Annotated in this window: 202 protein-coding genes and 3 tRNA genes (1 of these 205 cut by a window edge); 103 read left to right on the top strand and 102 right to left on the bottom strand. The window is 59.1% G+C overall.

From position 1 onward, the window contains the following. Both ACZ47E_RS14850 and ACZ47E_RS14845 read left to right on the top strand, forming a co-directional pair. Positions 1–218, top strand: partial view of an exopolysaccharide production repressor protein gene (locus ACZ47E_RS14850; protein ID WP_004437712.1) — the 3' portion only. The gene continues 61 nt to the left of window position 1, outside the view; 218 of the gene's 279 nt are visible here — the last part of the coding sequence; the start codon falls outside the window, past its left edge; it ends in the stop codon at positions 216–218. A 109-nt stretch (positions 219–327) separates the two neighbouring features. Continuing rightward, complete coding sequence (locus tag ACZ47E_RS14845; RefSeq protein ID WP_278067697.1) at positions 328–1317, top strand: glycosyltransferase family 2 protein; 990 nt, start codon at positions 328–330, stop codon at positions 1315–1317. Positions 1318–1495: 178 nt separating this feature from the next. Here the strand turns inward: ACZ47E_RS14845 and ACZ47E_RS14840 are convergent, their stop codons facing one another. Then, a complete protein-coding gene (locus ACZ47E_RS14840) occupies positions 1496–2461 on the bottom strand; it encodes a polysaccharide pyruvyl transferase family protein (RefSeq protein ID WP_004437706.1) in 966 nt (321 codons plus the stop codon). 51 nt (positions 2462–2512) lie between these two features. Further along, the gene (locus tag ACZ47E_RS14835) at positions 2513–3478 is read right to left on the bottom strand and encodes a glycosyltransferase family A protein (RefSeq protein ID WP_278067698.1); all 966 of its coding nucleotides are present in this window, start codon (positions 3476–3478) and stop codon (positions 2513–2515) included. Positions 3479–3595: 117 nt separating this feature from the next. Here ACZ47E_RS14835 and ACZ47E_RS14830 point away from each other — a divergent pair, with 117 nt between their 5' ends. The 10 genes from ACZ47E_RS14830 to ACZ47E_RS14785 all read left to right on the top strand — a co-directional run bounded on the left by ACZ47E_RS14830 (position 3596) and on the right by ACZ47E_RS14785 (position 16209). Next, entirely contained in the window at positions 3596–5074 is a 1479-nt protein-coding gene (locus tag ACZ47E_RS14830) for a lipopolysaccharide biosynthesis protein (RefSeq protein WP_072495019.1), read from the top strand. A 371-nt stretch (positions 5075–5445) separates the two neighbouring features. Continuing rightward, positions 5446–6594 (top strand): acyltransferase family protein, encoded by a 1149-nt coding sequence (locus ACZ47E_RS14825; RefSeq protein ID WP_022563429.1) that lies wholly within the window; start codon positions 5446–5448, stop codon positions 6592–6594. 4 nt (positions 6595–6598) lie between these two features. Beyond that, positions 6599–7390, top strand: a complete 792-nt coding sequence (gene exoK, locus ACZ47E_RS14820; protein ID WP_278067699.1) for an endo-1,3-1,4-beta-glycanase ExoK — start codon at positions 6599–6601, stop codon at positions 7388–7390. 65 nt (positions 7391–7455) lie between these two features. Then, on the top strand, positions 7456–8637 hold the full coding sequence (locus ACZ47E_RS14815) for a glycosyltransferase family protein (protein WP_278067700.1): 1182 nt from the start codon (positions 7456–7458) through the stop codon (positions 8635–8637). 17 nt (positions 8638–8654) lie between these two features. After that, a complete protein-coding gene (locus ACZ47E_RS14810; RefSeq protein WP_004437687.1) occupies positions 8655–9653 on the top strand; it encodes a glycosyltransferase family 2 protein in 999 nt (332 codons plus the stop codon). Then, on the top strand, positions 9650–10594 hold the full coding sequence (locus ACZ47E_RS14805; protein WP_006698114.1) for a glycosyltransferase family 2 protein: 945 nt from the start codon (positions 9650–9652) through the stop codon (positions 10592–10594). The genes ACZ47E_RS14810 and ACZ47E_RS14805 overlap by 4 nt, the downstream gene beginning before the upstream one ends. Further along, positions 10594–11589, top strand: coding sequence for a glycosyltransferase family 2 protein (locus ACZ47E_RS14800; protein WP_107340582.1), 996 nt, complete (start codon positions 10594–10596; stop codon positions 11587–11589). Before ACZ47E_RS14805 ends, ACZ47E_RS14800 begins: the two co-directional genes overlap by 1 nt. A gap of 67 nt (positions 11590–11656) precedes the next feature. Further along, positions 11657–12562: a UTP--glucose-1-phosphate uridylyltransferase gene (locus ACZ47E_RS14795; RefSeq protein ID WP_004437677.1), complete on the top strand. Its 906-nt coding sequence runs from the start codon at positions 11657–11659 to the stop codon at positions 12560–12562. 108 nt (positions 12563–12670) lie between these two features. Beyond that, complete coding sequence (locus tag ACZ47E_RS14790; RefSeq protein WP_004437674.1) at positions 12671–15019, top strand: polysaccharide biosynthesis tyrosine autokinase; 2349 nt, start codon at positions 12671–12673, stop codon at positions 15017–15019. Between the two features lie 245 nt (positions 15020–15264). Then, the gene (locus tag ACZ47E_RS14785; protein ID WP_278067701.1) at positions 15265–16209 is read left to right on the top strand and encodes a 2-hydroxyacid dehydrogenase; all 945 of its coding nucleotides are present in this window, start codon (positions 15265–15267) and stop codon (positions 16207–16209) included. A 17-nt stretch (positions 16210–16226) separates the two neighbouring features. Here the strand turns inward: ACZ47E_RS14785 and ACZ47E_RS14780 are convergent, their stop codons facing one another. Next, a complete protein-coding gene (locus ACZ47E_RS14780) occupies positions 16227–19190 on the bottom strand; it encodes a PAS domain-containing protein (protein ID WP_006698117.1) in 2964 nt (987 codons plus the stop codon). A gap of 364 nt (positions 19191–19554) precedes the next feature. Between ACZ47E_RS14780 and ACZ47E_RS14775 the strand changes: the two genes are divergently transcribed. The 3 genes from ACZ47E_RS14775 (at position 19555) to ACZ47E_RS14765 (ending at position 22707) form a co-directional block, all read left to right on the top strand. Then, positions 19555–20553, top strand: coding sequence for an ABC transporter substrate-binding protein (locus ACZ47E_RS14775; RefSeq protein ID WP_022563423.1), 999 nt, complete (start codon positions 19555–19557; stop codon positions 20551–20553). A 212-nt stretch (positions 20554–20765) separates the two neighbouring features. After that, complete coding sequence (locus tag ACZ47E_RS14770) at positions 20766–21653, top strand: ABC transporter permease (protein ID WP_006698119.1); 888 nt, start codon at positions 20766–20768, stop codon at positions 21651–21653. Beyond that, entirely contained in the window at positions 21646–22707 is a 1062-nt protein-coding gene (locus ACZ47E_RS14765; RefSeq protein WP_004437660.1) for a quaternary amine ABC transporter ATP-binding protein, read from the top strand. The genes ACZ47E_RS14770 and ACZ47E_RS14765 overlap by 8 nt, the downstream gene beginning before the upstream one ends. Here ACZ47E_RS14765 and ACZ47E_RS14760 read toward each other — a convergent pair. Then, positions 22699–23928, bottom strand: a complete 1230-nt coding sequence (locus ACZ47E_RS14760) for a TIGR03862 family flavoprotein (protein ID WP_333899317.1) — start codon at positions 23926–23928, stop codon at positions 22699–22701. The two genes, ACZ47E_RS14765 and ACZ47E_RS14760, sit on opposite strands and share 9 nt — an antisense overlap. A 68-nt stretch (positions 23929–23996) precedes the next feature. On the opposite strand from ACZ47E_RS14760, the gene ACZ47E_RS14755 reads away from it, so the two are divergent. The 3 genes from ACZ47E_RS14755 (at position 23997) to ACZ47E_RS14745 (ending at position 26011) form a co-directional block, all read left to right on the top strand. After that, on the top strand, positions 23997–24584 hold the full coding sequence (locus ACZ47E_RS14755) for an IMPACT family protein (RefSeq protein WP_278067703.1): 588 nt from the start codon (positions 23997–23999) through the stop codon (positions 24582–24584). Positions 24585–24708: 124 nt separating this feature from the next. After that, positions 24709–25377, top strand: a complete 669-nt coding sequence (locus ACZ47E_RS14750) for a pseudouridine synthase (RefSeq protein ID WP_278067704.1) — start codon at positions 24709–24711, stop codon at positions 25375–25377. 7 nt (positions 25378–25384) lie between these two features. Then, entirely contained in the window at positions 25385–26011 is a 627-nt protein-coding gene (locus ACZ47E_RS14745; RefSeq protein WP_278067705.1) for a class I SAM-dependent methyltransferase, read from the top strand. Here ACZ47E_RS14745 and ACZ47E_RS14740 read toward each other — a convergent pair whose 3' ends face one another. Then, the gene (locus ACZ47E_RS14740) at positions 26012–26197 is read right to left on the bottom strand and encodes a hypothetical protein (protein ID WP_004437649.1); all 186 of its coding nucleotides are present in this window, start codon (positions 26195–26197) and stop codon (positions 26012–26014) included. A gap of 184 nt (positions 26198–26381) precedes the next feature. Here ACZ47E_RS14740 and ACZ47E_RS14735 point away from each other — a divergent pair, with 184 nt between their 5' ends. Next, entirely contained in the window at positions 26382–27611 is a 1230-nt protein-coding gene (locus ACZ47E_RS14735; protein ID WP_464017003.1) for a PQQ-dependent sugar dehydrogenase, read from the top strand. Between the two features lie 86 nt (positions 27612–27697). Further along, positions 27698–28714, top strand: coding sequence for a DNA topoisomerase IB (locus ACZ47E_RS14730; RefSeq protein WP_278067707.1), 1017 nt, complete (start codon positions 27698–27700; stop codon positions 28712–28714). A gap of 4 nt (positions 28715–28718) precedes the next feature. Here ACZ47E_RS14730 and ACZ47E_RS14725 read toward each other — a convergent pair whose 3' ends face one another. Next, positions 28719–29441, bottom strand: a complete 723-nt coding sequence (locus ACZ47E_RS14725; protein WP_004437639.1) for a response regulator transcription factor — start codon at positions 29439–29441, stop codon at positions 28719–28721. Between the two features lies 1 nt (position 29442). Continuing rightward, on the bottom strand, positions 29443–30678 hold the full coding sequence (locus ACZ47E_RS14720; protein WP_006698126.1) for a GAF domain-containing sensor histidine kinase: 1236 nt from the start codon (positions 30676–30678) through the stop codon (positions 29443–29445). A gap of 303 nt (positions 30679–30981) precedes the next feature. Between ACZ47E_RS14720 and ACZ47E_RS14715 the strand changes: the two genes are divergently transcribed. The 6 genes from ACZ47E_RS14715 to recX all read left to right on the top strand — a co-directional run bounded on the left by ACZ47E_RS14715 (position 30982) and on the right by recX (position 37040). Next, complete coding sequence (locus ACZ47E_RS14715; protein WP_004437634.1) at positions 30982–31998, top strand: ABC transporter substrate-binding protein; 1017 nt, start codon at positions 30982–30984, stop codon at positions 31996–31998. A 90-nt stretch (positions 31999–32088) separates the two neighbouring features. Then, a complete protein-coding gene (locus ACZ47E_RS14710; RefSeq protein WP_278067708.1) occupies positions 32089–33552 on the top strand; it encodes an ATP-binding cassette domain-containing protein in 1464 nt (487 codons plus the stop codon). After that, positions 33549–34490, top strand: coding sequence for an ABC transporter permease (locus ACZ47E_RS14705; protein ID WP_112555348.1), 942 nt, complete (start codon positions 33549–33551; stop codon positions 34488–34490). The genes ACZ47E_RS14710 and ACZ47E_RS14705 overlap by 4 nt, the downstream gene beginning before the upstream one ends. After that, positions 34487–35434, top strand: coding sequence for an ABC transporter permease (locus ACZ47E_RS14700; RefSeq protein ID WP_278067709.1), 948 nt, complete (start codon positions 34487–34489; stop codon positions 35432–35434). Before ACZ47E_RS14705 ends, ACZ47E_RS14700 begins: the two co-directional genes overlap by 4 nt. Positions 35435–35466: 32 nt before the next feature. Further along, positions 35467–36387 carry an SMP-30/gluconolactonase/LRE family protein gene (locus ACZ47E_RS14695; RefSeq protein WP_006698128.1) on the top strand — a complete coding sequence of 307 codons (921 nt, stop codon included), beginning with the start codon at positions 35467–35469 and terminating at the stop codon, positions 36385–36387. A 62-nt stretch (positions 36388–36449) separates the two neighbouring features. After that, positions 36450–37040, top strand: a complete 591-nt coding sequence (gene recX / locus ACZ47E_RS14690) for a recombination regulator RecX (protein ID WP_142187133.1) — start codon at positions 36450–36452, stop codon at positions 37038–37040. 2 nt (positions 37041–37042) lie between these two features. Here the strand turns inward: recX and ACZ47E_RS14685 are convergent, their stop codons facing one another. From ACZ47E_RS14685 to ACZ47E_RS14660, 6 genes are all read right to left on the bottom strand, one after another. Further along, positions 37043–37441: a c-type cytochrome gene (locus ACZ47E_RS14685; RefSeq protein ID WP_044459488.1), complete on the bottom strand. Its 399-nt coding sequence runs from the start codon at positions 37439–37441 to the stop codon at positions 37043–37045. A 98-nt stretch (positions 37442–37539) separates the two neighbouring features. Beyond that, entirely contained in the window at positions 37540–38067 is a 528-nt protein-coding gene (locus tag ACZ47E_RS14680; RefSeq protein WP_004437608.1) for a DUF992 domain-containing protein, read from the bottom strand. Positions 38068–38315: 248 nt separating this feature from the next. Then, positions 38316–39125, bottom strand: coding sequence for an ATP-binding cassette domain-containing protein (locus ACZ47E_RS14675; RefSeq protein ID WP_464017002.1), 810 nt, complete (start codon positions 39123–39125; stop codon positions 38316–38318). Positions 39126–39159: 34 nt separating this feature from the next. Continuing rightward, positions 39160–41124, bottom strand: coding sequence for a Fe(3+)-hydroxamate ABC transporter permease FhuB (fhuB, locus tag ACZ47E_RS14670; RefSeq protein WP_100911336.1), 1965 nt, complete (start codon positions 41122–41124; stop codon positions 39160–39162). Then, the gene (locus ACZ47E_RS14665; protein ID WP_162696227.1) at positions 41121–42023 is read right to left on the bottom strand and encodes an iron-siderophore ABC transporter substrate-binding protein; all 903 of its coding nucleotides are present in this window, start codon (positions 42021–42023) and stop codon (positions 41121–41123) included. Before ACZ47E_RS14665 ends, fhuB begins: the two co-directional genes overlap by 4 nt. Positions 42024–42051: 28 nt before the next feature. Then, positions 42052–44184, bottom strand: coding sequence for a TonB-dependent siderophore receptor (locus ACZ47E_RS14660; protein ID WP_278067711.1), 2133 nt, complete (start codon positions 44182–44184; stop codon positions 42052–42054). A 187-nt stretch (positions 44185–44371) separates the two neighbouring features. On the opposite strand from ACZ47E_RS14660, the gene ACZ47E_RS14655 reads away from it, so the two are divergent. The 5 genes from ACZ47E_RS14655 to ACZ47E_RS14635 all read left to right on the top strand — a co-directional run bounded on the left by ACZ47E_RS14655 (position 44372) and on the right by ACZ47E_RS14635 (position 49721). After that, positions 44372–45283 (top strand): LysR family transcriptional regulator, encoded by a 912-nt coding sequence (locus ACZ47E_RS14655; protein ID WP_004437596.1) that lies wholly within the window; start codon positions 44372–44374, stop codon positions 45281–45283. 241 nt (positions 45284–45524) lie between these two features. Continuing rightward, the gene (locus ACZ47E_RS14650) at positions 45525–45788 is read left to right on the top strand and encodes a spike base protein, RCAP_Rcc01079 family (protein ID WP_035207506.1); all 264 of its coding nucleotides are present in this window, start codon (positions 45525–45527) and stop codon (positions 45786–45788) included. A gap of 186 nt (positions 45789–45974) precedes the next feature. Continuing rightward, entirely contained in the window at positions 45975–47642 is a 1668-nt protein-coding gene (locus tag ACZ47E_RS14645; protein ID WP_278067712.1) for a phosphoethanolamine transferase, read from the top strand. A 66-nt stretch (positions 47643–47708) separates the two neighbouring features. Continuing rightward, entirely contained in the window at positions 47709–48362 is a 654-nt protein-coding gene (locus ACZ47E_RS14640) for a response regulator transcription factor (RefSeq protein WP_004437591.1), read from the top strand. A 21-nt stretch (positions 48363–48383) separates the two neighbouring features. After that, positions 48384–49721, top strand: coding sequence for a sensor histidine kinase (locus ACZ47E_RS14635; protein WP_278067713.1), 1338 nt, complete (start codon positions 48384–48386; stop codon positions 49719–49721). A gap of 61 nt (positions 49722–49782) precedes the next feature. Here the strand turns inward: ACZ47E_RS14635 and ACZ47E_RS14630 are convergent, their stop codons facing one another. Beyond that, on the bottom strand, positions 49783–51087 hold the full coding sequence (locus tag ACZ47E_RS14630) for an MFS transporter (protein WP_006698138.1): 1305 nt from the start codon (positions 51085–51087) through the stop codon (positions 49783–49785). Between the two features lie 292 nt (positions 51088–51379). Here ACZ47E_RS14630 and ACZ47E_RS14625 point away from each other — a divergent pair, with 292 nt between their 5' ends. The 5 genes from ACZ47E_RS14625 (at position 51380) to ACZ47E_RS14605 (ending at position 56850) form a co-directional block, all read left to right on the top strand. Continuing rightward, positions 51380–52489 carry an RHE_PE00001 family protein gene (locus tag ACZ47E_RS14625; RefSeq protein ID WP_278067714.1) on the top strand — a complete coding sequence of 370 codons (1110 nt, stop codon included), beginning with the start codon at positions 51380–51382 and terminating at the stop codon, positions 52487–52489. A 248-nt stretch (positions 52490–52737) separates the two neighbouring features. Then, on the top strand, positions 52738–52968 hold the full coding sequence (locus tag ACZ47E_RS14620; RefSeq protein WP_004437583.1) for a helix-turn-helix domain-containing protein: 231 nt from the start codon (positions 52738–52740) through the stop codon (positions 52966–52968). Positions 52969–53199: 231 nt separating this feature from the next. After that, complete coding sequence (locus ACZ47E_RS14615) at positions 53200–54450, top strand: adenylate/guanylate cyclase domain-containing protein (protein WP_278067715.1); 1251 nt, start codon at positions 53200–53202, stop codon at positions 54448–54450. Positions 54451–54682: 232 nt separating this feature from the next. Beyond that, entirely contained in the window at positions 54683–55675 is a 993-nt protein-coding gene (gene iolG / locus ACZ47E_RS14610; protein ID WP_278067716.1) for an inositol 2-dehydrogenase, read from the top strand. Between the two features lie 293 nt (positions 55676–55968). Continuing rightward, positions 55969–56850, top strand: coding sequence for a DMT family transporter (locus ACZ47E_RS14605; protein ID WP_278067717.1), 882 nt, complete (start codon positions 55969–55971; stop codon positions 56848–56850). 23 nt (positions 56851–56873) lie between these two features. Here ACZ47E_RS14605 and ACZ47E_RS14600 read toward each other — a convergent pair whose 3' ends face one another. Both ACZ47E_RS14600 and rocF read right to left on the bottom strand, forming a co-directional pair. Then, positions 56874–57929: an ornithine cyclodeaminase gene (locus ACZ47E_RS14600; protein WP_278067718.1), complete on the bottom strand. Its 1056-nt coding sequence runs from the start codon at positions 57927–57929 to the stop codon at positions 56874–56876. Positions 57930–57942: 13 nt separating this feature from the next. Beyond that, on the bottom strand, positions 57943–58863 hold the full coding sequence (gene rocF, locus ACZ47E_RS14595; protein WP_006698143.1) for an arginase: 921 nt from the start codon (positions 58861–58863) through the stop codon (positions 57943–57945). 130 nt (positions 58864–58993) lie between these two features. On the opposite strand from rocF, the gene ACZ47E_RS14590 reads away from it, so the two are divergent. Together ACZ47E_RS14590 and ACZ47E_RS14585 are read left to right on the top strand one after the other, a co-directional pair. Further along, a complete protein-coding gene (locus ACZ47E_RS14590) occupies positions 58994–59431 on the top strand; it encodes an Lrp/AsnC family transcriptional regulator (protein ID WP_006698144.1) in 438 nt (145 codons plus the stop codon). A 122-nt stretch (positions 59432–59553) separates the two neighbouring features. Then, positions 59554–59627 (top strand) — tRNA-Gln (locus ACZ47E_RS14585). A 58-nt stretch (positions 59628–59685) separates the two neighbouring features. Here the strand turns inward: ACZ47E_RS14585 and ACZ47E_RS14580 are convergent. Beyond that, complete coding sequence (locus ACZ47E_RS14580; protein ID WP_278067719.1) at positions 59686–60528, bottom strand: LysR family transcriptional regulator; 843 nt, start codon at positions 60526–60528, stop codon at positions 59686–59688. Positions 60529–60618: 90 nt separating this feature from the next. On the opposite strand from ACZ47E_RS14580, the gene ACZ47E_RS14575 reads away from it, so the two are divergent. Next, the gene (locus ACZ47E_RS14575; protein ID WP_034500184.1) at positions 60619–61020 is read left to right on the top strand and encodes a tautomerase family protein; all 402 of its coding nucleotides are present in this window, start codon (positions 60619–60621) and stop codon (positions 61018–61020) included. Between the two features lie 44 nt (positions 61021–61064). Further along, the gene (locus ACZ47E_RS14570; RefSeq protein ID WP_278067720.1) at positions 61065–61958 is read left to right on the top strand and encodes a DMT family transporter; all 894 of its coding nucleotides are present in this window, start codon (positions 61065–61067) and stop codon (positions 61956–61958) included. Positions 61959–61972: 14 nt separating this feature from the next. Here ACZ47E_RS14570 and ACZ47E_RS14565 read toward each other — a convergent pair whose 3' ends face one another. Genes ACZ47E_RS14565 through bioB form a run of 5 tightly spaced genes read right to left on the bottom strand, consistent with a single transcriptional unit; the run spans position 61973 to position 67074 of the window. Then, entirely contained in the window at positions 61973–62959 is a 987-nt protein-coding gene (locus tag ACZ47E_RS14565) for a beta-ketoacyl-ACP synthase III (RefSeq protein ID WP_278068039.1), read from the bottom strand. A 38-nt stretch (positions 62960–62997) separates the two neighbouring features. Beyond that, positions 62998–64290 carry an adenosylmethionine--8-amino-7-oxononanoate transaminase gene (locus ACZ47E_RS14560; RefSeq protein ID WP_209914568.1) on the bottom strand — a complete coding sequence of 431 codons (1293 nt, stop codon included), beginning with the start codon at positions 64288–64290 and terminating at the stop codon, positions 62998–63000. Next, positions 64287–64925, bottom strand: coding sequence for a dethiobiotin synthase (gene bioD, locus ACZ47E_RS14555; RefSeq protein WP_037090553.1), 639 nt, complete (start codon positions 64923–64925; stop codon positions 64287–64289). Before bioD ends, ACZ47E_RS14560 begins: the two co-directional genes overlap by 4 nt. Beyond that, positions 64922–66067 carry an 8-amino-7-oxononanoate synthase gene (locus ACZ47E_RS14550; RefSeq protein WP_278067721.1) on the bottom strand — a complete coding sequence of 382 codons (1146 nt, stop codon included), beginning with the start codon at positions 66065–66067 and terminating at the stop codon, positions 64922–64924. The genes bioD and ACZ47E_RS14550 overlap by 4 nt, the downstream gene beginning before the upstream one ends. Then, complete coding sequence (gene bioB / locus ACZ47E_RS14545) at positions 66064–67074, bottom strand: biotin synthase BioB (RefSeq protein ID WP_416359430.1); 1011 nt, start codon at positions 67072–67074, stop codon at positions 66064–66066. The genes ACZ47E_RS14550 and bioB overlap by 4 nt, the downstream gene beginning before the upstream one ends. A 240-nt stretch (positions 67075–67314) precedes the next feature. Here bioB and ACZ47E_RS14540 point away from each other — a divergent pair, with 240 nt between their 5' ends. The 7 genes from ACZ47E_RS14540 (at position 67315) to ACZ47E_RS14510 (ending at position 72433) form a co-directional block, all read left to right on the top strand. Then, positions 67315–67761: an acetyltransferase gene (locus tag ACZ47E_RS14540; protein WP_278067723.1), complete on the top strand. Its 447-nt coding sequence runs from the start codon at positions 67315–67317 to the stop codon at positions 67759–67761. A 267-nt stretch (positions 67762–68028) separates the two neighbouring features. Further along, positions 68029–68457: a hypothetical protein gene (locus ACZ47E_RS14535; protein WP_034500252.1), complete on the top strand. Its 429-nt coding sequence runs from the start codon at positions 68029–68031 to the stop codon at positions 68455–68457. A gap of 86 nt (positions 68458–68543) precedes the next feature. Continuing rightward, positions 68544–68774 (top strand): hypothetical protein, encoded by a 231-nt coding sequence (locus tag ACZ47E_RS14530; RefSeq protein WP_004437539.1) that lies wholly within the window; start codon positions 68544–68546, stop codon positions 68772–68774. Beyond that, positions 68771–70249, top strand: a complete 1479-nt coding sequence (locus ACZ47E_RS14525; protein ID WP_278067724.1) for a TolC family protein — start codon at positions 68771–68773, stop codon at positions 70247–70249. Before ACZ47E_RS14530 ends, ACZ47E_RS14525 begins: the two co-directional genes overlap by 4 nt. A gap of 14 nt (positions 70250–70263) precedes the next feature. Continuing rightward, positions 70264–71613 carry a multicopper oxidase family protein gene (locus tag ACZ47E_RS14520; protein WP_464017001.1) on the top strand — a complete coding sequence of 450 codons (1350 nt, stop codon included), beginning with the start codon at positions 70264–70266 and terminating at the stop codon, positions 71611–71613. Between the two features lie 35 nt (positions 71614–71648). Further along, positions 71649–72125: a cupredoxin domain-containing protein gene (locus tag ACZ47E_RS14515; protein ID WP_333899310.1), complete on the top strand. Its 477-nt coding sequence runs from the start codon at positions 71649–71651 to the stop codon at positions 72123–72125. A gap of 23 nt (positions 72126–72148) precedes the next feature. Further along, complete coding sequence (locus tag ACZ47E_RS14510) at positions 72149–72433, top strand: copper-binding protein (protein WP_044459511.1); 285 nt, start codon at positions 72149–72151, stop codon at positions 72431–72433. An 86-nt stretch (positions 72434–72519) separates the two neighbouring features. Here ACZ47E_RS14510 and ACZ47E_RS14505 read toward each other — a convergent pair whose 3' ends face one another. Beyond that, positions 72520–73230, bottom strand: a complete 711-nt coding sequence (locus ACZ47E_RS14505; RefSeq protein WP_234826110.1) for a phosphatase PAP2 family protein — start codon at positions 73228–73230, stop codon at positions 72520–72522. 298 nt (positions 73231–73528) lie between these two features. On the opposite strand from ACZ47E_RS14505, the gene ACZ47E_RS14500 reads away from it, so the two are divergent. Both ACZ47E_RS14500 and ACZ47E_RS14495 read left to right on the top strand, forming a co-directional pair. Then, positions 73529–74227 carry a response regulator gene (locus ACZ47E_RS14500; protein ID WP_004437520.1) on the top strand — a complete coding sequence of 233 codons (699 nt, stop codon included), beginning with the start codon at positions 73529–73531 and terminating at the stop codon, positions 74225–74227. Further along, positions 74224–75381, top strand: coding sequence for an ATP-binding protein (locus ACZ47E_RS14495; protein ID WP_278067726.1), 1158 nt, complete (start codon positions 74224–74226; stop codon positions 75379–75381). Before ACZ47E_RS14500 ends, ACZ47E_RS14495 begins: the two co-directional genes overlap by 4 nt. Before the next feature lie 8 nt (positions 75382–75389). Here ACZ47E_RS14495 and ACZ47E_RS14490 read toward each other — a convergent pair whose 3' ends face one another. Next, positions 75390–76868: an MFS transporter gene (locus ACZ47E_RS14490; RefSeq protein WP_416359429.1), complete on the bottom strand. Its 1479-nt coding sequence runs from the start codon at positions 76866–76868 to the stop codon at positions 75390–75392. 170 nt (positions 76869–77038) lie between these two features. Here ACZ47E_RS14490 and ACZ47E_RS14485 point away from each other — a divergent pair, with 170 nt between their 5' ends. Together ACZ47E_RS14485 and ACZ47E_RS14480 are read left to right on the top strand one after the other, a co-directional pair. Then, complete coding sequence (locus tag ACZ47E_RS14485) at positions 77039–77890, top strand: LysR family transcriptional regulator (RefSeq protein ID WP_004437510.1); 852 nt, start codon at positions 77039–77041, stop codon at positions 77888–77890. 119 nt (positions 77891–78009) lie between these two features. After that, a complete protein-coding gene (locus ACZ47E_RS14480; RefSeq protein WP_278067729.1) occupies positions 78010–78792 on the top strand; it encodes a pyrroline-5-carboxylate reductase in 783 nt (260 codons plus the stop codon). 49 nt (positions 78793–78841) lie between these two features. Here ACZ47E_RS14480 and ACZ47E_RS14475 read toward each other — a convergent pair whose 3' ends face one another. From ACZ47E_RS14475 to ACZ47E_RS14450, 6 genes are all read right to left on the bottom strand, one after another. Next, positions 78842–80440 carry an MFS transporter gene (locus ACZ47E_RS14475; RefSeq protein ID WP_278067730.1) on the bottom strand — a complete coding sequence of 533 codons (1599 nt, stop codon included), beginning with the start codon at positions 80438–80440 and terminating at the stop codon, positions 78842–78844. Further along, positions 80437–80877, bottom strand: coding sequence for a DoxX family protein (locus tag ACZ47E_RS14470; RefSeq protein ID WP_278067731.1), 441 nt, complete (start codon positions 80875–80877; stop codon positions 80437–80439). The genes ACZ47E_RS14475 and ACZ47E_RS14470 overlap by 4 nt, the downstream gene beginning before the upstream one ends. A 203-nt stretch (positions 80878–81080) precedes the next feature. Continuing rightward, entirely contained in the window at positions 81081–83063 is a 1983-nt protein-coding gene (locus ACZ47E_RS14465) for an amidohydrolase (RefSeq protein WP_004437500.1), read from the bottom strand. Then, positions 83063–83353 carry a XapX domain-containing protein gene (locus ACZ47E_RS14460; protein ID WP_108081747.1) on the bottom strand — a complete coding sequence of 97 codons (291 nt, stop codon included), beginning with the start codon at positions 83351–83353 and terminating at the stop codon, positions 83063–83065. Before ACZ47E_RS14460 ends, ACZ47E_RS14465 begins: the two co-directional genes overlap by 1 nt. 73 nt (positions 83354–83426) lie before the next feature. Then, positions 83427–84116, bottom strand: a complete 690-nt coding sequence (locus tag ACZ47E_RS14455) for a hydrolase (RefSeq protein WP_278067733.1) — start codon at positions 84114–84116, stop codon at positions 83427–83429. Positions 84117–84256: 140 nt separating this feature from the next. Beyond that, the gene (locus ACZ47E_RS14450) at positions 84257–85189 is read right to left on the bottom strand and encodes a ring-cleaving dioxygenase (protein WP_464017000.1); all 933 of its coding nucleotides are present in this window, start codon (positions 85187–85189) and stop codon (positions 84257–84259) included. A gap of 119 nt (positions 85190–85308) precedes the next feature. On the opposite strand from ACZ47E_RS14450, the gene ACZ47E_RS14445 reads away from it, so the two are divergent. The 3 genes from ACZ47E_RS14445 (at position 85309) to ACZ47E_RS14435 (ending at position 87492) form a co-directional block, all read left to right on the top strand. Beyond that, positions 85309–86208, top strand: coding sequence for a LysR family transcriptional regulator (locus tag ACZ47E_RS14445; RefSeq protein WP_278067734.1), 900 nt, complete (start codon positions 85309–85311; stop codon positions 86206–86208). Positions 86209–86401: 193 nt separating this feature from the next. Further along, a complete protein-coding gene (locus ACZ47E_RS14440; protein WP_044459519.1) occupies positions 86402–87025 on the top strand; it encodes a TetR/AcrR family transcriptional regulator in 624 nt (207 codons plus the stop codon). A gap of 23 nt (positions 87026–87048) precedes the next feature. Further along, positions 87049–87492, top strand: coding sequence for an SRPBCC family protein (locus ACZ47E_RS14435; RefSeq protein ID WP_022563373.1), 444 nt, complete (start codon positions 87049–87051; stop codon positions 87490–87492). Positions 87493–87710: 218 nt separating this feature from the next. On the opposite strand, the gene ACZ47E_RS14430 is transcribed toward ACZ47E_RS14435, so the two are convergent. Continuing rightward, entirely contained in the window at positions 87711–88178 is a 468-nt protein-coding gene (locus tag ACZ47E_RS14430; RefSeq protein WP_006699972.1) for an Lrp/AsnC family transcriptional regulator, read from the bottom strand. A 120-nt stretch (positions 88179–88298) separates the two neighbouring features. Here ACZ47E_RS14430 and ACZ47E_RS14425 point away from each other — a divergent pair, with 120 nt between their 5' ends. From ACZ47E_RS14425 to ehuA, 11 genes are all read left to right on the top strand, one after another. Beyond that, positions 88299–89777: an NAD-dependent succinate-semialdehyde dehydrogenase gene (locus ACZ47E_RS14425; RefSeq protein ID WP_037090519.1), complete on the top strand. Its 1479-nt coding sequence runs from the start codon at positions 88299–88301 to the stop codon at positions 89775–89777. A gap of 13 nt (positions 89778–89790) precedes the next feature. After that, a complete protein-coding gene (locus ACZ47E_RS14420; RefSeq protein ID WP_100911317.1) occupies positions 89791–91194 on the top strand; it encodes an aspartate aminotransferase family protein in 1404 nt (467 codons plus the stop codon). 169 nt (positions 91195–91363) lie between these two features. After that, entirely contained in the window at positions 91364–92812 is a 1449-nt protein-coding gene (ehuR, locus tag ACZ47E_RS14415) for a MocR-like ectoine utilization transcription factor EhuR (protein WP_108081752.1), read from the top strand. Positions 92813–92880: 68 nt separating this feature from the next. Then, a complete protein-coding gene (gene eutB, locus ACZ47E_RS14410; protein ID WP_278067736.1) occupies positions 92881–93900 on the top strand; it encodes a hydroxyectoine utilization dehydratase EutB in 1020 nt (339 codons plus the stop codon). Beyond that, positions 93897–94910 (top strand): ectoine utilization protein EutC, encoded by a 1014-nt coding sequence (eutC, locus tag ACZ47E_RS14405; RefSeq protein ID WP_278067737.1) that lies wholly within the window; start codon positions 93897–93899, stop codon positions 94908–94910. The genes eutB and eutC overlap by 4 nt, the downstream gene beginning before the upstream one ends. Further along, a complete protein-coding gene (gene doeA, locus ACZ47E_RS14400; protein ID WP_035207453.1) occupies positions 94907–96085 on the top strand; it encodes an ectoine hydrolase DoeA in 1179 nt (392 codons plus the stop codon). Before eutC ends, doeA begins: the two co-directional genes overlap by 4 nt. A 4-nt stretch (positions 96086–96089) precedes the next feature. Beyond that, the gene (gene doeB / locus ACZ47E_RS14395; RefSeq protein ID WP_112637367.1) at positions 96090–97103 is read left to right on the top strand and encodes a N(2)-acetyl-L-2,4-diaminobutanoate deacetylase DoeB; all 1014 of its coding nucleotides are present in this window, start codon (positions 96090–96092) and stop codon (positions 97101–97103) included. Positions 97104–97163: 60 nt separating this feature from the next. Further along, on the top strand, positions 97164–98015 hold the full coding sequence (gene ehuB / locus ACZ47E_RS14390) for an ectoine/hydroxyectoine ABC transporter substrate-binding protein EhuB (protein ID WP_004437452.1): 852 nt from the start codon (positions 97164–97166) through the stop codon (positions 98013–98015). Positions 98016–98075: 60 nt separating this feature from the next. Beyond that, the gene (gene ehuC, locus ACZ47E_RS14385) at positions 98076–98741 is read left to right on the top strand and encodes an ectoine/hydroxyectoine ABC transporter permease subunit EhuC (protein ID WP_022563364.1); all 666 of its coding nucleotides are present in this window, start codon (positions 98076–98078) and stop codon (positions 98739–98741) included. 12 nt (positions 98742–98753) lie between these two features. Continuing rightward, positions 98754–99446 carry an ectoine/hydroxyectoine ABC transporter permease subunit EhuD gene (ehuD, locus tag ACZ47E_RS14380; protein ID WP_112416534.1) on the top strand — a complete coding sequence of 231 codons (693 nt, stop codon included), beginning with the start codon at positions 98754–98756 and terminating at the stop codon, positions 99444–99446. Beyond that, positions 99443–100222 carry an ectoine/hydroxyectoine ABC transporter ATP-binding protein EhuA gene (gene ehuA / locus ACZ47E_RS14375; RefSeq protein WP_006699965.1) on the top strand — a complete coding sequence of 260 codons (780 nt, stop codon included), beginning with the start codon at positions 99443–99445 and terminating at the stop codon, positions 100220–100222. Before ehuD ends, ehuA begins: the two co-directional genes overlap by 4 nt. A 185-nt stretch (positions 100223–100407) precedes the next feature. Here ehuA and ACZ47E_RS14370 read toward each other — a convergent pair whose 3' ends face one another. Beyond that, positions 100408–101448, bottom strand: a complete 1041-nt coding sequence (locus ACZ47E_RS14370; RefSeq protein WP_006699964.1) for a LacI family DNA-binding transcriptional regulator — start codon at positions 101446–101448, stop codon at positions 100408–100410. Next, positions 101445–101726, bottom strand: a complete 282-nt coding sequence (locus tag ACZ47E_RS14365; RefSeq protein ID WP_139786391.1) for a hypothetical protein — start codon at positions 101724–101726, stop codon at positions 101445–101447. Before ACZ47E_RS14365 ends, ACZ47E_RS14370 begins: the two co-directional genes overlap by 4 nt. Here ACZ47E_RS14365 and ACZ47E_RS14360 point away from each other — a divergent pair. The 3 genes from ACZ47E_RS14360 to ACZ47E_RS14350 all read left to right on the top strand — a co-directional run bounded on the left by ACZ47E_RS14360 (position 101713) and on the right by ACZ47E_RS14350 (position 104980). Continuing rightward, a complete protein-coding gene (locus tag ACZ47E_RS14360) occupies positions 101713–102615 on the top strand; it encodes a sugar phosphate isomerase/epimerase family protein (RefSeq protein ID WP_037090498.1) in 903 nt (300 codons plus the stop codon). The genes ACZ47E_RS14365 and ACZ47E_RS14360 overlap by 14 nt on opposite strands. An 81-nt stretch (positions 102616–102696) precedes the next feature. After that, positions 102697–103869 carry a Gfo/Idh/MocA family protein gene (locus ACZ47E_RS14355; RefSeq protein ID WP_278067738.1) on the top strand — a complete coding sequence of 391 codons (1173 nt, stop codon included), beginning with the start codon at positions 102697–102699 and terminating at the stop codon, positions 103867–103869. A 181-nt stretch (positions 103870–104050) separates the two neighbouring features. Continuing rightward, positions 104051–104980 (top strand): sugar phosphate isomerase/epimerase family protein, encoded by a 930-nt coding sequence (locus ACZ47E_RS14350; protein ID WP_113344263.1) that lies wholly within the window; start codon positions 104051–104053, stop codon positions 104978–104980. A gap of 177 nt (positions 104981–105157) precedes the next feature. Here ACZ47E_RS14350 and ACZ47E_RS14345 read toward each other — a convergent pair whose 3' ends face one another. The 9 genes from ACZ47E_RS14345 to ACZ47E_RS14305 all read right to left on the bottom strand — a co-directional run bounded on the left by ACZ47E_RS14345 (position 105158) and on the right by ACZ47E_RS14305 (position 116319). Beyond that, positions 105158–105520, bottom strand: a complete 363-nt coding sequence (locus tag ACZ47E_RS14345; protein WP_034500166.1) for a hypothetical protein — start codon at positions 105518–105520, stop codon at positions 105158–105160. A 259-nt stretch (positions 105521–105779) separates the two neighbouring features. Next, the gene (locus ACZ47E_RS14340; RefSeq protein ID WP_278067739.1) at positions 105780–107204 is read right to left on the bottom strand and encodes an amidase; all 1425 of its coding nucleotides are present in this window, start codon (positions 107202–107204) and stop codon (positions 105780–105782) included. A 10-nt stretch (positions 107205–107214) separates the two neighbouring features. After that, complete coding sequence (locus tag ACZ47E_RS14335) at positions 107215–108345, bottom strand: M20/M25/M40 family metallo-hydrolase (protein WP_278067740.1); 1131 nt, start codon at positions 108343–108345, stop codon at positions 107215–107217. An 81-nt stretch (positions 108346–108426) separates the two neighbouring features. Then, positions 108427–109587, bottom strand: coding sequence for a M20 aminoacylase family protein (locus ACZ47E_RS14330; protein ID WP_112637371.1), 1161 nt, complete (start codon positions 109585–109587; stop codon positions 108427–108429). 32 nt (positions 109588–109619) lie between these two features. After that, positions 109620–111122, bottom strand: a complete 1503-nt coding sequence (locus ACZ47E_RS14325) for a M81 family metallopeptidase (RefSeq protein WP_004437424.1) — start codon at positions 111120–111122, stop codon at positions 109620–109622. Positions 111123–111140: 18 nt separating this feature from the next. Then, entirely contained in the window at positions 111141–112811 is a 1671-nt protein-coding gene (locus tag ACZ47E_RS14320; protein WP_112555280.1) for an ABC transporter ATP-binding protein, read from the bottom strand. Then, positions 112808–113665 carry an ABC transporter permease gene (locus ACZ47E_RS14315; RefSeq protein ID WP_278068040.1) on the bottom strand — a complete coding sequence of 286 codons (858 nt, stop codon included), beginning with the start codon at positions 113663–113665 and terminating at the stop codon, positions 112808–112810. Before ACZ47E_RS14315 ends, ACZ47E_RS14320 begins: the two co-directional genes overlap by 4 nt. 29 nt (positions 113666–113694) lie before the next feature. Continuing rightward, positions 113695–114636: an ABC transporter permease gene (locus ACZ47E_RS14310; protein ID WP_004437414.1), complete on the bottom strand. Its 942-nt coding sequence runs from the start codon at positions 114634–114636 to the stop codon at positions 113695–113697. A 72-nt stretch (positions 114637–114708) separates the two neighbouring features. Further along, positions 114709–116319, bottom strand: a complete 1611-nt coding sequence (locus ACZ47E_RS14305; RefSeq protein WP_112637389.1) for an ABC transporter substrate-binding protein — start codon at positions 116317–116319, stop codon at positions 114709–114711. Between the two features lie 304 nt (positions 116320–116623). Here ACZ47E_RS14305 and ACZ47E_RS14300 point away from each other — a divergent pair, with 304 nt between their 5' ends. Together ACZ47E_RS14300 and ACZ47E_RS14295 are read left to right on the top strand one after the other, a co-directional pair. Continuing rightward, a complete protein-coding gene (locus ACZ47E_RS14300) occupies positions 116624–118294 on the top strand; it encodes an IclR family transcriptional regulator (RefSeq protein ID WP_464016999.1) in 1671 nt (556 codons plus the stop codon). A 628-nt stretch (positions 118295–118922) separates the two neighbouring features. Continuing rightward, positions 118923–119087: a hypothetical protein gene (locus ACZ47E_RS14295; protein WP_416359427.1), complete on the top strand. Its 165-nt coding sequence runs from the start codon at positions 118923–118925 to the stop codon at positions 119085–119087. A gap of 51 nt (positions 119088–119138) precedes the next feature. Here ACZ47E_RS14295 and ACZ47E_RS14290 read toward each other — a convergent pair whose 3' ends face one another. The 5 genes from ACZ47E_RS14290 to ACZ47E_RS14270 form a co-directional block, all read right to left on the bottom strand. Beyond that, the gene (locus ACZ47E_RS14290; protein ID WP_035207432.1) at positions 119139–119564 is read right to left on the bottom strand and encodes a VOC family protein; all 426 of its coding nucleotides are present in this window, start codon (positions 119562–119564) and stop codon (positions 119139–119141) included. A gap of 69 nt (positions 119565–119633) precedes the next feature. After that, on the bottom strand, positions 119634–120062 hold the full coding sequence (locus ACZ47E_RS14285; protein ID WP_035207429.1) for a DUF1761 family protein: 429 nt from the start codon (positions 120060–120062) through the stop codon (positions 119634–119636). Between the two features lie 428 nt (positions 120063–120490). After that, complete coding sequence (locus ACZ47E_RS14280; protein ID WP_035207426.1) at positions 120491–121114, bottom strand: TetR/AcrR family transcriptional regulator; 624 nt, start codon at positions 121112–121114, stop codon at positions 120491–120493. Positions 121115–121596: 482 nt separating this feature from the next. Then, positions 121597–122355 carry an MOSC domain-containing protein gene (locus tag ACZ47E_RS14275; RefSeq protein WP_278067741.1) on the bottom strand — a complete coding sequence of 253 codons (759 nt, stop codon included), beginning with the start codon at positions 122353–122355 and terminating at the stop codon, positions 121597–121599. A gap of 23 nt (positions 122356–122378) precedes the next feature. Further along, the gene (locus ACZ47E_RS14270) at positions 122379–124064 is read right to left on the bottom strand and encodes an FAD/NAD(P)-binding protein (RefSeq protein WP_278067742.1); all 1686 of its coding nucleotides are present in this window, start codon (positions 124062–124064) and stop codon (positions 122379–122381) included. Positions 124065–124286: 222 nt separating this feature from the next. On the opposite strand from ACZ47E_RS14270, the gene ACZ47E_RS14265 reads away from it, so the two are divergent. The 4 genes from ACZ47E_RS14265 to ACZ47E_RS14250 all read left to right on the top strand — a co-directional run bounded on the left by ACZ47E_RS14265 (position 124287) and on the right by ACZ47E_RS14250 (position 129754). After that, positions 124287–125252, top strand: coding sequence for a magnesium and cobalt transport protein CorA (locus tag ACZ47E_RS14265; protein WP_004437395.1), 966 nt, complete (start codon positions 124287–124289; stop codon positions 125250–125252). A gap of 79 nt (positions 125253–125331) precedes the next feature. Beyond that, positions 125332–126285, top strand: a complete 954-nt coding sequence (locus ACZ47E_RS14260) for a DUF808 domain-containing protein (RefSeq protein ID WP_278067743.1) — start codon at positions 125332–125334, stop codon at positions 126283–126285. 298 nt (positions 126286–126583) lie between these two features. Beyond that, a complete protein-coding gene (locus ACZ47E_RS14255; protein WP_004437388.1) occupies positions 126584–127777 on the top strand; it encodes an HlyD family secretion protein in 1194 nt (397 codons plus the stop codon). Positions 127778–127780: 3 nt separating this feature from the next. Next, positions 127781–129754: a glycosyltransferase family 2 protein gene (locus tag ACZ47E_RS14250; RefSeq protein ID WP_022563341.1), complete on the top strand. Its 1974-nt coding sequence runs from the start codon at positions 127781–127783 to the stop codon at positions 129752–129754. 13 nt (positions 129755–129767) lie between these two features. Here ACZ47E_RS14250 and ACZ47E_RS14245 read toward each other — a convergent pair whose 3' ends face one another. Both ACZ47E_RS14245 and ACZ47E_RS14240 read right to left on the bottom strand, forming a co-directional pair. Next, positions 129768–130874, bottom strand: coding sequence for a cache domain-containing protein (locus ACZ47E_RS14245; protein WP_072495000.1), 1107 nt, complete (start codon positions 130872–130874; stop codon positions 129768–129770). Positions 130875–131190: 316 nt separating this feature from the next. Beyond that, entirely contained in the window at positions 131191–133416 is a 2226-nt protein-coding gene (locus ACZ47E_RS14240) for a bifunctional diguanylate cyclase/phosphodiesterase (RefSeq protein WP_278067744.1), read from the bottom strand. Between the two features lie 477 nt (positions 133417–133893). Between ACZ47E_RS14240 and ACZ47E_RS14235 the strand changes: the two genes are divergently transcribed. The 6 genes from ACZ47E_RS14235 to ACZ47E_RS14210 all read left to right on the top strand — a co-directional run bounded on the left by ACZ47E_RS14235 (position 133894) and on the right by ACZ47E_RS14210 (position 141109). Then, positions 133894–135489, top strand: a complete 1596-nt coding sequence (locus tag ACZ47E_RS14235; RefSeq protein WP_278067745.1) for a peptide ABC transporter substrate-binding protein — start codon at positions 133894–133896, stop codon at positions 135487–135489. A 51-nt stretch (positions 135490–135540) separates the two neighbouring features. Then, positions 135541–136464 carry an oligopeptide ABC transporter permease OppB gene (oppB, locus tag ACZ47E_RS14230; protein WP_045533877.1) on the top strand — a complete coding sequence of 308 codons (924 nt, stop codon included), beginning with the start codon at positions 135541–135543 and terminating at the stop codon, positions 136462–136464. Continuing rightward, positions 136457–137587: an ABC transporter permease gene (locus ACZ47E_RS14225; RefSeq protein WP_004437370.1), complete on the top strand. Its 1131-nt coding sequence runs from the start codon at positions 136457–136459 to the stop codon at positions 137585–137587. Before oppB ends, ACZ47E_RS14225 begins: the two co-directional genes overlap by 8 nt. 1 nt (position 137588) lies before the next feature. Beyond that, positions 137589–139199 carry an ABC transporter ATP-binding protein gene (locus ACZ47E_RS14220; protein WP_278067746.1) on the top strand — a complete coding sequence of 537 codons (1611 nt, stop codon included), beginning with the start codon at positions 137589–137591 and terminating at the stop codon, positions 139197–139199. Between the two features lie 603 nt (positions 139200–139802). Next, complete coding sequence (locus tag ACZ47E_RS14215) at positions 139803–139985, top strand: type I restriction enzyme subunit R domain-containing protein (RefSeq protein WP_022563332.1); 183 nt, start codon at positions 139803–139805, stop codon at positions 139983–139985. Then, positions 139985–141109 (top strand): DUF3387 domain-containing protein, encoded by a 1125-nt coding sequence (locus tag ACZ47E_RS14210; protein WP_022563331.1) that lies wholly within the window; start codon positions 139985–139987, stop codon positions 141107–141109. Before ACZ47E_RS14215 ends, ACZ47E_RS14210 begins: the two co-directional genes overlap by 1 nt. A 235-nt stretch (positions 141110–141344) precedes the next feature. Here the strand turns inward: ACZ47E_RS14210 and ACZ47E_RS14205 are convergent. The 6 genes from ACZ47E_RS14205 to ACZ47E_RS14180 all read right to left on the bottom strand — a co-directional run bounded on the left by ACZ47E_RS14205 (position 141345) and on the right by ACZ47E_RS14180 (position 147584). Beyond that, positions 141345–141434, bottom strand: a tRNA-Ser gene (locus ACZ47E_RS14205). Between the two features lie 197 nt (positions 141435–141631). Beyond that, on the bottom strand, positions 141632–142513 hold the full coding sequence (locus tag ACZ47E_RS14200; RefSeq protein ID WP_278067747.1) for a dihydrodipicolinate synthase family protein: 882 nt from the start codon (positions 142511–142513) through the stop codon (positions 141632–141634). Further along, positions 142510–144153 carry an ABC transporter ATP-binding protein gene (locus ACZ47E_RS14195; protein WP_006699958.1) on the bottom strand — a complete coding sequence of 548 codons (1644 nt, stop codon included), beginning with the start codon at positions 144151–144153 and terminating at the stop codon, positions 142510–142512. Before ACZ47E_RS14195 ends, ACZ47E_RS14200 begins: the two co-directional genes overlap by 4 nt. Further along, entirely contained in the window at positions 144146–145069 is a 924-nt protein-coding gene (locus tag ACZ47E_RS14190) for an ABC transporter permease (protein ID WP_022563330.1), read from the bottom strand. The genes ACZ47E_RS14195 and ACZ47E_RS14190 overlap by 8 nt, the downstream gene beginning before the upstream one ends. A gap of 15 nt (positions 145070–145084) precedes the next feature. After that, entirely contained in the window at positions 145085–145999 is a 915-nt protein-coding gene (locus tag ACZ47E_RS14185) for an ABC transporter permease (protein WP_022563329.1), read from the bottom strand. Between the two features lie 76 nt (positions 146000–146075). Next, positions 146076–147584 carry an ABC transporter substrate-binding protein gene (locus ACZ47E_RS14180; RefSeq protein WP_004437354.1) on the bottom strand — a complete coding sequence of 503 codons (1509 nt, stop codon included), beginning with the start codon at positions 147582–147584 and terminating at the stop codon, positions 146076–146078. Between the two features lie 320 nt (positions 147585–147904). On the opposite strand from ACZ47E_RS14180, the gene ACZ47E_RS14175 reads away from it, so the two are divergent. Genes ACZ47E_RS14175 through ACZ47E_RS14165 form a run of 3 tightly spaced genes read left to right on the top strand, consistent with a single transcriptional unit; the run spans position 147905 to position 151178 of the window. Further along, complete coding sequence (locus ACZ47E_RS14175; RefSeq protein ID WP_022563327.1) at positions 147905–149101, top strand: sialidase family protein; 1197 nt, start codon at positions 147905–147907, stop codon at positions 149099–149101. After that, entirely contained in the window at positions 149098–150054 is a 957-nt protein-coding gene (gene pdxA / locus ACZ47E_RS14170) for a 4-hydroxythreonine-4-phosphate dehydrogenase PdxA (protein ID WP_006699954.1), read from the top strand. Before ACZ47E_RS14175 ends, pdxA begins: the two co-directional genes overlap by 4 nt. Beyond that, the gene (locus tag ACZ47E_RS14165) at positions 150051–151178 is read left to right on the top strand and encodes an iron-containing alcohol dehydrogenase (RefSeq protein ID WP_022563326.1); all 1128 of its coding nucleotides are present in this window, start codon (positions 150051–150053) and stop codon (positions 151176–151178) included. The genes pdxA and ACZ47E_RS14165 overlap by 4 nt, the downstream gene beginning before the upstream one ends. A 56-nt stretch (positions 151179–151234) precedes the next feature. Here ACZ47E_RS14165 and ACZ47E_RS14160 read toward each other — a convergent pair whose 3' ends face one another. The 4 genes from ACZ47E_RS14160 to ACZ47E_RS14145 form a co-directional block, all read right to left on the bottom strand. After that, a complete protein-coding gene (locus ACZ47E_RS14160) occupies positions 151235–151942 on the bottom strand; it encodes a FadR/GntR family transcriptional regulator (RefSeq protein ID WP_004437348.1) in 708 nt (235 codons plus the stop codon). Between the two features lie 4 nt (positions 151943–151946). Next, positions 151947–152987 (bottom strand): four-carbon acid sugar kinase family protein, encoded by a 1041-nt coding sequence (locus ACZ47E_RS14155; RefSeq protein ID WP_022563324.1) that lies wholly within the window; start codon positions 152985–152987, stop codon positions 151947–151949. A 185-nt stretch (positions 152988–153172) separates the two neighbouring features. After that, entirely contained in the window at positions 153173–155416 is a 2244-nt protein-coding gene (locus ACZ47E_RS14150) for a polysaccharide deacetylase family protein (protein WP_022563323.1), read from the bottom strand. Between the two features lie 156 nt (positions 155417–155572). Beyond that, entirely contained in the window at positions 155573–155962 is a 390-nt protein-coding gene (locus ACZ47E_RS14145) for an acyl-CoA thioesterase (protein WP_004437343.1), read from the bottom strand. Positions 155963–156136: 174 nt separating this feature from the next. On the opposite strand from ACZ47E_RS14145, the gene ACZ47E_RS14140 reads away from it, so the two are divergent. Further along, positions 156137–156331 (top strand): hypothetical protein, encoded by a 195-nt coding sequence (locus ACZ47E_RS14140; RefSeq protein ID WP_022563322.1) that lies wholly within the window; start codon positions 156137–156139, stop codon positions 156329–156331. A gap of 39 nt (positions 156332–156370) precedes the next feature. On the opposite strand, the gene ACZ47E_RS14135 is transcribed toward ACZ47E_RS14140, so the two are convergent. Further along, the gene (locus ACZ47E_RS14135) at positions 156371–158182 is read right to left on the bottom strand and encodes an ABC transporter ATP-binding protein/permease (protein ID WP_022563321.1); all 1812 of its coding nucleotides are present in this window, start codon (positions 158180–158182) and stop codon (positions 156371–156373) included. Next, positions 158139–158402 carry a hypothetical protein gene (locus ACZ47E_RS14130; RefSeq protein ID WP_034500309.1) on the bottom strand — a complete coding sequence of 88 codons (264 nt, stop codon included), beginning with the start codon at positions 158400–158402 and terminating at the stop codon, positions 158139–158141. Before ACZ47E_RS14130 ends, ACZ47E_RS14135 begins: the two co-directional genes overlap by 44 nt. A gap of 71 nt (positions 158403–158473) precedes the next feature. Here ACZ47E_RS14130 and ACZ47E_RS14125 point away from each other — a divergent pair, with 71 nt between their 5' ends. The 7 genes from ACZ47E_RS14125 (at position 158474) to ACZ47E_RS14095 (ending at position 170574) form a co-directional block, all read left to right on the top strand. Then, positions 158474–161800 carry a transglutaminase family protein gene (locus ACZ47E_RS14125; RefSeq protein ID WP_022563320.1) on the top strand — a complete coding sequence of 1109 codons (3327 nt, stop codon included), beginning with the start codon at positions 158474–158476 and terminating at the stop codon, positions 161798–161800. A gap of 1 nt (position 161801) precedes the next feature. Then, entirely contained in the window at positions 161802–164207 is a 2406-nt protein-coding gene (locus ACZ47E_RS14120; RefSeq protein WP_022563319.1) for a circularly permuted type 2 ATP-grasp protein, read from the top strand. Between the two features lie 4 nt (positions 164208–164211). Beyond that, a complete protein-coding gene (locus ACZ47E_RS14115) occupies positions 164212–165093 on the top strand; it encodes a transglutaminase family protein (protein WP_034500307.1) in 882 nt (293 codons plus the stop codon). Positions 165094–165259: 166 nt separating this feature from the next. After that, the gene (locus ACZ47E_RS14110) at positions 165260–166498 is read left to right on the top strand and encodes a vWA domain-containing protein (protein ID WP_022563317.1); all 1239 of its coding nucleotides are present in this window, start codon (positions 165260–165262) and stop codon (positions 166496–166498) included. 124 nt (positions 166499–166622) lie between these two features. Next, complete coding sequence (locus ACZ47E_RS14105) at positions 166623–168245, top strand: ABC-F family ATP-binding cassette domain-containing protein (RefSeq protein ID WP_464016998.1); 1623 nt, start codon at positions 166623–166625, stop codon at positions 168243–168245. 60 nt (positions 168246–168305) lie between these two features. After that, positions 168306–169298, top strand: a complete 993-nt coding sequence (locus ACZ47E_RS14100) for a 2-hydroxyacid dehydrogenase (protein WP_022563315.1) — start codon at positions 168306–168308, stop codon at positions 169296–169298. A 127-nt stretch (positions 169299–169425) separates the two neighbouring features. Next, complete coding sequence (locus ACZ47E_RS14095) at positions 169426–170574, top strand: alpha-hydroxy acid oxidase (RefSeq protein WP_022563314.1); 1149 nt, start codon at positions 169426–169428, stop codon at positions 170572–170574. A 27-nt stretch (positions 170575–170601) separates the two neighbouring features. Here the strand turns inward: ACZ47E_RS14095 and ACZ47E_RS14090 are convergent, their stop codons facing one another. Next, on the bottom strand, positions 170602–170946 hold the full coding sequence (locus ACZ47E_RS14090) for a hypothetical protein (RefSeq protein ID WP_022563313.1): 345 nt from the start codon (positions 170944–170946) through the stop codon (positions 170602–170604). Between the two features lie 176 nt (positions 170947–171122). Between ACZ47E_RS14090 and ACZ47E_RS14085 the strand changes: the two genes are divergently transcribed. Beyond that, positions 171123–172064, top strand: a complete 942-nt coding sequence (locus tag ACZ47E_RS14085; RefSeq protein ID WP_022563312.1) for a bifunctional helix-turn-helix transcriptional regulator/GNAT family N-acetyltransferase — start codon at positions 171123–171125, stop codon at positions 172062–172064. Positions 172065–172085: 21 nt separating this feature from the next. Here the strand turns inward: ACZ47E_RS14085 and ACZ47E_RS14080 are convergent, their stop codons facing one another. The 10 genes from ACZ47E_RS14080 to cpdR all read right to left on the bottom strand — a co-directional run bounded on the left by ACZ47E_RS14080 (position 172086) and on the right by cpdR (position 182698). Further along, entirely contained in the window at positions 172086–173588 is a 1503-nt protein-coding gene (locus ACZ47E_RS14080; protein ID WP_022563311.1) for an FGGY-family carbohydrate kinase, read from the bottom strand. Further along, complete coding sequence (locus ACZ47E_RS14075) at positions 173581–174423, bottom strand: class I fructose-bisphosphate aldolase (protein WP_048902973.1); 843 nt, start codon at positions 174421–174423, stop codon at positions 173581–173583. Before ACZ47E_RS14075 ends, ACZ47E_RS14080 begins: the two co-directional genes overlap by 8 nt. 2 nt (positions 174424–174425) lie before the next feature. Continuing rightward, positions 174426–176150, bottom strand: coding sequence for a glycerol-3-phosphate dehydrogenase/oxidase (locus ACZ47E_RS14070; protein WP_022563309.1), 1725 nt, complete (start codon positions 176148–176150; stop codon positions 174426–174428). A 115-nt stretch (positions 176151–176265) separates the two neighbouring features. Further along, a complete protein-coding gene (locus tag ACZ47E_RS14065; RefSeq protein WP_022563308.1) occupies positions 176266–177264 on the bottom strand; it encodes an aldo/keto reductase in 999 nt (332 codons plus the stop codon). After that, entirely contained in the window at positions 177261–178235 is a 975-nt protein-coding gene (locus tag ACZ47E_RS14060; RefSeq protein ID WP_022563307.1) for a sugar-binding transcriptional regulator, read from the bottom strand. The genes ACZ47E_RS14065 and ACZ47E_RS14060 overlap by 4 nt, the downstream gene beginning before the upstream one ends. Before the next feature lie 41 nt (positions 178236–178276). After that, a complete protein-coding gene (locus tag ACZ47E_RS14055) occupies positions 178277–179278 on the bottom strand; it encodes an ABC transporter permease (RefSeq protein ID WP_464016997.1) in 1002 nt (333 codons plus the stop codon). Positions 179279–179290: 12 nt separating this feature from the next. Continuing rightward, positions 179291–180811, bottom strand: a complete 1521-nt coding sequence (locus ACZ47E_RS14050; RefSeq protein ID WP_022563306.1) for a sugar ABC transporter ATP-binding protein — start codon at positions 180809–180811, stop codon at positions 179291–179293. A 69-nt stretch (positions 180812–180880) separates the two neighbouring features. Then, entirely contained in the window at positions 180881–181894 is a 1014-nt protein-coding gene (locus ACZ47E_RS14045) for a substrate-binding domain-containing protein (protein ID WP_004437310.1), read from the bottom strand. A gap of 285 nt (positions 181895–182179) precedes the next feature. Continuing rightward, positions 182180–182254, bottom strand: a tRNA-Val gene (locus ACZ47E_RS14040). An 81-nt stretch (positions 182255–182335) separates the two neighbouring features. Continuing rightward, positions 182336–182698 carry a cell cycle two-component system response regulator CpdR gene (gene cpdR / locus ACZ47E_RS14035; protein ID WP_003497910.1) on the bottom strand — a complete coding sequence of 121 codons (363 nt, stop codon included), beginning with the start codon at positions 182696–182698 and terminating at the stop codon, positions 182336–182338. A 181-nt stretch (positions 182699–182879) separates the two neighbouring features. On the opposite strand from cpdR, the gene ACZ47E_RS14030 reads away from it, so the two are divergent. Both ACZ47E_RS14030 and hisN read left to right on the top strand, forming a co-directional pair. Continuing rightward, positions 182880–183764 carry an N-formylglutamate amidohydrolase gene (locus ACZ47E_RS14030; RefSeq protein WP_022563305.1) on the top strand — a complete coding sequence of 295 codons (885 nt, stop codon included), beginning with the start codon at positions 182880–182882 and terminating at the stop codon, positions 183762–183764. 313 nt (positions 183765–184077) lie between these two features. Further along, positions 184078–184854, top strand: coding sequence for a histidinol-phosphatase (hisN, locus tag ACZ47E_RS14025; protein ID WP_022563303.1), 777 nt, complete (start codon positions 184078–184080; stop codon positions 184852–184854). 21 nt (positions 184855–184875) lie between these two features. Here the strand turns inward: hisN and ACZ47E_RS14020 are convergent, their stop codons facing one another. Together ACZ47E_RS14020 and ACZ47E_RS14015 are read right to left on the bottom strand one after the other, a co-directional pair. Next, positions 184876–185817 carry an alpha/beta fold hydrolase gene (locus tag ACZ47E_RS14020; protein ID WP_022563302.1) on the bottom strand — a complete coding sequence of 314 codons (942 nt, stop codon included), beginning with the start codon at positions 185815–185817 and terminating at the stop codon, positions 184876–184878. Continuing rightward, positions 185814–186035 (bottom strand): hypothetical protein, encoded by a 222-nt coding sequence (locus ACZ47E_RS14015; protein ID WP_162696208.1) that lies wholly within the window; start codon positions 186033–186035, stop codon positions 185814–185816. Before ACZ47E_RS14015 ends, ACZ47E_RS14020 begins: the two co-directional genes overlap by 4 nt. Before the next feature lie 151 nt (positions 186036–186186). On the opposite strand from ACZ47E_RS14015, the gene hspL reads away from it, so the two are divergent. After that, complete coding sequence (gene hspL / locus ACZ47E_RS14010) at positions 186187–186669, top strand: heat shock protein HspL (protein ID WP_004437287.1); 483 nt, start codon at positions 186187–186189, stop codon at positions 186667–186669. 62 nt (positions 186670–186731) lie between these two features. Here the strand turns inward: hspL and ACZ47E_RS14005 are convergent, their stop codons facing one another. After that, positions 186732–187751: a bile acid:sodium symporter family protein gene (locus ACZ47E_RS14005; RefSeq protein ID WP_022563300.1), complete on the bottom strand. Its 1020-nt coding sequence runs from the start codon at positions 187749–187751 to the stop codon at positions 186732–186734. Between the two features lie 98 nt (positions 187752–187849). Between ACZ47E_RS14005 and ACZ47E_RS14000 the strand changes: the two genes are divergently transcribed. Continuing rightward, on the top strand, positions 187850–188710 hold the full coding sequence (locus ACZ47E_RS14000; protein ID WP_022563298.1) for a LysR family transcriptional regulator: 861 nt from the start codon (positions 187850–187852) through the stop codon (positions 188708–188710). A 6-nt stretch (positions 188711–188716) separates the two neighbouring features. On the opposite strand, the gene glpK is transcribed toward ACZ47E_RS14000, so the two are convergent. The 19 genes from glpK to ACZ47E_RS13905 form a co-directional block, all read right to left on the bottom strand. Next, a complete protein-coding gene (gene glpK / locus ACZ47E_RS13995) occupies positions 188717–190216 on the bottom strand; it encodes a glycerol kinase GlpK (protein ID WP_022563297.1) in 1500 nt (499 codons plus the stop codon). A gap of 69 nt (positions 190217–190285) precedes the next feature. Next, positions 190286–192007: an ABC transporter substrate-binding protein gene (locus tag ACZ47E_RS13990; protein ID WP_004437278.1), complete on the bottom strand. Its 1722-nt coding sequence runs from the start codon at positions 192005–192007 to the stop codon at positions 190286–190288. Between the two features lie 73 nt (positions 192008–192080). Next, positions 192081–192374, bottom strand: a complete 294-nt coding sequence (locus tag ACZ47E_RS13985; RefSeq protein ID WP_004437276.1) for a DUF2160 domain-containing protein — start codon at positions 192372–192374, stop codon at positions 192081–192083. A 2-nt stretch (positions 192375–192376) separates the two neighbouring features. After that, entirely contained in the window at positions 192377–193300 is a 924-nt protein-coding gene (locus tag ACZ47E_RS13980) for a carbohydrate ABC transporter permease (RefSeq protein WP_022563296.1), read from the bottom strand. A gap of 3 nt (positions 193301–193303) precedes the next feature. Continuing rightward, positions 193304–194170, bottom strand: a complete 867-nt coding sequence (locus tag ACZ47E_RS13975; RefSeq protein WP_004437268.1) for a carbohydrate ABC transporter permease — start codon at positions 194168–194170, stop codon at positions 193304–193306. Between the two features lie 2 nt (positions 194171–194172). Then, the gene (locus ACZ47E_RS13970; protein WP_022563294.1) at positions 194173–195243 is read right to left on the bottom strand and encodes an ABC transporter ATP-binding protein; all 1071 of its coding nucleotides are present in this window, start codon (positions 195241–195243) and stop codon (positions 194173–194175) included. A 12-nt stretch (positions 195244–195255) separates the two neighbouring features. Further along, entirely contained in the window at positions 195256–196326 is a 1071-nt protein-coding gene (locus ACZ47E_RS13965; RefSeq protein ID WP_006699929.1) for an ABC transporter ATP-binding protein, read from the bottom strand. Between the two features lie 36 nt (positions 196327–196362). Then, on the bottom strand, positions 196363–197886 hold the full coding sequence (locus ACZ47E_RS13960) for a glycerol-3-phosphate dehydrogenase (protein ID WP_022563293.1): 1524 nt from the start codon (positions 197884–197886) through the stop codon (positions 196363–196365). A gap of 108 nt (positions 197887–197994) precedes the next feature. Then, the gene (locus tag ACZ47E_RS13955) at positions 197995–198768 is read right to left on the bottom strand and encodes a DeoR/GlpR family DNA-binding transcription regulator (RefSeq protein ID WP_006699927.1); all 774 of its coding nucleotides are present in this window, start codon (positions 198766–198768) and stop codon (positions 197995–197997) included. Positions 198769–198910: 142 nt separating this feature from the next. Then, the gene (gene cysG, locus ACZ47E_RS13950) at positions 198911–200377 is read right to left on the bottom strand and encodes a siroheme synthase CysG (RefSeq protein ID WP_034500303.1); all 1467 of its coding nucleotides are present in this window, start codon (positions 200375–200377) and stop codon (positions 198911–198913) included. Continuing rightward, the gene (locus ACZ47E_RS13945; RefSeq protein ID WP_022563291.1) at positions 200349–202997 is read right to left on the bottom strand and encodes a nitrate reductase; all 2649 of its coding nucleotides are present in this window, start codon (positions 202995–202997) and stop codon (positions 200349–200351) included. Before ACZ47E_RS13945 ends, cysG begins: the two co-directional genes overlap by 29 nt. A gap of 238 nt (positions 202998–203235) precedes the next feature. Further along, complete coding sequence (nirD, locus tag ACZ47E_RS13940; RefSeq protein WP_006699925.1) at positions 203236–203571, bottom strand: nitrite reductase small subunit NirD; 336 nt, start codon at positions 203569–203571, stop codon at positions 203236–203238. 5 nt (positions 203572–203576) lie between these two features. Next, complete coding sequence (gene nirB / locus ACZ47E_RS13935) at positions 203577–206024, bottom strand: nitrite reductase large subunit NirB (protein WP_022563290.1); 2448 nt, start codon at positions 206022–206024, stop codon at positions 203577–203579. Positions 206025–206029: 5 nt separating this feature from the next. Continuing rightward, complete coding sequence (locus tag ACZ47E_RS13930; protein WP_022563289.1) at positions 206030–206827, bottom strand: ABC transporter ATP-binding protein; 798 nt, start codon at positions 206825–206827, stop codon at positions 206030–206032. Positions 206828–206840: 13 nt separating this feature from the next. Next, a complete protein-coding gene (gene ntrB, locus ACZ47E_RS13925; protein WP_022563288.1) occupies positions 206841–207734 on the bottom strand; it encodes a nitrate ABC transporter permease in 894 nt (297 codons plus the stop codon). A 113-nt stretch (positions 207735–207847) separates the two neighbouring features. After that, positions 207848–209140: a CmpA/NrtA family ABC transporter substrate-binding protein gene (locus ACZ47E_RS13920; protein WP_022563287.1), complete on the bottom strand. Its 1293-nt coding sequence runs from the start codon at positions 209138–209140 to the stop codon at positions 207848–207850. A gap of 376 nt (positions 209141–209516) precedes the next feature. After that, on the bottom strand, positions 209517–210812 hold the full coding sequence (locus ACZ47E_RS13915) for a CmpA/NrtA family ABC transporter substrate-binding protein (protein WP_464016996.1): 1296 nt from the start codon (positions 210810–210812) through the stop codon (positions 209517–209519). Between the two features lie 33 nt (positions 210813–210845). Further along, positions 210846–211433 (bottom strand): ANTAR domain-containing response regulator, encoded by a 588-nt coding sequence (locus ACZ47E_RS13910; protein ID WP_022563285.1) that lies wholly within the window; start codon positions 211431–211433, stop codon positions 210846–210848. Positions 211434–211530: 97 nt separating this feature from the next. Then, a complete protein-coding gene (locus tag ACZ47E_RS13905; RefSeq protein ID WP_004437233.1) occupies positions 211531–212196 on the bottom strand; it encodes a GntR family transcriptional regulator in 666 nt (221 codons plus the stop codon). 266 nt (positions 212197–212462) lie between these two features. Here ACZ47E_RS13905 and ACZ47E_RS13900 point away from each other — a divergent pair, with 266 nt between their 5' ends. The 6 genes from ACZ47E_RS13900 (at position 212463) to amyA (ending at position 220271) form a co-directional block, all read left to right on the top strand. Then, a complete protein-coding gene (locus ACZ47E_RS13900; RefSeq protein ID WP_004437230.1) occupies positions 212463–213719 on the top strand; it encodes an NRAMP family divalent metal transporter in 1257 nt (418 codons plus the stop codon). Positions 213720–213738: 19 nt separating this feature from the next. Further along, entirely contained in the window at positions 213739–214506 is a 768-nt protein-coding gene (locus ACZ47E_RS13895) for a LamB/YcsF family protein (RefSeq protein ID WP_022563284.1), read from the top strand. An 11-nt stretch (positions 214507–214517) separates the two neighbouring features. Beyond that, on the top strand, positions 214518–215327 hold the full coding sequence (locus ACZ47E_RS13890) for a putative hydro-lyase (protein WP_022563283.1): 810 nt from the start codon (positions 214518–214520) through the stop codon (positions 215325–215327). A gap of 7 nt (positions 215328–215334) precedes the next feature. After that, complete coding sequence (locus tag ACZ47E_RS13885; protein WP_048902910.1) at positions 215335–216945, top strand: 5-oxoprolinase subunit B/C family protein; 1611 nt, start codon at positions 215335–215337, stop codon at positions 216943–216945. After that, positions 216942–218672, top strand: a complete 1731-nt coding sequence (locus ACZ47E_RS13880) for an acetyl/propionyl/methylcrotonyl-CoA carboxylase subunit alpha (RefSeq protein WP_022563281.1) — start codon at positions 216942–216944, stop codon at positions 218670–218672. Before ACZ47E_RS13885 ends, ACZ47E_RS13880 begins: the two co-directional genes overlap by 4 nt. A gap of 111 nt (positions 218673–218783) precedes the next feature. Continuing rightward, positions 218784–220271: an alpha-amylase gene (gene amyA, locus ACZ47E_RS13875; protein WP_022563280.1), complete on the top strand. Its 1488-nt coding sequence runs from the start codon at positions 218784–218786 to the stop codon at positions 220269–220271. A 30-nt stretch (positions 220272–220301) separates the two neighbouring features. Here amyA and soxR read toward each other — a convergent pair whose 3' ends face one another. Then, a complete protein-coding gene (soxR, locus tag ACZ47E_RS13870) occupies positions 220302–220757 on the bottom strand; it encodes a redox-sensitive transcriptional activator SoxR (RefSeq protein ID WP_003584914.1) in 456 nt (151 codons plus the stop codon). Positions 220758–220913: 156 nt separating this feature from the next. Further along, the gene (locus tag ACZ47E_RS13865) at positions 220914–223019 is read right to left on the bottom strand and encodes a TonB-dependent receptor plug domain-containing protein (RefSeq protein WP_003584912.1); all 2106 of its coding nucleotides are present in this window, start codon (positions 223017–223019) and stop codon (positions 220914–220916) included. Between the two features lie 148 nt (positions 223020–223167). Between ACZ47E_RS13865 and ACZ47E_RS13860 the strand changes: the two genes are divergently transcribed. Then, positions 223168–224637: a glycosyl transferase family protein gene (locus tag ACZ47E_RS13860; RefSeq protein ID WP_034500297.1), complete on the top strand. Its 1470-nt coding sequence runs from the start codon at positions 223168–223170 to the stop codon at positions 224635–224637. Positions 224638–224647: 10 nt separating this feature from the next. Here ACZ47E_RS13860 and ACZ47E_RS13855 read toward each other — a convergent pair whose 3' ends face one another. The 6 genes from ACZ47E_RS13855 to repA all read right to left on the bottom strand — a co-directional run bounded on the left by ACZ47E_RS13855 (position 224648) and on the right by repA (position 230586). Continuing rightward, positions 224648–225847 (bottom strand): low temperature requirement protein A, encoded by a 1200-nt coding sequence (locus ACZ47E_RS13855; protein WP_022563278.1) that lies wholly within the window; start codon positions 225845–225847, stop codon positions 224648–224650. Between the two features lie 38 nt (positions 225848–225885). Beyond that, positions 225886–226170, bottom strand: coding sequence for a hypothetical protein (locus ACZ47E_RS13850; protein WP_022563277.1), 285 nt, complete (start codon positions 226168–226170; stop codon positions 225886–225888). A gap of 65 nt (positions 226171–226235) precedes the next feature. Then, positions 226236–226448 (bottom strand): hypothetical protein, encoded by a 213-nt coding sequence (locus ACZ47E_RS13845; protein ID WP_003584900.1) that lies wholly within the window; start codon positions 226446–226448, stop codon positions 226236–226238. A gap of 450 nt (positions 226449–226898) precedes the next feature. Further along, positions 226899–228176, bottom strand: coding sequence for a plasmid replication protein RepC (repC, locus tag ACZ47E_RS13840; RefSeq protein WP_022563276.1), 1278 nt, complete (start codon positions 228174–228176; stop codon positions 226899–226901). 185 nt (positions 228177–228361) lie between these two features. Further along, the gene (repB, locus tag ACZ47E_RS13835) at positions 228362–229375 is read right to left on the bottom strand and encodes a plasmid partitioning protein RepB (protein WP_464016995.1); all 1014 of its coding nucleotides are present in this window, start codon (positions 229373–229375) and stop codon (positions 228362–228364) included. Then, entirely contained in the window at positions 229372–230586 is a 1215-nt protein-coding gene (gene repA / locus ACZ47E_RS13830; RefSeq protein ID WP_022563274.1) for a plasmid partitioning protein RepA, read from the bottom strand. Before repA ends, repB begins: the two co-directional genes overlap by 4 nt. Between the last annotated feature and the right edge of the window lie 100 nt (positions 230587–230686).

Genomic DNA, 230686 nt, shown 5'->3' with positions numbered 1-230686 from the left:
CATATTTCATCCACGGCTCCTTCTATACGGCGTTCATTCAGACCCTCATTTGCGCAGTCATTCTGCAAGTCGGTTACTTCGTGGCGATTTTAGTTCTGGTCGCCCGTGAAAAACGCCGGATGCGGGAGACCTTTTCCCGGGACCTCAGCGCTGAAACAATTGCGGCAGACACCGCAAAAAGCGCACCGCCGCATGGGGCAAAGCTGACGGATATGTAAGTTTTTTCGCATCCGCTTTTATTGCATCGCAAAAAATCGCTTGCATCCATATCGCTGACACTTTCTGCTGGCCAAATCCTGAAGGTTCGTCAAAGCAGAAGGACACCCCATGGTGAGCGGTTCACAGCCCATTTGCGTCATCATCGCTGCAAAGAATGCATCTGATACCATCGATATCGCCATTCGTTCCGCCCTTGCGGAGCCAGAGGTCGGTGAAGTCGTGGTGATCGACGATGGTTCCACCGATACAACGAGCGACGTGGCGCATGCGGCGGATGACGGCACGGGCCGCCTGCGGGTGGTGCGATTCGACGTCAACCGCGGGCCATCGGCCGCGCGCAATCATGCCATCTCGATTTCCTCCGCTCCCCTCATCAGCATTCTCGATGCGGACGATTTTTTCTTCCGCGGCCGTTTCGCCGCCATGCTGGCCGATGACAACTGGGACCTCGTGGCCGATAATATCGCCTTCATCCAGCAATCCGTTCCAGGCGCGTCCTCCATGCAGCCGGCCCGCTTCGAGCCCCAGGCGCGGTTTTTGTCGCTGACGGAATTCGTCGAAGGCAATATTTCCAGGCCGGGTGTGGAGCGCGGGGAAACCGGCTTCCTGAAACCGGTGATACGCCGCGCCTTTCTCGACAAACATGCGCTGCGTTATGACGAGGCTCTACGACTTGGCGAGGATTACGAACTTTACGTGCGCGCGCTGGCGGCCGGCGCGCGCTACAAGGTCATCCGTCATTGCGGTTACGGTGCGATCGTTCGCGGCAACTCGCTGAGTGGCCGCCACCGAACCGAAGATCTCCGTCTTCTCTACGAAGCAGACAGGGCGATTCTCGCCGGTTGCCGGCTCTCGGCAGAGGAAACGGCGATCCTGCGCGAGCATGAGAAACACATCCGCGCCAAATTCGAGCTTCGCCATTTTCTCGATACAAAAAAACAGAAGGGTGTGGGCGGAGCGCTGAGCCACGCCCTTGCGCGTCTGCCCGCCCTGCCCGCCATTACAAGCGGTATCTGGAGCGACAAGACCGCCCGCTTCCGCAAAGCGGCGCCGGTGCGGGACGTGCGTTATCTGCTGGACGGCACGCCGGTTTCCTAAGGGAAAAGACAACTCACGACAAATCTCTGCCGTCTTCCCCGGGCTTGTCCCCGGGGATTTGCTTATCCTCTAAGCGTTCAGTCGCAGATGCTCGGGACAGACCCAAGCATGGCGATGCGGCAACGGTGTCCTCAAGCAAAAGCCGCAGAAAATTTTCTGCGACATCCGCTCCTCACCTCTAGAGATAATCCCGCTTCACCGTTTCCAGAACGGCGGCGAAACGCTCCTTGCGTTCCTCCAGTCTGCCATCCGGGCTAAGACGCGGTTCCGCTCGGCTTGCCTGCCAGAGCGCCAGTGTGGAAGGTGCGGCCAGCACCTGCTTGGCAAGCTTCCGCAACGAGCGGGATTGCGTTTCCTGCGGACGCACCATTACATCGCCCTCATGCGCCCGGCCCTCAAGCGCAGAGACGGAATCGGCGGTGACAACGGGGGCGGGCGGTGGGGGGAAGCTCATGCCCCAGAAGCGTGAGCCCTTTTTCGCCGCTTCGGCGCGGGTTGAAACCGGCACATAGCGCGGCTGATATTCGACTCCGACGCTGCCGGCCCAATCGCTCCATTTGAAGCTGTTGATCGATGGTGAAGTGCTGACGGCGACCCACGGCACGCGGAAGGCATCGGCAAGGATTGCACCATGCATGGATTCAGCCACGATGAATTCCGATTGGGCAATGGCGCGGATGACCGCTTTTGCCTCGCCGCGCGGGTCGAGATAGGTAAGTCCTGCCGGTTCACAGACGGTTTCCCACATGCCGAATTCCGCCGATTCCCAATGGGGGACGAAAGTCTTCTTGTGGAGCTTTGGCAGCCCTTTGAAATCAGGCATCTCGGTGACCATCACGGCGGGATCGACAATGCCTTTTTCGGGAGCGAGCCCCAACTTGGCGGCGGTTTTTTCGCCGCGCACACAGCGGATATCCCAGAACTCGGTGCTGGTATCCGGCACCGCGCCATAACCATAGCCGCTGCCGATCACCAGCTTGCGCTGCTTGGCGGGCAAAAGAACGTCGTTGAGCACCGTTCCAACGCCCACGAGCATGACATCGTCATGCACATCGCGCAGGCCCGGAAGCAGAAAGTCCCACAGCCACAGGTTGAGATCGTCACCGAAATTTCCGTGATGAGATTCCCAGTGGTAAGGTTTCATGAGGTCACTCCTGGGTGAAAAACATATAAATTGTTGCGGGCGAAAATTCGCTCATCTGGATCGGACGATTTTTCCGGCGCCGAGTTCGAAAGCGGCGCGCAGCAGTGCCGGATCGCGCATTGCCCATTTCAGGAGCAAACCGAATTCGGGAGCCTTGCGCCGTTTCAGGTTGCCAGCCTGGCTCCAGAGAGCCTGTTTGCGCGCCGTGTTTTTATAGGAAGCGATGGACGCCACATCGGCCGGCCGGCGAGAAAAACGTCCCTCCAGCGTATCGAGCGCCACCCAGGTATTGAACTGCTGGCGCAGGAATTCCGGCGAGGTATTGTCGATGCTGTGGAAGATATTGACGCCCATGCCGCGCATCGCGCCGGCGTCGTCACAGAGCAGTGTCCGCTTCGATGCAAGGATGGAATCGCAGAAAAACAGCACGTCTTCCGCCGCCAGTCTGAGCACCGGATCGAAACGGATCTTCTCGAAAAGAGGACGACCGATCACCATGCAGGAGAGATGCAGGAAGCTCCAGTTCCGCAGCATGACGCTTGCGAGATCCGGCAGCTCGATCACCAGCGGCTTCTCCGAAAGCCGTGCCGCACCCTCATTCTTCTCCAGTTCGGAAATGGCGAAATGATAATAAAATTCGTCACTTGCCTGCATGGACGCCCAGTAGCACTCGCCGCCATAGGTCGTGAGCGCAAAGGCCGCATTCCGCAGATGATCGGGCGTCCAGATATCGTCGGAATCAAGAAAGGCAACGTAGTCGGTGCCATCAGGCACATTGTCCAGACCGGTGTTGCGAGCGCCGCCCGGGCCGGCATTGGCCTGCTTAATGACAAGAATCCGGTCTTTCTGTTCCTGCGAAAGTTCCGCAAGTTCCTGATCGATCGGGTATGGCGATTCGTCATCGACGATGACAAGATCGAAGTCCTGGTAAGTCTGCGCAAAAACCGATGCGAGTGCACGTCCCAGGACACCGTGCTGCTTTTGATAGTAGGGAATGACGACAGTAAATCTTGCCATTGTTTCGCCCCTTGCGTTGATCAAGAAGTGTCGGGCCCGATCCTAAAAGCGGCCCCGATGGTATCGGCAACTCCCAACCGGCTTCCTCCCGCCGGCCTCCAGAAACAGGATGCTTGTATGCCCCCAGCGCCAAATGTAAAGACCATCACCACGAATGTCGGCTGGAGCGTTTTATCAAAAACAGGGACATTCGGGCTTAAATTTGTCACGGTCCCTATTCTTGCAAGGCTGCTTTCCCCGGAGGAATTCGGGGTGGTAGCGGTAGGACTAACGGTTGTACAGTTCCTGACCATGATTGCCGGCGCGGGGCTCACCTCCGCTCTCATCGTTGAGAAGGAAGAGGATATGGAAACGATCCATACCGTCTTCTGGGCTAATCTGGCGATCTCCTGCTCCATGGCAGCCGTCCTCTACATCTGGGCGGAATTTTTCGGCGGACTGCTGGGGGCGGTGGAAAGCGCATACCTGCTGCGCATCATGGCCTTCCTCATTCCATTGCAGCTTGCCGGCGATGTCGCCTATTCGCTGCTGGCGCGACGGATGAACTTCAGCAAGGATGCGCTCTGGAGCATGGCCTCGGAGAGCATCGCAGCGATTGTCGCGGTCGCGCTCGCCTTCATGGGGTTCGGCGTCTGGGCACTTATCATCCAGCTTTTTGCCGCAGCTCTCATCCGTCTCGTCGGGCTTTATGCCGTTTCCCGCTATTGCCCGCGTTTTGTCATGAAGCCACGCCGGCTGGTGCCGCTTCTCGGCTTCAGTTCGGGGCTGATGGGCTCGGAAATCGCCAATTTTGTCACCTTCCAATCGCCGATGGTGGTCATTGCCCGTCACCTGGGTCTGGCGGATGCCGGCGCCTATTCCGCCTCCAACCGTTTCGCCAGCATTCCCAACCAGGTGGTTTTATCCGCCGTCATGGGGGTTCTGTTTCCCGCCTTCAGCCGCATGATGGACGACCCGCAGCGCCGTCGTGATGCGTTGATGTTCAGCACGCAGGTGCTGACCGTACTGCTCGCGCCCATGATGTTCGGTCTCTGGGCCGTGGCCGAGCCGGCCATGCTTGTCATCTTCGGCCAGAACTGGGCCTATGCCTGGCCTGTCCTCGGGCTGCTCGCCCTGTCCAAGGCCATTCTCACACCGTGCAGCACCTTCATCCCGTATCTGAAGGGTGCTGGTTACGGCCGCGTATTGTTCTGGTCGGCGACGATCCGCGCCATCGTCACCACGGTGGCAGTGTGGCTCGCCGCACTTTATGGCACGCTGATCGACGCCATGGTCTGGCTTTGCATCGTGAACGCGGTCACACTGGTCGCTTACTCCTGGGCCGTGTTCAAGGCCAGCGACACGCCTTTCTTCCGGGGCCTTTATGTCAGCAGTCGACCGATGATAGCCGCTTTCGTGATGGCCGTTGCGGTGCGCTATCTGCTTCACCTTCTCGCCGATCGCGTTCCCAATGCCACCCTTCAGGTTCTTATCGGTGCTGCCGTGGGCGGCGCCATCTATGCAATACTGATCCTGCTGACTGAACGTGCCCTGCTGGGAAAAATCCTGGGCATGGTCAAATCACGGCGTATGCCGAATACCGCAACCCAAGGTTAGAAATATCACAGAAAAATGCGCCTCATTTCTGCCGTTAAGGGGCCTTGCCACGGTGATTTTTCTCGCCGTGGCAAGGTGGGTTCGGCGCTCTTTTTGCAGCGCAACATCACGGCAAATGACAAATTCGCACGCTTCAGAGATTTTTAATGAAGCGTGAGTTTAGATAAAATTCATTTATTTCAATCGTTTAATTTTTTCACGCGATAGAAACTGCGCTGACGCCAGACATTCACCCGCAAAATCTAATCTTGTGTTTTTCCCGCGTCGCCACATTTTATCCCAAAGTCGAAACCAGACTTCCCAGTGCGGGCTTAAGTTCGCTCTGGTTGCAACGCGGCGTGGGGAGACGCCGCCCAATAGGGGTGACTGATGTGACTGTCGATCAGAACCTATCCTCCCGTATCAACTTGATGCGCATATTGCTGATTTCAGGAATCGTGTTCGTGCATGTGCCGCACAATGCCGAAACCAGCCCCTTTCTTGGCCTTTACGGCTTTTTCGACTGGCTGCGGGTTTTCCTTGGCGACGCGCTGTTTCGCATCGGCGTGCCCTGTCTCAGCGCCATTTCCGGTTATCTGCTGTTTCGCCGCGGCATGAGCGCTTTCGATTATCCGGCGACGATCCGCTCCAAGACGAAAACCGTGCTGCTGCCATTCCTCTTGTGGAATGGCGCACTGTTTGCCGCCGTGCTGCTGATCCAGCTGTTCGAGGTTGGCGTCGGATATTTTCCCGACCTATGGAACGCCAGCCCGCGCGAAATACTCAGCCATGGTACGGCGCTGGAAGAGCTGCCGGTGAATGTGCCGCTTTATTTCCTGCGCGACCTTTTTGTCTGCATTCTGCTGTCGCCGGTGCTCGCATTTCTGATGCGCCGCTTTGCGCTGCCGACGCTCGTAATCCTGCTGATCGTCACGGCCATGCCAGACCTGAAGATCTTCATTGTCCAGAAAAAATCCATCCTCTTCAGCTTTTCGCTCGGCATCGCGCTTGCGCTGCACCGGGTCGACGTCAAGGCACTTGATCCTTATGCCCTGCCGATCATGTTGTTGACATTTGCCGCGTCGGCCATTCTCGCCACAGGTCTCTATTTTACTGGCCCTGAATTCACATTCTGGCTGAATATGTCGCGCAATCTGCTCGCGGTCTTCGGCGCGCTCGGCTTCTGGGTGTCTTCATCGATCTTGATCCGCAGCCGGCTTGGTCAGAGGCTTGCCGAGACCGGCAGTCTCAGCTTCTGGATATTCTGCGCCCATTATCCGCTGCTGGTCATCATGTGGATGGTCTGGAACAAGGGCGGGCCGGATTTCTATCCCGCTTTCTACATCAGCGCGACGCTTTGCGCCTTCGTCATTTTGGTGATCAGCAATGCCCAGACCCGCAAATACCTGCCGGCCGTCTATGCCGTATTAACCGGAAGCCGCAGCGGCAAAGGCAAGGCAAAGGCCGAATTCGCGGCCAAACGGGCTTCCACGATAGGCCCACCCACATCCGAAACACTTTATTCGCAACGACAGAGGTGAACCAATGACAACATTTGTCACCCGCGTTCAGACACGCATTCTTCTTGCCGCCGCCCTCACTGCAACGGCATTCACGGCCCCCGTTAACGCCCAAGAGGGCAATGGTACGTCCTTCATGGAGAATTTCGACCAGATGGACAGAAGCTTCTGGTACGTTTCTGACGGCTGGAACAATGGCGCGCACCAGAACTGCACCTGGTCGAAGAAGCTGGCAACGGTGGAGAACGGCCAGCTGACGCTGGGCTTCGAGGAAGCCAAGGCCGGCGACCGCAACTTCGCCTGCGGTGAAATCCAGACCAAGGGCCGTTATCGTTACGGCACCTATGAAGCGCGCATGAAGGCCGCCACCGGCCCTGGCCTGAACTCCGCCTTCTTCACCTATATCGGCCCGACCGACAAAAAACCGCACGACGAAATCGACTTTGAGGTTCTTGGCAAAAATACCGGTCAGGTGCAGCTCAACCAATATGTGTCCGCCAAGGGCGGCAATGAGAAGCTGGTGCCGGTGGAAGGCGGGGCCGATGCCGGCTTCAACGACTATGCCTTCGTCTGGGAACCGCAGCGCCTGCGTTATTACGTCAACGGCAAGCTCGTTCATGAGGTGACGGACGCGACGAAAATTCCGCAGAACGCCCAGAAGGTTTTCTTCAGCCTGTGGGGCACCGATACGCTGAAGGACTGGATGGGCAAGTTTGCTTATGCCGGGCCATCGCAGATGGTCGTTGACCGCTTCGCCTTCACGGCGCTCGGTGACAAATGCCAGTTCCCGGAAAGCATTGCCTGCGCTCTGAATTGACCGATTTTTTTGAACCAAATCCTGTGCTGCGGCGTCTTTGACCCGCGAACCGACCGGAACCCTGCATGATCCATATTCTCTACCTCGCGCATGATCTGTCAGACCCCGCCATTCGTCGGCGGGTGCTGACGCTGCTTGCGGGCGGGGCGCGGGTCACGCTGGCCGGTTTCCGGCGCGGACAGAACCGGCTGGCGGAGATCGAAGGCGTCGTACCCGTCGTGCTCGGGGAAACCGCCGACGGGCAATTTCTGCAGCGCATGGCGGCAGTGGCGAAAGCCAGCCTTTCGCTCGGCAGAGTCTTGAACGGAATTCCGGCACCCGACGTCGTTCTCGCCAGGAACCTCGAAATGCTGGCTCTGGCAAAGCGCGCCATGTCGATCTATTCCGGCCGCCCGGCGCTGGTTTACGAATGTCTCGATATTCATCGCCTGCTGCTCAACGAAGGCAAGCCCGGACAGATGCTGAATGCCGCGCAGCGTTATTTCGCACGCGACGCAAAGCTTCTGGTTACAAGCTCCCCGGCATTCGTGGAGCATTATTTCAAGCCCGTGTCGGGCCTCGACCTTCCTGTCCTGTTGCAGGAAAACAAGGTGCTGGCGCTCGACGACACCATTGCCGCCACGCCAAGACCACGGGCGCCCGCGCCCGGCGAACCATGGAAAATCGGCTGGTTCGGCGCGCTTCGCTGCCGCAAATCGCTTGAAATTCTCGCTGAGTTCGCTCGCCGCATGGAAGGCAGGGTCGAAATCATCCTGCGTGGCCGGCCGGCCTATTCGGAGTTTGCTGATTTCGATGGCTTCGTGGCGGCTGCTCCACATGTGCATTTCCACGGACCTTATAAAAACCCCGAGGACCTAGCCGCGATCTACAGCGAGGTGCAATTCACCTGGGCGATCGACTTTTTCGAGGAAGGCCAGAATTCCAGCTGGCTGCTGCCCAACCGGCTTTACGAGGGCTGCCTTTACGGCACTCTGCCGATTGCACTTTCCGGCACGGAAACGGCTCGCTTCATTGAAAAACGCAATATCGGCTTCGTGCTGCAACAGGCGGGCGCTGACGATCTTGCCGCCCTCTTCAACCGGATGACCCCGCAAACCTATGCGGATGCCTTCGACACCCTGTCGGCAACAGACAGGAAACAATGGCTGACCGACCGCGACGATTGCCGTCTGCTGGTGCAGCAATTGTCCTCACTCGCCAAATCCGCTTCCGGCCACGCCCGTGAAGCGCAGTTTTCACCCGTGTAGTGCGTAGGGGGCAAATCATGGAAGGTCCAGGTCATTCCGGCATCAGAACGCTGATCGTCATACCCTGCCTCAATGAGGCGAAGACGATCGAGGGGTTGCTTGTCAAATTCACCGGCGCAATGCAGGGGCGCCTGTTCCGCATCGTCGTCGCCGATGGCGGCAGCACGGATGGAACGCGCGATATCGTTGCCGCCTTTGCGGCAAAGGACGAACGCGTCACGCTTCTCGCTAATCCGAAGCGTATCCAGAGCGCCGGCATCAACCTTGCCGTCGCCACCTTCGGCGAGGATTTCGATTATCTCATCCGCATCGACGCCCATGGCGATTATCCCGATGATTATTGCCAGCGGCTGATCGAGGATGCGGAACGGACGGGTGCGGACTCCGTCGTCGTCGCCATGGATACAGTCGGCCACGGCCTGTTCCAGAAGGCGACTGCCATTGCCCAGAATTCCAAGCTCGGCAATGGCGGTTCCAAGCACCGCGAAGGCGCAAAAGGCCACTGGATCGATCACGGCCACCACGCGCTGATGCGGATCGCGGCTTTCGATGCGGTCGGCGGTTATGATGAGAGCTTCAGCCACAACGAGGATGCGGAGCTGGATTTCCGGCTGCGCAAATCCGGGTTCCGCATCTGGATGACCGACAAGACCCGCATGACCTATTATCCGCGCGCCAGCGTCATGCCGCTCTTCAAGCAATATCTCGCCTATGGCCGCGGCCGGGCGAAGAACCTGTTGAAACATCGCTCAATCCCGAAAATCCGCCAGATGATTCCGCTCGCCGTGCTGCCGGTCTTCATCTTCGCGCTGCTGTCGCTGGTGCATTGGGCAGCCCTTATTCCGCTCGGCCTCTGGATTGCCGCATGTGTGGGTTATGGCTTGTGGATGGCAATTGGTCAGAAAAATCCATACGGCCCGCTCGCCGCCTTTTCGGCAATGGTGATGCATCTGGCCTGGTCCACCGGCTTCTGGCTGGAACTCCTGAAATTCCGGGGAAGAAAGGCTGTCTCATGACCGACAACACCGTCACCGGCACGCAATATCTCAAGACCGTCGATATCGGCATCTGCACCTACAGACGCCCGGCGCTTGTCGCCACACTTCTGTCACTCTTCGAGCTGGATGTGCCTGAAGGCGTGAAAGTTAGGCTGATTGTCGCCGATAATGACGAGGAGCCCAGCGCAAAGGCAAGCGTCGATCGCCTGCGCGAAACCGCCCCCTTCGAGATCACCTATGTGCATTGCCCGAAATCTAATATTTCGATTGCCCGCAATGCCTGCCTGTCGGAATGCAAGGCGGATTATCTCGCCTTTATCGATGACGACGAAACGGCGCCGCCACACTGGCTGGCCGCGCTTCTGGAAAAGGCCGACGAGACCGGTGCAGAAACCGTTCTCGGCCCCGTCACTGCGGTTTACCGGGACAACGCGCCGGGCTGGATGAAACGCGGAGATTTCCACTCGACCGTTCCGGTCTGGGTCAATGGCGAGATCATCACCGGTTATACCTGCAACACGCTGCTCAGGATGGAAGCGCCATCGGTAAAGGGCCGGCGCTTCGCGCTGGCGCTTGGCCAGAGCGGCGGCGAAGACACACATTTCTTCTCGCATCTCCACGCCGCCGGCGGCCGTATCGTCTTTGCGGAAGACGCTGTCTTGTCGGAGCCGGTTCCGGAAAATCGGGCAAGCTTTCTATGGCTTGCCAAGCGCCGGTTCCGTTCCGGCCAGACCCATGGACGGGTGCTGGCTGAAAAGAAACCCGGTGCGCGCCGCGTCGTCCAGGTGGTGAAAGCTGGTTCGAAAGTGCTTTATTGCGCTCTTTTTGCCGCCTTGAGCGGTTTCAATGCTGTACGCCGCAACCGTTATGCGTTGCGAGGCGCGCTGCATATGGGTTCGATGAGCGGCGCCTTCGGTGTGCGCGAAATCCGCCAATACGGTGCCGTGGAGGCGACCTGATGGAAAACCTCACCTCTTCGCCAGACATCAGCTTCGTTATCGCCGCCTTTAATGCCGCCGATACGATTGAGGCCGCCGTTCAAAGCGCGCTCGATCAGCAGGGCGTGACGCTGGAAGTGATCGTCGTCGACGACCGCTCCGCAGACGATACAATTCCCTTTGTTGAAGCGATCGCCGCAATCGATCCGCGCGTGCGGCTGCTTGCGCTCGAAGAAAACCGCGGTCCGGGCGGCGCCCGCAACGCCGGCATCGAGGCCGCGACGGGGCGCTGGATCGCCGTGCTCGACTCCGACGATGTCATCCGCCCGGAGCGCTCCGCCTGCATGATGTGCCGGGCGGAAGCCGCCAACGCTGACATCGCTGTCGATAATCTCGATGTCGTCTACACCGATGGCCGGCCGATGGAGACGATGTTTCCCGAAGAGTTTCTGGAGGAACGGCCTGTTCTCACGCTGGAGGACTTCATTTCCTCCAACATCCTGTTCCGCTCCACCTTTAACTTCGGCTACATGAAACCGATGTTCCGGCGCGATTTCCTTAATAACGAAGCACTGCGCTTCCGTGAGGATATCCGCATCGGCGAAGACTATATTCTTCTCGCCTCGGCGCTTGCCGCTGGCGGCCTCTGCGTCATCGAACCGAAGCCGGGTTACATCTACAATATCCGCGAAGGTTCGATTTCCCGTGTCCTCGAACTTCATCACGTCGAAGCGATGATGCGGGCGGACGAAGAATTCCTGAGCCACTACACCTTGCTGCCGGCCGCCATGGACGCGCAGCAGGCGAGAGCCCGCAGCCTGCGGCTGGCGCATAATTTCTTGACTTTGGTGGAAAACATCAAGCGCCGCTCGGTACTCGGCGCCTTGAAGACCACAATCCGAGATCCTGCCGTGCTGGGGCACCTGAGAATGCCGATTGCAGTGCGGCTGAGGAGGCTGCGGGACGCCGTGTTTGCGCCCGCGGCGAATACAGGGGTGAAAAGGCAGATTTCATAAAATTTGCGCGCGGACCATGTCTGCGCGGGGACTGGGGACAGATCAAACCTTGATGAAGGAGAACGCGATGGACCTGAAGAGAACTGTCAGAAAAGCCGTCATTCCGGTAGCCGGCAACGGCACGCGGTTTTTGCCCGCCACCAAGGCGATGCCAAAGGAAATGCTGACGATCGTTGACCGGCCGGTCGTTCAATATGCCGTGGATGAAGCCATGCAGGCCGGCATTGAGCACATTATTTTCGTCACGAGCCGCAACAAGACCGCCATCGAAGACTATTTCGACAGCGCACCTGAACTCATCAACACGCTGACCCGCTCCGGCAAGACCGTGCAGGTGCTGCAGCTGGAAAAGATGCTGCCGGTTGCCGGCACCGTCAGCTATACCCGCCAGCAGGTGCCGCTTGGCCTCGGCCATGCCGTCTGGTGTGCGCGTGAACTGGTGGGCAAGGAGCCTTTTGCGCTGCTGCTGCCTGACATGGTCTCCTATGGCGCGCGAGGCTGCATTGCCGGTCTGATGGAGCTTTACGATGAAGTCGGCGGCAATATTCTCGGTGTCGAGGAATGCCTGCCGGAAGAAGTTTCGTCCTATGGCGTCGTCGGCGTCGGCCAGAAGGTCAATCACGGCTTCGCCGTGACCGAAATGGTCGAAAAGCCGGAACCATCCAGGGCGCCTTCGAATTATTACCTGAATGGCCGTTATATTCTGCAGCCGGAAATCTTCGATATTCTCGCCAAGCAGGAGCGCGGCGCGGGCAACGAAATCCAGCTGACCGACGGCATGAAGCGGCTCGCCGAAAAGCAGGCCTTCCATGCGCAGAAATATAGCGGCCGCACCTTTGACTGTGGCAGCAAGCAGGGCTTCATCGCCGCCAACGTCGCCTTCTCGCTGCTGCGCGCCGACATGGAAGCGCAGGTTCTCGCTTCGGTGAAAGAACTGGTGGCAAACCACGAAAGCCGCGTGCAGGCGGCCTGACTTTCATCGCGCCGCCGGGGGAGGCGGCCGGCGCACCAATAACGGGAGGCGGGAAGGCGAGAGTTGCTCGGCTTCCCGCGTACCATTTTTAATTCACAAGGTAGGTCCATGCACCACAAGACCTTTAAATCCAATATCGGTTTTCCGGAGTCCGGCAAGGATTCCGACACGTTCATCGACCTCGACCGCCTGTGGGCCGCCGTGGTGCGCCGTGCCAACGTCATTGCCGCCTCCGTCATTGCCGCCGTAGTTTTGGCCGGACTTTACCTGGTGCTTGCGACCCCCGTTTATACGGCGATGACGCAGGTGCTGCTCGATGAAAGCCTCTCCCGTTATGCGGAAGAGGAATCGCCTGTGCCCGCTGCCCAGATCGTCGACAACCGCATTGCCAGCGCCGTGGAAATCCTCAAATCCAAGGAAATGGCGCTGACCGTGGTGGACAAGGCCAAGCTTGACGAGAACGACACCATCGTCAATCCGCCGATGTCGCCGGTCGAGCTCGTCAAATCCTCCGTGCGCGGTATCCTCGATCTCGTCCTGCCGGGCGATCCGCCGGTCTCCGAAGCCGCAATCCGCGCCGGGCGCCGCGAAAAGGCTGCCGCCGTGCTGCAGCAGTCGCTGACTGTGGAGCGGGTCGGTCGCAGTTCCGTCATCGCAATCTCCACCCGTTCGACTGACCGCCAGCTGGCCGCACACATCGCCAAGACCTACGCGCAGGCCTATCTCACCGAGCAGCTGAACGCCAATTTTGACGCCAGCGAGCGGGCCTCTGTCTGGTTGCAGGAACGCCTGACCGACCTTAACCAGCGCGCCCAGGCGGCAGAGCTTGCGGTGCAGAAATTCAGGTCCGACAACAATATCGTGTCCTCGCGCGGCGAACTGATGTCGGAAGGCCAGCTTGCCGATCTCAATGGCCAGCTGATTGCGGCACAGGCGGATGCCGCGACGGCCTCCGCCCGTTACAATCAGTATAAATCCATCATCGACCGCGGCCCGGAAACGGCCGTCGACAACGCCGTCGTCTCGGCCCGTGATACCGACAATTCCGTTATTCAGGATCTGCGCAAGCGCTACATCACCATTTCCGACCGGCAGCGGGGCATTGTGCAGCAGTTCGGAGCAGACCATCCGCAGGCAGCCGCGCTGGACGCCGAGAAGAAAGAAGTGGCGCAGCAGATCTTCCAGGAACTGCAGCAGCTGACCGGCAGCTTCAAGAACGAATACGACGTCGCAAATTCGCGCGTACAGTCGTTGCGCGACAGTATCGACAAGGTGGCTGGCCGTAATTCGGAAGCCAATATCACCATGGTGCAGCTGCGCGAGCTCGAGCAGCGGGCGACGGCCCTGCGCACCCTCTACCAGTCCTATCTCGGACGCTTCGAAGAGGCTTCGCAGAAGCAGTCGCTGCCGATCGCCAAAGCCCGCATCATCTCCGAGGCCGGTCTTCCCACATCGCCTTCCAGCCCGAAAAAGACCATGACAATGGCGCTTTCGGTCGTATTGGGCCTGATGCTGGGTGGGGGCATTGCGGCACTTCTCGAATTCCGCGACCGCTTCTTCCACACCGGCAACGATGTGCGTGATAACCTGCGCATGCGCTTTCTCGGCTACCTTCCCTTCATCGGCGAAAGGGGTGTGGAAAACGCCAAGACCGGAAACAGCGCCGCAACCCCCGGCGGCGAGAATGCAACGCTTGAGGACAGCGGACAGGTCTCGTTCCAGAAAATGCTGCGCCTCGCCGTTGACAGTCCGCGCTCCAGTTTTGCGGAAACGCTGCGCAACGTGAAACTGACGGCGGATGTCGTCATTCAGGAGCGCCAGTGCCGGGTCATCGGCGTCATTTCCTGCCTGCCGAATGAGGGCAAATCGGTCGTTGCGCTCAACCTCGCGGGCCTGATCGCCTCCACCGGCAAGCGCACGCTTGTGGTGGATGCCGACATCCGCAATCCGGGTCTCAGCCGCATGCTGACCACGCGCCAATCCGCCGGTCTGGTGGAGGTCGTGCTTGACGAGGTGCCATGGACGCAGGCGGTGAAAGTGGACACGCGCACCAAGATGGGCATTCTGCCGGTTTCGACCAGCAACCAGTTCGCCCATTCAAGCGAATTGCTCTCCTCTTCCGGCATGCGCAAGTTTATCGACTCGGCTCGCGAGGCCTGCGACTACATCATCGTTGACCTTGCACCCGTTGTGCCCGTCATCGACGCCAAGGCCTTTGCGCCGCAGGTGGACGGCTTCGTCTTCGTCACCGAATGGGGCAAGACACCGATCCAGATGGTGCAGAACCTGATGGCCAACGAACCGCAGATCGCCAACAAGACGCTCGGCATCGTGCTCAACAAGACCGACATGACGGAACTGCAGCGTTATGCCGGACCTGGCGGTTCGGAGCATTACCACGAGTCGTTCTCGGCCTATTACGGCGATGCAAAGCCGCCGGTGAAAGAAGATGCGTAGTGGCAGAGATTTAACAGGCCGGTTGCATCCACACTCCGTCACTCCGGCCCCCGAGCCGGAGTCCAGCCAGCCCAAGTCCTTGAGCTGAAAGAAGTCTTGGCGCCGCGCAGACGCGCGGCGGCTGGATACCGGATCTAGTCCGGCATGGCGGAAGAATTACAAATTCCCCCATTCCACCCATGGCATTACCCGCCGAAATTGCGCATTGATGGCGTCACGCAAAAATCGCAAGCAGGACCAATGCCATGTCTTCACCAATCGCCTTTGTTTCACGGATGAATGCAGAGACGGAGGCCGTTTGGAAACAGGCGCTGCGCGCCGCCATGCCGGAGGAGGAGATCCTCTCCTTTTCCGAATTGACGGATGAGCAGCGGCGGGCAGTGGAATTTGCCATTGTCGCCAATCCCGATCCGGCCGATATCGCCGCTCTTCCGGGCCTCTCATGGATCCACAGCCTGTGGGCGGGCGTGGAGCGGCTGGTGCTGGAACTGGGCAGCAAGGCTCCCCCCATCGTTCGGCTGAAGGACCCGGAACTTTCCCGCGTCATGGCCGAAGCGGTGCTGGCATGGACCTATTATCTGCAGCGTGACATGCCCGCCTATCGCGAAAATCAGCGAAAGGCGCTCTGGCAGGAACTGGATTACCGCCACCCCGGCGAGATGACCATCGGTCTCCTGGGGCTCGGAGCACTCGGCGCGGCCGCGGCGGAGCGCCTTATCCATGCCGGCTTCAACGTCGCAGGATGGAGTCGTTCGGCCAAAACAATCGAAGGCGTGGAAACGTTGACCGGCGATGCAGGGCTGCAGGCATCGCTGGAAAAAAGCGACGTTCTCATCTGCCTTGTGCCGCTTACCGATGCGACGCGCGGTCTTCTCAATGCCCGCCGTCTCGCCGCAATGAAACAGGGCGCGGCAGTCATCAATTTCGCCCGCGGCGCCGTCATCGTCGCCGATGCGTTGATAGCGGCACTCGATTCCGGCAAGCTCTCGCATGCCGTACTCGATGTCTTCGAACAGGAGCCACTCCCTGCGGCTTCGCCATTTTGGCAGCACCCCAAAGTTACCGTCCTGCCGCATATTTCCGCGCCGACAAGCCGGGAGAGTTCGGCGCGGATCGTGGCTGGCAACGTCCGCACATGGCGGGAAACAGGCAAGCTGCCGGAAACCGTCGACATGGACCGCGGTTACTGAGCCGGCATCAAGGCGGCCTATTCGGCCGCCACCGGCCTGGCCGTATGGGCCTTTTCTACGGCGGCAATGATCTGCTGTTCATCGTAGGGCTTGGTGAGCAGGACTGCGCTTTCCGGCGCCCCCTCCGGCAGATGGCTGTCGCCCGTCGCAAAGACGATGGCAAGACCCGGCCTGCGGCGCAAGGCCTCCACCGCCAGTTCACCGCCCTTCATGTCCGGCAGGCCGATATCTGTAACGAGAACGTCGATCTGCTCCGATTCGATAACCTTCAGCGCCTGCGCCGCGTTGCCAGCCTCAACAACGGCAAAGCCGCTCTCCGAAAGCATCTCCATGGAATTCATCCGGATCAGCTCGTCATCCTCGACCAGAAGAACCTGGATTGACCGCTCCCGGTTGTCGACCGCCATGGCGGGTTCGGGGATTTTCGAAGAACCAGGCCGCGCCCTCGACAGCGAAACCTGCTTGCGGTTGGCTATGACGTGGCGGATGCGCCGCGCCAGCGCTTCACGCGTATAGGGTTTGGATAGCAGTTCCACACCTGCATCCAGCTTGCCGCCATGCACGATGGAATTTTCGGTGTAACCCGAGGTGAAAAGAACGGCGAGATTGGGCAACCGCTCCTGCGCGCGACGCGCCATTTCCCGACTTTTCAAGGGGCCTGGCATCACGACGTCGGTGAAGATGACATCGATCGGAATGCCGCTTTCCACCACCGTCAAACCCGCCTGTGCGTCGCGTGCGGTCAGCACCCTGTAACCGAGATCGCTCAGAGTTTCGACGACAGTACCGCGCACTTCTTCATCGTCCTCAACCACGAGGATCGTCTCCGTCCCACCTTCGACAGGGCCGTTATGCACCACGACCTCCCTGTCCTCATCGGCTGCGGAACGCGGCAGATACATTTTCACCGTGGTGCCCTGCCCCACCTCGCTATAGATGTTCACATGCCCGCTGGACTGTTTGGCGAAACCATAGACCATGGAAAGGCCAAGGCCCGTGCCCTTGCCCTCGGGCTTGGTCGAGAAGAACGGTTCGAAGACCTTTTCGAGTATCTCCGGCGACATGCCCGAACCCGTATCGGTGACCGCGAGCATCACATATTGCCCGGCCGTGACCTCGGAATGTTTGCGGGCGTAATCGCGGTCGAGAACCGCGTTGGCTACCTCGATGGTGAGCTTTCCGTGGCCTTCCATGGCATCGCGCGCGTTGATCGCGAGATTGAGAAGCGCGTTTTCCACCTGGTTGGGGTCGGCATAGGTGTTCCAGAGGCCACCTGACGTGATGACCTCCACCTCGATCGCCTCACCAAGCGAGCGGCGAAGCAGGTCATCCATGCCGGTTACGAAACGGGCAATATTGATGACCCGCGGCTCCAGCGCCTGGCGGCGGCCGAAGGCCAGAAGCTGGCTCGCGAGCTTCGCGCCACGCTGGACGCCCGCGAGCGCATTCTCCAGCCGGCGCTCCGCACGTTCATTGCCGATCACATCTTTCGACAGCAATTGCAGATTGCCGGCGATCACCTGCAGTAGATTGTTGAAATCATGCGCCACGCCACCGGTCAGCTGACCGATGGATTCCATTTTCTGCGCCTGCTGAAGGGCCTTTTCGGTCTGACGGCGCTCCGCCATTTCAGCTTCGACCCGGGCTTCCAGCCCTTCATTCAGTTGCCGGAGCTGCTCTTCCGCCCGGATGCGATGGCGAATTTCACGCTCAAGGTTGCTCGCATGTTCCTTGAGGGTGTCTTCGGCACACCGCTGCTCGGTGATATCGGTGTGAACGCCGACCCATTCGGCAATAGCACCTGACTTGTCGAAAATCGGCACGCCGCGGATCGCGAAAGTACGATAGACGCCGTCATGTCTGCGCACGCGATGTTCCCAGATATAGGTCGATTTTTCCGCGACCGCCTTGTTCCAGCTATCGACTGAACCCTGCCTGTCTTCTGGATGAACGGCGTCCGCCCAGCCAAAGCCCTGATATTCTTCGGGCGTCTGGCCCGTCAACGCCGCCCATGCCGGCTGCTCACCCAGCATCCTGCCTTCGGCACTGTTGGTCCACAGCACGCCGTGCACGGCCTCCACCGCCGCGCGGAAACGGTTGTTGCTGATGAGGATTTCCTGCTCCGAGCGCTTCCGCTCTTCGATATCGATGATCAGGACATAGATGCCGTCGACGGAGCCATCGGCAATGTAGCGCGGAACATACCTGATTTCAGCGGCGCGCTTGGTGCCATCCGGTCTGCTGATGACGGTATCCGAAACGATCTTCTCACCGGCAAGCGCCCGGTCGAGATAGGCCTTGCGCGCATCGAAAAATGCCTCGCCGACAATCTCGGGAACGCTGCGGCCGATGACGTCTTCACCACTTCGGCCGAACCATTCGAGATAACCGTCATTGGCAAATTTATAGATGTAATCGCGATCGACATATCCGACCAGAATGGGCAGGGCGTTGGTGAGCCGGCTCAATTCCTTGCGGCTCTGCTCCATAGCCTCAACGGCTTTCACCTTGTCGGTATTTTCGAGCACGGTGCACAATACGCCATCAACCGTGCCACCTTCATTATAGATCGGCGTGTAAAACAGGTCGAAGATCACCTCTTCCGGTATGCCATGTCGCATCAGCGTCATTGGCTGGTCGCGATATGCCAACACTTCACCGCGAAAACCGGCTTCGAGAATGCGGCTGTTCCAGTCCCAGATTTCCGGCCAGATGCCGGGTACCGTGCCGCCCAGCGCCTGCGGATGGTAATTACCGGCGATCTCCGCATAACCGTCATTGTAGATCATCACATGATCGCGGCCCCACATCAGCACCTGCGGAATAGGTGAATTGACGACGGAATTGGCTTTTTGCCTCAGATTTTGCGGCCAGTCGCAAATCGAACCAAGCGATGTCTTCGACCAGTCGAAGCGGCGCACAAGCTCACCCGTTTCACCGCCGCCGATGGGCCATACCGGGGCAGCACGAAGATTGGTCATTCAAAATCACCACAAAAATCGAGAAGAAATCTCCCGTAATACAGAACGGGATAAAAGTCCAAGAGAACAGAAACTTCGCCTGATTGTTCCCAGACATTTCAAAAAAATGAAAAAGTTCCCTCGCTTGTGAAATATCGTTGATGCGCCGCTAAACAACTATATGTTTCAATATCTTAATTCCGAAATTTTCGCTAATATGGCCCTGCGATCGCGCCTTCGTCCGGCGAATGGCATCCTCAATACGCCAGAAATTGCCGCAAACGGGATGGCGACAAAGGATTTATTAAGCCTCAATAAGGGTGCTGGCGGTCGCGGTGCCGTCAGCGCCCGGGTCATCGCCACACCGCGACCAGAGGGAACAACAATGAAAATACTTTTGGGTGCCACAATTCTTTCCGCCGGCTTCGCCTTTTCAGGCAGCGCAGCCTATGCCGCCGACTGTGGAAACGTAACAATCGCCAGCATGAACTGGCAATCCGCTGAAGTTGCCGCCAACCTGGACAAATTCATTCTCGAAAAAGGCTATGGCTGCTCCGCCGAAATCGTTACCGGCGATACGGTGCCGACACTGACCTCCATGGCCGAAAAAGGCCAGCCGGATATCGCACCTGAGGCCTGGGTCAGCCTGCAGCCGGAAATCGTCAAGCAGGGTCTGGAAGGCGGCAAAGTGGTCGCGGCCGCAAAAATCCTTTCCGATGGCGCTGTTCAGGGCTGGTGGATTCCGAAATACGTCGCTGACGCCAACCCCGATCTCAAAACAATTCCTGATCTTTTCAAGCATCCCGAGCTCTTCCCATCGCCTGAAGACAAGTCCAAGGGTGCTGTGTTCAACGGCCCGCAGGGCTGGGGCGGCACAGTCGTCACCGCGCAGCTGTTCAAGGCGTTTGGCGGCGAGAAGGCCGGCTTCACCCTCGTGGACACCGGCTCTGCCGCAGGTCTCGACGGCTCCATCGCCAAGGCCTATGAAGCCAAGCAGCCCTGGGTCGGCTATTACTGGGCGCCCACCTCCCTGCTCGGCAAATACGAAATGGTGAAACTTGGATTCGGCACTGAGTACGACGCGGCCGAATGGAAACGCTGCACATCCGTCGCCGATTGCGCCGATCCGAAGCCGAACGCCTGGCCGATCGATGACGTACAGACGCTGGTCAGCAAATCCTTTGCCGATCGTGCCGGTCCGGCAATGGATTATCTCAACAAGCGCGCCTGGACCAACGCCACCGTCAACAAGCTGATCGCCTGGATGACGGATAATCAGGCCACCGGCGAAGACGGCGCCAAGCAGTTCCTGAAGGAAAACGAAGCCCTGTGGAAGGGCTGGGTCTCGCCCGAGGTCGCGGAAAAGGTCAAGGCCGCCCTTTAAAAAGCGCGCCCTGACATATCTGCCCGGCAACCGGCGTCTCCCGCGGCGACGCCGAACCGCATCGGCTACCCGGCTTTGGCTGATAACGATGCGCCGGTTCAACAGAGCGTTCCGCCCATGCGTCCAGTTGGCCGCGCGGCGCTCTGGCGATTTTACTCCCGGAGTGCGGAGGACATCGATCCCCGCCTCCGGTTCGTCATGGAGAACAGGATATGGAATGGCTTTTCAAATTTCCGACCATGAATGACGATGCTCTGCGCGCGCTGAAAAAAGTCATCGACGAGGGGTTCCGGGCGTTCACCCGAACCTATGGCGGCGCAATCGAGGGGTTGTTCACCCCACTCCAGAGCTTCCTCATCTGGGCGGAAAGGCTTTTGATCGGCGCCCCCTGGCCGGTCGTTATTCTTATTGTCGGCGCTCTTGCCTGGTTCGGCAGCCGCAGCGCCACCATTGTTTCGCTCTGTTGCGGCATTCTCTTCGCCATCGGCTGGTTCGGCATGTGGGAAGACACGATGAAGACGGTTTCGATGATCTTCGTCTGCGCCGTGCTGTCCATCATCGTCGGCCTGCCCATCGGCATCGCCATGGCACGGTCCAACCGCCTGCAGAACGTGATCAACCCCGTTCTCGATGTGATGCAGACGATGCCGAGTTTCGTCTATCTTATTCCCGTCGTCATGCTGCTCGGCATCGGCCGTGTGCCAGGTGTCATCGCCGTCGTCATCTATGCCATTCCGCCGATGATCCGGCTCACCAATCTCGGCATCCGCATGGTCGACCGTGACGTTCTGGAGGCGGCCGATGCCTTCGGCTCCTCCAAACGCCAGAAACTTTTTAAAGTTCAGCTGCCGCTCGCGCTGCCCACCATCATGGCCGGCATCAACCAGACCATCATGATGGCGCTTGCCATGGTCGTCATCGCCTCCATGATCGGCGTGCAGGGCCTCGGCCAGCCGGTGCTGAAGGCCATCGCCAACCAATATTTCACGCTCGGCGTATTCAACGGGCTCGCCATCGTCGGCATCGCCATCATTTTCGACCGCATCAGCCAGGCCTATGGCCTTCGCCTGCAAAAACACCGGGAAGTGGCGCATGGCTAGTCAATCGATCGAAATTCGCAGTCTTTACAAGATTTTCGGCTCCAAAGCGGGGGATCATGTCGAAGCCGTCAAAGCCGGCATGTCCAAATCGGAACTCAACGCCAAGCACGGCCATGTGCTCGGCCTGCGTGACATCAACATCACCATGCCGGGCGGGCAGATCACCGTTATCATGGGCCTTTCCGGCTCCGGCAAATCCACGCTGATCCGCCATGTCAACCGGCTGATCGACCCGACCGCCGGTGAAATCCTCTATGGCGGCACAGACGTGTGCAGCCTCAACGAAGCGGATCTTCTGGAATTCCGCCGCCACAAGACGGCGATGGTGTTCCAGAAATTCGGTCTCCTGCCCCACCGCAACGTGCTGCAGAATGTCGTCTACGGCCTTGAGGTGCAGGGCGTCGACAAGCGCGAGCGCGAAGAAAGGGCAGAGGTCTGGATCAGGCGGGTCGGCCTGGAGGGCTTCTCCAACCATTACCCCAACCAGCTCTCCGGCGGTATGCAGCAACGTGTGGGTCTCGCCCGGGCGCTCACCAACAATGCCGAAATCCTGCTCATGGACGAGGCCTATTCGGCCCTCGATCCGCTCATCCGCGTCGACATGCAGACGGTGCTGCTGGAACTTCAAAAGGAGCTGAAGAAGACCGTGGTCTTCATCACCCACGATCTCGACGAAGCGCTGCGGCTGGGTGACAAGATCGCCATTCTGCGCGACGGCGAAATCATCCAGCAGGGAACGGCCGCCGAAATCGTCATGTCGCCGGCGGATAGTTATATCGAGGCCTTCGTGGAGGAGGTCAACCGCGGCCGCGTCATTCGCCTTGGTGCCGTGGTGCAGCCGGAATTTGCCGGCCAGTCCCGCCTTCAGCTCGATGCGGATATGACGGTTGAAGAAGGCCTGCGCGCGCTGGTCCGGGAAAATGTCAGCAGCGCCACGGTCGTCGGAGAAAACGGCAAGGCGCTTGGTGCAATCACCACCGATGCCATCATGCGCTGCCTCGTCCGAACCGCACATGGTGAGGAAGCAGGCATGGCTGAACGTTTGTCAGGCTGAGCCTTCGAGCCACGCGGCCATGCCCTTTGCGGCCGCCTTGCCGGTGGCGAAACAGGCGGTCAGGAGATAACCGCCGGTGGGCGCTTCCCAATCCAGCATTTCCCCGGCAGCAAATATGCCGGGGAGCTTTTCCAGCATGTAGTTTTCATCAAGGCCGTTCCACGCGATACCGCCGGCGGACGAAATTGCCTCGGCAATCGGCCTCGTCCGCAGAAGCGGAATCTCCGCATGTTTTATTCTCGCGGCGACGAATTCATCCGGCATGCCCGCGATATCGGGAAATATTTCCCGCAGGAGCCCGACCTTCACGGCCGATAAGCCGGCCGCCTTGCGCATGCGGTTTACAAAGCTCTCTTTCCGTCCGAGTTTCGCCAGATCGCCGCTGAGGCGTTCCACCGTACGTCGCGGCGCAAGATCGATTGCGAGCGACGCTTTGCCCGCCTCGTCCAGCCGGTCGCGCAGCGCGGCGGAATGGGCGTAGATCACGCTGCCCTCAATACCATGCTTCGTGATGACGAATTCGCCCTGAAAGGCTCCGGCTGGCGAAATGGTGATTGTGGATTTCACCGCTTCACCCGCAAAACGCTCACGGAAGACATCGCTCCAATCAACGTCAAAACCGCAATTGGCAGGGCGGAATGGAGCGAGCTCTACACCCCTGGCCGCAAGCACCGAAACCCATGCGGCATCGGAGCCCAGACGCGGCCAGCTTGCGCCGCCGAGTGCCAAAAGAGTGGCGTCGGCCTTGACGGCAATCTCGCCCTCCGGTGTCGCGAAAACCAGGTGCTTGCCGGAAAAACCCGTCCAGCGATGCCGCGTCCTGATGGGCACCCCCTGCGCCTCCAGCCGGGCGAGCCATGCCCGGAGCAACGGCGAAGCCTTCATGACGGTGGGAAACACCCGGCCCGAAGTGCCGACGAAAGTTTCCTGCCCCAGCCCCTGCGCCCAGTCGCGCAGCATATCCGGCGTGAAATCATCGAGAGCGGCGCGCAGCCTCGGTTCCGCATCGCCGAACCGGTGGCGGAAACTCTCGTAGTCTTCGGCATGGGTGATGTTGAGACCGGATTTTCCGGCCATCAGCAATTTGCGCGCCACGGTCGGCATCGCCTCGAACACCGTCACGGCATGGCCTGCAGCCGAGAGCATCTCTGCCGCCATCAGCCCCGCCGGTCCGCCGCCGATAATTGCGACCTGCCTCGCCTCGCCCAAAACCCTCTCCATTGCCATCTTCACCGTTGAACGCTTTATAGCGATTTCCGCAGGCGAATATATGCGATATTGAAGCGCCCATGTTCACGCTCGACCGCCCCGTCACCTTTTCGCAGGATATCAAAAAAAGCCGCTTCATCGCCTTTGCGGCGCCGGTGACGGGTGAAGAGGACGCGAAGAACTTTCTTGCAGCGCATTCCGATCCCGATGCAAACCATAATTGCTGGGCGTGGCGAGCGGGTCAGACCTATCGTTTTAGCGATGACGGCGAACCCTCGGGAACGGCCGGTAAACCGATCCTTCAGGCTATCGACGGTCAGGCACTCGACAATGTCGCGGTTCTCGTCATCCGCTGGTTTGGCGGCATTCTGCTCGGCAGCGGCGGGCTGATGCGCGCTTATGGCGGCACGGCGGCGGCCTGTCTTCGCCTCGGCGAGACGTCACCGGTCATCGCTTATGTCAGCGCCACGCTGAGTTGCCCTTTCTCAGACCTAGCACTGGTGAAATCACGCCTTTCCGCCACGCCGAACCTGCGGCTTGAGAGGGAGGACTTTACCGGCACCGGCGCGGATATGGTGCTTTCGGTTCCGGCCGAGGAAACGGAACGACTGACCCGGCTCCTCAGCGACCTGACCAGCGGACGCGTCAATCTGCAAATTCCCGACTAGAGTTTTCGCTTTCTTCGAATCGCGAAAACACTCTGACTCTTTTCCGGTCGGAAAACCGGGGCCCATTTTTCCTGGAAATGCTCTAGCGCCTGTCCGAATGCGCAATTCGTGCTAAGGAAGCGACATGTCATCCGAGCTTTCCAACCTCATCTATAATCCGCCACTCGACCCTTGGCTCACCATCGTGCACCGCGATGACGATCTGCTGGTGCTTGATAAGCCGAGCGGGCTGTTATCGGTGCCGGGGCGCGATCCGGCGCTTTCCGACAGCCTCATGACGCGTGTGCAGAAGCAGTTCCCGAAAGCGCTGATGATCAACCGGCTGGACAAGGACACCTCGGGCATCGTGCTGATGTCGCTGAACCGCAGGGCGCACGCGGCAATTGCGTCGCAGTTTGAAAACCGCCAGACGCGCAAATCCTATGTCGCCATTGTCTGGGGAGAGGTTGAGGGAGAGGCCGGAGAAGTGGACCTGCCGCTCGCCATCGATCCCGAAAACAAGCCCCGCCACCGGGTCGACCACGAAAATGGCAAGTCCGCGCAGAGCCTGTGGCAGGTGCTGCAACGACTGCCGCTTCCAGCGACGCGGCTGGCGCTCACTCCCCTCACCGGGCGCACCCATCAATTGCGGGTGCATATGAAGGCGCTTGGCCATCCCATTCTCGGCGATGAATTTTATGCCGAAGGTGAGGCGCTCTCCGCCGCGCCCCGCCTGATGCTGCATGCGCAGGAAGTGGCATTCCGTCATCCGGACGGCCGGGATGTCATCTATACCGTGCCCTCTCCGTTCTGAGGTCGACATGAAGGAACAAAACGATAGTTTCGTGGTGGATTTCGTCGGCGGCGCGGTGGGGCACCGTTTTCGTTCCGGCGAGGGGCGCGGACAGGCATTGCCCAAGGCCGCAGGTTTCACCAAGGGCCGCACGCCAAAAATCGTCGATGCCACGGCTGGCCTGGGGCGGGATGCCTTCCTGCTCGCATCGCTCGGGGCTGACGTCACCCTCATCGAGCGCTCGCCGGAGATGCACGCACACCTCGCTGACGGCATTCGTCGTGCACTGGAAGCGGGCGGCGCTTATGCCGACGCGGCAGCGCGCATGACTCTGCTCCAAGGCGACTCCCGGCATTTGCTGAAAGAACTGTCACCGGAGGTGGTGATTGTCGACCCCATGCATCCGCCGCGCCACAACACGGCGTTGGTAAAAAAAGAGATGCGGGTTCTGAGAGAACTGGTCGGCGCCGACCCGGACCAGGTTGAGCTGATGGAGGCTGCGCTGGAGAATGCGACGAAGCGGGTGGTTCTGAAGTGGCCGCTCCGCGCCGACCCGATGCCGGGTGTTCGCAAGCCATCACATCAGATACTGGGTAAGAACACCCGCTATGATGTCTTCATGATCTTCGGAAAATCCCACGACGAGGATGAATGATCAGCGGAAGTTCGGCTTTCGCTGCGCGTTCATCAGAAGCTCATGCCGCGAGGCGAACTCACCGAACAGCTTTCTGAGCCTGACTTCCTCAGCCTTGTCGAGCCGATAACGGCGGCAGAACTCCGCCACGTTGAGGATCGGCTTGGTTCTGTTCGCGTCTATGGTCTTGTTGTCGATGATTTGCATGGCGCCCTCCGTATAACAGAGGCCAAACGCAGCGCACGGCTCACGGTTCCCTATGAATTCGCATGGATGAGAAAAGAGCGTGACGCCTGCACACGCAATGATCAAGTTTTCTTGAAACTGTCGAAGGAAACGAAATCCTCCCCAAATGGTTTCTTGCGTGACCTAAACGACGGAAGGGAGACCCATGTTCCACAACAACCGATTTCTGAATTCAACGATCCTGTGCGCGATGCTTGCCGTTCCTTTGGCCGGCGCAGCCAACGCACAGCCCGCCCCGGCTGCCGAAACGAAACGGCCGAATGCGCCGGATCAGAAACCGGCTTTTGAGGGCCAGACGCGCGCGCCTCAGGCTGCTGCCCAGCCGAGCATCGAAAAAACCGTCGTCGCCGATGGTCTGCCGCATCTGTGGTCCATGGAATTCCTGCCCGATGGTCGCATGATCGTCGCTGCCAAGGAGGGCGCCCTGCATATCGTCGCTGACGGCAAGGCCGGGCCGGCGATAGAAGGCGTGCCGGAGGTGGCTTCCGATGGACAGGGCGGGCTTCTCGACATAGCGCTGGCGCCCGATTTCGAAACCTCCCGTAAAATCTTCTTCTCCTTTTCCGAGCCGCGTGAGGGCGGTAACGGCACCTCCGTCGCATCGGCCAAACTGACAGAAGACGGTGGAGCGGCGAAACTGGAAGACGTCTCGGTGATCTTCCGCCAGATGCCGACCTATGATGGCGACAAGCATTTCGGATCACGGCTGGTTTTCGGACCGGACAACGAACTTTACGTCACCGTCGGGGAGCGTTCGGATGCCACGCCGCGCGTGCAGGCGCAGGATCTGTCGAGCGGTCTCGGAAAAGTCTTCCGGATTGATGCCGATGGCAAGGCCTTCGAGGGAAATCCCTTCGCCGGACAGCAGAATGCTCTTCCGGAAATCTGGAGCTACGGCCACCGCAATCTTCAAGCCGCGGCTTTGGATGGTCAGGGCCGGCTCTGGACGGTCGAGCATGGGCCGAAGGGCGGCGACGAGCTGAACCTGCCGAAAGCGGGCCTTAACTATGGCTGGCCGGTGATTACCTACGGGGTGGAATATAGCGGCCGGGCGGTTGGCGAGGGTGCAACAGCCAAGGAAGGCATGGAACAGCCGGTTTATTATTTGGACCCCGTCATCGGCCCGTCCGGCATGGCCTTTTACGACGGCGACCAGATTCCCGAGTGGAAAGGGGCCTTCATCGTCGGCGGTCTGGTGAGCCAGGGCCTCGTCATCCTGCACATTGACGGCGATAGGGTTGCGACGGAAAGCCGATTGCCGCTGGAAGCGCGCATTCGTGATGTGAAAGTGGGTCTGGATGGCGCTGTCTATGCCGTGACTGAAGAGCGCGGCGGCGGCAACTCGCAAATTCTACGGATCGCCAAGGCCACCTGAGAAAGCGATGACAGGAACAGCAGGCTGCCGGAACGAAGGCGGCCTGTTTTTCGTTTGCCGCAGCGTGAAACCTGCCGGGAAAAACAATGCCACAGCCGCCAACCCGCCTTCTTGCCAAAATCGGACTTGCCTATGTCAGTGATCAGGAACCGGGTATTTCCCGCGAAAAACGCGGACGCGGTTTCTGTTACCGGCTGCCGGGCGGCGAACTCCTCTGCGATAGTGATGAGCTGAAGCGCATCAAATCGCTCGGTGTACCGCCCGCGTATAAGGATGTCTGGATCTGCATCGACCCGTCGGGGCATCTGCAGGCCACCGGGTTTGATGCCCGCGGCCGAAAGCAATATCGCTATCATCCCGACTGGCATACGCTCAGGGGAGAAACGAAGTTCTTCCAGCTCAAAAGCTTCGGAAGGGCGCTCCCTGCCATCCGCCGTCGCGCCATGGCCGACGTCGGCAAACAGGACCATGGGCAGGAAATGACGCTTGCAGCCCTCACCCTGTTGCTTGATGCCGCCTATTTGCGCGTCGGAAATCGCTCCTATCTTGAGAGTAACGGCACCTATGGCGCAACGACACTGCTCAAGCGCCACGTTTCCTTCGGTGAAACCATTGAACTGCGCTTCGCCGCCAAAGGCGGGCAGAAGGTGAAAAGGCAATTGCGACACCCGCGGCTACAGAAAATCCTGGAGGAGATTGCCGATCTTCCCGGCAAGGAACTCTTCGTCTGGCAGGATAGTGAAAACCGGGTTCACTCCGTCGATTCCAGCGATCTCAACGCATATCTCTCACGCATCGGCGGCCAGGGCACTTCCGCCAAGACCTTCCGCACCTGGGGCGGAACGCTCGCGGCCTTCTGCAACGCCATGGAGCATGTGGCAGCCGGTGAAAAACCGAGCATAAAAGGCATGTGCCAGGCTGCGGCGACCGAGCTTTCCAATACGCCTGCCATCTGCCGCAAGAGCTATGTGCACCCCGCTGTTCTCGATATCGCCACGGAGGAAAAGGCCCAGAAAAAGCTCAGCCGCATCTTGAAGGTCGGGGCAAAACCCGTCTCCGGCCTCAGGGCGGATGAACGACGTCTGCTGGCCTTTTTACCCTGACAGGTCAGCGGCCTCCCACCCATTCCGCCAGTTCGCGCTCGGCCTTTTCCAGCGCGCTGTAATTCAAAAGCTTGCGCAGGAAAGCGACGGTAACGGCGCGGGTTCTAAGATTATACCGGCCCTCCGCCTCGTCATCGCCGGCCGCCTGATGCACGTTCAGCTTCTCGTAGAGGCTTTGCAGCCGGTTCTGCACGCTGCGCAGCGACAGGTTCCGCCGGCGCGCAATCGCCTTGTCCGTGAGGCCCAGCGCGACATCGACAAGGATTTCATATTCGGAATCGGTAAAGCCATGCGCCTTGCCGAGGCTCTTCTCCTGCAGGCCGCGCACTTCCCGGTCGATCACGCATTGCGCCTCGATGAAGATGCTGCGAAGGGCCAGCCGCAGGCGATCATCGGAGGCGGATTTCAGCACATATCCATAGGCGGCACCCTCAGGCACGATGCGGGAAACGCCACGTACATAGGCCTCGTCGGAATAATTGGACCAGAACAGGATGCGGGTATCCGGCCTTTCCTTCCAGATGGTGCGGGCCGCCTCGATGCCGTTGCGCTCGTTCATCTGCAAGTCCATGACGATATGGGCGGCGCGATTTTCCCGCGCCAGCTTTTCGCCGGTTCTACCGTTTGCCGCCTCCAGCACCTTGTCGCATTCCGGCAGGGCGGCTCTTACCGCCTCGTTCAGATAGGCCCGGTGCAGGGCATCATCCTCAACGATGAGCACGTCCATGTCACATCTCCTCCCGGAAATTGAAAGCGCCCGCAGGCAGGGTGACGGTGATGCATGTACCCGCCCCATCACGGTTGCCGCCTCTGTCGAACCGGGCAGAGATCAGCCGCGCCCGCGTCTTCATGTTGCCCATGCCGAGACCGCCGGGGGCACCACTGTCACCGCCGCCATTGCCGTCATCGCTCACCGTCACCCGCAGCCCGCCGTCGATTGCGGCCAGTCTCACGGCAATCGTTTCGGGCTGGGCATGGCGAATGGCATTGTTCACGGCCTCCTGCACGATGCGGAAGAGCGATATGGCCACCGTCTTGTCCAGCCTTTCAACCAGCCCCTCCGTCTCGTCCCTCACTGACCAGTCGATAGCGCATCCGCTGTCGCGCACGGAGCGGTCCACATAGGTCTCGATGGCTTCAACGACGCCGAACAATTGCAGGATCGAGGGCTTCGCCTCCTCGATGATCTCGCGTAGATCCTGCATGCAATGCTGCAGGCTGCGCACCACCGGCTCCAGCATCTCGCCGGAAATATCGGGAGTGTGGCTCATGCGCTCGATACGCCGCGCAAGCCGCGTCAGGTCGGCCAGAGTCTGGTCATGCAGGTCCATGCCGATGCGCTGCCGCTCGGCCTCCAGCGCTTCCGTCAATTGCAGCGCGCCGAGGCGCAGGCCTTCTTCGCGGGCATTGGCGCGCGCCTCCTCGATGGCCGAGCGCTTGGCCTGTTCAGCGGCACGAATGGCGTAGAAATAGGGCGCCAGCAAATCCGCAACGGCGCGGGCATTGGTGACATCTTCCATCGTATAGGCGTTCGACTGGTGCGAGGAGCAACTGAGCGCACCGATGATGTCGCCATGCACCTTCATGGGGACATGCAGGCGGCTGTGCAGGCCAAGTTCGATGATGGGGCTGGAAAATGACCCTTCGAAATGAAAGCGCGGATCGGAACAGGCGTCGCCGCTTAAAAGATATTCGACCGAGCCCGACAACAGCGACCGGATCGGGCTTCCGGTGAGAAGTGCGGGCGGCTGTCGGCTCCAGGCGCTGACCAGACCGCTCTCATAGGCAATGTGATACTTGTCATCCAGCTGCTTGATGCAGACATCCATGTGATCATGCGGGATGATATGGCTGATCTCGGTTGCGACCGCCTGAATGATGGCATTAAACTCCAGCTGCCCGGCGAGCAGCCTCGAAATGCCCATATAGTGATGAAAAAGAGCGCTTTTCGGCGTATCCAGCATGTGCGGACGCCCTCCCAAGCGTCTGCCTCCAATCCCTGCGGCGAAGATTTAACCCATCGGGTCCGCATTCTTCATTCTGCGCCCGGCAGTGGCCTTTCGTCCTGCGGGTTCCCGCAAGCTTTATGCGGAAACCCGCAGGAAGATTGCCGCGATCCGCCTATACAAGCCAAATCTTCTTGGTCATTCTCGCTTCTACTGGGGAAAGGAGCTCCAGTGCAAAGGAATTCCGCCTGCCGCCGAGGAGATTTGCGGCGTGCGAGAATTCCGGGCTCGAAAAGGGCAAGCCACGAGGGAGGAAATCAAATGGCTTTCAGGAAGATGCTTCTGGCATCGGCCGCTGTCGCATGTGCAGCGCTGCCGATCACCGCTCATGCCGATACGTCGGCAAAAAAGATTGCGCTTTCAAACAATTACGCAGGCAATTCCTGGCGTCAGGCGATGCTGACCAGCTGGGACAAGATCACCAAGCAGGCGGTTGCCGACAAGCAGGTGGCCGCAGCTGACGCCTTCACGACAGCCGAAAACCAGGCGACCGAACAGGCGGCGCAGATCCAGAACCTGATCCTGCAGGGTTACGACGCCATCGTCATCAACGCCGCTTCGCCGACTGCACTCAACGGCGCGGTGAAGGAAGCCTGCGATGCCGGCATCACCGTCGTATCCTTCGACGGCATCGTCACCGAGCCTTGCGCATGGCGCATTGCGGTCGACTTCAAGGCCATGGGCGCAAGCCAGATCGACTACCTTGCCAAGGCCATGCCGAAGGGCGGCAACCTGCTCGAAATTCGCGGCCTAGCCGGTGTTTCCGTGGATGACGAAATCCATGCTGGTATTGTCGACGCCGTCGCCAAGAACCCGCAATTCAAGATCGTTGGTTCGGTCAATGGCGACTGGGCACAGGATGTCGCCCAGCGCGCCGTTGCCGGCATTTTGCCAAGCCTTCCCGAGATCGCGGCCGTCGTAACGCAGGGTGGTGACGGTTACGGTGCGGCCCAGGCTTTTGCCGCCGCCAAGCGCCCGACGCCGACCATCGTCATGGGCAACCGCGAAGACGAGCTGCAATGGTGGAAACAGCAGAAGGATGCGAGCGGCTATGAGACCATGTCCGTCTCCATCGCACCCGGTGTTTCGACGCTGGCTTTCTGGGTGGCGCAGCAAATTCTCGACGGCAAGGATGTGAAGAAGGACCTGACGGTGCCCTTCCTGCGCATCGACCAGGCCAATCTCGAGGACAACCTCAAGAACACCCAGAAGGGTGGCGTGGCGAATGTGGAATATTCGCTTGAGGATGCCCAGAAGGTGATTTCCGCGGCGAAGTAACCCGCGGTTCCTGCCTGATCCTGCGGCGCTTTCGAAGGAAGCGCCGCAGTGATGCCTACATTCAATTTCAGATCACTGGCGTAATTGCTCATGAATGACATCATCGAGGCGGAAGAAGTCGTCGCCGCGCGCGGCGTGAAGGTCGTGTTCGGCGCGGTCAGGGCGCTGGATGGGGCCGATCTCGTCATCCGCGCCGGGGAATGCCTCGGGCTCGTTGGCCACAACGGCGCAGGCAAATCCACCATCGTCAATGTCATCAATGGCGGGCTCACACCGCATGAAGGCTCCATTTCCTATCGTGGGAACCAGAACCGCCACGGCATAGCCGCTGCGCGTGCGAGCGGCGTGCGCTGCGTCTTTCAGGAACTCTCGCTCTGCCCCAATCTGACAATCAGCGAAAACGTCCGCATCATGCATGCCGCCATGAACGGGCGGAACTGGCGCGGGCGCGCTCTTTCCATGATCCGCCAGACGCTCGACGAGATTTTTCCCGGCCACGGCATCGATTGCGAACTGACGATTGCCGAGCTTTCGATTGCAGAGAGGCAGATGGTGGAAATCGCCATCAATTTCTGCCGCACGCCTGAAGCCCCGAGGCTGGTCATTCTCGACGAGCCGACATCCTCGTTAGACGCGGGCCTTGCCGAACAGTTGATGGATTATGTCCGGCGTTTTGTGCGCACCGGCGGCTCCGTTCTGTTGATCTCGCATATTCTCGGTGAAATTCTTTCAACCGCCACCCGCACCGTTGTCATGAAGGATGGCCGCGTGGTGGCCAACCGGCCCGCCGCCGAATTCACCACGCGGACGCTGGTGGAGGCCATGGGCAGCGTCGTCAAGCCGCAGGACAGGCAAAAGGGTGAGAGCCGCAAGGCTGGCGAAAAGATGCTTTCCATGCCGGCGCGCCGGGGCGAAGGCCTTGCCTTCGAGGCTTTCCGCGGAGAGATCATCGGCCTTGCCGGCCTCGGCGGCCATGGCCAGACCGAAGCGCTTCTCGACCTCTATCTTGCCCGCAACAGCAGCTGGCTGCCGACGCGCAAGACCGATATCGCTTTCGTCGCGGGCGACCGCAGCCTCAACGGCACCTTCCCGCTGTGGAGCATCCTGAAGAACCTCTCCATCGCGTCGCTGCGGGATATTTCATCCGCGGGCATTGTGGACAGGAGCAAGGAGAGCGAACTGGGCGCGCAGTGGAAAAAGCGCATCGAAATTCGCACGCCCGACATGGGCAACAAGATCCTGTCTCTCTCCGGCGGCAACCAGCAGAAAGTGCTTTTTGCCCGTGCGCTCGCCACCACCGCCAGCACCGTTTTGATGGACGATCCGATGCGCGGCGTCGATATCGGCACCAAACAGGAGGTCTACGATATCTTGAGAACTGAAGCCTCTCACGGCCGCACCTTCATCTGGTACTCTACCGAGATGGATGAAATCCGTCTCTGTGACCGGGTTTATGTCTTCCGCGACGGCGCCATTCAGGCCGAACTGGTGGGCGAGGACATCACTGAACAGAATGTGCTGGCCGCTTCCTTTGCCGGAGAAGACCACGCATGAAACTTTCGGCAAACGCACTCCGCCTCATCATTCCCGCCGCCTCGCTCGCCTTCCTGCTCGCCGCGGTCTTCTACATGCAGCCGCGTGCCATGAGCTACACCGGCTTGAACCTACTGTTCAATCTGGCAGTGCCGATTGCACTCGCCACCATTGCGCAGATGCTCATCATGTCGGTCAACGATCTCGACCTGTCGATGGGCACCTTCGTCAGTTTCTGCGCCTGCGTCACCGCGACCTTCCTGCAAACGACGCCATTCCTCGGTATTGCGATCTTTGCCGGGGCGATCGCGGTTTATGCACTGCTCGGCGCCATCATCCATATCCGCGCCCTGCCCTCCATCGTCGTCACACTCGGCATGAGTTTCGTCTGGGGCGGCCTCGCCGTGCTCATTCTCCCCTCGCCCGGCGGCCAGGCGCCTGCCTTCATCCGCACGCTGATGACGGCGAAACCGCCTTTCGTGCCGATCGCGATCGTCGCCAGTATCCTGATTGCGGTCATCGCCCACTACATCGTCATGCGCTCCTCGTTCGGCGTGTTGATGCGCGGCGTCGGCGGAAATTTCCGCTCTGTCGAGCGTTCCGGCTGGTCAGTCATCGGCATCCGCGCCGCTACCTTTGCGCTGGCCGGTTTCTTCGCGGTGCTCTCCGGTATCGCCCTCGTGGGCCTGACGACATCGGCCGACGCCAATATCGCGCTGCGCTACACGCTGCTGTCGATTGCCGGCGTCATCCTCGGCGGCGGCGAATTCGTCGGCGGAAGAGTATCGCCCATCGGTGCCGTCATCGGCGCGCTGACGCTGACGCTTGCAGGCTCCTTCCTCTCCTTCATGCGGATTTCGCCGGACTGGCAGATTGGCGCGCAAGGTGCAATCCTCATCATTGTGCTGGCATTGCGCATCCTGCTCAACCGTCTCGAAAAGCGGGAGAAAAATCAATGAACGGGCTCTCTTCCCTCACCAGAAAACCGTGGATCTGGTCCTTTGCCGCAACCATTGCGGTTTGGATCATCACCGTGCTCTTCACTGGCGGCGCAAGCTCATTCGGCCTGTCGCACGCAGCACTCACCTTCGCGGCCTTTTCTGTCATCGTCGGCATCGGCCAGATGTTCGTCATCACGCTCGGGCCCGGAAATATCGACCTCTGCGTTCCCGCGACGATGACGCTGTCGGGGACGCTTGCCTTGAAGTTCATGGATGTATCGGACAGCCTCATTCTGCCGGGATTGCTGATCGCCATCCTCATCGGTATCGCCATCGGCATCGGCAATTATGCCCTGATCAAGCTCCTGCGCATCCCGCCGATCATCGCGACGCTCTCCATGAGCTTCATCGTGCAGTCCATCGCCATCTGGTCGAACCGCGGCCTGCGCATCAAGCCGCCGGAAACATTGGCCACATTCGCCACATCGAGTTTTCTCGGCATTCCCAACGTCGCCCTGGTCGCCCTGCTGCTTTCCGTCATTGCATGGCTGCTGCTGGACCGCTCCTTCTACGGACGCTGGATTGCCGCCATCGGCCAGAGCACCTTCGCTGCCCGCATGACCGGCATTCCCGTGGATGGCGCACGCTTCGTCACCTACGCCCTCTGTGCGGTGCTGGCGGCAATTGCCGGTTACCTGCTCGCCAGCTTCTCCGGCGGTGCGGCGCTCAACATGGGCTCGGAATATCTGCTGATGTCCATCGCCGTCGTTGTCATCGGCGGCACGGCGGTGGCGGGAGGGGATTCCAACGTGCCCGGCATATGGGGTGCATCGCTCTTCATGTTCCTGGTGGTCTCGATGCTGAATACCTATGGTTTCGGCGCGGGCATCCGCCTCATCCTCACCGGTCTCATCATCATCTCCGTCATTCTTCTGGCGAGCGGCCCGAAGGCCACGCGCTGACCCCGAACGACAAGCCAAAGCGGACCACGCTCATGACCACAGACAAGACTTCACCTTACGAAATTCACGACGACCGTTTCCGCCACCTGATCGTCGGCAATGCCGAGCTGGAAGAGCTTTATTCGGGCTGCCGCTGGGCAGAGGGACCGGTGTGGTTCGCCGACCTGAACTGCCTGCTTTTCAGCGATATCCCCAATGAGCGCATGCTTCGCTGGGTGCCGGATGGCGGAATCTCGGTTTATCGCCAGCCCTCCAACTTCACCAACGGCAACACCCGCGACCGGCAGGGACGTCTTGTGTCCTGCGAACATGGAGGCCGCCGCGTCACCCGCACCGAGGTCGACGGCTCGATCACCGTCCTTGCCGATAGCTACGACGGCAAGCGGCTGAACTCACCCAATGACGTGGTGGTGAAATCAGATGGCAGCGTCTGGTTCACCGACCCGACCTACGGCATTCTGTCCGATTACGAGGGCTACAAGGCCGAGCCGGAGCAGAAGACCCGCAATGTCTACCGGCTCGATCCCGCTACCGGAAAGATCGACATCGCCATCGACGACTTCGTGCAGCCGAACGGCCTCGCATTTTCGCCTGACGAAACGAAGCTCTACATTGCCGACAGTTCCTACAGCCACGATGTCACCCGACCCCGCCATATCCGCGTCTTCGACGTCGTGGATGGCGTAAAACTCGCCAACGGCCGGGAATTCTGCAATATCGACAATGGCCTGCCAGATGGCTTTCGCCTCGACACGGCCGGCAATCTGTGGACGAGCGCCGGTGACGGCGTGCACTGCTTTGCGCCTGACGGCACACTCATCGGCAAGATCAAGGTGCCGCAGACAGTGGCGAACCTCACCTTCGGCGGGCCGAAAAAGAACCGCCTGTTCATCACCGCGACAAAATCGCTCTATTCGGTCTATGTCGCCGCAACCGGTGCACAGACACCCTGAAATCCGAAAACGCTGGTCTGGCAGGAAGTGGCAAGATCGCTTCAGAGCGCTATAATTGGCCCATGAGTGACGATTCCAACCTTTTCCTGACTGACGATATGGAGTTCGACGGCAAAGCCCCGGCCGTTGAACCAACCAGCCGCATGCTCTCCTGGGCACGCAATTCCGCTCTATACCGGCTGGAACAGCGCATGATGACGGAAAAGCAGCTGCGCGACGCCATCATGCGCAAGGCACGGGAAAAATTCGAGGATATCGGCGCCGCGCAGATAAAGGCGCTTGGCGATTTCGCGGTGCGTTTCGCTTATGAGATCAAGGCGCTTGACGATACAGCCTTTGCGGAAATCACCGTGCGAAGCGGGCAGCGCAGCGGCAAATCGAAACGGGGGCTGGCGCAAAAGCTTCAGCTTAAGGGGATAGACCGGGAGACCGCAGCCGTCGCCCTTCAGGAAACCAACGATCTGGTCGCAGCCATCAATTTTGCGCGAAAACGCGCTTTTGGCCCTTACCGTCGGGTCGAGCTTGATGAGAAGCGCAAGGCAAAGGAGTTTTCGGCATTTGCCCGCAATGGTTTTGGTTTCGAAATCGGGTCGAAGGTTATGTCGATGACGACGGAAGAAGCGGAAGATATTTTGTCAGAAGCACCGCTCTGACGTTATTGCGGCAGCGGACGGGTTTTCAGATAAGCAATGAGATCGGCGATATCACTCTCGCTCCAGAGGCCGAAAAAGCGCATTGCATTTCCCGGGAGCGCCTTCTTCGGACTGGACAGAAATTTCTGCAACTCCTCCTCCGACCAAACCCTGCCTGCCGCTCCAGCATCCTTCAGCGCCTGTGAATAGTGGCTGTAGTCAGCGATGGATGCGATGGGTCTTCCGACCACGCCCATCAGATGCGGCCCCATGCGGGTACGCGGCGCGTCGATGCTGTGGCAGGTGGAGCAGCGGCTGAAAACCTTCTCGCCATGCGCAGCGTCGCCTTCGGAGAAAGCGCCCGACGCCGGGAGGAGGATGAACGCGACCGCGGCCGCGACTTTTTTGATCGGGGACATCATACCCCTGATAATACAACGCCCTCTGCGTCTGACAACGAAGAGGGCGTATTTTGTCATGCGACCTAATGCCCGGCTCTAGCCTCCGGGCATCAGCCGGATCAGTTCATGGCCGTCAGCGTCACCGAGGTGCCGGTGGCGGCGAGGTTAAGGCCAACCTGGCCGGTCACGCTCACTGTCTGCAGCTGGATCGAGCCGGAAGTACCGCCGACGAGAACGTTCGTGCCAACGCCGAGACCGACGGTGACTTCAGCCGTTGCGCCCTGATAGAGGCCGCCGAGCGAACCGCGGTGGTAACCGGCGGTAGGGGCGAAAACGGCCCAGACCAGACGGCCCTGCGTGGTGAAACCAAGGTCAACGCCCATCTTGCGGATAGCGCCGCTATAGTGGTCGGTACGACGTGCGCCGATCGTGGACTGGAAGGTGCAATCCAGTTCCTTGGCCGAGCCGAGAACGTAACCGACGCCGCCGCCGATATCGCAGGTGAGGTAACCGATCTTGACGCCGTTGCGATCGTCCTGCTCCTGCGGAGCCGGTTCGTATCGTGCAAGGTCGGCAGCGAGTGCGGATGCGGTTCCGCCAAGGCCCATCGTCAATGCGGCAAAAGTTACGGCAACAGCCTTTTTCATCTGATTATCTCCTGTTTTATTCCTACCCGCAGCAGCCCTTCTTGCCCTCTCCGGATATTGAATTCCGCACTGTTAACGTTTGTTCCCTGAAATCGATCCAAAACAACTTAATTGGAGGCGATGAAAGCCGAACGGTTAACAATGTCTGATGGCGGTAGGATGCCATTAAGACATTGTTAGGGCGGGAAATGCGTGCGGAATCACCATCAACAGCAAGCGTTGGCGGGCGTGGTTCTGCAGCAACAACATCAGAACGGCAGGGCCACGGGAAGGCCGGTGGCGGCGTGGGTCATCACGTCCATTCGCACGCCATAGATGCGCTCCAGCGTCTCCGGCGTCATGATCTCTTCCGGCGTTCCCCGGGCAATCAACCGGCCGGAATGCAGCGCGACGATCTCGTCGCAGAAGCGTGCCGCCATGTTGACGTCGTGCAGCACGACGATGACGCAAAGGCCTTTTTCACGCGACAGTCTCTGCACCAGCGAAAGCACCTCGATCTGGTGCGCCAGGTCGAGTGCGGAGATGGGTTCATCGAGAAGCAGGCTTTCGGCATTCTGGGCCACCAGCATGGCAAGCCAGACGCGCTGACGCTCGCCACCCGAAAGCGTATCCACCAGCCGGTCGCGGAAGGCAACGGTATCGGTAAGCTCGATCGCCTCGTCCACTTTTTCCTGATCCGCCTTCGTAAACTGGGCCAGGGCGCCGTGCCAGGGATAACGGCCAAGTGCAACCAGTTCTTTGGCCAGCATGCCGGAAGCGGCCGGCGTGTATTGCGGCAGATAGGCGAGCTTTCGCGCAAATTCCCGATTGCCCCAGGCGGCAAGCGCCTTCCCTTCGAAGGACACCCGGCCCGCCGTCGGCTCCTGTATCCGTGCGAGAATCTTCAGCAGCGTGGATTTTCCCGAACCGTTATGGCCGATCAGGCCGATGGTCTTGCCGGTCGCAAAACTGGCCGTCAGCGGCTGCAGCAATGTCCTGCCCGGCACTTCCATGGTGACGCCATCCAGAGAAAAAAGCGGCATATCATCGTAACCGGCCGCGGGCACTGCCTGACCCATGCTTCTCATCTCCATACATCTTTCAAAAAATTCATCATCGCCTGCCTGAAAGCCAGATCAGATAGGGCGCGCCGGCAAGCGCCGCAAAAAGTCCGAGCGGCAGTTCATAGGGAAAGGTCACCGTCCGCGCGCCAAGATCGGAAAGCGCCATCAGCACCGCGCCGAACAGGAAGGAGGCGAAGAGATGGTCACGTGGCGTTGTGAAACCGGAGCGCAGCGCAATATGGGGCGCCATCAACCCGACGAAACTCAAGGGACCAACCAGCAGCGAGGCGGCACCGGTGGCAATGCCGGCCACGGCGATGACGGCGGTTCGCGCAGCGCCGAGCGGCAGGCCGAGGGAGAGCGGCACATCCCGCCCAAGCGGCAGGATCGTCAGCCAGCGCGTGACCGATAACGCTCCCGCCAGAAGCACGATGGAAAGAACGGCGAGAAAGATCGCCGAAGCCGGCGTTGCCGTCGAACCCGAGCCGCTGAGCCAGGCGAGGATCTGCCATGCCCGCTGGTCGCCAATGGCAAGCAGCGCCGAAAGCACCGCCGAGCAGAGCGAACTGACGGCAATGCCCGCGAGCAGTATCTTTTCCGGCGGGAGGTGTCTGCGCACGGCGAAGAAGAGCACAAGGATCATGACGACCGCCGAGCCGATGCCGGCGCCGCAAAACAGTTCCAGCAGGCCTGCTGCCGGAAAAATGGTGATGGCGACGGCAAAACCGAGGCCCGCACCGCCGCTGACGCCGATCACCTCCGGGCTCGCCATCGGATTGCCTGTCAGTCGCTGCAAAAGAGCACCCGCCATCGCGAGAAGACCGCCAGCGGCCATGGCGGCCAGCAGCCGGGGCCAGCGGAACGGCAACAGGCTTTGCAGATCGTCCGCCTTCAGCATTTCCCAGCCATCCGGTCCCTTGCCAACGGCGAGTGCGGCAGACACCAGCACCGCCATGATGGCCAGTGCAGGCAGCAGGGACGTAAGCCGGCGTCTTGTCGCAAGCTCGACGCCTTCACCGCGCTGCACGTCTGTCGGCCGGATTTTCGGCAGGAGCCACAGAAGCAGCGGACCGCCGATCAGGGCCGTCACCGCTCCCGTTGGAAAAACTTCCGCCGTCGTGCTTGCCAGAAGCTGGACCAGACTATCGCAGAACCATAGAAGCAGACCGCCGAGCAGCGGCGAAACGAACAGAACGGAAGACGAGCGCCGCACGCCCAGCGCCCGGGTGAGTGCCGGTGCGGCAAGACCGATAAAGCTGACGAGACCGACCGCAGAAGCAACGAAGGCGGCCAGCATGACCGCGACGGCCGCAACCGCGAGCCTGATCGAAAACAGCGATACGCCGAGCGATCGAGCACCGGAATCGCCGAGACCGAGAACCGTCAAAGGCCTTATCAGCAGGCCGGTCAGAACGAGCCCTGCCAGAAGCTGGCAGGTGAGAGACAGGGCGTTCGACCAGTCCTGCTGGCTGAGCGAGCCGCCGTTCCAGACCACCAGAGACATCAGATATTCGCCCTGCGCGAGCGTCAGCGCCGCGGAAACGGAAGCGGCGGTGATGCCGACCAGCAATCCTGACACCACCATGGTCACCGGCTCGAAGGAGCGCCGCCAGCCAAGCAGGAAGACAATACCCGCGGCCGCAGCGGCCCCGGCAAGCGCCACCAGGGCGCGGTTGCCGTCCAGAACAGATGGAAAAAACAGGGTGGCGATGACGATGGCCAGTTGCGCGCCGGCCGAGATGCCGAGCGTCGAAGGATCGGCAATCGGATTGCGGAGCAATTGCTGGAAAAGTGCCCCGGACAGACCGAGCATCGCGCCCGCCAGAACGGAAACCGCCACGCGGGGCATCAGGCTGAAGGCGAAAATCACCTGATCCATCGACAGGTTGGCGGCATCGAACGGTGGACTGGGCCATGCGCTGAACGGCAGCCGGAGCAGCCCTGCATGCAAGGAGAGCCCGCAGGCGAGAGCGAACAGCAGCCCCAGGACAATCTGGAGAGGGCGCGCCGTCACAGGGCTTCCCCCCGCACCGAAAGCGCCTCGGTCAGAAGCCGCGCAAAACGCATGCCGGCGGTGATGCCGCCATAGGGGGCGACATTGGCAAGCGTCACAACGCGGTTTTCCCGCACGGCAGGCAGTGCCCGCCAGATTGCGCTGTTGCGCAACGTTTCCCGTGCCTCGACCGGAATATCGGAGACGACGACGATGCGGGCATCCGGCGAGGCCGCGAGGTTTTCAATCGGGACCGGAGCCGCGAAAGTGAATTGCGAACGATCCACCCAGGCATTGGCGAGCCCCAGCCGGCCAAGAACATCCCCGAACATGCTGTCCGCACCGAAAGCGCGAAAATGCCGCGCGTCGCCGATATTGATCACATAGGTCGGCCGCGCCGCAAATCCGGCGAGGCGGGTCCGCATGGCGTGCAGCGCCGCTTCGGTTTCACCCAGAACCCTGCGCGCCTCTTCGGCCCGCCCGAGCTTTTCACCAAGCGCCGTGACTGCCGCCAGCGCCTTTGCGAAAGGCGGCTCGCCCTTTACGTAAAAGGGCAACGAGAAGACCGGCGCGATAGCTTCAAGCCTGCCGGTGTAGCGGGTGTAGAAGGGCGAGATTAGAATGAGATCGGGTCGGGTCAGTTGCAGGAGCTCGAAATTCGGAGCGCCGCGCAGGCCGAGATCGGCGACGGTTTCCGGGATTTCGGGCTCCACCGCACCCGCCCGGAACTGGATAAGCTCGGTCGCCGCCACCGGCATGACGCCAAGGGCCACGGCTGTTTCGAGCATCGCCCAGTCAATGGCGGCAATGCGCGGGGTCGACTGTGCCCGCGTCGCGCCAGCAAAGGCCGCAGCAGCGAGCAGGGCCAAAAACTCCCGCCGTCCCCAAACGGGAGACATCCATCGATCCTTGCGCGTCATGCCCCTGCTGCTTCACTTAGATGTGGCGTTACCAACGATAGGTCAGCTTGCCCATGACCGTTCTTCCGTCACCGTAATAGCATCCGAAAGTGGAGCAACTAGAAATATATTCTTTATCAGTCAAGTTTTGCACCATAAGCGAGGCGCGGTAGCCGTTCTTCTCGTAATGCACGCCGAGATCGAGCAGGGCGAGCCCCTTCATCTCAAAGGTATTGGCGGCATCGCCATAACGTTTTCCAACGTAACGAACACCGCCGCCGACGCCGAAACCTTCGAGCGCGGTATCTTCCGGGAAGGTGTAATCGAGCCAAAGGCTGGCGGCGTGCCGGGGGGTGCTATCAAGCTCGTTCCCATTATTCACACGGCCGGAGACCTCGCTGTCCATGTAGGTATAGGCCGCGCGCAGGTCGAGCCCGTCGACAAGGCTTGCAACGCCTTCAAGCTCTAGGCCTTTCACGTGCGCCTCATCCATCTGCTGCGTCACGCCACCCACCGTCGTTGTGACGTTCTTCTGTTTCAGATCGTAGATCGCCGCCGAAAAGAAACCGTCGAAACCTTCCGGCTGGTATTTGACACCCGCTTCCCATTGTTCACCTGTGGTCGGTTTTGGCGCATCACCGACAGCCGGCTGCGGCACTGGCTCGAAGGAGGTTGCATAGCTGACATAGGGCGCGATCCCGCCATCAAACAGATAGCTGACGCCGACACGACCGGTCAGCTTGTGGTCATCCTTGTCGAGCGTGCGATAGGTGGTGCCATTGAAGGTCGTGCCGCTGGTGCTTGCCCAGTCCTGCCGCAGGCCGGCAGTGATGCGCCAGTTCTCGATCGCCATCTCGTCCTGCGCATAAAGGCCGATCTGGGAAATATCGGTCTTCACATCGGCATAAAGCGTGCGCGAGGTAAGGCTGATCGGCCCGCCATAAACAGGATTGACGGGATTGAGCGGCGTTGCGGCCCAGAACTCGGTTTTGACGTTATTGTCGAAATAGCGGTAATCCAGCCCGACAAGCAGGGTATGATCGATCGGCCCCGTGGAAAAATCCGCCTGGAGGCTGTTGTCGATGTTGAAGGTGTTCAGCAGCTCGTCCTGGAACGTCGCATTGCGACGGATGAGATTGCCTATCATGCCGCCGCTGGTCGAAGACATGCCGAGCGCGCGGTAGGACCAGTCGAAATTGGAATAACGCGCATTCTGACGGAAGGTGAAGGTCTCATCGAAGCGGTGTTCGAATTCATAACCGATATTGGTGAACTTGCGGTTTGATGTATCGAAGGACGGATCACCGACATAAAAGCTGCGGTCCAGCATATTGCCGGGTCTGAAATAGGTCAGCGCCGGCGGCAGGCCGGAGGGCGAACTCGGATTGTCGTGCTGATAGGAGGCAAGAACAGTCAGCTTCGTATCCTCGTCCGGCTGCCATGTGAGAGCCGGCGCGATGAAATAACGGTCGTTCTGCAAATTGTCCGTTTGGGCATGGGCGTTGCGCGCAAGGCCGGTCAGGCGATAGGCGAAACTGTCGCTATCCGCCACCGGGCCGCCAATATCGAACATCGACTGATAATAATCGAAGCTGCCGATCTGCGCACCGACTTCACCGAACCGTTCGAAGGTCGGCCGTTTGCTGCTGAGATTGATAAGGCCGCCGGGATTGCCCTGCCCGTAGAGCACGGAAGCGGGCCCGCGAATGACCTCCACGCGCTCCAGACCGTAGACCTCAAAAGAAGGCGCACCGGCCGTCCGCATCAACCGCAGACCATTGAGGAACTGCAGCTGATTCCCCTGAAAGCCGCGAATGCGCGGCGCATCGAAACGCGGATCGGCGCCGAACGGCTGCGCAACCACCCCCGGGACGTAATTCAGCGCCTCGCCGAGATTGCGGACATCCTGCGCATCCATCTGATCTCTGGTGATGACGGATACCGATTGCGGCGTCTCGATCAGGGATCGCCCTGTCTTGGTGGCGCTGGCGCTGGTTGTTGCCACATAACCCTTCACGGGCGCCTTGGGGTCCTGATTTTTCGCGCCGTCAACGGTGATGGTCTGCAGCACCGTGGTTCCGGCGTCCTGAGCAAGGGCGGAAGCCGGGGCCAGGAACGCCACATAAGCAATGGCGGCGCAGCCACCAGCCAGAATGGAAATGTGTTTGATTTTTCCCTGCACGCCAAAATCCCTCGTCACCCGCACCAGCCATAGGCAGTCATTTACTGGAGAATTAAAGTCATCTTATTACGCAAGGTGTGGATTTCGATCCAATAAGTGAAACTGGATTTTTTCATAATTTTTGGTTATGAAATCTCTCTCCATAATAGTTTGGAATTATTCAAAACCTGCCAAAAAGGCGCTGACAATGGGCAGAAAACCGGCGAACCGGGCTGACGCGTTCGAGCTGCGGCATCTGCGCTATTTCACCACGCTGGTGGACGAGCGCAATTTCGAGCGCGCCGCTGCCCGCCTCGGCATTGCCCAGCCGGGTTTGAGCCAGCAGATCATGGCGCTTGAACAGATCGTCGGCATGCCGTTGCTTGATCGCACAAGGCGGTCGGTGAAGCTCACCATGCCAGGCCAGCTTCTTTACGAGGATGCCCGGAAAATCCTGTCGAATGCCGAGGCGACGCTTGCAACGCTGAAGCGTGTCGGCCGCGGCGAAACCGGGCGCATCTCCATCGGTTATGTCGCCTCCGCCGCCTATTCCGGGTTGATGATACAGTCGATCGCCAGTTTCCGCGCCTCCCATCCCGATGTGGAGCTGCAATTGATCGAGATGGAAATGCGGCTGCAACTGGCCAGGATTGCCGACGGCAATCTGGATTTCGCCTTTATCCGCCCGCCCGCCCCTGTTCCGGAAGGTGTGACAACCCACGTGGTGTTGCGGGAGCCCTTGATGGCAGCGCTGCCGGAAAACCATCCTTTGGCTTTTGCCCCGCAGGTCGATCTGAAAAATCTTTCCGGTGAAACCTTCATCACGCCGCGGCAGCCGCCGGATGTCGGCTTTCATTACAACACCATCGAGGCCTGCAACGAAGCCGGGTTCCAGCCGGCAATCAGCCCGGAAGGCAGGGACTACACGACCATTGTCAGCATGGTGGCCATTGGCCTTGGCGTTGCGCTGGTGCCGCGCTCGCTTGATTGCCTGCGGTTGCCCGGCGTGCGCTACGTACCGCTTGCGGCAAGCGCCACGACGTCGGACCTCGCCATCGCCCACCGGAAAACCGAAGCCTCCCCCGCCGTCAGGGCCTTCATTCTCCACGCCCGCAATTGAGGCGCGTGGAAGGAAATATCCGTGTCGCACCTTGTTCGCCGGGGACGAAAAATCCGCCGCCCTCCGTCGCGCGGAATTGATGGAGCGACAACGGTGCGCCGCAACGCCCGGAATTGCCGGGCAGATGGCTGCCTGCCGGACGTCGTCCCGGCGACCGGGGCAAAAATCTCCTTCCCCGCATCTCCCCGCCGCCCCGGCCCACTGCATAATCGCGACAGATTTCGATTTATGGGAGACAGCAATGGCTGAGATTTACGACCACTACGCCGCCGGCCTCGAATCACCGGCTTCCCACGCTTTTGACGTCGTTCCGGACGATGCAAAGCCGCTTCCTTCCGCCACACGCGCGATCTATGTGGGCAATGGCGGACATCTTTGCCTGACTGTCCTTTCCGGGGCAACCGTGACCTTCCAGAACCTGCCCGCCGGCAGCCTGCTGCCGGTCCGCGCAACGCGGATATTTTCGACGCGCACCACCGCAACCGGCATTGTCGGGCTCAACTGATGGTCTTTCCGCGGCAACAGCGCCACACACACTATGGAGGCAATGCCATGCAACATGACACTTTCATGACAAGCTTTCAGGTTGATGTCAGCAAAATCCTGCATGCGCCATTGACCGGCCCATGCGGCAAACCGGAAAGGGGCGTTTGCGCTCGCTTGTCATTGCCGCCGGCCTATCGAAAATTTGGTGGATCTGGCAGTGGCTCTTTTTACCGCGAAAGCGACGGGAACAACAACTTATCGTCCGGAAATCGGCAGCGTGGCGCTGAGCCTGCTGACGGCGGCTTATCTCCTGTTTTTCACGAACCGGACATTCTGGTCGAAGGTTCATACCTATCTTTCCGCCTATCCGGTCGCCATCGTCGCGCTCTATGTTGCCATGATCGCCTTTTTCGGCGCGCTCATCACGATTTTCTCCGCCAAATATCTCCTCAGGCCGTTTCTGATCGTCCTGATCTTCGCGGCGGCGGCGTCGTCTTGGTTCATGGATCGCTACGGTATCGTCATCGACAGCGACATGATCCGCAACGCCATGGAGACGACGCAGGCGGAAGCGGGCAATCTGATCACGCCCGGCTTTCTCTGGCATATGGCGATTTACGGGCTGGTGCCGTCCCTCGTCGTCGTCGCCGTCCGCATCCGGCACCGGCCGATCCTCGACAAGCTTCTGTGGAACACGATCAGCATCCTGGTCTGCCTTGGCATAACCGGCATCATCAGCTTCGCCAACTCCAAGACCTTCACCACCGCCATTCGCCAGCACAAGGATATCGTCAAGAGCGTCAATCCGTTGTCACCGATCATGTCGACGGTGCATTATTTCACGCAGGCCGGCAAGGAAGTCGATATTCAAGTCAGCCCAATCGGCAAGGACGCCAAAGTCCTGCCCGCATTGGGTAACGTGCATAAGCCACGCATTACCGTCATCGTTGCGGGCGAAACTGCCCGCGCGGCGAATTTTTCGCTGAATGGCTACGGGCGGGAAACCAATCCGGAGCTCAAGAAGCGCGATGTGGTCTATTTCCCCAGCACAACGAGCTGTGGCACCGCGACGGCGATTTCCATTCCCTGCATGTTCTCGCAATTCACACGCTCGCAATATAGCCACAAGAAGGCGCTTGCGAATGAAAATGTCATGGATGTCCTCGTCCATGCAGGGGTCAGCGCGACCTGGCTGGACAATAATACCGGTAGCAAGGACGTCGCCGACCGTATCCCCTATTTCGACCTGCCTTCCACCAATGACAGCCGCTTCTGCACCGGCGGGGAATGCCGTGACGACATCTTTTTCGACAAGCTCGATGCCTGGCTTGATAACGTCAAGAAGGACAGTGTCATCGTGCTGCACCAGATGGGCAGCCATGGTCCGACCTACTACCTGCGTTACACCGACGAGTTCCGCAAGTTCACGCCGGACTGCCGCACCGCCGAGCTTGGCAATTGCAGCGACGCCGAAATCGTCAACTCCTACGACAACACGCTTCTTTATACCGACCACTTCCTCTCGACCGTGATCGACAAGTTGAAGGCGCGTTCCGACAAGCTTGCAACAGGCATGATCTACGCCTCGGACCACGGCGAGTCGCTTGGCGAAAACGGCGTCTACCTGCATGGCGCGCCCTATCTCCTCGCGCCCGACCAGCAGACCCATGTGCCGTTTCTCGTGTGGTTCGATGACGATTTTGCCAAATCCATGGGACTGGACAAGGCCTGCCTTGTGAAAAGCGCGGCAGAGGGCGGGCGCTCGCACGACAATTATTTCCACAGCATCCTTGGAATGATGAACGTCTCCACCTCGGTCTACGATCCCTCGCTCGATGTCTTCAGCGGCTGTACCCAACGCCGGACGAGCTGAACAGACAGTGCTTGACGCTTATCCGGAGAACAAGATACGCAAGACGACGCGATAGAGGGAGTTGTCTTGCGGGTTCTGCTTGTTGAAGACGATCATGTGCTGGGGGAGGCGCTGCGGGACCATGTGGCCGCGGCGGGTCACGCTGTCGACTGGTTCAAGACGCTGGGCGACGCCATGGCGGCGACGCTGACGATGGGTTACGGCCTGATCCTGCTCGACATGCGACTGCCTGACGGCGAGGGCATCACCCTTCTGCAAAGCCTGCGCAAGCGCGACGACGCCACGCCGGTCATCATTCTGACGGCGCATGACCAGGTCTCCGACCGGATTGCCGGGCTCAATGCCGGCGCGGACGATTATCTGGTCAAGCCTTTCGATCTCAACGAACTTTCAGCACGCATGCTGGCGGTCTCGCGTCGTTACGAGGGGCGTTCCGCCCCCGTCATCCGCCTGCCCGGCATCGAGATCAACCAGGTAGCGCGCAACATCACGGTCGATGGCACGGCGCAGACGCTCAGCGCCCGCGAATGGGCCGTGCTGGAGAAACTGGTCGAGCATCCCGGCGCAGTCGTCTCGAAAGCGCAGCTGCACGATACCCTGTACGAATTCGGCGCGGAAATAGAGAGCAACACGGTCGAAGTCTATATCAGCCGGCTGCGCAAGAAAATCGGCCATGACCGCGTCGAGACGGTGCGTGGCGTTGGCTACACGATAAAATAGACGAACCCCAGGCAGATACAGATGGCCAGACCGACCAGCATGACCCGCAAACTCGTGATGGCGCTGACTAGCGTTGTCGCCATATCATGGCTTCTCGCCTGCGGTTTGGGCGTCATGGTGATGCAGGACGAGTTCGCTGAGATTTTCGATGCCGGTCTCGAGGAAACCGCGGAAAGACTGCTGCCGCTTCTGCTCGACGACCTGCGTGAGAACAATACCGCCCCGGCCTCGCAGAAACTCAACCAGTCGGCGGAGGGAGCGGAATATCTGACCTATCAGGTTCGCGACCGAGAAGGCCAGGTCGTGCTGCATTCGCATGACAGTTCGACGGAGCCTTTCGAAGTCTCTCTCGACCCCGGTTTTTCAGAAACATCGTCGCAGCGCATCTTCACGGTCGCCTCACCCGACGGCAACTATTTCCTGCAGGTCGCCGATGCCTTCGCAAATCGCCGCGAGGCAATCGTGGAGGCAGGCACCGCGCTGGTGTTGCCCGTGCTCATTCTCATTCCTGCCAGCATTTTTGCGGTCATCCTCGTCGTGCGGCGAACGCTTCAGCCGGTGCAAACCTTACGCGACGAAATCGGCAAGAAGGACGGCGGCAATCTCGCTCCGCTTGCAACTCAACCCTTCCCGCCCGAACTGCACCCCATTGCGCGATCGGTCAACCTGCTGCTTGGGCGGCTGCGCTCGACAATCGACGCCGAGCGGGAATTCACCGCCAATAGCGCCCATGAATTGCGAACCCCGATTGCCGGTGCGCTGGCGCAGGCGCAGCGGCTGCACGCCGATATCCCCCCGGAGCTTGCGCCACGCGTTGAAAACATCGAAAAATCCCTGCAGCACCTCGCCCACCTCGCTGAGAAACTGCTTCAGATGTCCCGGGCTGAAGCCAGGATCGGGCTCACGGATAAGACAAGCGATCTCATCCCCGTGCTCGAACTCGTTATCGACGATATGAGCAGGACGGCGATAGGGGCGTCTCGCATCCGCTTCACCAATCGCTGTGAAGGCGCCCTGTCCGGCAGGATCGGTCCGGATGCCTTCGGTATCATCATCCGCAACCTTCTCGAAAATGCGTTGATTCACAGCCCGCCGAAAAGCCCCGTGCAGGTGATTGCGGAAACAGATGGCGCGATCCGCGTCGTAAATGCCGGGCCGACCGTCGATCCGGTGTTGTTGCCCAAGCTGACGACACGTTTCACCAGAGGCCATTCTACGGCTGACGGCACCGGGCTCGGTCTGGCTATCGTCAAAAGCCTGGTGGAACAGACCGGCGGAAAACTGGTGCTTTCCTCTCCCGCAGAAGGTCAGCAGGACGGTTTTGAAGCCCGCGTGATCATTCCCAGCGAAGCCGCCTGAACGCAAAAAAGAAAAAGCCCCGCCGGAAGGGCGGGGCTTTGCTGGTTTTTGTGTAAGCCGATCAGTCTTCGTGGATATGGCTGTGGTCGCGCGTGTCGCGCATCTTCACGTAAACCACCAGCGACAACGCGATCATGATCGTCACATACCAGAAGAACCAGTTCTCGTGGCCGATCTGCTTGAACTTCAAGGCTACGAATTCCGCCGTTCCGCCGAATATGGTGTTTGCCAGCGCATAAGGTAACGCCACGCCGAGCGCGCGAATATGGGCCGGGAACATTTCCGCCTTCACCACCGCATTGATCGAGGTATAGCCGGTGACGATCAGCAGGCCGATCAGCACGAGGCCGAAAGCCATGATCGGATCGGTTGTGGTCGAAAGCGTGCTGAAAATGACATAGGTGAACAGCGTTCCCAGAATGCCGAAGCCCACCATCAGCGGTTTACGGCCGATCTTGTCCGACAGCGCACCGGCAAGCGGCTGACACAGCATGAAGACAAAAAGCGCCGCCGTGGTAATTTCCGTGGCGCTTTCCTTGCTGAAGCCCGAGGTGTTGACGAGGAACTTCTGCAGATAGGTGGTGTAGGCGTAAAAGGCGAGCGTGCCGCCTGATGTGAGCGCCATGACCATCAGCGCTTCCCTTGGATAGTGCTTGAACAGCGCCCATCCGCTGGACTTCGGCTTGTCGGCAGCGCCGGTCTTGGCATTTTCGAAGGACTGCGTCTCGACAAGGCCGCGGCGGATATAAAACACCGCAATCGCCAGAAGGCCGCCAATGAAGAAGGGAATGCGCCAGCCCCAGGAGCCGAGCTGTTCCGGCGTCAGGACCCGCTGCAGCACCAGAAGCACCGCCAGCGCAAGGAGCTGGCCGGAAATCAGCGTCACATACTGGAAGCTGGAGAAGAAACCACGGCGGTTCTTGCCGGCCATTTCGCTGAGGTAAGTCGCGCTTGCGCCATATTCGCCGCCAACGCTGATGCCCTGCAGCAGCCTTGCAAATACCAGAATGGCGGGGGCGGCAATGCCAATCGTTTCGTGGCCGGGCGTAATCGCGATCAGCAGCGAACCGAGACACATCAAGGTGACGGACAGGGTCAGACCCGCCTTGCGGCCCTTGCGGTCTGCATAGGTGCCCATGAACCAGGCCCCGATGGGCCGCATCAGAAATCCGACGGCAAAAACGGCAGCGGCACTCAAGAGTTCGGCCGTCTGATTGCCCGAGGGGAAGAACACCGGCGCGAAATAAAGGGTGAAAGCCGAATAGACATACCAGTCGTACCATTCGACGAGATTACCCGCCGATCCGCCGATAATGGATTTCAAACGGGTTTTCTGGTCCGGCGCGGCGGCGGGACCATTTGCCATAATATTCACGGGTTGACTCCAATTCATCTTCGTCTGGAGATGGAAGGGCGAACGGAAGGTGTGATAATTTGTCGCTCCTGTCGAGGGTATATACCCGCCAAGCTGCGATGCGCAAGTTTATACCGCGTTGCAATATTGCCGAAAAAGCAGCCGTGGCGTCTGAAAGACTTCCTCCTCCCCGGCATTTTCGCCACCCGTTTTTATCACGATTGCTGGGCAGAAACCATCAAAGGAAAACTGGACGACCTTGAAGCGCCTTGTAAGCCGCGCTTGCTCAAACTAAAATGTATCAATGATTTACGACATATCCGACATCCAGCTCGAAAAGGTCCTCATCGCCGCCGCCCGCGCGGGCGAAGCGCTGGCGCGGCTGGACGAGCGGATAAGCCGATCGCCGATGAAACAGGGCTTCATCGAAAGGCAGGATTTCACCGACGCCATCTCCTCCATGTGGGTGGACGGCGAACTCGTGCACATGGAAGACCTCGTGCTGCATGACGCCCATATGGATGTGCGTGCGCCAAGCCATGAAATGACGGCGGCACACCGAATCCTCCGCTCGCGGCGGCTGATCTTTGCCAATGCGGCCGGCTGGGCTTTCACTGCACCGGGTCTTTCCCGGCTGCGCGGCAGGGCGTCGCCCGCCGCCGAAGAGATGCTGCCCGCACGGCAGACCGTCGATCAGCCTGCGGGTGAGGAGGCACATGAGGCTGAGACATCGCTGGACGGCGCTTTTTCCGAACTCGACGCCCTTCTGGCGCGAAGCGCAGCCACGCTCGATGCGATCACCACGGGAAACGCGCTTCCGTCGATACACAGGGAGGAAAGCCATGCGCTCATCAACGAGCCTGACTGGGACGAAGACGAACGGCTGAAAGAATGGTGGGACGTGCAGTCGCGGACGGAGGAACTGCCGGCAATTCTGCGCACCGCCATCCTGCTTGATTCCTGGAACATGATAGAGGTGCTCCAGCGCAGCCCCTGGCTTGGGCGGCTTCTGGCCTCGGCTTTTCTGCGCGATGGCGCTGTCACGCCCGATCACCTGCCGGCCCTGAGCGCCGGTCTTCGTGCCATCCCGAGGGAGCGGCGGCACGCCAGGAACCAGACACAGCGCATCCTCGCACTTCTCGACAGTTTTTATGAGGCGGCGCTGGCCAGCATGAAGGAACACGACCGGCTGAGCCATGCGCGGGAGCGGATGATGCGCAAGTTGGCCGGCCGCCGTTCCTCTTCGCGATTGCCCGAACTCGTCGAGCTGGTCGTTTCCCGCCCTGTGGTCTCGGCAGCCATGATCGTGAAGGAACTCGGCACCACGCCACAGGGCGCAATCGGCCTCGCAAACCAGCTGGAATTGCGGGAGGTTACCGGTCGCGGCCGTTTCCGCGCCTGGGGCATGCTGTAGCGGCCCCTTGCAGACTATCCGGAAGGTAAAAAGGACCGTTTCGCAGCCGCTTTCGCATGGAAACGTGCCTCGTCAATTCGGCGATCACGAATCTTAACAAAATTTAACTATTGCGTAGGTCAACGAAGCGGCTATGTTCCTCGCTGCGTTGCAACACCGATTTCTTCTCCGGCAACGCGGTCGCATTCGGCCCGGCAACTTTTCTCTGCCGCCCGCATTTAAGTGTCCATCATCAGGGAGATGCAATAATGACAATTTCAGTTTCACAACCCGATTCCGATCACGAAACCGATGCTCCTTTCGCCAAAAAGGTCCTGGCAGCGCGTAATCTTGCCGGCTATACGATCGAGCAGCTTGCCGTGACCTGTGGCCTCACCACGAGCGAAATACGTGCCCTGGAAGACGGCACGGACAGCGATCCCCTGCGCATCCGGCGTGTTGCCGCCGCGCTGCATATTCCGGTCGAAACCGTTATCTGATCTTTCATATCGATCACGAAAAATCTCAGCGCCGCCGGGAAGATGTTCCCGGGAACATCGAGGCGGCGCACGCAGCCCGGAGGCTGCCGGTTCTTTCGGAACATTTTCCGCATCCGCTCCCTTAACATTTTCGTTATCCGGCACCACATGCAATTCGCGAGCGGGGACGTTCAGCGACATTCGACATGTATCCCGCCCGCCGAGAGCAGCAACAACCTCCGGAATCCTGCCATGACATTTACGCTCGACACCGAAGAACGGGTTTCTTCAGCATTGGCTGAATTGTGGCCGGCGGAGAAAACCGAGACTCTCGACTGGCTGGTCACCGGCACCAAGGACGAACGCTTCATCGACGAAATCTTCGTGGAGCTTTGCAACCGCTTGCGGGCAAGCGGAATTTCGGTGGCGCGCGGCGTTCTGGCTTTCCGTATCCGCCATCCGCAATGGCTGGGCGCGCGGATTTTATGGAAAGCCGGCATGTCCGAAGCCGAGATCGTCACTTATGGCTACGGCTCGGAAAACACCCCCGAATATCTCAACAGCCCGATCAGGGACATTCACCAGGGCGCCAGCGAAATCCGTCATCGCCTGAACGTCGACGCCATCGACGAAGCAGATTACACGATCTATGAGGAGCTGCGGTCGGAAGGGCTGACGGATTATTGCGCCTGGCCTATTGAGCACACGTTCGGCAAACGCCACGTCGCATCGTTTTCCAGCGATCGCCCCGGCGGCTTTTCCGACGAAGAGATCGTCGCGCTGAAAAACCTCCTGCCCGCGCTCGCGCTGGTGAGCGAGATACGCCTGAAGAACAGGATGACACGCACCCTTCTGGAAACCTACGTGGGACCACATGCGGGCGAAAAGATCCTGAACGGCGCTACGACACGCGGCAGCGGCATGACGGTGGGAGCAGCAATCCTGATCTGCGACCTGCGCAATTTCACCCATATTTCCGATCTATGGCCGCGTGACGATGTGATCGAGCTTCTGAACGGTTATTTCGACGCCATGTGTGATCCGATCGAGGAATTTGGCGGGGAAATCCTGAAATTCATGGGCGACGGGCTGCTGGCGATCTTCCCGCTCAGCAACCCGGATGCTTGCGGAAACCTCCTGAAGGCCATTGCCAAGGCGCAACGGAGCCTGATCGCACTTAACGAGATCAACCGGCAAAAAGGCCATGACCCCTTGGGTTATGGCATCGGCGTTCACGTCGGCGATGTCATGTACGGCAATATCGGCTCGAAAACCCGGCTCGATTTCACCGTCATCGGACCCGCCGTCAACATCGCATCGCGGCTTGAGACGCTGACCAAGGAAACAGGGCGCAACGTTCTCTTCTCCGAAGAATTCGTGCGCATGGCTGGCAACGGGACCGGGTTCGAAAGTCTGGGCCCTTGGCTGTTGCGCGGCCTCGAAACCCCGGTCGAAGTTTACGCTCTTCCGCAAAATCCCGCATCGGCGCCCGTCGCCGCCTGATGGGCTGCGCCTGCTGCCCGGCTTGTAACGGCCCATTTTAAGCCGAACGGCATCTCCCCGACACCCTCCGGAGCCGTGATTTCGGCTGCCCTGCGCGACGTCAAATCGCTTGACACGCCATGCCTGTCGATCTAGCAAAATGGAACATATATTCTATATCGAAACATTGTTTGCATTCATATTCTGCCTCTCCGGGAGTGACGGGCGGACGTGTGAAGGAACCGGAGGAAAAATGGTTACGAAATTGGCCCTGCTTGGCGCCGGACGAATCGGCAAGGTCCATGCAAAGGCGATCACCACCGACAGCCGCGCGCAGCTGGTGGCTGTCGTGGACGCCATGGCCGGCGCTGCGGAAGCAATCGCGCGGGAGGCCCGCTGCAAGGTCAGCACAATCGAGGAGGTTCTGGCCGACGAAACGATCGACGCGGTCATCATCTGCACGCCGACCAACACCCATGCGGATCTGATCGAGCGTTTCGCCCGCGCCGGCAAGGCGATCTTCTGCGAAAAGCCCGTTGATCTCGATGTTGCCCGCGCGGAAGCCTGCGCCAAGGTGGTGGAAGAGACCGGTGCGAAGGTCATGCTCGGTTTCAACCGGCGTTTCGACCCGCATTTTCAGGCTGTTCACAAGGCGATCGACGACGGCCGCATCGGCAAGGTCGAAATGGTGACAATCACCAGTCGCGATCCCGGCCCGCCCCCGGCCGAATATATCAAGGTTTCCGGCGGCATTTTCCGCGACATGACCATTCATGATTTCGACATGGCCCGTTTCCTGCTCGGTGAGGAAGTGGAAAGCGTGTTCGCCACCGGTTCCGTTCTGGTCAATCCGGAGATCGGCGCACTCGGTGATTTCGACAGCGCCAGCATCGTTCTGACGACGAAAAGCGGCAGGCAGGCGATTATTTCAAACTCTCGCCGCGCGACCTATGGTTACGACCAGCGCATCGAGGTACACGGTTCGCTCGGTTCGGCAGCGGCCGAAAACCAGCGCCCGGTTTCCATCGAAATCGCCAATGCGGATGGCTACACCCGGCCACCGCTGCATGATTTCTTCATGACGCGTTACACGGCAGCCTATGCTGCGGAAATCACTGCTTTCATTGACAGCATTGAAAATAACACCGCGCCCTCTCCATCCATCAAGGACGGTTTGATCGCGCTGAAGCTCGCCGATGCGGCGCTGAAATCCGCAACGTCGAAAACGGTCGTGACGATCGCCTGAGGTAGCGGCCGTAGCGCCGCGCGTCTTGCCGAACTCTCTGTCCGCCGCGCAATTGTCGACGGCGGACAGCCGTGCCTTTCCCAAGGCCTCGCCAGCGGGCATATCGGGCACATCGTCCAGATCCCACATTGATCCGCGGCGCTCAAATCCACAACAGGCTGCTTCCGGGCTTGCATGGCTGCTATTCGGAAAATAAGGTTGTCTGACAAGGTGCGGCCATAACATATGGCCATATCCATCTCATTCACGCCGAATCCTTTTTTTGCCGGCAAACTCCGGACAGCGGTTTTTCCATGCCATCAGCCAAGACCGGTTTTCTTTATGCGCTTGTCGCCTTCACGATCTTTGCGGCGCAGGATGGCATATCGAAACATCTGGGCAGCGCCTACCCACCGGTCTTCGTCGCCATGTTGCGCTATTGGGCCTTTGCCGTTTTCGTTCTGCTGATGGCGGCAAAGTCTTCAGGCGGCATTCGCGGTGCCGCCATCGCCAATCGCCCCTGGCTGCAGATCAGCCGTGGTGTCCTCCTTGCCGTACAGATCGTCTTTTCGATTTTCTCCTTCGCAATCGTCGGCCTTGCCCACAGCCATTCCATCATCGCTTCCGCCCCGCTCATCGTCGCGGCGCTTTCCGTGCCGCTGCTGGGAGAAAAAGTGGGCTGGCGGCGCTGGTGCGCTATTTTTGTCGGTTTCATCGGCGTTCTCGTTATTCTCAAACCCGATGGCGAAGGTTTCGACAAGAGCCTGCTGATCACCTTCGTCGCCGCATTCATGCTGGCGCTTTATGGTGTGCTGACGCGGCTCGGCAGCCGGAGCGATACGGCCGTGACAAGCTTCTTTTATACCGGCGTGGCGGGCGCGGCCGCCCTGACGCTGGTTGGCCCGTTTTATTGGGTCAGTCTGGCGCCCCATGACTGGGGATGGATGCTGGCCCTGTGCATTACCGGCATGAGCGGCCATTACTGCCTGATTAAAGCCTTCGAACTGGCGGATGCGGCTTCCGTGCAGCCTTTTTCCTATTACCAGCTCGTGCTCGTCTCCATCATCGGCGTCACCATCTATGGCGAGGTCGTGACTTCCAATATGGTGATCGGCGCGGCCATCGTCATAGCAGCCGGTCTTTTCACCATCTGGCGGGAACACATGACCGCACGGAAGGGTCGCCGGCAAGGCTGATATGCTTGCCGGCCGGAGCCGGCCTAGACGAGAGCCGCCTCGCAGCGCAGCAGCATGCCGAAAAGATCCCGCGGCTCATCCGGATCCGCCAGCAGGTCCAACTCCGTATAGAGCCCGGTGGACGGCAGTTTTGAGCGTACATAACGCAGCGCCGAAAAATCCTCAGTCGCGAAACCCACGCTGTCGAACAGTGTGATCTGCCTGTCGTTTGCCCGGCCTTGCTGTTCACCCGTTATGACCCGCCACAGCTCGGTAACGGGGTAATCCGGAGGCAATTGCTGAATTTCGCCCTCAATACGCGTCTGCGGCGGATATTCGACAAAAATGTCGGATCGCAACAGAATATCCCGGTGCAATTCCGTCTTGCCGGGACAATCCCCGCCAACAGCGTTGATGTGGATGCCGGGTCCGACCATGTTGTCAGTCAGGATCGTCGCATATTGCTTGTCGGCAGTGACCGTCGTGACGATATCCGCGCCTTCCACCGCTTCTTCCGCACTGTCGCAGATCTTGATGGCAAGACCCTGCCCGGCGAGATTGCGGGCGCATTTCTCGCTAGCGGAGCGGTCGATGTCAAACAGCCGCAACGTATCGATGCCGAGAATAGCCTTGAACGCCCGCGCCTGGAATTCGCTCTGTGCGCCATTGCCGATAATGGCCATGGAACGGGCGTTTTGGCGGGCGAGATATTTCGCCGCAACGGCGGAGGTGGCGGCAGTGCGCAGCGCGGTCAGGATCGTCATTTCGGTCAGAAGCAGCGGATAACCATTGCCGACATCGGAAAGCACGCCGAAGGCCGTCACGGTCTGGCGGCCCTCCTTCATGTTCTTCGGGTGGCCGTTGACATATTTGAAGCCGTAAAGCGTGCCGTCGCTGGTCGGCATCAGCTCGATGACACCCTCCATCGAATGGGAGGCGATGCGCGGGGTCTTGTCGAAGCTTTCCCAGCGACGGAAATCCTCCTCCACCACATCGGCGAGCTCACGCAGGAACGTGTCGATGCCCACCTTGAGCACCAGCTTCATCATGTGATCGACGCTGACGAAAGGCACGATATTGAGGTTTGGTATCACGGTCATCACATCACCCCTTTCAGCCGGCCCGCGTCGGGCGGTCCATGACCCGCTTGCCCATCAGGCTGGTGGCAAGATCCACCATCAGCGTCGCGGTCCTGCCGCGCTCATCAAGAAACGGATTGAGTTCCACGAGATCGAGGCTGCAGACCAGCCCGCTGTCATGCAGCATCTCCATGACAAGATGGGCTTCGCGGAATGTCGCGCCGCCCGGAACCGTGGTGCCGACAGCCGGCGCGATGGACGGCTCCAGAAAATCGACATCGAGGCTGACATGCAAAAGCCCGTTTGCCGCCTGAACCCGCGCCAGGAATTCACGCAGCAGCACGGCAACGCCATGCTCGTCAATCGAACGCATGTCGTGAACGGTGATGCCGCTTTTTTCCAGAGCGGCCCTCTCGGCAGGGTCGACGCTGCGGATGCCGATCATGCCGATATTCTCTTCCGGAACAGCATGGGAAAGCGGCGGGAAATAACCGGAAAAACCGTCACGCCCGCTGAAATAGGCGACCGGCGTGCCATGCAGATTGCCGCTGCGTGTGGTTTCAAGGGTGTGATAATCTGTATGAGCATCGAGCCAGAGGACGAAGAATGGCCGACCCGTCTCAGCCACGCGGCGCGCCATGCCGGCAACCGTCCCCGCCGAAATCGCATGGTCGCCGCCGAGGAAGATCGGCACGGCGTCCGCGCTTTCGCGATAGGCCGCTTCCGTCAGCGCCTCTGTCCAGGCCACTGTTTCGGAAAGATGGTGTACGGCAGGATTCGGATGGCAAAATTCCCGAAGCGGCGCGGGCGTCACATTGCCCGTATCCACCACCCGATGCCCCAGCTCTTCGAGGGCATGGGCAAGCCCCGCGACGCGATAGGCGCTCGGCCCCATTTCGCATCCCAATTGCCCGGCCCCGATCTGCAACGGCGCACCAACAAGCCTGATATCCATTCCCGTCCTCATTTTCCCGACCGATAACTCCACTAGACCACGGAGACATGGCAGAACGAACATCAAAGATTGGCAATATTATCGAAATAAGCTACCGTTTTGGTAAAATCATTTTATCGAAATGGCAGGTATGGACAAACTCGACGAACGCCTCATCACCCTTCTGCGGCATAATGGCCGGCGCAGCATCTCCGACCTGGCCGTGGAGACTGAAACCTCGCGCGCGACGGTTCGCTCGCGCGTCGAAAGAATGGAAAATGACGGTACGATCATCGGTTATACCGTTATCCTGCGCGCCGACGCCGTGGAGGCCGCAATCCGCGGCATCATGATGATCGAGATCGAAGGCCATGTGACGGACCGCGTTATCCGCACACTCGGCGGTTTTCCGGAAATCTCCGAAATCCACACCACTAACGGCCGCTGGGATCTGATCGTGGAACTGAATGCCGCGACACTTAGCGATTTCGACGCCGTGCTCCGCCGCATCCGCCTCGTGCCCGGGATTACCGGCAGCGAGACCAGCCTGCTGCTCTCCACCCCGCGTTCCACCCGCGCAAGGCTCTGACACAGAGACGAAAGGCAAAAGCAGGATAAAACGCATTTTTCGATTTTTTCGACTTGCGCCCCGGAATAAATCATCTATATGACGACCCACCAAAGCGAACGCGACAACGCGTTTCAGGCTTTTGGGGAATAGTTCAATGGTAGAACAGCGGACTCTGACTCCGTCGATCTTGGTTCGAATCCAGGTTCCCCAGCCAACACCTTAACTCCCTTTACATCCTCGATTTTTGTCTCGTAGCGGATATCATTCCGACGCTACTCGCCCGCGGCGGATATCGCGGCGGCGAGCGCCCTGATGGCTGAGGCGTGGGCCGGTGTGCGCGCGCGGGAGAGAAGCACGATGTCAGAGATTGGCAACGGTGGCAGGCCCAGCTCGGGGCCACGATCCGGCAAGCCTCGGGCGCTGATCTCGCCGAGGGCTGCGATGCCTGCGCCGGCAAGCACTCCTTCCAGAAGCGCAGAACAGCTTCCAGCGGTGAATGCATCGCGCCAGGCGACGCCAGCCTTTCCGAGCTCGGCTATCGCAATATCCCGGACACCACACCCCGCCCCAAGAGAGACGAGCGGAACGGCGCTGTTGGTGCGCGGTCGCCAGTCTGGGGCCACGCGCCATCCCAACCTGTCGGTGCGCAGCACTTCGCCATCGGACCCGCCGCCATTGCGACGGATGATGGCGGCATCGGCCAGTCCGGAAGCGAAGCTTTCCTTCACCCGCCGGGAAAAACCCAAGGTCACATCAATCACAGCATTGGCCGGCAGCGACGCGCGCATTGCTCTTATCGCCGCCGAAAGGCGGGTCCCGATCGCGTGATCGCTGGCCGCCAGTGCAAAGTGCAGCGGTGGCTCGTCACTGAAGTTCAGCGCATCCTCATGTTTGGCCAGCAGCTCGCGGGCCTTCGGCAGAAACACCTGCCCATCCTCCGTCAGCCGAAGGTGGCGTGGCGAGCGGTCGATCAACCGTCTGCCGAGACGCTGCTCCAGCATCTTCAGCTTCTGACTGACGACGGGCTGCACGGTTCCCGCAGCCTCGGCCGCCCTAGTCAGGCTGCCCAGTTCAACGGCGAAAATGAAGAGGCGGACGCTTTCAAGGTCAATCATATAAAATCGCTATGAATAGAATAGTATTCATTATCTTCTCATTATGATGAAATTTACGCAAGGTGGTTTTCGGCAACAAGGAGAAACACCATGCCCATGATCAAAACCCGCTACACCAAACCTCAAGACGCTGACGATCCGAAGCTGGAAATCGCCGCTCTCCTGTCCCGGTTGACTGCGGACATCCTGCACAAAGACCCGGCGGTTACCGCCGTTCTCGTCGAAAGTGCCGATCCCGCCGACTGGATCATCGCCGGATCGAGCGTCGCCGAACAGAAGGTCGGCACATTTTATGTCGAGGTTTCGATTACCGATCACACAAACATCAAGGACGAGACGACCGAATGGGTACGCCGTGTTTATGAAGAGATGAACAGGCTGCTTGGCCCCGTGCACGAAGCAAGCTATGTGCTGGTTCACGCCGTGGATGGCGACACCTATGGTTATGGCGGGCAAACGCAGAACCTGCGGTGGGCGCGCAAGCACGCATGATGGGGGCGGGTTAATAAGAAAAGCCCGCGGAGCAGTGGAACGAGATGGTACTCTATGAACTGGCCGCCGTGGGCGCTGCAACCTGCTGGGCGATAACGGGACTGCTCGCCGCCCGCCCGGCGGGGCATCTTGGTGCGCTTGCCTTCAACAGGACAAGGCAGCTTTTTGTCGCCTCGGTGCTCGGTCTTTACGTCATCGCATCAGGAACCTGGCGGGACCTGCAACCGGATGCGCTGTGGGCGCTGTTGCTTTCCGGCTTCATCGGCATCTTCGTTGGCGACACGCTGCTTTTCACCTGCCTCAACCGGCTCGGGCCACGCCGCTCGGGAATCCTGTTTGCGCTCAATGCTCCCATCGCCGCCGTGCTTGGCTGGGCTGTTCTTGGGGAACAGCTTTCCGTGACAGCCATAGGCGGTATAGGCCTCACCATTGCGGGCGTTCTGCTGGCCATCCTTTTCGGCAAGCGCAAGTCGCAGCTGCACGCATGGGAAAGCGTGAAGGGACCGCTCTGGCTTGGCGTCCTCGTCGGCCTTCTCGCAGCTCTCAGCCAAGCCGTTGGCTCGCTGATCGCGAGGCCTGTGATGGCAGCAGGTATCGATCCCATCGCCGCATCCATGCTGCGGGTGGGCGTCGCCGCAATCTGCCTTACGATGTTGACAATGCTCCCCATCAAGGCCGTAAAACCCAAGGGGCCATTGACGGGCAGCATTTTCCTCCAGACGGCGCTGACCGGCACGATCGCGCTCGGCTTCGGCATGACGCTGCTGCTGTTTGCGCTTTCTGGCGGAAAGGTCGGCATTGTCTCCACACTTTCGGCCACCACGCCGGTCATCATCCTGCCATTGCTCTGGCTTAGAACCGGGGAGCGGCCCGCATCCGGTGCGTGGGTGGGAGCCGCTCTTGTCGTTATCGGCATGGCGCTCGTGTTCTGGCGCTGAAGGCCGCCGCGGGGTTAGATGCGATAAACAACCGCTCCGCCCGTCATGCCCGCGCCGGCTGCCGTCAGAAGCAGATTTTCGCCGCTCGCGAAAGGTCGTCCGCTGTTGGTCATGGACAGCGAAAGCGGGATGGTGGCGGCGGACGAATTGCCGAAGCTTTCTATGGTGCGAACCGTCTTTCCCCGCTCGATACCAAGATTGCCACAGACGGCATCAAACATGCGGGCATTGGCCTGATGCGGTACGAAACGGCCGATATCGGCTGCGGTCAGTTCCGCCTCTTCCAGCACGCGCTGTGAGGTCTCGCTCATCAGCGCCACGGCGCGGGAGAAAACCTCCTGGCCATCGCGCATCGTCATCAGGGCATCTTCGGCGGACATAGCAGCGCAAAAGGGCCGGCTGCTGCCGCCTGCCGCAATCTGGATGAGATCGTAACCGCTTCCATCGGCAACGAGATCGGCCGACAACAGCCCGCGTTTCGCCTCAGGGCTAGGGGTGAGCACCACCGCGCCGGCGGCATCGGCAAACAGGACGGCGCTCGCCCTTTCCGCCGGATTGATGCGACGGCTGAGAATATTGGCAGCGACAACAAGGACGGCGCGGCCATGGGTACGGACAAAACCATCCGCGAGGGTGAGCGCATAAAGAAAACCGGAACAGGCGCCAGCAAGATCGATCGCACCGGAGCGCGTCAAACCGAGCCTGTGTGCCAGCAGCGGCGCGGAAGGCGGCAGAAGATGGTCCGGCGTGGAGGTGGCAAGCAGCGTAAGCGCAATGTTATCGGGATCGATCTTGGCATCCGCCAGCGCCATCCGGCCCGCCTTTTCCGCAAGGCCACTCAGCGTGTCGTCCTTCTCTGCCCAATAACGGGAGCGAATGCCGGTGCGCCGCTCGATCCAGCCGGCCTCCAACCCGAGGTTGGCCTCTATTTCGGCATTGCCGACGCAACGGGCAGGAACGGCATGGCCGAAACCAGCCATACGGGAAGAGCGTGTCTGCATTGTCATGACTTTCGCAACGGTCCTGGCATCTCCCATTTCTAGCTCCCGGCGGCGCGCGAATTTACCGGTGCAGCCTGAGTAACGATCCCGGCAACCTCACCGATGACGTCAAAGGCGCGTGTCAGGTCGTCAGGCGTCGAACAATAGGGCGGCATCAGGTAAAGTACGTTGCCGAGCGGGCGGATGAGGAAACCGCGCTCGCGGAACAACTGGCGCATGCGTGGCCCCGCTGCGGAAAGATACCCCCCAGCCGGCACCACAAGATCGAGCGCGGCGATGGTGCCCGCCTGCCGGATATTGGCGAAACGCCCATCATCTGCAAATCGCCCGATATTATCGCCCAGCGCCTGTTGCACCTGCCCGATGCGCTGGAGAACCGGTTCATCCCGCCAGACCTGAAGATTGGCGACGGCAGCGGCGCAGGCGATCGGATTGGCCGTATAGGAGCTCGAATGGAAAAAGGTTTTGCGACGGTCGGTCGAAAAATGCGCATCGAAAATCTTTGCGCTGCACAGCGTTGCCGCCAGCGGCAGGGAACCGCCTGTGAGCCCCTTGGAGGTGCAGAGAATATCCGGCGAAATTGCCGCCTGCTCACAGGCAAACAGGGTTCCGGTCCTGCCCCAGCCGGTCATCACCTCATCGGCGATGACGAGGCAGCCGTGGCGTTCGGCTATCTGTTTCAGCCCGGCAAGAACATGGGCGCCATAGATCTTCATGCCGCCGGCTCCGAGCACCAGAGGTTCGATCAGCAGGGCGGCAATGCGGCCCGAGCGACAATAGACCTCGAACATATCCAATGTGCGCTGCTCGCTGCCCGCCTCCGGGAAGGCCAGACGGTCGACGCCGAAAAGCAGCGGCTCATAGGCGGCATTGAACACGCCGCGCTCGCCTGTCGACATGGTGCCGATCGTATCACCGTGATAGCCATGCTCCATCACCACGATACGATCGCGCTTTTCACCGCGATTGTGGAAATAACCGAGCGCCATTTTCAGCGCCACCTCCACCGCCGTCGAGCCGCTATCGGAATAAAACACATGGCTTAGTCCGGCAGGTGCAAGCTCGATCAACCCCCGGGCTAACGTCTCGGCCGGTTCATGGGAAAACTCGGCAAAAATAACCTGGTCCAATGTCTCGGTGGCGGCGCGGATGGCCGCCATGATCGCCGGATGCCGGTGCCCGTGGGTGGTGACCCACCAGGATGAAATGGCGTCGAACAGGCGATTGCCATCCTCATCCACCAGAAACGCCCCTTGCGCCGAGACCACATGTTTCATCGGCGGTTCCAGCCCATGCTGGGTGAAGGGATGCCAGACCGGGGAACGGCTCATTCCGGTGCCTCCAGAAAATCAGCGAGATTGAAGTGTTGGGCGAAGGCCTGATGCAGCGCGTCGCTGGTCAGATCCGCCAGGCGTGGCAACCGGCCGAGCGGACGCACCGCGCCTATATTCGAAATGACGCGCTGGTTTTCCTTGTCTTCCTCACCGATGAAAACCACGCCCTGCACCGGAATGGCGCGTTGCCGCAACGCCTCGAGCGACAACAGCGTGTGGTTGATGGTGCCGAGCGCGGTTCTGGCGCACAGAATGAGCGGAATTTGCCAGCGGGCAAAGATATCGACGAAGAGCACGCTCTCCGTCAGCGGTACCAGAAGTCCGCCTGCCCCTTCGATGACAAGCGGTCCATCCAGTCGCGGCGGCTGTAAAAATGCGGGATCGATCGTGGCATTGTCGAGACGAGCCGAAAGATGCGGCGAGGCCGGCGTCTTCAGACGATAGGCTTCCGGCAGGATGTGCGTGTGCGGCACGCCGGCAAGCCTTGCCACCGTCTCGCTGTCGGTTTCTTCCTCAAGCCCTGACTGCACGGGCTTCCAGTAATGAGCCTTGAGGGCATGGGTAAGCGCTGCGGCAAAAACCGTCTTGCCGATGCCAGTATCGGTGCCAGAGATGACAAAACGGGGGCTCACGCCGCGTCCTCCCGCAACGAGAGGGCAAGCAACCCGATCATGGCCGCAATCTGGCTTTCCTCCACATTGAGCGTGATGGCGATGCGCAGCCGCGCTGTGCCTTCCGGCACTGTCGGCGGACGGATCGCCCGCACATCGAAGCCGCCTTGCCGCAGCCGCGCGGCAATCTTCAGCGAGCGTGCATTGTCGCCGATCATCACCGGAAGGATCTGTGAACCGCTTGGCGTCACGCCGAGTTGGCGCTGTAACTCCTCGCCGGTAAAACTGACCAGTTCTGCCAGTCGCGACCGCCGCCAGGGTTCGTCCGCGACGACGCGCAGGGCTTCCCGCACCGCCGCCGCCATCAGCGGCGAAGGGGCGGTGGAATAGATGAACCCGCGGGCGCGGTTGACGAGATAATCGGCAAGAACCGCAGGCAGGCTCAAAAGCGCGCCGGAGGCCCCGAGCGCCTTGCCGCAGGTGTGAAGCGCCACCACATTGCCACGGCCTTCCAGTGCCGCAGCAAGTCCACGCCCACCGGGGCCGAAGACGCCGGTGGCATGGGCTTCATCGACAACCAGAAAACCACCATGCCGTTCGGCAAGATCGGCAAGCGCCGCGAGCGGCGCGCAATCGCCATCCATGGAATATAGGCTCTCGGCAGCGATCCATGGTCGCCCCTTACCGCCCGCCTGCCGCCAGCGGATTATTTCCCGCTCGAATGCCTCGACCTCATTATGCGGCACAGCCACCGCCTTGGCCTTTCCCGCCGCAATGCCATCATGCACGCTGGCATGGATAAGGGCATCATGTAGGACAAGATCGTCCCGCAGCGGCAGGGTGGAAAAAAGCGCGACATTGGCGGCAAAACCGCTGCTGAAATAGATCGCTTTTTCGGCCCCGAAGAACGCCGCCGCTTCCGCTTCCAACGCCTCGTGTTCGGGGTGATTGCCACGCAGCAATCGCGAGCCACCGGCGCCCACCGGCACGCCTCTTGCCATGGCATCAACGATTGCCGCCTTCAGGCGCGGCGCTTCGGCAAGGCCGAGATAATCGTTCGAAGTGAAATCGACCCCCTCGCGCGGTGCAAGCGCACGAAGCCGCGATTTGCGGCTGAGGCCGGCAAGCTTCGCCTCATAGGGGGAGAGCGCCGCAAGGTTCACCGGCAGCCTCCTGCTTCCACAGGCGGCAATTCCATTGGCTTGAGGCCGAGTCGGCGGAAGAGCGCCGTATCGTGATCTTCCCCCGGATTATCCGCCGTCAGCAGCGTTTCGCCGATGAAGATGGAATTGGCGCCGGCCAGGAAACAGAGCGCCTGCGTCTCATCGCTCATCTCGGTACGCCCGGCAGAAAGCCTTACATGCGAACGCGGCATCAGGATGCGCGCAAGCGCGATGGTGCGGACGAATTCGATCGGATCGACAGGATCGGCATTGGCCAGTTTCGAGCCGGGGATCGGGATCAGCATGTTGATCGGAACGCTTTCCGGCGGAGCCGGAAGGTTGGCAAGCGTCACCAGCATCGAAATCCGGTCCTCGACCGTCTCCCCCATGCCGAGAATGCCGCCGGCACAGACTTTGATGCCGGCATCGCGGACATTGGCGAGCGTCACCAGCCGGTCCTCGAAGGTGCGGGTCGTAATGATCTCGGAATAGAACCGCTCTGACGTATCAACGTTATGATTGTAATAGTCCAGCCCGGCATCGGCCAGCCGCTCGGATTGCTCCGGCGTCAGCATGCCGAGCGTCATGCAGGTTTCCATGCCGAGCGCTTTCACGCCTTCGACCATGGCGACCACAGCCTCCATGTCGCGCTCCTTGGGATTACGCCAGGCCGCGCCCATGCAATAACGCGTCGCCCCACCTTCTTTCGCCTTGCGCGCCTCCGCCAGCACCCGCTCGACTTCCATGAGTTTGGAAGCCTTCAGACCGGTCGGATTTCGGGCGGACTGACTGCAGTAACTGCAATCTTCGGGGCAGCCGCCCGTTTTGATCGAAATAAGCCGGCTCATCTGGATTGTATTGGCATCGAAATGACGCCGGTGCACCTGCTGCGCTCGAAACAACAGATCGTTGAAGGGTAAATTATAGATAATTTTTGCCTCTTCGTTGGCGGAATTCGGCTCAGCATCGCTCAAAGCAACCGGTTTTTCGTCAGTCCGCAGCGCCATCTGATCCATACGTCACTCCCAATCCTTTAAATAAATAGATAGAACTTGTTTTTATCTATTTTTTTCCGATGGCATTTTGCAAGCACTTTTTTCTTGAGAGTTTTTTCGACGCGAAATGCAGACACGACCGAGCGGGACAGACAGGCCGCATTTCGAGGGTGGCAATTCCCCACATATTTGACCACGAAAAGATCGAGCAGGCCCATGGCGCGAAACCGTCCGAATTGCTAAAGCTCGGGAATGATATCACTTCGCACCTCCACCAACGGCGACGCGGCGCGCATCCTCGACATATGGAGCAGGGCCGTAGACGCAACCCATGGCTTTCTACTTCCGCAGGATCGCGTTGCGATCGGCGACGAAGTCAGGGCATTTTTGCCGCAGGCGCCGTTGACGCTTGCCGTCGACGAAACAGACCGCGCCCTGGGTTTCATGTTTCTGCATGAAGGCCATATGGAGGCGCTGTTCATCGATCCGGACCATCACGGCGAAGGCATCGGCAAGGCCCTGGTGGAAAGTGCGCTTGCGCTTCACCCGGCACTGACAACCGACGTTAACGAGCAAAACGGCGAAGCACTGGGCTTTTATCGCCGGCTGGGCTTCAAGCCGACGGGACGCTCCGATCTCGACGGACAGGGGCGGCCCTATCCGCTCGTCCATCTTCGATTTCGCCCAACGGAAGAATAGACCGCCGGCGGCGCGGGGATGACAGTGCCATGCACACCATCGCCCATTTCCGAGCCCGCAATTTCTGCGACGGAGCCGCTTTGGGCTGCCTCCTCCCGACTTCATCGCCGAGGCCGATATTACCCGCATCGTCGGCGAAAGGGCCGCATCAGGCTGTGGTCTTTCGCATTAAGTCGGAAGGGCAATCAGTTTCACATCAAGGTTTTCATCAATGGTTATGAACCATATCCATTGACAAATCACGGGACAGCGGCTTTTCTAAAGGCCATGCGTGAAACGTTGCGAGCATCGAAATTGCTGGCCCTTATGTTTAGACTGGTGATGATCCTATCACTGGCTGGCTACAGCGTTTCCACCGTGAATGCCGCAATGCATGGTCCCGACGCCGGCGGAATGCAACACGCTCAATCCGCCACGATGGATCACGGCAAGATGATGGATCATGGCGGCTCGGCGATGATGTCCGACACTCATGGTCGCCACGGCGTCCAGGACCTGCAGGGAATGTCCGACGAGGACGGTGGTGTCAAAAAAACCGCGAAGCCACAATGCTGCGGCGATTTCTGTCTCGGCATGGCGGTTCTGATCGATCACGGCACAGTCGGCACGCCCGTCGTCAGCGGCATCCGCTCCTTCCTCGATGACAGCAAGGCGCTGGGGCAGACCCCGCTTCTTCACCGCCCCCCGAACATCTGAACAGGCAAAGCCCGCCTTGGGCAATGACCGTGCGTGAGCGGCTGTAGCGCCGCTACGCCGTTACATCTCCTGTTCGGAAACGACCCATGAACCCAATTTATATTGTGGTTGCGGCGCCCCTGCTTCTGGGCGGCTGCACAGCCACATCGATGATGAATGACGCCGCCTCCTATGACGACGCGGCAAACCCGACGCTTGCCGTCGCCCCCCTCCGCTACCAAAGCCCGGTCTCGGCTTACACGGCCCGCATGCCGGTCGATCCCAAACCCTGGCGTGACCAGAACGATGCGCAGGCTCCAAAAGGAGACGCATCATGACACCACGTGCATTCAAATTCGGCGCAAAACTGGCAGCCGTTCTATCCATGCCGCTTTTTCTCAGTGGCTGTGTCTCGGCCGCACAATATGCGGCGTCGGATGCTGGGTTCATCAATGTTTCGGCAAAGACATCGGAAGCGACCGGAAAACAGGCCATCTGGGTGCAGAACCGGGTCGAAGCGCAGGCAACACAAGCTCGCGTCAAAACGCTGATGGCGGCCAGCAAGGTCCTTGATGCCGAAACCGCCGTACAGGTTGCGCTGCTGAACAACAAGGGCCTGCAGGCGGCCTATGCCGATTTGGGGGAAGCCGCTGCCACCGCCTGGCAATCGACCATGCTGGTCAATCCGCGGGTCGGCATCGGGCTGACGGGGATCGGCACCCCCGGCCTCAGGGCCTATAAGTCAATCGAGGGTGTGGTCGTCACCAATATCCTGGCACTCGCCACCCTCAAGCAGAACGTGGCGATTGCCGATACCAACTTCCGCAAGGCGCAGCTTGCCGCCGCGCTGAAAACGCTGCAACTGGCGGCAGATACGCGCCGGGCATGGATCAACGCCGTTGCCGCCCTCGAAAATGTCGGCCAACTGGCGCAGGCGCAGACCGCGGCGGACGCCGCCTCTGAACTCGCCAAGAAGCTTGGCGAGGCGGGCTCGCTCAATAAGGAAGGCCAGGCCCGCGAGCAGGTGTTTTATGCCGAGTTGACGGGCCAGATCGCCAAGGCGCGGCTTGAAGCCCGCCTTGCCAAGGAAGAACTGACGCGGCTGATGGGTCTATGGGGAGCGGATATCGAATACGCCATTCCCAACCGCCTGCCGCAGCTTCCAAAAACACTCGCCAAGCGTGACATGATCGAGGCGGAGGCGCTGCAACGCCGCGTCGATCTGCAGATGGCAAAACTCGATCTTGAGGCGACTGCGCGCTCCTTCAAGCTCACGGAAGCCACCCGCTATGTCACCGATCTCGAGTTGCGCTCCGGTTTCGAGACCGAGCGCGAGCTGGAAGACGGCGAAAAGCACAAACAGACGACCGGCAACGCGGAACTGGAATTCGTCATTCCGATCTTCGATTCCGGCCAGGCGCGCATGCGGGAATCCGAGCTCGCTTATATGCGTGCAGCCAATCTGCTGGCGGAAAAGGCGGTCAATATCCGCTCGGAGGCCCGCTCGGCCTATCAGGCCTATCGCTCGAATTACGATATCGCCCGGCATTACCGCAACAGCGTGGTGCCCCTGCGCACCAAGATCGAGGAAGAGTCGCTGCTGACCTATAACGGCATGCTCACCAACACGTTCGAGCTGCTGGCCGACAGCCGCGAGAAGGTCAATTCGAACCTGCTGGCCATCGATGCCAAACGCGACTTCTGGCTCGCCGAAGCCGGCCTCGCTCCCGCCATTTATGGCGGCGGCGCAGGCGCGTCTGGCGGAGAGACCGAGGTTGCCGCCGCTTCCGGCGGCGGTGGTGGCGGACATTGAGAAAGGGAAAGACCATGTTCAATAGAAGACAACTTCTGGGCGTCAGCGCCGCGATGGTCTCCTCGGCGGCCTGGGCGAAAACCTCCAACAGCAGCCTGCCGGAAGCGGCAGTGATGGAAACGGCGGCAACGCAGGCGCCGGTAAAGCCCACCACCGGTCCCGATTATAATCCCGTCGTCACCTTGAATGGCTGGACCCTGCCCTTCCGGATGAACAATGGCGTCAAGGAATTCCACCTTGTCGCCGAGCCGGTGGAACGCGAAATGGCCGAGGGCATGACTGCCCGTCTATGGGGTTACAACGGCCAGTCACCGGGCCCCACCATCGAGGCCGTGGAAGGCGACAGGGTGCGCTTTTTTGTTACCAACAAGCTGCCGGAACATACGACGATCCACTGGCACGGCATGATCCTGCCATCGGGCATGGACGGGGTGGGTGGACTGTCGCAGCCGCATATCCCCGTCGGCAAGACCTTCGTCTACGAGTTCGACCTCTTGAAGTCGGGCACCTTCATGTACCACCCACATTCGGACGAGATGGTGCAGATGGCGATGGGCATGATGGGCTTCTTCGTTGTCCATCCGAAGGACCCCACCTTCATGCCGGTGGACCGCGATTTTGTGTTCCTGCTCAACGCCTTCGACATCAATCCCGGCACCTCCGTCCCCAAAATCATGACGATGACGGATTTCAATCTTTGGGCATGGAACAGCCGGGTGTTTCCGGGCATCGATCCGCTGGTGGTTTCCAGGGACGACCGGGTGCGCGTGCGCGTCGGTAACCTGACCATGACCAACCATCCGATCCACATGCACGGTTACGATTTCGAGGTGACCTGCACGGATGGCGGCTGGGTGCGGCCGGAGGCGCGCTGGCCGGAGGTCAGCATCGATATTCCCGTCGGCGCCATGCGGGCTTATGAATTCGACGCCAAATATGTCGGCGACTGGGCGATCCATTGCCACAAGTCACACCATACGATGAACGCCATGGGACATGACGTCCCCACCTTCATCGGCGTCGACAAAAAAAGCGTCACCGAAAAGATCCGCAAGGTCCGGCCGGAATATATGCCGATGGGCACCGCCGGCATGGCCGACATGGGCGCGATGGAAATGGAAATCCCCGAAAATACCGTTCCGATGATGACGGGGTGGGGCCCGCACGGCCCGATCGAAATGGGCGGAATGTTCTCTGTCGTGAAGGTTCGCGAAGGCATTTCCGCGGGCGACTACGCAGACCCCGGCTGGTACGAAAATCCGCCCGGCACGCAGGCCTGGGAGTGGACCGGCGAATTGCCGGACAGCCAAAAGAACACCGACCCCAAAACGCAGATCACGCCGCATCCGATGAAACACGGCTGAATATGACCCACCCTTACAAACCAAGGAACAATGACATGACCAGACTGAAAATTGCACTGCTTCTCACCACTCTTGCCACGCCAGCGCTCGCATCCGGCACCCACGGCGGCGACCATGAAGCGATGGCGGTGGGCGAACCGGGCGACAAGGCAAAGGTGACCCAGACCATTCAGGTGACGATGAAAGAGACACCCGATGGCAAGATGCTGTTCACACCCGCCAAATTCGAATTCAAGAAGGGCAAGACCGTTCGCTTCGCTGTCAAGAATGCCGGCGAGCTGGACCATGAATTCATCATGGACGAGCAGAAAGCCAATCTGGAGCACAAGGCTGCAATGGCCAAGGCGCCGGAGATGGAACACGACAACCCGAACGCTATCACCCTCGCGCCGGGAGAAAGCGGCGAAATCATCTGGAAATTCACCAATGACGGCATGTTCGAATTCGCCTGCCTGAAACCCGGACATTACGAGGCCGGCATGCGCGGCGATCTCAAAGTGTCCGCCAAGTAACCCACGACCGAAGGAATCTCACCATGAAGACCATCATTAAGATCACCGTCGCAGCCGCACTTCTACTCACCGCTCCATTCAGCGCATTTGCAGAGGAATTCACCAAGGGAACAGTCAAGAAAGTCGATGCTGCCGCCAAGAAGGTCACCATCATCCATGAAGAACTGAAGAACCTCGACATGCCAGCCATGACCATGGTGTTCCGCGTCAAGGACGATGCGATGCTCGAAAAGCTCAAGGAAGGCGCCAATATCGAGTTCATCGCCGAACGCGCCGACGGCAAGCTTGTCGTCGCAAAGGTGAAATAAGGCTGCCATCATCTGCGCAGAAGAAACGGAAGGGGCAGCGGTTTCCGCTGCCCTTTTGATATTAGCGGTCGGATGCCCGACGGGCGTTATTGTTCGGCAAACGGTCTTGTTTCGGCGGAGCGCCGCGCACCATCGCTCTTGCGCGAAAAAGTCGCGTCGATCGCACGCCGATTGTTGATGAACGGCCGATGGAGCAGAAGAAATACCGCAAACATCAAAGGCCATGCAATCAGGACATCCGAGAGGAAATGAGCTCCCATCGCCACCCTGTTCAGGGAGAAAATCACGATGAACGGCGTCAATATTGCGGTGCCGATCAGGCGAAATTTCTCTGGCAGGAGAATGATGAAGGCCAGAAGGGCGATTGCGGAAGCGCTTTCACCGGAAGGAAAAGAGCAGTTTCGGGTGCAGCTGCCACCGAGGGAAAGAACCGGTGTAAAAACCAGCTCTCCCCCGAACTCTGCGAGATGCCGCGGCCTTGCCCTGCCGAACAGGTTTTTCAGGGCATGCACCGCAGCGCCCGGTCCCAGAGCAAAAAAGACGATAATAAGCAGCAGTCTGTGTGGTGGAAAAAGCCGTGGCAAGCCGCGCGAGAAGGGCATTACGACAAGCATGCACACAAGTCCGGACAGCAAGACCCAGGGAAGCCTGCGGTTCAGATCGCGGACGGAAATCAGGAACTCGTCCTCGCCGAGTGTGAAACCTTCCGCCCAGAATTGCCGGCTTACTCCAAGATCGATATCCGGCCTGATCGTAAAGACAATCATCATCGCAAGGGCGACCAGAAGAGCCAGCACAAAGGGACTGCAGGAGGCACGCGCAAATGCCTGACGAACGACAGAAATAAAGTTGACACGAAATTTCGACCGTTGGGTCAAACGCCGCTTTTTGGGGTGGGTTTTATGGGTGAGAGACTGGTGCATGGCCAGTTCTCTTCCGCAGAAATGTCAAGGCTCTGCGGAGAAAGACACAAGAGTGTATGGAAAGGAGTGCCGGTGGGATTCATTCAGGCACAGCGGCTCTTGCCCGATGTTCCGCATCCGCTTAGCGTCCCGGCGCCGCCACGGCCGACACCAGTAAATTTGTGGATTGAGTATGGACAAAGGACTAATTCTAATCGTCGAAGACGACCCCGATATTATTCAGATCCTGGACGCCTATCTCGTTCGCGAAGGATACAGAACCGTCAGAGCCAGCGACGGAGAAACGGCGCTGACCCATTTCTCCATGTTGAGACCTGATCTGGTTCTCCTCGACATTCGCCTGCCGAAATTCGACGGCATCGAGGTTTTGAACCGCATCCGGCGGGAACGGGAGACGCCTGTCATCATGGTCACATCTCTCGCCGAGGACATGGACAAGCTGACGGGCCTTCGCCTCGGCGCTGACGACTACATCGTCAAACCTTTCAATCCGCATGAATTGATCGCGCGGGTGAATGCCGTGCTGAAACGCACGCGGCAACCGGGCTCTGGCGGGGTTTTACGCTTCGGGCCCATTGAGGTGGACACCGAAGCCTATGTCGCAGCCGTCTGCAACGACGGTCAGCGGGCCGTTCTGCCGCTCACGCTTAGCGAGTTCAGGATCCTCGCCCATATGGCGCGTCGTCCCACCCACGCCTTTCAGCGTGCCGATATTCTTGACGCCTGCCTGCCGGAAAGCGATGCGCTGGCGCGCACCATCGACACACACATCGCCAATCTGCGCAAAAAACTGACGGACCATGGCGCCTGCGGTTATCTCGTCTCGGTGCGCAGCATCGGTTATCGGCTGGCAGGGGAGCAAAAACCATGAAGCCTTGGCGGCTCCGCCTGCGGACGATGACGGCGATCACGATCACTACAATGCTCATCTTTGCGGTTGCGTTGGTCTATTTCGGCGTTTCCTGGTATGCCGACAATATTCAGGAGCGCATGATCGCCCAGCTATCGCCGGATGCCTCCAGGGCCTTCTCGGATATAGACCGGGGTGTGATGCCGGACCAGCGTCAGCTTGAGGCCCTTGTCAGGGTTTTGCCGGGCCTCGAGGACGAGGCCGATAACGAGCTTATCAAATCCGTGTTCATTTTCGGATTGCTCGGTGTCTTTCTCTGCAGCTTGCTTGGTTACTTCATCTCTCGGCGCATTGCGGCACCTCTCGGCGAACTTGCCGATGCAGCGCGGCGCATGGCGACCGGCAACTTCAGCGGAGGAGCAGAGATCAGGGGGAGCCACATCGCAGAGGTCGCATTTCTCGTCGACAGTTTCGAGAGCTTGATCCGGGAACTTCAGATGATGGAGCACCGGTTGAAGTTCAACACGATGGCGGTAGCCCATGAACTGCGCACCCCGCTCACGATCCTGCAGGGCCGTTTGCACGGCATTGCCGATGATCTCTTTCCCCTCGACAAGGAAGCCATTCGCCACCTCATCGTCCATGTGGAGGGGCTGGCACGTCTCGTGGATGATTTGCGCACGCTTTCTCTGGCCGAAACCAACAGCCTCGTCAAAGATACCGAGCCACTTGATCTTGCCGCCGAATGCGCGGCCGTGGCGGAGGCGGCACGGCCGCTCATGAACGAAGCAGGCATTGATCTCGAGATGTCGCTGGAGGCAGCATCAGTTTGCGGCGACCGTCAACGCCTTCGGCAGCTGCTGCTGATCCTGATGGACAATGTGCGCCGCTACGCGGCGAGCGGCGGATTTATGCGTTGCTCGACCGGGCTTCAGGACGGGCGCGCCTTCGTCTCGATCGAGGATAAAGGGCCGGGCTTCCCCGCCGGCGTCGAGGCGCACGGCATCGAACTCTTCTGGCGGATGGAACCGTCACGCGCGCGTAAGACCGGCGGGACAGGTCTCGGCCTGTCCATTGCCCGCGCAATCGCACAGGCGCATGACAGCGATCTGCAGATAAAGGCGCGCCCGGACGGCGGAACGATCGTGACCGTCATTTTCCGGGAGGCATCCTGAACTCCACCCTAGTCATGGGCAGGCTTTCGCGCCGGCCCGAAGATCATGAAGCTGATGGCGGCGAGTAGCCATACACTGATGCCGGCATAGAGCATGACCAGGCCGAACCCATCCGCAAGCGCCCGGTGGACAAGCTCTTCCGAAACGCCCTGCGCCGAGGCGCCAGCAGTTCCCGCGGCGATCTTTTCCGCCAGCGACTGCACATGAGACACATCCGGCGCGATCGGCAGGTTCGCCCGAAGCGACGCCCCCACGCCCTCGACCAGAATAAAGCCCATGATCGGAATGTTGATGGCAAGCGAGATCATGCGTGCGCTCATGTCGATGCCCGAAGCCATGCCCGAACGGGCGGGCGAAACCGCGCCCGTGGTCGTGTTGGTAACGGGGGTATTGGTAAGTCCGAGCCCTATTCCCGCGAGGATGCAGCCGGGCAGCATTGTAAGCCAGTTCGCCTCTTCGATACCGCTTCCCAGCTTCATCAGCATGAAGCCGAGGCCGATAGTGAACAGTCCTGCCGGAATGACGAGGCGGGGTTGGTAGCGCAGCGACAGGCGTTCCGCCAGAGGCGGGACCACCAAGGCTGGCAGCGTATAGGCAAGCAGGCCGAGCCCGGCGGTGACGCTGTCATAACCGAGGCCAGCCTGAAACCAGATCGGCAGATAGATCATGAACGGCCAGAAGCTGATATTCATCGCCGCTGAACCGATGATCGCGCCGGAAAAAGGCCGGATGCGGAACACTGAGAAGTCGAACATCGGTCTTGAACTAAGCTTTTCGGCAATCAGGAAGGCGATGAAGCTCGCAGCCGAGGCGCCAAGGATCAGAAGCGCCGCCGGGCTCGCAAAACCAAGCTCGGGTCCCTGTGTGATGAAAAAGGCAAGGCAAAAAACCGACAGCGAAAGCGTGGCCATGCCGGCGATATCCAGACGTGCCGCCTCGGGGTCACGCGATTCTCTCACACCGCCCGAAGCAAGCAGCCACGTCACGATGGCGAGCGCTACGTGAACGAGGAAAACCCATTCCCAGCTCCACAGCGCAACAATGGCACCACCGATGATCGGGCCGAAACCGAGCCCAACGCCCGAGATGATGCCCCACCAGCCGAAGGCCATGCCGCGCTCCCGCGCCGTACGGAACTGGTGCGACAGAATGGCGATCTGGCACACCAGCATCGCTCCGCCGCTCAAGCCCTGAAAGAAGCGCGCGCCGATCAGCACCGGAACATTCTGCGTCATTCCGCAGGCAAGGGAAGACAGGGCAAAGGCAGCAATACTGGCAATAAAGACACGTTTACGGCCGAAGCGGTCGGCCAGCGCACCGGTTGCCATCAGCACCATGGTCACGCCGATGGTATAGGCATTCATGATCCACTGGAGTTGCCGGAAATCCGCGTGCAGTACCTCTTCCAGTGTCGGCAGGATCGCAGGAACGCTGGAGATTTCCAGTCCGAACATAAGAGCGGAGAGACAAACGGCAGCGAGCGCCATGGCGCTTCTGCTACCGGTTTGTTCGGTAATAACAAGGGTCATTCTTCAGCCTTTCTTGGCTCGGCTCGCAACTGTGAAACCGATCTACGAGGCGACAGGCTAGACAAAGCTTGACCATAACTGAATTGGATGATTGGCTATTTCAGAGACAACGAATTGGAATAGTCGACATGAGCACGCTGGATGTGGAGGCCGTCGAAGCCTTTGTTACCATCGCCGATATGCAGAGCTTCACCCGCGCTGCCGAAGCGCTCGGCACCACCCAGGGTGCGATCAGCGTCAAGCTCAAGCGATTGGAAGACAGGCTAGGCCAGCGGCTGCTCGAACGCACACCGCGTTCGGTGCGGCTATCCGCGCAGGGTGCAGTGTTTTTGGCGCCCGCCCGCGAGTTTCTCGCCGCGCACGATCGCGCATTGGCAGGCCTTTCCTCACCGCGCCGTCGTTTTGGCCTCGGCATTGCCGCCCACGTGGCAGGACCGGAGGTGCCAACCCTTCTGGCCCGCCTCAACGACCATGACCCGGGCCTGACGATTGAAGTGCGGATGGACCATTCGCGCTCCCTGCTCGACGCGTTCGACCGTGGGGAAATCGATGCGGCCATCATCAGACGCGAGGACGACCGGCGCGACGGCGAGGTTCTCGGACCGGAGCATTTCGGCTGGTATGCAACCCCGCAATTCGAACATCGTCAGGGTGAACCGTTGCGGCTTGCGGCACTGTCTCCCGCCTGTGGCGTGCGTGATATAGCCACCCGCGCCCTGGACGGGGCTGGCATAGCCTGGACGGAGGTTTTCCTCGGCGGCACATCGTCCATGGTAACCGCGGCCGTTTCGGCGGGACTTGCGATTTCCGCCTTCTCCTCCCGTCTTGCCCCACCCGGCACCGTGGAGGTCAGCCAGCGTTTTGGGCTGCCTTCCCTGCCTTCCACCGAAATCATCATGTTCTCGACCCTGACGGACAGCAGATCGCGTGAGGCGTTGCGAACGCTCGCTGCCGCTTTTCGCGAGCATCGGCCGACCTAAGTGCCGCGGCGTCACAGATAGCCCGACCGCCTGTCGACATTTACCGGTGGAAAATCTAGCATCGCGCCAAACTGGAAGGACCGACCATCTCTCGATCCAGCCGCCACAGTGGAGTATTCATGTCCCTGCCCCAAAAAATCGGTTTTATCGGAACAGGCGCCATCACCGACGCGATGGTACGCGGCCTGCTTGCCAGACCCGCCGCCGTACCACATGTCATGGTGTCCCAGCGCAGCGCGGATGTTTCGGCTGAACTGGCTGCCGATTTTTCGCAGGTGATCGTCTCAAGCGACAATCAGGCGATCGTCGATGGCTGCGATACCGTCATGCTGGCAATCCGTCCCCAGATTGCCGAGGAGGTCATCCGGCCGCTACGGTTCAGGGACGAACAGAAAGTCATCAGCGTCGTGGCTGCGACCAGCCGGGAAGCCCTTCTCGACTGGATCGATGCGGATGTACATCTCACCCAGGCGATCCCGCTGCCCTTCGTCGCCCGCCGCAAAGGCGTCACCGCCATTTATCCCGCCGATAGGGATACGGCAGCAATCTTCAACGTGCTCGGCAATGCGGTGGAATGCGAGACCAAGGCGGAATACGACCTTCTGGCCGCCGGAAGCGCTCTGATGGCTACTTATTTCGGTATCATGCAAACGGCAACGGAATGGTTGGCCGAAAACGGACTGCCGGAAGAAAAGGCGCGTGCCTATCTTGCGCCCCTCTTTGGCGGCCTCTCCGAGGTGGCGGTGTTGGCCGGAAGCAAGGCGGATTTTAACGATATCAGCCGTGAATTCGCCACCAAAGGCGGCCTCAACGAACAGGTGCTCAAAGACTTCGATTGCAAAGGCGGTTCAAAGGCCTTGAAAGATGCATTGAGCCGCGTGCTCGAGCGGATTGCGCGATAGCAGCCGGTGCAACGGTAGGAACAAAAAGGGGCCTTTCGGCCCCTTCTGTTTATGCCTTGCCCGGACGGTTGATCGTCAGGAAGTGGCGCACGACAGGCTTTTCCAGCCCGGAATGATAAGCCAGCACCTTGCCCTGCAAATCTGCATCGGCATTGGAAACCCGCTTGTGCTGGCGAAGATGTTCCGCCCAGGATTCCACCATGAACCATTCGACGATCTTCTGCGGATCGGCGGAGTCTTCCGTGACACCCCAGCCATAGGCGCCATCGCGGCGACGCTCCTGGGAAAGCTCGTCGAGTGCATGCAGGAAAGCGGAGCGGTGATGCTTTTCGACATTATATTCGATCAGGATCAGAACCGGGCCGCGATCATGGGCCACCGGCTCGGCAACGAGCGGTTCCGGCCAATGGTTTGATGGCACCATATCCGCATCACCCGCAGGCAGTTTCAGGCGGTGCATGACAAGGCCCGCAACCAGCAGTCCCGCAGCACCGATCAGCAATGCACCCGGCACACCTGTGGCTTCACCAACAGCACCCCAGCCAAGGCTGCCGGCTGTCATCGCGCCGTTGAAGACGGTGAGATAGACAGCAAGGCCACGGCCACGCACCCAGTTTGGCAGAACTGCCTGGGCGGCCCCGTTCAGCGTCGTTAGAGCGGTGATCCATGCGCCGCCGAGGAACAGCAGGACGATGATGGCAAGCCACTTCGGCGGTGCGAGCGAAAGCGCGGCCATGACCAGTGCAGTAATGACGGCAGCACCGAGAAGCAGGGCATCTGCATCGAAACGGTCGCGCAGCTTCGGCATGACCAGCGCGCCACCGATGGCGCCAGCGCCGACAGCACCGAGCAGGATACCATAGAAGCTGGCGTCTCCGCCGAGCAATTGCCGGGCAACCAGGGGCAGCAGCGCCCAGACGGCGCTGGCGAAAGCGAAGAAGATCGCGGCCCGCAGCAGCACGACATGAAGCGGTTTGCTGGCACGGGTGTAACGAAGGCCCGCCCGGAAAGCGCCGAGGAAACCTTCGGCCAGCGCATCATCAGCGTTCTTTACCCGTGGCCACCACAAAAGGGCGGCGATGACGACGAAGTAACTGGCGACATCGGCGCCATAGGTAAAGGCCGCGCCGAAGGCCGCAAGCAGGATGCCGCCAGCAGCCGGACCGATGGAACGGGCAATATTGATGCCGAGCGAGTTCAGAGCCACGGCGCTCTTGATATCCTCGCGCTTCACCAGTTCCGGTACGATGGCCTGCCAGGTCGGTCCCATCAGCGCCGCACCGATACCGCCGAGGAAGGTGAGACCGATCAGGGCGCTGACGGACAAAAGGCCGGTGTGCGCAAGAACCATGAGGGTGACGCTGACAGAGGCCAGCAACAGCTGAACTGCGATCAGGAACTTGCGGCGGTCGAGAATATCGGTCAGCACGCCGGCCGGGATCGCCAGAAGAAAGATCGGCAGGGTTCCAGCGGCCTGCACCATGGCGACAGCCGCCGGAGAGGCCGAAAGATCGGTCATCAACCATGAACTCGCGACATCACGCATGAAGCTGCCGGTATTGCCCAGCACCGTCGCGGCCCAGAGGACGGCGAAGACCGGTTGTGCAAGCGGAGCAAAACTGCTTGCGGAGGATTTTGCGGCGCTCATTTGCCCGTTCCTTTCGTGAGATCGATTGCAGCGACGACGACAAATGCGCCAGCGAGACCTAGATGTTCAAAGAAGGCATTGGTGGCCATCATGCGGTCCATGCCCGGCGCCATTTCCCAGAAGCGGAGAGCGATGAAGGTGGCGACAAGAGTTAAGCCCGCCAGTGCCAGAGCTCCGGCCCAGCGCAGGAAGCCCGACACAACCAGAGCGGAGGCGGTGAGTTCGAACAGGATGACGACGACGGCGAATGCGGCGGCCGGCTGAAGACCAAAATGGTTCATCTCGGCAATCGCCCCGGGAAAGTCGAAAATCTTCGTCAGCGGTCCCTGAATATAGGCCGAGCAAAGCGCCAGAAGCGCAAGGGTTTTTGTGGCGGGTGCGGCAACGATATCCGCAAGGAAGACCCGAAGGCGAAGGGTTGAAGACGGCTCAGTCATAATGTGCTCCTACTGGCCGTTCGGTTCGAGCGGCGCTGGCGTTCATCTGATGGAGCGATATTGGCGCAAAGGATTACCGCCAACAATTGCATCAATAGTTTCGATATAATTGCGTAATTTGTAATATTCTTTTATCGGCCATTGGTCGTATCCCACGGGCGGCACATGCGCCGCCCGTGGGTGAGTTTCTTTGCCGATGAGGCTTATACCGCCCAGCAGGAGCAGCCCAGGGCACCGAAGAAGCCTTTGAGATCGGCAATCGGCAGCTTCGATGTCCAGGCACCGGCATGGTCGTGACCATGCACACCGCAATCGCTGGCGCAGCCGCAGGTGGAGATGGCCGTGCGGCGCAGCGAGCGGGCGCCGGCGCCATCCGGTTCACCCCAGGCGGCGTAGCCGCCGAACTTGCGCACTGGCGACCAGTCTGGCATGGCCGGCGGAATATTGCTCTCGTCCAGTGCCTTGAAGTCACCGGCGCCATAGACGACCTTGCCACCCACCATCGTCAGTTCCGAGGTAAGGAAGGAGATTTCATCCTCCGCACAGGAGAAGAAGTCCTTGTCCGGCACCACGAGATCGGCGAACTGGCCTTTCTCGATGCGGCCCTTCTTGCCTTCTTCATTCGAGAACCAGGTGACTTTTTCCGTCCACATGCGCAGCGCCGTTTCGCGGTCTAGGCAATTGGCGCGCGGGTAAAGCTGCATGCCGCCAACGGTCTTGCCGGTCACCATCCAGAAGAGCGACACCCACGGATTATAGGAGGCGACGCGCGTTGCGTCCGTTCCAGCCGAAACGTTCACACCCTTATCGAGCATGCGCCGGATCGGTGGTGTGGCTTCGGCCACGCCCTGACCATAACGTTCAACGAAATATTCGCCCTGATAGGCCATGCGGTGCTGAGTGGCGATGCCGCCACCAAGCGCAGCAATACGGTCGATGGAGCGATCGGAGATGGTTTCAGCATGGTCGAAGAACCAGTTAAGCCCTTCGAGCGGGATATCACGATTGACCTTTTCGAAGACATCCAGCGCCCGTGAAATGGTCTCGTCATAGGTGGCATGCAGACGCCAGGGCCAGCGGTTTTCCGCGAGAATCCGGACAACATCTTCAAGTTCGCCTTCCATCTCCGGCGGCATATCGGGCCGCGGCTGACGGAAATCCTCGAAATCGGCCGCGGAAAAGACCAGCATTTCACCCGCACCATTGTGCCGGAAATAATCGTTGCCCTGCTTGTATTTGACCGATTGCGTCCAGTTGAGGAAGTCTTCCTTTTCCTGTTTCGGCTTCTGCGTGAAGAGGTTGTAGGCCAGCCGAACGGTCATCTGGTTCTCATCCGACAGCTTCTGGATCACCTCGTAATCATCCGGATAATTCTGGAAGCCGCCGCCGGCATCGATGACGCCGGTCACACCCAGCCGGTTCAGTTCGCGCATGAAATGGCGGGTGGAATTGACCTGATAGTCGAGCGGCAGTTTCGGCCCCTTGGCAAGCGTCGAATAGAGAATGCCGGCATTCGGCTTGGCGAGCAGCAGGCCGGTGGGATTGCCGTTGGCATCACGGGTGATTTCGCCACCGGGCGGGTTCGGCGTGTCCTTGGTATAACCGACGGCACGCAGCGCCGCGCCGTTCAGCAGCGCCCTGTCGTAAAGATGCAGAAGGAAGACCGGCGTATCCGGCGCGACCGCATTGATCTCCTCGATGGTCGGCAGGCGCTTTTCGACGAATTGGTGCTCTGTGAAACCACCGACGACGCGCACCCATTGCGGGGCTGGCGTTATCGCGACCTGGCGTTTGAGCATGTCCATGGCATCGGCAAGCGAGCGCACGCCGTCCCAGCGCAGTTCCATATTGAAGTTCAGGCCCCCACGCACGACGTGGGTGTGGTTGTCGATCAGGCCCGGCAGAACCCGCTTGCCCCTGAGGTCGATGATCTTCGTTTCCGGCCCGGCAAGGGCCATGACCTCGGTATCGCTTCCCACCTCCAGAAACAGACCATCCTTGATGGCGACTGCCGTTGCATTCGGATTGCCACGATCAAGTGTCGTGACGCGGCCATTGTGAAGGATGGTATCTGGATGCATGGACGAAGCTCCGCTCTTGATGGGATCAGCGGCCTTAGCCGGTGAAAACAGATTCGGAAAGGCGAGACTGGATGCCGCGCCGAGGAAAGTGCGTCGTGTTGGCATCAGCTTCTCTCCCTCTCGATGGGTGCGGTGCCCTTGGCGATATCTACCGTTTCGACACCACCCTTGGGCATATGACCGAACATGTGCGGCTTGATCTGGTTGAACCACGAAACGGCGGCCGGTTCCCTGTCTATGATCGTTCTTGCGAAAGGGATGATCTGTTCTCCGACCAGGATGCCCAGCAGACCGACCAACGCAATGACGGGCGGCGCGGGCGAACGCACATTGAGCAGGCTGTAAACGATGCCGACGAGCAGGCCGGCGCCAAGCGACAGAAGATAGACTTTCATGGAAACCTCCTTTGGATGGATGAAGCCGCGCCGGCCGGGATATTGATCCCGCCGGCGCGTCAGGGTTGAAAGCTTATTTCGCGGGGTTGGGGCCGATGCGCTTGCCGTGCTTGACGCGCTCTGCGCCGCCATGAACATGCGTGACCGCATAATCGATGCCCATGCCGTAAGCGCCTGAATGTTCCTTCACCAGCGAGGTGACGGCGTCATAGGTTTCCTTGCGCGCCCAGTCGCGCTGCCATTCCAGCAGCACCTGCTGCCAGGTGACGGGGATGACGCCCGCCTGCACCATGCGGTCCATGGCATATTTATGCGCATCGACAGAGGTGCCGCCAGATGCATCCGCCACCATGTAGATTTCGTAATCGGCGACATCATGCAGCGCCGAAAGAGCGAAGGTGGTGTTGCACACTTCCGTCCAGAGGCCGGAAACAACGATCTTCTTGCGACCGTTGGCGGCATTCTTCGCCAGGGCATCGCGGACATTCTGGTCATCCCAGGAATTCATCGAGGTACGCTCGAGAATGTCGTTTTCCGGGAATACTGCCAGCAGTTCCGGGAAGGTGTTGCCGGAGAAGCTTTCCGTTTCAACCGTGGTGATGGTCGTCGGAATGTTGAAGATCTTTGCCGCCTTGGCGAGGCCGACGACATTGTTCTTCAGGGTCTGGCGATCGATCGACTGCACACCGAAAGCCATCTGCGGCTGCTGGTCGATGAAGATGAGCTGGCTGTTGGCGGGAGTAAGGACTTCGAGCTTGGACATGGTGGTTCTCCGTTCAGGTGGTGATTGCCGATCGACGGCGGTGAAATTGACGAGGCTTCGCCGGTCAGCTGCCCGGCAGGGGCAGCCGCCTTGAAAGCGTGGATATGATTTCTTCAGTGGATGCGGATCAACGACCCGCTTTATGCCGCAAGGGGAGCGAGGTTCGCCTCGATCTGATTGCGGAAAGGCTCATAACGGCTTGGCAGCTTGAGCGCTTCGCCCAGATGCGCGGTATCCTCGTCACGATCGAAACCGGGTTCGTTGGTGGCAATTTCGAACAGGATGCCGCCCGGCGTGCGGAAATAGATCGCCCAAAAGTAATCGCGGTCGATGACAGCGGTGACCTGATAGCCGGTGTCCATCAGCGCCTTGCGCACGTCCAGCTGCTTCTGACGGTTTTCAACCGCGAAAGCGATGTGATGAACCGAACCGGCTCCCGGACGGGCAAAGGGCGTCTTTGGCAGTGTGGCGAGATCAATCGTATCGGCGCCGTTGCCGCCGGGAATGACGAAGCGGGTTACATCGCCTTCTGCATCGGCGCGCTCATATCCCATGAAGCGAAGCAGTTCCTCGGTCGCCGCCGTATCATTCAGATTGAAGCGCGCGCCGGTAAAGCCGCGTATGGCGTTGTCTTCGGAGATGCCCTCGGCAAGCCATGGAGCGCGGGCATCGTTATCCGTTTCGATCAGCGCGAGTCCATCGCCATCCGGACCGGTAAAACGCAGGCGCTGTGCACCGAAGACCGTATCGGCCTGAAGGCCGGCGGCACCTTTCGTAATGAGACGATCTTTCCAGAAGCCGAGCGAACCCTTGGGGACGGAAAACTGTGTCTCGCCCACTTCGCCGACGCCCGGACGGCCGGCCATCATGTTGGCGAAGGGAAAATACGTCATGACGGTGCCCGGGGTTCCCTTTTCGTCACCGTAATAAAGGTGATAGACGCTTGGCTCGTCGAAGTTAACGGTTTTCTTGACCCGGCGCAGGCCGAGCGTATCGGTGAAGAAGCCGTTGTTCTGCCGCGCATCCGACGCCATCGAGGTAACGTGGTGCAGGCCCTTGATATCCTTGATCATCGTCGGCGCCTTTCGCTGTTGGTATGCCCGTTTCGATGGAGAAAGATGTAACCCGCTTGATTGCATCGCGGAATTGCAATATTTTTCTCGAATGAATTGCGATTTTTGAAATAATAGAGATGAACGATCACAAAGCTCTCAAAACCTTCCTGATGGCGGCCGAAAAGCGCAACTTCGCGCAGGTGGCCCGTGAACTCGGCATGACGGCAGCGGCCGTCACCCGTGCGATTGCAGCACTTGAAGATGATCTCGGCGTGCAATTATTCGTCCGGACCACCCGTCAGGTATCGCTCACGACGGACGGGGCCGTCTTCGCCGCACAGATTCAGCCGCCGGTCGAGGCTTTGGAGAACGCCCGGCGCGATGTTCGCAACGCCCACAAGGCCGACGAGGGACGCCTGAGGATCAGCGCGCCGACATGGCTCGGCAAAACGGTGCTGCCGCCGATCCTGTCGGGCTTCCGGGAACTCTATCCGAAAATGTGCTTCGAGATTTCGTTATCGGACGGCCTGGTCAATATCGTGGATGATGACTACGATCTGGCGATCCGTATCTCGTCCGCCCCATCGGACAAATTCACCATATGGCGCAAGATCAGGGCTGTACCGCGCATATTGGTGGCGGCTCCGGGCAGCCGGTTCGCGCAGATGAAACACCCAGCTGAACTGACGCCTGACGATTGCCTTGCCTACAGCGGCGAGAGCCGTCGGGAGAATTGGGTCTTGTCAGATGGCGGGTCAAGTATCACGATAACGGCAGGTCGTGCGTTCAGCGCCAATAGCGGCGAGGTTCTGGCCGATATGGCTGCGGATGGCGCAGGGGTCGCCTTGCTGCCGGGCTTCAACATCGCACAGCATATCCACAGTGGCCGCCTCGTCCATGTCCTGCCCGGCTGGTCGCCGCCGGAACTCTGGCTGACGCTCTATTATCCGCCCTATCAGGCCCTGCCGCCCCGCATCGCAACTTTCTCGAAATTTTTCGAAGAACAGTTACCAGCCTACATGGTGGCGCTGGAGTAGAACTGCCCGGATCTGCGCATTAATGACGGCGCGGGAGCGGCGCGCTCCCTCGCGGGATCGAGCGCGCGCCTTCTGTTATGCGCCATCTTGCCCAACAATATTGGACCGGGAAGTCACCGGACAACACACCAGTAAAATTCCGCTTGATTAAATACCGACTAGTCTGTATTTAATCAAGCAAGGGAGATTTGATGTGGCAAGGAAACAGAACCCATTAACCAGGCCGGGCCTGCTGGAGGCGGCATTTACCGTCATCCGGACGAAAGGTTACGCCGCGACGACAGTTGACGATGTCTGCGCCAAGGCCGAGCTGTCCAAAGGTGCATTCTTTCACCATTTCTCCAGCAAGGAGGAAATGGCGGTCGCGGCTGCCCAGCACTGGTCGGAGGTAACCGGTGCCGTGTTCGAAACCGCGTCCTATCACGATGCCGCTGATCCACTGGAGCGACTGCTGAACTATGTCGCCTTCCGCAAGCAGTTGATACAGGGCGACTTGCCGGATTTTACCTGCTTTGTCGGCACGATGGCGCAGGAGGTTTACGAGACCAGCGAGGCGATCCGGCAAGCGTGCTGGACCAGCATTTCAGGCCACGCCGAAACACTTGTCAGCGATATCGAAGCAGCCCTGGATCAATACAGGATAACAGAGACATTTACGGCGGAAAGTCTTGCCCTGCACATTCAAGCCGTCATCCAGGGCGCCTTCATTCTGGCAAAAGCGAGCGGGAATCCGCAGCAAGCCGTCGAAAGCCTCGACCATCTTCACCGCTATATCCGGCTGCTGTTCAGCCCGACAATGATCGACCACGTTGAATGACAACGCATCAACAGGAGGAAACCATGCCAAGCGTCATTCGTCTACATCGCGTCTTCGCAACGAAACCCGAAAAGCTCTATCGCGCTTTCATCGAACCGGATGCGATTTCAAGCTGGCTCCCGCCATTCGGGTTCACCTGCACCGTTCATGAACTGAATGCGAAGGTCGGCGGCAATCACCGGATGTCTTTCCGAAATTTCACGACGGGAGACAGTCATTCCTTTGGCGGGACCTATGTTGAACTCGTACCCGGAGAGCGCCTTGTCTACACGGACCGCTTCGACGATCCCAACCTGCCTGGCGAAATGAAAGTCACGGTGAACATGAAGGCAGTCGCATCCGGCACCGAAGTGAATATCGAACAGGAGGGCGTGCCGGATATCATTCCGGCTGATGCGTGTTATCTCGGCTGGCAGGAGTCACTGCGCAAGCTTGCCAAACTCGTGGAACCCGAAATCACGCAATAGCGCTCGACAATGTTCCAAATTGCGAGCGCATGATCTGCCTGCGCAGGGCTTACATGAACTCCCAGCTCCCGGAGGCTCCGGATCTGTCATCGTACGGATATCCGGGCCTCCTTCCTTTCCCCGCTGCTTGGGCAGGGTCTTGCAGCCCGTCCAGAACTAGAACGACCGTACAAAAGGCGGAAGTCCCGACACAGACATGTTAGCAGACCTCTGGCCGGTCAGTCTTCGATAGGAAAGGCGAATCCGGCCTTCACGCGGTCCATGACGACCATTGTCTTGAACCCTTTAATGTCGTGGTTTTCATAAAAGAAGCGGCGGGTGAAGGCCTCGTAGTCCTCCATGTCCTTTGCCGTGATTACCAGAATGAAATCGGCATCACCGGTGACATAATAGCCGATCATGACTTCGCGCGTCGCACGGATCGCCGCCTTGAAGCGATCGACGATGTCCGCGCGCTCCCGTTCCAGCGACACGAGGACGATCATGGTGATGCCCCGTCCCACGGCTTTGGGCGAGATGATCGCCACATCCGCCTCGATCACTCCCTCCTCCCGTAATCGCTTGAGCCGCCTCTGGCAGGCCGTCGGCGAGAGATTGACGATCCGCGCCAGCTCCTCCGACGTCAGACGGTTGTTCTTTTGCACGGCGTCAAGCAGCGCCCTGTCAGCTCGATCAATATTGGTCATGCAGAATTCCTGCGTATTTGGGTAAAATTAGCATTATTCCTGCGTCAAACAGGAAATAAATGCCGGAGATCGATCATGCAGCGACGCTAAGCTCCACGCAAATGAAAACGGAGCATATTCATGAAAGGTATTGCCAGCGCCGCGTTGAAGAACCTTCGCCGGCCCGATCTGATCGAGCATCGCGCCTTTTTGGACGGGGTATGGGTGGAGCGCAGCGAGAGGCTGAGCGTCATCGACCCAGCAGGCGGCGACCATCTCGTGGATGTGACCGCCTGCTCTCTCGATGATGTCGATTCCGCCATAGAGGCCGCCAGCGCAGCCTTCCTTCACTGGCGCGAGACGCTGCCGGTAGAACGCGGCGACATCCTGCGGAGCTGGGGCAGACTGATGCGCGACAATGCGCGCGATCTCGCCATTATCATCAGCGCCGAGCAGGGCAAGCCGTTTGAAGAATCGCTGGGGGAAATTTCCTACGCGGCCAATTTTCTCGACTGGTTCGCGAGCGAAGGCGAGCGATCCTATGGCGAGACAATACCGAGCCACCTGAAAGGTGGCAATCTCTCCGTACGGATGCAGCCGATCGGCGTAACGGCAGCGATCACGCCATGGAACTTCCCGTCAGCCATGATAGCCCGCAAGGCAGGAGCGGCCCTTGCCGCCGGTTGCACCATGATCGTCAAGCCGGCACCCGAAACTCCGCTCTCGGCGCTGGCTCTGGCAAAACTTGCGGAGGAGGCAGGCATGCCGGCCGGCGTATTGCAGGTACTGCCCGGTGAAGCCGCGCCTCTGGCGCGTCGTCTTCTGGAGCATACCGATGTGCGGGCGTTCTCCTTCACTGGCTCGACGGAGGTCGGGCGGCTGCTCCTTACCCAGTCGGCGGCAACCGTCAAGAAAGCGTCGCTGGAGCTGGGTGGTCATGCACCCTTCATCGTATTTGGGGATTCTGATCTTTCTCAAGCGGTGGCGGGGTGCATCAGCGCCAAATTCGCTACATCTGGCCAGGACTGCCTGGCGGCAAATCGCATCTATGTTCAGCGAACGCTCTATGACCGCTTCATCGATCGGTTTGCCGACGCAACTTCCAGACTGACCGTTGGCCACGGCCTTGAACCGGGCATCGACATTGGGCCGATGACACGGCCATCAGTCGCCGAAAAGTGCCGTCAGCAGATCGCACAGGCGCTCTCCGCTGGCGCGCGCCTCGTCTGCGGCGGGCAGGACAGTCCGCTCGGCGGCAATTTCGTAACGCCAACCGTGCTGGCTGATGTGACTGACGACATGCTGATCGCACGTGAGGAAACCTTCGGGCCTGTAGCCGCCATCCTTCCCTTCGATGACGAGAATGAGGTCGTCCGCCGCGCCAATGCTACCGAGATGGGGCTTGCGGCCTATGTCTACACCAACGATCTGGGCCGGGCGATGCGCCTGACCGACCAGCTGGAATACGGCATGGTTGCCGTCAATACGCCGAAATTCACCGGTGCGCCAATTCCCTTCGGCGGCTGGAAACAATCCGGCCTCGGTCGCGAAGGCTCGCGCCACGGCCTGATGGAATATCTTGAACCCAAATATGTCTGCTTCGGCAATCTGGCTGCCTGAAAGGAACCCGCCTATGACCATCGACATCAAAAATATCGCGGAAATGGATCGAAATGCGGTTCTGCACCCCTTCACGCAGCTGAAAGACTTCGCCAGCGGCAAGCTCGGGGAACCGACCATAGTTGAAACCGGCAAGGGCATCCGCATTCAGGACGCCCACGGCAAGCAGTTGATCGATGGCTTTGCCGGTCTTTATTGCGTCAATGTCGGTTACGGTCGCACCGAGGTGGCGGAAGCCATTTCCCGTCAGGCCTATCGGCTCGCCTATTATCATTCCTACGCCGCTCACACGACCGACGAACTGGCGATCCTGTCCGACCGGCTGGTGAAGATGGCGCCCGGCAAGATGAGCAAGGTGTTTTACGGCATGTCCGGCTCGGACGCCAACGAGACCCAGGCCAAGCTCGTCTGGTATTACAACAATCTGCGCGGCAAGCCAGAGAAGAAGAAGATCATTTCCCGCGAGCGGGGATATCACGGCTGCAGCGTGGTTTCCGGTTCCATGACCGGCATGAGCTTTTATCATGACCACATGGACCTGCCGCGCGCTGGCGTGCTGCATACCGGCGTCCCCCACCATTATTGGGGCGCTGAAGCCGGTGAAACCGAACAGGAATTTTCAAAACGGCGCGCCGACGAACTGGAAGAGCTCATTCTGCGCGAAGGCCCCGACACAATCGGTGCCTTTATTGCTGAACCGGTGCTTGGCACGGGGGGTATCACGCCGCCGCCGGAAGGCTACTGGTCGGCGATACAGGATGTTCTCAGAAAATACGATGTCCTGTTGATCGCCGATGAGGTGATTACCGGCTTCGGGCGTACAGGCTCCATGTTCGGCTCACAACATTACGGCATCGAGCCGGATCTGATCACCGTCGCCAAAGGGCTGACATCAGCCTATTTCCCGCTCTCCGGCGCGATCGTAGGAGAGAAAGTCTACAAGGTGATGGAGGACGGCGCTGATCGCGTCGGCGCCTTCTCGCACGGCTACACCTATTCCGGACATCCCATCGGTGCGGCTGCGGCAAACGCCGTGCTTGATATCGTGGAAAAGGAAGACCTGCCGGGCAATGCACGGGCCGTCGGCAACTATTTTCAGGAGCAGTTGAAGGCAAGGTTCGCACAGCTTCCAATCGTCGGCGAGGTGCGTGGCGTGGGCCTGATGGGCGCCATCGAATTCGTGGCGGACCGGGAAAAGAAGACACGTTTTGCACCGGGTCTTGCGGTTGGTGCACGCGTTTCGAAGGCGGCACGCAACGGCGGCCTTATTGCGCGGGCCATGCCGCATGGCGATATTCTGGGCTTTGCACCGCCGCTCGTGACGACGAAGGCGGAGGTGGACGAGATCATCGCCATCGCCGAAGCCGCCGTCCGCAGCGTCATGGATGATCTGGTCCAGGCTGGCGAAAAAATCTGATCACCAGCGAGGCTTTTACCGGACCGGGAACTGCTCGTCTGGACAGCAGGGAGATGACGATTGCGCCTGTTTTGGATGCAATTGTCATCTACGCTGCATAAGGCTTCATCTTTTCACCGAACCGTGCATAATGTCATGAAATCATCTTCGTCTAAAACGAGACAATTTCATGCGCCGTCAAGCCAATCCGCTCAGCCTCGATCCGGTTCCCGCAACGAAACCGGTGGCATGGCGGCCAGTTCTCGCCAAGCAGAAGGGCGAAACGAAACATTCGGCACTGACCGAACGCATCATCGCCGATATCGACGCCGGCGTTCTGAAGCCGATGGACCGCATGCCGACCCATCGCGACCTCGCCCGTGAACTCGGCCTCTCCGTCCAGACCGTCAGCCTCTCCTACAAGGAGGCCGAGCGGCTGGGCTATCTCAGCGGCGAGATCGGCCGAGGCACCTTCGTGAAGACACGGGTGACGGAACGGGCGGGCCGCATGATGCTCGACCACAGCCCGACTGAGGTCCTCGATCTCTCCATTATCCGCGGCGTCTATCTCGACGAGCATGAAAACGCCTCACGCGCCATCCTTCGTGAATTGGCCGATGGTGACAATTCGGGTTTCATGCGCCCCTGCCGGCCGGTGGCCGGCCTCGACAGCCACCGGGAAACCGCCCGAACCTGGCTCACCATGATGGGCGTGACCGCCGGGGCGGAGCGTATCCTCGTCACTAACGGCGCAGCCCACGGCATTTTCCTTGCCCTGAGCTGCATCATTCGATCGAACGACGTGGTTCTCTGCGAGAACCTCACGGACCACGGCATTATCGGCCTGTCGAACATTCTCGGTTTCAGTCTCAAGGGCCTGCCGACCGATGAAGAGGGCGTTTTACCGGACGCGCTGGAGGCCGCGTGTGCATCAGGCGGCGTCAGGGCGCTGGTGCTTATTCCCACCCTCAACAATCCCACGGGGCATGTATCGGGCGCGGAGCGCAGACGGGAGATTGCGACAATTGCCGAACGCTACGGCGTCTTTGTCATCGAAGACGAAGTTTATCGCCCGATCATCGAGGATGATTTGCCATCCATCACTGAAATGCTGCCCGATCTGGGCTTTTTCGTCACCAGCTTCACCAAGACGGTGCTGACCGGGCTGCGCGTTGGTTATCTCGTCGTACCACCCGCCTATTCCATCCGCGCCGCCTCCATCCTGCGTGTATCGAGCTGGAGTGGAACCTATCTCACGGCAGAAATCGCCACGCGCTGGGTAGAAAACGGCACCGCAAGGCGGCTGCTGGACGTCCAGCGCGCTGAAGCGCGCATGCGGCAGAAAATTGCCGCGGACATATTGAGCCACCATATCGCCTCGACCCACTCCCTGTCCTTTTGTGCCTGGCTGAAGGTTCCGCCACGCTGGACTGAGGACGGCCTTGTACGTGCGCTGACGAACCAGAATGTCGCGGTAACCCCATCAGAACCATTCATTGCCGGACCCGGCCATGGCGGCGGCATCCGCATATGCCTCGGCGGCCGCCTCAATCATGCAAGCCTGGCCAAGGCTTTAAACACCGTACGGCAGACCTTCGAGCAACTGCCCCCGGTCTATGATATCGGCTCGATCGGCTGAGGCTGTCGATCGAAAATCATTGAATCATTACAATATAATAATTGACATGATTTTACTTCGCTCACAACATGACAATCATGAAGAGCGAAAACCCGTCCGTATCCGCCGAAAAAAGCCCGCTTCCGGTCTCGCTGGCCGCGATAGAGCAGGCGGCCGCGCGGCTTGCCGGACAGGTGGAGCGAACCCCGCTGGTCCGCTCGGACAATCTGTCCGAAAGCTGTGGCCATCCCGTTCATCTGAAGCTTGAAACCCGTCAACCAATCGGCGCCTTCAAACTGCGCGGCGCGATGAATGCCATATTCTCGCTTGACGATGAGGCGCGCAAACGTGGCCTCGTCACCGCCTCGACAGGCAATCATGGCCGGGCGGTGGCCTATGCGGCAGAGAAACTCGGTATTCCTGCCACGATCTGCATGTCGTCGCTGGTGCCGGCAAACAAGGTGGAAGCGATCCGGGCGCTGGGCGCAGAGATCCGGATCGTGGGCAGGTCGCAGGATGACGCGCAGGAGGAAGTGGAGCGCCTGACCAAAAGCGGCGGCCTCACCGCTATCCCGCCGTTCGATCATGCCGAGGTCGTGGCTGGCCAGGGCACGATTGGCCTCGAAGTCGTTGAAGACATGCCCGACCTCAAGACAATTCTCGTTCCTCTCTCGGGCGGCGGTCTCGCGGGCGGTATCGCCGTCGCGGTGAAAGCGCTAAGCCCAAGCGCGCGGGTCATCGGCATTTCCATGGAGCGAGGTGCGGCCATGCATGCGTCGGTCAAAGCCGGTCGTCCCGTCTCGGTCCAGGAGGAAGAAACGCTGGCGGATTCGCTCGGCGGCGGGATTGGACTGGCGAACCGTGTGACCTTTGCGCTTTGCCAGGCATTGCTTGATGACATCGCGCTGGTTTCCGAAGACGAGATCGCAGCAGGCATCCGCCATGCGGCGCACGAGGAAGGACTGACAGTGGAAGGCGCGGGCGCCGTTGGCTTCGCCGCCGTCCTGTCGGGCAAGGTCAACATCAGCGGCCCGACCGCGATCATCGTATCGGGCGAAAACATCGATCCGGCGCTCCACAAGACCATCATCGACAGGGGAACCGCATGAGCCGCATCACCATCCTGACCGAAAAAGACCTGCGCGCCATCGTTAAGCTCGACCTTTCCGCGGTCAACTGCGTGGAGCAGGCCTTGGGCGCCCTTGCCACCAAAGCTGTCGCCATGCCGCCGATCCTCCGGCTCGATATTCCCGAATTTCGCGGCGAAGTGGATGTTAAGACTGCCTATGTGCCGGGTTTCGACGGCTTTGCCATCAAGGTCAGCCCCGGCTTCTTCGACAATCCGACGCTTGGGCTACCGAGCCTCAATGGCCTGATGATCCTCTTCAGCGCGAGGACCGGGCTGGTGGAGGCCCTGCTTCTCGACAACGGTTATCTCACCGATGTGCGCACCGCTGCGGCCGGTGCAGTTGCGGCGCGGCACATGGCACGAAAGGACGCGTCCGTCGCAACGATTTTCGGGGCGGGCATGCAGGCGCGTCTGCAGCTTGAGGCTTTGACGCTGGTACGCCCGATCAAATCCGTCCGGATCTGGGCTCGGAACCATGACAAGGCTGAAAAGCTCGCAAACGATTTTACCAGGGAACACGGCATCGAAGTTTCCGCGGTGGCCGATCCCGAGGCGGCCGTGCGGCGCGCAGACATCATCGTCACCACGACACCGGCCGAAAAGCCAATCCTGCTCGCCGACTGGCTGGAAGAAGGCCAGCATCTGACCGCGATGGGATCGGATGCCGAGCACAAGAACGAAATCGATCCGGCCGTATTCGCCAGAGTGCGCTATGTCGCGGACAGGCTTACGCAGACCCGCATTCTCGGCGAATTGCATCACGCGATTGCCGCGGGTTACGTCGAGCGGGATCAGTCCTTCGCGGAGCTTGGAGAGGTGATTGCCGGCAAGTCACAGGGCCGCCTCTCGAACGAAGACATCACCTTTGCCGATCTGACCGGCACCGGCGTGCAGGACACAGCCATCGCCAATCTCGCCTTTGCCCGCGCCAAAGACGCAGGCAGCGGCCAAATCATCGAAAACAGCGTAAAAATGGGAGACGCAGCGTGAGTGTAACGCTGAACTTTACGCGCGAGGAATATGCCGCGCGCCTGGCTAAAACCCGGAAAGCCATGGAAAGTGCCGGTATCGACCTGCTTGTCGTCACCGACCCGTCCAACATGCATTGGCTGACGGGTTATGACGGCTGGTCCTTCTACGTCCACCAATGTGTGCTCGTGCCGCCTGATGGTGAGCCGATCTGGTATGGCCGCAAGCAGGATGCCAATGGCGCCAGGCGCACGGCGTACCTCGCCCATGACAATATCATCGGCTATCCCGATCACTATGTTCAATCGACCGAACGGCACCCGATGGACCTGTTGTCGCAGATCATCGAGGAACGGGGCTGGTCAGGCCTGGCGGTCGGTGTCGAAATGGACAATTATTACTTCTCGGCAGCAGCTTTCGCATCACTGAACAAACATCTGCCAAACGCACGTTTCAAGGATGCCGCCGGCCTCGTGAACTGGCAGCGTGCTGTCAAAAGCCCGACCGAACTCGACTATATGCGCAAGGCGGGCAAGATCGTCGAACTGATGCACAAGCGTATCGTCGACGTCGTTGAACCGGGCATGCGCAAGTGCGATCTCGTGGCAGAGATATACGATGCCGGCATTCGGGGCACCGCAGAATTCGGCGGCGACTATCCCGCCATCGTGCCGCTCCTTCCTTCCGGTGCCGACGCTTCCGCCCCGCACCTGACGTGGGACGACAAGCCAATGCGCTCAGGCGAAGGCACCTTCTTCGAAATCGCCGGCGCGTACCGTCGTTATCATTGCCCGCTGTCACGCACGGTCTTTCTCGGCAAACCGACACAGGCATTCCTTGACGCAGAGAAAGCAACGCTCGAGGGCATGGAGGCCGGTCTTTCCGCAGCCAAGCCCGGCAATACCTGCGAAGACATCGCCAATGCCTTTTTTGCCGTGCTGAAAAAATACGGGATCATCAAGGACAACCGCACCGGCTATCCGATCGGACTTTCTTATCCGCCTGATTGGGGCGAGCGCACCATGAGCCTTCGCCCCGGCGACCGCACGGAGCTGAAACCCGGCATGACGTTCCATTTCATGACCGGCCTGTGGCTGGAAGACATGGGGCTCGAAATCACCGAGAGCATCGCGATTACCGACACCGGTGTCGAATGCCTTTCCAATGTACCGCGGCAACTCTTCGTGAAGGGCTGAGACGATGCTGAAGACCGCGCTTCGCCCCTCCCCGATCACGCCCTCCGTCGATTTCTACGGCAAGGGCGTGCAACACGGTCATCTGCGGCTGCCCTACAGCCGCGATGACAGTGCCTGGGGCTCGGTGATGATCCCGATCTGCGTTATCGCCAATGGTGAGGGGCCGACCGCCCTGTTGACCGGCGCCAATCACGGCGATGAGTATGAGGGGCCGGCAGCGCTTTTCGAACTCGCCCAGACGCTCGAGCCGGCCGAAGTGAAAGGCCGCATCATCATTGTCCCAGCGCTCAACTACCCGGCCTTTCGCGCAGGTACACGCACCTCACCCATCGACCGGGGAAACCTCAACCGCAGCTTCCCCGGTCGCCCTGACGGTACCGTGACGGAGAAGATCGCCGACTACGTCACCCGTCATCTGATACCGCTCGCGGATATCGTTCTCGATTTTCATTCCGGCGGCAGGACGCTTGATTTCCTGCCCTATGCAGCGGCGCACGAATTGCCCGACAAAACTCAGGAAAGCCGTTGCTTTGATGCCGTGGCCGCTTTTGCTGCCCCCTATTCGATGAAGATGCTGGAAATCGACGCCGTCGGCATGCTGGACACGACCGTCGAGGAAATGGGCAAGGTCTTTGTCACCACCGAACTCGGCGGCGCCGGCACGGCGAGCGCGAAATCGATCGATATCGCCCGCAGGGGCACCATCAATCTGCTGCGACATGCAGGCATATTGGCCGGTTCACCCGTTGCCGCGCCAAGCCGTTGGCTGGATATGCCCTCCAGCGACTGCTTCACCTTTGCCGAAGACGACGGTCTCGTCGCCTTTGTCCGCGATCTGGGAGACGCGGTCACGGTTGGTGAGACAATCGCACGGGTTTATCCCATCGGGAAAACCGGCCTAGCACCGGTCGATTACCGTGCCTCCATGTCAGGGCTGCTTGCCGCGCGCCACGTACCCGGCCTCATCAAGGCTGGAGACTGCCTTTCCGTCATCGCCACGGTCACGGAGAATACCTAGCCACTAGAACACCGTGAGATCCGAAAACGGGCCACGCAACCCAACCAGAGGAGTTAGAACATGAAGATCACCAAATTCGCCGGCCTTTCCGCCCTCGCCCTTACCATCGGCGTGACGTCAGCCAGCGCGCTCACCGTCGAAGAAGTCAAAAGCCAGGGCTACATTCGCGCCGCCACGGCTAATGAAGTGCCCTATTCCTACATGCAGCCGGATGGCACCTCCGCTGGCATCGGCCCGGATGTGGCCAATGCGGTTTTGAAATCGATGGGCATCGAAGAGGTCAACTGGACGGTGACGCCCTTTGGCACGCTGATCCCCGGCCTCAAGGCCCGTCGCTTCGATTTTGCGGCCGCAGAACAGAATATCTCGCCCGAGCGCTGCAAACAGGTTGCCTTCACCGAGCCGAACTCATCCTATGGCGAAGGCCTGCTGGTGAAGAAAGGTAATCCGAAAAAGCTGACCACCTACGCCGATATCGCAAAGGACCCTTCGTTGAAGGTGGCCGTCGTGTCGGGCGCGAACAATGTCGACTTCCTGCGCGCCGTTGGCGTGAAGGAAGAACAGATCGTCTTCATCCCAGCCAATGCCGATGCCATCCCAACCGTGCAGAGCCGCGCCGACGCCTATGCGGCCACGGAGTTGACGGTTTCGGAACTCGCCAAGGGTCAGGCGAACGTCGAGCAGGTAAAGCCTTTCACCGATCCGGTCGTGAAGGATGCGCCGGTGCGCAACTACGGCGGTTTCGCTTTCCGCCCGGAAGACAAGGAACTGCGTGACGCCTTCAACGCTGCCCTGGTCGAATTCCGCAAGACCGACGACTACAAGAAAATCCTCGCCAAATACGGTCTCTCCGAACAGAGTATCGCGGCAGCGGCCGAAAAGAAGGTCGCCGATCTCTGCGCCGGCAAATAATGCCAGCCGGCGCCCGGGCATAACCGGGCGCCGTTCCTCGGGAATTCGGGAAAACTCCAGATGGACATGACTGCCTATCTGCCGATGTTGTGGCAAGGCGCCGTCGTCACCATGACGATTACGGTGGCAGCACTTGTCGTCGGCACCGTACTCGCTTTTTTCTTCGGCATTCTGCGCGTCGAGGGCGGACCCATCCTGTCGGCAATCGCGCTCTGTTATACGGAAGTGTTCCGCGGCACCTCGCTGCTGGTTCAGCTATTCTGGTTCTATTATGCCCTGCCGCTGGTCGGGCTGAGTTTCGATCCGATCACGACAGGGGTGCTGGTGCTTGCCGCCCACGCCGGTGGTTACGGAGCGGAAATCGTTCGCGGCGCGCTGTCGTCCGTCTCGGTGCAGCAGCTGGAAGCCGCACGCGCACTGAACTTCACGCGTATGCAGACGCTGTTTCGCATTTCGCTGCCGCAAGCTGTCGTTGAGATGATGCCGGCCTTCGGTAATCTCGCCATCGAGACGCTGAAGCTTTCTTCGCTTGTCTCGCTGATCTCGATTGCCGACCTCACCTTCGCGGCGCAGTCGATCCGCAACCTCACGCTCGATAGCGCCAGCATCTATTCGATTACGCTGCTTTGTTATTTCGCGATGTCGTTGATCCTGATGGTCCTCATCCGGGTGATCGAACGCTTCGTGCGCCGTGGCAACGTCTTCCCGCGCACGCGCCATTCGTAAGGATATCTTCTCATGATGTATGGTTACGAATGGGACACGACCACCTGGCTCACCTACACGACCTCCATCCTGCCCATCATTCTGATTGGGCTCACGGTAACGCTGAAGGCGGCCACCGCCGGCTTCGCGATTGCGCTTGTTCTGGGTCTCGTTTTCGCCCTGCTGCGCCGCAGCCGGGTGAAGATGATCTCCTGGCCGACGGCGCTGGTGGTCGAATTCCTTCGCGACACGCCGCTTCTGGTGCAGCTGTTCTTCCTTTATTACGTGCTTCCGGATTTCGGCATCGTCCTGCCGGCGTTTCTGACCGGCGCGCTGGCGCTCGGCCTGCAATATGCGGCTTACACCTCCGAAGTCTATCGCGGCGGCATCGAAGCGGTGCATCACGGCCAGTGGGAGGCGGCGACCGCCCTTAACCTGACGCGCATGCAGACCTACACGGACATCATCATTCCGCAGGCCGTTCCCCGCATTGTTCCGGCCATGGGCAACTATCTGGTTGCCATGATCAAGGAAACGCCGGTGCTTTCAGTCGTCACGGTTCTTGAAATGATGGGGCTTGCCAACATGATCGGCGAGCGAACTTTCGAATATCTGGTGCCGCTGACGCTTGTCGGCCTGATCTTCCTCCTTCTGACCATAATCTGCTCGGCAGGCCTCAGCCGCCTGCAAAGGGCGCTCCCAAAAGCAGGAATACCCTTGCGATGACCAACACCACCAATCAGCCACTCATCGAATTTTCGGATGTCACGAAACGCTTCGGCATTCTGACGGTGCTCGACCAGTTCAATTTCAGCGTGGCAAAGGGTGAAAAAGTCACCCTCATCGGCCCTTCCGGCTCCGGCAAGTCGACGGTCCTGCGCATTCTCATGACACTCGAACCCTTCCAGGAGGGAAAACTGACGCTGGCTGACATGTCTTACCATGAGCCGGGAGGCAAGGGCCCCTTCATGGCCTCGGAAAAACACCTGCGCCAGATCCGCAACCACGTCGGCATGGTTTTCCAGAGCTTCAATCTCTTTCCGCATATGACCGTGCTGCGCAACATCGTGGAGGCGCCGGTGCGTGTTCTGGGTATCGCCCGTGGAGAGGCTGAGGCGCGTGCGATCGAACTATTGAAAATGGTGGGGCTTGCGGACAAGAAAGATCATTATCCGGTTCAGCTTTCCGGCGGACAACAGCAGCGTGTCGCCATCGCCCGCTCGCTCGCCATGCGCCCGCGTGTATTGCTTTTCGATGAGCCGACCTCGGCGCTAGACCCGCAGCTGGTGGGCGAAGTGCTCTCCGTCATCCGCGATCTCGCGCATGAGCACGATCTGACGATGCTGCTTGTCACCCACGAAATGCGCTTTGCCCGTGAGGTATCGGACAGGGTCTGCTTCTTCGACAAGGGGCGCATCTGCGAACAGGGAAAGCCGGAGGAAATTTTTGGAGAGCCGAAAGAAGAGCGGACCCGCGAGTTTCTCTCTTCGGTTCTGCGGTAAGCATGGTTGCCCATAAAAAGCCGACTACGAAAAGCGTCCGCGTTCTCGCACCGTGCCACCGACCGCTGCCATTCTTCACCACGTATCGTAACAGGCGCGCGCACCACCGGCCTTGGTGTGGATTGGCTTTTCCCAATCGGTAATTTCACGCGGTTAGAGAATTTTGAATTCCCGCTACCCTGCGATCATGTCCAGATGCTTTCGGGCGTCAGGATTTCAAAAGGCACGATCCGCTGTTCGACGGAAGACGAATCCGCGTTCTCGATGCGCCGCAACATCACGTCTATCAATTGTTGCGGCATCCTGTCGAGGGGCAGTGGCAGCGAAGCGGTAATCAGCCCCTCATTCAAGCCCTTGCGCGTTTCCGGGCCGATATCGTTGCAGACGATCTTTATGCCGCGCTGTTTCTCTGCAGGCAGCTCCCTGAGCGCCCGCAAGACGCCCGATATGCCGCCGCCATTGACATATACCCCCCTGAGCCCTGGTTCGGCAGCAATGATGTCCCGAATGACGGCATAGGCATTTTCCGGCTCTTCATGGGTCAGCAGTGTTTCCGCTACCTGCAGTTCCGGCGTGTTCTCGCGCATGTAGGAGCGAAAACTGGCATCTGAAACATCCTGGCACTGATAACGGTTGCTGCCGATCAGGGGCACGACCACCCCCTCGCCTTTCACGGTCTGACTGAGGAACCAAGCGGCCGTCCGGCCGCGTTTCCAGCTGTCGGTTCCGACAAAACCCGCCCGGCTCGCCGCTGACAGATCGGACACATAGGTCACCACGGGAACACCTTTGCTCCGCAACTCATCAATGGCCTGGCTCACCAGCGGGTGATCGGCAGTCACAACCGCAATTGCGTTGCAGGACTGCCCCATCTTCAGGAGATTGGCGGAAACGGCCTCCGGTGAAAGATCGTCCTCAAAAACCACGTCCGGCTCGATGACGCTTTCCAGCCTCTGATGTGCGGCAGTGACGATCCCTTCTCCCCAAAGGCGGTAAAGCGGCCGGTGGGATTGCTGCAGCAGGAAGCCCAGCCTGTAATGTGGCAAGGCCTCGCGCCTTCGGTCCTTGATGGTGCCCAGACCATAAAACCCGATCTCCTGCGCCGCCTTGAGAATCTGGTCGATCGTATCCTGACGTACGGCGCTCGAACCGTGCAGCAGCCGGTTGACAGTGGAGATGCTGACGCCCGCGGCTCTCGCAAGATCGGCAATGGTGGGTCGATTCATGGCGCCCTCAATCGTATCATTGATGAATGACATGAAATGATACGAAATGCAACGCCAAATGAAATATAAATTCCATTTCCGCGAAAATGAAAGATATAAATCGGCCTGTCATTCAGGCCCATCGGGAGGATGGGCGGGGAGGAAGCAATGGCATTTTTCAGAAAATCTTTCGCGATACGAACCGCGTCGCTTGTGATGGCGTCCAGTGCCTTTGCGGCCATCCGCCCTCGCCATCCGGTCGAGACATAAGAAGGATCAAGATCAATGAAAATCGCCATCGACCCCCACATGCACCGTTTCACCAGCCTCGATGAGCTGCCCGCCAAAGTTAAGGAGCTAGGTTACGACTGGATCGAACTCAGCCCGCGCGCCGATTTCCTCGAATGGTTCAAGGCGCCGCGCGTGTTTCCCGAACGTATCAGGTCCTTCAAGAAGGCTTTGAAAGACGCCGATGTCGGCATCGCCGCGCTGCTGCCAATGTATCGCTGGGCCTCCAATGATGAAATCGAGCGGCAGGCAGCGGTCAAGCACTGGAAACGCGCTATCGAGATCGCAATCGAACTTGAGGTCGACACGATGAACTCGGAGTTCGGCCGCGGACCGCATCCCGACAAGGGCTCATGTTATTGCTGCCATACGGGTTCGATGATCGAGGCCTGCGAGGATGCATGGTGGCGCTCGATGGAAGAGCTGGTACCGATCTTCGAGCGCGAGAACATCAGCCTGCATGTCGAGCCGCATCCGGAAGACTGGTGCGAAACGCTGCAGCCGGCGCTTGATATCATCCGCACGGTCAACTCCAGGAACGTCAAATTCCTCTATTGCGCGCCACACACCTTCTATTTCGGCGACGACACCAAGGCGATGCTTCGGGAAGCCAAGGACGTGCTGGCCCATGTGCATGTCGGCGACACCTTCAACCACAGGGCAAGTTCTGGGCTCCGCTACATTCTCAACCCGCCCGGTACACAGGCAAGGGTGCACCAGCACCTGAATATCGGCCAGGGCGAAGTGCCATGGGACGACTTCTTCGGCACGCTCGCTGAAATCGGTTTCGACGGCATCATGACCTCCTGCGTCTTCGCCTGGGAAGACAGGGCGGATGAATCGAGCCGGTTCATGCGCGCCAAGATGCAGGACTATATCGACCTCTATTTCAAGAAATAACGCGACAAACCGGTGCTGGTGCCCAGGCAGAACCTGCCTCTGGCTACGCCATTCGAAACATCCGATGGAAAGACGATCGACATGATCAATGGAGAAAGACTGATTTCGCGACCGCTGCGCTGGGCCATGGTGGGCGGCGGCCGCACGGGACAGGTAGGATACAAGCACCGCACCGGCGCCCTGCGCGATGGCAATTACCAGCTCGTCGCCGGCGCCTTCGACCTGGATGCCGAAATGGGCCGCGATTTCGGCGTCAATCTCGGCGTGGCGGCGGAACGCTGCTATCCGGATTACAGGGCACTGATAGCTGGCGAAACCGCGCGCAAAGACGGTATTGACGTCGTCTCCATCGCCACCCCCAACTTTACCCATTACGAGATCACCAAGGCCTGCCTTGAAGCCGGGCTGCACGTCATCTGCGAAAAACCGTTATTCTTCACCGTTGCAGAATGTGACGAGGTGGCGCGACTGGCCGAACAGAAGGGACTGATCGTCGGCGTCACCTATGGCTATACCGGCCATCCGCTGGTGCACCAGATGGCGGCCATGGTCAAAAAGGGGATGCTGGGCGATATCCGCATCGTCGATCTGCAATATACCCACGGCTTCAATGCCGGCGACGATGTGGGCGCTGGCGAGGCCGTCAAATGGCGTACCAATCCCCGTACCGCTGGCCCGACCTTCGTGCTCGGCGATATCGGTACGCATCTCTATTATCTCTCGGAAATCGTGCTGCCGCACATGAAGGTGGAACGACTGCTTTGCGACCGGAAGGCCTTCATCCCGACGCGGGCGCCGCTGGAGGACCATGCGACGGTTCTCATGCATTATGATAATGGCGCACGCGGGCGTCTGTGGGTTTCTTCCGTCAATGCCGGCAATATGGGGTCGCAGCGTTACCGCTTCATCGGTTCCAGGGCGTCGCTTGAATGGTCAGATTCGCGTCCCGATCAGCTGATCTATCAGGTTCAGGGCGAGCCGGAGTGTATCCTGCATCACGGCATGCCGTATCTGGAAGACGAGAGCCTTGCTATCGATCGTATGGGCGCGCTGCACACCGAAGGTCTCGGTGATAGCTGGTCGAACATTTACCTCTGGATCGCCCAGGCAATCGATGCGGCCAATCGCGGTGACAGGGCTTTTCTCAAGACCCATCACTATCCCGGCATCGCAGCCGGCACAGAAGGCGTCCGCTGGCTGGAAAACTGCGTTCGTTCGGCCGATGCCGGTGCCACCTGGGTCGATTTCGCATAATGGATTAAGGGCATTCCGGATCAATCCTCCTCCGGCTGGGTCAGCCTTCAAGTGAAGATTTCACCATATTCACCAAGCGGACAGGCGGCCCTCCATCGTTGCCCTGCAAGCTGCCATCAACCGCTGAGACGTTGCACCGGGCTAGAGAACAGGCCGATGCCGCTGCCGCCATGAGGATCAAATGACCAACCCGATCACCATCACCACCGCTCCCTGCTGCTGGGGCGTCGACGACGTCAAGAACCCGCATCTTCCCCATTGGGAAAGGGTGCTGGACGAAGCGAAAGCAGCCGGTTTCGGCGGTCTTGAACTCGGCCCCTACGGTTATCTGCCGCTCGACCTCAGGCGCGTTTCGCAGGCGCTGGATGAACGAGGCCTCAAGATCGTCGCCGGCACCATCTTCGACGATCTGGTCTCACCCGGAAATCGCGACAATCTGCTACGCCAGACTGAGGAGATCTGCGCGCTGATAACGCGCCTGCCAAAGCCGGAAACCCATGCAGGCCAACGCTTTTCCGCCCCCTATCTGACGGTGATGGACTGGGGCCATGACGAGCGTGATTATGCCGCCGGACATTCTGACCGCGCGCCACGTCTCGATAAAACCGCCTGGCGGGGCATGGTCGAGAACATCCGGGCCATCGCAACGCTCGCCCGGGACAAATATGGCGTGCGCGCCACCTTACATCCCCATGCCGGCGGCTACATCGAGTTTGCCGATGAGTTGCAGCAGATCGTTGAGGACATTCCCGCAGATCTTGCGGGTCTCTGCCTCGATACCGGCCATATGGCCTATTCCGGCATGGACCCCGTCGCCACGTTGCGCCGCTATTGGGATCGCGTCGACTACATTCATTTCAAGGATATCGACGCCGCGGTCTTTCAGGAAGTGATGGCGGAGCGCATCCGCTTCTTCGAGGCCTGCGCCAAGGGCGTGATGTGTCCGATCGGCCGCGGCTCGATTAACTATCCAGCCATCCGCAGCCTCCTGACCGAACTTGGTTATGGCGGCTATATCACCATCGAACAGGAACGCGACCCGCGTAATACTGGCAGCATTCTCGATGATCTGGCAGCCAGCAGGGCATTTCTTGCAAAAAGCGGCTTCTGAACCCGAAGGGCGCGGCCAGCGGCCGCGTCTCCCGTTTTCATACCATGGCTGCCTCAATCTTCAACGATCGTTCGATCATATGCGAGAGCTTTTGAAGCGAGACACTATTCCCGCAACGCCAATATCGCGATGCCATGAAAGGCCGGGGCTACCTGACGACAGAGCCGGCTCTGCGAACTAAACCTCGACAGGCTCGCGGACATCATCCAGCAGAAAGTGCACGATCACATAAGGCGTGGTGTATTTTTGACCGCTATCCGACACGCTTTCGACACTGCCGCCATCGGAGGGATGCCACTTCTGGTAATGGGGATTATTGGCGATCAGCGTAATGGCCTTGCCCGCAAACCTGCCGTTCAACCGATAGCGAGCCTCGGCAAGCGGCCAAATTTTCTCGAAGTCCTGCTGGCTGATACGAACTTTCAAGGCTTTCCTGGAAATGGTTTTTCCCGGCGATCCATCCTCATGTGCCACCGGTGGAATATGCAAGTCGACCTCTTCCGCATCGTCCAGCAGAAAGGCAAATTCATCTGGCCACATCCGTCTCACGTATCGCTCCTCCCAAAGCTTAGCGCCCCACAGCACTCCCATGATAGCGCCTCAGCCGCTACAGGCAATGGCAGAGATGTGTTGTTCCGAACAGACGGAAGCCCGGGATGCAACAGAAACCATACTCATGGATCTGCAATTGAACGCAGGACCCGGTCCAACGAGACGATATTACTTGCTACAAGCCGCATAAGCTATCCGTCTCAGACCGGCTCGCGCTTCAAAGAAAGCCCCGGAGCGCCAAAGGGGTTTACATGACCGCATCACCCGTCTGGATGTCAGCTGACTGCTCATACGCCAGTGCAAATTCAAGGGTTGCCCGGTCACTGCGTGGTGGTCCCACCAGCTGTATACCAGTCGGCAACCCGTTAACCCCGAATCCCGCGGGAACGGCCGCCACGGGAAGTCCAGCCAGCGTGGGACCGATTACGACCTCCATCCAGCGATGATAGGTGTCCATGGCTTTTCCGTCGATTTCGGTCGGCCACGAGAGATCGATATCGAAAGGGAATACCTGTGCACTCGGCATCAAAATAAAATCGTACCGTTCAAACAATCTGCAGAGATACTGGTACCAGGCTGTCCGGACGACGGACGCATTAAAGACATCGGCGGCACTGCACGAAAGCGCGATGTCGAATTCAAACATCTGTTGCCGATTGAGAAGCGACCGTGTTTCCGGCTGGTCATAAAAGGCGCGCAGGCCGTGGGTCACGCTGAAGCTGCGCAACGTCATCCACGCTTCCCAGAGTTTCGGCAGTTCGAAATCCGGCACGAGTTCATCGATATCGCAGCCCATGTTCGCCAGGACGGCGAGAGCCTTGCGATCGACATCCAGAACCCCGGGCTCAAAGGGAAGATATCCACCGAAATCACCAAACCAGGCGACTTTCATTCCCTGTGTCGTTGCAGGACCTCGGATTGCGAGACTTTCGTCCGCCAGGGATAGCGGGTCGCGCCGGTCATAACCTGCCTGTGTTGCGAGAAGCAAAGCGGCGTCCTCCACCGTCTTGCCCATGGGGCCTGAAGTGGCAAGCTGGCCAAGGAAAAGCTCGTTCCCTTTTGGGCCTGGAACCCTCCCAAAACTCGGCCGGAAGCCGACAACGTTGTTGAAGGCGGCAGGATTGCGCAGCGAGCCCATCATATCAGAGCCATCTGCGACCGGCAGCATCCGGCATGCGAGCGCCGCCGCCGCGCCACCGGAAGAACCGCCGGCGCTTCTGGTCCTGTCATAGGGGTTTCGGGTTGGGCCATGGACAGGGTTGGTCGTATGGGACCCAAGGCCAAATTCGGGCGTGTTGGTCTTGCCAATGAAAATCGCGCCGGCGGCGCGAACACGTTCCACATGGAGACTGTCGGCGGTGGAAACAAAATTGTCAAAGAGCGGCGACCCCCAGGAGCACGGCAGGCCCTGAACTTCGGAGAGATCTTTTACCGCCTGGGGAAACCCGTGCATCCAGCCGCGCGAGCGCCCTTCCTCAAGTTCCCGGTCACAGGCGCGCGCCTCCTCCAGCAACTCTGTGCTCGGTCGACGAAAGACGATCGCATTCACGGCTGGATTGAGGCTGTCGATGCGATCGAGATAGGCTTCCATCACCGAGAGGCAGGAAACCTGCCGCAGGTGGATTGCCCTGGAAAGCGCGGCTGCGGAGAGCCGGGTGATGTCGCCTGTCATTACTCTGTCCTCAATCCAGCGTCGCCAGAAGTCCGGCCATCAGCCTGCCGCGATCGATCAGGCTGTCAATTTCGATGTGCTCTTCGAGGGTGTGATAACCTGTGCCACGCAGCCCCAGGCCACAGAGCGTGGCAATGCCGAGCGCGCCCGTAAAATTGCCGTCGGAACCGCCGCCTGAACTGCCGTGGGGAAGGCAAACCCCAAGACTGTCGGCAAGCAAACGAGCCTTTTCGTAAAGCGCCATGGTTTCCGGACGGTCCGGTGGCCAGACGGGTCTGGTGACGCCGCAGGTGACCGAGAACTCCACCTCGTTTTCCACCCCTGACAAATTGAGCATTCGGGCGACACCGGACGCGAGATCGTCATCGGTTTTCGCCATGGACAGCGCCTCGGCCGTGCACAGCGAAGAGACACAATTGACCCATTGCCCGCCATGCATGACGCCAACGGAAAAAGTGCAGTCGTCGTCGCTCATTGCATCTATTTCAATCACCCTGCGGGCCATTTCGCGAATTGCAGACCGCCCGGATTTCGGCGAAACGCCGGCATGCGAGGGTGTGCCACGGGCCACCAGGTTGTAGCGGGCGATGGCATAGCGACCGGTGACCACCCCGTTCTCCTCCCGTGCCGGTTCGGGAACCAACACGTATTTGTTGCGTCGGGCCTCAGCCTCGATCAGGTCCCGCGTCGATGGTGTGCCGATCTCTTCGTCGGGGGTCAGCAAGACGGTGACCGGCAGGCGGGTGCCGATACCCGTGTTCAGAAGCTGCCTCATTGCCTCGAAGACCAGAAAGTTGCCACCCTTCATGTCGAGTATGCCCGGGCCGTAGGCACGTATATCCTCGATACGAAACGGGAGTTCTTTCAGCGTGCCAACCGGATGAACCGTATCGAGATGACCGGAGACGAGAATTCCGGGCGTGTCGCGGGTGTCGCCAAAACGTGCACGAAGGCTGCCGCCAAGTCCCATACGGCCGGGGATTCGTTCTATTGTGCCACCGATTGTTGCGAAATCGGTGGCAGCAAGATCCATCATGCGATCCACGGCTGCAGCATCGAATGTCGGGCTTTCGCATTCTATCCAGGGCCTGAGACGCTTCAGCATGGCGTCTGTATCAAAGGGAAGTTTGGTGAAATCCATAATAGGGGGCTCGTTTCATCGTGACGGGACGCCCGCGCTCAAGGGAGGGAGCAATCCCGATCTTGTGGCAGGGCATGGGCGTCAGGCGGCCAGACGTTTTTCGACGACACGCGCCAGAAGGCTCGCACCAACCGGCAGAATATTGTCATCCAGAACAAAGCCCGGATTGTGCAGCTGTACCGATCCGGCATGGCCAACGGTGCAGTAGACGCCGGGCACCTTGTAGAGCATATCGGCAAAGTCCTCGCTGCCCATGACAGGCTCGTCCTTCGTATAGACAAGATCTGCACCCACGATGTCGCGGGCGGCATCAGCGAAGCCCTCTACAAGTTCTTCCGTATTGATGAGGACGTCGAAAACATTGCGAATGTCTGTTACAATTTCGACTTCGAAAGACGCGGCAAGGCCGGCTGCGATGGTGCGCATACGCTCACGGATCTGTTCATTCACCTCGCGGTCGAGATAACGCACCGTGCCGGAGACTGTCGCCTCTTCCGGAACGACATTATAGGCGGAGCCGGCATGAATCTGCGTGACCGACACCACGGCTGACCGAAGTGGAGAAATGTTGCGCGACACGATCGATTGCAGAGCCGAGACCAGGTGAGTTGCGACAATGACGGGATCCTTGGACCCTTCGGGACGCGCACCGTGGCTGCCGCGTCCCTTGATGTGAAAATCGAAGAAATCAGCGCCGGCCATTGCGGTGCCCGGCTTGATGCCGATCTTGTTCGGCTCCTCGTTCGGCATATTGTGCAACCCGTAGAGCTCGTCACAGGGGAAACGTTCAAACAGGCCGTCTGCAAGCATGGCGCGAGCCCCTCCGCAGCCTTCTTCGCCGGGCTGAAAAATGAATACGGCCGTGCCGGCAAAATTGCGGGTTTCGGCGAGGTATCGCGCGGCACCAAGTAACATGGTCGTGTGACCGTCATGGCCGCAGCCGTGGAAGCGGTTCGCGATTTTCGACGAGTAAGGCAGGTTGGTACGCTCCTCCATCGGCAGCGCGTCCATGTCGGCACGCAGGCCGATGGTACGCCCGCTGCCCTTAGCCCCTTTCAAAACGCCGACAACGCCGGTCTTGCCGATGCCGCGATGCACCTCGATGCCGTAGCTCACCAGCTTGTCGGCAACGATGGCGGAAGTTCGTATCTCCTCAAAACCGATTTCCGGATGACCGTGAATATCACGGCGAAGGGCAGTCATTTCATCGTGCCAGGCGGCAATTTTCTCGATAACGGGCATTGCTGTATCCTTGAATTCAAAAAAGTGACGGATCAGGAGAGGGCGGCAGAGAGAGGGGAGAGGCGGACGCCCGGGCGAAGCCTCCTCCATGGAAGGGCAGCCGGGTCAACGGCCATTGGACCGGGTGCGGCACAAACGAGAATTGTCTCGGCAAACGGTTCGAAATCTGCGCGGAAGTGCACCGAGCTCTTGTTGACGAGAATGCTCGACGTTTCCGGCTCAATGCCGAGATAACGGAACAGGCCGCGGTCTGCCATCTGCACCTTGTGAGAGGCTACGGCTACGCGAACGCCACCGATCCTGAGGCACGCTGAAGGTCCAAGCCGCATCAGGGTGTCGCCGTAGTAGGGACCGGTGACGCGTGTCAACCCGTCGGACAATGCTTCGACGATGAACTCGGCCTCAAGCGGCTCGTCACCGGGAATGCCGGATTTTCCACCGAGCGCGATGCGGATCGTTGCGCCGACGCCTGCTGCCTGTGCTGCCAGCGCAGCCTCAGGGTCATAGAGCAGGCCAAGTGCTGCGTTCTGTGCACCGTTGTCGATGAGAGCCCGCAGCATTCCGGTCGTATCGGAATCGCCACCGGCCCCGGGATTGTCCTGAGTATCCGCAAGCACGACAGGCTTTGCGGCGTTTGCGGCAAGACGTATTGCCTCCTTTACGCCCTCATCAGCGCTGTAGACGCGCCCGGCAAAGGCGGGCTCGCTGGCGTCGATCAGGGCCTTCAGCTCGTCGGCGGCAAGATCAGCTGCTTCCTGCGTCGTTCCATAGGAGAGAACAGTCGCACCGCAATCGTTGAAATCGGCAGCCGGGAAGCCGGGAAAGAAGGAGAGTGAGACAATTGTTTTCTCTTCCTCCAGTCCTGCGAGGCGGGCGTAGATGGATTGCGCCGGCTCCATCTCAGTACATTGCCACGATATGGGGATCAGATAGTCGATCTGACAATAGGACTTCGCAAAACGCTCACCATCCATCAGGCGGTCAAGCAAACCCGCGGCACGTTTGCCAGTCAGGGCCATGTCCACATGCGGATAGGTGCGGTAGCCGATCATGACATCGGCGTCGTCGACCGACCGCCTGGTTATGTTGCCGTGCAGGTCGAGACTGACAGCGACGGGGATGTCGTGGCCGACTGCGCTTTTGATGCGGGCGAGAAGTTCGCCCTCGCCATCGTCCAGATGTTCACAGACCATGGCTCCATGAAGATCGAGGTAGATTCCGTCGACGGGCAGCGCTGCCACGATGCCGGCAACGATCTCACCGGCAATGCGCTCGAAAGCATCCTCGGTAACATGAGCAGAAGGAACGGCGCTTGCCCGCAGTATAGGAACAACTTCCCAGTTTGCTTGCCGGGCGTAATCGAGCGCGCCCTCGATACCGGTATTTGCGCCCCGGACGAGAGCGATCATCTCCTCGCCGCGGCAGAGCGGCAGATGGCCGGATCCCTTCAGAAAGGCGTCATAAGTGGCTTTGGTGGGAGCAAATGTATTGGTCTCATGAATGAAACCGGCAAAGGCGACACGCCGGGACGTCATCGGTCATTCTCCTGGAAATTATGCAGCTTCGGGGGCAAGCGGCCGGAAATTGGCGAAATCCCAATGCCGCCCCGGGGCGGCATCGATAAGCTGGCGGGTGTATGCATGAACCGGACTGGTGAGCACTTCGTAGCCGCTGGCATATTCCACAATGCGACCTTTCTGCATAACGATCACGTCGTCACATATCTGGGCGGCAACGCGAAGATCATGCGTGATGAACAGGATGGAAATACCGAGCTTTTCCTGCAAGTCCGCAAGAAGGTCGAGTACCTGTGCCTGAACCGATACGTCGAGTGCCGACACTGCCTCGTCGGCCACGAGAACCTTCGGGTTCATGGCAACGGCACGGGCGATCGCGATGCGCTGGCGCTGGCCGCCTGAGAACTGGTGAGGATAGCGGCCCACTGCATCCGGGGGCAGGCCGACGATTGCGAGAAGTTCGCGCGCTCGCTTCAGGGCGTCCCGCCTCGGCGTACCGTAATTTACTGGCCCTTCAATGATGCTTTCCCCCACCGTGATACGCGGGTTGAGCGAGCGATAGGGATCCTGAAACACCATCTGGATATGCTGGCGATATGGCTGCAGGGTCCGGCGGGAGAAATCGGCGATTTCCTGTCCGGAAATGCGGATCGAGCCGGAGGTGGGATCGATCAGCCGCATGATACAGCGAGCGACGGTCGACTTGCCAGAGCCGCTTTCACCGACGATACCGAGTGTACGACCCTTCTTCAGTGTGAAGGACACATCCGTCGCGGCTTTTGTTTCGGCCGCGGTTTTTCCGAAAAAGCCTTTTTTGCCATACACCTTCTCAAGCTCCGAGGCCGAGAGCACGACCTCGTCCGAGAGCGCGGGGCGCGGCTCGCGCGGTTGAAGGCTTGGCACGGAAGAAAGAAGCGTGCGGGTATAGTCCATTTCGGGCGCTCTTAAAATCGTGTCGACCGGACCACTCTCGACGAGATTGCCACGGTTCATGACGTAGACGGTGTCTGCAATCTCGGCCACTACGCCCATGTCGTGGGTTATAAAGAGAACGGCGGTACCCTGCTTTTCCTGAAGTTCATTGATGAGCTTGAGGATCTGCTTCTGGGTCGTCACATCAAGGGCTGTGGTCGGTTCGTCGGCGATCAGCAGTCTGGGTTTGAGGATCAAGGCCATGGCGATCATGATACGCTGGCGCTGTCCACCCGAGAGCTGATGGGGATAGGCTGCGAATATCCGCTCGACATCGGGCAGATGCACTTCCCGCATCATCTCAAGAACGGCGATCTTCTGCTCTCTTGCTGAAAGCGTCGTGTGCTCCTGAAGCACCTCGCAAATCTGCCGGCCAACCGTCAGCACCGGGTTGAGTGCTGTCATCGGCTCCTGGAAAATCATGGCAATACTTTTCGAGCGCAGTGCCCGCATGCGGCCGGCGTCGGCCTTGAGGAGGTCTTCACCTTCAAACAGGATTGTACCCCCTGCAGGTTCAAGAGAATTTCGCGGCAGGAGCCCCATCGTAGCGAGCGAGGTCACCGATTTGCCAGAACCGCTCTCGCCCACAAGGCACACAGTTTCTCCGGCTCGGATGGTGACCGAAATGCCGTTGAGGACCGGCACGCTGTCATCGTCTCCGGTCAGGCGGATGACGAGGTTCTCGACGCGCAATACTTCGGACGCGGTGGCGGGATCGAATGCAACAGCCGTCATTTCGCGGCCTCCCTTTTCTTCATGCGCGGATCGAGCAGATCGCGCGCCGTATCACCGAGAAGGTTGATGGAGAGAATGCAGAGCGAGAGCACCAGACCTGGCCAGAAGATCAGTTGCGGATTGATCTGGAAATAGGCGCGTCCCTCGGCCATGATATTTCCCCATGTCGGTATTTCGGTGGAGACACCAGCCCCGAGGAAAGACAGGATCGCTTCTGTAAGGATCGCCGAGGCGCAGACATAGGTGGCCTGCACGATGAGCGGTGCCAGGGTATTCGGCATCAGATGCCGCCAGAGGATTTTCGGAAGGCCCGAACCGGCAGCGATCGCGGCCTCGACGTAGGGCTCTTCGCGTGCAGTCAGCACCACCGAGCGAACAAGACGCACCACACGAGGAATTTCCGGGACGGTAATGGCGAACATGACGGTCCAGATATTTGCCCCGGTGAGCGAAACCACGGCGATGGCGAGCAGCAGGCTTGGAATTGCCATCAGTGCGTCCATGATCCGCATGACCACGGCGTCGAGGAACCAAAAGAAGCCCGAGACCAGGCCGATCCCCAGTCCGACAGCCACCGAGATGACAGTCGCTCCGATACCAATAAAAAGGGAGATGCGAGCCCCGTAGAGCACACGCGACAGCAGGTCCCGTCCGTAGGCATCGGAACCGAGCGGGTAGATATCGCTGGCGGGCTTGAGGCGGGCAGAGGGCGTCATGGCCACGGGATCATGCGGAGCAAGCCATGGCGCGAGAACAGCCATGAGAATGATCAGGGTAAGAATTGCAAGCGCGATGGCAGGGACGAGGACAGCTTGTCCGCGTTTTTTTCTGCCGGCGAAAACGGGCAGCCGCATGGCGGCACCAAATAGCGTGGAATTGGCCATCAGTACCGTATCCTCGGATCGAAGAAGGAGTAGGAGAGGTCGATGAGGAGATTGACCATCACATAGATACCGCTTGTCAGCAGGATCATGCCCTGAATGACAGGGTAATCGCGGGCAAGAATGGCATCGACCGTGAGCCTTCCAATGCCGGGAATGTTGAATACGCTCTCCGTTACCACGACGCCGGAAATAAGCAGTGCGAAGCCGGTGCCGATAATGGTGAGCACAGGAACCGCGGCATTGCGCAGCGCGTGGCGGAACAGGACGGTATTTTCCTTCAGCCCTTTTGCGCGGGCGGTTCGCACATAATCCTCGCCCAGCACTTCGAGCACGGAGGCGCGTGTCATGCGGGCGATCAGCGCGATATAAATGGAAGCAAGTGTGAGGGCCGGCAAAATGGCGCGTTCCGCGAAAGGACCGACGCCTTTGGTGATGCTCCGGAAGCCCTGCACCGGAAACCATTTGAGGTCGATGGCGAAGACCTGGATGAGGATATAGCCGATCACGAAAACCGGCACGGAGAAGCCGACGACCGACACCGTCATGACGGCATAGTCGATCCACGTGCCGTGGCGCCACGCAGCGATGACCCCAAGTGGAACGGCAATCAGCACCGACAGGACGATCGTGACGAGCGCAAGGCTCACGGTCGGTTCGATGTGCTTGCCGATCATCGCAGTGACTGGCGTATTGGAAATCAGCGACACGCCAAGGTCGCCCTGGAGAAGCAACCAGAACCACGAGACGAATTGCACGACGATTGGTTTGTCGAGGCCGAGGGCAGCGCGGATTTTCTCAAGCTGCTCTGGCGTGGCCATGTCGCCGGCGATGATGGCGGCCGGATCGCCGGGCGTTATGCGCAGCAGGAGAAAAACGAAGACGGCGACCGTGATCATTACCGGAACGGAGGCCAGAATTCGGCGGAACGTATAGGCGAGCATAAGCATCCTCACGTCGGTTGGGCAGGCAGGGCAGCGGCATCCGCAGGATGCCGCCATGTTCTTCCACGAGGCTCAGTCTTCTGTTTTCTCGATGTTCCAGAACACGGGAACCGGCGATTCCAGGAAGCCGGAAAGCTGGTTGCGCCACACGGAGGGGTTCTTGTACTGGCCAAGCGGAACGTAGCTGACCTCGTCCATGGCATGGGCCTGAAGCTCGGCGGCCGCAGCCTTCTGCTCTTCAGCTGTCGCCGCGGCGATGTATTTGGCGCGCAACGCTTCCAGCTTCTCGTCTGTCTGCCAGCCAAAAAATCCCTTGGCGCCGCGACCGTTCAACATCGGATTGTTAAGCGGCGTCATGATTTCCGGCACAATCCAGTTGGTGAAGAACATGTTCCAGCCACCCTCAGCCACCGGCTTCTGCGAGGCGCGGCGAGTGACGAGCGTCTGCCAGTCCATGGGCTGAAGTTCTACGTTGAAGCCCGCACTCCTCAGCGCAGCCGCCGCCACGACGGGCTGGGCCTTGACGGTCACGACGTCGGTTGGCTGAAGGATGACAACGGGAGTTCCGTCGTAACCGGCCTCCTTGAGGAGTGCCTTTGCGCTTTCCATATCGCCCGCGCCGGTCAGGCTTTCCGAACCGGCCAGTGCTTCAAGCGGCGTACCGCAGCCGAAGACGGAGCCGCAGATGGTGTAGTAGTCCGGATTGCCGATCAGCGCGTCGAGAACATCCTTCTGGTTCATCGCTTTGAGAGCAGCCTGGCGGATCTTCTTGTTATCGAATGGCGGGTAGAGGAAATTCATGCGGCCCATAGTCTGCGAGCCAAGCGTGTTTAGCGTCTTGACGGTCAGTTCGTCATTGCTCTCGACAAGTGGTAGAAGATCAACCGGCGGAGCTTCGATGTAGTCGATCTCCCCGGACTGGATAGCGTTGATTGCCGTCTGGGCATCGGGCATGCTCAACCATTCCACACGGTCGACCTTGACCACCTTTCCGCCGGCCAGCCAGCTCGCAGGCTCGTTGCGCGGTACGTAATCGGTGAATTTTTCATAGACCGCCTTGACGCCCGGCTGGTACTCGGCCGTGACGAACCTGAAGGGGCCGGAACCGACAAATTCGGTTATGGCGGTATCGGCCGGGGTTGCGGCAATGCGTTTCGGCATCATGAACGGCACGACCGAAGACGGCTTGGCCAGAACGTCGGGCAAGAAGCCGAAGGGTTCCTTTAGCTTGAAAACAAAGGTCCTGTCGTCCGTAGCTGTCAGGCTTTCTGTCTTGTCGAAGAGGACCTGACCGGAGGTGTCCCGTTTGCCCCAGCGCTGAAGCGAGGCAATGCAGTCTTCTGCTGTCACAGGTGTGCCGTCGTGCCATTTCAGACCGTCGCGCAGCGTGAATGTATAGGTCAGCTTGTCATCCGAAACGGTGTAGTCAGCCATCTGGGGCTGCGGTTTGAAATCGGCATCAAGCGCCAGCAGCGTGTCATAGATCATGTAGCCGTGATTGCGCACGATATGAGCGGTCGTGATGATCGGATCGAGAATACGCAGGCCAGAATGCGGTACGGCCATCATTGTTGTGGCCAAGGCATCCGTTCCAAAGCCCGCAACACAGGCTGAAAGGGCGATGATCGCCGCAACGAGCCGGCTTTTTGCCCGGCTTGCTTTTCTGGTCAACTGAGCGTGCATGATTTCGCTGTTCCCTTTTTTGTTTGGCAGGTAGCGACCGAAACGCGCGGGCATTGGCCCGCACGCAAGCGCACGGCACCCTTCCGATCCGGACCGTTTTCGATAATGTCGCTGCGATCCCTCAAAGTTTGCGCAGCGAAGAGCACTTGTACCGCCGCAAAGGTGCGGCGAAACATACGACTGCAATACCTTGCGCAACTGCGGCTGTGAGACCGCAGCGCGAGAGGCTTGCAAGGTTCAGCTTACTGTCACATGGCGAGCATGTGGGCATAGCTGACTATGACGTCATTCCGATTGGCATAGAGTGCAAGGCGTTCCCCTTGGGATTATTTTACCGCGATGCGATTGCTATTCTCGACTATCGATTATAGGTTCGTTGAAAGCCTTGTCAACGATCTTGCTGCGTCGCAAAATGAATTTTACCAAACCCTCAGAAGGATCCGATCACCGGGCCCGCATTGCCGCGCTGGAAAAGGCATTTGCCGTGCTTGAGATGTTCGGGCCGGGAACGCCTGAACTGAGAATTGCCGATGTTGCGAGGCGAGGAGGGATGAACCGGTCCAGCGCCCAGCGTCTGGTCCATACACTTGTCAAATCCCGTTGGCTTGAACGCGACGCACTGAGCGGTGTCCTTTCTCTCGGGCACCGGGCGTGTTATCCCGCACATGTCTATCTTTACAGCAACGAGTTGATCGATCTCGTGATGCCGCTGGTCGTGGAACTGAATGCACGCACCGGCCTCAGCACCGACCTCTGGCTCCTCGACGGCAAGACCGCTGTTACGCTGGCCCGGGTCCCCTCACCCGCCGCATCCCTGGCACTTGCCCCGGTTGGCAGCCGCGTCGCACTTGCCGAGACCGCGCCAGGCCGGGCGCTGTTGTCTCTTATGGATGCCGCAACACTCGATACATTTCTGGCAACATGGACAGGCGACGCGGGTTTGCTGCGCGAGCGGATAGCCTCTGAGCGCAGCGTGGGATTTTCCTTTGACAGTACTGGCGAAGGCAGATCCCGCCAAGTCATTGCGACCGCTTTTCGCGATGCAGCCGGCCAGCCGCTTGCTGCGATTTCGCTTTCCGGTCCTGTAGACACAGAGGCAGCAGGCACGGTGACCGGGCAACTTTGCGAAACCGTCTCACGCATGGGGGAGTTGATGGTGACACGGGCGGTACGCCCGGCCAACCTCGAGCCAAATCCACGCACGCTGTGGCCGCTGGTCGACGACGAGAATGATCCGCTCGCGGTGACCGCAGTTTCCAAAAGCCTGCATTTATTACAGTTTTTCCACCCACAAACGCCGCTGCTCACCCTGACGCAACTTTCACAGCAGACCGGTTTTCCGGTGCCGACTGTCCAGCGCATTACAGATACGCTGGCGGGACTGGGCTATCTGAAGAAAGATCAGCCCAAACGCGCTTTCCATGTCTCGGAGCGGGCGCTTGATCTTCTTTATCGTTTCCAGATGGGAAACGCGTTGCTCCGGTCGGTATGGCCTCGGCTTATAAGGCTGCGGGAAGAATGCGGGCTGCGTTGTTCCTTCTGCATCCTGGATGGCACGGAAATCATCCACCTGCTGCATGTTCAAAGCCGACCGCAACCGGCTTTCAGAACCGCCTATCCGGGCAGGCGACTTCCAGCCGTTTCATCCTCCGGTGGTCGGGCGATCCTGTCGTGGCTGCCACCTGGAGAGATTGACAGAATTCTTTCGGAAAGCCCCGTCCAGCCCGGTACTCCCTTTACCGTTACGAACAAGGATGAAATCCGCACAGAGATTCTGGAGGCAAGCGTTCGAGGCGTGGCTTTCACGGATCGCCAGTCGATCCGCGACGAGGTAAATGTTGCCGCTGCGGTACCAGGGCCAGAGGGTCGTCCGGCGGGAGCCATCGTCGTATCCGCTCCTGTGCACAGCTGGTCTGTCGAGCGGCTTGAGCGCGAAGTCGTGCCCCTGCTGGTGTCCCACGCCCGTGGCGGATAAGACCTGCCTCACCCGATGTTCTGATCCGCATGGGCCTCCCGGGAAGGGGGGCGTCGAGATCAATTACGATCCTGACGGACTGCGTGTGAACATGCAGGCGCTGGTTTCACAGCTTGAGCAGTGACATCGAGCCGAAGCCATAATGATGAGCACCGATAATCGGCGAACCAGTTTTCGACCGACCGTCCATTGCTCCCGACTGCAACTGTCAGCATGAACGTTTCCAGACTCCCTCGGGCAAAGGCAGCCGTCCGAATCTTTAAATGTCGCTCATTGCGCAAAGTTACAATGGCGTCTGCCGCTCCCTCAGCCCGTTAGAAGACCGACACTGGCACCAACGAGCCCCGACCGGACTGGCTGAGCCGCGTTGCAAGGTCACGGAGGGGGCGGGTGATGGAACATCCCTCTGGCTTTAGCCTCCTCAGTCGCCGCGACAGCTCTGCGCCAAATGCGGTCGTTGGCTACATGCACCTTGATGATGTCTTCGATCAGTGTTGGCTGCTCGGCGCGGTGGGCGGCTTGGCACGGTCTGTCTGGCGTGCAATGTTCGCACGCAAAGCCAGTTCAGACGAAGGATGGATTTCATGCGCCTCGACAAGCTTTCCGAACCGATTTCAGCGGTGGCGTCGTGCGCGACAATCCGGCGGTAAACAAGATCGTCTCCGACATGACAGCGCTCGGCCGGCCTGGCCTGCCCGAGGATATCGGCGGGATCATCGCCTTGCTGTTGTCGGACGACAATCACTGGATCAATACGCAGCGAATTAAGGCCTCAGGCGGCATGCGGCTCTGACGCCGCTGCCGCAATCGCAACGATAATTGCCTCGCCGGCCCGACACCTATTTCAGTACGAGGTGTGGTCGGGGAGCACGTCAAGCACCCAAGTCACGCCGAACCGGTCCTTGAGCATCCCATAAAGCAGCGACCAAGGAGAGGCGCCGATGGGCGCTACGATAGTGGCACCATTGGAAAGCCCGTCCCACATCGCTTGGATTTCGGAAACGTCGTTGCCTCGGACAGAGACGAAGAAGGGGATTTCCCCGGGATTATGCGCGATGGCTGACGGCACGTCATAGGCCATTACGTGAAAGCCGGAAGGGGTCGAGACCTGCCCCCAACTGACGAGGTCGGCTTCTGCAGGTCCGATTGTTCCATAAGCTTGAGCGTGGGTGACGATCGTGATGTCACCGCCGGTCACTATTTGGTAAAACTCAAGCGCGGCTCGCGCATCGCCGCGAAAATTAAGGTGAGGCGTAGTGGTTAGTGTCATCTTTTATCTCCTTTGATTTGAAGGTTTGCTGCTGGTCGCAGCATCCTCAGAGCACCGCATGATCGATGTTCACCAGGGTATGGTCACGAGAAGAAGGCAGGCGATTACATTTGCGGTCAGGAAGTAAGGCGCGTTGAGCATCCCGTACTGGAGTGGACGCGGGAAAAGCGGATTGATTGCGATGTTGAAGATCATTGGGACCAGGAAACCGAGCCCGATTAGGATCCCGAGCGTGGTAGCGTCGGCTATGTCGGTCACGCCAAGTGCCTGAATGAGAAAAGCGTCGGCGATCACGGTGATAAACGAGCAAATCAATGGCCCCACGAAGAATATGGGTGTCATGGGTTTGAGTTGTTCCTGCGGCAATTTTTCGCGTCCGGTGACGTAGATATACTGCTTGGGAACCAGAACACCGAAGTAAACACCCCCGAGGAAAAAGAAAGCGAAGGTTCCCGCAAGAACCCCTATCCAGGGTATTTGGGCAAAGGTGGAAAGCATTTTTTTCTCCTTAATTTATGATCTCGCTGCCGTGATAAGAGCATTGCTCCGGCATTTAGGTCTCAGGATTTGCATGGACTAGCGACGGCGAGCGCCGAGGTCCGACAGAGCGGAACTCTGCTTTCTGTAGACAGGGTCCTCCGGCGTCACTGCCAAAGTTGGGGTGGGGCGTGTTGTGAAGGTTACTTTTTCAACCGCGAAGCGCCCTGGCGGCTAGCAATCGTCAGGACGTCGGCGCAGGTAAGGATGGACAAAAGGCGTACAGAGGAAGAATTGCCGAAATTTTGAAGGCTCCTTTTACTGTCTGAGGGCACGCTAAGTCCCTCCCTCGAAGTACGCGGAGGGATGTCCTGAGGCGGCGGCGAAGTCTGCTGGCTTCTAGTCTCGACTAACCTTTCGCTTTCGTCGGAAATCTTTGGGTCGCTTTTTCAAAGCTTTTTTGGGTCTTCCGTGAAACCGGCTCCAAGCAGAGCGGGCAACAGCACGCTGTCGATTGCGCTCGCGATAAAGGCAGCATTGATAGGCTTGCGCTCTATGGCCACACGGTAAGCCACAAGCGAAGGCAAAACCTGAGACATGAGTTCAACATCGATCGACGAGGAGATCTCGCCGCGTGCGATCGCGCGCTCAATTAGCTGCGCATTTATCGCTACCCACGGCCTAGCGCTGGCAGCTTGAGCTATACTTGCGGCCTCCGGCACAGACGCTATGGCCAACATGACCCTGAGCAGTCGCTCGCCGTCAACATCACTGTCAGGAGTTAGGAGTGCCAAAAGATCCTCCCTTAGGCTTCCGGTATCGGGTGTGGTTAATACCGCGCTTCGAATGCTCAGCCGCTCGATAGCTGTCTGGACGAGGTCGACTTTGGATTGCCATCGCCGATAAACAGAAGCCTTTCCCGCTCCAGCCTTGGCGGCGACCATATCCATTGTCATTCCAGCAAACCCACTCTCGGACAGCACCTCAATAGTCGCGTCGAGCAAGGCCTCATCCAGTTCGCTATCGCGCTTGCGGCCAGTCTTGCCGGTCTTATTTGAAGGGATTTGGGACATCTAGGGACCTTACCAAATCGGAACTATTCAGTATCGAAACTACCCATATCCGAAACTAACAAGTTTCGCAATAGGGTTCGGCGGGGCCTGTTCAACCTCACGGATAACGGTCTTCTCGACCTTCTCCATGACGGCGTCTCGCGGGGCGAAGGCGTGAGACACAGCTTTATGACCACGTCTTACAAGTGCTGAGACCGAAGCCCTTCAGCGCTCAGCCGCAAGCTCGGCAGCTCGGATTAGAACGATGCCGAGAACAATTTCAGCGGCGACAAGGCTTCGTTTTGCAAAGGTTACGATGCTGCCATTGCGCGGGTCCGGGCGCACCCAAAGGAATACATACGTAAAGACGCCATCGATAGCGGAATGACCAAAAGCCGATGCCGCGCCATACGGCTCCGGTTCTTGACGAAGAACATTGCGTATAGCCTCTCTCCTGCGGGAGGCGACGGCAAGACAAAACGGCCCATCTCGTCTTGGAATGACTAGTCGGAAATCAACTCTGCGCGCTGGCCGGTTTCGATATTTCCTATTTTGACAGGTTCGCAATAAACCCCGAATGCGCGACCTGCTTTTCTCAATACCGTTCTGAGAATCTCCGGCTGTTCCGGCAGATCAGGCTGTGCGGCAAGGATCATTCCGCACCGTTTTGTGAGGTCTGTCACCTCGACCTCCGCCAGCCCGAAACTAATGACCTTACCGATCCATTGAAACTCAGCAAAACCTGTCACATTACTGGTTTCGAGTAGAATATTTGGCCGAAAGCGCAAACGGTCAACCGTACTGTCCGATGACATTTGTTGAAGCTCGGCCAGTGACGAAGTGGTGACCAAGTGAAGTGCCGATCTCGAGTATCGGTTCTCAACAGTGGGAAGAGAAGGGGCAAGCGGGTCCGCATCGATGTAACTTCCGATACCGACGTCGAACCCGAAATACTTCGAAAGTTCCAGTCGCAATTGAGGATCTTCAATATAGAAATTACACCCATTTGGAAACGTGATCCGCACACCGCCATCATCAATGGCGCTGCGGAGGAAAAGTGCCGGCCGCCATCGAACGTCTTTTTCCGGCGCTGCGGCGAGGCCGGATACATTGTCGAACAGCGCAAAACGCCTGTCGCCGACGATGCCCGCTGGCTCTATTTCTGCGCATTTGCATCGTTCTCCACCAAGCGAGCTTACCGGGAAACGCCAGATCTCAGCGACTTTCCCAATAACGTGTTTTGAGCGAAAAGTGACCGTCATATCTATCTATTCTGTCCGCTATGTCAGGCTGTGAGCAGCAAGTCGGCTGTCGTCGCCCGAATATCGTCGAGGATAGCCTGCGCGGCCGCCTGCCCTAACTCAGCGGCGCTGGTGATACCTTGTACAAAGGGGTTCTTATGCAACAGGAATGGTATTGCCACGCAATAAAGCCGGTTGGATAACAAGCCGGTATCGCGTGGACGATAGCATTCGTCGACCTCGATACCGCCGGTCCTCTTGAAGTTGAGGCCTGTCGTATCGGCTATTAATCCAGTCGAAGCCACGCGCGTGACAGCCGGTTTGACAGCTGCCTGCTTCACGAGCGAAGGAAACGGGAGGTCCCGTGCCGATAACGCCGTTTGGCCGGTAGCATCGATGAAACTTTCGAAGATTTCTTCCGAGCCGGCCGTGGTCACTCTGGCGCCCCGCGCAAGGCCACACGTGTCTATTGCGTAATCCTCTCCCAGCGCGATAATTTCCAACCTGCCAGCGTTTCGAAGCGCAAGCAAACGCTTGATCGAAAGGTGGGGTACGGTCGCATATTCATCGATGAATATACTTTTAAACGATCGGTTGAACCGCGCTAGGTCACGCGTGTCCAGGTGCGGGATTGCTCTGGCGATGATTTCATGTGTGATGAGTATGGCGTAGCGCCAAGGCACAGTGAATCGCTGCTCTGCGTTGCGTTCGACTTCGGCTAGGTTTGCTGCTGCCCAGACAAATGGATCCACTCCCGACCGGCGAGAGTAATATGCGTCAGCAAAGGTGTCTGCCGTCAGGCAATTTAGCCCTATTTCGGCTGCGTAGTCAGGATCGGCGGTCGCGATTTCCCGCTTGAAGAGCTCGAAAACCCTGTCGAGCAAACCGGCAGAGCCAATCTCGATTTCTCCATTGACAGCTTCCTGCGTGCAAACACTCGGTGTCCGGTAGGGAAGCGGGCAATAGAAATCCGCCTCCGGTAACAGTCCCTTGCGGGACATCATCACGGCTGTGAAGTTTTCGTGCCCGGTGGATGCGTGAAACCTCATTGTTCCCGTGTCGTCATAAACAAACGAACCGCAGGATACCGCGACGGTCAAAAGCGCGTCGATACTGCTGAGCGACGTCCCAAGTATCCCAAGCCTTCCATAGCAGGAACTTTTGAGCGCGGAAGCGGGCCACGGAGACGCAAAGTAGCCTGGCTGCACTTCGGTCTTCTCGGGCCAATTATGGCCCGTTGCCATCACGACGTGGTCATAGATCGCGTCGAACTTTCCGTCAGGGCTTTCGGCGCAAATTCGGATATGGTCGACGTCGAGCGATATATCACTGACGCGGTGCCGGGGGCGGATATCGATTTGGTGACCTTTCTCGACTCCATAATCCACAAGCGCACTGAACTGCTCTTGAAAATAATCACCGAGAACCAACCTCGGGTAAAACGCACGCTCGCTGATGGCATCGCGCACAATGGCAAAACGGTTAAGGTAATCGTCTTCCTGGCGAGATAGCCATTCCACCAGTGACAGCGGCAACGGCGGTATCTCGATGCTCGGAATGTTGGAAAGCATGACAGGATCATTTGAGCCGGGAAGATAGGGCGTTCCCTTCCCCGCCAGCATTTCCGCTTCGAAAACAGTAATACTCATTGGGGAAGGAGAATGAATAAGTCGCTGAAGGGAAAAGATTCCGGTAGGCCCCGAACCGATAATGCAAATGCGACTGTTCATGCATACCATCTCCAACGCCACCCTTTGCAGCGCCGGTTTATAACGGTGTGCAGCGCGGACTGTTCCAGTGACGGCAAACTTACATTCGATGGACGCGCCGTGACGCGGCGATTCTGCCAGTGACGCTGGTGTGCAGATTCGCTACGGATAGGATCGCCCGTTCCATCTTGTCACTACGATATCAGAATACCAAATCATGACGGTTAACTCACTGCGGTTTTCATGACAGTCATAGCTTCCTACATCTACCGCCTTGGCCAGCGTGCCGAAGAACTCCCCTTGACTGGCCGACCGTTCCCCGAGAGGGACGGCGAGTTTGCCTGGATCGGTATCACCGACCCGACCGTCGAGGAAATGGCGAGCCTGAAGTCGATGTTTGACCTGCATCCGCTTGCCGTCGAAGACGCACTGAACGGGAGGCAGGTGCCGAAAGTTGAGGTGTACGGCAATCAGCTCTTCGTCATCATCAAGACCGCTCATCTTGAGGGCGACAAGATTGCCTATGGCGAAACCTGTATTTTCGTCGGACGGCACCATGTGATTTCGGTCCGGCATGGTTCGGCACGCTCCCACAAGGAATTGAGGGAGCATCTCGAACAGTCTCCGCAACTCCTCGAACATGGCCCGGACTATGTCCTGCACGGTATCATCGATTTCGTCGTCGACGGTTATCTGCCGATGGTCGAGACGCTGGAGGACAAGGTGCTTGAGATGGAAAAGCACATGCTGATTGCATTTCTCGAAAGGGAGCAGATCAGACGGCTTTTCCGCATGCGACGGCAGGTGATCCGCTTTCAGCGCATTCTGGGCCCGATGGAGGAGGTCGCTGGCAAGCTCGCCAATCTGGAGCTGCCCTGTATTGACGAGAACGCCAAAGCCTATTTTCGGGACGTGCTTGACCATGTACGGCGCGTCGAATTCATGATGTCAGGCTTGCGGGAAGTTATCACTTCCGTGTTCGAGGCCTCGAACCTGCTTGAACAGCAGCGCCAGGGTATGATCACCCGCCAGCTTGCAGCCTGGGCCGCGATCCTGGCTGTCCCAACGGCGATCGCCGGCATTTATGGAATGAACTTCGAGCACATGCCGGAACTGAAATCGGAATACGGCTATTATGTCGTGATCGCCGTAATCATCACCCTTTGCGCGATACTTTATTACCGGTTCAAGAAGACAGGATGGCTGTGATATATCGAGCAACCTTTACTCTCCATTCTGTGCAACGGCCCCAAATCACGGACAACGCTGAACCTGTTCAGGAGTTAAATTGGCTACCGGATTGATCGCATTGTTTGACGACGTGGCAGCGATAGCTAAGGCTGCCTCCGCGTCCCTCGACGACGTCGCAACCCAGACTGCCAAAGCCAGTGTGAAGGCGGCAGGTGTCGTGATCGACGACACCGCCGTCACGCCGGCCTACGTCGTCGGTCTGGCTCCCGCGCGTGAACTGCCGATCATTGGCAAAATTGCGCTTGGATCGCTTAAAAACAAGCTGATCTTCCTCCTGCCCATCGCTCTCGTCCTCGGATATTTCGCTCCCTGGCTCATCACACCGCTCCTGATGATCGGTGGCATATACTTGAGCTACGAAGGCGCGGAGAAGCTACATGAGGCATTTTTCGCTCATGCCCCGGAACACGGTCCGGACGACAACGCGGCGCTTGATGCAACAGATCTGGAAAACCGCAAGGTCGCAGGCGCGATCCGTACCGACTTTATCCTCTCGGCCGAGATCATGGCGCTGACACTGGCTGGTGTCTCCTCCTCCGGCATCTATACCCAGGCAGGGGTCCTGGCGGCGGTTGGCATCCTGCTCACCGCAGCAGTTTATGGCGTGGTCGCGCTCATCGTCAAAGCAGATGACGTCGGATTGCACCTGACGAAGTCCGGGGGACCTTTGTCAAGGACGGTCGGTGCCGGGCTGGTCAAAGGTGTACCGTTTCTTCTCAAGGCACTGGCAATCGTCGGAACGGCGGCGATGCTCTGGGTAGGCGGAAGCATTATCGCACACAGCCTGGCGGGGATGGGATGGCATCAGCCTGAACATCTGATCGAAACAGTCGCATCAAGGATAGAACAAACCCTGGTGATTGTCCCCTCCGTGACGAATTGGCTGGCCACCGCGTTTATTCAGGCAATAATCGGTATAGCGACCGGCGGCGTCGCGATTTTATTGCTGTCGATCTGGACAAAATTCGCGCGGCGTATCGAACGACCCTAGTCGCGTCTCCCGAACTTCTCGATCTATCCATGACGCTCGCCGAGCCACCTCCTCTCGGTGATCGTCGCACGCATTCTCGCCCTTTGCCTGTCGATAATCGTGCAAAGCGAGCGCTCCACAAAAACTCGCGGGCAAGTTTTGACCTGAGACACGTTTAGCGCTCGGTGGTTTGATAGGTCAAAGTCTATATGCGCCGGTTGTCATTTAACCGCGCGCTAACTCTGGGAGCGGGTTTTCTCAAGCAGGGTGAACCGATCCCCGGCCGTACGTTTTGTTAGGTAGATGCGGAGGAGGAAACATGAAGCTCATAAAGATCGGATTCGGTTTGTTGCTGATCTGCGGTGCTCTTTATGTGGTGCTTGGGGAGCAGCTTAGCGGCGCGAGTGCGAATGCGTTCATAAATGCCCGTTTGACGACGATACGCGCTCCCATCGCTGGCAAAATTGAATTGATTTCCAGGCCGCTGGGCGCCCAGGTTGCGCAAGGCGATCCACTGGGCTCTCTTGAGGATCCTCTTGTTGACGGCATCCGTCTCCTTGATCTCGAACTTCAACAGGCCGATGCTCAGACCGAAATAAAAAGGCTCGAGACCGTCGTCACGTCTTTCGATGAATCGATTGATGAGTTGCAGACCCGCGCGGCCATCTATCGTGAGGAAAGAAAACGCCAGCTCGCGGCTCAGGCTCAGTCTGCCGACGCCTCGCGTGCTGCATCCGAGGCACGTCTGAAATACGCGGAACTCAGCCGCGAGCGATCATCACGGCTAAGCGGTCAGGGCATTTCTACCGCACAGTCCCTTGAACAGGCCCAGTCACTTTCCGAGGTTTCCGCGCTGGAGGTCGCAAATGCAAAGGCTCAGGCCGCCGAAATCGTTGTGGCACAGAAGGCGGCCGAGCGGGGAGTATTCCTCGGAGACGGATTTAACGACGCCCCCTACTCCGAACAGAGGATTTCCGAGATCGACGTGCAGCGTCTGGAATTAAAAGCGCAACTTGAGGCGAAGAAACTGGCATTGGCTGCAATTTCCGATCGGCTGGCAAACGAGCGTCTTCGTGTAAACAGACTTTCTTCCTCAGATCTGGTGGCGAATGTGAATGGTGCGCTGTGGGAGTATCTCTCCGCTTCGGGCGAAACGGTCCAGCGCGGTCAGGACCTCATGCGCCTGATCGACTGCGACTCCGCAATTGTGACCTTATCCGTGTCGGAAAGCGTCTACAATTCCCTCAGGGTCGGCGCACCCGCGACCTTTCGCCTTAACCGAAGCCGTCAGGTTCTTCAGGGATCGGTAATCCGCCTTGCGGGTTCCGGCGCGGCTACGATCTATGAAAACATGGCAATAGCACCGAGTCAGCGCCACCTCCAAAGGTACGACGTGGCACTTGATGTGCCGGCTCTGCGGGACGACCCCGACCTTCGGTGCCTCGCAGGGCGCACGGGCAGGGTGTTTTTCGAAACGCGCGCTTTTGACTGGCTGCGAGGACTATGGAGATAGGACTTGGACAGTTTTCTCTATCTTAGCGAACTTCAGTCGAGCTTCGCTCATCTGGCTCTGGCCTTCGGGTGCGCACTCGTCCTGCCATACCTCCTGAACAATCGTAACTGGACCCACAGGACGTTCCTTTTCGCAATCGGAATGGCTTTAGCGGTGCGATATATCTGGTGGCGAGGAACCCAGACCCTGGCCCCGCCCGGCTTCACGCTGGACTGTCTGTTCAGTTGGTCATTCTTTGCTCTGGAAGCATTATCTGTTCTCTCGTCGCTGAGCGCGTTTACAATCCTGACCAGAACCACCGATCGGTCCCCTGAAGTCGAGGAGAATAAATCCTGGTGGCAACCGGATCCGCCTCCAAAAGTCGCGATTCTGATCGCCACATACAACGAGGAGCAAGCCGTTCTGGAACGGACGGTCGTCGGGGCAAAGGCCAGCGATCATCCGGACGTCCAGGTTCTTGTGCTGGATGACGGGCGCCGTGACTGGCTGCGTGACTTCTGCAAGGAGCACGACGTTCGATACCTTCGCAGGCCAGATAACAAGGGCTCGAAAGCCGGCAATATCAATCATGCCCTGGGCGTTCTTGCGCAAGACGATCAACCGCCAGACTTCATAGCCGTGCTGGACGCGGACTTCGTTCCTCACACGGATTTTGTCTCGCGCGCACTTGCGCTTTTCCACGACCAGGAGGTCGGACTGGTTCAAACACCCCAGCACTTCTTCAATCCGGATCCTATCCAGCATAATCTCGGGCTCAGCCGATCGTATCCCGACGAGCAGCGCTTTTTCTTTGACCATTTACAACCAAGCCGCGACGGGTGGGGCATCGCATTCTGCTGCGGCACGTCGTCGGTGATCAGATGGAGGGCAGTGCAGGCCTCCGGTGGGTTCCCGACAGACAGCATCACGGAAGATTTCATGCTGACGCTTCAGTTGCAGGAGCACGGCTATCGGACGGTCTATCTGAACGAAGCGTTGACCGAGGGCCTTGCTCCGGAGGGGTTGAAGGAATACGTCACTCAGCGAGCGCGATGGTGCCTGGGGCTCATGCAGATTGCCCGAGGAAGGCTAGGTCCCTTTTCGCGGAACAATTTGCGGCTGCGGGACCGCTGGAGTGTCGTTGACTCGGTATTTTTCTGGCTCACCACCTTCACATTCCGCATCGCCTCCATGACCTTTCCTCTCTTTTACTGGTTTTTCAACATCACGGTGGTCAACGCATCTGTTCCCGATGTCATCAGCTATTTCGGGGCGTATATGGTGTGGATCCTGTTCGTGTTGAACTTCATCTCGTCCGGAATGGTGATCCCCATCGTCAATGACGTCAGCCAGTTGCTTGGTGCGCTCCCCATATCGAGAGCCGCCATTGTGGGGCTTGTGAAGCCGAAAGGTCACCCTTTCAGTGTTACGGCAAAGGGAGGAGACCGAACCAAAGTCGTTGTCCAATGGCGTCTTATGCGCCCCTTCCTCCTTTTGACGTTTCTGACCGTCGCCGGGGTCCTGATCGGTCTGGTCTCTGACCGTTTCGCGTTCAATGACGCAGGAGACGGGAAGGTCGTTATCCTGTTCTGGACTGTTTACAATCTGGTGATCCTTGCCGTGACGCTGCTGGTCTGTGTCGAGTTGCCACGACGTGAGAAACACTATGCGGACCGTCCCGAGCGGGTCGTAATATCCCTCGGCGGTGCGCTGAAGCGTGTCTGGATGACGGACCTGACGCAGGAAACGGCCCGTCTCAGAGGGGTAGACGCGCCTATAGCTACCCAGATCATCATGAAACTCAAAGAAATCGGAGATTTCACCGCCACGGTGCTGGATCGGACCGACGACGGCCTGGTCGTTGCGCTGGGGTTGGATGAAACACAGTACCAGCTCTTGCTGAAAAGACTTTACGCTGGAGGGAGCGTACCAAGTGTCACGTCAACACGGCTATCGGCGATCATCAAGGATGCCACCACCCGTTTTGCCCGCCAGTAGTGGTCTAGCTTACTTAACCGCCGTCCTGCCGGTCTGCACTTGCCTGCAAGCGAGAAATTGCCGAGCCGATTGTAGCTAGTTCGGAAGTTCTCCTGCTCTCGTAGGGATATACGTTCTGTCCATCCGCAACGGCTTTGGCATTGACGGCGAGGTGATGGAACGGCCGGATAAACGAGACAATGAACAATGACATGAGGAGCAGAAGGAGCAGGGTCAGAAGAGACAAACTAATAAAAAGACCGCTGGAGAAGCTACTGGCCGCATTGCTGAATGCGTTCGCATCGATCCTCGCGACAATGGACCACCCGAACCTCGGTAGGCTTTGGTAGCTGGCCTCGGGAAGCGTGGCTACGAAGTAATTCTTGCCATCAGGCCATAACTCGAGGCTCACGCCGGTGGCACCTGTCCTTGCTCTTCGAAAGCTTGGCAAATCCAGGTTTGAAGGGCTCTCGTTCGTGGACGATATGACAGCCCTGCCCTCGGGATTGACTATGAGGACGTCGACGTCCAGGGCATCACTCAGCTCACGAATGTAGGCTTTTGCCCACTCCAGATTGAGATGAAGCCCAAGAACTCCTGTTACTGACTGACCAACACCGGTTACAGGGGCTGCCAGGTCGAGGAACCGTAACGGCTCCCCACTTTCGGGAGCAGGAAGTTTAGCCGCAAGAAGAACCGCTTCGTGCGCATCCCCGGCGAAGTTGCCCTGAAGCCCCCTCTGAAACCACGGACGGGATGACACGTCGGCGCCGACCAACAGACCGTTTGACGCGACACGGACTTTGCCGTCATTTCCGGCATAACCTGCCCACGACACAACCCGTCCGCTTCCCACGAGCGTTGAAAGATCGTCCTGGATCTCTTCAGGCTGGCTCACCGCAAGCGACCTTCCCAACGTTTCGAGGTTTGTCCATTCTCGATAAAGGGAAGCGGCGAAGGCTGTTTGAACGCCCCGTACCCTGGTTTCCACGGCAGTACGCAGACTTGCCTCCTGGAAACTGAGCATTCGATCGTCAATCACCTTGAACACAATCGCGGCACCGACGAGGATACAGGCAAACATGAAGCCCGCCGTGACTGCACTCAACGATGGCAGGCGACTTTTTGGTTCATTGGACATGGACACCCGCGCGTTTTGTCGTGTCAACCTCGACCGAAACTAGATAACGGCCGGCGGGCGAGCAATCTGCCGATTATCAGGGGTTGTTTTTTCGGCGTGAGGTCGCGAATTCGGATCTGCCAGGCATCGCGACTAACCTCGTTCCTGCACAGAGCCAATGTGACGAGCTTGGAAGGCTTGCATCCCATTGGTGTTGAGGCGAACGACGCATTTCGCCAGAAGCAGGTCGTGCCTGGCTCCGCCCGCCGCGGAGTGAGCGGCGAGGATTTGCAGGCGTGTCACGAGCTCTTGCGACGCCGCGAATTGCGACGGTTGATCAGCGGCTTACGTTATACGACTGTCTGTCAGGCCAGAAACCCGCGTGACCGGGCAGCGTCGAGAGGGGATCAGGGGCCGAGAGCAGCGCGCGAGCAGCATTCGGCGACAAGGGCCGTGCGAGTAGAAAGCCCTGCAGATGATGGCAACCGAGGCTCTCCAGAGCATCGCGCTGCTCCGTTGTCTCAACACCCTCAGCCGTAATCTTCAACCCCTTGGCCCGCGCGACATTGATCATGGCAGTGACGAGGGCCCTGTTGTCGCTTCTGTGGATTTCCTCGATGAATGATCTGTCAATCTTGATGCGATCCACCTCAATCTTTTGAACCCGCGAGAATGACGAATATCCTGTTCCGAAATCATCAATCGCAAATCTGACTCCGGCTGCGCGCAGGGCCGCAATGGTCCGTTCCGATCGGCCGTCCTCTCCGGTAGCTGCGCTTTCCGTTATTTCGATTTCCAGGCGGTTAGCCGAAACCTTCCATTTTTCGAGCGCAGCAATCACGTTCAGCGGATAGGCCGGCGAACACAGTTCCAGCAAGGAGGCGTTGAGCGCGATGTCGATGTCGGGAAAGTGCGCCAGCATGGAACAGGCGTCTTCTAGCACAATGGCTCCGATTTCGTGGATCAAACCGCACTCTTCGGCCAGCGGAATAAACTCTCCGGGGCTTACGTATCCAAGTGTGGGGTGGTTCCATCGGGCCAGCGCCTCGAGGGAACAGAGCATCCCGTCCCGTGCTGAGAAGACTGGCTGATAGAATATCTCTATCTCCGCGCGGCCGTTGACCGCCTTCCGCAGGTCAGCTTCCATAGCCCTTCTCTTGCGAAGCAACTCGTCCATGTGCTCGCCGAATATTGCGTAAGTATTCCTGCCAGCTGCTTTGGCATGATACAGTGCGATGTCGGCCTGACGTATCGCCTCGTTTGCATCAAAGGCGCCGTCCTTTACGGCCACTCCGACGCTGGCACCAATTGTGACTTGCGTCTCCTCGATCTCGAACGGTAATCGAAGGTCGTCCACAATGGCTTTTGCAACATGCTCGGGCTGCAGCAAATCGTTCGATGTGACAAGGACGGTAAATTCATCACCACCGATCCGCGCAACAAGACTGTCGGGCAAAAGGCTCGTGAGCCGCGCCCCGACAAGTGATATCAATCTATCTCCTGCAGGATGTCCAAGCGAATCGTTCACCTCCTTGAACCTGTCGAGATCGATGAACAGCACGGCGTGTGCCTCGTCTTCCCTCGCATTTTGCGCGGCGGTCGCAACTCTCGCATTGAATTCCGATCGATTGGCAAGGCCGGTTAGAGTGTCGTGTGCCGCCTGATACTGCAACTGCTCCTGGTTCGCCTTCAATCGGTTCGACCGTCTCCAGAGGGCGTTTCCGCCGACGCTCGCTGCACTGAATATGGCAAAAAAAGCAAATGCGATCGCGGGAATGGTAGCTTCAAGGACTTGCTGGCCGGGCCTGAACGGCTGCCATTCGAAGTAGCCAACGACCTGTCCGGATGTTGAATGCAACGCAAGATAAGAAAAACGCGGGTCCGTTGGCTGATGAAGGGCAAATCGAAGATTTTCGAACTGGTATTCCTGCCCCACCGTTGCTGCGAGATCTCCGTCCAGAAATCGGACCGCAACATGCAGATTTTCTCGCCCCGGTTGCTGCTCGATATCACCCGTGTCGGAAACGATCGGTTTTATGCTTACGATCGCCGGACGTGAGCCAACGTAGACGATGTCGGCTTCTCCTATGGAGAGCACCTTGCTACTCGTTCCGTCCTGATCGCCTGCGATAAGGCGTTCCTTCAGCTTCGTCGCTAACGGGAGATAGGCGGTCCGCAAACCATCGGCGGTGGACGCGTCATTGTGATCGACAAGAAATTGATAGATCGGATTAAGGTCCGCTGTCAGCACGATTGCTGCATCGTGTCCGAAATAGGTATTCATCCATACGCCGAGATTGGTTTCCATCCAGTCTGGATTACGGGCAAGGGAGTTCGTGACGGCGTCATCCCAGACAGTGGCGCTTTCCTGATCATGAGCAATCGATGACTTGAGTTTCGATACTGTCAAGGCGACCACGTCACGCTGCCTTGCAACTGCGATACCGTCGCTTGCGATCGCCGCAAAATAGAGTGACAAGAGAAGCAGCCCGCAGATGGCGAATGACGCCATGACGGGCAGGCTAAATCTCCAAAACCATTTCGACTGCAGAAGGGTTTGCATCGTTTCATATCCGCCTGTGTTTCGTCCAGACTACGTGACCGAAACTTAAAGCGGCTGGAACCAACATGGTTAAGTCAGGTCGAAATCGCTTTCGTACGGTGCCGCACAAAACGGTTTCGAAAGAGGGATTGCGCTGTCACGGAGCGACTTGGCAATCTCTCCATCGACATGGTTGTAACGATGGTATTTTCATCCAGCAGGAGTAACACCCGGTGCCGGTCCGCTTCCAACTTGGCTTACGATGGCAACCTCTTGCCTTGCCGGCGCCTCAGCCCGACTGCAGAGTTGCCAGACGCGATGAGGCACCAAAATAACAGAAGATTTGGGCGACGGTATTTGTAAGTTCGGGCACGCGCTGCATCCGCTTCTCCTACCCCTGGCTCTGCAGTGGCAATTTTACCTGATGATTTCGTCTCGGTTGCGCTTCCTGGCGATTTGGCCATATTTGTCGGCTCAATAGTCACGGGGAAAGAAAAAATGTCGATAAATGCTAGGTCTCGGGTCGCGGTGGTGATGGCTGCGCTTCTCTTGGGGGCGAGCTCTGCGCTTGCAGAAACAGTGCTACACCGCGGCAATGCCGGCGAACCACAGACGCTCGATCAGGCACAGACCTCCATCAACATCGAGGCCTTCATCGTCAAGGATCTCTATGAAGGTCTGACCATCTATGACGCGACCGGCAAGATCATTCCGGGCACGGCCGAAAGCTGGACGCTGTCTGACGATGGTACCGTTTACACGTTCAAACTGCGCGCCGATGCGAAGTGGTCGGACGGTACACCCGTGACGGCGGAAGATTTTGTCTTCTCTTATAAGCGCGTCGAAGACCCGAAGACCGCAGCGAAATACGCCAATATTCTCTACCCGATCAAGAACGCCGAAAAGATCAACAAGGGCGAAACGCCTGTTGACCAGCTTGGCGTCAAGGCGGTGGATGACAAGACCCTGGAGATCACGCTCGAGCGGCCGACGCCGTTCTTCCTTGAACTGCTCGCCCATCAAACGGCTCTGCCCATTTCCAAGGCGAGTTACGAAAAGAACGGCGCGGATTTCGTAAAACCGGGCGTGATGGTGTCGAACGGCGCCTACAAACTCGAAGCTCATGTTCCGAACGACAGCCTTACTGTGGTCAAGAACACCAATTTCTGGGATGCTGCCAATACCAAGATCGACAAGGTGATCTTCTACCCGGTTGACGACCAGGCCGCCTCCGTTCGCCGTTTCGAGGCGAAGGAAATGGACCTCGCCTACAATTTTTCAGCTGACCAGATCGACCGTCTGCGCAAATCCTATGGCGACCAGGTGCACGTTTCACCGACGCTCGCGACCTACTACTACACCTTCGATACGCGCGAAGCGCCATATGACGACGTCCGCGTGCGCCGGGCGCTATCCATGGCTGTCGACCGCGACTTCCTCGCCAAGGAAATCTACAGCGGCTCGCAAGTTCCGGCCTATTCGATGGTTCCACCCGGCATGGATTCCTACGGTGAGCCCGCCAAGGCCGACTTTGCAACCCTGTCGCAGCTTGATCGCGAAGACGAAGCTCTAAAGCTCATGAAGGAGGCCGGTTACGGTGAAGGTGGCAAGCCTTTATCCATCGAAATCCGGTACAATACCAACCCCAACCACGAACGCGTTGCGACCGCGATTGCCGACATGTGGAAAAACACCTTCGGCGCCAAGGTCTCCCTCGTGAACCTCGACGTTGCCTCGCACTACGGCTACCTCCAGGAAGGCGGCAAGTTCAATGTGGCGCGTGCTGGCTGGGTCGCTGACTATGCGGATGCGGAAAACTTCCTTGCGCTCTCCATCTCGTCCAACAAGACCTTCAATTACTCGAAGTTCAACAACGCCGAGTATGATGCATTGCTGAAGAAGTCCTATGAGGAAAAGGATCCGGCAGCTCGCTCCAAGCTGCTGCACGAGGCCGAAGCAATCCTCATGAAGGAACAGCCGGTAGCGCCGCTTCTGACGCAGGCCGATCTTTGGCTGGTGTCCAACCGCGTCAAGGGTTGGGTGGACAACGCTGCCAATCAACACCTCAGCCGCTTCCTGAGCGTTTCCGAATAAGCAGCACTGGCACGGTGGCCCCGCCACCGTGCCATGCCGGAGCCCAAAAACATGATCTCGTTTATTCTGCGCCGTTTGGCGAGCGCCGTGCCGACGTTGTTTATCGTCGTCACGATCTCGTTTTTCCTGATGCGTTTTGCGCCCGGTGGTCCGTTCAATCTCGAACGTCCCCTCCCCCCGCAGACCATGGAAAATCTGATGAGAACCTATCATCTGGATGAGCCACTATGGCGCCAGTATCTCATCTATCTCGGCAATGCCGTCACTGGCGATTTTGGCCCAAGCTACATCTATAAGGACAACACCGTCGCGCAGCTGATCGGCAAGGGCCTGCCCTATTCGCTCGAACTGGGTTGTTATGCCCTGTTGCTGGCTCTGGTGGGCGGCGTGCTCGCCGGCACGCTCGCAGCACTCAGGCAAAACAGCGCTTTCGATTTCTCGATCATGTCAATCTCGACAGTGGGCGTCACCGTCCCGAACTTCGTCGTGGCCCCTGTTCTCACGCTTGTATTTGCCGTGCTGCTCGGGCTTCTTCCGGCAGGCAGCTGGGGTGACGGGTCGCTACGCTACCTCATTCTTCCGATGATCGCACTTGCGCTGCCGCAGCTTGCGGTCATTGCCCGGCTGACGCGCGGTGCCATGATCGAGGCACTGCGAATGGACCACATCCGCACGGCCAAGGCCTATGGCCTTCCCGCGCGCAGCGTCGTCGTTTTCCACGCCATGCGCGCGGCAATGCTGCCGGTCGTTTCCTATCTCGCTCCCTGCGCCGCCGCGCTTTTGACTGGCTCGGCAGTCATCGAAACGATCTTCACCATTCCCGGTGTCGGCCGCTACTTCGTTCTCGGCGCCATCAATCGTGACTATACGCTGGTGATGGGCACCGTTGTTCTCATCGCCATTTTCGTCATCCTGTTCAATCTAGTCGTCGATATTCTCTACGGCCTTCTTGATCCGAGGGTCAGACATGACTGATAGCCCCGGCACTAACCCTCATTCGCAACAAATCAAAAGCCGCAGCCTGTTCCAGCTGGCAGTCCTGCGTTTCAGACGCAACAAGGCAGCCATGGCGGGTTCCGTCATGTTACTCCTTATCACTCTGTTCTCGTTCGTCGGGCCTCATTTCCTGGCGCACACCTATGATCAGGTGTTTTCCTCCTATGTCTCGGTGGCACCCAGTCTCGAGCCACGCCCTGATGTGAATAACCTTCAGGACGTGATGGAGGGTGTTGCGAGCCGGGCCCGCGTCGAGCTGAAGGAATTTGCCGTTGAAGGCCAGACTTTCACGGCGACCATCACCTCCAGCAGCGCAATCGATCCGCGCGCAACACGCTACTTCGACCGTGCCAATGAATTCAAAAATACCAAGGTGACTGCGACCGAAGACGACGGACGCACGCTGAAGCTGGAAGGCGACGTCAACCGCGAATACTTTTTCTTCGGTACAGATTCCAACGGCCGCGACATGCTTGCGCGCGTCATGCTTGGCGGTCAGATTTCGATTGCGGTCGGTGTCCTGGCGAGCCTCGTTTCCTTGGGAATCGGCGTGGTCTACGGTGCAACAGCGGGCTATATTGGAGGGCGCGTGGACAATGTGATGATGCGCTTCGTCGAAATCCTCTATTCACTCCCCTTCGTCTTTCTGGTTGTGGTTCTGGTCGTCTTTTTTGGCCGCAGCTTCATCCTGATCTTCCTCGTCATCGGCGCGGTGGAATGGCTGGACATGGCGCGCATTGTCCGTGGCCAGACACTCGCCTTGAAACGACGGGAATTTGTCAGTGCGGCGCAGGCTCTGGGGCTAAGCGACTGGCAGATTATCCGCCGTCATATCATCCCCAATACGATCGGGCCCGTTGTCGTTTTCGTGACGGTCGTCGTGCCCAAAGTCATTCTTCTGGAAAGCTTCCTATCCTTCCTCGGTCTCGGCGTTCAGGCGCCGTTGACAAGCTGGGGAGCGCTGATTTCCGAAGGTGCCAACAATATCCAGTCCGCCCCGTGGCTTCTGATATTCCCGGCGATCTTTTTCGTGCTGACCCTGTTTTCGCTGAATTTCGTCGGCGATGGGTTGCGTGATGCACTCGATCCCAAGGATCGTTGACATGAAGACGACAAATGACACCATTCTTTCCGTTCGCGACCTCAAGGTCGATTTCACCACGCCGGATGGCACTGTCCATGCCGTCAAGGGCATCGACCTAGACGTCAAACAGGGCGAAACGCTCGCTGTGGTTGGCGAGTCCGGTTCTGGCAAAAGCCAGACGATGATGGGCATCATGGGATTGCTTGCATCCAATGGCGCCATTAGCGGCTCCGCGAAATATCGCGGAAAGGAACTTCTTGGACTGCCTGTCGGCGAGCTCAACAAAATCCGTGGCGCGAAAGTCACCATGATCTTCCAGGAGCCGATGACCTCGCTCGATCCTCTCTACCGGATCGGTGCGCAGATTGCCGAGCCGATCATTCACCACCGCGGTGGCAGTAAAAAGGAGGCGCGCGCACGCGTTCTCGAACTGCTGAGGCTCGTCGGAATTCCGGAGCCCGAGCGGCGTATAGACAGCTATCCTCACGAGCTTTCCGGTGGTCAGCGCCAGCGCGTCATGATCGCCATGGCGCTCGCGAACGAGCCGGACATCCTAATAGCGGATGAGCCGACCACCGCCCTCGACGTTACGATCCAGGCCCAGATCCTTGATCTTTTGAAGTCGCTGCAGCAGCGTTTCGGGATGGCGATCGTGCTGATCACGCATGATCTCGGTGTCGTCCGCCACTTTGCCGATCGCGTCGCGGTCATGCGACGGGGGGAAATCGTGGAGGCTGGGACCACGGAGGATATCTTCGTGCGCCCGAAGGCGGATTATACCCGGATGCTTCTCGATGCCGAGCCCCGAGGGAACAAGCCTGTAGTCAGCCGAGAGGCTCCGATCGTGCTTTCCGGCCAGAACGTAACGATCGATTACACAATTCCGGGCGGCTTCCTGTCGAAATCGAGCAAGTTCCGGGCCGTTGATGGCGTGAACGTCAATCTTCATCAGGGACAGACGATCGGCATTGTTGGCGAATCCGGGTCAGGCAAATCCACGCTCGGTCGCGCTCTGCTGCGCCTGATCCAGGCCGATGGCCGGATTTTCTTCGGAAAACAGGAAATCACCGGGCTTGATCGAAAGGCCATGCGGCCGCTACGGCGGCATCTCCAGCTCGTGTTCCAGGACCCCTATGGTTCGCTTTCGCCGCGACAGACAGTAGGCGAGATCATCACCGAGGGGCTCTTCGTCCACGACCGGGACCTCAACCGTGCGGAACGGGACAGGCGCGCAATCGAGGCGCTGAAGGAAGTCGGCCTCGATCCCGCCGCCCGCAACCGCTATCCCCATGAATTTTCCGGGGGGCAACGCCAACGTATCGCCATTGCCCGCGCCATTATTCTCAAACCAGAGGTCATCATTCTTGACGAACCCACGTCGGCGCTGGACCGGTCCGTTCAGGGCCAGGTTATCGACCTCCTGCGTGATCTACAGAAGGCCCACGGCCTTTCCTACATCTTCATCAGCCACGACCTGTCCGTCATCAAGGCCATTTCAGATTACGTCATCGTCATGAGAAACGGAAAGATTGTCGAGGAGGGAGAGACAAACGCCATCTTCAACCGGCCTTCGGCTGAGTACACCAGAACACTGATCAAATCCGCTTTTTCGCCCGCCGTCGTGCCGTAGATAAAAAATGGAGCGCACGCAGATCGCAGCGCCGTAGTACCGCCCGTGCGAAACCAGTTGCTTTTGGGCAGGTGCTCATCAGGCTGTGACGTCCGGGACGCGGGCGGCTGGTGCAACATATCGGGGTTAACACCTCCTTCGTGGCTCGATAGTGAGGCACAAGGCTCGCGACTTGTCGGAGCCTGCCGACCGTTGAGAGGTCAATTCGCTCGTTGCGCGCGTAATTGCAACCCCGGTATTGAACGCCGGGCACTATCGAAGGTGCTGATTTCGCAAAAACGTCAGGGCGCCTCGCCATTGCGGACGTGCGAGCTGACGACCACGCGTCATTCCTTAGGAGCACAGGAGCCCGTTATTACCCGCCTGTCGCTGGTCGTCATTTGTTTACTCGCTCTTCGAATGTTCGATGACGTGGAAACGCCAGGAAAGACCGGCAATCGGACCAAGCAAACTTCCGCCCTCATCAGCCGTTGAGCGCCACTCGACCGATCAGAGGCGATCGTCCTCCTCACTCGAGTGATCGATCGCAAGTACGTTGCCTGACATAAACCGGCTTCACCCAAGCGCCGGATTGATCTATCCTGTTAGCAGACATGACAGTCGATGTGCATCCGAACGGCGAGGGTCGCCAAGGCAATGTCCGGCCGCGACGATCTCGCCAAGCGGGCGCGAAAGGTCGATGATCCGCTGAAACTGGTCATCGTGCGCGACACGTGGCTTACGGGGTTCGATGCGCCCTGCATGCACATGATGTATATCGACAAGCCGATGCGGGTCATGGGTTGATGCAGGCAATTGCCCGCGTCAACCGTGTCTTCAAGGAGAAGCCAGGCGGCCTCCTGGTCGATTACATCGGCATCGCCACCAACCTGAAGAAGGCGCTCGCGCAGTATTCCCAGTCCGATCGAGACAAGACGGGGATTGATGAAGAGGAAGCCGTCGCCGTCCTCCTGGAGAAATACGAGATCGTCCGGGGCATGTTCACCGGGCATGACTACAGCCTGGGTGTCACGGGCAAGCCTATCGAGCGGCTGAAGGCGCTGGCGGACGGCATCGACTGGATCTTGAAGTGGCAGCAGGCGGAAGCAGCAAAAGTCGAAAGCCCAGAGATCAAGAAACAGGCGCATCGCCGATATCAGGATGCGGTTTTGGAGCTGAGCAAGGCCTATGCCCTTGCCTCCGCCAGCGATGCGGCAACGGAAATTCGTGATGAGGTGTGCTTCTTCCAGGCCTTTCGCGCCGCTCTGGTGAAAACCACGGCTACCGGCAAGATGTCCGACAAGGCCAAATCAATGGCGGTGGAGCAGCTTCTCAACCAGGCCGTAGCCAATGCCGAGATCGTAGACATCCTGAAGGCTGCGGGGCTGCAGTCGCCCGACATCTCTGTTCTCTCTGACCAGTTCCTGATGGACGTCCAGAAGATGGAAAAGAAGAACCTCGCGCTGGAAGCTCTGAAGAAGCTTCTGAACGGGGAGATCAAGAGCCGGTCCAAAACCAACGTCGTTCAGTCCAAGACCTTCTCTCGACGCCTTGAGGAGGCGGTGGCCCGGTATCATGCCAATGCGATTTCGACGGTCGAAATGATTCAGGAACTGATCGCGCTGGCGAAGGAAATCCAAACGGCGACCGCACGTGGTGATGAGCTTGGTCTCTCTCCGGAGGAGATCGCCTTTTATGACGCGCTTGCTGGCAATGAGACGGCCGTCGAGGTCATGGGTAGCGAACAGTTGCGTGTGATCGCCCACGAACTGGTCGAGAACATGCGGGGCTCAGTCACCGTTGATTGGCAACACAAGGCAAGTGCCCGCGCCAGGATGCGCATCCTAGTGAAACGCATCCTCAAGAAGTTTGGATATCCGCCAGACCTGGAGCAGGAGGCCATACAAATGGTGCGAGCTACTTTTGCATGAGATAAGTCGAGGCTGAAGAAAACGCCACTGCACTCTTTGGTCAACCAAGAGCGCAAAGCGAACTTTTTCGGGGCCTAGGCACGAAGACTTTACCCACGGTGCGACGTTCGCGACACTTATCTAACAGCCAAGCCAACGATGATGATCCTCACACAACAATTATGTGGGTCATTTTGTGGGGCGAAGGCGCAAATTAATTACAACACATTGATAAAATTACGCTTTTTTGCATCAATGGCGGAGAGGGTGGGATTCGAACCCACGATACCCTTGCAGGTATGCCGCATTTCGAGTGCGGTGCATTCGACCACTCTGCCACCTCTCCGCATGCGCGAACGCTTGCGTTGCGCGCTCCTCTTAAACATCAATGGCCGGGCTGACAAGCGGAATTTCGCGTTTGTGTCACAAATTATTCGTCTTGAACGAGCTCACGGAATGGGGTTGGAGTTTGATTGTTTTTGCCGATATTTACTGATGACACGCCTCGGATTTTGCCAGGCGGGTGTGATTGATCGATCAGGTCTACAGTCGCTGATAGCGCCGGAGGATGTCAATGATCCGGTCATCCTGATCAGGATCCGGCAGGAGCGCCGGCTGGCGGCTGGCGCCGACGGAAGGGTCCTGGAGATAAAGCGAACGTTTCACCATGGCCGGCGCGAAACCGAGGGCATAAAGATCTGTGCGGAAAGCCGCATAAATGGCCTGCTGGCGTTCGGCTTCGGCGATGTCGCCGGCGTTGAAAGCATCGAGAATGCCGGCGAGGACGTCCGGAAGTGCGTTGCCAAGACCGGAAATGCAGCCTGCCGCACCGTTCTGCAGCGACCACAGAACGAGATGGTCCGGGCCGGAATAGACCTCGAAGCCGGGCACGTCCTTCGCCACCCGAAGATAGGCTTCGAGCGTCTGCTGTGCACCGCCGGAATCCTTGATGCCGGCGATATTGCCGTGAGTGGCGAGTTTGAGGGCGGTTTCCGGTTCTATGTGGTTCTGGGTGCGGGCGGGAATGTCATAGAGATAGACCGGCGTGTCGACAGCGTCGGCCACCGTCGAGAAATGGCGGATCAGGCCATCCTGCGTACAGGAGATGAAGAAGGGCGTGATGACGGCGATGCCGTCGACACCGATACGGTCGAAGGATCTCGCGAGCTGCAGGGTTTCGAAGGTGGCCGGCATGCCAGCATTCACGATGACCCTGGCGCGGCCGGCCACCTCATCCACCACCTCCTCCGTCAGCCGGATCTTTTCATCATGCGTCAGCGCGGTAAAATCGCCGTTGGTACCGGCGCACATGATGTTGTTGCCGGCGGCTACCTGGCGGCGCACCTGCGCACGCGTCGCCTCATAATTGATGGTTTCGTCTTCATTAAAACAGGTGACGAGCGCAACGAAGGCTTGTTTGCTCATGAAAGAACTCCGCTTGAATTTCCGGTGGCCTGGACAGGCGATGCAGCGTTATGTCCGGCCTCCCTATCGGGGTCGGGGTCGAGACTGGCTGAAAGGAGCGCGCGCGTGTAAGCCTCGCCCGGCGCTTCGAAAATCTGGCGGACGGTGCCGAATTCCACCACCTCCCCGCGCTGCATGACCATGACGTGATCGGCAAAATCCCGCACCACCGGCAGGTCGTGAGCGATGAAGATAAAAGAGAGGCCCATTTCGCGGCGCAGCTTGTCCAGCAGCGCAATAACCTGCGCCTGAACCGAAACGTCGAGTGCAGAAACCGCTTCGTCGCAGATGATCAGCTTCGGCTCCAGCGCCAGCGCCCGGGCAATGGCGATGCGCTGCCGCTGGCCACCGGAAAACTGATGCGGATACCGGCGCATATGATCCGGTGAAAGACCGACCTGCTGCAGCAATTCGGCAACCCGTTCGCGCCATTTCGCCCTCGGCACTATGTCCGGATGGATGACCCAGGCTTCGGAAATCAGCTGGAACACCGTCATGCGGGGATTGAGCGACTGGGTAGGGTCCTGAAACACCATCTGCAGATCGCGCCGAAGCGCATAAAGCTCCGCTGGCGACAGCCTGAACAAGTCACGCCCCTTCCAGACGGCGCTGCCGGCATCCGGCTCATCGAGCCGCAGCAGGATGCGGGCGAGCGTCGACTTGCCGGAACCGCTTTCGCCGACGACGGCGATGGTTTCTCCGGCCATCAGGTCGAAAGAGACACCTTTCAACGCCTCGAAGGCGCCGTAACGCTTGCGCACATTCCGCACGCTGAGCAATGGCTCACCCGTTGCTTTCGGCTCATGCATCTCGCCCCGGCCGGGGGCGGCGTTGATCAGCTTGCGGGTGTAGGGGTGCTGCGGATTGCTGTAAACCTCGCGAACGGTGCCGGCCTCTACCAGAACGCCCTTCTCCATCACCACGACCCGGTCGGCAATTTCGGCGACTACGCCGAGATCATGGGTAATGATGAGCACTGCCATGCCCGTTTCCCGCTGCAGTTCCCTGAGCAGCGAAAGCACTTCCGCCTGCACCGTCACGTCGAGCGCGGTGGTGGGTTCGTCGGCGATCAGAAGATCGGGGCGCAACGCCAGCGCCATGGCGATCATCACGCGCTGGCGCTGGCCGCCGGAAAATTCATGCGGGTATTTCGTCAGCGCCCTGTCAGGATCGGGAATGCCCACACGCGCTATAAGCCGCCTCGCTTCCGCTTCTGCCTCGGCCTTGCCCATGCCATGCGTGGTCATTGCCTCGCGGATCTGCCAGCCAACAGTATAAACCGGGTTGAGATGGCTGAGCGGATCCTGAAAGATCATGGCGATGCGCCGGCCGTTGATCTCGCGGCGCGCCTCGGTCGGCATGGTCAGCAGGTCCTTGCCGTCGAGCAATATTTCTCCACCGCCGATGCGGCCGGGCGGCATGTCGATGAGGTTCATGATGGCCGACGAGGATACCGACTTGCCGGAACCGCTTTCGCCAAGGATCGCCAGCGTCTCACCTCGGTCGATATGGTAGGAGACATCCTTCACCGCATGCACGACACCGCTTACGGTGTGGAATTCCACGGAAAGATTGCGCACCTCGAGAAGATGATCAGCCATTTTTACGGCCCTTCATTTCCAGCCGCCAGCGCTGCACCGGGTCGAGCGCGATGCGCAGCCAGTTGGACAGCAGGTTGAGCGACAGGGTGGTGAGAATGATGGCGAGCCCCGGCCAGAAGGACAGCCACCAGGCATTGGTGAGATATTGCCGCCCCTGCGAAATCATCAGGCCCCAGGTGATTTCCGGAGGCTGAATGCCGATGCCGAGGAAGGACAGCGCGCTTTCCGCGAGCATGACATAAGCGAAATCAAGCGTTGCCAAGGTCGTCAGTGTCGGCAGCACCACGGGCAGGATGTGGCGGAAGAGGATGCGTTTTCCCGAAGCGCCCATGACCCTCGCCGCCTGCACGAACATCCGTTCGCGCACCTCCAGCACCTCCGCCCGGGTGGTGCGAATATAAACGGGAATCCGTGTGATGGCGAGTACCAGCATCAGGTTGAGGATGGAGGAGCCCAGCAGATAAAGCACGATGACCGCAATCAGCAGCGATGGAAAGGACATGATCACATCCGCAAGCCGCATGATGATCTGACCGGTGCGGCTGGAGGAAAAACCGGCGATGAGGCCGAGTACAGTTCCGGTGACGGCGGAGAGAAAAACCGCGCCGGCGGCGATCATCATCGTGTTTTGTGTGGCGGCGACGATGCGCGCGAGAAGCGGGCGGCCGAGTGCATCCGCCCCCAGCCAGAAATACCACTCGCGCTGCCAGTCGAACGGTGCAAGGTTGCGCCCGCGCAGGTTCTGTTTTGTCGCGAGATCGCCGAGCCAGGCCGGGCCGACAAAGGCGAGAATGACGACAATGACGAGAAAGATGGCCGCGCAGAGCGCAAACTTGTCCGCCCACAACATGCGCAGCATGCGGGTTGCGAAAGACGGTTCATCGATGATCTCAGTATCGGCGTTCATAAGGCTCATGGCTGGACGACCTCCTCAGTGCCGGATGCGCGGATCGAGCAGCGCATAGGCGATATCGATCAGAAGGCTCATCAGGAAGATGGCCAACGCCGTGACGAGGATGGCGGCCAGAACGACATTGAAATCCCGCTGAAGGATGGAATCGATCATCAGCTTGCCGACACCAGGGAAACCAAAGATGGTTTCAACCACGACGGCGCCGTTGAGAAGGCTCGCCGCCTGATCGCCGATAACGGTGATCACGGGCAACATGGCATTGCGCAAGGCGTGGATGAAGATGATCGGACCCGATTTCACACCCTTGGCGCGCGCCGTTTTGACATAGGCCGAGGACAGCGCGCCGATCATCGAGCCGCGCACCACCTGCACGATAATGCCGAAGGGGCGTACAAACAGAACCGCGATAGGCAATATCCAGTGCAGCACGGACCCTGTGCCCGACGTGGGAAGCCAGGCCAGGTTGACGGAAAAAACCACGATCGCAACGATCGCCAGCCAGAAATCCGGCACGGATGCCCCGATGAGTGAGATACTCGAAGCGACGCGGTCAAAAAAGCCGCCGGAACGGAACGCCGCGAGCGAGCCGATGATGATGGCCGCCGTGGTGACCAGCGACATGGTGATAACGGCAAGCCAAAGCGTCCAGACGAAAGCCTCCAGCACCACATCCAGCGCCGGGCGCGCCTTTCGGAGAGATTCACCCAGATCACCCGTCATCACATCGCCGGCATAGCGCAGAAACTGCACCATCAGCGGGTCGTTCAAACCGTGCAAGGCGCGAAACTGCTGCTTCAATTCCTCGGACGCTTCCACCGGCAGAAACAGCGCCGCAGGGTCGCCCGTCAGGCGGGACAGGAAGAAAACCATCACGATGAGGCCGATCAGGGAGATCAGGCTCGCAAATGAACGTTTTCGGATGAAGTTCAGCATTGTTGCCTCCGGTTTTTCAATGCGGCGGCGAAGCTTCCGCCGCGCCGCCGCTTCTTCATTGACAGGACGCGGGACCTTATTTGATGCCGATTTCCGAAAGCTGCAGCATCGAGTTGGTGGCAATGGTCGGCTTGAAGTCCAGCCGCTCGGAGACACGGGAGAAACCGACCATGTGGAACAGCAACACATCCGCTACCACGTCATCATGCAGATAGGCGATGAGTTCGGACCAGAGCTTGGCGCGCTCGTCACCCACGGCTGCGGAGGCGCGTTCGATCAGATCGTCCACCTTCTTGTCAGAAAAGCCGGACTGGGTACCCTTGGTGGCATATTTGAAGAACATCGTGAAGGACGGGTCGCCCTTGGAATTGTCATGCATGGCGGCGACGATCTGCGGTCCACGGCCTTCCTTGAATGGCTTCGAATAATAGCTTTCGTGCTCGGCCACTTCCACGAATTTCAGGTCGATCTTGAAGCCGACTTCCTGCAATTGCTGCTGGATCGCTTCCATGATCTCGGTAACGTTCGGGAAATTCGCCGTGCGCGCGATGACGGTGATCGGTGTATCCACCTTTACGCCGGCGGCCTTTGCCTCTTCGAGCAGCTTTTTTGCACCCTCAGGGTCATAGGGGAAGACCTTGACGTCGGGATTCCAGCCGAGCGTGGTCGGCGGAACCAGCGCCGTCGCCAGGACCGCTCCTTCGGGAACCAGCGTGCCGAGAAATGCCTGCCTGTCGATGGCAAGGTTGAGCGCGCGGCGCACCCTGACATCGTTCAAAGGCGCAATATTATGATCGAGGCGCATATAGACCGTTTCACTGTCGAGATAGGAAAAATCGGTCTTAGGATTTGTCGCGTCTAGCTGTGAAATGGAGGGGGAGAGATCGGCCTCGCCAGTCTGCACCATGGCGGCCCGCACCGAGGGATCGGCGCGAAAGAGATAGGTCGCTTCCGTGACCTGCGGCTTCTTGCCCCAATAATCATCACGCGACGTCAGTACGATCTGCTGGCCGGGAGTCCAGTTGGTCAGCTTGTAGGGCCCGGTGCCGACAGGCTCGCGGATGAATTCCATCTTGGTTTCTTCGGGAACGATGGTCACGAGCGACATCAGCAGCGGCAGGATCGGCTGGGCCGGATCCGTCTTGAAATCGATCGTATGGTCGTCGACAACCGTCGGCGTCACCGTCATGCCGCCGAAATAGCGACGGGACTCGCAGGCGTTCTTGTCGCTCATGATGCGCTCGAAGCTGTGCTTCACATCCTTGGCGTCAAAATCCGTACCGTCGGAAAATTTCACGCCCTGACGCAGGTGGAAGCGCCAGCTGCCATCCGAGTTCTGCTCCCATTTTTCAGCAAGGCGCGGCTGAACGCCGTTCTTGCCGCGCACATCAAGCTCGGTCAGGGTCTCACTGACATTTTCCATAATGATACGGCCAATGTTGGAGCGCGTGGCCATGCAGGGCTCAAGCAGGTCCGCTTCTTCCGCCAGCACGATCTTGATCGGCCCCGAAGCTGCAAACGCCGGCGAGCCGGCGGCGCTGAGGGAACCCAAAACAAGGGCGCCCGCAATCAATGACTTCTTCATTCCGTTCTCCTCCCAGATCAGAAATTCAGCAACATGGCGGTGGACCGCAAGAGGCAGTTGAAGGCCCCGTCTCCCGCATCGGGGAGCATGGCGTGCGGATGATCGTCTCCTCCACCCGTCATCAAAGCATCGACGCTATCGCATTTTTTGTCAATTTATTTTTCCTTACCGATTTCAGATCAGTCTCGGTTTATAATTTTTATTGTTGTAAATCAACATATTAGATATAAAACTCCGAATGAATATCACGATATTTTCTACATAATAAACTTGACAACTTTTCGAATATGCCATTTTCATCTGCCCAAGAGGAGATCAAGATGACCCCTGATGACATCGCTCAGGCCATGACCGGAGATATCCACGTCACGTCAGAAAAACGGCGTGAAGCCTTTCTGCCATCGCCCATGATCCAGAACCATGCGAGCTTCCTGCATCTTCTGGACGATGGCGTGCTGCTCTGCGCATGGTTCGGGGGAACGCTCGAGGGAAAGTCGGATATTTCCATCTTCGCATCCGTGCTGACGCCCGGAGCCGGACGCTGGGGAGCGCCGCAGCGCCTCAGTCATGATACGGCCCGCTCCGAACAGAATCCTGTTCTTTTCACCGCGCCGGATGGCGCTCTCTGGCTGTTTCACACCGCCCAGCCCTCCGGCAATCAAGATGAGTGCCGCATCCGCATGGCGAAAATCCATCGTAATCGGTCGGAACCGGAGAAGCTCATTTCAGAGGATGGACGATTTCTCGATCTTCCCAAGGGCTGTTTCATCCGCGCGCCGCTGCGCATCCGCGATGATGGAGCGTGGCTGTTGCCGATCTTCCGTTGCGTTCAGCGACCCGGACAGAAATGGAACGGCAGCCACGATACGGCAGCGCTCGGCATTTCCACGGACGATGGCGAGACATGGACATTGCAGGAATTGCCGGACTCGATCGGCTGCGTGCATATGAGCCCGGTGGCGGGAACGGACGGACAACACTCCGCTTTTTTTCGCCGTCGCCAGGCCGATTTTGTCTACCGCACCGAAAGCAAGGATGGCGGTCGCTCATGGTCAAGGCCGCATCCGACCGATGTGCCGAACAACAATTCTTCCATCGCCGTGACAAGGCTCGGTAGCGGCCGGCTGGCAATGATTTGCAATCCCGTCAACGCCGCCCAGTCGAGCGACCGCCGCGCCTCGCTTTATGACGAACTCGGAGAGGACGATGGCAGGCCGGATGCTGATCCAAGCGGCGGATGCGTGCCCGTCTGGGGGGTGCCGCGCGCACCCGTCACAATCTGCCTTTCCGATGACGACGGGCGCAGCTTTCCGACCCGTATCCTGATCGAGAACGGGCCGGGCACATGTCTGTCGAACGATTCGACGGATGGCCGAAACCTGGAAATGTCCTATCCATGGCTTCTGGAGACACCTGACGGTGCGCTGCACGCAAGCTACACCTATCATCGTCGCGCCATCAAATATGTGCGGCTGGAGCCCGGCTGGGCCGAAACTGCGGACGGGAGAAAAAGATGAGCAATATTATCGGCATCACGATGGGCGATCCTTGCGGGGTTGGTCCCGAGATCACTGTCCGGGCATTTGCTGAAATGTCCGCTTCCGACCAGGCCGCAACGCGGATTTACGGAAACCTCGCCACGCTGGAGGCAGCAAGGCAGGCGCTCGGTCTCGATATCGATCTTGCCCCCCACGTGGCAGACTTGCCCGTTGAGGGTGCGCCTTTGCCCTGGGGCACGCTTTCACCGGTGGCCGGCGACGCCGCATTCCGCTTCATCGAAACGGCTGTGCGGGACGCCGAGGCAGGGCGGATCGGCTGCATCGTCACCGCGCCGATCAATAAGGAAGCGTTGAACCTTGCGGGCCATCATTATGACGGCCACACCGGCATGCTGCGCAGCCTGACAGGTGCCTTGGCCGCTTATATGCTGCTCGCGTCCGAGCGGCTGAAGGTCATTCATGTTTCGACCCACGTCTCGCTGCAGGAGGCCATACGCCGGGCGACGACGGAGCGGGTGCTGGCCACCATTCGCGCCGGCAACGCCCACTTGAAGCGCATCGGCTACGAACGACCCCGCATCGCGGTGGCGGGCATCAATCCGCATTGCGGCGAAAACGGTCTTTTCGGCACCGAGGACGACGATCAGATCGCGCCGGCGGTTGCGGCCGCACGCGCCGAAGGCATCGAGGTACAGGGGCCTGTTTCCGCCGATACCGTATTTCATCGCGCCTATTCAGGCGCTTTCGATCTCGTCGTCGCGCAATATCATGACCAGGGGCATATCCCCATCAAACTCGTCGCCTTTGACACCGCCGTCAATGTCTCCGTCGACCTGCCGATAGACCGTACCTCCGTCGATCACGGCACCGCCTTCGACATAGCCGGCAAGGGCATCGCCAATCACGGCAACATGAATGCGGCCATCGCCTATGCGCGCAAGCTCGTGGCAGGCAAGGGTGGAAAGGGATGAGCACCATGCCTACGGCTCCCATTCTTATCCACCAGCCGCGCAGGCTCGCGGTTGGCGCAGGCACCGTCGCGCAGGTTGGTGACTGGGCCGGCAAAACGGCCTCAACACTGGTAATCGCAACGCCGCTGACGGCAAAATTCGCCGAACGTCTGCAACTGCAGGGGCCCTTTGCCGTCTTCGACGCCATTCCGGGTGAGCCGGATACGATGACACTGGACGCCGCTCTCAATGCGGCGCGCACTGCCAGGCCCGATCTCATCATCGGCCTCGGCGGCGGTTCGGTGATGGATGTGGCAAAGCTTGTCGCCGCATTGTGGAATTCAGATCAGACGCTCGAGGACGTCGCCGGACCTAACAAGGTCGCCCGTCGCGATACACGCCTCGTGCAGATAGCCACCACGGCCGGTACCGGCTCGGAAGCAGGCATCCGCTCGCTAATCACCGATCCCCTCAAGGGCACCAAGATCGCCGTCGAAAGCCCGTATCTGATCGCGGATTTCGCTATTCTCGATCCGGAACTCACCTACTCCGTACCATCGGCCGTAACTGCGGCAACAGGCATCGACGCCATGGCCCATTGCGTCGAAGCCTTTACCAACCGCAAGGCACATCCGATGATTGATGGCTTTGCCCGCATGGGCTTCACGCTGGTCGGGAAATATCTCGCCCGCGCCGTACGTGACGGTTCGGATACGGAAGCGCGGGAAGGCATGATGCTCGCCTCCTATTATGGCGGCATTTGCCTCGGGCCGGTCAACACGGCGGCCGGCCACGCCATCGCCTATCCGCTCGGCACGCGTCTCAGCCTGCCGCACGGGCTGGCCAACGCCATCGTCTTTCCACATGTGCTGGCCTTCAATCAGCCTGCGGTTTCCGCGAAGACGGCGGAAGTGGCCGGAGCGCTGGGGCTTCGTGACCATCTCTCGCCCGGTGATCTGCGCAAGGCAGCAACCGATTTCTGCGCGGCGCTCGGCATCGAAATGTCGCTTGCCAAACACGGAGCAGCCGAGGCCGATCTGACCCGCTATGCCGAGGATGCCCATGCCATCCGCAGGTTGATGGATAACAACCCCGTCGACATGACCCTGCAGGACGTGCTGGGAATTTACCGTCACGCCTACTGAAGCAGAACCGATGCGCGTGACCGCGCATCGGTTCTCGGGCCGTTTACTTGAGCCGCCTAATCTCCGTGCGATGACTCGAAAAGCCGGTCGCGCGATCCTGTCAGGTGCTGCAGCATCAATTGGCGGGCTGAATCGGCATCTCCATCCGCGATCGCCTTTGCGATGGCCTCGTGCTCGGCAAAAACGCGGGTCAGGCCCGAGGCCTCGCGCTTTACGGACATGCCGTGGAATTTCATCCCGACCGCGATATGATCCTTGAGAGCCTCCATCGCGGTGGAGAAATAGCTGTTCCGCGCCGCCCGCGCGATGGCAAGGTGGAACTGATAGTCGGCATCCTCGCGGTGGGACTGGCGGTTGGTCGCATCCCGCATCAGCTCAAGCGCCTTCCTGATGGCCGCAAGTCTTTCGGCGTCATGCCGCAATGCCGCGGCAGCGGCCGCCGCGGGCTCGAGCGTCAGCCTGAATTCGTAGCAATTCAGAAGGTCCGCAACGTTTTCCAGCTGTCCGAAGCCAAGCGGTTCCCGCAAACCGAAGGCCCGGACATAGCTGCCGGAACCTCTGCGGGAGTAAATGAAACCCTGCTCGCGTAATCGCCGTAGTGCCTCGCGAACGACCGGCCGGGACACTTCGAATTCCATGGCGAGTTCATGTTCGGTCGGCAATCTTTCATCCGGCTTGTAGGCGCCGGATTTTATCGCCCGGTGCATCCTTTCGAAAATAATGTCCGGAAGTGCCTTGCGCGCCGTTTCTTTCATCAGCCCCATCTGGTCAGCTCTCTCCAGCATCTGTCGCGCCAAGCATCATTTTCGCGATACGTTTCAATGTGTCAGCTTGCCCAAAACCGCCCGATTTCGCAATGATGCATTGGTTTCCCGCCCAGCCGACACCGAGGCCCGGCAGGCACTCGCCGGCAAGACGCAGCCGCAAAATGCCCATCGCCCGCAGCACCGCCTCGGCCGTTGCCCCACCCGACAGAAGCAGCCTGCCCGCGCCGGCCGTGAAGTGCGGAACGACCCCTTCCGCCAACCGGTCTGAAACTTCAAGCGAAGAAAGATACTCATTCCCCTGGGTTGCCTGAATGAGGGAAAGGTCGACGTCTTCCTCCGCGTCCAGAGGAACGGCACCGTTGGGCGCTTCAATGATCGACACCAGATCCGCGCTCTTGAGGACGTCAATCTGCTCCAACGTAATCGGATCGCGGGAACCGATGACAAAGATCCCCTTTCCAGGTGGAACGGTTGCAACATCGGGCAGGACGCGCGCCGACATCACCGCCGCCAGCGTCTCTGCAAGACCACGCGCGCCAATGAAAAGATCAATCCCTTCAGCCTGCGCGGCAGAAAGGGCCTGCCTGATATCCTCAGTCGTTCGCGTATCGGGTATCGAACAACGCAGGGCATGTCTTCCCAGTTTTTCATCAATCGCGATGGCGGTTTCAACCCCAAAGCCCGAGACGGCGCCGCCGCTGACGATACGTCCGAAATCCGGAATTGCCGGCACGACAAGAGCGCGCCGGAAAGAAATTGCATCCATTTCAGCCGCAATATGTCCCTTCAGGCGGGAATCGATCTTTTTGAACAGGATCGTGTCGGCTGGAACCAGTGCCAGTAGTTCCTGTGTGCGACGTCGGGCCTCGTCCGCCTTCCCATCGCGGCATCCAAGATTGACGCTGAGAACGGCAGGGGCAGCGGCCAGCGCCGCATGCACGCCTTCCAGCCCCGTTGCCACCTCTGTCACCATTCCGCGCCCGGCAAAGGGGGCGGCCGCGTCGAGCGCGCCAGTCAGATCATCGGCAAAAATCAACAGCACGGCATCGCCTTCGAAAAGTTGTAAGGTTTTACGTCGATAAATTTATTTATATTCAATAGATAAATAGATGTGAATAACAAAATTGATCGCACGGACCTTTCAAGTCGCCGGAGAGAAATGGAAAGCAAGATCAGCCATGCCCACCGGTAGCGGGGTGCCAGCAAGGATGACGAACCCTCGCGTCGCTAAACGAAGCGGAAAGGCAGACCGGAGATAAGGGCTTTGACGAAGCGCTTTTTCTGAAAGCGGCCGTTCAGTGAAACACGCGGCAAGAGTGTGGGCTTTTCGAGACTGCCGAGGCCGAGAACCCCCGCCTGTGTGGTGACTGCCGCGGAAAACCCTGCGTCCGATACCGCCTTCGCCTCGCGCTCGCCCACCGCCTTCGTCCAACCATAGGGATAAGAAAAGGAGCGCGGTGTATGGCCCGCATATTCCTCTACCCGGCGCTTCGATTCCGCAATCTCGTAAGCCAGGCGCTCAGCGTCGATCTTGCGCATATTCACATGGGTCATGGTATGGGCGCCGAGATGCACCAGAGGATCCTCCGACAGCGCCCTGAGTTCTGCAGCATCCATGATGAGTTCGTCCACGATGGCAACCGGATCGATTCCACACTGTCGAGCGGCGCGATCGATCCTCTCCACCGCTTCATCTTCGGCGGCACTTTGGACAAAATTTTCCAGCCGCGCGAATGCATCCGCTTTTTGCAGGGGCGTTCCGCATGTGACGTGCTCCGGCCCTGCCCCGAAATCGAAATCGAACGACGCCGCCTTCTGCGTCAACGCGGCGGCGGTCTCCCACCACAGGCCGCGTGTACGCTCGACAAAACCGGGCGTGATGAAGATCGTGTAGGGAATGTTATATTTGCGAAAGATCGGCGCGGCGTAGTCTGCGTTGTTGCGATAGCCATCATCAAGCGTGAAGGCACAAAACGACCGGTCTTCTCCGCTGCCGGCAAGCAGTGCCGGAAGATCATGCAGGTGAACGGGAACGAGACCCGATTCAAGCGCCGCCTGTACGGCCTCTTCGAGGAACTCCGGCGTGACGGACAATTGTACATTGGGCGCAAAAGCCGAAACAGCGCCGCCCGGACGCACGTGGTGAAGCGTGAAGATGACACCTCGCCCGGCAAGCGAAGGGAATGCCGAGCGGACAGCCGGAAGGGAACTCACCTCCAGCCCGGCCCTTATGACGGTGTATTTCACAAGGCGTTTTACCGGCTGCAGAAAAAGTCCCGCCGGTTGTCGCGACGACAGGCCGGGTAATATCCGCTTTTTCAACACCCTGAAGGCTGTCAGCGGCAGGTCGATCAGGCCCGGCAGCGGGTCATTCAGCGCAAATGCAGCCCAACTGCGGACCTTGGCGAGGGACGCAAGATAGTCGGCAGCCCGCACCTCCCCTCTCCGCCCCAGGGTAAATGCAGCAACAAGATCACGGACAAGATAGGACCACGACGTGCCGTTGCGGGCCTTGACCGGCTCGCCGGTCGGCTCTTCGTTGGCGGCACGCCACAACAATGCGCCAAGATCAATGCCGGCAGCAGAACAGAGGCCGAACCACGACCACGGACGCGGATTCACATCGAGAAGTTTCAGCGTCCCGTCCCGGTCATCGAACTTGAATTCCACCTCGACCAGTCCGCTATGACCGGCGGACCTCAATATTGTCCGGGCGGCATCGATCGCCGACGGGTTGTCGACAATCTCGACCCGAGTGCTGGTGTAACCGAAATCGACGGGATACTGACGGATGCGCCGGGCGGTGAATTCCGCCACTGGTTCTCCGTTCAGCCACAGGGCAGCATAGGAGAACTGGTTTCGTCCGCCACCTGGAATGAGTTCCTGCACCACCACATTGCCGGCGCCGATCTCTTCGCTGGCCTCGGCAAAGGCGGCTTTCAGGGCCTCCCGATCTTCGGCGCGGACGACCTTGGCGCGGGCGATCGCAGTATCGCCGCCGCCCATATTTGGCTTGAGAATGACGGGAAACAGCACGTCAAGCGCATCGATATCAGCGGCTGATGCCAGCGCATAGGTCCTGGGAATTCTGACGCCGAGTTCCGCCGCACGCCTGTATAGCAGCGGTTTTTCGCACAGCCATTGCAGCGCTGCCCAGTCCGGCAGAACGATCTTGTAGAGAGCCGAAAGTTCATCGTGATGCTGCGAAACGAGCTGAACCTCACCATCGCCGGATGGGACCAGCAGCCAACCCTTGAGATGATGCCTGTCGGCCATCTGCCGCAGGAAAGACATTGCCCCTGCGTCGTGCGGACCGGCCCAGCGTATTGTCTCCCGCACGAAACGCGACCAGCTGGGCAAGGGTGAGTCATGGGTGAGGTAATAAACAGGCACATTCAGGGCCCCGAGGCTGCGCGCGAGGGCGAGCGTGCCATGAGCGCCGCCGACAATAACAACACCTGGAATGGTCAAAGCCTGATCCCCGTCCTACTCCATATCTTGATCGCAAAAATTGATAAATAAATTCGGTATTTCCGAAATATGGGGGTCGCGGAAAGGCCAAGGCGCTTGCGCTGCCGGTCTCTCCACGATGCGTTCCGGACAGCATCCGGAAGGAAAATCAACGCCTCATACGTCTTTCCGAACCGGGCGCGGCTCACCGTTCTCATCGACGGCGACCATGATGAAGACGGCCTCCGTCACCTTTTCACGCGAATCCCGATAGTGCCGGCGCGTCCAGGCTTCGATCTTGAGCGTGACGGAGGTGCGGCCAATCTTTTCGATGCGGGTATAGACGCACAATGTATCACCGATCTTGACCGGCTTCTTGAAGACGATCTCGTTGACTGCGACGGTGACGGTTCGGCCCCCGGCCACATCATTGGCGCGGACGAAAGCGGCAAGGTCCATCTGCGACATGACCCAGCCGCCGAAAATATCGCCGGCCGGATTGGCATCGGCAGGCATGGCAAGCGTTCTGAGCGTCAGTTCCATATCGGCGGGCGGCTGCTGATCCATCTGTCAAATTCCTTTCACAAACCTCCCGCTGCCGGACTTAAACAACCGCACCCCTTCCGCCAATAGCCGATTTGTCGCGGCAGCCCTTCCAAAACCGCAAGGAATCACAGGGTCATCGTAAGCTTCGGTTAACCATGATGGGGCACGATTCCAAAAAAGCGCGGGGGCGTACAAATGGCCTATGACTGGAGTGGAAACAACACGATACAGCAGCGTTACGATCGTATAGTTCTGGCGGTCGCTAGCGTTGTCGCCATCAGCCTGGCAACAGGTACACTGGCTTTCCGCTCACAGGTGGAGCCGAACCACACCATAAGTATCGCCAAACAACAGCGGCTCAACTCTGAAAAATGGCATTTGCGGCTGTGATACGCCTCGATCGGCACACCCGGCAGCACGACCATTGAGCTATTGCGGGGCGCCGCCATCGCGCCTGTCCGTCCCGTCCTTCTGGGAGACGTGGTCTAGATGGGCGACCGCCGGAGAAAGAATCGACAGAAAAGTCTCGGACCGGCCGATATAAACAATCGCCGCGCCCTCGATCCCGCTCAAAACCCCGGCCAGCGTGTCCTGCGTCTGTTTTTCCAAGCCTTCCAGCAGATCGTCAATGACGATGAATTTCGGTTTCAGCAACAGCGCATTGGCAACCCGGATGCTGGCCTGTTCGTCCGAATCCAGTTTTTTGTCCCAACGGATGTTTTCATCAAGACGAGAGGCCATCTCGCCGAGACCCGATGCGGCGAGCGCCGAAACATAGTCCTCATCCGCAAAGCGCTGGGGTGCACGCGGATAAGCCATGATTTCGCGCAGCGTTCCTGCCGGTAGATAACCGTGCTGAGCAATGAAAAGCGTGTCGGTTTGATCCGGCATCTCTATCCTGCCCTGGCCCCAGGGCCACAGCCCCGCCATAGCTGCGAACAAAAGCCGCCGGTTCACACCCTGCTCGCCATTGATCATCAGCCGTTCGCCCGGCCCGACCTCGACATCCGCCTCATGCAGCATGAACCCGCGTTCAATATCCTGCCCGCCCGCATCGCGGCAGATCGTAACCGACTGAAGACGGATTCTGTCATTTTCCGCACTGCGTTGCAGATCGATCGTCAGGCCGTGCTGTTCCACGCTGTCCATCTGGATCAAAGCGTTCCGGAACACGGAGACACGCTGCAACGTCGCCTTCCAGCTGGCGATCGGCCCGAAATTGTCGATATACCAGCGTAGCGCCGTATTCACCTGATTGAAGGCGCCGACCGCCATCATCAGCCCGCCGAAAGTGAGATTGCCGGAAAAATAGACCGGAGCCGCGATCAGGATCGGCGCCACCACCGCGAGCCAGCCATATCCCGCCGAGACCCAGGTCAGATGTGTCAGCGCCATGGCGAGTCCCCGGATGACACCGAGGACGGCATCGATATCGACGCCAATCCGCCGCCTCTCATTTTTTTCGCCGCGCGCAAGGGCAATGGCGGCAAGATTTTCGCTCGCCCGCATTAACGAAAAGCGAAGCTCAGCCTCTTTGGAATAACGCTCCGCGTTCAGCCCCACCAGCCGATAACCGACGAGGTTGCTGAGCAGGGAAGCGGAACCGGCATAAAGGATTGCCGCCCAGACCATATAGCCGGGGATAGCATAGGTATCGCCGCTGATGGTAATGGCAAAGCCCGCCGAGAGCGACCAGAGGACACCGATGAAGCTGACAAGCAGGATCGTCGCGTTCACAAGACCGATCGAAAGCGCCGTACTGCTTTCGGCGAGGTTGCGGACATCGTCATGGAGCCGCTGGTCCGGATTGATGGCTATCGTGCCGAAACTGGCGAGGCGGGCGGCGCGACCCGGCTTCAGCCACTGGTCCACCATATCCTTGGCAAGACCCTCGCGCATGTTAAGCGCCGTCATCTGGTTGAGCCAGGTCTGAATGACGTTGAGGAGCAGCAACAGCCCGGCGATGACCGCGAAAACCTCGAGCTGATGAAGGAAGGCGTCGAGATCGCGCCGTTCCAGCGCGTTATAAAACGGCGCATTCCATTCATTGAGCCTGATCTGCCCGTAGGCCGTCAGCAATATCACCGTGAGAAGGGCCATCGACAGCAAGATCAGACGGTTGCGCACCGGCGATGTCCAGAAGGCGCGCCCCATCACGCGCAGCTGAGCCGGAAAATCGAGATCGAAGCCCGAAAGGTTAGCCGCGCCCTTGCGCTGATCGTCGCTTACCGATGTTGCCATTCATCCATTCCGAAACGTCAGTGGGCAAAGAAAGCCGGTCGCGATTCTGCGCCTTTCGATGCCAAGCAATAACACGCCGTTCGACCATGTCCACAATGCCGGCGAAATCTCCGCGGCGACAACCTGAAAGCCCGCGCAATTCTTCGTGCAGGCAAATGAAGCGGCTTCGACCAACAATGCGATTGCCCCAGGAAATGATCCTTGCTTTCTTTTCCTGCATTGCACAAAATCCGAGTAATTTCAGAGGGGCGGACAAACCGCATAAGCCGGAAAACCGGGCAAGGCAGATTAATGGCGATCAAAGCGAGCATCTATCATCTGACGCATTATAAATACGACAATCCGGTTCGCCTTGGACCACAGATCATCAGACTGAAGCCCGCCTCACATTCCAGAACCAGCGTCATCAGCCATTCTCTCAAGGTTTCACCCTCCAATCACTTCGTGAACCTTCAGCAGGATCCCTACGGTAATTACCTTGCCCGCTTCGTTTTTCCGGAACCGGTGAGCGAATTCAAGATCGAGGTCGATCTTGTCGCCGATATGACGGTTTATAATCCGTTCGATTTCTTTGTGGAGGAAGAGGCGACAAAGTGGCCCTTCGACTATCCGCAGGAACTGCGCGACGATCTCTCCATCTACATGAAGCCGGAACCGACCGGTCCTCTGCTCGCCGCCTTCATGGCCACTGTCGACCGCACTCCAGGTCAACAGACGGTGGACATGGTCGTCGGCCTCAACGCCCGCCTGCAGCAGGAGATCGGTTACGTCATCCGCATGGAACCCGGCGTCCAGACACCTGAGGAGACGCTTACTTCCGGCAAGGGGTCCTGCCGCGATACCAGCTGGCTGCTCGTGCAGGTCCTGAGGCATCTTGGCCTCGCTGCCCGTTTCGTGTCGGGATATCTCATCCAGTTGACACCGGACCTCAAGGCGCTGGACGGCCCATCCGGCACCGAGGTGGACTTCACCGATCTGCACGCATGGGCCGAGGTTTATATGCCGGGTGCGGGCTGGATCGGCCTCGACCCCACGTCCGGTCTATTGACCGGCGAGAGCCATATTCCTTTGGCGGCAACACCGCATTACCGCAACGCCGCGCCTATTTCTGGCGGCTATTACGGCCATGCCAACACGGAATTCGCCTTCGACATGCAGGTCCGGCGGGTTGCCGAGACGCCGCGCATCACCAAGCCTTTTTCGGACGAAAGCTGGGACGAACTCAATGCGCTCGGCCAGGAGGTCGATGAGGTTCTGAATACCCATGATGTCCGGTTGACCATGGGCGGCGAACCGACCTTCGTTTCCATCGACGATTTCGAATCCGATGAGTGGAACACCGGTGCGGTGGGGCCAACAAAGCGCGAAAAGGCCGACCTTCTGATCCGCCGCCTGCGCGAGCGTTTCGCACCGGGTGGGTTTTTGCATTACGGCCAGGGAAAATGGTATCCGGGCGAAAGCCTGCCGCGCTGGACGTTCTCGCTCTATTGGCGCAAGGATGGCCTGCCGATCTGGCAGAACCCGGCGCTTATCGCCGAGGAGGGCGCGAATACCGGCGCAAAGGCGGAAGACGCGCAGAAACTGCTGGGCGGCATCGCCTCCCATCTCGGCATCGAACGGGAGCTGGTGCTGCCGGCCTATGAGGATCCGGCGGAATGGATCATCAAGGAAGGAAGCCTTCCCGACAATGTTGACCCGTCAAATTCCAAGCTGAAGGACCCGGAGGAGCGAAACCGCATAGCCCGCGTCTTCGAGCGGGGACTGACGACACCGACCGGCTATATTCTTCCCGTTCAGGCGTGGAATGCGCGCGCCGCCGGCAAGCGCTGGATCAGCGAAAAATGGAAGACGCGGCGCGGTAAAATATTCCTCGTTCCGGGTGACAGCCCGGTGGGTTACCGCCTGCCACTGGGCACCCTGCCCTATGTGCCGCCATCCGCCTATCCCTATATTCACGAGGCAGACCCCTCGATCCCTCGCGGTCCGCTTCCCGACGTCTTCACGCCATCGGGCCGCGCCTTGCCCGAAGCTTCTTTCCATGCCAGCGAAGCCGCGGGGCAGGAACGCGTAGAGCAGACGATCGGCGAAATCGGCGGCGCGGTGCGCACCGCCATGTCGGTGGAACCGCGTGATGGCAGGCTCTGCGTCTTCATGCCGCCAGTGGAACGCATCGAGGACTATCTCGAGCTGATTGCAGCAGCGGAGGCGGCAGCGGCCGATCTTGGACTGCCAGTCCACATAGAGGGTTATGCGCCGCCGCATGATGAGCGTATCAATGTAATCCGCGTCGCGCCCGATCCTGGTGTCATAGAGGTCAACATCCACCCCGCTTCAAGCTGGAAGGACTGTGTCGACATTACCACCGCAGTCTACGAAGAGGCGCGCCAGTCACGTCTCGGTGCCGACAAATTCATGATCGATGGCCGTCATACCGGCACCGGCGGCGGCAACCATGTGGTGGTGGGCGGCGCCAATCCCAATGACAGCCCATTCCTGCGCCGACCCGATCTTCTGAAAAGTCTCGTGCTGCACTGGCAGCGGCACCCCTCGCTTTCCTATCTCTTCTCAGGGCTCTTCATCGGCCCGACGAGCCAGGCGCCACGTATCGACGAAGCCCGCCACGACAGTCTCTACGAACTGGAGATCGCGCTTGCGCAGGTGCCGCTGCCCGGTGAAGGCGTTCCGCCCTTGCCATGGCTGGTTGACCGCCTGTTCCGCAATCTTCTGACGGATGTAACGGGCAATACCCACCGCGCCGAAATATGCATCGACAAGCTGTTTTCGCCTGATGGACCGACCGGCCGCCTCGGGCTGGTGGAATTTCGCGGTTTCGAAATGCCGCCGAATGCGCGCATGTCGCTTGCCCAGCAGTTGCTGGTGCGTGCTCTCATTGCGCGTTTCTGGAAAAACCCGGCCGTCGGCAAATTCGTGCGCTGGGGCACGGCACTCGCCGATCGTTTCATGCTACCGCATTATATCTGGGCGGATTTCCTGGATGTGCTTGCAGACCTCAGGGAAAACGGTTTCGACCTGAAGCCCGAATGGTTCACCGCCCAGCAGGAATTCCGTTTCCCCTTTTTCGGGGAGGTGGAATATGAAGGATCAAAGCTGGAATTGCGCCAGGCGCTGGAACCCTGGCATGTGATGGGCGAACAGGGCGCCATCGGCGGCACCGTGCGTTATGTCGACAGCTCCGTCGAGCGCCTGCAGGTGCGGCTCGAAACGTCCAATCCCGCCCGCTACGCGGTGGCCTGCAACGGCCGCGCCGTTCCGCTGACTCCGACGGAAAACCGCAGCGTCGCGGTTGCCGGCGTCCGCTTCAAGGCATGGCAGCCCGCTTCCGGCCTGCATCCCGTGCTGCCCGTCAATTCACCCTTGACCTTTGACATTTATGATACATGGTCGAGGCGATCGATCGGCGGATGCATCTATCATGTTGCTCATCCAGGCGGGCGCAATTACGAGACATTTCCCGTCAACGGCAATGAGGCGGAGGCACGCCGCCTCGCCCGTTTCGAACCATGGGGGCATACGGCAGGGCAATATCCGCTTCGGGCGGAAACCGTGTCGCCAGAATTTCCGCTGACGCTCGATCTGCGCCGGCCTTACGGAGTATAAATTGTCTAAAGCCCCGGCAACGGAACGCAAGACGGAAACGAGCGCGCGACCAAGCGGGCTTGAATATTCGCCCTTGCCTGGCGTTGCCGACGAAATGCTCGATAACAACGGCGCGGTGAGACCGGTCTGGAAGACCCTGCTCGAGGCCCTCTCGCGCATGTCTGAGCGGGAGCTGCATGAGCGTTTTGCCCGCACTGACCGCTATCTGCGCGATGCCGGCGTGTTCTACCGCGATTACGGCAAGGGCAGCAGCGAAAGAAACTGGCCGATCTCCCATATTCCGGTGCTGATCGACGACCGGGAATGGACGGTTCTTGCCGAGGGGTTGAAGCAGCGCGCCAATCTTCTGGAAGCCATGGTCGCCGATTTTTACGGCGAAAACCGACTGGTGAAGGAAGGTTATGTGCCGCCGGCGCTGATTGCCTCGAATCCCGAATATCTGCGCCCCATGGTCGGCGTAAAGCCGGCAAGCGGTCATTACCTGCACTTCTGTTCCTTCGAGATCGGGCGTGGGCCAGATGGCAACTGGTGGGTGCTGGCCGACAGGACGCAGGCGCCCTCCGGTGCGGGTTTCGCGCTCGAAAACCGGGTAGCGACCACGCGTGCGCTCTCCGACATCTATGCCGAAACCCATGTTCACCGTCTGGCCTCGTTTTTTGGTGCTTTCCGCGACACGCTGCAGGCGCAAAGAAAACACCCTGACGACCGGATCGCCGTGTTAACACCCGGCCCGGCCAACGAGACCTATTTCGAACACGCCTATATCGCCCGTTATCTTGGCTTCATGCTGCTGGAGGGCGAAGACCTGACCGTTGTCAATGGCCGCGTCATGGTCAGAACGGTTGCCGGGTTGAAGCCGATCGGCGTCCTCTGGCGGCGTCTCGACGCATCCTATTCCGATCCGCTGGAGCTCAACCAGCAATCCCATATCGGCACGCCGGGCATGGTACAGGCATTGCGCAATGAAGCGCTCACCATCGTCAACGCGCTCGGCAGCGGAATTCTGGAAACGCGGGCGCTGCTTGCCTTCATGCCGCGCATCTGCCGCCACATTCTCGGCGAAGAACTGAAATTGCCGTCCATCGCCACCTGGTGGTGCGGACAGGAGGCTGAACGCCGTCACGTCGCCGGCAATATCGAAGGCATGGTCATTGGCCCGGCCTATTCCCGGCTTCCATTCTTCGACGATAACGGCCAGTCCGTGCTCGGCTCTTCCCTGAGAGAAACTGCAAAGGAATCGATCAGCGACTGGCTTGCCTCCGATGGCCACAGGCTGGTGGGCCAGGAAGTGGTGAAGCTTTCAACCACCCCGGCCTACGTCGACAACAAGCTCGTGCCGCGCCCGATGAGCCTTCGTGTATTTGCCGCCCGTACCCAGGATGGCTGGCAGATCATGCCGGGTGGCTTTGCCCGGATAGGCAGCGGTGACGACGTGTCCGCCATCGCCATGCAATCGGGCGGAAGCGCGGCTGATGTCTGGATCGTCAGCGACAGACCGGTGGAGCGCACCACGCTTCTGCCGGCGGAAGAGAGCTTCACCCGCAACATGCCGGGCAGCCTGCCAAGCCGCGCGGCCGACAATCTCTTCTGGCTGGGTCGTTATATCGAGCGCTCTGAAGGCGCCTTGCGCATCCTTCGCGCCTGGCATGGGCGTTATGCCGAATCCGCTGATCCGCGCCAGCCGCTGCTCGCGCATGTCACGCGGTATCTCGAAGCGCTTGATGTGGAGATGAACGATGCCGTGCCGGAAAGCCTGCTTACCAACATCAACAGCGCGCTTTATTCCGCCAGCAACATTCGTGACCGCTTTTCACCGGACGGATGGCTGGCGCTGAACGACCTTGCCAAGACGGCCCGCCGTTTCCACGCGAAAGTGGCTCCCGGCGACGACGCGACCCATGCCATGACGGTCCTCTTGCGCAAGCTTGCGGGCTTTGCCGGCCTGGTGCACGAAAACATGTATCGCTTTACCGGCTGGCGTTTCCTGTCGATCGGCCGTTATCTCGAACGCGGACTGCATATGACGCGTCTTCTCGGCCATATGACCGGCCCGGACGCGCCAGATGGATCCTATGACATGCTGCTTGAAATCGGCGACAGCGTCATGACCCATCGCCGGCGGTATAACGTCAATACGGCAGGTCTGACCGTGACCGATCTTCTGGCACTCGACCCGCTCAATCCCCGCTCGATCCTGTTTCAGCTGAACGAGATCCGCACCGAGGTGGAGCAGCTTCCAAACGCCTTCGTCAACGGCCAGATGTCGCCCTTCTACCGCGAGACGATGCGTCTGCATTCCGGGTTGGCGGTCATGACGCCGGAAAACATGAATGGCGCGATCTACCGCCAGCTCGAAACCGACATGGAGCATCTTTCCGATGTTCTGGCCCGGACCTATCTCGGATAATCCTATGCTCTATGATCTTTCCCTGCATATGGGTTACACCTACGACACGCCGGCACATGGCGCACGCCACATCATCCGCGTCCTGCCGCTCTCCATCCCGGGTCGACAGCGGCTCGTCGCCGGCTCCATCGACGTTTCGCCGACGCCGGAAGAACGGGCCGTCTTCGAGGATTTCTTTCATCTCTCGGCAACATCGGTGCATCTGCGCGCACCGCATGAAAAGCTCGATATTCGCATGCAGGCGCGGGTGATGGTGGAAGCCCCGGCATTGACGGCGGATTTTTCGCCCGAGCTTTCCCGCCTGCCGCAGGACCTCGCCGGTGTGTGGTCGCTCGATTTCCAGTCACCGCACCACTTTATCGGCGCTAGTCCAAGGATCGGAATGGACACGGCGATATCCGCCTATGCCCGGGAAGTGCTGAAGCCCGGAATGACCATTCGCGAAATTGCGCTCTCTCTGTGCAAACGGATCCATAAGGACTTCACCTATGACGGCGAGGCGACGACCGTTGATACGACACCTGCGGAAGCCTTCAAACTAAAGCGCGGCGTGTGCCAGGATTTTTCGCATATCATGATCATGGCCTTGCGCAGCCTCGGCATTCCCGCCGGTTATGTCAGCGGTTTCCTGCGTACCATTCCTCCGCCCGGCAAGGAACGGCTTGAAGGCGCCGACGCAATGCACGCCTGGGTGCGCATCTGGTGCGGCGAGGCTGCCGGTTATCTGGAGCTCGATCCCACCAACGACATCGTGGCGGGGAGCGACCATATCGTCGTCGGTTATGGCAGGGATTATTCCGATGTCGCCCCCGTTATCGGGGTATTGAAGAGCTACGGCAATCAGCAGATAAAACAGGCGGTCGACGTGATCCCCATCCAGCAATGACACAACTTGTATTATTCCAGACCTTCGCGACGACAATTCTTGAAAATACTTTGAAAGCTGCGTCAATTTGACCACTGCGTAAAATTGAACCGATCACCTTAGCGGATTTTACATCGTTTGCGGGTTTCCTGCGCTCAGTCGAATATTCTAATCGGTGAGCCCCCCTATGACCGCCTCCGCACCTGACAAATTGAAGCGCCGTTTCCTGACCGATAAGAGCGGCAATTTCGGCATCATGACGGCAATCCTGCTGCCTGTCTTGCTCGGTTTTGCCGGTGCCGGCATGGAGTTGGCGAATGTGATGCAGGTGAAAGCGGACATGCAGAACACTGCGGATTCAGCCGCCCTTGCGGCGGCAACCGAGGCGCGGCTGAAAAAGGGCGATCTGACGGATGAGCAGATCAAGGAAATCGCCAAGGGCTTCATTGCCGCGCAGATGGAAAAAAGCCTGACCGAAGAAGAAAAGAAGAAACTGGAGGAGAATTCTCCAACCAGCATCACGACGACGGAAAATGCCCGCGGCAAGACCTACACGATCGAAACCACGATCAACCACCAGGTTCAGCTCAATCCGCTGCTCGGGTTCATTGGCGCAAAAACACTCGATCTTTCGGTAACCGGCACCGCAAAGAGCACCGTCAACAAGGGTGCTCCGATCTCCATGTATCTGGCGCTTGATCGTTCCGGCTCGATGTCGTTCAAGACGGATACCGTCAATGCCGCAAAAAAGTCGTGCCCGAACTATACCGCCAGCAACTGGGGCAAGAGCGAAGCGCAGGTTACGTCCAGCCCCTGCTATGTCAACAAGGCCACGTCGCTCAAAACCGCGGTCGGATTTCTCGTCGCCACATTGAACAAGGCCGACCCGACCTACACTGCCAACGGCAGTTCGCAACTGGTGCGGACAGGTGCCTCGGTCTATACGCACGAGACCTATGCCGCCCAGCCCCTTAGCTGGGGCACGAGCAGTGTTGTCAGCTATGTGGACAAACAGATTCCGGAATTTCCCACCGGCGGCACGGACGCCCGCAGCAGCCTGAACGCCGCCTATAACGCACTCAAGAAAGCCAATCCCGACGAAGCGAAGGCACATAAAACGCAGGGGAACGAATCCTTCGAGCGCTATATTGTTCTGATGACCGATGGCGAAATGACGGGAAACAGCGCCTCGTGGAATTCCAGCATCGACCAGTCGGTGCGCACCACCTGCGAGACTGCCAAGAAAGATGGAATCAAGATTTTCAGCGTCGCCTTCATGGCGCCGGACAAGGGCAAGGCGCTGCTGCAATATTGCGCATCGAGCGCTGACAATTATTACGCCCCTGAAAACATGGAGCAGATCGTAACAGCCTTTGGCGAAATCGCCCGCAAGGCTGCAGGCAGCATAGCCACGCTCACCAACTGATCCGCTTCCGGCGCCGCCGCGCCGGAGCGCCTTCTCCGCTGCATGGCTGACAGAACATGTGCGGCAGGTGACAGCGGCGGCGGCCCGTGGCATAGGAGGGCCGCTCCCATTCACAGGCCCTGTCATGATCCGCATCGAAAACATCAGCAAGTCGAACAGTCACCGCATTCTCTATATCGAGGCCTCCGCCGCGCTCAATCGCGGTGAGAAGATCGGCCTTGTCGGTCCGAACGGTGCCGGCAAGACCACGCTTTTCCGGATGATCACCGGCGAGGAGCAGCCGGACGAGGGTCAGGTCGTCGTCGAGAAGGGCATGACGGTCGGCTATTTCGATCAGGATGTCGGTGAAATGTCCGGCCGCTCGGCCGTGGCCGAGGTTATGGAGGGTGCAGGCCCGGTCAGCGAGGTCGCGGCGGAGCTTCGGGAACTGGAAGCCGCCATGTCCGATCCCGACCGGATGGACGAGATGGACGCCATCATCGAACGTTACGGCGAAGTGCAGGCGCGGTACGAAGAGCTTGATGGTTACGCGCTGGAAGGCAGTGCGCGTGAGGTGCTGGACGGGTTGAGCTTCAGCCAGGAGATGATGGACGGCGATGTTTCCAAGCTTTCCGGCGGCTGGAAGATGCGCGTCGCGCTTGCCCGCATCCTTTTGATGCGGCCGGACGTGATGCTGCTCGACGAACCCTCCAACCATCTCGATCTTGAAAGCCTGATCTGGCTTGAGGATTTCCTGAAGAATTATGACGGCGCGCTGCTGATGACCTCGCACGACCGGGAATTCATGAACCGCATCGTGACCAAGATCATCGAAATCGACGGCGGCAGTCTCACCACCTATTCCGGCGACTACGGCTTTTACGAACAGCAGCGCGCGCAGAATGAAAAGCAGCAGCAGGCACAGTTTGAACGCCAGCAGGCCATGCTCGCCAAGGAAATCAAGTTCATCGAACGTTTCAAGGCGCGCGCCTCGCATGCCGCGCAGGTGCAGAGCCGCGTGAAAAAACTCGACAAGATTGATCGCGTCGAGCCGCCACGCCGGCGCCAGACTGTTGCTTTCGAATTCGCGCCGGCGCCCCGCTCGGGTGAGGATGTCGTGGCGCTGAAGAAGGTGAACAAGGCCTATGGCAGCCGCACCATTTATGGCGATCTCGACTTCATGGTGCGGCGCAAGGAACGCTGGTGCATCATGGGCGTCAATGGTGCAGGAAAATCAACGCTGTTGAAGCTCGTGACCGGCACGGCGGAACCGGATTCCGGCAAGGTTACCCTCGGCGCCAGCGTCAAGCTCGGTTACTTCGCCCAGCACGCCATGGATGTTCTTGACGGTGACAGCACCATCCTGGAATGGCTGGAAGAGCGCTTTCCAAAGGCGGGGCAGGCACCGTTGCGCGCCCTTGCCGGCTGTTTCGGTTTTTCCGGCGACGACGTGGAAAAACGTTGCCGCGTTCTTTCCGGCGGTGAAAAGGCCCGTCTCGTCATGGCTGCCATGCTGTTCGATCCGCCGAATTTCCTCGTGCTGGATGAGCCAACCAACCATCTCGATCTCGACACCAAGGAAATGCTGATCAAGGCCCTCTCGGATTATGAAGGCACGATGCTGTTCGTTTCGCATGACCGTCATTTCCTGGCCGCCCTTTCGAACCGGGTTCTGGAACTGACGCCCGATGGTATCCATCAATATGGTGGCGGGTACACCGAATATGTCGAAAGCACCGGACAGGAAGCCCCGGGCCTTCACAGCTGAGCCATCTGCCGAACGCACCGCCCTGTGACGGCAGCTTTCTTTTGGAGACTGGAGAAGCAGATGCGGATCGTGGTTTACAGCGCCAAGCCCTACGACCGGCAGTTCCTTGACGCTGCCGCCCACCCTGGCATGAAGATGCAATATTGCGAAGCGCGCCTGTCTGCCGAAACGGTGGCGTTGGCGGAGGGAGCGATGGCGATCTGTGCCTTCGTCAATGACGACCTGTCCGGACCGGTGCTCGAGAAACTTGCGGCAATGGGTGTGCGACTTGTCGCCCTGCGATGCGCCGGGTTCAATCAGGTGGACCTTCAGGCCGCCGAAAAGCTCGGCCTCACCATTGCGCGCGTGCCGGCCTATTCGCCTTATGCGGTGGCGGAACACACCATGGCGCTCATCCTGTCGCTCAACCGCAAGATTCACCGCGCCTATAATCGCGTTCGCGAGGGAAATTTCGCACTTGACGGGCTGCTTGGCTTCGATCTTCACGGGAAGACGGTTGGTGTTGTGGGGACGGGAAAGATCGGAGCGATCTTCACGCGTATCGCGGCCGGCTTCGGCTGCCGTCTGCTCGGCCACGATATCCGCCAGAATCCGGATTGCGTGGCGCTGGGCATGACCTATGTCACGCGAGAGGAGCTGTTCCGCGCGTCGGACGTACTCACACTGATGTGCCCGCTGACACCGGAGACCCGCCATCTCATTCGTAGCGAAACGCTGCCGCTGCTGAAAAAGGGCGTAATGCTCATCAATACCAGCCGCGGCGCCATCATCGACACGCAGGCCGCGATTGCCGGATTGAAAGACGGCACAATCGGTTCCCTCGGCATTGACGTCTACGAGGAGGAAGCCGATCTCTTTTTCGAGGATCTGTCCAATGACGTGTTGCGCGATGACGTTTTCGCGCGGTTGTTGACCTTTCCCAATGTTCTGGTAACCGGTCATCAGGGTTTCTTCACACAGGAAGCACTCACAAACATTGCGGTCACGACAATCGCCAACATTGCGAGCTTTCTTGATACCGGCAAGGCGCTGCATGCCGTCTCGAGGACCTAGGTCGCCGGGATCGCTAACCGCCTGAGAACTGCAAAATTCGCCCCGGACGCAATTGCCCGCCCCTGAGACCCGGTATAGGTTCACTCGATCTTTTTCGAGCTTTCAAAGCTGACCGGTCGGGCAACAGATGCAACTCAAAGACTGCTATAATTTCCACGATTTTCGCCGCATGGCCAAACAGCGTCTTCCCGGACCGATCTTCAACTACATCGACGGCGCTGCCGATGACGAGGTGACGTATCGACGAAACACGGCCGCCTTCGAAAAATGCGATCTGGTTCCGGACGTGCTGCGCGGCGTTGCCGATGTGGATATGTCTGTCACCGTCATGGGGCAGAAGCTGTCAATGCCGGTCTATTGTTCCCCGACGGCACTTCAGCGCCTCTTTCACCATCAGGGAGAACGGGCGGTTGCTGCGGCGGCCGGCAAATTCGGCACGATGTTCGGCGTGTCCTCTCTAGGCACCACAAGTCTGGAGGAAGCGCGCCGGATCAGCGGCGGGCCGCAGGTCTATCAGTTTTATTTCCACAAGGACCGTGGCCTCAACCGCGATATGATGGCGCGCGCAAAAAGCGCCGGTGTGGAAACCATGATGCTGACGGTGGACAGCATCACCGGCGGAAACCGCGAGCGCGACAAGCGCACCGGCTTTGCCATTCCCTTCAAGCTCAATCTTTCCGGCATTGCGCAATTTGCCATGAAGCCGGCATGGGGCATCAATTATCTGACCCATGAGCGCTTCAGCCTGCCGCAACTCGACGATCACATCAAGATGGACGGTGGAGCGCTCTCCATCAGCCGCTATTTCACCGAAATGCTCGATCCTTCCATGAATTGGGAGGACGTGGAGCAGATGGTGCGCGAATGGGGCGGACCTTTTTGCCTGAAAGGCATCATGTCGGTGGACGACGCCCGGCGTGCCGTCGAGATCGGCTGCAGCGGCATCGTGCTCTCCAATCATGGCGGCCGCCAGCTTGATGGTTCCCGCAGCGCTTTCGACCAGCTGGCCGAGATCGTCGATGCGGTCGGTGACCGGATTGACGTGATGATGGATGGCGGCATTCAGCGTGGCACCCATGTACTAAAAGCCCTGTCTCTGGGGGCAAAAGCCGTGGGGCTTGGCCGCTATTATCTTTTCCCGCTTGCCGCTGCAGGCCAGGCGGGGGTCGAGAGGGCCTTGGAAACAATGCGTATCGAAATCGAGCGCGGCATGAAGCTGATGGGCTGCACAACTGTCGAGCAGTTGACCCGCCGCAACCTTCGGTTCCGGGACTAGGGAAGCGTTCCACGATCTCAGGGCAGGTCAAAGCCTGCCACTGCCACCGCAGACCATTTCAGCCGCGTTTCGTTGATGTTCTTGAAGCGCAAGACCGATGTTCCAGGTGAGCGCCAGGGATACCAGCACGCAAATGCCACCGGAAATCAGCGAACGATGGCGCCTGGCGCCAGACAGAAACAGCCAGCCGATGACGGCATAGGCCAAAAACGCCGGCATAGCAGCGACAAGAACCGATAGGGGGCCGTCGCAATCGATAGCCTCGATACCGACGGCGCGATATTCATTTGGCGTTCCCACAAGCCCGAGGGCGGCGACGGGGAACATCGCAACCAAAACGGCATAACGGAAAAAGCGGGGCGTATCGGGCATATCTGCTCCCTGACCGGATTATTGACCTCCCTGGTGCGGCCAAGAGACGCTTTATCGGTGCATGGAAGGAGGATCGCCAATATTTGCCAAGAAAGCCAGTCCTTATGCCGAGATGGCCTTGGCAGACCGTTCCGCATGTGCATATGGTTGCATGATGCAACCATATTGGATTAACCATGCCTGAACAGCCCCTTCCCATACACGATATCCGCTCCATCTCGCGGCGGCTTGTTCGCGAACTCGGCTTTATGGGAGGAGATTTTGCCGGCACTGATCTGCCGCCCTCCGCCGTGCACGCGCTGATCGAGATCGAGGCGTGCCCGGGCATCACAGCTCGGGATCTGGCGAAGTTGCTCAGGCTGGAGAAATCGAGCGTCAGCCGAATGCTTCGCAAACTCGTCCTTTCAGGAGACCTCCTGGAGGAGACGGATATCGACGATAGCCGAATCAAACGGCTCCGCCTGACCAAACCCGGGCACAATAGGGTGGGAACCATTCACGCCTTCGCAAATTGGCAGGTATCGAGCGCCTTAACACGGATCGGCCCGGCGCAAGCTCTCACGGTTCTGGAAGGGCTACGCCTTTATGCCGATGCGCTGGGAGACAGGGGCGATGTCGCGGCTCCCGCCGTCGAGGTCATCGAAGGCTACAGGCCAGGGCTCATCGCTCGCATCACACAGATGCATGCGCTTTATTACGCCCGGACATCCGGCTTCGGCCAGCGTTTCGAATCCGTTGTAGCAGAGGGCCTCGCGGCTTTTTGCAACCGGCTGGACAGTCCGAAGAACGCGATCTGGCTTGCAATGCGCAGCCAGCAAATCATCGGCTCCATCGCGATCGACGGCGAAGATCTCGGAGCGGATATTGCGCATCTGCGCTGGTTTATTGTCGACGACGGTGTGCGCGGCAGCGGTGTCGGACGCAGACTGCTCGAAACAGCACTGGCCTTTGTCGACAAAAATGGCTTCGCCGCAACCCATCTCTGGACATTCAACGGTCTCTCGACCGCACGCCACCTTTACGAGACCCATGGTTTTACATGCGTCGAGGAATATCCGGGCAGCCAATGGGGAAGCGAGGTCTTGGAGCAACGCTTTGTCCGGCGGCGGCCCGGTTGATCGTCTGCACGTGGTGCACTTTCAGGTTCGCGCCAGCCGCAAGGCGCTCCAGAAGCCACGCAACTGCGCGGTCAACTCCGCATAAAGACCATAACGCCGCGCATAATGCGAGACTTGCGCAGCATCCGGCTGGTAGGCATTCGCAACCCGTGTCATCGCCGAAACCGCCTCCTCATAATCGGGATAAAGTCCAATCGCCACGGCCGCACCAATGGCAGCACCGAGCGCACCTGTCTCGCGGGCCTCCGCGACACGCAGCGGAATTTCCAGGACATCAGCCATGATCTGCGGCCAATGCTGGCTGCGGGAACCGCCGCCGGACATCACGGCGCTTTCCACCGGCAAGCCCGCTTCGCGCAAGACGCCGATGTGGCGGCGATGCTCAAAACACACACCCTCGAACAGGGCGCGTAACATGTGCCCTTCACCATGCCATCCCGCGAGGCCGTAAAAGCCGCCGCGAAATTCCGCACCCAGCCGCGAGCCGAAAATGAACGGATGGAAGAACGGATCGTCGGCGCGCGGGGTAACGGAGCCGACCAATTCGTTGCAGCGCTCGAAGGCGTGGTCGCCGTGGTCACCGCGAACACGATGCACGTACCATTCGAGATTGGCGGCGGAGGTGGCGCTGGATTCGATATTGACATAGCGGTTGCGGCCAAAGGTCGTAACCATGAAGACATCGGGACTGATGACCGGCCTGTCTGCGAAAACCTGGTTGATGCTCCAGGTGCCGGCGATGATCGAAGCTTCCCCGGCATTGATGACGCCCGACCCCATGGCGCTGGAGACCACATCGAAGAAACCGCCGATGACGGGTGTGCCTTCGGATAGCCCCGTCATACCCGCAGCCTCGCCCGTCACCTGGCCGACGATGTCGGCCGATTCCACGCGATGGGGGAAAAACGCGAACGCGTCCTCGATATCGTAAAGAGACAGAAGCTCGCGGTCGAGTCGCGCTTCCGGCAAAGCCAAAAGTCCCGCGCCGCTGAGATCGGAAATATCATTGGCAAGGAGGCCCGTCAGGCGGAAATTGACGAAATCCTTGCAGAACAACACCGTGCCGGTCCGGGCGTAAAGATCGGGTGCATGTCGCTTCACCCAAGCCAAAAGGCTCGGGGTTTGCGCAGGCCATGGCCGCTGCAGGCAGCGGGCCTGCAATTGCGCTCCGCTTTTCCCGTCAAGCTCGGCCGCCACATCGGCGGCGCGGCTGTCGAGCGACTGGATGCCGATCAGGGGCTGTTGTTTCTTGTCTAGAAGATAAAGACCATTGCCATGGCCGGCGCAGCCTACCGCGAGGATGCTGCGAGGATCGACAGCCGCTTTTACCAGAAGCTGCCGGATCGCCTCGCAACCGTTGCGCCACAATTCCTCGAGATCGCGCTCGACATAGCCGGGCTGCGGGAATGTCGACTGTCCGTCGATCGCGTGTTGCGCAACCTGTCGGCCCGCCGTGTCGAACAGCACGGCCTTGATGACCGTGTTGCCGACATCCAGACCCAATATGTGATTTTTGTCAGCCACGATTATAGATATCCCATGCTTCCTCACCACCCGCACCCTGATGGATGATGGCCATCAACGCCGCAACAACGGCCTTGGGATTGTCCTGCTGGTAAATATTGCGCCCGTAAACCATGCCGTTTGCACCTTCGGCCACCAGAGCCGCCGATTTCGCCAATACATTGCGCAAGTCCTCACGCCCCCCGCCCCGCACCAGCACCGGGCACCGCGCCGCCTCGATCACCCTGTGAAAGTCCTGCGGGTTACTGGTCGGATCGGCCTTGATGATATCGGCTCCCATTTCCGAGGCAAGACGAACCAGCGTAACGATTTTTTCGGCATCGCCATCCACCTGATAACCGCCGCGCACATCATTCGGCAGCATGACCAAAGGTTCGATCATCAGCGGCATCCCGAAACGATGGCAATCGGCGCGCACGCGGCTGATGTTTTCAACACATTGACGAAAGAGCTCAGGTTCGTCGGGCAGCATGAACAGGTTCACGACGACGCAGGCGGCATCCATTTCCAGCGCGCCGATGATCGGGTCATGAGAATTCTGAAGCTGCGACCACATGGTCCTGTGGCGTGTTGAGTTATAGGGGTTGCCCATGTCGATGCGCATGACGAGCGCCGGCTTGTCGCGCTCCGGCCGCTGCTGCAGCAGGTCTGCCTGGCCGTAGGCCATCTGGATGGCGTCGGGGCGAGCCTCTACCAGCCGGTCCACGGTCTGCGACATATCCTCCAGCCCGACGAGGAAGCTCGGCTCGTTACAAACCCCGTGATCGATGGCCACATCCAGACAGCCGCCATTGCGGAACAGCCTGTTCATGCGCGCCTTCTTCGAAATCCGCATCATCATGCATTCTCCTTGCATCTGTGTTGAAGCATTGCCGGCGTGACCCCGTAAAAGGTCTCCAGCTCGTGAATGAGCCGCTGACGTTCCGCTGACGCCTGATTTGGCAGCCAGCCCAACTCGCGCGCTGCGACGGCGAGCATCGCGTCGATCAGATCGGCATCGATGACGCCGGTGATGGCGAGCGTCGTGCGACGCAGGACGAGATCGGTCAGGTGCCGCACCTGTTCGCAACGGATGAGCCAGACCACTTCCGCTGCCGTGATCGGCGATTTTTCTGAAAGCCGCACGTCATCCGAACGATCCCGGCAAAAACCCATCAGCTCAAACGCGCGGGAGCCGTAAGCCAGGGCCAGATGCTCCGCCCGGTCTTCGGCAATCGAAAACTCCTCCGACAACAAGGCAGGCAGGCCGCCTGCACCGGCCGGAAAATTCCTGCCGCCGCCGATTGCGCGGTCCATGGTGCCGGTCAGTCGCTTTCGTCCAAGAAAGGCCAGAACCTCGTCGGTCACCTGTTCGCCAAAAGCTCTGAAAGTGGTCCACTTGCCGCCGATCATGCAGAGCTGCGGCGGATCACCCGCAACGCGGTGGATGAAATGGCTGCGGGATATTTTCCCGGTGAAGGCGGCATCGCTTCGCGGCAATGGGCGTATACCGCTGAAACTGAAGACGATGTCGGAGCGATCGATGGCAATCTGCGGAAAGACCTGCCGGATCGCGTCCAGAATGTAGCCCCGTTCCTCGGGCTCGCAGCGCACCCGCTCGGGCCGATCCACCTTGATATCGGTCGATCCCGCAAGAACCCGGTCGAGATAAGGGAAGAGGATGCAGACCCGGTTGTCCGTGTTTTCAAAGAAAATCATGTGGCCGTTCAGCGCCTTGAGAAGTTCCTCATTGGCAAGGATCAGATGCGATCCCTTGGTGCCTGAAACGGTGGGTTTTGCCCTGTCCGACGCCGGGCCATCGGCCAATACGTCGATCGTCTCGTCGATCCAGGCTCCCGTTGCATTGATGATGATCCGGGGCCGTATCGGCAGGATTTCGTCCGCTTCCTCCGTCCGCAGACCATATTCATCGCCCACACGGACGAGTTCGGCATAGTTCAGTGCAACGCTTTGCGGCGCATCCGACTGGCTGTCGATCAGAAGCTCCAGAGCAAGCCGTTCGGGCTGGCTTATCCAAGCATCGTAATAGGTGGCGGAATATCTGATCTCCGGTGTCAGATCCGGCCAATGCTGCAAAGTATCGGCCGCGCCGCGAAAGACGTGACGGGGCAGGATGCGGTTTTTGCGAGTGACGAAATCATAGAGCATCAGACCCGCCTTGATGGCGAGCGCGCCCCGGCTTGCGGGTTTCCCACCGGAGCCGGCAAAGGTTGCTGCCGCATTGAACAGGCCGCTGAAAGTCGAAAAAATCGGGATCGTGGTCGGCAGCGGCCGAACCATATGCGGTGCGAGCCTCAGAAGTGCATCGCGCTCCCGCAGGGATTCGGCCACCAGGCCGAATTCGCCGTTTTCTAGATAACGCAGGCCGCCATGGATCATCCGCGAGGGAGCAGCGCTGCAGCCCGAGGAAAAATCGCTGCGCTCGACCAGAAGAACTCTCAGCCCCTGCAGGGCAAGATCACGATAGGCGGCGATGCCATTGATACCGCCGCCGATGACCACGGCGTCGAAATCACCGTCTTGCCGGATGCGATGGAGAGCGTCCTCGCGAAAACTGGGCATAGGAATACCGTTCGCTGGCGATGACCAGCGTCCCAATGTTGTTGAACGTTAAGCGACGTGAGAAAGGGAACGAAATTATGCGATGTGCGCCTGAAACCCCGTTCCAGCTACATAATCAGGTATCGAGACCCACGAGATGCTCCGCGATACCAGTGCTGATGAGCGCCAACTCACTCTCTGTGAGGCGAAGACGCGCGGCGGCGGCGTTTTCAACCGCCTGAGCCGGATCGCGTGCGCCACACAGCGAGAATGTTATACCCGGCTGGGCAATCGTCCAGGCAATCACCACCTGTGCCACTGAGGCGGAATGGGCGGCCGCCACCGGTTTCAGCACGCCCATCAAACGCGCGATCTTTTCACGGTTGGCCTGGCTGAACCGCGGATTGCCATGGCGCTGGTCATCTTCCGCAAAAACCCGCTCCGGCCCGACCTTGCCCGAGAGGAGACCGAGCGCCAGCGACGAATAGCTGAGAACCGAGACGGCATTCCCCCGGCAAACGGGTAGGAGCGTCGTCTCGATATCGCGCTTTACCATGGAATATTCTTCCTGAATGGCATCCAGCGCCCCGGTGGCGATATAGGCTTCCAGATCGGCCTGCGAGACGTTGCTTGCCCCGATCGAACGGATCTTCCCCTCTTCCTTCAGCCGCACCAAAGCCCCGACTGTCTCGGCAATCGGCGTCGTGGCATCCTGCCAATGGGTGACGTAGTGGTCGATATAATCTGTCCCAAGCCGTTTCAGGCTCTCTTCGACCTCGTACCGGATGGATGCGGCGCCGAGATAACGATGAACCGGCTTGCCATCCTGATGGAAGAAATAAGCGCCCTCATTCACATGCCACACAAGCCCGCATTTGGTGACCAGCACCACCTTGTCGCGTCTGCCGGCAATTGCCTTGCCAACGATTGTTTCGGCAAGCCCCATGCCATAGGCTGGCGCAGTATCGATGAGGGAAATCCCCGCATCGATGGAGGCCTGGATGGCTGCTATGGACTGCCGCTCGTCGGTGCCGCCCCACATCCAGCCACCGATGGCCCAGGTTCCAAGCCCCACGGCAGATGAGTTGATACCGCTTTTGCCTATCGTCCGGGTCAATATTGCGTTGTCCGTCACGAGGTTTCCCCTCCTTCATGATCCAATAAGTAGCCGGCTATCGCTTCATCCACGACCAGCGAGGTCAGATAGTGGCCGGCAAGCGTGGCCGCCACCGGGCCGGCCTTGATGGCGCCTGCTGCGACACCGATGATGTTTGGGCACCGGGCAAGCTGCCCGGGGTCCAGCGCCACCACGCGCGAGTTGAGATCGATCCGGGCAAGCTGCCCGTCCGCCATGGTGAGGTGGGCGAGAAACTCGCCGGCAATGCCGGCATCCACCAGCGCCTGTCCGCCACGGGCGGCATCCGGCAGAAGATCGTAATAGCCAGAGCCTGGCGCCTCCACCGAACCAATGCCGACCAGCGCCACCTGCGCCTGACGCGCCAGGTCGAAAACCTCACGGATCGATGCAACATTCATGAGGAGATCGCGCTGTTCCTCGTCTTCGGCGAATAACGGTGCGTGCAGCAGCGAGGCGCTGCCGCCAAGTTTTTCCGCCAGTTGCGTGGCGAGATGATTGACATCGGTGTAATGCTTGCCCTGCACCCCGCCGGTGAGCGGCACTACCCGCACATCGAAACGGCGCTCCGCCTGCAGATTGTCGACAACCGCACTCACCGCCTTGCCGCCCGTAATCGCGATCACATCGCCGTCGCGGATCGTTTCCAGCAAATGGTTTGCGGCCACCCGCCCGACCATTTGCAAGGCTGTTTCCGGATTGTCCGATACCGTTGGCGTAACGACGGATTGTTTAAGGCCAAACCGGCGGGTGACCTCGTTTTCAAGGTCCACAAGCCGCTGATAAGGACTGGAGATGCTGATCTTCACCATGCCCGCCTTGCGGCCGGCCGCGATCATGCGGTTCACCTTGGTGTGGGAAAGGTTGAGCCGCTCGGCGATTTCGGACTGTTTCACCCCTTCGATGAAATGCAGCACCAGGACGGAATACATCTGCCTCTGTTGATCGAAATCGTCCTTGATATCCAGCATGATCGTCTTTCTCCAGTTACCTTCGGGCGAGCGGACGGCGCTCAACGGCGGCGCCTGACCAGATAGTGGTCGAACAGTACCGCAGCCAGCAAGATGCTGCCCCTGATGATGTCCTGCCAGTAGACAGACACATTGAGCAAGGCAAGCGGACTGGAAACCACCGAGAGAAGGATGGCTCCCAGGATCGCGCCAAGAATCGTACCCGAACCGCCCGAAAGGCTGGCGCCGCCGATGACCGCGGCCGCAATGACGTTGAGTTCCATGCCGATGCCGAAGCTTGGCTGGGCAGAACCGAAGCGCGCCATGTAGATAACACCTGCAACACCGCAAAGCATCGAACAAAGCGTTGTGGTGGCGAAGACCACGCGGCCGACACGGATGCCGGAATAGGCCGCGGCCTTGGGATTGCTGCCGGTGTAAAAAACCTTGCGGAAAGCAGTCGTGCGCCGCAGCAGCAGATCGAAAGAAACGACCACCACCATAAATATGATCAGCACCAGCGGAATGCCGCCAATCACACCCTGACCGATGAACTTGAATTCCGGCGGCAGGGAGTAGAGCCCGAGCGGCCGCCCGCCGGTCGCCAGCAGGCAAACACCGCGCGCAATGACCATGACGCCCAGCGACACGATGAAATGATGCAGACCGATGACCGTGGTCAGAAATCCCATGACCATACCGACCAATGTCGTCAGGCAGATTGCCAACCCCGCCGCCACCCAGGGGTCGACGCCGTTGAGGAAAAGCCAGCCGGCTGCCACCATCGCGAGCGCCGTAACGGATCCCACCGAAAGATCGATGCCACCAGAGATCAGAAGAATCGTCATGCCCACCACGACGATGCTTTCGATAGCGAAGACCATGGCCATGGCCCGCAGATTGTCCACGGTCAGGAAGTACGGCGAGATGAAGGACATCACGGCAAAAAGCGCGAGAATGATTACGATCAGCCCGGTTTCCCGCGCCTTGAGCGCCGGCTCCCACCACGCTGTCCGGCGAACCGCCGTCCCGGCAAGGCTTGAAGGTGTTTCCGATGTTGCCATTTTCCCGCTCCCTCAGGCTTCCGCCGCATTCTGCACAATATTGATCGACGCGAGCTGCATGATCTTCTCCTCCGTCATGTCGTCCCCCTCGACCTCGCCGGTGATGCGCCCCTCGCGCACGACAAGCACACGATCGCTGACGCCGATGAGTTCCGGCAGTTCGGAGGAGATGACGACCACGCCAACCCCCTCACGCGCCAGTTCCCGGATCTGGCGGTGGATTTCCGCCTTGGCACCCACATCCACCCCCCGTGTCGGCTCATCCAGAAAGATGACCTTCGGTTCCACCGACAGCATCTTCGCCAGCGCCACCTTCTGCTGGTTGCCGCCGCTCAGGGTCGAGACGGAATCACCGACGCTGTTCGCCCGCAGTTTCAGCCGGCGCCCCAGCTCATCTGCGCGCTTCATCTCTTTGCGCCGTTCGATGAAACCCATGCCATTCGATATCCTGCCAATGTCGAGCGCGGAGACATTGGCGGCGATCGACATGTTCAGGAACAGCCCATCCCCCTTGCGGTCCTCGGAAAGATAAACGATCCCTTCCCGGATGCTGTCACGATAGTCTTTCAGGCCAAGCCGGCGGCCACGTAACATAACCTCGCCTGTCGGCTTGCCCTCCAGCCGGCAGACCGCCCGCGCGATCTCGCTTCTTCCCGCACCGATCAGTCCAGCCAACCCCAGGATTTCACCCCGATGCAGATCGAAACCGACATCGAAAACGCGCTTTCCTTCATTCAGACCCCGAACAGAGAGAATGACGTCGTCAGACTTCTCATCATCCGAGAGCTTCGGCGGGTAGAGCTTGTCGAGTACCCGTCCCACCATGCTGTTAACGACTTCCTCAGGGGAGATATCAGCAATATTCTCCGTCCTGATATGGCAACCGTCGCGCATGACGGTGATGCGGTCGCAATGTTCGAAAATCTCCGCCATGCGATGCGAAATATAGATGATGGCAATGCCGCGCTCGGCCAGCCGGTGCATGATCCGGAAAAGTGTCTGGGCTTCGGTCTCTGTCAGCGCTGCCGTTGGCTCATCGAGGATCAGGATGCGGCAATCCAGCGTCAACGCCTTGGCAATCTCAACGATCTGCTGCTGCGAAATCGAAAGGCCGCCCGCGCGGCTGGCGGGATCGATGTCGCCGATCTCCCGCAGCACTGCTGCCGCCCGCTTTTCCAGGTCGCGGTAATTCATGAACCAGGAACGGCTTCGACCGGTCTCTGACATAAACATGTTTTCGGCAACCGAAATATCAGGGCAAAGAGCGATCTCCTGATGCACGAAACCGATGCCGAGCCGGTTCGCCACATTAGGCGAGGATATCTTGACCGGCTTGCCATCCAGCAGGATCTCCCCTCCATCGGGCTGCAGAATGCCGTCAATGATATGCATCAGCGTCGACTTTCCGGCACCGTTTTCCCCGGCCAGCGCGTGGATTTCGCCGCGCCGCAGGTCAAGTGCAGCACTCCGCAGCGCCTTTACGGGCCCGAATGCCTTATGAATATTCGTCATGCTGAGGATGACCTCACCCATAACGCCCTCCCGAACCGGCTTTCCACATGGCCGGCGAGGCGTAAACCTCGCCGGGTCCAGATCGACGCCTCAGCGCCCCTTCATATATTCGTTGAGATCGAAGGAGGCGGCGTTCGCCTTGGTGATGACGGCAAAACCATTGTCCATCGAAGGCACCTGCATCGGGTTGAAGCCGGAGACCTTGTAGTCGTTGAACGGGTCGATCAGGTCCGAATGAGCACCGAGAAACGTGTTCATGAAACCCATGAAGCCCTGAACCCCCTGATTGGGATTGATGGCCATATAGATATTACCCTGCTTGATGTGTTCCAGCGTTGCCGGCGTGATATCCGCATGCAGGATCAGGACCTTCTTTTTTGCCTCGAGAACGGCGGTCGTCGCACCTTCAGCCGAACCGGCCTCAGGGATCCACAATGCACCGAGATTGGGATTGGCCTGCAGTAGTGCGGCGGTTGCCTGATAAGCGACGTTTGCATCCTGGTTGGTCGCTTGCCGGCCAACGAGCTTCATCTGCGGATAAGTCCGCCCCATATAGTCTATGAGGGCGGTAACGCGCAGATCATGGTTGCTTTGGCCCGGATTTTCCAGAACGGCATATTCGCCTTTTTCACCAAGCTTCTTGACGATTTCGTCAGCCGCAAACTTCGCCTCTGCGACATTGTCCGAGGTAATATAGGCGGTGCGCTTCGACTTCGGAGAATCGGCGGCGAAGGTGGTCACGGATACACCTGAGGCGATCGCCTTGTTGATCGGCTCGATGAAAGGATCGGCCTGCATCGGGTGCAGGAGAACGCCTTTCGGCTTCTTCACCAGCTCCTGCTCGAAGGACGCGATCTGCTTTGTGATGTCATATTCCGGCGTGCCGGTGAAAACAGCTTCGCAGCCGAGCGCCTTGGCGGCCTGCTTGAACCCTTCAAATACCGGAACCCAATAGGGATGGCTGGAAACCATGACATTCATCACATAGGTTTCGCCGGGTTCACAGGCAAACTTGCCTGCGGCGGCGGCCGGCGAACCGGCGCCAGCCGCAAGCGCCACGGCCAATACACCCGCAGCGACGGTCGATTTCAGAAAAGCCAACATATTCCCCTCCCAAGGATAATGACTTGTCGCGCAATAAATTTTAGTCTCTGTAATTTATTGCATACTGATGGCATAGCTGGAAAAACTGGAGACGTCAACGGCATTGAATTTTATTTTTCAATTCGAAATTTATTGCAAACATACCCCGCCACCGCAGTGACTTGAAGCTCATGCGCAGGAGAAAGCCAGCAGCGACAGAAATCGCTTCCGAGGAAAAAGGGCTTGGCTGAAGGAGAAACGAAAAATGGGTTTCTGACTGCTCAGAAACCCTTTTATGAATTCGGATGGTGGGCGTGACAGGGATTGAACCTGTGACCCCTACGATGTCAACGTAGTGCTCTCCCGCTGAGCTACACGCCCTCCGTGGCGGCGGATAGACCACAAAACCGGTTCATGCGTCAACTGCTTTTTTTCGGTTTTGTGAAGGTTTTTTGAGAGGCCTTACGCCACAAGGAGTTTGTTGACCTCATCCACCAGATCGCGCAGATGGAACGGCTTGGAAAGCACCTTGGCGTCCTTCGGAGCCTTCGAATCGGCATTCAGCGCAACCGCTGCAAAGCCGGTGATGAACATGACTTTCAGGTCCGGGTCGAGTTCGGTCGCGCGTCGTGCAAGCTCGATACCGTCCATTTCGGGCATGACGATATCGGTGAGCAGAAGGGAAAAGGGCTCCTCGCGCAGCCGGTCGTAAGCGCTTGCGCCATTGTCGAAGGAAGAAACCTTGTAACCGGCTTTTTCCAGCGCCTTGACGAGGAAGCGGCGCATATCGTTATCGTCTTCAGCGAGAAGAATTTTCTGATTCATGGTTAAGTGACCGTAACTGCTCAATGTTTGGAATACCCTAGCGCGATTATAGGATTTTCACGGTAAATATCCTGTGAACACGTGAATCGGTATAGCGCTACTTGGGCGACAGTATGGACTTGCCGCACCGTAACTGGCAACATGAACCTCCTGATAGTTTGCGACATGGTAAATGGCCTGAATGGACTGGGTAACAGGTGAATATGAGCTGTTCGAAGTAACGGAACCTGCCGTTCAAACCCTGCCATTCGTCTATAATTCCCCCCATAGCGGCCGCTGCTATCCCATCTCCTTCCTAGAATCGGCGCGGCTCGATTCGCATGACATCCGTCGCTCCGAGGACCACTTCGTCGACGAGCTTTTCGGCGCCGCCCCAGAGATTGGCGCGCCGCTGTTGAAAGCGAATTTTCCGCGCGCCTATCTCGACGTCAATCGAGAGCCCTATGAGCTCGATCCCCGCATGTTCGAGGGCACCTTGCCGCCCTACGCCAATATCGGCTCCATGCGGGTTGCAGGCGGCCTTGGAACCGTGCCGCGTATCGTTGCGGAAAACATGGATATTTATGCCCATCGCCTGCCGGTGGATGAAGCCCTCTCCCGTATCGAGACCATCTACAAACCCTACCACGCATGTCTGCGTCGCCTGCTGTCCCGCACGCACGCACATTTTGGCATGGCGGTGCTGATCGATTGTCATTCGATGCCCGGTAATATCCGGGTCACCGGGTCAAACCTCAGACCTGATATTATTATCGGCGACCGCTACGGCACCAGCGCCTCCCAGGAAGTCTCGCGTGCGGCCCTACATTTCCTCGAAGAACTTGGCTTCGTCGCCGTCTGCAACAAGCCCTATGCCGGCGGCTTCATTACCGAACATTACGGCCGTCCCATACGCTCGCTTCACGCGCTGCAGATAGAGGTCAACCGGTCGCTTTATGTCGATGAAAAAACGCTTTTGAAGAAAGGCGATTTCCCCGCCATTCAGGCTTCGCTGGAAATATTCATGCGCCAGCTCGGGGCTTTCGTGTCGGAATATGCGATCGAAACTTCGCTTGCCGCCGAATAGCACAGCCAAGCTTCTCAATTAAATCGTTCGCCCCTTGCCTGGCTGTGCGCCGGGCAAAAAAAACCGCGCCTTGGCGCGGTCAAGTCTAGGGAGGAAACACCCAAGGAGGGTATTTACAGTCAAAGACTGTAGCATCACGCTACGCAGTAATTGCACAATTGTCAATCATTTTATTTTTTGCATGTTTTTTGTGCTTTTGCCGAAAATATGGAAACCGCGGCTTCGTCACCATACGAGTGGACGGCGGAGGTGATTCCGGTCTATGCATTTCGCCACACAATTGAGGCCATCAATTCACGCAATGAGGTTTCGCATGCTGCCCGACCGGAATTTCTTCTTCGAACTCGCTGATGCGGCCAGCGCCGAAACGCTTCCCCGCTTTCGCACGGGCGTTGCCGTTACCAACAAGCAGGATGGCGGCTATGATCCGGTGACGGAAGGCGATCAAGCGGCCGAAAGCGCCATTCGTGCGCTCATCGAGGCTCGTTTTCCCCAGCACGGCATCCTCGGGGAAGAACATGGCAATGTCGGTCTCGACCGCGAGCATGTCTGGGTCATCGACCCCATTGACGGCACACGCGCCTTCATTTCCGGCGTGCCCGTATGGGGAACTCTGATCGGCTTCCAGTCTGCCGGCCGCGCCACGATGGGCATGATGGACCAGCCCTTCACCAGGGAGCGTTACTTTGCCGACGGCACCTCCGCCTGGTATTTCGGACCCGAGGGCGAACGAACCATCCGCACGCGTGACTGCGCTTCGTTATCGGACGCAATACTTTTTACCACAACACCTCATATTTTCACCGCCGAGGAAAAGCCCTTCTACGAAAAGGTGCAGGATCAGGTCCGCCTTTTCCGCTACGGCGTGGATTGTTACGCCTATTGCCTGCTGGCCGCGGGTCATGTCGATCTCGTCATTGAATCCGGCCTGAAGCCCTACGATGTGGGCGCACTTATTCCGGTCATCAAGCAGGCCGGCGGCATCATCACCACATGGGATGGCGGACGTCCTGAAAATGGCGGCCGCATTCTGGCCGCCGGCTCCAGATCCGTACACGAACAGGCGCTTGCCATTCTCTCCAGACTATAGACCTGCCCTGCAAGGCGGCCATCACTCCGGCGCGAAAAACGCGTCGATGGCGGCCAGTGCCTGCTTGCGGAAAACATCCCGCTCATGCAGCAGTTCATGACGCGCGCCGGTGATGGGAAGAAGCTGCGCTGCCCGGAAATTGCGCGACAGCTCTTCCTGCGCCTTATAGGGCGTTATCGTGTCCAGCATGGGCGCCAGAATAAGGGTAGGAATGGTTATATTCGTCAGATGATCCTGACGGGTCACTCGGCCCATGGTCTTCAATGCCTCATAGACCCAGCGGGCCGTTGGCGCGCCAATGAACAGTTCCGGAAACTGCCTGTGCAGCGAGAGATTCCTTGCGAAACGTTTTGCGTCCGAGGTTAGCGGATTGCCGTCAAAATCCCGTTCGCGCTGGTCCCTGCCAAGCTGAACTTTTCCCAGGCCGGCAAGGCTCAAAGCCGTGGCGACCAGCCGGATAACGGATGACGGGACGGATTGCTGACTGTCGAGTTCTATGAAGGGCGAACAAAGCGCCAGCCGATCAATCCTGTTCGCGAGCCCGGGCGCTGCGGCAAGCGCGGCAAGCGCGCCGGTAGAATGTGCAATCATGAAGAACGGCAGCCTCGTATCCGGAAGCACCACCTGTTCCAGAAAAAGGCTGATGTCGTGCTGATAATCGGAAAAGCGCCGCACGTGCCCGGCACCCGGCCTTTTGAGCAGCCGTTCGGAACCGCCCTGCCCGCGCGTATCGAACGTCGCGACCCAGAAGCCCATGGCCGTCAGACCGGCCACTGTTTCAAAATATTTTTCGATACATTCGTTTCTGCCATGCAGCAGAACCACCGTTCCGCGGGCAACATGACGATGGGTCCGAAAGATCGCATAGCGGAGCTGTTTGCCGGCATGGCCAGAAAAATATCCAACCACATGGCTGTCGGGAACCGGATTGTCTTCACTGGCGCGCAATGTGGCTTCGATCATCGGTCTTTTTCCGGCTTTTCAACTCTTTTCGGATAGGTCGGCGGCGCGGGAAGGTCAAAGAAAAAATTGCCGGAACCGTCGGTTAAAGCAGTCGCGGTTCCGGCGAGTAAGACAGAAGAAGAAGGGACGTTATTGCTTCTGTCCACGGAGAATGTCTCCGATGACTGGAGTTTTATGGCTCTCAAACTGAACGATGCCGGAACCGGATGTTCAGACATGGTTCATGTTGCATCCACCCCTTGACGCCGCGCGACGCCATTCCCATCTCCTTCATGCGGTCGCCAAAGCGGGGCCGCGCCAAATGTCCGACCGTCGCCAGAATGGGATGGCGGACTTAACCGCAAACAGTCGCTTCTTAAGGAGGACACCATGCGTCACGTTGATTTTTCCCCTCTCTATCGTTCCACCGTGGGCTTCGACCGTCTTTTTTCGATGCTTGACGGCCTCGGCCAGCCTGAGCAGGCCCAGTCCTATCCGCCCTACAATATCGAGCGGACCGGTGAGAATACCTATCGCATCACCATGGCGGTTGCCGGTTTCGATGAAAATGAACTCAGCATCGAATCCCGCGCCAATGCGCTGACCGTGAAAGCCGAGAAAGCCACGGATGAGAAGACGACGGAAGGCGAATTTCTGTATCGCGGCATCGCCACGCGCGCCTTCGAACGCCGCTTCCAGCTTGCCGACCACGTAGAAGTGCAGACCGCTTCCCTGAAGAATGGCCTGCTTCACATCGATCTCGTTCGCAATATTCCGGAAGCCATGAAGCCGCGCCGCATTGCGATCTCGTCCGACAGCGCCGATGCGCCGAAGACCATCGAAGCCCAGGTTACCCCGGCTCAGGTTAACTAAGTATTCCACATGCAAGACAGACGGCCCCCTTGAGGGGCCGTTTTTGTTGGCGGGAGCGCGTTTTATCGAGCGGAGGCTGCGGCGCCTTCTGCCGCAGCCGCTTCGGCTATCGCTGCCTTTTCATGGGCCTTGCGGGCATAACGCTGGGCAAGGACAGCGCAGACCATCAACTGGATCTGATGAAAGAGCATGATCGGTAAAACGATGGCACCGATGCTCTGGCCGGCGAAGATCGCGCCGGCCATGGGCACGCCGCTGGCGAGGCTCTTTTTCGAGCCGCAGAAGGTGATGGTGATCTCATCGGCCTTGTCAAAACCCAATAGCCGGCTGCCGAACATCGTTACACATAGGACAAGCGCCAGCAGCAGGATATTGATGACGATGACCACACCGATATCCCGGAGCGAAAACGTGTGCCATATGCCCTCGATGACCGCATCGGAAAAGGCGAGATAAACGACCATCAGGATGGAGCCGCGATCGACCGGAGAAAGCAATTTCTTGCGCGCCCTTATCCAGTCACCAATCCAGGGCTGCAGGACCTGACCGACGATGAAAGGCAGAAGCAGCTGCAGGAAGATTTGCAGGAAAGCATCCAGCGAAAATCCGCCGCCATGGCCGCCGACCGTGAACAGCAGGCCAACCAGCAACGGCGTCAGGAACATGCCGAAAATATTCGAAGCCGAGGCTGAACAAATCGCCGCCGGCACGTTTCCGCCCGCCATTGACGTGAAGGCGATGGATGACTGCACGGTGGATGGCAGCACACAGAGAAACAGCACGCCCATATAGAGCGGTGCCGGCAGGATGCTTTCGGGAATGAAGCCTATCGCCACACCGAGAAGCGGGAAAAGGCCGAAGGTCACGAGCAGGATCGCCAGATGCAGACGCCAGTGCAGGATGCCCGCAATCACCACATCCCGCGAAAGCCGCGCGCCGTGCAGGAAGAACAGCAGAGCGATCGCGAGTTTTGTCGCAAGCCCGAAATATTCTGCCGGCTCGCCGCTGATCGGCAGGATGGAAGCCAGAATTACGGTGGCCACCAGCATCATGGTGAAACGGTCGGGCAGGAAGCGGGTCATGGGAGGTCTTTCCGGCAGCGGTTTTGCTTGAAACGCGCGCCACTATCGCTCATCATGATTTCGGATGCAAAGATTAACAGTTATCATGATTTGAGATAATGCTGAACCTTCAACATCTTGCCAGTTTCGTCATGCTCCAGCAAACCGGCAGTTTTACCCTTGCTGCCGAACGGCTCGGCATTGGCCAATCCACTGTCAGCCAGCATATTCAGAGGCTTGAAGCCTCCCTTGGCCGCCGATTGATCGCACGCAACACCCATCAGGTAAAACTGACCGGCGAGGGTGAGGCATTACTCGGTTACGCTCGCAACATGCTTGAAATCGATAGCAAGGTCTCTTCGCTCTTCAGCGAAAGCCGCCTGCGCGGTCGGCTGCGGCTTGGTGTGTCGGAAGATTTTGTCGCCAGTCGCCTTACGACCATTCTGGAGGAATTCATTCGGCTTTATCCGCTGGTTGACCTTGAACTAACGGTCTCGCTGAGCGGTGTGCTTTACCAGATGCAGGACAATGGCGAACTTGACGTGGTGTTGGCCAAGCGTCGTCTTGGCGACAAGCTTGGTCATTTCCTTTATCGCGAACCGCTCGTCTGGCTGGCGCGCGATCCTGAGCGGATGCTGAACCAGCCGGATGCGCTCCCGCTGATTGCCTTTCCGCCGCCGAGCATCACCCGGAGGGCGGCGCAGGAGGCACTGGACCGGGCCGGTCTCGCCTGGCGGATCGTCTGCACCTGCGGCAGTCTCAGTGGACTAACCGCCGCAGCAAGGGCGGGCATGGGCATTCTGGTGCAGCCGCGCAGCATGGCGCCGGCTGGTCTGAAGGAGATTGCCGCAGGCGTGCTGCCGCTGCTGGAAGACGTTGAATTTGTGCTTCAACCGAGCAAGGGCGCGGAGGCGGAGCTGGTGCGCGCCCTTTCCGATCTCGTTTACAGCAAGAGCATCGCACCCGGCAGTTTCGTGTAACCGGCCTTAATTGTCCCGTTTCGAGAGGCAACGGCCGACGCTGTCGCGCCAGCCTGCGATGGCGTTCTTCCGCTCGCTCTCTTCCATCTCGGGGCTGAAGCGGCGGTCGCGCCGCCAATGGTCGGCGAAGGCCTTGCGGTCCGGCCAGATACCGGCACGTGAGGCCGCAAGCCAGGCGGCACCAAGGATTGTCGTCTCGAGAAACACCGGTCTATCGACGGGCGCGGCGAGAATATCCGCCAGCCGCTGCATCGTCCAATCGGAGGCGACCATGCCGCCGTCGACCCTCAGCACCGTCTTGCCATTGTCACCCGCCCAGTCCTTGCGCATCGCATCCAGCAGATCGAACGTCTGATAGGCAACGCTTTCGAGCGCCGCGCGGGCAAATTCCGCCGGGCCCGTCCCGCGTGTGAGGCCGAAGATCGCACCCCGCGCTTCGGCATCCCAATAAGGCGCGCCAAGACCGGTAAAGGCAGGCACGAGATAAACGCGCTGTTTCGGATCGGCCTTTTCGGCAAGCGCGCTGACTTCTGATGCAACCGAGATGAAACCAAGCTCGTCACGCAGCCACTGCACCGCCGCCCCGGCGATGAAGATAGAGCCTTCCAGCGCATAGGTCGTCACGCCGCCGAGGCGATAAGCAATCGTCGTCAGCAGCCGGTTTGTGGAGGCCACCCGGTCTGTGCCCGTATTGAGAAGTGCGAAGCAACCGGTGCCGTAGGTCGATTTCATCATGCCCGGCTCGAAGCAGGCATTGCCGATCACCGCCGCCTGCTGGTCGCCCGCAACGCCGAGGATCGGAATTTCCGCGCCCAGAAGCGACTTGTCAGTTACGCCGAAATCGGCGGCGCAATCCAGAACCTCCGGCAGCATGGCGCGGGGGATGTCGAGGATGGACAGGAGCTCATCATCCCAGACATTGTCTTCGATATTGTAGATCAGCGTTCGCGAGGCGTTGGTGGCGTCGGTCACGTGCCGGCGGCCGCCGGTGAGACGGTAGATCAGGAAACTGTCGACGGTACCGAAGCAGATTTCTCCCTTGCCCGCCCTTTCGCGAAGACCGCCGACGCTGTCCAAGAGCCATTTCAGCTTCGTGCCGGAAAAATATGGATCGAGCAGCAGTCCGGTCTTTTTAGAGAAGAGCGGTTCCAGCCCCCTTCTTTTCAAATCCTCGCAGACCGGGGCGGCACGGCGATCCTGCCAGACCACGGCGCGGTGCACCGCTTCGCCGGTGTTGCGGTCCCACAGCACCGTCGTTTCCCGCTGATTGGTGATGCCTATCGCCTCTATATCGGTTGCGGCGATGCCGGCATCGGCAAGTGCAAGTCGGATGGTTTCAAGCACACTTTTCCAGATGTCTTCGGCATCGTGTTCGACCCAGCCGGAGGCAGGAAAATGCTGCGGAAATTCTCGCTGCCCGACACCGATGACCCGCATGTCGCGATCAAAGACCATCGACCTTGTCGATGTCGTGCCCTGATCGATCGCCAGAATATAACCGCCCATTATGTCACTCCCTTTCAAACGCAATGACGGGGCGGCAGAGCCGCCCCGATTTAAGATTTTATGCAGACATCACTTCTGCCAGCTTTTCACCAGTTCGTCGTAATTGACGGTGACCGGCTTTTCCTTTTCGTTGGCGATCTTCAGCTGCGGCGCGAGATTGCCCTTCGAAACGGCGTCCTTGTTCCAGTATTCGATATCATGCTCTTCCGCCAGCTTCGGGCCGATATCGCCCTGCACGCCAGCACGTTCCAGGCGGCTCATGACCTTTTCCTGTTCAGCGCAGAGCGAGTCCATGGCAGCCTGTGCGGTCTTGGCACCCGACGACGCATCGCCGATTGCCTGCCACCAGAGCTGCGCCAACTTTGGATAATCAGGAACGTTGGTGCCGGTCGGCGACCACTGAACGCGGGCCGGCGAGCGATAGAACTCGACAAGACCACCGAGTTTGGAAGCCCGGTCCGTGAAGCTCTTGTGATGGATGGTGCTGTCACGAATGAAGGTGAGACCGACATGGCTCTTCTTCACATCCACGGTCTTTGAGGTCACGAACTGCGCATAGAGCCATGCGGCCTTGGCGCGGTCGTCTGGCGTGGATTTCATCAACGTCCAGGAACCCACATCCTGATAACCGAGCTTCATGCCGTCCTTCCAGTAGACGCCATGCGGCGAGGGTGCGACGCGCCATTTCGGCGAACCGTCCTCGTTCACCACAGGCAGGCCGGGCTTGGCCATGTCGGCAGTAAAGGCCGTGTACCAGAAGATCTGCTGGGCGATGTTGCCCTGTGCCGGCACCGGTCCTGACTCGGAGAAGGTCATGCCCTGCGCTTCCGGCGGCGCATATTTCTTCAGCCATTCGAGATATTTCTCGATGGAATAGACCGAAGCGGGACCATTGGTATCACCACCGCGCGCCACGCAGGAGCCGACCGGCTGCGACTTGTCATTGACCTTGATGCCCCATTCATCGACCGGCAGGCCGTTTGGCAGGCCCTTGTCGCCATTGCCGGCCATGGAGAGCCAGGCATCGGTGAAGCGCCAGCCGAGCGAGGGGTCCTTCTTGCCGTAGTCCATATGGCCGAAGACCTTCTTGCCGCCGACGTCGCGGCCGGTGAAGAATTCGGCGATGTCCTCATAGGCCGACCAGTTGACGGGAACGCCGAGGTCGTAGCCGTACTTGGCCTTGAAGTCCGCTTTGTTCTTGTCGTCGTTGAACCAGTCGTAACGGAACCAGTAGAGGTTCGCGAACTGCTGGTCGGGAAGCTGGTAGAGCTTCTTGTCCGGTGCCGTCGTGAACGCGCTGCCGATGAAGTCCTTGAGGTCGAGACCGGGATTGGTGACATCCTTGCCTTCATTGGCCATGAAGTCCGTCAGGTTGCGCACCTGCTGGTAACGCCAATGGGTGCCGATGAGGTCGCTGTCGTTGACCCAGCCATCGTAAAGGTTCTGGCCGGTCTGCATCTGTGTCTGGATCTTTTCGACAACGTCACCTTCCTGGATAAGGTCGTGCGTCACCTTGATGCCGGTAATGGCGGTAAATGCAGGCGCCAGAACCTTTGATTCATATTCATGCGTGGTCAGGGATTCGGATACGACCTTGATCTCCATGCCCGCGAAAGGCTTCGCGGCATCAATGAACCATTGCACTTCCTTTTCCTGCTCTGCACGGGAAAGCGCCGACATGTCGCCGATTTCCTTGTCCAGAAACTGCTTTGCTTCCTCCATTCCGGCAAAAGCCGAACCTGTCATTGCCAGCAGCATGGCTGCCGTCGTCGTCATCAGATGCCGTCGCATATCAGTCCTCCCAAGGGTTGCGATTGCATGAAGTCTGCGAGATGCGGTTTCCTCCGCCGCATCTTTTCCTGCTCTAGACAAAACGGAAAACGCCAACGGCGTAGACCACGGATAGAGCGAGAGCCCACCACAGGTTCGGGCCGACCAGCCCGAGCCATGCGAGATGAATGAAGGCGCTGCCAAGCAGCGAGATGAACAGCCTGTCACCACGCGTCGTTTCGAAGCGCAACAGGCCGAAGCGGGGATTGCCGCCGGGCGAGAGACGTTCCCAGAACCACATGCCGACCAGCAAAACCGCGATGGTGCCGAAAAAGGCCGCCGTCTGCCACGTCCACGCCATCCAGGTAAAATCGGGCATCTTCGTCATGGTCAAACCCTTCCCAGCGCAAAGCCTTTGGCGATGTAATTGCGCACGAACCAGATCACCAGAGCGCCGGGTATCAGCGTCAACACGCCGGCAGCGGCAAGCAGGCCCCAGTCCATGCCGGCGGCAGACACGGTGCGCGTCATCGTCGCGGCAATCGGCTTGGCGTCCGTCGTCGTCAGCGTACGGGCGATCAGAAGCTCGACCCACGAGAACATGAAGCTGAAGAAGCAGGCGACGCCGATGCCGGAAGCGATGAGCGGCATGAAGATCTTCACGAAGAATTTCGGGAAGGAGTAGCCGTCAATGTAGGCGGTCTCGTCGATTTCCTTCGGCACGCCGGACATGAAACCTTCGAGAATCCAAACCGCCAGCGGCACGTTGAACAGGCAATGCGCGAGCGCCACCGCAATATGCGTGTCGATCAGCCCGAAAGCGGAATAGAGCTGGAAGAACGGCAGCGCAAAGACCGCCGGTGGCGCCATGCGGTTGGTCAAAAGCCAGAAGAACAGGTGCTTGTCGCCGAGAAAACGGTAACGCGAAAAGGCATAGGCCGCTGGCAGCGCGACAGCCACCGAGATCACCATGTTCATGACGACATAAATGATCGAATTGATATAGCCGGAATACCAGGATGAATCGGTGAAGATCGTCCTGTAGTTCTGCAACGTCGGCTGATGCGGATAGAGCGTCATGGAAGAGACGATTTCCGCATTCGTCTTGAAGCTCATATTGATAAGCCAGTAGATCGGCACGAGCAGAAGCAGGATGTAGATGGTCGGCACCAGCCAGGAAAACCGGGATGGCCCGTGATGGCGGCGTGAGCGCGCCCTTGCGGCAAAGCTGGGTCTTGCCGACGTGGCAACGCCCGACGAGCCGGAGACCAAGCCGTTACGTTCCACGCCGGTCGTGACATTGGAGGCGCTCATGACTCAGGTCTCCGCGTCGTGGCTGGTCATCACGGTATAGAACACCCACGATAACAGCAGGATGATGAGGAAGTAGATCAGCGACATGGCCGCTGCCGGGCCGAGGTCGAACTGGCCAAGTGCCATCTTCACGAGATCTATGGACAGGAAGGTTGTGGAATTGCCCGGGCCGCCGCCGGTGACGACGAAGGGTTCGGTATAGATCATGAAACTGTCCATGAAGCGCAGCAGGAAGGCGATCAGCAGCACCCGTTTCATCTTCGGCAGCTGGATGAACCGGAACACCGCAAAACGCGACGCGCCATCGATCCTTGCCGCCTGATAATAGGCGTCAGGAATGGAAACCAGGCTGGCATAACACAGAAGCACGACAAGGCTCGTCCAATGCCACACATCCATGATGACGACGGTAATCCAGGCATCGACGGGATCGTTGACATAGTTGTAGTCGAGCCCGAGCTGATTGGCGTAATAACCGAGAAGTCCGATATCGCTGCGCCCGAAGACCTGCCAGATCGTGCCCACCACATTCCACGGCACCAGCAACGGCAGTGCCATGGTGACGAGGCAGATCGGCACGCCGATGCCGGATTTCGGCATTTTGAGTGCGATGAAGATGCCGAGCGGAATTTCAATCGCGAGGATGATGCCGGAGAATAGCAGGTTGCGCCCCAGCGCATCCCAGAACCGGTCCGACGCCAGGATTTCCTCGAACCATTGCGTTCCCGCCCAGAAGAACTGGTTGTTGCCGAAGGTGTCCTGCACCGAATAATTCACGACGGTCATCAGCGGAATGACGGCGGAGAAGGCGACCAGCACCAGCACCGGCAGCACCATGAACCATGCCTTGTTGTTCCAGCTTTTTTCCATGGTCAGGCCCCCATCTTTACACGCCAGGAATCGGCGAAAACACCGATGGCGGCCGGGTCGAAGCGCACACCGGCCTCCGCCGGGATTTCCTCGTCTTCCGCAACGACGATCGCGAGTTTCTGGCCGGCGAACCGGGCACGCACGATCTTCTGCCGGCCGATGTCCTCGACCTTATCGACAGTGATGGGCATGCCGCCGCGCTCCAGCCGGACGAATTCCGGGCGGATGCCGATTTCGATGCGCTGCCCCGATGCGATCGTCGGCGCACCTGCCAGCGGCACACCAAGACCGCCGACTACAGCCGTCGTCCCCTCGATATTGGCGGGCAGAACATTCATGCCCGGCGAGCCGATAAAATAACCGACAAATGTATGCCCCGGCCGCTCGAAAAGCTCAGCCGGCGTGCCGATCTGGACAATCTGGCCGTCATACATCACCACCACCTTGTCGGCGAAGGTCAGCGCTTCGGTCTGGTCATGGGTGACGTAGACCATGGTAAAACCGGACTGGCGATGCAGGCGCTTCAGCTGCGAGCGCAGCACCCATTTCATATGCGGATCGATGACCGTCAGCGGCTCATCAAAGAGAATGGCGTTGACGTCGGAGCGTACGAGGCCGCGCGCCAGCGAGATCTTCTGCTTCTGGTCCGCCGTCAACCCGCGGGCCCTGCGTTTGGCCATACCGGAGAGGTCGGTCATCTCAAGGATTTCCCGCACGCGGCGGTCGACCTCGGCCTCCGGCACATGCCGGTTGCGCAGCGGAAAAGCAAGATTGTCGTAAACTGTCATCGTGTCGTAAACGACCGGGAACTGGAACACTTGGGCGATATTGCGATCTTCAGTCGCAAAATCCGTGACGTCTGTTCCGTCGAACGCGATGCGGCCTTCGGAGGGGCGCAGCAGGCCAGAAATGATGTTGAGCAGCGTGGTCTTACCACAACCGGAGGGACCGAGAAGTGCATAGGCCCCGCCATCCTCCCATTCGTGATGAACCTCCTTCAGCGCATAATCGCCGGCAGCCTGCGCCTTGGCGTTATAGGCGTGGCGGATATGATCGAGCGTGATACGTGCCATGACCGATCCCCCTTACGCCGCTTCGCCGATGGCGCGGCCATTTGCGTCGAATGCCATCAGGTGGCTTGTATCGAGAAACAGCTCGATATCCCTGTCCGGTTCGATGTCGTGAATGCCATGCGCCAGCATGACCCAGCGTCGGCCCGAAAATTCCACATGCACGAAGCTTTCCGACCCGGCGATTTCCGAGATCAGCGTCCGCGCCCGTATGGATTGCCGTGCTTCACCCTTCGCCTGCGGGAAAAGATGATGCGGCTGGAAAGCGATGGTCAAAGGTCCATCCGGCACGGTGGCAAGGTGCGCCGGCACCGCGACAACGGCGCGATCAGCACGGGTAAAGGCTCCACCCGTCTTGATGACCTCGATGGTGTTGAGCGGCGGGTCGGCGAAAATTTCCGCCGTCACAATATCCACCGGGCGCCGGTAAACCTCGATGGTGCGACTGAACTGGGTTACCCTGCCCTCGTTGAGCGTTGCCGTATTGCCGCCCAACAGCAGCGCCTCTGACGGCTCTGTGGTGGCATAAACAAAGATCGCGCCCGACTCCGCGAAAATGCGCGGCAGCTCCTCGCGCAATTCTTCGCGCAGCTTGTAATCGAGATTGGCCAACGGCTCATCGAGCAGCACCAGAGTGGCGTTCTTGACGATGGCGCGGGCAAGTGCCGTGCGCTGCTGCTGGCCGCCGGAAAGATTGAGCGGCGTACGGTCGAGATAGGGTGTAAGCCTCAGAAGCTCCGCGGCTTTTCTCACTTCCCGGTCGATGGTTGCCTGATCCTTGCCCGCAACCCGCATCGGCGAGGCAATGTTTTCGTAAACGCTGAGCGCCGGATAGTTGATGAACTGTTGGTACACCATGGCGACATTGCGCTTCTGGACCGGCCAGCCGGTCACATCCTCGCCGTTGACCAGGATCGAGCCGCTGCTTGGCTTGTCCAGCCCCGCCATAAGCCGCATGAGCGACGTCTTGCCCGAAAGCGTCGGTCCAAGCAGAACGTTCAGGCTTCCGCGCTGCAACGTCAGATCCGTGGGATGAATATGATAGTCACCGCCCACCATCTTCGAGACATTTCGCAATTCAAGCATGGTGATCCAAAGCCTCCTCCGCTTTTGTCCGGATCGTCAGATTGCCTTCAATCGTCCACCTGCAATGTCATCGATGTAGTCCTCCAACCCACGCACCTCGTCGGGGGTCAAAAACAGCCCCTGCTTGGTACGGCGCCACAGAATATCCTCCGCCGTCAGCGCCCATTCCCGCGCCATCAGCCAGCGAACTTCAGCTTCGTAGAGCGTGCCGCCGAAATACCGCCCAAGCGCCGGCGCGTCTGTCGCATTGCCTATCATCGCCGCCACATCGGTGCCGTAGCAGCGGACAAGCCGCTCCGCATGACGCTTTTCCAGGAAGGGATAACGCGATAGCAGCGCAGAAACCTCCGCAGCATAAGCTTCTACATTGAAATTTCCGCCCGGCAGATGAGAACCCGCTGTCCATGGGGCTCCCTTTGTTCCCAGCGCATCGCCGATCTTTTCAAGAGCATGTTCGGCGAGTCGCCGATAAGTGGTGAGCTTGCCGCCGAAAATATTGAGAAGTGGTGCCTCGCCGTCGGTCCCCTCGGTCTTCAAGACATAATCACGCGTCGCCTCCTGCGCTTTTGACGCGCCGTCATCAAAAAGCGGCCGCACCCCGGAATATGTCCAGACGATATCGGACGGCTTCACCGGTTCGGCAAAATATTCACTCGCCGCGCTGCAGAGATAGCTGATTTCCTCGTCGCTGATCTTAACAGCCCGGGGGTCACCGGTATAGTCGCGATCCGTCGTGCCGATCAGGGTGAAATCCTGTTCGTAAGGGATGGCGAAAATGATGCGGCCATCCGGATTCTGAAAGAAGTAGGCGCGCGGATCGGAGAACTTCTTGCGCACGATGATATGGCTGCCCTGGACGAGGCGAACATTGTGAACGTTGTTTTTTCCGAAGGTCGCCGACAGAACCCTGTCGACCCATGGACCGGCGGCATTCACCAACATCCGCGCCCGGTGGACCTGCGTTTCTCCGGCGGCATTTCTCGTCTCGACCCGCCAGAACGCGCCGTCGCGCCGCGCGGAAACCACCTGCGTCCGATTGAGGATCAACGCGCCACGGTCAGCGGCATCACGGGCGTTCAGCACGACCAGGCGGGCGTCATCGACCCATCCGTCGGAATATTCGAAAGCCCGGGCGAAAATCGGTTTCAAAGGCTTTCCGGCCGGATCACGGCGCAGATCGAGCGAGCGGGTGGCGGGCAGAAGCTTGCGGCCGCCAAGATGATCGTAAAGGAAGAGCCCGAGACGCACGAGCCACGCCGGACGCACACCGCCCTTCTGGAAGGGCAGCACGAAACGCATGGGCCAGATGATATGAGGCGCCATCGCCCACAGAACCTCGCGTTCCATCAGTGCTTCGCGCACCAGACGAAACTCGTAATGTTCGAGATAACGCAGGCCGCCATGAATGAGCTTGGTTGCAGCAGACGACGTACCGGAGGCGAAATCGTTCATTTCCGCAAGTGCGACGGAATAGCCCCTGCCGACGGCGTCGCGCGCAATGCCGCAGCCATTGATACCGCCGCCGATCACGAAAATATCGTGAATTGCCTCGTCAGACATGCACCCTCCCGCGCTTTCATCGACGCTCTCCTCATCGATATATTGAAAGCACGACCATCTAATTCGAAGACAAAACGAATGTCAAACGAAATTCCGACAGCCCGTGGATCAGGTGCCGCGGGCCTCCGTCTCGATCAGCCGGACATCATGATCGGCGCAGATACCGCGGATGGAATCAATCGGACAATGATCGGTGATGAAGGTATGAACCTGCGAAAGATGGCCGATGCGGACAGGGGCCGTCCGTTCGAATTTGAGCGAATCCGATACCAGAATCACATGGCGCGCGTTGGAGATGATTGCCTGCGCAACCTTGACCTCGCGGAAATCGAAATCCAGCAGGGCGCCGTCCTCATCGATGGCGGACACGCCGATGACGGCGAAATCCACTTTGAACTGGCGAATGAAATCCACGGCCGCTTCCCCGACAATGCCGCCATCGGAGCCGCGCACGACACCACCGGCAATCACCACCTCAATACCCGGAAAAACGCGTAACCTGTTGGCAACATTTATATTATTCGTGATGACCATCAGTTCGTGATGATCCGCCAGCGCTTCGCCCACCGCCTCCGTGGTCGTGCCGATGTTGATGAAAAGCGACGAATTGTTGGGAATGAGAGCGGCGGCAGCGGCCCCGATCGCCTGCTTTTCCACGGAAGCAATCGCCCGCCGAGCCTCGTATTTGACATTTTCATTGCCGCTTGGAAAAAGCGCGCCGCCGTGGATGCGGGTCAGAACACGGGTATCGCAGAGGTCGTTCAGGTCCTTGCGGATCGTCTGAGGGGTGACGGAAAACCGAGATGCCAGCTCGTCGACCAGCACTCGCCCGTTCGCTTTCGCCAGCGCGACGATTTCATCCTGACGCGGTGTGAGCAACATTTCGCCCTCCCTCCTCTTTCAATTTTTTCGTTTTATTGAAGAGCGAACAAAAAACCAATGTCAAGGCATGGTTTAGGCCGACCGTGGGTGGCCGCGTCGACGTCGTGTGTCAAAAATTTGCGCCGGGGCGGCGCGTGGTCCGTCATCGAGCTATCAGAACGGGCGGAAGGATCTCCTTTGCATCCATCAAGGACAGCGCCGGGGAAGCGGCGCGGAACGCATCGCCAATGCCGATCAGAACGGGCTCGTTTACCCCCAGCCGCTCGATTGCCGCAGACAGTTGCGTGAGTGGGCCGCGCCAGCGCTGCTCATTCGCCCGGGTGACGGAAACCACGACGGCAACGGGCGTCGAGGCGTCCATGCCGTGGGCGAGCAAGGAGGACTGGATTGCCGCCGCGGTTCGCCCGCCCATGTAAAAAACCGTGGTTACGGCGGGGTCGGCAAGCGATGTCCAGTCAATATTTTCCGGCAGCTTTCCCTGACGGGAATGGCCGGTGATGAAGCGCACCGACTGGGCGTGGTCGCGATGGGTCAGGGAAATGCCGAGGCGGGAGGCCATGGCGCTTGCCGCGGTGATACCGGGCACGACATCGACGGGAATGTTTTCAGCCGCCAGCGCGGCGATCTCCTCACCGGCGCGCCCGAAAATCATCGGATCGCCGGATTTCAGGCGCACCACCCTTTTTCCCGCCTTTGCAAGCCGGATCATCATGTCGTTGATATCTTCCTGCCTGCAGCTTTCGCGGCCGCCGCGCTTGCCAACCAGCATGCGCTTGGCCTCCCGCCGCGCCAGCTCCAGCACCTCGGCTGAGACAAGATCGTCAAACAGGATGACATCTGCCGCCTGCAGGGCGCGCACCGCTTTCAGCGTCAGAAGTTCGGCGTCTCCAGGGCCGGCGCCCACAAGCGTCACCCGCCCCCCAACCTCGCAAGCCTGCATTCCGGTAGCCGTCAGCAATCGTTCTTCGCTGTCTTCGTCCAGCCTTTCGGTAAAGGCCCGATCGACGAATTTCTCCCAGAACAGCCGCCGGGACGGACCTGGCGTCAGCCGCAGGTTAACCCGCTCACGGATGGTCCGGGCAAGCGCGCCCCAATCCCTGAGCGAGTGCGGCAGCAATGTCTCAATGCGCCGACGGATGGCCTGAGCCAGAATAGGTGCTGCGCCATCGGTGGAGATCGAGACGACCACTGGCGAGCGATTGACGATGGAGCCGAACTGGAACTGGCAGAATTCCGGCTTGTCGATGACGTTGACGGGAACACCCGCTGCCCGCGCAGCGGCATGAAAGGCTGCCGCCTCCGTATCCGTTTCGCAATCCGCCAGCGCCAGTTCCGCATTGGCGAATATGCCACTATGCCAGCGCATGGCATGGAAATGCAGGCGAGTGCTTCTGGCAACGAGCCCTGCAAATGTCTCGGACAGGTCACCCCTCTCACAAAAGACATGCAATTCCGCGCCGCAGGCCAGCAACAGCTCCGCCTTCCAGGCGGCCCCATCCGATCCGCCCGCCAGCACCACGCGCTTGCCCTCAAGCCCCCAGAAAACCGGCAGCTTGGCGAGTTTCTCCATACGGGCCGGTTCATTCCGCTGCGGTTTTAAGGCATCCATTGATGACCCCCTTGATTTCGGCGCGGCACGAGCCGCAATTGGTGCCGGCATTCAACACCTTGCCGATGGCTTCGACGCTATGGCAGCCATCCCGGACTGCGGCCGTGATCTGGTTGACGCCGACATTGAAGCAAGAGCAGACCGTGGCCCCCGGATCGGGACGGCCGGCTCCCGGGCGACCGGCGATCAGCGCAAACCGCATTCGCAGATCCTCATGGCGCTCGGTCAATTGTAAAATCGCCCAGTTGCGGGCAACAGCCACCGGCCGCCTTGCGATGAACAGCGCCGCCAGCAGTATATCGCCATCGAAAAAGGCAAGGCGCAGATCGCCAGTTTGCCGGTCGCTATAACCCAGCGGCTCGATCCCGGCGTCGATGCCGAAGACCTGTCGTGCCCAGAGCATCCAGTCCTGCGGCTCTTCCGCAAAGGCAAGCTCCATGCGATAGCCGCCATCCGCCTTTGCAATCGCCCAATAGGCGCAGTCCGGCGCATCGGGCCGGGTGCGGGAAATGGCGAAACCGTAAGCCTTCGCTTCGAAACGTCTTGCCCTCACGCCCGTGTTTTTCGAGGCGGGCTGGCCGGAATAAGGGTCCGTGACCGGGGCCACAACCATATCGATCCGCGCCAGCGAGGCGAACTGGTCGTTCCAGTGCATCGGCGCGAACACCGACCCGCGCGCCTGCCTTTCGCTGATCAACGCCCGCAGCAGAACCTTACCATGTGGACTTTCCAGCTCTACCAGATCGGCGCTTTCAATGCCCAGCGCCTGCGCATCGCGCGGGTGAAGCTCGGCGAATGGCTCGGCGATATGGGCGGTAAGGCGTGCGCTTTTGCCGGTGCGGGTCATGGTATGCCACTGGTCGCGAATGCGCCCGGTATTCAGCGTCAGCGGATAGTCCGCCGACGTTCTGTCCACCTCCGGCAAGGCTGTGACGATGAACCGTGCCTTGCCATCGGCGTGATAAAACCGGCCATCTTCAAAGAAACGCGTCGTGCCGGCGTCGCCTGCCTGCGGTCTTGGCCATTGGAGGGGCGCCATCCCGTCATAGACTTTCGGGTCGACGCCACTGATGTCGAAATCGCGACTGCCCAGATTTTCGAAGCCAGACAGAGCCGCATGTTCGGCGAAAATCTCCGACGCGTGCCGGAAGGCAAAGGCTGCGCCGAAACCCATGCGCCGGCCCACTTCCGCCATCTGCCACCAGTCCGCCTTCGCTTCACCGGGTGTATCGAGAAAACCGCGCTGGCGGGAAATGCGCCGCTCGGAATTGGTGACCGTGCCGTCTTTTTCCCCCCAGCCAAGCGATGGCAGAAGCACATGGGCATGGCGCGCCGTATCGGTCTTTGCCATGACATCGGACACCACGACGAATGGACAGGCCTTGATGGCCGCTTCGACGGCACCGGCGTCAGGCATGGACACCACTGGATTGGTTGCCATGATCCACAGCGCCTTGATGCGGCCATCGGCCACGGCCCGAAACATATCAACGGCCTTGAGGCCGGGTTTTTCCGCAATGGCAGGCGAGGCCCAGAAGCGCTGCACGCGATCACGATCCCCGGCACTTTCGATGGCCATATGGGCGGCCAGCATGTTGGCCAGCCCGCCGACCTCGCGCCCGCCCATGGCGTTCGGCTGACCGGTGAGCGAAAACGGTCCCATGCCGGGCCTGCCGATGCGACCGGTCGCAAGGTGGCAATTGATGATAGCGTTGACCTTGTCGGTGCCGCTTTGCGACTGGTTGACGCCCTGGCTGTAACAGGTGACGGTTTTTTCGGTGCGTTCGAACAATTCGTAAAAGGGAATCAGTTCGGCAATCGTCAGCCCGGTGGCCTCAGCGATATCAGGCAGGCTATGTTCGGTTGCTGCCTGCATCGCAGCATCAAAACCGACCGTGTGATCTTCCACAAAGGCGTGATCGACTGCAGGACTACCGGAAAGATGCGCCAGCAGGCCGGTAAACAAGGCCACGTCTCCATCCGGGCGGATGGCGAGGTGCATATCGGCAATATCGGCGCTCATCGTGCGACGCGGATCGATGACAACGACTTTCATTTCCGGCCGTGCCGCCTTTGCCGCCGCTAGCCTCTGGTAGAGGACGGGATGGCACCAGGCGAGATTTGAACCGGTGAGGATCACCAGATCGGCAAGCTCCATATCCTCATAGGTGCCCGGCACCGTATCGGCCCCGAAGGCGCGGCGATGGCCGGCGACCGAGGACGACATGCAGAGCCTTGAGTTGGTATCGATATTGGCCGAACCGATGAAACCCTTCATCAGCTTGTTGGCGAGGTAATAATCCTCGGTCAGCAATTGGCCGGAGACGTAAAAGGCAACCGAATCCGGGCCATGTTCGGCAATGGTGTCGGAGAAGCGGGAAGCGACGAGATCAAGCGCTTCGTCCCATGTTGCCCGCTTGCCATTGATCTCAGGGTGAAGAATGCGTCCTTCAAGGTCGATGGTTTCGGCGAGAGCCGAGCCCTTGGAGCACAGCCGGCCGAAATTGGCGGGGTGGTCCTGATCGCCTCTGATGGAAACGATGCCATCGTCGTTGACGGTGGCGATGACGCCGCAGCCGACGCCGCAATAGGGACAGGTGGTTTTGGTTTCAACGGGCATGGGTTTGCCCTCTCAGCGTGTGGCGGTTACGCCGCCTCAACGTGTGGCGCTTACCCCCCTCTGCCCTGCCGGGCATCTCCCCCTCAAGGGGGGAGATCAATCGCGGCACAAACTTCCATTCACAACTGGCGTCGTCGCCGGTGGAGAGGGAACGAGGAGCCCTCCGCTTGTCGATCTCCCCCCTTGAGGGGGAGATGCCCGGCAGGGCAAAGGGGGGTAAAGCCACCGCCATCGCAATTCACTCCGCCGCAATCATCAGGGTTTCGAGCGCTATCGAAAGCCTTCCATCCAGATTACGCACCGGAATGGTCCTCACCTCGCCCTCATCCGCCCCCAAGGCCTTGCCGGTTTCCAGCGAAATGACCCAATTATGCAAGGGACACGTCACCGAAGCGCCATGCACGATGCCCTGGCTCAGCGGCCCGCCCTTGTGCGGGCAATGGTCCTCGATGGCGAAGACCTGATTTTCCGCCGTGCGGAACACGGCGATCTTGCCCATCGGCGTTTTTACGCACCGTGCGCCGCGCAGTGGGATGTCGGAGATGTCACCAATATCGATCCAGTTGACGTCCATCGTTCTCACTCCGCTGCCTCGCTGAAACCGATTGCCGCCATGGGCCTGAATTCGTGCTTGTCGTGGCCGGACACACGCTCGGACCAGGGATCGACCTGCGCGAATTTCTGGCTGAAGACGAAGCGTTCGAAATAGGCCCGACGCTTCTCCGCATCATTCATGATCTGGCGACGAACCTCGTCGTAGCCGATGCGCTTGGCCCATTTGTAGATGCGCTCAAGGTAGCGCGCCTGCTCACGGTACATTTGGGTGAGCGCCACGATATGCTCCAGCGCTTCATCCTCGGTTCTGACAAGACCCAGAACTTCAGTGCCCTTGATATCGAGGCCGGCGGCACCGGCGAAATGGATTTCGAACCCGGAATCAACGCAGATGACGCCGATATCCTTGCAGGTGGCCTCGGCGCAGTTGCGCGGACAGCCGGAAACGGCAAGCTTCAGCTTGGCGGGTGTCCACGAGCCCCACATGAATTTTTCAATGCGGATGCCAAGCCCGGTGGAATCCTGCGTGCCGAAGCGGCACCATTGCTGGCCGACACAGGTCTTCACGGTGCGCAAGCCCTTGGCATAGGCCTGGCCGGAAATGAACCCGGCCTTGCCGAGATCGGCCCAGACCGCCGGCAAATCCTCCTTCTCGATGCCGAGAAGGTCGATGCGCTGGCCGCCCGTCACCTTAACCATCGGGATTTCGAACTTGTCGACCACATCGGCAATCGCCCGAAGTTCGGAAGAGGATGTCACACCGCCCCACATGCGCGGCACGACGGAATAGGTCCCATCCTTCTGGATATTGGCGTGAACACGCTCATTGATGTAACGCGACTGGTAGTCATCGGCATACTCATCCGGCCAGTCGCAGACGAGGTAATAATTGAGCGCCGGCCGGCATTTCGCACAGCCGCAGGAGGTTTTCCACTCAAGCTCCTGCATCACGGCTGGAATGGTCTTAAGACCCTTGGCCTTGATGAGACGGCGTACATCGTCGTGGCCGAGATCGGTGCATTTGCACATGGGCTGCACGGCAGCGGGGTTATAACTGTCGCCGAGCGTCAGCGTCATCAGCTGTTCGACAAGACCGGTGCAATTGCCGCAGGAGGCGGAAGCCTTGGTGTGGGCGCGCACATCATCCAGAGACGTCAATCCCTTGGAGGTAATGGACGAGGTGATCTTACCCTTGCAAACGCCGTTGCAGCCGCAGATTTCCGCATCATCCGGCAAGGCTGCAACGGCCGCCATAGGGTCCAGCGGCGACCCTCCCTGATAGGCCTGGCCGAAAATCAGGGTTTCGCGCATGGCGGAAATATCGGTGGACTTCTTCATCAGATCGAAGAACCACGACCCATCCGCCGTCTCGCCGTAAAGCACCGCACCGATGATGCGGTTTTCTTTCAGGATGAGGCGCTTATAGACGCCGGCCGTGGCGTCTCGCAGCACGATTTCCTCGCGGTCGTCGCCTTCTGCGAAATCGCCGGCGGAAAACAGGTTGATGCCGGTGACCTTGAGCTTCGTGTTAGTGACGGAGCCGTGATATTCGGCCGAACCGCCGCAAAGGCGGTCGGCTAACACCCGGGCCGATTCATAAAGCGGGGCAACCAGCCCGTAGCACATGCCGCGATGTTCCGCGCATTCGCCGAGCGCATAGATCGAGGCGTCCGACGTCATCATGCCATCGTCAACGACGATACCGCGATTGACGGCAAGACCGGCTTCCCTGGCAAGACCGGAAGCGGGACGGATACCGACCGCCATCACCACCATGTCGCCTTTGATGATCCTGCCGTCTTCCAGCTCGATGCCCTCGACCTTCTCCTTGCCAAGAATGCATTTGGTATTGGCCTTGGTGATGATGTCGATGCCGCGCTCGGTGAGCGCCTTCTCCAGAAGATAGGCCGCTGCCGGATCAAGCTGACGCTCCATGATCGTCGGCATCAGGTGGATGACGGTGACGTCCATTCCCTGACGCTTGAGACCATAGGCGGCTTCCAGCCCGAGAAGGCCGGCGCCGATGACAATGGCGCGGCCCTTTCCTTCTGCGATCTCCAGCATCTTCGTCACATCATCGAGATCGCGATAGGCGAGCACGCCGGGCAATTGATGGCCGGGGACGGGAATGATGAAGGGCAGAGAACCGGTGGCGATCACCAGCTTGTCATAGGAAGCCGTAATACCGTTTTCGCTGGTGACGGTCTTTTTGTCCCGATCGATACCGGTGACCTTCGCACCCTTGTGCAGCGTCACATTATTGGCCGCATACCAGTCGTCATTGTGGATGACGATGTCCTCGTAGCTCTTTTCGCCTGAAAGCACCGGCGAGAGCATGATGCGATCGTAATTAACACGCGGCTCAGCGTTGAAAATGGTGACATCGTAGAGGCCGGGCGCGGTTTCGAACAGGTTTTCCAGCATGCGCCCCGGCGCCATGCCATTACCGATGATGACGAGTTTCTGCGTCATGGTCGTTACTCCGCGGCTTCGACGAAGCGGTGACGTTCATAAAGGAACTTCAGCACGGCCTCGCGGCATTTGAGGTAGGTCTTGTCGGATGCAAGCTCGATACGGTTGCGCGGGCGTGCCAGCGGCACCTCGAGCACTTCGCCGATGTGAGCTGCGGGACCGTTGGTCATCATCACGATACGGTCGGAGAGCAGCACAGCCTCGTCCACGTCATGGGTGATCATGACCATGGTGTTGCCGAGCCGGGCGTGGATTTCCATCACCGCATCCTGAAGATGAGCGCGGGTCAGCGCATCCAGCGCCCCGAAAGGCTCGTCCAGCAGCAGGATTTTCGGCTCCATGGCGAGCGCCCGGGCAATGCCGACACGCTGTTTCATGCCGCCGGAAATTTCCGAAGGCTTTTTGTCTTTCGCCTGCCCCATCTGAACGAGATCGAGATTGCGCATGACCCAGTCATGCCGCTCGGTCCGGGTCTTGGTGTTGCGGAAGACCTTCTCGACAGCGAGATTGACGTTTTCATAAACCGAAAGCCACGGCAGCAGGCTGTGGTTCTGAAACACGACGGCGCGTTCAGGTCCGGGTTCGTTGACCTCCCGGTTTTCGAGGAGCACGGCACCGGCGGAGACTTTCGTCAACCCGGCGATGAGGTTCAGCATGGTGGATTTGCCGCAACCGGAGTGGCCGATGACCGAGACGAATTCACCCTTTTCGATAGTGAGGTTGATGCCTTTCAGCACCTCGGCGCGCGAGCCGCCCTTGTCGAAATATTTGTCGATGTGATCGAGCTTGAGATATGCGTTCATAGTTATCGCCCTTTCAGTTGGCCGCAGCGCCGCGGGTGATGACCTTGCCGAGCGCCGCCACCAGCTTGTCGAGCATGAAGCCGACGACGCCGATGTAGGCGAGTGCCACGATGATGTCGGGCAGGCGCGAGGAATTCCACGCATCCCAGATGAAGAAGCCGATACCGACGCCGCCGGTCAGCATTTCCGCCGCCACGATCGCGAGCCACGAAAGGCCGATGCCGATGCGCAGGCCGGTGAAGATGTAGGGTGCTGCCGATGGCAGCATGATCTTGAAGAAGAATTCGAGCTGGTTCAGCCGCAGCACCTGCGCCACGTTGCGGTAATCCTGCGGAATGTTCCGCACGCCGACTGCGGTATTGATGATGACCGGCCAGATGGAGGTGATGAAGATCACGAAAATGGCCGACGGATTGCTGTCCTGAAAGGCGGCCAGTGAAAGCGGCAGCCAGGCGAGCGGCGGCACGGTGCGCAGCACCTGAAAGATCGGATCGAGGCCGCGCATCGCCCAGACCGACTGGCCGATGACAGCCCCGAGAATGATGCCGGCGATGGCGGCAAGGCCGAAACCGTAGGCCACCCGCTCCAGCGAGACCAGCACGCGCAGGCCGAGACCTATATCCTGCGAGCCATTATGGAAGAACGGCGATACGATGAGATCGTAGCTCTCCTCGAAAACCTGGCTCGGCGGCGGCAGGGAGGCGCCGGGGGCGGAACAGAGCAGCTGCCAGACAGCAAGCAGAATGGCGAGAACGACAAACGGTGGGATGATGTTGCGGGCCGCTACCACAGCCCATTTGCGCAGATCAATCCGCGGCGACTGTTTCGGCGCAAGCGCCACGACACTTGCCTTCTTCGCTGCCTGCTGCTGCGGCTCTTCGTTGAATTTTCGGGCCAATGCGGACATGGGCATTTCCTCTTGATGTCGGTTACGGTCTGGGCTCGCCCCTCACCCGGTCTTCAGCCGCACCGGTTGGGAAGCGCGGCCGGCGGATGAAGGGCGACGCCCGGGTCTCCTCCTCAGGAGGCCGCCTTGATGGACAGGCTTTCGAGATAGGCCGACGGGTTTTCCGGGTCGAAGACCTTGCCGTCGAAGAAGGTTTCCTTGCCGCGCGAGGTGGAAGCGGGCAGATCGGTTACGCCGAGATCCTTGGCGGCAGCGCGCCAGATATCCTCTCGGTTCACCTTCGCAACCAGCGCCTTCACATCGGTGTCGGGCGCGAATTTGCCCCAGCGGATGTTTTCCGCGATGAACCAGCTGTCGTGGCTGCGGAAGGGATAGGAGGCATGGTCCTGCCAGAACTTCATCTGCAGGCCGGTGTTTTCGAGCGCGCGGCCGTTGCCGTAATTGATATTGCCCTTCAGACGGCCAAGCACATCCTTCGGCGGCACGTTGAACCATTGGCGTTTGCCGAGGATGGTGGACATTTCTTCCTTGTTCGCCATCTCGTCGCACCATTGCTGCGCTTCCATGACCGCCATCAGCAGCGCCTTGGCGGCGTTGGGGTTCTTTTCCACCCAGTCGGCGCGCATGCCGAGCGCCTTTTCCGGATGGCCCTTCCAGAGTTCGCCTGTCGTACAGGCAGTAAAACCGATGCCCTGATTGACCAACTGCTCGTTCCAGGGCTCGCCCACACAGAAGACGTCCATGTTGCCAACCTTCATGTTGGCGACCATCTGCGGCGGCGGAACGACGATGGTGGAAACGTCCTTGTCGGGATCGATACCGCCGGCGGCAAGCCAATAGCGGATCCAGAGATCATGCGTGCCGCCCGGGAACGTCATCGCGGCCTTGATTTCCTTGCCTTCCGCCTTCTTTTTCTCGAACGCCACCTTCAGTTTGGAGGCATCGAGTTGAACGCCGGTATCTGCATATTCCCTGGCGACGGAGATGCCTTGGCTGTCGAGGTTCAGGCGGGCGAGGATTGTCATCGGCACCGGCACATTGTTCTGGGTTACCTTGCCCGTATGCATCAGATACGGCATCGGCGTGAGAATATGCGCGCCGTCAATACCGTTCGAAGCGCCGCCGAGCACCAGATTGTCGCGCGTTGCGCCCCATGACGCCTGCTTCAGAACCTCGACGTCAGGCATGCCATGCTTGGCGAAGAGGCCCTTTTCCGCGGCGATAACGAGCGGTGCGGCGTCGGTGAGTGCGATGAAGCCGAGTTTTGCGCCTTTGACCTCAGGCTCGGCGGTGGCTGCGAAAGCCCCAGAGGGAAACGCGCCGCGTACCGCAGTGACAAGGGCTGCGTTGGCCGTGGTCTTCAAAATCGCGCGGCGGCTGACAGCGCCGGAGAATATCTTTTTCATTCGCATGTTCCCCTTATTGGGCCACCCGTGGGTGACGTTTTCGCTTGCGAAAAAACCGGAAAATAAAAAAAACGCCGCTCGGTGTTTGCGTCTGCGGACGGGAGAAGTCCGGACTGCAAAACCTTGCGACGTCTGTGTCTTTGAAAGCGCCTATGCCGCGCCCTGCTTGCTCCGATCGCCGTTGACCGGTGCGAAAAACAAAAAGCAAAAGGCGTGCCAGTTTATCAAAATTAGATTATAGCCCTGAAAAGAAAGGCGTATTCATGAGGTGGGCTGTACGACTAAATTTTAATCAGGGATTTTCTTGGCTTGCATTTGGGCAAATAGAGAAATCCAGCGCTTGAATTTTACGCAGCTTGACCAGCTTGGGTGCCGTTTATGCCTCACCGGAAGCTTGAGAAACAGCCGTAGATGTACGTACTGAGAATTCCTTCACATAGCCTTCTATGTCGGCGGGATCGAATATGAGGCCATCTACGAAACGATCACCCTCTTCCTGCCCTTCGACACGGATATCGGCATCATCAGGCGCATTGGCGTCGCCCAGCACCGCCCGGTAAATATCCGGCCGGTAGGAAGACAAGGCGGCCGCCACGCCTTTGCGAGAAAATTCCGCCTGCCCCCAGCGGATCATCTGGCTGTAAATCCACAAAGCCTGACTTTGCCGGGGATAATTCGCATGGCCGCCATGAAAGGTGAAATATTTGTCGATCACGCGCCTATTCCCCCGGCTATCAATGCTGAATTCACCGGCAAGCACACGACGGATAATCGCCTCAGGCGCTCCGATGTAACGCGGATCGGCAAGGGCCCGGCTTAGTTCATCGTGATTTTCTGCAAGATCGCACCAGCGCGCGGCCGCATCAAGCGCCGTCAGCAGCCGTCCGACCGCTTCTTGTTGGTTTGCCGCCCATTCGGGCCGCATGCCGATGACCTTTTCGGGTGCGGAAGGCCACAAATCCTGCTTGGCGGCAACGACCCGGCCGACACCGCGTTCGGCGGCGACGATATTCCACGGCGCTCCAACGCAGAAACCGTCAATCGCTCCCGCAGCGAGCGCATCCGATGTCAACGGCGGCGGCACGACCACAAGCTTGACATCGTTGTCGGGGTGAATGCCGCCAGCGGCAAGCCAGTAGCGAAATTCGTAATTATGCGAGGAAAACGGGTAGGTCATGCCAAGCGTCGGTGGCGGCTCGCCGCGGGCACGCATATCATCAAGCACACGCTTCAGCGCCTCAGCATTTTCGAGCGCTCCCGCCGTTTCGGAAAGTCCGGTCACGGCCTTCATGCGGTCAAACAGGCGGGTCGAAAGCGTGATCGCATTGCCGCCGCGTCCGAGTGAAAAAGGCGTAATCGTCGGCGACGGGTTAGAACCGAGCCCGAGCATGGAGGCGACTGGCATTGGCGATATCATATGGGCAATGTCGAATTGCCGGAACGCCAGCCGGTCACGCACATTTGCCCAGGAAACGTCTTTCACGAGATCGAGCGTAATGCCCTCGCGTTCTGCAAAGCCGAATTCGGCCGCTGCGATAAGAACCGATGCGTCAACAAGGGGTATAAAGCCAGCACGCAGGATTTTCTGCCGGTCACTGCCGACCCTTGCCGGTGCGCCCGGGGCTTTCGTCGCTCCGCTGTCTGGTCCTGCCGTTTGTTCCGGTGCCGCCATGTTATTCACTCCACGCTGTCCGGCTGGTCTTCGTCACATCAACAGACCGGCCGCGGTGACCACGCTTTGCGCGATCTCGGAAATCTTCTTTTTCTCGTTCATTGCCGTTTGCCGCAGAAGTGCAAAGGCCTCTTCTTCAGGAAGGCCGCGCATCTTCATCAATATGCCTTTGGCGCGTTCGATGACCTTGCGCTCCTCAAGCGCCGATTTCGCATCGGCCAGCTCCCGCTGCAGGCGGCTGAAAGCATTGAAGCGGCTGACCGCCATATCGAGAATCGGTTTCACACGCTCTTTCTTCAACCCGTCCACCACATAGGCGGAGACACCGGCCTCGACGGCTGCCTCGATGGAGGCGGTGTCGGAACGATCGACAAACATGGCGATAGGCCGGCCAACCGTGCGGGTGAGCTGGAACAGATGCTCCATCATGTCACGATTGGGATTTTCAAGATCGATGAAAATGACATCAGGCTGCAGCGTCTCGATGGTGCGCGCCACCCCGTTCACCTCGTGGATGACGGTAACGCGCTGATAGCCCGCCTCGCGCAGGCCCTCCTCTATGATGGAAGCGCGGATCGCGTTTTCGTCGATAACGAGAATTGTCAGGTCGCGAAGCGTCATGTCAGCATTGATGACGCAGCGCAGCAAACTTGGCAATCGCCCTGATCGGCAAAAGTGAAACAGTACGGCACGAGACGTTTCGCCGCCGCCCGCTATGTCAGGAGGCGTGTTCCACGGCACGTTCGAGCGCTTTCAGGACCGTACGCTCTGAAAGATTGAGATAGGTGTCCATCTCGTCGCCCGCTTCCTGCGCCTTGCCTTCCTCCATCAGTGACAGAATCTTGCTGTTCATGTCGACAAATGGAGAATGAAGCTGTTCGGGATCTTTCAAGAGACCGAAACACAGCCGGAGTTCAGCGGCAATACGCTCGTAAAAATCGCTGATCCGGGCACTGTCGAGGAGATCAACGACAGCTGCATGAAATTTCATGTTGGCGCTGCCCACGCCCAGCCAATCAGCAGCCTCACGCTTCACCTTCGCATCCTCGACCGCCGCCCGCATCGTTTTGATCGCGGGGTGCTTGTGCCAGGCCTGCCTCAGCGCGCCGCATTCCACCATGCGCCGCACCCGGTAGATATCGATGACCGAGGACATGGTGGGAACTGCGACGAACACACCGCGATTGGCCTCATGACGCAGAAGCCCATCCTTGGTCAAAAGCCGGAATGCCTCGCGCAGCGAATTGCGGGAGACATCGAAACGTTCACTGAAGGCTGCCTCTGACAGGCGCTGCCCCGGCGCCAGCTCACCTGATATCAGCAGGGTACGAATACCCTTGGCCAATCGATCCGCAAGCGGCAGACCCTCTATCGTTTCCGTCATGGCGCTCCTTTCCTAAGAGCAATGCAGCATCGGGAATTCCGTGACAGGCATGTTCGGACACGGCATGTTCTGCCCATAGCACAAAGCATTAGCAAAGCACGAAAAAAACATGCTGAATTCATGCGCATAACGTCCAACAAATAGACAAAATAAGAGAACGATTATTATTTATTGTTGAACAATGTTGACAATTTCGCGGAACAGGCCAAACTCGGTCTCATAAAGCATCCGCGAGGGGCGGATTGCAAATGGAGCGGAGAAAATCCATGGAGCAGAATAAGCTCTCGCCCGCCGACCCTAACGAGGTTGCGCGCAAGGCGAAGAATCAACGGTATGCCTTGCTTTCGGCAATGTTCTTGATGTCGATGTCGGCCGTCGGGCCGGGCTTCATCACACAGACCGCAAATTTCACGGTTAAACTGGGCGCCGCATTCGCATTCGCCATCGTCATTTCCGTCCTCATCGACTTCGTCGTGCAGGCCAATATCTGGCGCATCGTCACCATTACCCGCATGCGGGCACCGGCCATTGCCAATGCCGCTATTCCGGGTTCGGGTTATCTGCTTGCGATTCTCGTCATTATCGGCGGCCTGTTCTTCAACATCGGCAATATTGGCGGCGCGGGCCTCGGCTTCAACGCCATGATCGACCTCGATCCGAAGATCGGCGGTGCAATAGGTGCACTGGCGGCCATCGGAATCTTCCTGTCCCGCCGCGCCGGCATTGCCATGGACCGCGTGGTTTTTGTCGCGGCCTTTGTCAAGCTGGCGCTGATCGTTTATGCGGCATATGTTTCCGGCCCGCCGGTCGCGGAAGCCTTCCGCCAGACTTTCCTGCCAGACACCATCGATTTCGTCACCATCACCACCATCGTCGGCGGCACGGTTGGCGGCTACATCACCTATGCCGGTGCGCATCGCCTGCTGGACAAGGGCATGGTGGGCATTGAAAATATCAACGCGGTCAATCGCGCGGCGCTCAGCGGCATCGCCATCACCGGCGTCCTGCGCTACGTCCTGTTCCTTGCCATCCTCGGCGTTGTCGCAAGTGGCGTGGTCATCGATCTCTCCGGCAAGGCGGCGAATCCGGCCGGCCAGGCTTTCCATGCCGCCGCCGGCAATATCGGCTACCGCCTGTTCGGCGCCGTCTTCCTCGCCTCGGCCATGACCAGCATCATCGGCGCGGCCTATACCTCCGTGTCATTCCTGACAGCTTTCAAGCCTGACATAACGGAGCGTCAGCGTAATCTGGCAACGGTCGGCTTCATCGCCATTTCGCTGATTGCCTATGTCATCATCACCACCCCGCCTGCAGCCATGCTCGTCTTCGTCGGCGGTCTCAACGGTCTCGTCCTGCCGATCGGTCTTTCGATCTTCATGTATGCCGCCTGGAAGCGCGCGGATCTGATGCACGGGTACCACTACCCGCGCTGGCTGCTGGTGCTTGGCGTGCTGACCTGCGCGCTCACCTGGTATATGGCCTATAAATCGGCGGGCGCGATCTTTGCCCTGCTCGGCTACTGATGGAATAAGGGAGGCAAACATGGCCGCTATCGATCTCAACAGCGATCTTGGCGAAAGTTACGGCGCATGGCGCATGGGCGATGACGAGGCGATGCTCGCCATCGTTTCCAGCGCCAACATCGCCTGCGGATTTCACGCAGGCGACCCGGCCGGCATCTACCGCACCGTCAAGGCCGCTGCCGAAAAGGGCGTGGTCGTTGGCGCCCATGTCTCCTATCCTGACCGCGTCGGCTTCGGCCGCCGCGATCTGGACGCCACCTCGGAAGAACTGATTGCCGATGTCATCTACCAGATAGGCGCGCTGAAGGGTGTTGCCGCCGCTGCGGGCACCACGGTGCGTTACGTGAAGCCGCATGGCGCACTTTACAACCGCATCGCCAATGATGCGAAACAGGGGCAAGCCGTGATCGACGGCATCAAGGCCATAGATTCGTCACTGGCGTTGATGGGCCTTGCGAACGCGCCCATCCTCGATCTCGCCCGCAAGTCCGGTCTTGCCGTCGTTGCCGAAGCTTTTGCCGATCGCGCCTATACGCCTCAGGGCCAGCTCGTTTCCCGCCGGGAAGCCGGTGCCGTATTACATGACGCGGCAAAAATTGCCGACCGCATGGTGCAGCTTGCCCGCGAAGGCACGCTGGAGGCGATCGATGGCAGTATTATAAAAATCGAGGCGCAATCCATCTGTGTACATGGCGACAGCCCCGGTGCGGTCGCCATCGCCCAGGAAATCCGCCGGCGCTTCGAGGCTGATGGCATCGACATCCGCTCTTTTGCATCCAATCGCTGAAAGGATAGCCGATGACGATACCCACATCCTATCTCAATCACACGGACGCGGACGCCGCCCGCAAGGCCCGCGCCACCTATCGCGGCGGTATTGTCGCCCCTACCTCCGGCATCGCGCCCGGCTTCACGCAGGCGAACATGATCGTGCTGCCGCGCGACTGGGCTTTCGATTTCCTGCTTTATGCGCAACGCAATCCCAAGCCCTGCCCGGTACTCGACGTGTCCGATCCGGGATCGCCGACCACTCTTCTGGCGCCTGGCGCCGATCTCAGGACTGATCTGCCGCTTTATCGCATCTGGCGTGACGGCAAGCTTGTTGAGGAAACCGCTGACGCCACCGCCGCATGGGCTGAGCGCGACGATCTCGTCGCCTTCCTCATTGGCTGCAGCTTCACCTTCGAAACACCGATGGTGGAGGCGGGTATCGAAATCCGCCATATGACGGACAAGAGCAATGTGCCCATGTATCTCACCAACCGCCCCTGCCGTCCGGCCGGTCGGCTGAAGGGCAATATGGTCGTTTCCATGCGGCCGATCCCGGCGTCGCGCGTCGCTGATGCGGCGACCATTTCGGGACGTTTTCCAGCGGTGCATGGTTCGCCCGTGCATGTGGGTGCGCCCGAGGAGATCGGCATTACCGATCTCGCAAAGCCCGATTTCGGCGACGCGGTGCGGATCGAACCCGGCGAGGTTCCGGTCTTCTGGGCCTGCGGCGTCACCCCACAGGCCGCCGTGATGGCATCCGGTGTTCCCTTTGCCATTACCCATGCGCCGGGACACATGTTCATTACCGATATTCCCGATTCCGCCTACCACGCGTGAGGATATGATGCGTTTTCTTCCCGTCAGCCTCGCCACCATTCTTGTCGAACTCGCCGATCTCGATGAAACGCTTGCGCTTTTCGCCTCGCTGCAGAACGATCCCATCGAAGGCATAGAAGAGACGGTGCCGGCTGCCCGCACGCTGATGATCCGGTTCCGGCCCGAGAAGATCGGCTCCGAAGCGCTGGCTGCGCGGCTTGCGAGCCGCGATCTCTCGGCAAAGATCGCGCCGTCGGACAATCTTGTCGAAATCCCCGTCCGTTATAATGGCGAAGACCTTGCAGATGTTGCCGAACTAACCGGCCTGAGCATCGAAGAGGTTATCCGCCGGCACACCGAAAGCGAATTCACCGTTGCCTTCTGCGGCTTCGCTCCCGGTTTTGGTTATCTGGTCGGAGGCGATCCCGCGCTGCATGTCCCGCGCCGGCAAAGCCCGCGCACCCGTATTCCGGCCGGCTCCGTAGCATTGGCCGGTGCTTTCAGCGGCGTCTACCCGCAAAACAGCCCTGGCGGCTGGCAGATCATCGGCACGACGCCGGTGAAGATGTGGGATATAGACCGCGACCCCGGCGCGCTGTTTCAGCCGGGCTACCGTGTGCGTTTCTTCGACATGGACAAGACCGGTCGAACGGTAGATATCCCAGCTCCGGCACCGGACAGGAAAGTACCAAAAAAGGATGGCCCGCATTTCGAGGTGCTTGCCGCGCCAATGCCAGCCATCTTTCAGGACCTCGGCCGTTTCGGCCAGACCGGGCAGGGTGTCTCCGCCTCCGGCGCGCTGGATCGCGGCGCATTTAATGCCGCAAACCGCATCGTCGGCAATCCGGTCAACACGCCCTGTCTCGAACTGACGCTCGGCGGCTTTTCCTTCAAAAGCGCGAACCGTACCGTTATCGGCATAACCGGCGCCCCCTGCCCCGTCACGATCAAGACGGCAGAGCGCAGTTTCGTGGCAAAGGCGCATGCACCGGTTTCCCTTGAGGCCGGTGATGTTGTCACTTTCGGCCAACCATCGAAAGGTATGCGTTGTTATCTCGCGGTGCGCGGTGGCTTCGATGTCGAGCCGGTGCTCGGCAGTTTCGCGACGGATACACTTGCCGTTGTTGGCCCGGAGCCGGTCGGTGCAGGCGCCATCCTGCCGCTTAAGGGCGAGACGTCCGGCCTTTCCAGCGTATCGATCGACGAGGTTCCGGCTTTCGAGCCGCCGGCAACGGGTGAGGTCGTGACACTGGATGTCGTTCTCGGGCCCCGAACGGACTGGTTCACGCAGAGGGGTATCGAGACGCTGACTGGCCAGCTCTGGCAGGTCACCCCACAATCGAACCGGGTCGGCATTCGCCTCTCAGGCGACGTGCCGGTGGAACGCAAGGACAGTGCGGAGCTTCCGAGCGAAGGCACGGCAACGGGCGCGATCCAGATTCCCCATAGCGGCCAGCCGGTTCTTTTCCTTGCCGATCACCCGCTGACCGGAGGTTATCCTGTCATCGGCGCGGTAGCGGAATATCATCTCGATCTTGCCGGGCAGATCCCCGTCAACGCCAAAATCAAATTTCGCCCGATCGGCCCCTTTGCCGAAATCGTGGCCAGGAACATAGAATCCCGAGGAGAAAAGCGATGAAAAAAGTGCTGATTGCCAATCGCGGCGAGATCGCGGTGCGCATCATCCGCGCCTGTCGCGATTACGGCCTGAAATCGGTCGCCGTTTATGCCGATCCCGATCAGGACGCGCTTTTCGTCCGGCTGGCGGATGAAGCCTATGCGCTGGAAGGCGTGCGGCCCGCCGAGACCTATCTCGACATTACCAAGCTGATCGCGGTTGCAAAACGCGCTGGCGCGGACGCCGTGCATCCCGGTTACGGCTTTCTGTCCGAACGCGCGGAGTTTGCCCAAGCCGTCATCGATGCCGGCCTGATCTGGATCGGTCCCGACCCTCATGTCATCGAGGCGCTGGGCGATAAGGTCGAGGCACGGCGCATCGCCACCGGCGTTGGCGCACCACTGGTTGCCGGCAGTGATGGCCCCGTCTCTTCCGCCGCGGAAGTCACCGCCTTCGCCGAACAGCACGGCCTGCCGGTCGCCATCAAGGCTGCCCATGGCGGTGGCGGGCGCGGCCTGAAGGTTGCCTGGAAAATGGAGGAGATCGCCGACCTCTACGAATCCGCCGTGCGCGAAGCAACCGCCGCCTTCGGTCGTGGCGAATGCTTTCTGGAGCGCTTCCTTGACCGGCCGCGCCATATAGAAGCGCAGGTTCTGGCCGATAAACACGGCAATGTGCTTGTTCTCGGCACCCGCGACTGCTCGCTGCAACGCCGGAACCAGAAACTGATCGAAGAGGCCCCCGCCCCCTTCCTGTCCGATGAGCAGCGCCAAAAAATCCATGACGCCGCCAAGGCGATCTGCGCCGCAGCCGGTTATTCCGGCGCCGGCACCGTCGAATTCCTGCTCGGCGTTGACGGCACCATTTCTTTCCTCGAGGTCAATACGCGCCTGCAGGTGGAACATCCTGTCACCGAGGAAACCACCGGCATCGATCTCGTCATCGAACAGTTCCGTATTGCCGAAGGCAAGACGTTGCGTGTCCTTGAAACGCCCGAACCGCGCGGGCACTCCATGGAGTTCCGCATCAATGCCGAAGACCCTGGCCGCGGCTTCCTGCCGACGCCCGGCTCGATCTCGGTTTTCGACGCGCCGTCCGGTCCCGGCATTCGCATGGATAGCGGTGTCGTCAGCGGCTCCGTCGTGCCTGGTGTCTTCGACTCGCTGATGGCGAAGCTCATTGTGACAGGTGTTGACCGCGATCAGGTTCTGCGCCGTGCCCGTCGCGCGCTGAAGGAATTCCGCATCGAGGGTATCGCGACCGTTCTTCCGTTCCATCGCGCCGCGATCGAGACGGACGACTTCATCGGCACGGATCGGTTCAAGGTTCACACCCGCTGGATCGAAACCGATTTTGCGGCCATGCCCGACGCCATGGAGCGCCCGGCACCGGCCGACGATCCTTCCATGACACGAACCTATCTCGAGATTGACGGAAAGCGTGTTTCGGTCGGCCTGCCCAGCATTCTCCTTTCCAGCCTCGGCAGCGTCAACGGCGGCCAGGCGTCCGTTTCCGGCACTGCGGTCGACAGGAACGAGGGTGAAATCACTGCTCCCGTTTCCGGCACCTTGCAGTCCTTCAAGGTAAAAGATGGCGACACGGTCGCGGAAGGTGATCTCCTGGCAATCATGGAAGCAATGAAGATGGAGACGCAGATTGTCGCCACCAGGGCCGGCAGGATCCGCCTGATCGGCAAGGAAGGCGACTATCTTCAGGCCGGCGATAGGGTGCTCGAAATAGCCGGCTAATATTGAAGCGCCGCAACGACCTCATAATCGCAGATCGCGCATCCCCGGTGGCGGAACCCTTTCGTCACCGGGCCGTTTATGGCGCGACCTGCTAACCATCGTGAGGGACATATGGCCGGACGCACCTTGCTTCAATTCTTCCATTGGTATTATCCGGACGGAGGGAAATTATGGAGCGAGGTGGCCGAGAAGGCCGAAAGCCTCGCCAAAATGGGCATTACCGACGTCTGGCTGCCGCCCGCCTACAAGGGCGCCGCCGGCGGTTATTCGGTTGGATATGACACCTACGATCTCTTCGACCTCGGCGAATTTGACCAGAAGGGCACCGTCGCCACCAAATACGGTGATCGTGGCGCCCTCGAGCATGCGGGCAAGACGCTGAAAGAGAATGGCATCCGTGTCATTCACGACGTCGTTCTCAATCACAAGATGGGTGCCGACGAGAAGGAAAAGGTACGGGTTCGCCGCGTCAATCCCGACGATCGCACGGATATCGACGACGAGGATTTTTCCGCACTCGCTTACACACGTTTCACCTTTCCTGGCCGAGGCGGCGTGCATTCCAAATTCATCTGGGACCAGAAATGTTTCAGCGGCGTCGATCACATCGAAGAGCCGACCGAAGACGGCATTTTCCGGCTCGTCAACGAATATGGCGACGGTGAGTGGAACGAGGAAGTCGATCAGGAAAACGGCAATTTCGACTATCTGATGGGTGCGGACGTCGAGTTTCGCAATCGGGCCGTCTATGAAGAGCTCAAATATTGGGGCCGCTGGCTTTCCGAGCAGGTCCAGGTGGACGGCTTCCGGCTGGATGCCGCAAAACATATTCCGGCATGGTTCTTCCGCGACTGGGTCGGCCATATGCGCGAGACTATTGACCCCGATCTTTTCGTCGTAGCGGAATATTGGCACCCCGATCTTGAGGCCTTGAAGAGCTATCTCGAACTCGTCGACAAGCAACTGATGCTTTTCGATGTCGCCCTTCACCACAGCTTCCACGACGCGTCGAAACAGGGGGGTGATTTTGACATGCGCAGCATTTTCGATGGTGCGCTTGTTGCCGCCGTTCCCGATCACGCCGTCACGCTTGTCGATAACCACGACACCCAGCCATTGCAATCGCTGGAGGCCCCGGTGGAGCCCTGGTTCAAGCCCCTAGCCTATGCGATCATATTGCTGCGTGAAAACGGCGTGCCTTGCGTTTTTTATCCCGATCTGTTCGGCACGAGCTATACCGACACGGGTAATGACGGCAATGAGTACAAAATCGATATGCCGGCCATCGAATGCCTGCCGAAGCTCATAGAGGCGCGCAGCCGTTTCGCCAATGGCGTACAGACGGACATTTTCGATGACCCGAACTGCATCGCCTTCGTTCGCCATGGCACCGCCGATGCGCCCGGTTGTGTCGTGGTGATGTCGAATGGCGAACCGGCGGAAAAGCATGTCGATCTCGGTCCGGATCATGCAGGGGCGGTCTGGCGCGACTTCCTCGGGCACCGTCAAGAGGAGATCACCCTCGATGAGAGCGGCAAGGGCGCCTTCCCCACCAATGGCGGCAGTGTCAGTGTTTGGGTGCCAGCCGAATCCGGGTGAGCAACAAGGCTAACGGTCCGAAAATTATGCTCACTCTGCCGAAACGAGGCGGCGGGGACCTGCGCCGTTATCGGCGAGAACATCGTTCGGATTGCGCAACGGACAATCATCCAGCGAAAGGCACCCGCAACCGATACAGCCGGTAAGCTGGTCGCGCAGCATGATCAGGTTGTTGATGCGGAGCTGGAGCATTTCCCGCCAGGATTGGGAGAACCTGCGCCAGTCGGCTGTTGTCGCCACCCGATCCTGCGGCAGGTCGGCCATCGCGTCCCTGATGATGCTCAGCTGTATACCCGCCCGCTGTGCAATGCGGATGATGGCGATGCGCCTCAGAACGGCGCGATGATAACGGCGTTGATTGCCGGCGGTGCGCCAGCCCTCGATCAATCCCTTCGCCTCGTAAAAATGGATGGTGGAGACGGCGATGCCGCTGCGGCGGGCAACCTCTCCCACCGTCAGGCTGTGTTTGAGTATGGTATTTTCCATTCTGGCTCCTGCTTCCGGACCGATTTCCGCTCGGAAACGCGGAAACACAACGAAGAGCAGCCGGTATAATTCCTCAACTATAGTTGAGGTCAATAGACCAACGGTCAAAAAAAGAGGCGCCCGATGGCGCCTCCGAATTTCGCGGCTATGACTGGATCAGAACTTCGCTGTCATGCTGATCCAGAAACGACGGCCTTCCATGACGGTGTTGAAATCGTCGGTGCCGACATCCTTGTCGAAGACGTTGTAGACGGCGGCATTGAGATCGACATTTTCGGCGACCGCATATTTCGCGCCGATATCAAGCGTGGTGTAGGCGTCATATTTTCGACCGGCCTTGCCGTTGATCGTCACCGGCGTGCCGTTCGTGCCGATGCGCGGGCCGGCATTGATTTCCGATCCGTGGTAATTCAGCGAGGCCCAGGCTTCAAGACCATCGATCGGTGTCACCCAGTCGCCGCGCAGATTGGCCATATGCTCCGGTGTCCGCGCCAATGGAAAACCTTGGTAATCACCGGTCTTCTGTTCGGAATGCGTATAGGTATAGTTGCCGCGCAGCGTCAGTTCCGGCGTCGCGTACCAGGTCGCCGTCAATTCCACACCCTGAATGACCGCATCGTCGATATTGTAATTATACCAGAGGCGGTAGTTGCGGTCTTCGCTCCAGCGGACAGGCGTTCCATCGGGATTGAGCACCAGCGCGTTGGAAATCTTGTCCTTGAAATCGGTGTAGAAATAGGTGGCCCCCAGAGCGACGTCACCATTCTCCCAAAGTGCCGCCACTTCGTAACTCGTGCTTTTTTCCGCTTCGAGGTTGGGATCGCCGATGATCACACCGCAGGTGCCGCTCGGACCATAGGTGCAACCGCCCCCACCTGTCGTATAGGCATAACCCGGCGCGATCTGACGGATTTCCGGTGCGCGGAAACCGGTGGAAACGCCGCCCTTGATGGTCAGCTCTTCCGTGGCGCTCCAGACGCCATAAAGACGCGGGCTGAAATGATTGCCGTATTTTTCATGGTTATCGAGGCGAAGCCCGCCCGTCAGCGCGAAATTGTCGACGATGCGCCACTCATCCTCAAGGAATAGAGCCCATTGCGTGGCCGAAAACGTCTCGTCCCGGCCGGTACGGCGGCCCGGGTTCTGGTCCGTCAGCCGTGCCTCGAAATATTGGCCGCCCGTGACCAGTGTGTGGTTGCCGAAGAGCTCGAAAGGCGTGGTGAACTTGCCATCGAGCACGGTATTGCGCACCTCCGGCGAGCGTGCATTTTCAGTCACGCGGCCGGTTCGGATGTTTCTGGTGAAATTGGTGCGTTCCGCCCATTCCTGCTGCAACGAGAATTCGGATGTGGTCGGTCCCCAGCGGCCGGTGTGCGAGAGTGACCAGTGGTCACGCGTGTTGATGTTGTAGGTGCCGTCGCTATTGGCCGCGAGCGATTCGCCAGGCTCGGCGCTCCGGCGTAGCCTTGTCTTGCCACCCTCGAGATAGATGTCGTGATCTTCGTTCGGCGTAAACGTCAGGCGGCCGTTGAAATCATATTCCTTGGCGCCGGTGGTCCCGCCCAAAATGCGGTCTTCGCCGCGCGTGAAGCCCCTGCCCCAGAGCTGCAGACCAAGCTGATCCTTGAGGATCGGACCGTTCGCATACCAGGAGACCTGGCCGCTGTTGCCGAATTTCGAATGCTGTTGAACCGTGCCCTCGGTGGTGACGGAGCCCGACCAGACGTCGCCGACCTTGCGGGTGATGATGTTGATCACGCCGCCCATGGCATCCGAGCCATAAAGCGAGGACATGGGACCGCGCACCACTTCGATACGTTCGATCGCCGAAACCGGCGGCACGAAGCTCTGTTCGAAGCCGGAGTTGCCATTCGTGCGGGCATCGCGCGTGCTCTGCCGCTTGCCGTCAACGAGGATCAACGTATAGGCGCCCGGCAAGCCGCGGATGAAAACATCCTTTTCGTTGGCGATTCCGGTGACGGACACGCCCTGCACTTCGCGCAGGGCGTCAGTCAGGTCGCGATACGCCCCCTTTTCCAGATCCTCCCGTGTGACGACGGTGATGCTGGCCGGAGCGTCTTTTACATTCTGCTCGAAACCGGACGCGGTGACGACGATCTGCTCAAGAACAGTGGTATTTTCGGATGCCTGCTGCGCAAAAGCGGGCAGAGCAATATTTAACGCGGTTCCCGCCATTGCTGCCGAAAAAGTAGTCTTTATTGTCATCGAAGCCTTTTTGCAGCCCCGGTACTTCAATTCCATGTTATGCCCCCGCATTTAACTTGAGAATTTCACCCCACTTATTTACGAGGGGGGTGCGGGTGCAACAGGTTTGTTTTCGAACAGTTCTAAATTCTAGAAATTGCAAAAAGGGCTCCCTCTTAAGATGAGTGGAGTAAAAATTCGCCAGATGACAACCAGCAAGAGAAAAGACGGACCGGCTTCCACGGCAAAACCCGACAGGCTTGGGCAGCTGAAACTGCTTGTCGCTTTTGATGCGTTGTTGCGGGAAGGTAGTGTCAGCCGCGCCGCGGCGGGCATGGGACTTCCAACATCATCGATGAGCCGGATCTTGCAGCAGCTACGGGAAAAATACGGGGACCAGCTCTTTCTCCGCACCGGCCAAGGCCTGCGCCCCACCCCCTTTGCCGAAGCCATGCGCCTGCGCATCCGCTCCCTGGCGGCAGAGGCCGAAAATCTGATCGATTATTCGCAGGAAGAACCCGACGCGCCGGCCACCATCAATAAGAACGGCTGGGAGCAGCCGGCATTGATGAAAGCACCGCCACTTTCCCTTCGCCCCAGCATTCTTCTTGAAGGTCAGCCGACGCCGGAAAACATTGCCGAGCGTCTCGCCCGCATCGGCCACAATTCTGCCCCACAGGAACGGCTCGCCAAGTATATTGCAACGTCTGCGATGGGAATAGGCAACAGCCGTCCGCTCAGCCAATCGGAGGCGACGGATGCACTGTCGATCATTCTGGAAGGGGATGCCGATCCGATACAGATCGGGGCACTGCTCGCCACCATGCATTATCGCGGCGTGACGGCGGCCGAACTGGCCGGCTTCATCCAGGCCACGTGGCGACATGTCGGGCGCGACCGCTACCGGCCTGTCACCGTCGATCTCGACTGGCCGGCTTATATGTCCCCCAAACACCGCGACGCGCCATGGTTCGTGCATTCTGCCCGCCTCGTTTCCATGGCGGGATACAGGGTGCTGCTGCACGGCCATGTTGGTCAGGGCGAAAATGGCGGCAAGCTTGAACGCGCCGCACAAGCCTGCGGTATTCCCCTTTGCCGTTCGCTTTCGCAGGCGGCCGAGGCCACGTCATCCGAACGGATCGCCTATCTCCCCCTGGGCGGCCTGTCTCTGCAATTCCAGAGCCTGCTCAGTCTCCATGGCATTCTGGAAATGCGCCTGCCGGTGCATACTGTCGTCCACCTTCTCAATCCACTGCGCGCAAGGAGCACTATTATAGGGCTCGCCCGTCCGGCCTATCAGGAGCTGCATCGCGATACCGCCCGCCTGCTCGCCGTGGAGAATCTCGCAATACTCGGTAACACGCGGGATTTCGCACAGTTCACGCCATTCCGCAGCACACGGATTTTCGGTCTTTCAAGCGGAAGGGACGTGGAGGTCCTGGTCCCCGCCCGCGAAGCACCGCCTGCCGAAATGCCAACCATGTTTACCACCTTCGAATATTGGCGTGCAGTCTGGACAGGAGCCGCGAAAGACGAAAGGGCGGAAACCATCATCATATCCACCGCCGCCGCCGCGTTGATGCTCGTCAATGACATGGGGCTTTCCTTTGACGAAGCTTACGCGAAAAGCCTCAAGCTCTGGAACGAGAGGACGCGCAATCTGGTCAGCGTCTGAGCATTCGAGATCACGCCGTGGCGACTGACTTTTTCAGAGCCAGATATTCCCACAGGGCAACAAGCAGCAGAATACCCGTGCTGGCCAGCTGCAGGATGAATAGCGGAATGCCCGGCACCGGCAACAATAGGCAGAGCGCTGCCACGCCCGCAAAATGCGAGACGGGGCGCTGATAGGTCGCTGCGATCTTGACACCGATATTGCCTGCCAGAAAGAGGACGGGACCACCGACGATTGCGATGGCCTCCCTTATCGTTGCGGCCTCGTGGGCGTGGGACAGGCTGAAATCCTCTCCCACCGCCGTCAGAATGATACCGGCGACGATTGGCAAATGTCCGTAATTGAAGAGATTATGGGCGATCTTCGCCTTCTCGTCGGCGTTCTCGGCTTTTCTGGAGGCTTCCGCCTGTCCGTGATGGAAGTAAATCCACCACATCGCGACGGTGCTGATGAAGGCGGAGCAGAAAACGACAAATGTCAGCCCGGAGTTCATATATTCGGTTGCCGTCCGGCCAGTGGTCAGAATTGTTTCCCCCAGACAGATGATGACAAACAGGGCGCAACGTTCCGCCAGATGCTCTCCGGAAAGATGCAGACTGTCGTCATCGCGAGAACGCAAGCCGGGGACAACATAGCGGCAGGCCGGACCGGCATACTCGATTGCGAGCGCCATGCCCCACAGGAGAATGCGTTCCCCCAGATCGCAAAATCCGCCTGCCAACCAGAACAGGCTCGAAATGGCCAGCCAGATCGTCACCCTCACGAACACCAGAAACGACTGCCGGTCTTCATCCCTGAAGGCATAGAGAGCAAACAGGCTTCGACCGATCTGCATGACGCTGTAGATCAGCGCGAAAACCAGGCCCTGTTCGGCAAAGGCTTCCGGCAAGGCGATGGCCAGCAGTACACCGCCAAACATCAGCACGAAGAGCAAAATCCTGACCGGTTCTTTTTCGGTATTCAGCAGATTGGTGATCCAGGTGGTGTGTATCCACAGCCACCACAGGGACAATATCAGGATGCCGGCTTCCAGCACCGCCGTTGGCCCAAAGTCCTTCGCCAGAGAATGGGATAACTGAATAAGAGCGAAAACGAAAACCAGATCAAAGAACAGCTCAGGAAATGTTGCCTTTCCCGTCTCCTGGCCGTCATGCCGGATCCAGCTTTCTGCCCTCGGCGCCCGTCGGGAAATCTGGGTTCCTGTTCTCATTCTGCTTCCGTTTGCGGAGCATAGATCATCGCAATCCCTCACTGTCGCAAGACGTGGGTTTCAGCCCCGGTATTGTTATGATCTGACCCGCGGCCGGGGAATTCCAGCCCACGCGCCCTGTCGGGAAGGAACTGCGGTCCCACCAGCCGCACCGTTTTTCCGGAGACATCAATAATGTAACTTTGGGCGGAAGGCGCCGATGAAACCGCTGCGTTACCGTCTTTTTTATCTTCCAGCCGGCTGATTTCCAGGGACTGGGAAAATACCGGCACGACCATTACGCAAACGAGGCCGGCGGCGAGAAAGAGGGGCTTGGGTAACATCGAAATTCCCTGACGCTTTTATCTGCGCCAATAACAGCCATCACCTGCATTTGTTCCGCGCAGCTTCAGGTATCGCCGTCAAGGTAAGTGCGGTATTGCACGTAATCACCGCTCGATTGCCCATCGACGACTTCAGGCGGCCGCCCCTCGCCCCCTGGGAGATAGCCGGTGTCTTCGAGGACCGATTTCACGAGCTCTGCAATCGCAATATGTCGGGGCATAGCTTTATCCGCCATGTAAAGGGCGACGGCCAGTTCTATATCATCCGGAAATGTCATGAGCGTGGCGTTCCGTTAAACCATGGACTGGAACGCGCAGTGCCAGCGAAAGTTCAATTCGTCGGCGCCAAGGTAGCGCGGATTGGCGACATATCGCGGAACTTTTTTCGAGGGAGGAACTTCTGCCCGAAATGAACAGGCTGATGTTCACCGTAGGTTTTCAGTCCGGCCCCGTCGCAATTTAATTGACCCTGGAATGCGGCGAGACAGCTACTTGGCATTAAAAATGCTCCAGACTCAAGCAATTGAAACCAATCATGGAAACGCGCAAACGAAAGCTAAATTGGACTTAACTTTCGTTACTTTGCATTAACCACGGGAAGCCCCGATCGGACACAAAGTGTTCTAGCAGCTTCGTTCCAACGAATCTTTTGGTGTTTGCGTGAACAGCAAGAATCTAACCGCATAGCCGGTTTTTCGCAAGCTGCCGCCGCTCCGCTCATCACGCCCTCATGATCTCGTTCCCGCCTCCTGCTTGTCTGTCCGACCACGCAGTTGCGCCGTGAGCATAGCCTTGAGATCGAAACTACCTTCCTGGGCCTTACGTGTGAGATTGCGCAGATATCCGCCAAGCGAACTGATTTGATCAGCCTTCTGCAACAGGCAAGCGAGGATGGCCGCTGTTCCCTGCCTCCCGAAGGTGGCCAAAGCGTCCTGATAGGCCGACTGGCTGATGCTGAACATCGTTCTGATGACGGAAGTTGCCACCTCCATATCTCTCCAGCCAGTCACCGCACCTCCAGGTGCATAGAGTGAGATGTCCGGGCACGCTTTCAAAACCAAAACAATATCAGGAACAAAAAATTGCTTATGAAGATCGTTCTTGGGTGTTGGTTTTGGAGGTGTGACACCAGTGACCGCGGCATCTGCGGATGTGGACGCGACTGTTGCAGCATTTCGAACCGGCGCGGCATCCTCCAATTCCTGCGGTTCAGATATGGATTCGGATTCTGAATTCTTTATGAGGCGCTCATTTTGGCAGTCATTGCCGCTCAAATTTTCCGATTTTTCAAGATTTTCCAGATAGTTGGTCACTTCTGTGCGCAGTGAAGCCAGAAAACCGGCGATTTCCTTGAGTTCAGCTGTCTTCGAATTGCGCCCTAGAGCCCGCGCGATGTCGTTGTAACGGGCCTGAAACCCGTCAAAGATCTCGATCTTGCCGCTGGCAGCAATCATTTCGCAGAGTTTCTGGATGTCCCGACGGCAGAGGCTGATCGTCTCGCGAAGCCGTTGAAGATCGAGCCGTTCGCCAATGATGCGTTCGGCCAGTTCCTCTATTTCCGTTTTACGAGCAAGAAGCGGTGCGAGTGAGAACCCGTAGGCTTCGCTGATCTCGCCACCCCTGTGCTTCCGTGCGTAACGTTTCCCATTCGGGCTGTCCTTGCGGATGATGAGGCCGGCTTCGACAAGAGCCGAAAGATGCCGACGCAATGTCTGTTCCGCCATGCCATGTGCCCTGAGCGACAACTGCGTATTGGATGGAAACACCACCAATCCGGCTTCGCTGGAAAGCTCATTTTTGGGATAAAAGCTCAGGAGCGCGTTCAGAACGGCAAGCGAGCGATCGGTTACGCCGAGCAGCGGTCTTGCTTCACAGACCGACCGATAGAGTTTCCATTTGTCGACTGCTTCGCATTTTCTGTTTTTCTGCGCGGCAAACTGGGTTGCGAGCACGCCAAACGACATCGCTCGCCGCCCAAAGGGCGTCGTTACACATGTGCTGTCCATGTCTTTCACCTTTCACAAGGCAAAAGAAAATCGCTCACCGAAAAATTCGATGCCAAGACTCTTGACTATGATTCGCGGAAATGAGATTCTTCGGGTGCTTAAATCAAAGAAAGGCTTCCGCGCGGCAACGTTCGGGGGCTTTTTTCTTTTGTGATGCGTCTCCTGTTAGTCGTTCGGGTTAGAAATCACTGCTTGGACCGATACTCGGCAAACAGCGTCTGAAGATGCTCAAGAACGAATTCGGCAAATTCCGGTGCTTCGTTCTTGTCGATCGATATATCCAGCTTGCGGTCGCTCTCGACCACTTTCGCCAGGCGACGGCCCGTATCCGAAGACCATACGCCGGTTTTCTTGGCCTGTGCCTTTGGCTTCAAAAAGTCCAGAAGCGCCTTGAAGCGTTCTTCGGAAGGAAGCGAGGCAACCGTCGGTTCGCTGACATATGCGCGGGCCGCCTCCTTGACCTGTGAGGAGGAAAGCTGGTCGGCAAGATCCATCCAGTTGCGGCGGCCGACAGTGGGTGCGGAGCCTATGAGATCGACCAGATCCTCTGGAATGCGTCCAACGACCGAAAGCATATTGGACAGATCGCCCTTGTGAAGCGACATTGCCGCCATGATCGTGTCTCGAGGGAACCGCATCTGCAGTTTCTGCGCAAACCGTGCTTTCTCGATATAGGTCAGGTCGCGGCGTTCGTTATTTTCCTGGCCCTGGGCCACCACCAGCTGTTCATCGCTGAGATCCCGCACAACGGCCTTGACCGGAATTCCAAGACTTGAAACGGCGCGAAGGCGGCGATGACCGAAGGCGACCTGATAACGGCCCGGGAAATCGGGATGCGGGCGCACGAGAATCGGCACCTGCTGCCCCTGCTCACGAATTGCCTCCACCAGACCGGCATCGGCCTCTTCGGAAGCGGGCATACGATCCGGTATGAAGGAGGGATCGATATCCGCGGGGTCGAGAGAGACAATCGTCAGTCCTTCGGCGAGCTGCTTTTCAATGGCTTCAGCCCGTTTGGCGCGCTCCGAGACTTCATTCAGCGATTGACCGATCATACCGACGGGGGAGTTCAAAACATCCGTCACCAGCTCAGGGGAGCCGAGGATAGGCCTGATACGGGGTCGCGAACGCTCCGGCGTGGTATCGTTGTTGTCAGTACCCGGTGTGCCAAGATTTGCGAAGATTTGTTTTCTGCTCATGCTGCCCTACCCCACGCTTTTTTAATCAGTCCTTCGATTTCAGCGTTCACATTGTTCATGGCTTCCAGCGCGCGATCATAGGTCGACCGGGTGAATTGCGTCCTCTCCACTTCGAAGAGCGTCTGGTTGGTCAATCCAGCGTCCGAGACCGCCGTGCTTTTCAGCATCGGATGATTGAGGACGTTTTCACCAAAGATCGATCGCAGGAAAGCGACCATCTGGTTCTGCGGCCCGTCGCTCGGTTCGAAACGGGTGATCAGGTAACGCATCCAGTTATAATCCGACCGAGCACCGGCCCGGCCAATTTCTGCCAGAAGGTCGCCGGTCATGGCGAGGAACTGGTTCATCGACATCACGTCAAGCATCTGCGGATGGACGGTGACGAGCACCGATGTCGCCGCTGTCAGAGCCGAAAGCGTCAGATAACCGAGTTGCGGTGGGCAATCGATGACGACAACGTCGTAGAAATTTTGCGCTTGGGCGATCGCCTGGCCGATACGGGCGAAGAACAGCGTGTCACCCGGTGCACGGCGCATCAGCGCACGCGGAGTATCGTGTTCGAACTCCATAAGTTCCAGATTGCCAGGAACAATGTGGAGATCGGGAATATAGGTGCCACGGACAATCTCGGCGATGGGGCGGCGTTCATCGTCATAACGGATCGCGCCATAAAGCGTCTCGTTCGGCCCGACATCAATCTCGGGCTGGTGACCAAAAAGCGCGGAAAGGCTGGCCTGGGGGTCGAGATCGATGGCAAGAACCCGATAGCCACGTAGTGCCAGATATTGCGCCAGATGGGCAGAGGTGGTTGTCTTTCCCGAACCGCCCTTGAAATTCATGACGGCGATGACCTGTAACTCTTCACCCTCCCGGCGGTGGGGCAGGTAGCGGCGTGTGCCACGCGCACCCTGGTCCAGAAAACCCCTGATATCGCGCATGTCTTCTACGGAATAGGAGCGACGCCCGGATACCTGCGCGGCATCAAGCTCAGGCAACTCGGAAGCGATCTGGCGCAGATAGGCTTCGCCAATGCCGATGAGCTTTGCGGTCTCAGCCGGAGAGAAATGCCGCATGCTCTTTTCGGTATGTGGGGAAAATGTATTTGCGTTATGCGCCTGCAACTGGGCTGACAACGCAGCCGAATGCTGTTGTATAAGACTCGTCAGGTCAGGTGCTCCTGCGGCACGTCTTAAATCGGCACTCTGTGTCATCGGTCTTCTTTCGCTCGAAATTGCAGTAGCGGTTTTTTTCGAAAAAGGCGGTTTTTTCCGCAACTGAGATATAAGCGCCGATTCTCTTTTTGGCGCAATA

It is taken from the genome of Agrobacterium sp. 5Ca39 (assembly GCF_055382365.1).
The sequence above is the reverse complement of the archived record's forward strand: the minus strand, read 5'-3'. Positions and strand labels throughout refer to the sequence as shown.

What these genes read in the sequence shown, in the direction of transcription:
- ACZ47E_RS14845 (WP_278067697.1), top strand. Translation starts at nt 328, where the DNA reads ATGGTGAGCGGTTCACAGCCCATTTGCGTCATCATCGCTGCAAAGAAT.
- ACZ47E_RS14840 (WP_004437706.1), bottom strand. Translation starts at nt 2,461, where the DNA reads ATGAAACCTTACCACTGGGAATCTCATCACGGAAATTTCGGTGACGAT.
- ACZ47E_RS14835 (WP_278067698.1), bottom strand. Translation starts at nt 3,478, where the DNA reads ATGGCAAGATTTACTGTCGTCATTCCCTACTATCAAAAGCAGCACGGT.
- ACZ47E_RS14830 (WP_072495019.1), top strand. Translation starts at nt 3,596, where the DNA reads ATGCCCCCAGCGCCAAATGTAAAGACCATCACCACGAATGTCGGCTGG.
- exoK (WP_278067699.1), top strand. Translation starts at nt 6,599, where the DNA reads ATGACAACATTTGTCACCCGCGTTCAGACACGCATTCTTCTTGCCGCC.
- ACZ47E_RS14815 (WP_278067700.1), top strand. Translation starts at nt 7,456, where the DNA reads ATGATCCATATTCTCTACCTCGCGCATGATCTGTCAGACCCCGCCATT.
- ACZ47E_RS14810 (WP_004437687.1), top strand. Translation starts at nt 8,655, where the DNA reads ATGGAAGGTCCAGGTCATTCCGGCATCAGAACGCTGATCGTCATACCC.
- ACZ47E_RS14805 (WP_006698114.1), top strand. Translation starts at nt 9,650, where the DNA reads ATGACCGACAACACCGTCACCGGCACGCAATATCTCAAGACCGTCGAT.
- ACZ47E_RS14800 (WP_107340582.1), top strand. Translation starts at nt 10,594, where the DNA reads ATGGAAAACCTCACCTCTTCGCCAGACATCAGCTTCGTTATCGCCGCC.
- ACZ47E_RS14795 (WP_004437677.1), top strand. Translation starts at nt 11,657, where the DNA reads ATGGACCTGAAGAGAACTGTCAGAAAAGCCGTCATTCCGGTAGCCGGC.
- ACZ47E_RS14790 (WP_004437674.1), top strand. Translation starts at nt 12,671, where the DNA reads ATGCACCACAAGACCTTTAAATCCAATATCGGTTTTCCGGAGTCCGGC.
- ACZ47E_RS14785 (WP_278067701.1), top strand. Translation starts at nt 15,265, where the DNA reads ATGTCTTCACCAATCGCCTTTGTTTCACGGATGAATGCAGAGACGGAG.
- ACZ47E_RS14780 (WP_006698117.1), bottom strand. Translation starts at nt 19,190, where the DNA reads ATGACCAATCTTCGTGCTGCCCCGGTATGGCCCATCGGCGGCGGTGAA.
- ACZ47E_RS14775 (WP_022563423.1), top strand. Translation starts at nt 19,555, where the DNA reads ATGAAAATACTTTTGGGTGCCACAATTCTTTCCGCCGGCTTCGCCTTT.
- ACZ47E_RS14770 (WP_006698119.1), top strand. Translation starts at nt 20,766, where the DNA reads ATGGAATGGCTTTTCAAATTTCCGACCATGAATGACGATGCTCTGCGC.
- ACZ47E_RS14765 (WP_004437660.1), top strand. Translation starts at nt 21,646, where the DNA reads ATGGCTAGTCAATCGATCGAAATTCGCAGTCTTTACAAGATTTTCGGC.
- ACZ47E_RS14760 (WP_333899317.1), bottom strand. Translation starts at nt 23,928, where the DNA reads ATGGAGAGGGTTTTGGGCGAGGCGAGGCAGGTCGCAATTATCGGCGGC.
- ACZ47E_RS14755 (WP_278067703.1), top strand. Translation starts at nt 23,997, where the DNA reads ATGTTCACGCTCGACCGCCCCGTCACCTTTTCGCAGGATATCAAAAAA.
- ACZ47E_RS14750 (WP_278067704.1), top strand. Translation starts at nt 24,709, where the DNA reads ATGTCATCCGAGCTTTCCAACCTCATCTATAATCCGCCACTCGACCCT.
- ACZ47E_RS14745 (WP_278067705.1), top strand. Translation starts at nt 25,385, where the DNA reads ATGAAGGAACAAAACGATAGTTTCGTGGTGGATTTCGTCGGCGGCGCG.
- ACZ47E_RS14740 (WP_004437649.1), bottom strand. Translation starts at nt 26,197, where the DNA reads ATGCAAATCATCGACAACAAGACCATAGACGCGAACAGAACCAAGCCG.
- ACZ47E_RS14735 (WP_464017003.1), top strand. Translation starts at nt 26,382, where the DNA reads ATGTTCCACAACAACCGATTTCTGAATTCAACGATCCTGTGCGCGATG.
- ACZ47E_RS14730 (WP_278067707.1), top strand. Translation starts at nt 27,698, where the DNA reads ATGCCACAGCCGCCAACCCGCCTTCTTGCCAAAATCGGACTTGCCTAT.
- ACZ47E_RS14725 (WP_004437639.1), bottom strand. Translation starts at nt 29,441, where the DNA reads ATGGACGTGCTCATCGTTGAGGATGATGCCCTGCACCGGGCCTATCTG.
- ACZ47E_RS14720 (WP_006698126.1), bottom strand. Translation starts at nt 30,678, where the DNA reads ATGCTGGATACGCCGAAAAGCGCTCTTTTTCATCACTATATGGGCATT.
- ACZ47E_RS14715 (WP_004437634.1), top strand. Translation starts at nt 30,982, where the DNA reads ATGGCTTTCAGGAAGATGCTTCTGGCATCGGCCGCTGTCGCATGTGCA.
- ACZ47E_RS14710 (WP_278067708.1), top strand. Translation starts at nt 32,089, where the DNA reads ATGAATGACATCATCGAGGCGGAAGAAGTCGTCGCCGCGCGCGGCGTG.
- ACZ47E_RS14705 (WP_112555348.1), top strand. Translation starts at nt 33,549, where the DNA reads ATGAAACTTTCGGCAAACGCACTCCGCCTCATCATTCCCGCCGCCTCG.
- ACZ47E_RS14700 (WP_278067709.1), top strand. Translation starts at nt 34,487, where the DNA reads ATGAACGGGCTCTCTTCCCTCACCAGAAAACCGTGGATCTGGTCCTTT.
- ACZ47E_RS14695 (WP_006698128.1), top strand. Translation starts at nt 35,467, where the DNA reads ATGACCACAGACAAGACTTCACCTTACGAAATTCACGACGACCGTTTC.
- recX (WP_142187133.1), top strand. Translation starts at nt 36,450, where the DNA reads ATGAGTGACGATTCCAACCTTTTCCTGACTGACGATATGGAGTTCGAC.
- ACZ47E_RS14685 (WP_044459488.1), bottom strand. Translation starts at nt 37,441, where the DNA reads ATGATGTCCCCGATCAAAAAAGTCGCGGCCGCGGTCGCGTTCATCCTC.
- ACZ47E_RS14680 (WP_004437608.1), bottom strand. Translation starts at nt 38,067, where the DNA reads ATGAAAAAGGCTGTTGCCGTAACTTTTGCCGCATTGACGATGGGCCTT.
- ACZ47E_RS14675 (WP_464017002.1), bottom strand. Translation starts at nt 39,125, where the DNA reads ATGGGTCAGGCAGTGCCCGCGGCCGGTTACGATGATATGCCGCTTTTT.
- ACZ47E_RS14665 (WP_162696227.1), bottom strand. Translation starts at nt 42,023, where the DNA reads ATGACGCGCAAGGATCGATGGATGTCTCCCGTTTGGGGACGGCGGGAG.
- ACZ47E_RS14655 (WP_004437596.1), top strand. Translation starts at nt 44,372, where the DNA reads ATGGGCAGAAAACCGGCGAACCGGGCTGACGCGTTCGAGCTGCGGCAT.
- ACZ47E_RS14650 (WP_035207506.1), top strand. Translation starts at nt 45,525, where the DNA reads ATGGCTGAGATTTACGACCACTACGCCGCCGGCCTCGAATCACCGGCT.
- ACZ47E_RS14635 (WP_278067713.1), top strand. Translation starts at nt 48,384, where the DNA reads ATGGCCAGACCGACCAGCATGACCCGCAAACTCGTGATGGCGCTGACT.
- ACZ47E_RS14630 (WP_006698138.1), bottom strand. Translation starts at nt 51,087, where the DNA reads ATGGCAAATGGTCCCGCCGCCGCGCCGGACCAGAAAACCCGTTTGAAA.
- ACZ47E_RS14625 (WP_278067714.1), top strand. Translation starts at nt 51,380, where the DNA reads ATGATTTACGACATATCCGACATCCAGCTCGAAAAGGTCCTCATCGCC.
- ACZ47E_RS14620 (WP_004437583.1), top strand. Translation starts at nt 52,738, where the DNA reads ATGACAATTTCAGTTTCACAACCCGATTCCGATCACGAAACCGATGCT.
- ACZ47E_RS14615 (WP_278067715.1), top strand. Translation starts at nt 53,200, where the DNA reads ATGACATTTACGCTCGACACCGAAGAACGGGTTTCTTCAGCATTGGCT.
- iolG (WP_278067716.1), top strand. Translation starts at nt 54,683, where the DNA reads ATGGTTACGAAATTGGCCCTGCTTGGCGCCGGACGAATCGGCAAGGTC.
- ACZ47E_RS14605 (WP_278067717.1), top strand. Translation starts at nt 55,969, where the DNA reads ATGCCATCAGCCAAGACCGGTTTTCTTTATGCGCTTGTCGCCTTCACG.
- ACZ47E_RS14600 (WP_278067718.1), bottom strand. Translation starts at nt 57,929, where the DNA reads ATGACCGTGATACCAAACCTCAATATCGTGCCTTTCGTCAGCGTCGAT.
- rocF (WP_006698143.1), bottom strand. Translation starts at nt 58,863, where the DNA reads ATGGATATCAGGCTTGTTGGTGCGCCGTTGCAGATCGGGGCCGGGCAA.
- ACZ47E_RS14590 (WP_006698144.1), top strand. Translation starts at nt 58,994, where the DNA reads ATGGACAAACTCGACGAACGCCTCATCACCCTTCTGCGGCATAATGGC.
- ACZ47E_RS14580 (WP_278067719.1), bottom strand. Translation starts at nt 60,528, where the DNA reads ATGATTGACCTTGAAAGCGTCCGCCTCTTCATTTTCGCCGTTGAACTG.
- ACZ47E_RS14575 (WP_034500184.1), top strand. Translation starts at nt 60,619, where the DNA reads ATGCCCATGATCAAAACCCGCTACACCAAACCTCAAGACGCTGACGAT.
- ACZ47E_RS14570 (WP_278067720.1), top strand. Translation starts at nt 61,065, where the DNA reads ATGGTACTCTATGAACTGGCCGCCGTGGGCGCTGCAACCTGCTGGGCG.
- ACZ47E_RS14565 (WP_278068039.1), bottom strand. Translation starts at nt 62,959, where the DNA reads ATGCAGACACGCTCTTCCCGTATGGCTGGTTTCGGCCATGCCGTTCCT.
- ACZ47E_RS14560 (WP_209914568.1), bottom strand. Translation starts at nt 64,290, where the DNA reads ATGAGCCGTTCCCCGGTCTGGCATCCCTTCACCCAGCATGGGCTGGAA.
- bioB (WP_416359430.1), bottom strand. Translation starts at nt 67,074, where the DNA reads ATGGCGCTGCGGACTGACGAAAAACCGGTTGCTTTGAGCGATGCTGAG.
- ACZ47E_RS14540 (WP_278067723.1), top strand. Translation starts at nt 67,315, where the DNA reads ATGATATCACTTCGCACCTCCACCAACGGCGACGCGGCGCGCATCCTC.
- ACZ47E_RS14535 (WP_034500252.1), top strand. Translation starts at nt 68,029, where the DNA reads ATGCGTGAAACGTTGCGAGCATCGAAATTGCTGGCCCTTATGTTTAGA.
- ACZ47E_RS14530 (WP_004437539.1), top strand. Translation starts at nt 68,544, where the DNA reads ATGAACCCAATTTATATTGTGGTTGCGGCGCCCCTGCTTCTGGGCGGC.
- ACZ47E_RS14525 (WP_278067724.1), top strand. Translation starts at nt 68,771, where the DNA reads ATGACACCACGTGCATTCAAATTCGGCGCAAAACTGGCAGCCGTTCTA.
- ACZ47E_RS14520 (WP_464017001.1), top strand. Translation starts at nt 70,264, where the DNA reads ATGTTCAATAGAAGACAACTTCTGGGCGTCAGCGCCGCGATGGTCTCC.
- ACZ47E_RS14515 (WP_333899310.1), top strand. Translation starts at nt 71,649, where the DNA reads ATGACCAGACTGAAAATTGCACTGCTTCTCACCACTCTTGCCACGCCA.
- ACZ47E_RS14510 (WP_044459511.1), top strand. Translation starts at nt 72,149, where the DNA reads ATGAAGACCATCATTAAGATCACCGTCGCAGCCGCACTTCTACTCACC.
- ACZ47E_RS14500 (WP_004437520.1), top strand. Translation starts at nt 73,529, where the DNA reads ATGGACAAAGGACTAATTCTAATCGTCGAAGACGACCCCGATATTATT.
- ACZ47E_RS14495 (WP_278067726.1), top strand. Translation starts at nt 74,224, where the DNA reads ATGAAGCCTTGGCGGCTCCGCCTGCGGACGATGACGGCGATCACGATC.
- ACZ47E_RS14490 (WP_416359429.1), bottom strand. Translation starts at nt 76,868, where the DNA reads ATGGCGCTCGCTGCCGTTTGTCTCTCCGCTCTTATGTTCGGACTGGAA.
- ACZ47E_RS14485 (WP_004437510.1), top strand. Translation starts at nt 77,039, where the DNA reads ATGAGCACGCTGGATGTGGAGGCCGTCGAAGCCTTTGTTACCATCGCC.
- ACZ47E_RS14480 (WP_278067729.1), top strand. Translation starts at nt 78,010, where the DNA reads ATGTCCCTGCCCCAAAAAATCGGTTTTATCGGAACAGGCGCCATCACC.
- ACZ47E_RS14475 (WP_278067730.1), bottom strand. Translation starts at nt 80,440, where the DNA reads ATGAGCGCCGCAAAATCCTCCGCAAGCAGTTTTGCTCCGCTTGCACAA.
- ACZ47E_RS14470 (WP_278067731.1), bottom strand. Translation starts at nt 80,877, where the DNA reads ATGACTGAGCCGTCTTCAACCCTTCGCCTTCGGGTCTTCCTTGCGGAT.
- ACZ47E_RS14465 (WP_004437500.1), bottom strand. Translation starts at nt 83,063, where the DNA reads ATGCCAACACGACGCACTTTCCTCGGCGCGGCATCCAGTCTCGCCTTT.
- ACZ47E_RS14460 (WP_108081747.1), bottom strand. Translation starts at nt 83,353, where the DNA reads ATGAAAGTCTATCTTCTGTCGCTTGGCGCCGGCCTGCTCGTCGGCATC.
- ACZ47E_RS14455 (WP_278067733.1), bottom strand. Translation starts at nt 84,116, where the DNA reads ATGTCCAAGCTCGAAGTCCTTACTCCCGCCAACAGCCAGCTCATCTTC.
- ACZ47E_RS14450 (WP_464017000.1), bottom strand. Translation starts at nt 85,189, where the DNA reads ATGATCAAGGATATCAAGGGCCTGCACCACGTTACCTCGATGGCGTCG.
- ACZ47E_RS14445 (WP_278067734.1), top strand. Translation starts at nt 85,309, where the DNA reads ATGAACGATCACAAAGCTCTCAAAACCTTCCTGATGGCGGCCGAAAAG.
- ACZ47E_RS14435 (WP_022563373.1), top strand. Translation starts at nt 87,049, where the DNA reads ATGCCAAGCGTCATTCGTCTACATCGCGTCTTCGCAACGAAACCCGAA.
- ACZ47E_RS14430 (WP_006699972.1), bottom strand. Translation starts at nt 88,178, where the DNA reads ATGACCAATATTGATCGAGCTGACAGGGCGCTGCTTGACGCCGTGCAA.
- ACZ47E_RS14425 (WP_037090519.1), top strand. Translation starts at nt 88,299, where the DNA reads ATGAAAGGTATTGCCAGCGCCGCGTTGAAGAACCTTCGCCGGCCCGAT.
- ACZ47E_RS14420 (WP_100911317.1), top strand. Translation starts at nt 89,791, where the DNA reads ATGACCATCGACATCAAAAATATCGCGGAAATGGATCGAAATGCGGTT.
- ehuR (WP_108081752.1), top strand. Translation starts at nt 91,364, where the DNA reads ATGCGCCGTCAAGCCAATCCGCTCAGCCTCGATCCGGTTCCCGCAACG.
- eutB (WP_278067736.1), top strand. Translation starts at nt 92,881, where the DNA reads ATGACAATCATGAAGAGCGAAAACCCGTCCGTATCCGCCGAAAAAAGC.
- eutC (WP_278067737.1), top strand. Translation starts at nt 93,897, where the DNA reads ATGAGCCGCATCACCATCCTGACCGAAAAAGACCTGCGCGCCATCGTT.
- doeB (WP_112637367.1), top strand. Translation starts at nt 96,090, where the DNA reads ATGCTGAAGACCGCGCTTCGCCCCTCCCCGATCACGCCCTCCGTCGAT.
- ehuB (WP_004437452.1), top strand. Translation starts at nt 97,164, where the DNA reads ATGAAGATCACCAAATTCGCCGGCCTTTCCGCCCTCGCCCTTACCATC.
- ehuC (WP_022563364.1), top strand. Translation starts at nt 98,076, where the DNA reads ATGGACATGACTGCCTATCTGCCGATGTTGTGGCAAGGCGCCGTCGTC.
- ehuD (WP_112416534.1), top strand. Translation starts at nt 98,754, where the DNA reads ATGATGTATGGTTACGAATGGGACACGACCACCTGGCTCACCTACACG.
- ehuA (WP_006699965.1), top strand. Translation starts at nt 99,443, where the DNA reads ATGACCAACACCACCAATCAGCCACTCATCGAATTTTCGGATGTCACG.
- ACZ47E_RS14370 (WP_006699964.1), bottom strand. Translation starts at nt 101,448, where the DNA reads ATGAATCGACCCACCATTGCCGATCTTGCGAGAGCCGCGGGCGTCAGC.
- ACZ47E_RS14360 (WP_037090498.1), top strand. Translation starts at nt 101,713, where the DNA reads ATGAAAATCGCCATCGACCCCCACATGCACCGTTTCACCAGCCTCGAT.
- ACZ47E_RS14365 (WP_139786391.1), bottom strand. Translation starts at nt 101,726, where the DNA reads ATGGCGATTTTCATTGATCTTGATCCTTCTTATGTCTCGACCGGATGG.
- ACZ47E_RS14355 (WP_278067738.1), top strand. Translation starts at nt 102,697, where the DNA reads ATGATCAATGGAGAAAGACTGATTTCGCGACCGCTGCGCTGGGCCATG.
- ACZ47E_RS14350 (WP_113344263.1), top strand. Translation starts at nt 104,051, where the DNA reads ATGACCAACCCGATCACCATCACCACCGCTCCCTGCTGCTGGGGCGTC.
- ACZ47E_RS14345 (WP_034500166.1), bottom strand. Translation starts at nt 105,520, where the DNA reads ATGTGGCCAGATGAATTTGCCTTTCTGCTGGACGATGCGGAAGAGGTC.
- ACZ47E_RS14340 (WP_278067739.1), bottom strand. Translation starts at nt 107,204, where the DNA reads ATGACAGGCGACATCACCCGGCTCTCCGCAGCCGCGCTTTCCAGGGCA.
- ACZ47E_RS14335 (WP_278067740.1), bottom strand. Translation starts at nt 108,345, where the DNA reads ATGGATTTCACCAAACTTCCCTTTGATACAGACGCCATGCTGAAGCGT.
- ACZ47E_RS14330 (WP_112637371.1), bottom strand. Translation starts at nt 109,587, where the DNA reads ATGCCCGTTATCGAGAAAATTGCCGCCTGGCACGATGAAATGACTGCC.
- ACZ47E_RS14325 (WP_004437424.1), bottom strand. Translation starts at nt 111,122, where the DNA reads ATGACGTCCCGGCGTGTCGCCTTTGCCGGTTTCATTCATGAGACCAAT.
- ACZ47E_RS14320 (WP_112555280.1), bottom strand. Translation starts at nt 112,811, where the DNA reads ATGACGGCTGTTGCATTCGATCCCGCCACCGCGTCCGAAGTATTGCGC.
- ACZ47E_RS14315 (WP_278068040.1), bottom strand. Translation starts at nt 113,665, where the DNA reads ATGCGGCTGCCCGTTTTCGCCGGCAGAAAAAAACGCGGACAAGCTGTC.
- ACZ47E_RS14310 (WP_004437414.1), bottom strand. Translation starts at nt 114,636, where the DNA reads ATGCTCGCCTATACGTTCCGCCGAATTCTGGCCTCCGTTCCGGTAATG.
- ACZ47E_RS14305 (WP_112637389.1), bottom strand. Translation starts at nt 116,319, where the DNA reads ATGCACGCTCAGTTGACCAGAAAAGCAAGCCGGGCAAAAAGCCGGCTC.
- ACZ47E_RS14290 (WP_035207432.1), bottom strand. Translation starts at nt 119,564, where the DNA reads ATGACACTAACCACTACGCCTCACCTTAATTTTCGCGGCGATGCGCGA.
- ACZ47E_RS14285 (WP_035207429.1), bottom strand. Translation starts at nt 120,062, where the DNA reads ATGCTTTCCACCTTTGCCCAAATACCCTGGATAGGGGTTCTTGCGGGA.
- ACZ47E_RS14280 (WP_035207426.1), bottom strand. Translation starts at nt 121,114, where the DNA reads ATGTCCCAAATCCCTTCAAATAAGACCGGCAAGACTGGCCGCAAGCGC.
- ACZ47E_RS14275 (WP_278067741.1), bottom strand. Translation starts at nt 122,355, where the DNA reads ATGACGGTCACTTTTCGCTCAAAACACGTTATTGGGAAAGTCGCTGAG.
- ACZ47E_RS14270 (WP_278067742.1), bottom strand. Translation starts at nt 124,064, where the DNA reads ATGAACAGTCGCATTTGCATTATCGGTTCGGGGCCTACCGGAATCTTT.
- ACZ47E_RS14265 (WP_004437395.1), top strand. Translation starts at nt 124,287, where the DNA reads ATGACAGTCATAGCTTCCTACATCTACCGCCTTGGCCAGCGTGCCGAA.
- ACZ47E_RS14255 (WP_004437388.1), top strand. Translation starts at nt 126,584, where the DNA reads ATGAAGCTCATAAAGATCGGATTCGGTTTGTTGCTGATCTGCGGTGCT.
- ACZ47E_RS14245 (WP_072495000.1), bottom strand. Translation starts at nt 130,874, where the DNA reads ATGTCCAATGAACCAAAAAGTCGCCTGCCATCGTTGAGTGCAGTCACG.
- ACZ47E_RS14240 (WP_278067744.1), bottom strand. Translation starts at nt 133,416, where the DNA reads ATGCAAACCCTTCTGCAGTCGAAATGGTTTTGGAGATTTAGCCTGCCC.
- ACZ47E_RS14235 (WP_278067745.1), top strand. Translation starts at nt 133,894, where the DNA reads ATGTCGATAAATGCTAGGTCTCGGGTCGCGGTGGTGATGGCTGCGCTT.
- oppB (WP_045533877.1), top strand. Translation starts at nt 135,541, where the DNA reads ATGATCTCGTTTATTCTGCGCCGTTTGGCGAGCGCCGTGCCGACGTTG.
- ACZ47E_RS14225 (WP_004437370.1), top strand. Translation starts at nt 136,457, where the DNA reads ATGACTGATAGCCCCGGCACTAACCCTCATTCGCAACAAATCAAAAGC.
- ACZ47E_RS14220 (WP_278067746.1), top strand. Translation starts at nt 137,589, where the DNA reads ATGAAGACGACAAATGACACCATTCTTTCCGTTCGCGACCTCAAGGTC.
- ACZ47E_RS14215 (WP_022563332.1), top strand. Translation starts at nt 139,803, where the DNA reads ATGTGCATCCGAACGGCGAGGGTCGCCAAGGCAATGTCCGGCCGCGAC.
- ACZ47E_RS14210 (WP_022563331.1), top strand. Translation starts at nt 139,985, where the DNA reads ATGCAGGCAATTGCCCGCGTCAACCGTGTCTTCAAGGAGAAGCCAGGC.
- ACZ47E_RS14200 (WP_278067747.1), bottom strand. Translation starts at nt 142,513, where the DNA reads ATGAGCAAACAAGCCTTCGTTGCGCTCGTCACCTGTTTTAATGAAGAC.
- ACZ47E_RS14195 (WP_006699958.1), bottom strand. Translation starts at nt 144,153, where the DNA reads ATGGCTGATCATCTTCTCGAGGTGCGCAATCTTTCCGTGGAATTCCAC.
- ACZ47E_RS14190 (WP_022563330.1), bottom strand. Translation starts at nt 145,069, where the DNA reads ATGAGCCTTATGAACGCCGATACTGAGATCATCGATGAACCGTCTTTC.
- ACZ47E_RS14185 (WP_022563329.1), bottom strand. Translation starts at nt 145,999, where the DNA reads ATGCTGAACTTCATCCGAAAACGTTCATTTGCGAGCCTGATCTCCCTG.
- ACZ47E_RS14180 (WP_004437354.1), bottom strand. Translation starts at nt 147,584, where the DNA reads ATGAAGAAGTCATTGATTGCGGGCGCCCTTGTTTTGGGTTCCCTCAGC.
- ACZ47E_RS14175 (WP_022563327.1), top strand. Translation starts at nt 147,905, where the DNA reads ATGACCCCTGATGACATCGCTCAGGCCATGACCGGAGATATCCACGTC.
- pdxA (WP_006699954.1), top strand. Translation starts at nt 149,098, where the DNA reads ATGAGCAATATTATCGGCATCACGATGGGCGATCCTTGCGGGGTTGGT.
- ACZ47E_RS14165 (WP_022563326.1), top strand. Translation starts at nt 150,051, where the DNA reads ATGAGCACCATGCCTACGGCTCCCATTCTTATCCACCAGCCGCGCAGG.
- ACZ47E_RS14160 (WP_004437348.1), bottom strand. Translation starts at nt 151,942, where the DNA reads ATGGGGCTGATGAAAGAAACGGCGCGCAAGGCACTTCCGGACATTATT.
- ACZ47E_RS14145 (WP_004437343.1), bottom strand. Translation starts at nt 155,962, where the DNA reads ATGGATCAGCAGCCGCCCGCCGATATGGAACTGACGCTCAGAACGCTT.
- ACZ47E_RS14140 (WP_022563322.1), top strand. Translation starts at nt 156,137, where the DNA reads ATGGCCTATGACTGGAGTGGAAACAACACGATACAGCAGCGTTACGAT.
- ACZ47E_RS14135 (WP_022563321.1), bottom strand. Translation starts at nt 158,182, where the DNA reads ATGGCAACATCGGTAAGCGACGATCAGCGCAAGGGCGCGGCTAACCTT.
- ACZ47E_RS14130 (WP_034500309.1), bottom strand. Translation starts at nt 158,402, where the DNA reads ATGCAGGAAAAGAAAGCAAGGATCATTTCCTGGGGCAATCGCATTGTT.
- ACZ47E_RS14125 (WP_022563320.1), top strand. Translation starts at nt 158,474, where the DNA reads ATGGCGATCAAAGCGAGCATCTATCATCTGACGCATTATAAATACGAC.
- ACZ47E_RS14115 (WP_034500307.1), top strand. Translation starts at nt 164,212, where the DNA reads ATGCTCTATGATCTTTCCCTGCATATGGGTTACACCTACGACACGCCG.
- ACZ47E_RS14110 (WP_022563317.1), top strand. Translation starts at nt 165,260, where the DNA reads ATGACCGCCTCCGCACCTGACAAATTGAAGCGCCGTTTCCTGACCGAT.
- ACZ47E_RS14105 (WP_464016998.1), top strand. Translation starts at nt 166,623, where the DNA reads ATGATCCGCATCGAAAACATCAGCAAGTCGAACAGTCACCGCATTCTC.
- ACZ47E_RS14100 (WP_022563315.1), top strand. Translation starts at nt 168,306, where the DNA reads ATGCGGATCGTGGTTTACAGCGCCAAGCCCTACGACCGGCAGTTCCTT.
- ACZ47E_RS14095 (WP_022563314.1), top strand. Translation starts at nt 169,426, where the DNA reads ATGCAACTCAAAGACTGCTATAATTTCCACGATTTTCGCCGCATGGCC.
- ACZ47E_RS14090 (WP_022563313.1), bottom strand. Translation starts at nt 170,946, where the DNA reads ATGCCCGATACGCCCCGCTTTTTCCGTTATGCCGTTTTGGTTGCGATG.
- ACZ47E_RS14085 (WP_022563312.1), top strand. Translation starts at nt 171,123, where the DNA reads ATGCCTGAACAGCCCCTTCCCATACACGATATCCGCTCCATCTCGCGG.
- ACZ47E_RS14075 (WP_048902973.1), bottom strand. Translation starts at nt 174,423, where the DNA reads ATGCGGATTTCGAAGAAGGCGCGCATGAACAGGCTGTTCCGCAATGGC.
- ACZ47E_RS14070 (WP_022563309.1), bottom strand. Translation starts at nt 176,150, where the DNA reads ATGCCCAGTTTTCGCGAGGACGCTCTCCATCGCATCCGGCAAGACGGT.
- ACZ47E_RS14060 (WP_022563307.1), bottom strand. Translation starts at nt 178,235, where the DNA reads ATGCTGGATATCAAGGACGATTTCGATCAACAGAGGCAGATGTATTCC.
- ACZ47E_RS14055 (WP_464016997.1), bottom strand. Translation starts at nt 179,278, where the DNA reads ATGGCAACATCGGAAACACCTTCAAGCCTTGCCGGGACGGCGGTTCGC.
- ACZ47E_RS14050 (WP_022563306.1), bottom strand. Translation starts at nt 180,811, where the DNA reads ATGGGTGAGGTCATCCTCAGCATGACGAATATTCATAAGGCATTCGGG.
- ACZ47E_RS14045 (WP_004437310.1), bottom strand. Translation starts at nt 181,894, where the DNA reads ATGTTGGCTTTTCTGAAATCGACCGTCGCTGCGGGTGTATTGGCCGTG.
- cpdR (WP_003497910.1), bottom strand. Translation starts at nt 182,698, where the DNA reads ATGAATCAGAAAATTCTTCTCGCTGAAGACGATAACGATATGCGCCGC.
- ACZ47E_RS14030 (WP_022563305.1), top strand. Translation starts at nt 182,880, where the DNA reads ATGGACTGGGTAACAGGTGAATATGAGCTGTTCGAAGTAACGGAACCT.
- hisN (WP_022563303.1), top strand. Translation starts at nt 184,078, where the DNA reads ATGCTGCCCGACCGGAATTTCTTCTTCGAACTCGCTGATGCGGCCAGC.
- ACZ47E_RS14020 (WP_022563302.1), bottom strand. Translation starts at nt 185,817, where the DNA reads ATGATCGAAGCCACATTGCGCGCCAGTGAAGACAATCCGGTTCCCGAC.
- ACZ47E_RS14015 (WP_162696208.1), bottom strand. Translation starts at nt 186,035, where the DNA reads ATGTCTGAACATCCGGTTCCGGCATCGTTCAGTTTGAGAGCCATAAAA.
- hspL (WP_004437287.1), top strand. Translation starts at nt 186,187, where the DNA reads ATGCGTCACGTTGATTTTTCCCCTCTCTATCGTTCCACCGTGGGCTTC.
- ACZ47E_RS14005 (WP_022563300.1), bottom strand. Translation starts at nt 187,751, where the DNA reads ATGACCCGCTTCCTGCCCGACCGTTTCACCATGATGCTGGTGGCCACC.
- ACZ47E_RS14000 (WP_022563298.1), top strand. Translation starts at nt 187,850, where the DNA reads ATGCTGAACCTTCAACATCTTGCCAGTTTCGTCATGCTCCAGCAAACC.
- glpK (WP_022563297.1), bottom strand. Translation starts at nt 190,216, where the DNA reads ATGGGCGGTTATATTCTGGCGATCGATCAGGGCACGACATCGACAAGG.
- ACZ47E_RS13990 (WP_004437278.1), bottom strand. Translation starts at nt 192,007, where the DNA reads ATGCGACGGCATCTGATGACGACGACGGCAGCCATGCTGCTGGCAATG.
- ACZ47E_RS13985 (WP_004437276.1), bottom strand. Translation starts at nt 192,374, where the DNA reads ATGACGAAGATGCCCGATTTTACCTGGATGGCGTGGACGTGGCAGACG.
- ACZ47E_RS13980 (WP_022563296.1), bottom strand. Translation starts at nt 193,300, where the DNA reads ATGAGCGCCTCCAATGTCACGACCGGCGTGGAACGTAACGGCTTGGTC.
- ACZ47E_RS13975 (WP_004437268.1), bottom strand. Translation starts at nt 194,170, where the DNA reads ATGGAAAAAAGCTGGAACAACAAGGCATGGTTCATGGTGCTGCCGGTG.
- ACZ47E_RS13970 (WP_022563294.1), bottom strand. Translation starts at nt 195,243, where the DNA reads ATGGCACGTATCACGCTCGATCATATCCGCCACGCCTATAACGCCAAG.
- ACZ47E_RS13965 (WP_006699929.1), bottom strand. Translation starts at nt 196,326, where the DNA reads ATGCTTGAATTGCGAAATGTCTCGAAGATGGTGGGCGGTGACTATCAT.
- ACZ47E_RS13960 (WP_022563293.1), bottom strand. Translation starts at nt 197,886, where the DNA reads ATGTCTGACGAGGCAATTCACGATATTTTCGTGATCGGCGGCGGTATC.
- ACZ47E_RS13955 (WP_006699927.1), bottom strand. Translation starts at nt 198,768, where the DNA reads ATGTTGCTCACACCGCGTCAGGATGAAATCGTCGCGCTGGCGAAAGCG.
- cysG (WP_034500303.1), bottom strand. Translation starts at nt 200,377, where the DNA reads ATGGATGCCTTAAAACCGCAGCGGAATGAACCGGCCCGTATGGAGAAA.
- ACZ47E_RS13945 (WP_022563291.1), bottom strand. Translation starts at nt 202,997, where the DNA reads ATGCCCGTTGAAACCAAAACCACCTGTCCCTATTGCGGCGTCGGCTGC.
- nirD (WP_006699925.1), bottom strand. Translation starts at nt 203,571, where the DNA reads ATGGACGTCAACTGGATCGATATTGGTGACATCTCCGACATCCCACTG.
- nirB (WP_022563290.1), bottom strand. Translation starts at nt 206,024, where the DNA reads ATGACGCAGAAACTCGTCATCATCGGTAATGGCATGGCGCCGGGGCGC.
- ACZ47E_RS13930 (WP_022563289.1), bottom strand. Translation starts at nt 206,827, where the DNA reads ATGAACGCATATCTCAAGCTCGATCACATCGACAAATATTTCGACAAG.
- ntrB (WP_022563288.1), bottom strand. Translation starts at nt 207,734, where the DNA reads ATGTCCGCATTGGCCCGAAAATTCAACGAAGAGCCGCAGCAGCAGGCA.
- ACZ47E_RS13920 (WP_022563287.1), bottom strand. Translation starts at nt 209,140, where the DNA reads ATGAAAAAGATATTCTCCGGCGCTGTCAGCCGCCGCGCGATTTTGAAG.
- ACZ47E_RS13915 (WP_464016996.1), bottom strand. Translation starts at nt 210,812, where the DNA reads ATGGCGGCACCGGAACAAACGGCAGGACCAGACAGCGGAGCGACGAAA.
- ACZ47E_RS13910 (WP_022563285.1), bottom strand. Translation starts at nt 211,433, where the DNA reads ATGACGCTTCGCGACCTGACAATTCTCGTTATCGACGAAAACGCGATC.
- ACZ47E_RS13905 (WP_004437233.1), bottom strand. Translation starts at nt 212,196, where the DNA reads ATGACGGAAACGATAGAGGGTCTGCCGCTTGCGGATCGATTGGCCAAG.
- ACZ47E_RS13900 (WP_004437230.1), top strand. Translation starts at nt 212,463, where the DNA reads ATGGAGCAGAATAAGCTCTCGCCCGCCGACCCTAACGAGGTTGCGCGC.
- ACZ47E_RS13895 (WP_022563284.1), top strand. Translation starts at nt 213,739, where the DNA reads ATGGCCGCTATCGATCTCAACAGCGATCTTGGCGAAAGTTACGGCGCA.
- ACZ47E_RS13890 (WP_022563283.1), top strand. Translation starts at nt 214,518, where the DNA reads ATGACGATACCCACATCCTATCTCAATCACACGGACGCGGACGCCGCC.
- ACZ47E_RS13885 (WP_048902910.1), top strand. Translation starts at nt 215,335, where the DNA reads ATGCGTTTTCTTCCCGTCAGCCTCGCCACCATTCTTGTCGAACTCGCC.
- ACZ47E_RS13880 (WP_022563281.1), top strand. Translation starts at nt 216,942, where the DNA reads ATGAAAAAAGTGCTGATTGCCAATCGCGGCGAGATCGCGGTGCGCATC.
- amyA (WP_022563280.1), top strand. Translation starts at nt 218,784, where the DNA reads ATGGCCGGACGCACCTTGCTTCAATTCTTCCATTGGTATTATCCGGAC.
- soxR (WP_003584914.1), bottom strand. Translation starts at nt 220,757, where the DNA reads ATGGAAAATACCATACTCAAACACAGCCTGACGGTGGGAGAGGTTGCC.
- ACZ47E_RS13865 (WP_003584912.1), bottom strand. Translation starts at nt 223,019, where the DNA reads ATGGAATTGAAGTACCGGGGCTGCAAAAAGGCTTCGATGACAATAAAG.
- ACZ47E_RS13860 (WP_034500297.1), top strand. Translation starts at nt 223,168, where the DNA reads ATGACAACCAGCAAGAGAAAAGACGGACCGGCTTCCACGGCAAAACCC.
- ACZ47E_RS13855 (WP_022563278.1), bottom strand. Translation starts at nt 225,847, where the DNA reads ATGAGAACAGGAACCCAGATTTCCCGACGGGCGCCGAGGGCAGAAAGC.
- ACZ47E_RS13850 (WP_022563277.1), bottom strand. Translation starts at nt 226,170, where the DNA reads ATGTTACCCAAGCCCCTCTTTCTCGCCGCCGGCCTCGTTTGCGTAATG.
- ACZ47E_RS13845 (WP_003584900.1), bottom strand. Translation starts at nt 226,448, where the DNA reads ATGACATTTCCGGATGATATAGAACTGGCCGTCGCCCTTTACATGGCG.
- repC (WP_022563276.1), bottom strand. Translation starts at nt 228,176, where the DNA reads ATGGACAGCACATGTGTAACGACGCCCTTTGGGCGGCGAGCGATGTCG.
- repB (WP_464016995.1), bottom strand. Translation starts at nt 229,375, where the DNA reads ATGAGCAGAAAACAAATCTTCGCAAATCTTGGCACACCGGGTACTGAC.
- repA (WP_022563274.1), bottom strand. Translation starts at nt 230,586, where the DNA reads ATGACACAGAGTGCCGATTTAAGACGTGCCGCAGGAGCACCTGACCTG.